Origin of the sequence: Acidovorax soli, from assembly GCF_014207955.1 — a bacterium.
Lineage (GTDB): Bacteria > Pseudomonadota > Gammaproteobacteria > Burkholderiales > Burkholderiaceae_C > Acidovorax > Acidovorax soli_A.
This window is the reverse complement of sequence record NZ_JACHLK010000007.1, coordinates 1-226,883: the sequence shown is the minus strand read 5'-3', so window position 1 is coordinate 226,883 and position 226,883 is coordinate 1. Positions and strand designations below refer to the sequence as shown.

The window sequence follows — 226,883 nt, the reverse complement described above, 5'->3', positions numbered from 1 at the left end:
CCGCGCGAATGGCGACAACCTGGAGATCACGGGCGACGGCTTGAAGCCCGCGCAGTCCGGTCTGAGCGACAAGGCACCGCCCAACATCAAGATCCGCCGTGGCGCTGTGATCCGCGTGGTCAAGACCCCCAAGGGCGCTTGGGAGATCACCCAGCTGCCCGAGGTCGAAGGCGCTTTCGTGGCGCTCGACCCGCGCAATGGATCCATCCGCGCCCTGGTCGGAGGCTTCGACTTCGACAAGAACAAGTTCAACCACGCGGCGCAGGCCTGGCGCCAGCCGGGCTCCAGCTTCAAGCCCTTCATCTACTCAGCTGCGCTGGAAAAGGGCTTCACTCCCGCGACCGTGGTCAATGACGCACCGCTGTTCTTCGACGCTGGCACCACTGGCGGCCAGCCCTGGGAGCCCAAGAACTACGACGGCAAGTACGACGGTCCCATGACCTTGCGCACAGGCCTGGCCAAGTCCAAGAACATGATCTCCATCCGCATCCTGCAGGCTGTCGGTCCCAAGACTGCGCAGGAATGGGTGTCGCGCTTCGGCTTCGATGCCGAGAAGCACCCCGCCTACCTGACCATGGCGCTGGGTGCCGGCTCGGTCACGCCGCTGCAGATGGCATCGGCGTACGCGGTGTTCGCCAACGGGGGCTACCGCGTCAACCCCTGGCTGATCGCCAAGGTCACCGACCACAAGGGCCGTATCATTTCCGAAGTCACTCCACCGACCACGGCCGAACTGCCGCGCGCCATCGATGCACGCAATGCCTTCGTGATGAACAGCCTGCTGCAGGAGGTCACCCGCTCCGGCACGGCGGCGCGCGCACAAGGCACCTTGAAGCGGCCGGACCTGGCCGGCAAGACCGGTACCACCAACGACTCGGTGGACGCCTGGTTTGCCGGCTACCAACCGACCATCGCCGCCGTCACCTGGATCGGCTACGACACGCCGCGCAACCTGGGCAGCCGCGAAACCGGCGGCGGCCTCAGCCTGCCGGTGTGGATCAGCTTCATGGAACGCGCACTCAAGGGCGTCCCTGTGAGCGAGCCCGTCGTGCCGCCCGGCGTGGTCAACGTGGGCGGAGAATGGTTCTACGAGGAATATGCGCGCAACTCCGGCATCGCCAGCGTGGGGCTGGAGGAACAGCAGCGCAGCACCGGCGGACCCGATGTGGCCCCGCACGCGCCCCCCCCCACGGAAGAGCGCAACCGCATTCTCGATCTGTTCCGGAATTGACCGCCGGGGATTCTTGAACCGAGGGCCGCGCCATGCGGCCCTCGGTTTTTTGGAAGGCCCTCAGGGCGCGAAAACCAGTGGCAGCCCCGACTGCGTGCGCGCGTCTTCGGTCAGGCGCGCAAAGAACTCGCCACCGCCCTTGGTGTCCTGCCACACCGCGCCATCGAACTTGTAGTGGTAGCCGCCCGACTTGGCCGCCATCCACACCTCGTGCAGCGGCTTTTGCAGGTTGATGACGATCTGGCTGCGGTTGGCGAAGCTCAGCGTGATCATGCCACCCGAGCGCTGGTTATCGATGTCGGCGTCTGTGGTGTCGTTGAGTGCATCGCAACTGCGCTCGACAGCCGCCAGCAGTTTCTCGGCCTGGTCCTGGAATTCAAGGTCAGTCATTACAATTTGCGCATGTTGAAAGCATCCCAAATTCTAGTCAGGACGCTTGTCCTTGCTGCCAGTGCGGCAGCCATCTCGGGTTGTGGCCAGCGCGGCCCGCTGTACCTGCCCTCGGGTCCCGCCGCGGCCCAGCGTGCCACCTTGCCCGAAACCCTGACCCCGGGCGCAGCCCCTTCGACGGCCACGGCCGCACCCCAGCCCCCCGCTTCCGCGGCGCGCTGATCGACCCTGGCGGCACGCAAGGCTGCCCTGATTGCCGGCCGCTTGATCTCCATCAAGCGCGTCAGGGCGCCCCCGGCCTACAGTCGCGGCTTTAGCACTGCAGCACTGCCATGGCCATCGAACTGTACCGAGACAAGAACCACGCCTGCCTGATGTTCACCGACCTGATCGAGGAGGATGGCCAGGCGGTGCAGGCCAACCAGTTCCTGATCGTGGACGACGACACCGGCGCCATCATCGACCCGGGCGGCAACCTCGCGTTCAACGAGCTGTTCATCGGCATGACCAAGCACTTCGCGCCGCACAAGCTCTCGTACCTGATCGCCTCGCATGCCGATCCGGACATCATTGCCTCGCTGGACCGCTGGATGACCAGCACCAAGGCCTCGCTCGTGATCTCGCGCGTCTGGGAGCGCTTCGCGCCCCATTTCACCAAGGTCGGCAAGACCGAGAACCGCGTGATCGGCGTGCCCGACAGCGGCGGCCACCTGCCCCTGGGGCGCCACGAACTGGTGCTGCTGCCCGCCCACTTCCTGCACTCGGAAGGCAACTTCCACTTCTACGACCCGGTGAGCCGCATCCTCTTCACGGGAGACCTGGGGGTGTCCATGATGTCGGGGGCGGAGGCCAGCATCCCCGTGACAGACCTCGCGGCCCACATTCCCCGCATGGAAGGCTTTCACCGCCGCTACATGGTGTCCAACAAGATCCTGCGCCTGTGGGTGCGCATGGCGCGGCAGCTCGATATTTCCATGCTGGTGCCGCAGCATGGCGCGCCCATCCTGGGCAAGCGGGCCATCAACGACTTCTTGGACTGGGTGGAAAACCTCATGTGCGGCATCGACCTCTTCGACGACCGCGCCTACCAGGTCCCCACGGCGCACATCGACCCCGTGACACGCCAGATGCGCCCTGCCCTGCGCGCCGTGGGCTGACACCTAGGCGGCGGACCCGCTAGCGCGATACCGCAGCGGCGGCGCCGGCCTTTACCGCGCGCTTGCGCGCCGCCTGCCACACGCGCCAGCCCAGCAATGCCGCCAGGATGGCCGCATACACCGCCACCTCGCCAAAATTGTTCTTGCCCGCGCGCATCCAGAAAAAGTGCAGCACGGCCAGGCCGGCCACGGCATAGACCGTGCGGTGCAGCGCCTGCCAGCGCTTGGCTCCGAGGGCGCGGATGGCGCGGTTGAACGAAGTGGCCGCCATCAGCAAGAGCAGAACGAAGGCTGCGAACCCCACCAGGATGAAGGGACGCTTGGCAATGTCCGCCGCGATCTCGGACAACTCGAAACCCATGTCGAACCAACCATAGCCCAACAGGTGCAGCAGCGCATAGAAGAACACGAACAAGCCCAGCATGCGCCGAAAACGTGCCAGCTGTGGCGTCGAAGTCATGACCCGCAGCGGCGTCACCGCGAGCACCAGGCACAGGGCGCGCAGCGTCCAGTCGCCGGTAGAACGGATCAGGGCCTCGGCAGGGTTGGCTCCCAACTGGTTGGACACCGCGGCATAGACCAGCCATGCCAGCGGCAGCAGACACAGCACGAACACCACCGGCTTGGCCAGGGGATGGAGCAACAGCTTTCGCATGGGGGCATGCCCGGCGGGCGGCTCAGTAGAACTTCTTGAGATCCATGCCGGCGTAGAGCTGACCCACCTGGGCCTCATAGCCGTTGAACATCAGCGTCTTGCGCTTCTTGGCGAACAGGCCGTCCTCGCCGATGCGCCGCTCGGTCGCCTGGCTCCAGCGCGGGTGGTCCACGTTGGGGTTCACATTGGAATAGAAGCCATATTCCTGCTGCGCCGCCTTGTTCCAGGCCGTGCCCGGCTCCTTGTCGGTGAAGCGGATCTTGACGATGCTCTTGGCGCTCTTGAAGCCGTACTTCCATGGCACGACCAGGCGTACCGGCGCACCGTTCTGGTTGGGCAGCACCTCGCCATACATGCCAAACGCCAGCAGGGTCAGCGGGTGCATGGCCTCGTCCATGCGCAGCCCTTCTACATACGGCCACTCGAGCACGCGCGAGCCCACGAAGGGCATGGTCGCCTTGTCCGCCAGGGTCACGAATTCCACATACTTGGCACTGCCCTGCGGCTCCACGCGCTTGATGAGCTCGGCCAGCGAGTAGCCCACCCAGGGGATCACCATGGACCAGCCCTCCACACAGCGCAGGCGGTAGATGCGCTCTTCCTGGGCACTGAGCTTGAGCAGGTCCTCGATGCCGTACTTGCCCGGCTTTTTCACCAGGCCCTCGACCTCCACCGTCCAGGGCGAGGTCTTGAGCGTGTGCGCATTGCGCGCAGGGTCGGCCTTGTCGGTGCCGAACTCGTAGAAGTTGTTGTAGGTGCTGGCGTCCTTGTAGTCGGTCAGCTTCTCCATGGACACGGCCCCTGCCACGGCAGACTTGGCACCGGCCAGCGCCGCCAGCTTGCCTGGCCGGGCCGGCGCCGCGGCCTGCGCCAGCGCATCGCGTCCCGCCCAGGCCGCCATGGCGGCGCCCGCAGCGCCGCCGGCCATCAGGCGCAGCATGTCGCGGCGCCCCTCATAGGCCGCGCGCGGCGTGATCTCGGAAGAATGCGGGTGGTTGAAACCCGGATTGCGGGAATGGAAGGGCATGGGTGCTCCGGTCAGGCGGTGGTGGTTTCGGCTACGGGTAGAGCCAGTCCACCCCTAGTTCGTTCCAGATACGAAGCAGGTTACACCGCGGATGCAATATTTGCAGGACCCCGCCCTTTCGTCCCCGCGCACGGGCTCCTTACAGCGTGCCGTAGCTGTGCAGCCCGCTCAGGAACATGTTGACGCCGAGAAAGGCGAAGGTCGTGACCGCCAGGCCCACCAGCGCCCACCAGGCCGATACCGTGCCGCGCAGGCCCTTCATGAGGCGCATGTGCAGCCAGGCCGCGTAGTTGAGCCAGACGATCAGCGCCCAGGTCTCCTTGGGGTCCCAGCTCCAATAGCCGCCCCAGGCCTCGGCGGCCCACAGGGCACCCAGCACCGTGGCGATGGTGAAGAAGGCAAAGCCCACGGCGATGGACTTGTACATCACGTCGTCGAGGATCTCGAACGAGGGCAGGCGCTCGGCGATGCGGCGACGCCCGAAGAGGATGCCCGCGACGATCAGCGCCGAGATGCCGAAGTACACCATCCAGTAGCCGCCACCGTTCTCGGTGGCACCCTGGCGGAACACGATGGGCTCGAAGCACAGCACCACGCCCAGCAGCCACAGCGGCGCCAGCTTGTACCAACGGGTCTCCGTGGCCTGCTGCTTGATCAGGTAGGCGAACGCCACCATGGCCGACAGCGCAAAGGTGCCATAGCCGATGAAATTGGCCGGCACGTGCAGCTTCATCCACCAGCTCTTGAGCGCCGGCACCAGGGGCTGGATCTCGTGCGCCTCGCGCACCACCGTGTACCACAGCAGAAAACCCACGGCTGCGCTCACCACCAGCATCACAAACCCGCCCAGCGCGCGCGTCTTGTACTGCGCCTCGTAGTACAGGTAGAAGGCCGCCGTCATCCAGCAGAACAGCACGAACACCTCGTACAGGTTGCTCACCGGGATGTGGCCGATGTCCGGCCCGATCAGGTAGCTCTCGTACCAGCGCACCAGGGTGCCGATCAGCGCCATGCCCACGGCCACCCAGGCCAGGCGCGAGCCGATGAGGTTCATCGCATGGCCTTCGCCGCGCGCGAACATGCCGATCCAGTAGAACACCGTGCTCATGAAGAACAGCACGCTCATCCACAGGATGGCCGACTGGCTCGACAGGAAATATTTGAGACCGAACACCGTATCGGCGCGCGCCAGGCTGCCGGCGCCATCGACCTGGTACAGGCCGATGGCCATCAAAGCCACCGCCGACACCACCAGCATCAACGTGCGCAGTGGGCGCCAGAACCAGCCCAGCCAGATGGCCGACGGGATCGTGCCCAGCAGAATGCCCTTTTCGTAGCCGTCCATGAAGCTGCCGTAGCGCTGCAGCGCGAACAGCCCGCCCGCCGCCACAATGGCGGCGAAAGCCCAGTCCAGCCAGTTGCGGCGGGAGAAATACCCCTCGTTCAGGGTGATCGTGGTGTTGCGGGTGGCCGTGTTCATGGGTTGCCTTGCAGGGGCTTGGCCCCGATCAGTTTTTCTGCGAGCTGCACAAACTCGTTGTCTCCGTCCAGGGTCTTGCGGTTGGCCGACAAGGCCATGGTGGCATGCGTTCTGCCGTCCTGCGGCGCCACCCAGACCCAGATCCGGCGCTCGCGGATGTAGAGCATGGCAAAAACGCCCAGAATGAGCAAGGCGCAGCCCAGGTAGACGATGTTCCTGCCGGGTGCACGCGCCACCTGGAACACGCTGGCCTGCACCTGCGTGAAATCCTTGAGTTCGAAGGCGATGGCGGCCGGGTAGACCTGCGCATCGCTGAGCGAGAGCACGGCCTGGGTCATGAAGCCGCGGGTCTTGTCGTCCGGTGCCAGGGGTGCCAGACCGGCGTTCTTGCGCGACAGTTGCGCCAGCTCGAACAGGCTGCCATTCAGGATGCGGATCAGCACCTCGCCAGCCCGGCCACGCTCGGCCTCGGGCACGTTGGCCTCCATGAAGTCGGAGATCGCCTGCAGGCCGCCCGTGGGCTTGCCGTCCACCATGCCGTTGCCGGCAAACAGCGCCAGCGCACGCAGCGCCGATTGCGCCAGTTGCTCACCCACATCGGGGCGCGAGGGATCGATGGCCTGCGCCACATAGCTGCGCACGGCCTGCTCGCGCGCCACCGGATCGGCCAAGGCGTTGCGCAAACGCAAGAAGCCCTCCATGCCGCCCTGGTCGTCAATGGGAATGCGCAGGTAACGGAACGGCTCCGCCGGGGTTTCGCGCACGCCCAGCAGGTACACCGGTACGCCATCGCCCGTGTCCACCGGCAGCATGTAGTTGTGGAACTCGCGCGCCTGGCCCGCGGCATCGCGCAGCTTGTAGCTCACGCTCGGGCCGACGTTGCGCAACTCCTTCTTGGTCACGGTCTTGTTGGCCGCACCCAGGCGCGACTCCACGGCCTCGCGCAGGTCCACCTTGCGCACGTCCACCCCGCTGGCGCCGGGGCCGGCACCGCCGAAGTTCTCGACGTTGATGGTGCGCAGCGCCGTGAATTCCAGCGTCATCGTGTCACTGCCCGGCATGCCGCCCTTGTTGGTCAGCTGGGTCGAGTCGCCGACCACGCCCTCCACGTCGAAGGCCTTGGCACCCGGCGCCATGGGCACGGCGCGCAGCTTCAGGTGCGAGCCCCCGTCATCGAAGCTCGACTGGTAGATCTCCACGCCCTTGTAGCTGGCCGGGTGGTTCACCTCCACGCGGGCCGGCGTCTTCTCGCCCGTGGCCTTGTCGTGGATGACGATCTCGCTGGCGAACAGCTTGGGCATGCCCGTGGAGTAGTGTTCCACGATGAACTTCTTGAGCTCGATGGCAAAGGGCAACTCCTGCAGCAGCACCCCGTCGGACTGGTTCAGCAGCGCGATGCTCGACTGCGTGCCCTCGGCCACCAGCAGGTTGCCACGGAAGGTGGGATTGCGCTCGGACAGCCGGTGTTCGGCCTTCACATCAGCGATCAGGCCACCACCGGCATAGGGCGTCTTGCCGCCCAGCAGCATCTGCGCGCGCACGATCAGGTCGCCATCGAGCAGGCCGCCCACACAGACCAGCACGATGGCACTGTGCGCCGCGATGTAGCCGATCTTGTTGGCGGCGCCCGCCTTGGCCGCCACCATCCAGCCCGTGCCGGCACCGGCCGCGGTGTCGCGCTGCTGCAGGCGCACTTTCCAGCCACCGCCAGCCAGCATCTGGCCGATGCGCCGCGCCTCGGCCTCGGCGCTCTCGGGCAGCTCGGCCTCGGCCTTGTGGTGGAAGGCCTTGAGGCTCTGCTCGCGGATGTTCTCCTTGTAGACGCGCAGGTCCACCAGGATCTTGGGCGTGTTGCGCGCAATGCACAGCGAGGTGCTCAGCACCAGGAAGGCCAGGATCAGCAGGAACCACCAGGCGCTGTACACCGCATTGAGCTGGATGGCACCGAACAGTGCCGCCCAGAACGGGCCGAACTGGTTGACATAGTTGGCGGCGGGCTCGTGCTGCTTGAGCACCGTGCCGATCACCGAGGCGATGCAGATCACCGTCAGCAGCGAAATCGCGAACCGCATCGAGGACAGCAGTTCGATCCCTGCGCGCAAGGCCTGGGAGCCGTACTGGACGCGAACGCCTTGGGTGTTGTCAGACATGGAGGAGGACAAAGGAGCGGCGGGGCACGCAAAGAAAAAGGGCGGGACCATCGGCTCGATGGACCCGCCCTTTTTGGGTTTGTTATTGGCGGTTGGTTCCGTCCGGTCCGCGCTATGTGGACCGCACTTGATGCAGATCAGTCAATCAATCAACGCAGGCCGGCGATGTAGTCCGCCACGGCCTTGATCTCGCGGTCGTTCAGCTTGGCGGCCACCTGGGTCATCTGCAGGCTGTTGGCACGCTTGCCATCGCGGAAGGCGACCAGCTGCGTGGCCGTGTAATCGGCGTGCTGGCCCGACAGGCGGGGATACTGGGCCGGAATGCCGGCACCATTGGGGCTGTGGCAGCCCGCGCAGGCGGCGATCTGGCGGTCGGCGATGCCGCCGCGGTAGATGCGCTCACCCAGGGAGACCAGGGCCTTGTCCTTGGCGAAACCAGGCTTGGCAGCCTTGGAGGTCACCCAGTAGGCGATGTTCTTCATGTCCTCGTCCGACAGGGCCATGGCAAAGCCCTTCATGACGGGGTCGTTGCGTTTGCCCGACTTGAACTCCTGCAGCTGCTTGACCAGGTACTCGGGGTGCTGCTGCGACAGCTTGGGATTGGCAGCAATGGCCGAATTGCCATCTGCGCCATGGCAGGCTGCACACACTGCCGTGAAGCTGGCCTCGCCCTTGACCAGATCAGGCTTGGCTGCCGCCTTGGGCGGCGCTGCGGGTGTCTCGCCCGCAGAAAAGGCCGGAAGAGCAGGTGCTGCCAGCGCGGCAGCTATCAGCATAGAGGCGAGCAACTTCATATCGAGGGTCTGTGTGTTTATGTACGCAAATCTCCACGATTCTACAATGAGGCCCCACTCGCATCTCAACTTCTCATGACGACCACCCCTTCCGCGCCAGTTGCTGGCCCTCTTCCGCCCGCACCCGACGCCAAGATCGCCATGGGCTGGATGCACACGGCGAAATTCCTCACCACGGCGGCGCAACTGCACCACCTGCCTCCCATCACGGTGCCCGAGATCGCGTTCGTGGGCCGCTCCAACGCAGGCAAATCCACCTGCATCAACACGCTGACGCAGCAAAAACAGCTCGCGTTCGCCTCCAAAAAGCCCGGCCGCACCCAGCACATCAACCTGTTCTCCCTGGGAAAGCAGGGCGTGATGGACGCCGTGCTGGCCGACCTGCCGGGTTACGGCTACGCTGCCGTGTCGCGTTCGGACAAGGTGCGCTGGCAGCAGGTGATGGTCAACTACCTGGTCAGCCGCCCGGGCCTTACCGGCATCGTGCTGCTGTGCGACCCGCGCCTGGGCCTCACCGAGCTCGATGAAGCCCTGCTCGAAGTGGTGCGCCCGCGCGTCGAAGAGGGGCTCAAGTTCCTCATCGTGCTCACCAAGGCCGACAAACTCACGCGTGCCGAGCAGGCCAAGGTGCTGTCGATTACGCGACTGCAGGCCGGCGGCGGCGAGGTCAAGATGTTCTCGGCCCTGAAAAAGCAGGGCGTGGACGAGGTGGCCCAGTTGCTGTGGCAATGGGCCCACCCCCTGCCAGGCGCCGAACCGGCCGGCGGCGATGCCCCGGCACCCGCTCCGGCCAGCGACCAGGAACCCGAGAAAGACTGAGCGCCCGCGCCGGGTCCCTTGGCGTTGGCTCCCCCCAACGACAGCAACAACGCCATGATCCAGACCCGCGACATCCCCCTGCCCCACGGCACCACCCTGCAGTGCCGCGAAATCGGCAGCACCGGCCGGCCGGTGCTGCTCTTCCTGCACGGCTTTCCCGAAGGCGCCTTCATCTGGGATGCACTGCTGGCCCATTTCGCGCGCCCCGAAAACGGCGGCTACCACTGCGTGGCCCCGTATCTGCGCGGGTTTGGCGAGTCGAGCAGCCCCCGGGAGGTCGAGGCCTACCGGGCCAAGCACCTGGTGCAGGACCTGGCGGCACTGATCGATGCCGTGAGCCCCGGCCAGCCACTGGCCTGCCTGGTGGCCCACGACTGGGGGGGCGCGGTGGCCTGGAACCTGGCCAACCAGCACCCGAAGCGGATGGAACGCCTGGCCATCGTCAACTCCCCCCACCCCGGCGCCTTCCTGCGCGAGCTGCAGCACAACCCGGCGCAACAGGCCAACAGCCAGTACATGCATTTCCTGTGCCGGCCCGATGCCGAGGCCTTGCTGGCCGAGAACGATTTCGCGCGCCTGTTCGCCTTCTTCGACGATCCCGAGGGCCGTGCCCCTGCATGGCTGACCGAGGAAGTGCGCGCCCGCTACCGCACCCTTTGGCAGCAAGGCTTGACCGGCGCCTGCAACTACTACCGCGCCGGCCCCCTGCGCCCGCCCCGCGGCGACGACAACGCCATCGCCGGCATCACCCTGCCCGAGAGCATGTTGACCGTGACCATCCCCACCCTGGTGGTCTGGGCCATGCAGGACCCTGCCCTCTTGCCCGGATTGCTCGACGGCCTGCCTGGCTGGATCCCCCAGCTGCAGATCGACCGCGTGGAAGGCGCTTCCCACTGGGTGGTGCACGAGCAGCCCGAGCGGGTGATGAATGCGCTCGCGCGCTTTCTTGGCCAGGCCTGAGTCCGCCGCGCCTCAGTAGATGGAAGGATCGCCCTCAGGCCGGGTCTTGAAGCGCTTGTGCACCCAGTAGTACTGGCCGGGAGACAAGTCGATGTAGGACTGCAGATGGCGGTTCATGAGCGCCGTGTCGGCCTCGGCATCTTCGGTGGGGTAGTCGGGCCAGGCTGGCGATATTTCGGCCAGATAGCCCGTGGGCGTGATGCGCGTGACCATGGAGATCACCTTGGCACGGCCCAGCCGCGCAAAGCGCGACAGCGAGGGCACCGTGGCCGCCGTCACGCCGTAGAAGGGCACGAACAGCGAGTCATTGCGGCCAAAATCCATGTCGGGCAGCAGGTACAGCAGGCCGCCCTTGCGCAAGCCGCTCAGGATGGGCTTGACGCCGTCACCGCGGTTGAGCATGCGCACATTGCCAAAGCGCTGGCGCCCGGTGCGTATCCACTGGTCCACGGCCGGGTCGGTCTGCGGCGTGAAGATGGAGGTGAAGGCCCGGTCGGTGTGCAGCGTGAGTGCGGAGCCTCCGGCATCCATGCCGTAGAAATGCGGCGCGAAGATGATGGTGGGCGTATCGCCCAGCAGTTCGTCCAGCGCACCCTGCAGCTTCACGCGCGCGAGCACCGTCTCGCGCGGCGCGAACCACAGCCAGCTGCGGTCCAGCCAGGTCTGGCAAAAACCGACAAAGCTCTCGCGCGCCCACTGGCGCCGCTGGGCTTCGGTGAACTCCGGGAAGCACAACTCCAGGTTGCGCAGCGCCACCTTGCGCCGCGGCGCTGCCACCAGATACAGCGCCTGGCCAATCAGCCAGCCCATGGCCCGCAACACGCGCAGCGGCAGCAAGGCCAGTACGCGCATGAACCATACCCCCAGGCGGCCGGTCATGCGGCACCTCCGGCGGGGGCTGCGGCCTCTACGCGGGGCTCCTTGTAGCGGCCGTAGCCCCACAGGTACTGGTCGGGAGACTGTCGTATCAGATGTTCCATGGCCTGGTTGATCTGCAGCAGGGCTGCGTCAGCGTCTTGTGCCAGCGGGGCCGCGGGCAGGGGTTCGAAATGCACGACATAGCCACGGCCCCAGGACAGGCGCTCGCAGCGCGCCAGCACCACGGCCGCGCCCGTCTGGTGGGCCAGTCGCACCGCCAGCGTCATGGTGTAGGCGTCCTTGCCGAAGAACGGGCTCCACTGGCCCTGTCCATGCGGAGGTACCTGGTCAGGCAGCAGGCCCACGGCCTCGCCGCGGCGCAGCGCCTTGATCATCTGGCGCACGCCCGAAAGATTGGTCGGCACGGCCAGCATGCCGGGCCGGTTGCGCGCCGTCTCCATCACCTTGGCCAGCCAGGGCTGGCGGGCGGGGCGGTAGAGCACGGTGATGGGGCCGTGCTCGGCGCTCCAGCGCTGGGCCGCCGCCTGGGCCGAGAACTCGAAGCAGCCCAGGTGCGGAGTGAGGTACAGGATGCCGCGGCCCTGGGCATAGGCCGCCTCCACGCAGGCGCCGCCCTCGATGCGGTAGGGCAGCGGCGCTCCCAGCCACAGGCGCGGCAGCTCGGCGACCATGCGGCCTGCATGGGCCACCGCACCGCGCACCTCGCCGAAGCGGTATCCGGCCAGGGCGGCATTGGCCCGGAAACGACCGCGGTAGATCGGCGAGGCCAGAAACGCCAGCCAGCCCATGGCAGCGCCCAGGCCATGGAGCAGCCACAGTGGGAACACGGAAAAGAGACGGAACAAAGATGGCATTAAAATGACGGGGTCGCTGAGTTAAATGAGCAACTTGCAGGGCGACGGTAAATATTTCTGCTAAAGCGTTCGCCAAAGCTCCTTCGGGGAGAGGGCAACGCCCCAAATGCCGGAACACAGGAGTTTATTCAAATGGCGAACGACTTTCTCTTTACCTCGGAATCGGTCTCCGAAGGCCACCCCGACAAGGTGGCCGACCAGATCTCGGACGCGATCCTCGATGCCATCTTCAAGCAGGACCCACGCAGCCGCGTCGCTGCCGAAACGCTGACCAACACCGGCCTCGTGGTGCTGGCAGGCGAGATCACGACCAACGCCCATGTGGACTACATCCAGGTGGCGCGCGACACCATCAAGCGCATCGGCTACGACAACACCGACTACGGCATCGACTACAAGGGCTGTGCCGTGCTCGTGGCCTACGACAAGCAGTCCAACGACATCGCCCAGGGCGTGGACCATGCCAGCGACGACCACCTGAACACCGGTGCTGGAGACCAGGGCCTGATGTTCGGCTATGCCTGCGACGAGACGCCCGAGCTGATGCCCGCGCCCATCTACTACGCCCATCGCCTCGTGGAGCGCCAGGCCCAGTTGCGCAAGGATGGCCGCCTGCCCTTCCTGCGCCCCGACGCCAAGAGCCAGGTGACCATGCGCTACGTGGACGGCAAGCCCCACAGCATCGACACCGTGGTGCTCTCCACCCAGCACCACCCCGACCAGAGCGAATCGCAGACCAAGATGAAGGCCTCGTTCACCGAAGCCGTCATCGAGGAAATCATCAAGCCCGTGCTGCCCAAGGAATGGCTGCAGGACACGCGTTACCTGATCAACCCCACCGGCCGCTTCGTTATCGGCGGCCCGCAAGGCGACTGTGGCCTCACGGGCCGCAAGATCATCGTCGACACCTACGGCGGTGCCTGCCCCCACGGCGGCGGCGCCTTCAGCGGCAAGGATCCAACGAAGGTGGACCGCTCGGCCGCCTACGCCGCCCGCTACGTGGCCAAGAACATCGTGGCTGCCGGCCTGGCACGCCAGTGCCAGATCCAGGTGGCCTACGCCATCGGCGTGGCCGAGCCGATGAACATCACGGTCTACACCGAAGGCACGGGCGTGATCCCCGACGACCAGATCGCCAAGCTGGTGCGCGCGCACTTCGACCTGCGCCCCAAGGGCATCATCCAGATGCTGGACCTGCTGCGCCCCATTTACGAAAAGACGGCGGCCTACGGCCACTTCGGCCGCGAAGAACCCGAATTCACCTGGGAACGTACGGATAAGGCTGCCGCACTGCGTGCGGCAGCAGGGCTGTAAGCCCTCCGCGCGACAGCGCGGCTCCGTACGTGGGCGGAGCTCATATCGCGCCAGCGATGTGAGCGCAGACCAGAAGACCGACAAAGCTGCTGCGCTGCGCGCTGCAGCCGGGCTGTAAGCCCGCCGCGCGAGCAGCACAACCCATTCGTCAGAAGCCGCAGCGCTCCCGCGCTGCGGCTTTTTTCATTTCTGCAGGGCCATTTCCTTTCTCGGCAGCAGGATCGGCGCCTTCCTACATCCAAACCCCGCGCCAACCGACGGCTCCACTCTGGGCACACCGGTATCTTTCAGTCACCCCTCTCGCAGCCACTGCTGCAACCACTGCAAGGAACCACCATGCTCAAGTACGCCATCCTCTTTGCCCTGATCTCGCTGGTCGCCGGAGCCTTGGGCTTCACCGGTGTGGCCGCCGGGGCTGCCGGCATCGCCAAGGTCCTGTTCGTGCTGTTCCTCGTGCTGGCCGTCCTGTTCGTGGCGCTGGCTGCCATCGGCGTAGGCGCCGCCCGCAAGGCCCTCAAGTAGGGAACACACAGCCGCCGCACCAACTGCTGCGGCGGCGGCCCCCCCATGCCAAGGATCCAAGGAATACCGCGATGAGCCAACAGAACATCTTTGAAGCCCTGCGCGAAAGCCACGAGCGCCAGCGCGACCTGTACCGCCAACTGGTCAAGACCAGCGGGGATACTCCCGAGCGGCAGGAGCTGTTTGCACAGCTCAAGGCCGAGCTGGCCGCCCATGAGCTCGCCGAAGACCGCCACTTCTATGCGCCGTTGATGCAGCTTGATGCTGGCATGGACCTGTCGCGCCACGCCCTCTCCGAGCACCACCAGATCGACGAACTGGTGGAATCACTGGAAGAAGCCGACCCGGCGACCCCGGCTTGGCTGCCGCTGGCCAAGAAGCTGGCGGACAAGGTGGAGCACCATCTTCAGGAAGAAGAACACCGCTTCTTCCAGATGGCCGGCAAGCTGCTGACGGAAAAGCAGAAGACCGCGCTGGCGCGGGACTACCGGGCCGACTTCGAAGAGGCCAAAACAGCCGCCCCGGCTTGAGGATCAGAGTGCGTCCTTGGCCTGCACCACGCAGTTGCGGCCGCTGGACTTGGCCACGTACAGGGCCGTGTCGGCACGCTTGATCAGCGCGTGCGCATCCTCCACCTGGTTCCAGGTGGCCACACCGAAGCTGGCACTCACATGGCCCACCGAATCAAAAGGCACGCCGGCAATGCGCGCACGCACGGCTTCGGCCATGGCCATGGCGGCATCCACCGGCGTTTCCTTGAGCAGCAGGATGAACTCCTCGCCCCCGAAACGCGCTGCGCAGTCGGAAGAGCGCAGCAGCTCGCGCACCCGCAGGGCCGTGGCCTTGAGCACCACGTCGCCCGAGTCGTGCCCGAAGGTGTCGTTGATGCGCTTGAAGAAGTCGATGTCGAACATCACGACCGACAGGCTGCTCTTCTTGATGCGTGTATCGGCCATCTCGGCTTCCAGCCGCTCGAAGAACTTGCGGCGGTTGACCAGGTCGGTCAGGAAGTCCTTGGTGGCCAGGTCTTCGAGCTTGCGGTTCAGGCGCGCCATGGGCTCGATGACCAGCGAAGACAGCGACAGGTTCAGCACCGCGAACAGCAGCAGGAAGCTGCCGGCCAGTGCCGTCATCACCGTGTTGAAGGTCGTGCGCGCTTTCTCCAGCGGGTAGAACATGGGCACCCGCACCACCTGGATGCCGATGGTTTCGTTCATCTGCCAGCCAAAACCGTTCTTGTCGCCGTAGATCTTGAGCATGGTGGGTGGCGCAGCAGCAGGGGTGCTGTGGCAAGCCAGGCATTGCGGCTGCTTGATGGTGATAGGGCGCGCCACATACAGCGTGCGGTGCATGCCCTCGCCCACCTCTCCCGTCACTTCCTTCTTGAGGTCGGCCCGGCCATCGCGGAAGTCCTTGATGATGCGCTCTTCCCACTCGTTGGCACGGTCGCGCAGGTTGGTGGGGTTGAGCACCGCCTCCTTGTACTCGTAGCCTGGAAAGCGGCTCTGCAGCCGGCGCAGCGTTTCGGTGGCGGCAAAGGCCGGTACCGTCTGCGGCAGGAACTGCTCGGCCAGCGTCACATCGAGGTGCGGTTTGACCAACTCGGTCGTGTAGTCACGGATGGCCATGGCCGCATGCATCATGAGCTGCGAGTTGTGCTGCACCTCCTCGATGGCGGTCTTCTGCAAAAAGCGGTGCACATACAGGCCCGTGCCTGCCGCCGCCACCAGCAGCACGCAGGCCAGCACCAGATTGAATTTGAGCCGCAATGACATGGAAAAGAACCCCTTGTGGCCGACTGTAGCCAGCATGTATGACGGATGGCAAGCAGGCATTGCGCAGCCCGCCATGCACCCCAGCCGTGATCGCGTGCCCGACACCAGACCCGCAATCCCTTGCAATGGGACACAAAGTTTTCGTTTGTGCCAGATTTCTACAGGCCGGTCCAATGAATTTCGACCACCGTGCTCACACACGCCCCCTTGCGCCGCCAGACTCCCGGAGACATTTCGCGCATCAGCCCTTGTGTTAGTTGCACAATTGAATTAACTGTTTTACACTGCGGCCACTGACAGGAGAAAAACCATGGCATACCGCACCCAGCTTCTGGTGATCGACCCGCAAAACGATTTCTGCGATCTGCCCGCCTCATGGCAAGCCACCGAGCCGGCCACGGGCATGCGCATCGCCCCCTCGCTCCCCGTCGCAGGGGCCCATGCCGACATGCAGCGCACGGCCGCGTTCATCCGCGCCCACGGCAGCCGGCTCGATGCCATCACCGTCACGCTGGACTCGCACCAGGTCTTTGACGTCGCCCACCCCGGCTACTGGCAGCAGGCCGACGGCCAGGCCGTGGCGGCCTTCACGCCCATCACGGCAGCCCAGGTGCGCGCTGGGGCCTTCCTGCCACGCGACGCCGAACTGCTTGAGCGCACGCTGCGCTACCTCGATGCGCTGGAGCAGCAGGGGCGCTACACCCTGATGGTGTGGCCCGTGCACTGCGAGATCGGCAGTTGGGGCCATGGCGTGCACGCCGAGGTTTTGGCCGCCTGTGGCGCCTGGCAGCTGCAGCGCCAACGTGCGGTGCGCAATGTCTTCAAGGGCACCAACCCCTTCACCGAGCACTACAGCGCCATCGAAGCCGAGGTGCCCGACGCGCAAGACCCCGACACGGCCCTCAACACCCGCCTCCTGGCAGCACTGGGCACGGCCGAGCGGCTGTTCATCGCGGGCGAGGCCAGCAGCCACTGTGTGCGCGCCACCACCGAGCACATCGTGCAGCACCTGCCCCGGCTGCAACCGGGCTGGACGCCCGCGCGCATCACCCTGCTGACCGACTGCATGAGCCCCGTGGGTGGCTTCGAGGCCCAGCACACCGCGTTTCTCGATGCCATGCGCACCCAGGGCGTGCAACTGGCCCGCAGCACCGACGATTTCTGAGGAGTTTCCATGTCCGACCACGTCATCCACAGCCTGCTCGATACCGACCTCTACAAGTTCACCATGTGGCAGGCCCTGCTGCACGGCCACCCGCAGACGCAAAGCGAGTACCGTTTTGTCTGCCGCAACCAGAGCGCCTTTCCCCTTGCCGACCTGCTGGACGAGGTGAATGCCGAACTCGACCACCTGTGCACGCTGCGCTTCACGCCCGATGAACTGGCCTACGTGCGTGCCCTGCGCTACATCAAGAGCGACTTCATCGACTTCTTGCGCATCTTCCAGTTCCAGCGCAGCTTCATCGAGGCTTCGGCCGACAACGGCCAGCTGCACATCGTGGCACGCGGCCCCCAGGTGCATGTGATGGGCTTCGAGATCTTCGTGCTGGCCATCGTCAACGAACTGTACTTTCGCCGCTTCGACCCTGCCGCAGCACTCGCCGAAGGGCGCAGACGCCTGGCCGTGAAGATCGAGACCCTGAAGGACCTGGCGCAGCAGGCCACGCACCGCCACCCTTTCGAGCTGTTCGACTTCGGCCTGCGCCGGCGCTACAGCGGCGCCTGGCAACGCGAGGTGGTGCAGGCCTTCGCCCAGGAAACTCCCCAGTGGTTCAAGGGTACCTCCAACGTGCTGCTGGCACGCGACCTGGGCCTGGTGCCCATCGGCACCATGGCACACGAGTACCTGCAGACCTACCAGGCGCTGGGCGTGCGGCTGCGTGACTTCCAGAACACGGCGCTGGAGGACTGGGTGCAGGAATACCGTGGCGACCTGGGGATCGCCCTGACCGACACCGTGGGCATGGACGCCTTCCTGGCCGACTTCGACCTGTATTTCGCCAAGCTGTTCGACGGCCTGCGCCACGACTCGGGCGACCCGGTGGTCTGGGGCGAGAAGGCCCTGGCCCACTATGCGCGCCTGCGCATCGATGCGCACACCAAGCGCCTGGTGTTCTCCGACGGGCTCACCCTGCCCCGCGCCCTGGCGCTGTACCAGCACTTCGGCGACCGCACGCAGCTGGGCTTCGGCATCGGCACCCACCTGACCAATGACATGGGCCAGACGCCGCTGAACATCGTGATGAAGCTCACGCGCGCCAACGGCCAGCCCGTGGCCAAGCTGTCGGACACACCGGGCAAGACGCTGTGCGACGATGAAACATTCCTGGCCTACCTGCGCCAGGTATTCAATGTAAAGACCTGACTTCGGAAACCCCATGCTCCGCATCACCATCGCCCAACTCAACCTCACCGTCGGCGACATCGAAGGCAATGTCGCACGCATGGTGGCCGCCGCCCGGCAGGCTGCCAGCGAACAGGCCGACCTCGTGGTCTTCAGCGAACTCGCACTGTGCGGTTACTACCCGGGCGACATGCTCGACGAAAGCGCCTTCCAGCAGCGCGTGGCCGATGGCCTGGCCGCGCTGCAGCAGGCCTCGGCCGAGCTGCCGCACCTGCACTGGGTGGTGGGTGCACCCACGCCGGCCCAGGGCCCCGGCAAGCGCCTGCACAACAGCCTGCTGGTGCTGCGCGGCAGCGAGGTGCGGCTGCGCTATGCCAAGCAGCTCTTGCCCACCTACAACATCTTCGACGAGCGGCGCCACTTCGAGCCCGGGCCCGACGTGGCCAAGGTGCTGCGCATCGGCAACGCCCAGGTGGGCCTCTTGATCTGCGAGGACGGCTGGAACGACAGCGGCGCCGACTATGCGACCAACCCCTTCGACCGCATGCGCGATGCCGCGCCCGACCTGGTGGTGAGCATCAATGCCAGCCCCAGCCACATCGCCAAGCGCGAGCAGCGCCACCAGATCTTTGGCGACGCCGCGCGCCGCAACGGCCTGCCCATCCTCTACGTGAACCAGATCGGCGGGCACGACCAGGTGGTCTACGACGGCGCCTCCTTCGCGGTGGAACCCGAGGCCGGCGTGACTTTCGAGGCCCAGCGTTTCGTCGAGGACGTGCGCACCCTGCAGTTCGACAATGGCCGCTTCCTCACGGCCGAAGGCCAGGCACCGCAGCCCGTGCCCGCCGAAGGCCTGCCCACCATGGAGTTCTACCGCCAGCAGATCGTGCTGGGCCTGTCGGACTATGCGCGGCGCTGCGGCTTCAAGCAGGTGGTGGTGGGCAGCTCGGGCGGCATCGACAGCGCCCTCACCCTGGCCCTGGCCGCTCAGGCGCTGGGCCCCGAGAACGTGGTGGGCGTGACCATGCCCTCGCGCTTCTCGTCGAGCGGCTCGGTGGACGATTCGGTGGCCCTGTGCCGCAACCTGGGCGTGCGCCTGCACACCCACCCCATCGCCGAGTTGGTGGCGGGCTACGCCCAGCAGTTCGAGGCGAGCTTCGGCCAGGCGCTGCAGGGCCTGCCGCTCGAAAACCTGCAGGCGCGCATCCGCGGCACCATCCTCATGGAGTATTCCAACGCCTTCGGCCACCTGCTGCTCACCACGGGCAACAAGTCGGAGATCTCGGTGGGCTACTGCACCCTGTATGGCGACACCAACGGCGGCCTGGGGCTGATCGGCGATCTCTACAAGACAGAGGTCTTCGCCCTGTCGCGCCACGTCAACGAGCACGCGGGGCGCGAGCTGATACCCCAGGCCATCATCGACAAGGAACCCTCGGCCGAACTGGCACCGAACCAGCGCGACGTGGACAGCCTGCCCCCCTACCCCGTGCTCGACGAAATCCTCAAGCAGCTGATCGAGGGCGATCGCCTGGGGCCCTCGGAGTACGCAGCGTCGTGGAGCTTTGCGCAGCAACTGGAGCAAAGCGATGAGGGGAAAGCCCTGGTACAGCGCGTGCGCAGGATGGTCGCCCGCAACGAGTACAAGCGCCGCCAGGCGCCACCCATAGTCCGCGTGCGCGCCCGCGCTTTCGGCAGCGGCCGGCAGATGCCGATCGCTGCCCGCTACGTCTGATCCAATAGAGTCCCATGTACGACACCGCCATCTATATCGGCCGCTTCGAACCGGTCCACCAGGGCCACATGGCCCTCTTGCAGCGCGCGCTGGACAGCGCACGCCACGTCATCGTGGTCATGGGCTCGGCCTGGCAGGCCCGCTCGCCCAAGAACCCCTTCACGGCCGCCGAACGCGAGCAGATGCTGCGCGAGGCCCTGCCCGAGGCCGACCGCACCCGCGTGCAGGTGCTGCCCGTGCGCGATTACTACAACGAGGCTGTGTGGGTGCAGGCCGTCCGCGAAGGCGTGGCCCGCATTGCGCCCGAGGCCGGCCGCATCGGCCTGGTGGGCCATTTCAAGGACGCGACCAGCAGCTACCTGAGCGCCTTCCCCGGCTGGGAGCTGATCCACATGGAACGCCAGGGCCGCATCGACGCCACCGCCATCCGCGATGCCTATTTCGGCGCCACGCCAGACACCGTGCGCACAGGCCTTTCAGACCTGCAAGGCGAGATGCCGGCCAGCACCCTGGCCTTTCTCGAAGCCTTTGCCCAGACGCCGCACTTCCCGGCGCTGCAGGAGGAATGGCGCATGCTGCGCCGCTACCGCGAGGCCTGGTCGGCCGCGCCCTACCCACCGGTGTTCGTGACGGTGGACGCCGTACTGCGCTGCCAGGACCATGTGCTGCTGATCCGCCGCGCCCACGCCCCCGGCAAAGGCCAGCTGGCCGTGCCCGGCGGCTTCATCGAGCAGCGCGAGACGGTGTGGCAGTCCTGCCTGCGCGAGCTGGTGGAAGAAACCCACTGCGACCAGCCCGAGGCCACCATGCGCGCCGCGCTGCAGGCCGTGGCCGTGTTCGACCACCCCGACCGCAGCCAGCGCGGGCGCACGCTCACGCATGCACACTACTTCGACCTGGGCAATGCCCCGTTCCCCGCAGTGCAGGCCGACGACGATGCCCAGCTGGTGCAGTGGACGCCAATCGGCGCACTCGCAGGCATGGAAGAAGCCTTCTTCGAGGACCACTTCCACATGCTGGACCATTTTCTGGGCCTGACCGGCGCCCGGCCGCCGTCCGGGCGCTGAGGTCTCGGCTCCGCTGATCAGCCCACTGGATGGTTGCGCAGCCAATTGGTGAAGGCACGCACCGGCATGGGCCGCGCATAGAGATAGCCCTGGTACTGAGCAATGCCCCGGCGTGCCACCCAGTCGAGCTGCTCCTGCGTCTCCACGCCTTCGGCCACGGCGGTGAGTTTCATGAGGTTGGACAGCGAGACGATCAATTCGGCCAGCGAGCGGTTGGCATCCGTGTCCTGGATGAAGGTCTTGTCGATCTTGAGCGTGTGGACCGGAAAGCGCTGCAGGTAGGCCAGGTTGGAATAGCCTGTGCCGAAGTCGTCCAGCGCAATGGTCAGGCCCAGCGCCGACAGCTCGCGCAGCACGTTCAGCACATGCTGGTCTTCGCCCAGCAGGATGGATTCGGTGATCTCCAGCTCCATGCGGGCGGGATTCACGCCGGTCTGGCGCAGCACCTCGGTGATGTCGTGCAGCAGGTCGGACGATGCAAACTGGCGCGGCGACAGATTGACCGACACAACCAGGTCCCACCCCTGGGCCGCCCACGCCACCTGCTGGTGCGCAGCCTGCGCCAGCACCCAGAGCCCGAGCGCGCCGATCAGGCCCATGGTCTCGCAGGCCGGAATGAAATACGCGGGCGACACCAGGCCCAGGCGCGGGTGGTTCCAGCGCACCAGCGCCTCCACGGCGCGGATGCGGTTGGTGGCCACATCGACGCGGGGCTGGAAGTACACCTCGAACTCCTCGCGCTCCAGCGCCTGGCGCAGCTCTTTTTCGAGCTCGGTGCGGCTGCGCACCGTCTCGGCCATGTGCCCGTCGAAATAGGCCAGGGTGTTGCGCCCGCGCTCCTTGGCCGCATACATCGCCAGGTCGGCGTTGCGCAGCAGGATCTCGATGGTTTCGCCATCCTGCGGGTACAGCGCCACCCCGATGCTGGAAGTCACGCGCAGCTGCGTGCCGGCCACGGCCAGCGGTGCAGCCAGCGCGACCGAGATGCGCTCGTGCAGCGCGTCCAGGTCCGCGCGGATGCGCGGTGATGTGAGCAGCACCAGGAACTCGTCGCCGCCCCAGCGGGCCAGCACCTCGGTGCCATGGCGCGCATGGCGCAGGCGCTGCGCCATGGCCACCAGCAGCTCATCGCCCGCTGCATGGCCCAGCGTATCGTTCACGTCCTTGAAGTGGTCCAGGTCGATGAGCAGCAACGCTGCCTCCAGCGACTGGGCCCGGGCCTCCTCCATGGCACGCACAAAGCGCTGCGCGAAGTGGGCCCGGTTGGGCAGGCCGGTGAGCACATCGTGCAGCGACTGGAAATTGGCGCGCTCCTCGGTGTGCTTGATGGCGCTGATGTCGGCCTCGCTCACCAGCACCGCCTCCTGCCCCGTGACGGCATCCTTGCAGCGGCGCGCCGACAGCTCGTGCCAGCGGTCACCCAAGGGGGTGCGCACAGCCAGCGTGAGCGTGCCCACGCCGTGCTGCTCCAGGCTGCGCGCCAGCGCAGTGAAGGCCGCGGTGCTGCCGATGCGGTCCTGCAGCCGCTCGCCCGGGCTGAGCACGGCGGCGCGCGCCGCTGGATTGCGGTACAGGGCCGCACCGCCCTGGTCGTACAGGGTGATCATGACCGCGGTGTGCAGCAAAGCCTCCACCGAGCGCAGGGACTCCGGCGGCACCATGCCCACGGGCTCGGCCTCGCAGAGCATGCTCATGCGGCCATCGGGCAGGTGGTGGCCGCTGAAGCGCACGTTCAGGGACACCGCCACGCCACCGGGGTAGATGGTCCACTGCTCGTTGAAGCTGGCATCGGCGCGCAGCACGAAGTCGTTCTGGTACTGGGCCAGGCGCCGCGCCACCGATTCAGACATGTCCTGCCCCATGTCGCGCCCGCACAGCTCGGCCAGCGAGGCGGCATTCCACACGGCCAGCGCGGGGGTGTTGGCCCAGTGCACGCAGCGGCCATCGATGTCGAACACCCAGACCGGGCGTGACAGCCACTCCAGGGCTGCATAGCGCGCGGCCCGCGCGGCCAGCTCATTGCCCGACGGCAGGCGGCTGGCCGGCAGGCGCGCTGCCGGAATGGGCGCCGACAGGCTCATGCCAGCCCGCAGCACGGCACCGGGCGCGGGGCCTGCATGCGCAGAAGGGTCGGCAAGCATCGGGCGGACATGGGCGTCAGGGCAGGTCGGTGTGGGTCAAACGCAAGGGCGGTTTGCGCCAGATGCAATTGCTTGCATCTTCGCACACTCCCGTGGCATGTCCAGTTCCCTTTGACCAGACCGACCTCGCCTCTGGGCCGGTCCGCTCAGGACACGCGGAACTGCCCCACGGTCTGTGACAGGGCCACGGCCTGCTGGCTCAGCGACTGGGCCGCGGCCAGGGCCTCCTCGACCAGCGCCGCGTTCTGCTGCGTGCCCTGGTCCATCTGCGAGATCGCCTGGTTGACCTGGGCGATGCCGGCGCTCTGCTCGCCGCTGGCGGCGCTGATCTCGGCCACCATGGTGGTCACGTTCTTCACACCCTCGACCACCTCGCGCATGGTCGAACCCGCCTGCTCCACGAGCTGGGTGCCCACGCCCACCTTGGCCACGGAATCATCGATCAAGCCCTTGATCTCCTTGGCCGCCGCCGCGCTGCGCTGTGCCAGGCTGCGCACTTCGCTGGCCACCACGGCAAAGCCGCGGCCCTGCTCACCGGCCCGCGCCGCTTCAACCGCTGCATTGAGCGCCAGGATGTTGGTCTGGAAAGCGATGCCGTCGATGACGCTGATGATGTCCACGATCTTGCGCGAGGACTGGTCGATGGAGCCCATGGTGCCGACCACCTGCTGCACCACGTCACCGCCGCGCACGGCCATGTCGGACGCGGAGCGTGCGAGCTGGTCGGCACGGCGGGCGTTCTCGGCATTCTGCTGCACGGTGGAAGTCAGCTGCTCCATCGATGCGGCCGTCTCCTGCAGCGCGCTGGCCTGCGACTCCGTGCGGCCCGACAGGTCGCCGTTACCGGCTGCGATCTCGGCCGATGCGGTGTTGATCGAGTCGGTGCTGTCGCGCACCTGGCGCACCAGGTGGGCCAGGTTGTCGCGCATGGCGCGGATGGCATGCAGGATGCTGGTCTCATCACCCGGCAGGGTGACCACTTCCACGGCCAGGTTGCCCTCGGCGATCTGCGTGACCACCTCGGCCGCGTACTGGGGTTCGCCACCGAGCTGGTGCACCAGGGTGCGCAGCATGCGCCAGGCCATGAGGGCGATCACCAGCATCAGCACCGCGCCGATGGACAGCAAAATGGCCGTCTCGCGCCAGAAGGCCTGGTCGATGTCGTCGATGTAGTCGCCGAAGCCGATGGTCCAGTCCCAGGGCTCGAACTTGATGATGGCGTAGAGCTTTTCCACCTCGTCCTTGGCACCGGGGCGCGTGCCCTTGGCGATCACTGTGCCGATGGTCTTGCCCTGCAGCGCGGCGCGGTAGCGCACGCCCGCTTCCTTGCCACCCTTTTCATCGACGATGCCGATGCGCTTGGGGTTGGGGTGCACGTAGTTCACGTCATTGGTGAAGCCGCGCACGAAGAAATACTTGTCCTTGTCGACGAAGCTGCCGATGTTGCGCTTGGCTTCCTTCTGCGCATCCTCGGTGGAAAGCGCTCCGCTCTTTTCCTGGTCATAGGCCTTCTGCGCCGCCGCATGCGCGAGCACCACCAGGTTGGACAGCTGCGCCGTGCGCTCCTTCATCATCGACTGGTACAGCGTGGTCAATGCCACGGCGGACAACACGACCAGGCCCAGCAGGGTGGCCGTGCACAGCCAAAGAATCCGGGTTCGCAATTTCATGGGCGGGCTTTCTCTTTCGGGATACGGAACAAAACGTAACCAGAAGATACACCCAAGCTGCCCAATTTTTAATCAAAACCTCGATTTGTCACGGATTTGTCACAATTTCAAAGTGCGGAATACCCTGCGACGGCCGCATGGGCTGGGCACCGTAGGCTCGTGCGCCCCTTGGGAGGGTGTAAAGGCGACCTATGTAAAGCTCATTGCGCGTGTGGCTCAGCCACAACGCGCAGGCAGGCCCAGCGGCAAGACGGTGTCAGTTACCCATTGCACTGCGCCACCCGCGACGCATGAAACTGGCGCGGCCCAAGCCAGCGTCCCCGTGCAAGGGCCGCCATGCCGCGCAGGCGGCGCTTCGCTTGCGTGCACCGGGAGGGGGGTGAAGGCGCGAAGCGACTCAGGGGTGTTTCACTTCAAGTCCCCGCGCGCTCCAGCATGGCGTGCAGCAGCACATTGCAGCCTGCCGTGATGTGCTCGGGCTTGGCGTCCTCGATCTCGTTGTGGCTGATGCCGTCCTTGCAGGGGATGAACACCATGCCGGCGGGCGCCAGGCGCGCCATGTAGACGGCATCGTGCCCCGCGCCCGAGACGGCGGGCATGTTGGAGTAGCCCAGCTTGGCGGCGGCACGCGCCACAGCGTCCACGCAGTCGGCATGGAACACCTGGGCCGGGTAGGCCGAGACCTGCTCGATCGTGATCGGCAGGCCGGTGTCGGCACTGAGTTTGGCGGCCACCGCGCGGATGTCCTGGTCCATGCTTTCGCACAGCGCATCGGTGGCGTTGCGCAGGTCGATGCTGAACTTGACCTGCCCGGGGATCACGTTGCGGCTGTTGGGGTGCACCTGCACCATGCCCACCGTGCCGCGGCCATGCGGCGGGTGGCGGTGGGCGCAGGCCACCACCTCCTGCATGAGGTGGGTGGCGACCTGCAGCGCGTCCTTGCGCAGGGCCATGGGCGTGGGGCCGGCGTGGGCTTCCATGCCGGTCACGGTGCAGTCGTACCAGCGGATGCCCAGCACGCCGGTCACCACGCCGATGGTCTTGTCGTGGTCCTCCAGCACCGGGCCCTGCTCGATGTGGGTCTCGAAGTAGGCACCGATGGGGTGGTCGCCCGGCACCTGGTCGCCGACGTAGCCGATGCGTTCGAGTTCGCCCTTGACGGTCTTGCCTTCGGTGTCGGTGGCGGCGTAGGCATGCTCCAGCGTGAAGGCCTTGGCGAACACGCCCGAGCCCATCATCACGGGCACGAAACGCGATCCCTCTTCGTTGGTCCAGAAGGCCACCTCGATCGGGGCCTCGGTCTCGATGCCATGGTCGTTCAGGGTGCGCACCACCTCGATGCCGGCCAGCACGCCGTAGTTGCCGTCGAACTTGCCGCCCGTGGGCTGGGTGTCGATGTGGCTGCCGGTCATGATGGGCGGCAGGCTGTTGTTGCGCCCGGGTCGGCGCATGAAGCCGTTGCCGATCTGGTCGATGGTCACGCTCATGCCGGCCTCGCGCGCCCAGCGGGTCACGAGATCGCGGCCCTGCTTGTCCAGATCGGTCAGCGTCAGGCGGCAGACGCCGCCCTTGGGCGTAGCGCCGATCTGGGCCAGCTCCATGAGCGAATCCCACAGGCGCTCGCCGTTGATGCGCAGCTTGTCGATGTCGGTCTTTACTTTGGTGTCCATGGTGCTTTTCTCCATCGGTTCAGCGGGCCACCGCTGTCGGGGCGAGGTCCTGGGTGCGCTTTTGCACGGCCTGGAAGTTGGCGCCGAAGGCCGGGCGCTTGATGTAGCGGCCCTTGCCCTGCTCGGCGCGCAGGTCGCCATTGGCAAACACCACGCGGCCCTGGCTCACGGTGTGGCTCGGGATGCCGCGCACGGTGCGGCCTTCGAAAATGTTGAAGTCGCCCTTGCTGTGCTGGGTCTTGGCCGAGAAGGTCTTGGTGCCCTCGGGGTCCCACAGCACCAGGTCGGCGTCGGCGCCCTCGCCGATGAAGCCCTTGCGCGGGTAGATGTTGAACAGCTTGGCCGCATTGGCCGAGGTGATGGCCACGAACTCGCTGGGCGTGAGCCGCCCGGTGTTGACGCCGCCATCCCAGATGGCCGCCATGCGCTCCTCCACGCCCCCCGTACCGTTGGGGATCTTGGCAAAGCTCTCCTTGCCCATGGCCTTCTGCGCGGCGCAGAAGGTGCAGTGGTCGGTGGCCGTGGTGTGCAGCTGGCCCGACTGCAGGCCGCGCCACAGCGCCTCCTGGTGGCCCTTGGGGCGAAACGGCGGGCTCATCACGTAAGCGGCCGCCTTGGCGAAGTCGGGGTCGCGGTACACGCTGTCGTCCACCAGCAGGTGGCCCGCCAGCACTTCGCCGTACACGCGCTGGCCGCGCGCGCGGGCCCGGGCAATGGCGTCGGCCGACTCGATGCAGCTCACATGCACCACGTAGATGGGCACGCCCAGCACGTCGGCAATGGCGATGGCGCGGTTGGCGGCCTCGGCCTCGACCATGGGCGGCCGCGACAGAGGGTGGCCTTCGGGCCCGGTGATGCCCATCTTGGCCACCTCTTGCTGCAGCAGGTAGACCAGCTCGCCGTTCTCGGCATGCACCGTGGGCATGGCGCCCAGCTCCAGCGCGCGCTTGAAGCTGTTCACCAGGGTCTCGTCGTCGCACATGATGGCGTTCTTGTAGGCCATGAAGTGCTTGAAGCTGTTCACGCCCTCATCCTGCACCAGGGTGCCCATGTCGGCGCGCACCTGCTCACTCCACCAGGTGATGGCGACGTGGAAGCTGTAGTCGGCCGCGGACTTCTCGGCCCAGCCGCGCCACTTGCGGTAGGCGTCCAGGATGGGCTCCTGCGGGTCGGGGATCACGAAGTCGATGATGCTCGTGGTGCCGCCCGCCAGCGCCGCTGCCGTACCGGTGAAGAAGTCGTCCATGGTGACCGTTCCCATGAACGGCAGTTGCATGTGGGTGTGCGGATCGATGCCGCCGGGCAGCACGTACTGGCCACTGGCGTCCAGCACCTGTGCACCCGCCGGCGCCTGCCGGGCCACATCCTCCCCGACGGCCACGATGCGGCCATCCACACACAGCACATCGGCACGCTGTTCGCGGTCGGCATTGACCACGGTGCCACCGCGGATGACAAGGGCTTGGCTCATGAGGACTCTCCTTCAGGGTTGCAAAAAGCCCCGCCGGACAGGCCGGCGGGGCCGATTCATCATCACGTCACGGCTTCTTGGCCGTCACGTAGTAGTAGGTGCCGGCCACCGCCAGGCTGAAGAACCAGCCGAAATCGAACAGCGACTGCAGCAGCGCGGGCACGGAGCCCTTGTCGACCACACCCGAGACCGCCAGGTAGCCCGGCAGGCAAGGCAGCACGCCCAGCAGGAACGCGACCAGCGCATGCAGGTTCCAGCCGTTGCTGTACTCGTACTCGCCCCCACGGCGGTACAGGTCGTCCACCTTGAGTTCGGTCTTGCGCACGAGGTAATAGTCCACCAGCAGGATGCCGGCGATGGCGCCCAGCAGCGTGCCGTAGCCGCCCAGCCAGGTGAAGAGGTAGCCGCCCGAGGTGGCCAGCAGCTTCCAGGGCATGAACAAGAGACCCAGCAGCGCCGCGATCAGGCCGCCCATGCGGAAGCTGACCTTGGACGGCGCCACCTGGCTGAAGTCGTACGAGGGCGAGACCAGGTTGGCGGCCACGTTGGTGGTGAGGTTGGCCAGCAGGATCACCAGGAGGCCGATGCCGGCTGCCACGCTGCCCATCTGGGTGAGCAGGCCGTCGGGGAACAGTTGCGCCTTGCCGTAGAGGATGGCCGATGCGGAAAAGCCGATCACGCCGACCATGGAGAACAGTGCCATGGGGATGGGCAGGCCCAGGGCCTGGCCAACGACCTGGTCCTTCTGCGAGCGCGCGAAGCGCGTGAAGTCGGGAATGTTGAGCGCCAGGGTCGCCCAGAAGCCCACCAGGCCGGTCAGGGCCGCCCAGGTCTTGGGCCCGCCCTCCACCACCTTGGCCGGCAGGTTGAAGAGCTGGCCGGAGGGCACCTTCATCATCAACACCACGACCAGCAGCACCGAGGCACCGATCATCAGCGGTGCGGCGATCACTTCGAGCAGGCGGATGGATTCAGGCCCCTTCCAGATGAACCAGATGTGCACCGCCCAGAAGGCCAGGAAGCACATGAACTGCGAGGTGCTGATGGTCTGCCCGTCGGCCGGCCCCGCCAGGCCCATGCCCAGGATGTTGAGAAAGCCGTGCAGCGCCAGCGCACCGAAATAGCAGTTGATCGAGAACCAGCCGCAGGCCACCAACCCGCGCAGCACGGCCGGCAGGTTGGCGCCCTTGACCCCGAAGGAGGCGCGCGCCAGCACCGGGAACGGCACGCCATAGCGCGGCCCCACGCGGCCGATGAGCACCATGGGCACGAGCACGATGCAGTTGGCCAGGAACACCAGCCACACGGCCATCTGCCAGGTGAAGCCCTGGTCCAGCATGGAACTGGCCATGGTGTAGGTGGGCACGCAGACCACCATGCCCACCCAGAGGGCGGCAAAGTCTTTCCACGTCCAGTGGCGCTGGGCCGCCGTGGTGGGGAGCAGATCTTCGTTGGCGAGCGAATTGGACGCTGCGCCCGACGGATGCCCCGCCATGTGGGCGGCGCTGCCGGTACTGTGGGTCATATGCCTGTACTCCTCTGTGAAAGATTTACTTCTTGGGGGTTGCACACAAGCCACTGCCAGTTCCGGCGCTCCGGGTCCGGGCAGATGGCGGACGGGAGCATGGTCACCACGCTCCGGGAGAAGCGAGCGATGCTATCGGCGGGTTGCGGGCCGCGCCAGATGCAATGCAACACCGCGTTGCGATTGCGCACACCGCCCCAGCCTTTTTCTCAAGCCGCCACGCGCTGCGGGTTGTTCGGGTGCGTGGTCCAATTGGCGTATTCGCCCGTGACCACCTTGCCGGTGCGCACATCGACCTCGCCCGGTTCCAGGCTGCGCAGCGTGATGCATTCAGGCACGGGGCAAATGGAGACGCACAGGTTGCAGCCCACACACTCGGCATCGTTGACCTCGAACTTGCGCACGCCGCCCTCCTTGGTGAAGGTGATGGCCTGGTGCGAGGTGTCCTCGCAGACCACATGGCAGCGGCCGCACTGGATGCAGGCATCCTGGTTGATGACGGCCTTGTCGACGTGGTTGAGATTGAGGTTCTTCCAGTCCTTGACCGTGGGAACGGCCTGGCCACGGAAGTCGTCGATGGTGGCGTAGCCATGCTCGTCCATGAAGTTGGACAGGCCATCGCACATGTCCTGCACGATCTTGAAGCCGTAGACCATGGCCGCGGTGCACACCTGCACCGTGCCGCAGCCCAGGGCGATGTACTCGGCCGCATCGCGCCAGGTGGTGATGCCGCCGATGCCGCTGATGGGCAGGCCGGCAGTCTGCGCATCGCGTGCGATCTCGGCCACCATGTTCAGGGCAATGGGCTTGACGGCCGGGCCGCAGTAGCCGCCATGCGAACCCCAGCCGTCGGTGCTGGGACTCATGACCATGCGGTCCAGGTCCACGCCCATGATGGAGTTGATGGTGTTGATCAGCGACACCGCATCGGCCCCGCCCGCCTTGGCCGCGCGCGCAGGGTGGCGCACGTCGGTGATGTTGGGCGTGAGCTTCACGATCACGGGCAGGCGGCTGTAGTGCTTGCACCAGGCCGTGACCATCTGGATGTACTCGGGCACCTGGCCCACCGCGGCGCCCATGCCGCGTTCGCTCATGCCGTGCGGGCAGCCGAAGTTGAGCTCGATGCCGTCGGCCCCGGTGTCCTCGACCAGGGGCAGGATGCTCTTCCAGCTCTGTTCCTCGCAGGGCACCATGAGCGAGACGATCATGGCGCGGTCGGGCCAGTTGCGCTTGACGCGCTTGATTTCCTCCAGGTTGGTGTGCAGGGGCCGGTCGGTGATGAGCTCGATGTTGTTCAGCCCGATCACATGCCGGTCCTGCGACATCAGCGTGGAGTAGCGTGGGCCGTTGACGTTGACGACCGAGGGGTCCTCGCCCAGGGTCTTCCAGACCACGCCACCCCAGCCGGCCTCGAAGGCGCGGGTGACATTGATCTCCTTGTCGGTGGGCGGCGCCGAAGCCAGCCAGAAGGGGTTGGGACTGCTGATGCCCAGGAAATTGCTGCGGATATCGGCCATGGTGCGGTGCTCCGGTAAAAGGCAGTGGGGCGCGGCGTGGGCTCAGATGCCCTGCAGCGTGGCGTGGATGGAGATGGCGGCCACCTTGCCGTGCTCCACGGCCTCCACGGTCAGGTCGCGCCCGCCGGCGCGGCAGTCGCCGCCGGCCCAGACACGCGCCAGGCTGGTGCGGCCCTCTTCATCGGTGGCAATGCGGCCGCCCGTGAGCGCGATGGACTGGCCCACGGGCTCGGGCACATAGGTCTGGCCGATGGCCTTGAGCACCATGTCGGCGGCGATCACAAAGCTCTCGCCCGTTTCCACCAGCCGGCCGCCTTCCATCGCCGTGGCCGCAAAGCGCACGCCCGTGACGGCACCATCGGCGCTGAGCACCTCCTTGGGCGCGGCGAAGTGGCGGATGGTCACGCCATTGGTCTGCGCCCATTCCTGCTCCACATGCGAGGCGGACATGCTCTCGGCGCCCCGGCGGTAGGCAATGGTCACCTCTTCGGCACCGAGCTTGCGCGACTGCACGGCGGCATCCACCGCCGTCATGCCGCCGCCGATCACGACCACGCTGCGGCCCACGGGCAGGGTGGACAAGTCCGCGGCCTGGCGCAGCTCGGCGATGAAGTCCACCGCATTGCGCAACCCCGTGGCCGTGGGCTCGGCAATGCCCAGGGCGTTGACGCCCGACAGGCCCACCCCCAGGAACACCGCATCATGGCTGGCCAGCAGGCCGTCGAGCGTGATGTCGCGGCCCAGCAGCTGGTGCGTGCGCACCTCGATGCCGCCCACCGAGAGCAGCCACTCGACCTCCTTCTGGGCAAAGTTGCCGGTGGTCTTGTAGCTGGCCAGGCCGTATTCGTTGAGGCCACCGAGCTTGGGGCGGGCGTCGAACAGCACCACATCGTGCCCACGCACGGCCAGGCCATGGGCACAGGCCAGGCCCGCTGGGCCGGCACCGACCACGGCGATGCGCTTGCCCGTAGGCGCCGCACGCTGGAACAGCGGAGCGCCCGGCTTGGCAAAGAAGGCATCGGTGGCATAGCGCTGCAGCGAGCCGATCTCGACCGGCTTGTCCTCGTTGGCGTTGCGCACACAGGCCTGCTCGCACAGCACCTCGGTGGGGCAGACGCGGGCGCACATGCCGCCCAGAGGGTTGGCCTCCAGGATGGCACGGGCCGCGCCGCGGTTGTTGTCCTGCGCGATGCGGTGGATGAAGGAGGGGATGTCGATGCCCGTCGGGCAGGCCGTGGCGCAGGGCGCGTCATGGCAGTAGTAGCAGCGCTCGGCCTCGATCAGCGCCTGCGGGCGCGTCAGCGGAGGGTGGGCGTCGCCGAAGCGCACGGCATAGTCGGCCAGGTTCAGGCGTGCGGCATGCAGGCCGCAGGCATGGCTTGCGGGTGTGTCCATCAGGTTTCCTCCGGAAGGGTCAGGGTGGGGTGTGCGGCCTGGGCATGGCCGTGCCGTGCGGGCGCCGGGCGGGTGCTCCGCCAGCGCCAGGATCCTGCGCACAGGGCGTGCGCGGCGCCTGCCAACGCAGGGCGCGGGCTGCATGCGCCAGGGCATGCAGCCACAAATTCCGGAGGTGTCATCGTGGGCCTCGCTAGGGTGCGGGTGCCCGGGCCTTGGTCGGCGCCGGTGCCCCGCGTTTGCCGTTCAATTTACCAACCGGTAAAAATTTACCAATTAGTAAAATCCCTACAGCAAGCCGCATGCCAGCTTTCTGCCAGCCACATTGACACACAATGGTGCAATGACCGACGCCCGACAGCCCCCCTCCTCCCCCGCCCGGCGCCGCCTGGAAGCCCCCGTTGCTCCCGCCGCGGAAGCCGCAGCCAAGGCGCCCACGGCGTCGCGCCTGCTCAAGGAGCAAGGCATCCTGACCGAGGCCGAGAACCATTTCGCGCAGTTCGGCTTCGAAGGCGCCTCCCTGGAGAACATCGCCGCGGCCATCGGCATCAGCCGGCACAACCTGCTGTACTACTTCCCGAACAAGGAAGCGCTGTACCAGCGTGTGCTGGACGACATCCTCACCCAGTGGCTGGCCGGCATGGACGACCTGTCGCACGGCGACGACCCGCAGCAGGCGCTGCGCCGCTACATCCGCGCCAAGCTGCGCTACTCGCGCGAGCGCCCCAATGGTGCGAAGGTATTCACCAAAGAGGTGATTGCCGGTGCACCACGCTATGGCAAGGCCATCAGCGCACGCGTGGGTCCGTTGCTCAAGGCCGAGGTGCGCACCTTCGAGCGCTGGGCACGCGAGGGGCGCATTGCGCGCGTGAATTTCACGCACCTGATGTTCATCATCTGGTCCGTCACCCAGGCCTATGCCGAGCAGGAAGCCCAGTTCGCGCTGCTGCTGGGCAAGCCCGCCCTGACCGAGCGCGACTATGCCAAGGCCGAGGAGCTGATCTGCCGCATGGTGACCAAGGCGCTGGAGCCCGAGGCCGGCCAGGACAACAGCGCGCCCGAACCGGATTGACTCAGCCCGGCTGCGCGCACTGGGCCAGGCGCTTGCGGTCGAGCAGCTCGACCACGCGGTAGCCCACGCGCAGCACCCCGTCCTCCTCCCACTGCTTGAGCTGGCGGTTGATGCTCTGGCGCGAGACGCCGAGCATGAAGGCCAGGTCCTCCTGCGAAACGGCCAGCAGGGTGCTGGCGCCGTCGCCGGCCGAGCGGGAATCGAGCGTCATGAGCCGGTGCGCCAGCCGCACGGACAGCGGCTGCAGGATGGCATCATCGATCCAGGCCAGGGCCTGGCGCAGCCGCAGGCAGACCAGGCGCGTGAAGGCCATGTGCAGCGCCGGCTGGGTGGCGATGAGGTGGTGGAAATCCGCCGCCTGGACCACGGCCACCTCGGACGGTTCCACCGCGCAGGTGTCGTAGACCCGCTCCTGCCCCACGAACAGCGAGACCTCGCCGAACCAGTGGCCGGCTTCGAGCACGGCGATCACGGCCTCGCGCCCATCCTGAGCGGCCACGCTCACGCGCAGCGCGCCCTGCACCATGCCGAACAGCGCGTCGGGCGCCGAGCCCTTGAGGAACAGCGAATCGCCGCGCTGCAGCTGGCGCCGGTGGGCCACCTGCAGCAGCGCATGCTGCACCTCCTCGGGCAAGCGCAGCCGCTCGTCGGCCCGGGGGCCGAGGTGGGGCGGCAGTTCGGTGGTGCTTGCCGGTGCAGGCAGGGATGGCATGGCGTGCGCTCGCTGGGGGAAGGTGGCTGGCGCAGCCATTGTGCGGGCGCACGGGCCACCCGCGCGACGCCTGGCGGACACCTGCGGGTTTGTACCGAGCCGCAATTGCCAACACCGGACAGTCTCGCCGCAGCGCTCTGCGGATAGTGGGCCTGCTGCAGCGCACGGCTGCATCCCCGTACCGCAACCCACGCCAAGGAACCCCACGATGAACACGCCCACCCCCCTCGCCGAACGCAACGCCCGCCGCGAAAAGACCGTGCTCGACCACTTTGCCGACGAGACGCGGCAGGACTTCGATGCCGTGCTGAGCACCTTTCCGCACCCGCACTACGAACTGATCCCCACCGGCGAGGTGCACGACGGCAACGAGGACGTGCGCCGCTACTACACGGCCACGCGCCAGGCCTTCCCGGACCAGCGGCACGAAATCATCCAGCTGCGCCATGCGGGCGACTCGGTCATCGTGGAGTTCTGGCTGCTGGGCACGCACAAGGGGCCGCTGGGCGCCCTGCCCCCCACGGGCAATACCTTCCGCTGCCGCATGATCGCGCTGTTCATCTTCGACGAGGCCGAGCACCTGGTCTGCGAGCGGGTGTACTTCGACACGCTGACCATTCTGCGCCAGCTGCTGGTGGGCGTGCCGCCCGCGGCGCTGCCGGGCATCATCGGCGCGCTGCTGGGCGGGCAGGCCGCCACCGCCGGCAAGGTGCCCGAGCAGGCCATGGCATGAGCGGGCGCCTGCAGGGCCACCATGCGGTGGTGACCGGCGGTGCCCAGGGCATCGGCCTGGCGATTGCGCGCCGCTTTCTCGATGAAGGGGCGAACGTCTCGCTGTGGGACATCGGCGAACGCCCGCTGCAGGCAGCCACCGCAACGCTGAACGCCCCTGGGCGCGTGTTCACGGCCGTCACCGACGTGCGCGACGAGGCCGCCGTGTACGCAGCGGCCGAGGCCAGCGCCGCCGCACTGGGCCCCGCCACCGTGCTGGTCAACAACGCGGGCGTGCTGGGCCCCCTGGTACCGACCTGGGAACACAGCTTCGCCCAGTGGCGCACGGTGCTGGACATCAACCTCACCGGCGCCTTCCTGTGCAGCCGCGCGCTGGTGCCCGCCATGCTGGCCGACCTGCAGGCGCAGCGCGCACCCGCACTGGGCCGGCGCGTGGTCAATATCGCCTCGGTCGCGGGCAAGGAGGGCAATGGCCTCAATGCCGCGTACTCGGCCTCCAAGGCGGGGCTGATCGCGCTCACCAAGTCGCTGGGCAAGGAGCTGGCCGGCGCGGGCGTGCTGGTGAACTGCATCACCCCGTCCGCCGCGGAAACCGCGGTGTTCGACGGCGTCCCCACGGAACACCGCGCGCAGTTGCACCAGGCCCTGCTGTCGCGCGTGCCCATGGCGCGCTTCGTCGAGCCGGCCGAGGTGGCGGCCATGGCGGCCTGGCTGGCGTCCGCCGACTGTTCGTTCAGCACCGGTGCCGTCTTCGACATCTCGGGCGGCCGCTCCCTGTACTGAGGAAATCCCATGAACATGATGACCGAACCCCTCACCCCTGCAGCCCTGCTGCTGCAACCGGTGGCCGACTTCGATGGCGCGCGCAGCGCTCCCACCCCGCAGGATAGGCTGCGCGCACTGCGCCGCGCGGGCGAGCAGTTCCGCGAGCGCTTTCTCACCGAGCCCCCGGTGCCCTATGCGCGCAGCTTCGACCTGCTGCGCATCCCCTACCCGGCCTGGTATGCCTTCAATGGCGTGTACTCGCAGCAACTGCTCAAGCCGCACATGGTGCACCTGCTGGCGCGCACGGTGCTGGTGCAGTTCGAGGACTTCGGCGGGCGCCTCAAGAGCCTGCTGTTCACCCCTGCCGATTTCGAGACCGGCAGCGAGACGCCCTACTTCAAGCGCCTGAGCGAGCAGACGCCGAAGTTTTTGCACGGCGTGATCGCGCCCGTGCACGGCACGGTGCTGCAGGCCCTGGCTTCGGTGGGTGTGGCACCCGAGCAGATCGACTTCATCACCTACGACCACCTGCACACGCAGAACCTGCGCCGCTGGCTGGGCACGGGCGCCGAGCGCGGCCTCTTGCCCAATGCCCGCCTGCTGGTGCACCGCCAGGAGCTGGCCAGCGTGGCCGGCCTCCTGCCCACGCAGGCCGACTGGTACTGCCCCGCGGGGCTGCAGGGCGTGGCGCCCGAGCGCATCGTGCCCTTCGACGGCAGCGTGCAGCTGGGGCGCGGCATCGCGCTGGTGCACACACCGGGCCATACCGAAGGCAACCACTCGCTGGTCTACCGCACGGCCGACGGCCTGCGCGTGAGCAGCGAGAACGGCGTGAGCGCCGACAGCTGGGCACCCGAAGCCTCGCGCCACAACGGTATCCGCCGCTATGCCAAGGCCACCGGTTCCGAGGTCATCCTGAACGGCAACACGCAGGAGGGCAGCGTGGACCAATACCTGTCGATGGTGCTGGAAAAGACCATCGCCGGCACCTCGGCCAAACACGGCTTCAGCAATGTGGTGCCGTCCAGCGAATGCTCGCCGCACTGGCTGTTTCCGGGCGCACCCACCAGCCACCTCTGGGGCACCACCACCGCGGGCGTGCTGCAGCGGCCTGGGTGACCCTGGGCGGTTTCTTGCGCGGCTTTCCCACACCAACGATACGAGACAAACGCCATGAACTCCCCTACCGCCCTCTTTCCCGCCCCGACAGGCACGGTACCGGCCGCCGCCGACGATGCCACCTACCGCCAGATCGCCTGGCGGCTGATCCCCATCCTCTTCGCGTGCTACGTCTTCAACTACCTGGACCGGACCAACATCGGCTATGCCCAGCTGCAGATGAAGAGCGACCTGGGCTTCAGCGACGCCGCGTTCGGCCTGGGCGCGGGCATCTTCTTCATTGGCTATGCGCTGTTCGAGATCCCGAGCAACATGCTGCTGGCGCGCGTGGGCTTTCGGCTCACGCTGCTGCGCATCATGGGGCTGTGGGGCCTGGCCTCGGCCGCCACCATGTGGGTGAGCACGCCGGCGCAGTTCTATGTGCTGCGCTTCCTGGTGGGGGTGTTCGAGGCGGGCTTTGCGCCCGGCGTGCTGTTCTACCTCACGCTGTGGTTCCCGTCGCAGCGCCGGGCCAAAGTCACGGCGCTGTTCTTCATGGCCTATGGGGCGGCACCCATCGTGGCCGGGCCCGTCGCGGGAGCAACCATGACCTGGCTCGATGGCGTCTGGTCGCTGCACGGGTGGCAATGGCTCTTTCTGGTGGAGGGCCTGCCCTGCGTACTGCTGGCCGTGCTGGCCTACCAACTGCTCGACGACGGCCCGCAGGCCGCGGCCTGGCTGACGCCTGCGCAAAAGCGCCAGGTGCAAGACGACCTGGCACGCGACCAGGCAGCCAGCGGCGCAGATGCACGCAGCAGTTTTGGCAGTGCACTGCGCAACGGCCAGGTGTGGCTGCTGGGCTTCATCTCCTTCCTGGTGATCCTAGGTATCTACGCCATGTCGTTCTGGCAGCCGACCATGCTGCAGTCCATGGGCCTGTCGGTCATGCAGATCGGGCTGTACTCCGTCGTGCCTGCGGTCACCGGCATCGTGGCCACCTTGCTCATCGCCGGGCATTCCGACCGCCGGCAGGAGCGGCGCTGGCACTTCGCCATCACGGCCTGCATCGGCGCCGCCGGGCTTTCGCTCACCACCTTGTTCCTGCACAGCCCGGTAGCCGCCGTGGCCTGCCTGTCGCTGGCCTCCGTCGGCATCTCCAGCGCCTTTGCCATCCTCTGGGCCGTGCCCGGCAGCCTGCTCAGCCGCAATGCCGCGGCCATGGGCATTGCGCTCATCACCACCCTGGGCGGCACGGCCGGCGTGGTGGCCCCCGTGATGGTGGGTGCCATCAAGACGGCGACCGGTGGCTTCACGCTCAGCCTCTACCTGCTCAGCGGTGCCCTGGTGCTGGCCGCCGTGCTGATGGTGTTGGCCGTGGGGCGCGGCCGCAGCGCACCCGCCTGAACACCCGGGGTGGACATATTGCCCCACCCCCACCCCGGCGCATGGGGCCACGGCGATAATGCAGCGATGCACGCGCTGCGCACCTCGTCCCTGCTGGCCCGCCTGGTCCTGGCGTGGTTCGTGCTGACCGTGGGTGCGGCCATCGCGTCGCCCATCGTCCACCCCCAGGCCCTGCAACTGGTCTGCGCCACCGGCGCCACCGTGAAACTCATGGTGGTGGGCGAGGACGGCGCCGCCACGGATCTGGGACACCACAGCCTGGACTGCGCACTGTGCCTGGGCGCCAGCGCACCACCGCCCCCTGTGCAGCAGCCTGCACAACGCCATGAGCCCCTGGCCCATGCGCTCAGGCCCATCGTTGCCGCCAGCATCGCTGCCATCGTTGGCGCCCCCCTGCCCGCCCGCGGGCCCCCGACCTCCCTCGCCTGAGCCTGCGTGGTCGCGTGCCCGCCGCGGGCATGCGTGAACACGCCTTGCGCCACCGGCACTCCGTGCCGGTGTGCGCCGTGCCTGCCTGCCAGCCCCCTGGCGGCATGCAGGCCGCCCCCCTTTCATCCAGACAGGTTTCCCCCATGCGCATCGCACCCTCCTCCCACCGCCGCGGCCTGCTGGCCCTGGCTTTCGCGCCCTTGCTGGGCGTCTCGCTGGCCGGCTGCCAAAAGGCCCCCGTCGCCTACAAGGGCATGGACATCACGGGCGCCGAGTACGCACGCGGCTTCACCTTGCAAGACGCCCAAGGCCAGGTGCGCACGCTGGCCGACTTCCGCGGCAAGGCGGTGATGCTGTTCTTCGGCTTCACCCAATGCCCTGATGTCTGCCCCACGGCCCTGACCCGCGCGGCCGAGATCCGCCAGTTGCTGGGCACCGAGGGCCAACGCCTGCAGGTGCTGTTCATCACCATCGACCCCGAGCGCGACACGCCCGCCGTGCTGTCCACCTACACCCAGGCCTTCGACGCCAGCTTCATCGGCCTCTTCGGTGACGCCGCGCAGACCGAGGCCGCAGCCAAGGAGTTCAAGGTCTACTACAAGAAGGTGCCCACCGGATCCTCCTACACCATGGACCACTCGGCCTTCAGCTATGTCTTCGATCCCGAAGGCAAGCCGCGCCTCGTGCTGCGCCACGAGCAGAGCGCCAAGGACTGCGCCGACGACCTGCGCCAACTGCTGCAGCAGTTCGCCTGACCCGCCCCACCCATTTGTCCCAGGAGATTTCCATGCACCCCATTTCCCGCTCCATCGCATTCGCCGCCACATTCGCGGGGCTGGCATTCGCAGCCCAGGCCCAGGTCACCGTCAAGGACGCCTGGGTGCGTGCCACCGTGCCCCAGCAACAGGCCACCGGTGCCTTCATGCAGCTCAACGCCGCGCGCGACACGCGCCTGGTGGCGGCCAGCTCGCCCCTGACCCCGGCCGTGGAGGTGCATGAGATGGCCATGCAAGACAACGTGATGCGCATGCGCCAGGTGCCCGGCGTGGACCTGCCCGCGGGCAAGCCGGTGGAACTCAAGCCCGGCGGCTACCACGTGATGCTGATGAACCTCACGCAGCAGGTGAAGGCCGGCGACACCGTGCCCATCACCCTGGTCTTCGAGGGCAAGGACGGCAAGCGCGAGTCGGTGCAGGTGCAGGCCCCCGTGCGCCCGCTCAATGCTACAGCGGCACCGGCGGGCCATGGCGAGCACAAGCACTGAAAGCCACGCCCATGTTCCCCACCCTTCGCACCACCATGCATGCCGTGCAGGTGATGGCCGGCCTGCTGGCGGCATCGCAGGCCATGGGGCAGGATGCGTCCACCTCCCTGCCCTCCGTCACCGTCACCGCGTCTCCCATGCGCGAGGCGCAGCAGCGCGCCGCCAGCCTGGCCACGGGCCGCGCCGCGCCGCTGCTGGAGGTACCAGCGTCCGTCTCCACCGTGCCGGCCGAGCTGATGCGCGCCCAGGCTGCCACCACGCTGCAGGAGGCGCTGCGCAATGTGCCCGGCGCGCAGGCCGACTCGGGCTTCAACGGCAGCCACAGCCAGTTCTTCGTGCTGCGCGGCGCCATTGCCGACAGCGGCACGGGATCGAGCCGCGTGCTGCGCGATGGCGTGCGCCTGTCCAACTACGCCTTCGTGCCCGCCTTCACCGAGAGCGTGGACGTGCTGCGCGGGCCGGGCGCGGCCCTGGGCCTGCGCAGCGAGCCCGGCGGCAGCGTGAACATCGTGACCCGCCAGCCGGAGCTGGCCAACTTCGGCTCGGCCAGCCTGGGCGGCGGCGCGCACAACGCGCTCGACGCCACGGTGGACCTCAACCGCGTGCTCTCGGCCGAGCAGGAACTGGCCGCACGGCTCATCGTGACGCGCTCCACCGCGAGCGAATGGCGCCATGTGCCGGACCGGCTCGGCGGCGTGAAGCTCGGTATCGCCAAGAACGATGGCGAGCGCTACCACCTGGGCCTGGGCGTGGAGGCCACGGACCAGCGCTACCAGCCCGACTACGGTCTGCCCGGCGTGAACGGCCGCCCTGCGGCCGTGCCGATGGACCGCCAGCTCGGCGAACCCTGGGCCGACTCCACCACGCGCAACACCCTGGTCGATCTGCATGGCGACGTGGAAATCGCACCGGACACCCGCCTGGCGGTGGACCTCACCCACCTGCGTGGAAGCAGCACCTCCGTGCGCCAGTCCGTGGGCGCCGCCGTGGCGGGCGCGCCACTGGGTACTTTTGCGCGCCGACTGGCCTACGAGCCGGGCACCGAGCGCCGCATCAATGCCCTGGCCACCAGCCTGACCCGCGTGCAGGCCTGGGGCAGCACGCGCCACCACCTGTTCATCGACGTGGACCGCTACACCGAGACGCTGGACCAGCCCTCAGCCGGCGTCGCTGGCGCCAACAACCCCGACATCAATGTCTTCAGCCCCGTCTACGGGCAGACCACGCGGCCGGCGAGCTTGACCTTCGCCACCACCGCGCAGGACCTGGCCAGCACGGCCCTGTCCCTGCAGGACCGCATCGAATGGGGCGATTGGAGCATCGTGGCGGGCCTGCGCCACACGCGGCAGGACTTTCTCTACGGGCCGGCCGGCACCAGAGGCGTGCAGGAGAGCACCACCTCGCCCAAGCTGGCCGTGCTGCGCAAGCTGTCGGATGCGGATTCGGTCTACGCCAGCTACGGCACCGGCACTGCGCCCAACCAGGCCTCGTCGGCATCGGGCCAGTCGCTGCCCTCGCGCAAGAGCCGGCAGTTCGAGGCCGGCTGGAAGTCGCTGTGGAACGGCGGACGCCTGCAGTCCGATGTGGCGGTGTACCGGCTGGAGCAGACCCACCTGCTGTCGGGCGACCTCTCCACACCCAGCATGTTCGACAAGACCCTGGCCGGCAGCGGCCGCTCGCAAGGACTCGAAGCCAGCCTGGCCGGCGACCTCACGCGGGATGTGCGATTGCAGGTTGCCTACGCCTACACACAGGCCAGGTTCACGGACAACGCCGAGTACCCCGGCAAGGCCATTCCCAACGTGGCGCGCCACGCCCTGAGCCTGTGGGGCCAGTACCGCTGGAATGCCGAGCACGCCACGGGGGCGGGCCTGTACGCGCAGGGTGCCCGCTACGCCGACATTTACAACACCACGGTGCTGCCCGGCTATGCACGCCTGGACCTGTCACACAGCTGGCGCATGCCGCTCGAAGGCGGCAGGCAACTGGAGCTGCAACTGGCCCTGCGCAATGTGTTCGACAAGGCCTACTTCGTATCCAGCCACCTGCACCTGGCCAGCTACCTCACGCCAGGGCAGCAGCGCAACCTCTACGCATCGGCACGCTACAGCTTCTAAGGCAACGCAAAATCAAGTCTTCGCGATGGCGCGTGCCCTGATTTGGGATGGGCTGCCAGGCGCAAAGCGCAGCCATAGTCCGTGCTATGGCGAGCATTTGCAACGCCGCAGACCGCCCAAAGCGGGGCGCGCGGCGCGCGAGGGACTTGGTTTTGCGTTGACCTCAGCCCCTACACCGCCAGAACGATCTTGCCGAAGTGGGCGCCGGACTGCAGGTAGCGCAAGGCTTCTGCCGCCCCGGTCCACGGAAAGACCCGGTCGACCACCGGGCGGATCGGCCCCGCAGCATAGGCAGCCACCAGGTCTTCCAGCATGCGCCGCGAGCCCACCGGAATCCCGCGCACGGTGGCCTGGCGCCGAAAGATGTCCAGGGGGTTGACCAGGCCCTCGGTCCCGCCGAGGTAGCCGATCACGTTGATCTGCCCACCCGGCCGGATGGCCTGCAGCGACTGCGCAAAGCTGCCCGGGCCGCCGACCTCCAGCACATGGTCGACACCGCGCCCGCCGGTGAGGCGCCGCACCTCTTCGCCCCAGGCGGGGTTGCGCCGGTAGTTGACGGTGGCGCAGGCCCCGAGCCCGCGGGCGCGCTCGAGCTTCCCGTCGCTGCTGGACGAGGCGATCACGCGCGCACCGGACATGCGCGCGATCTGCAGCGCAAACAGCGATACACCGCCGGTGCCCTGCACCAGCACGGTGTCTCCGGGCCGGATGCCCCCAGCGGAGACCAGCGCATGCCAGGCCGTGGTGCCTGCGCAGGGCAGGCTGGCGGCCTGCGCGTCGGTCAGCGCTTCGGGCACGACCACGATGCGGTCCTCGGACGCAACGAGCTCTTCAGCCAGCACGCCGTCCTGGGGCCCTCCCAGCTGCGTGCCCGCATCAGCGGGGTGGAAGGCGCCGTCCGTCCAGCGCTCCCAGAAGGACAGGATCACCCGGTCGCCGGGCCGGGCGCGGGTTACCCCTTCGCCCACGGCCAGTACCTCGCCCACCCCGTCGGAGAGCGGCACCAGCGGGTGCGCGAACGGCGTGTGGTAGTGGCCCAGCAGGATCTCCAGGTCGCGGTAGTTGAGGGCCATGGCCCGCATGCGCACGAGCACCTCGCGCGGGCCCGGTCGGGGCGATGGCCGCTGCACGGGTTTCAAACCGCCGAAGCCATGCCCATGGATTTCAAATGCTTTCATTGCTAGCTCTTGGAGTGGATACAGCAGCGCACTGTGCCGAGACCCTAAGAAGCCTGCAAATTCATTATTTTCAGAATTTTCATGCAAAAATTGAATGATGATCACCGAGCTCAAAGCCTTTGTCCTGCTGGCCGAAACAGGGTCTGTGCAGGCCGTGGCAGAACGCCTGCCGCTCACGCAGCCCGCGGTCACGCGCCAGTTGCAACGGCTGGAGAGCCTGCTCGACGTGAGCCTGCTGGACCGGCGCGCCAAGCCCGCGCGGCTGACATCGGCCGGCCAGGCCGTGCTGCGCGAGGCCCGCAAGGTGCTGGCCGCGGTGGATGAACTCAAGCGGGCCGCCTCCACCAATGCCCAGCCCCAGGGCACGCTGCGCCTGGGCGTGGTGCACGCACTGGCCGATGCGCAGTTGGCCGATGGCCTGGAGGCGCTCGGGGCCCGCTACCCGGGGCTGGGCCTGCAGCTGGCCAGCGGTTGGACCAATGAGCTGCTGCCGCGCATCGACCAGGGCGAGCTTGATGCGGCGGTGGTCTTCATGGCGGGCACTGCCGGCGGGGTGCCTCACGCGCCCGGCCGGCTCTTGGCGACCGAAGAAATCGTCTTCCTGGCCGCACGCAAGACGGCATTGGGCCGGCACCCCACGCTGCTGGAACTCAACCAGATCGGGTGGGTACTGACACCCGACGGCCTGTGCGGCTCACGCTCGGCCCTCAGGGCCGCAGTGGAGAGCGCCGGGGCGCCCTTGCACATCGCCGCCGAGGTGCATGACGTCGGCCTGCAGTTGTCTCTGGCAGAGCGCGGTCTGGGCGTTGCTCTGTTGCCCCGGCAGCGGGCCATGGCCCTGCGGCGCCCGCAGCTGCGCCGCATTGCACCGCCCGGGCTGCGCCTGGCGATGCAGGTCTCGCTGGTCCAGGCCCCCCACCTGGGCGCCTTGCAGCAGGCCGTGGACTGGCTCGCTCAGCGCCTGGCGGGCCAGGACCGGCAGCCGTGATCCGCGGGGCGGCTGTCAAACCGCCCTGTTGCCGGCACCTGCAGCTCGGGCGCTGGCCAGGGCCCGCTGCTGGAGGGCGTCCACCTCGGCCGCTGGCGCGAGCGTTGGCGATGCACTGATTTCGCCCGCCACCTCCATGCCCAGAAAGCGCAGCCAGCGCCGCATGAAGGGCTTCTGGAAGTCTGCCCCGTCCTCGTGCGGTGCCACCGGGTAGTCGCCCGCGCTGGAGTAGACCAGCGTGGCCCGCTTGCCCGGCAGCAGGCTTTCGTAGCCTTGCTCGCGCGACCAGCGCCAGTTCTGGCCCGGCAGGGTCACGACGTCGATGAAATGCTTGAGCCGGTACGGCACACCAAAATTCCACATGGGCAGGCTGAACAGGTACTCGTCCGCCGCGTTGAAGCGCTGGGACACGGCCACGGCCTCGGCCCACAGCCGCTGCTGGTCCGACGTGGCCTGCTGCGCGCGCAGCACCGCGAACTTGGCGGCAATCATCTCCGCGTCGAACGCGGGCAGCGGCAGGTCCCAGACGTTGAGCACGTCGACCGTGGCGCCGGGGTGCGCTTCGCGCCAGGCACCGAGCCATGCGCCAGCCACCGTGCTGGAGGTGGAGGTGGGCGTGCTCGGCGACGCCTGAACATACAGGAGGTGGGTCATGCGGTGCTTCTTTCTGCTGCCGGGCTCATGCCTGGGTGTCGATGAGCCGCAGGCCCACCATGCCGGCCACCACCAGGCCGATGAAGAACAGGCGCGCGGGTGCGGCGCTCTCGCCCAGCGCCACGATGCCGACCAGGGCCACGCCGACCGAGCCGATGCCGGTCCAGACCGCGTAGGCCGTGCCCATGGGCAAGGTCTTGAGGGCATGCGCCAACAGGTAGATGCTGGCGCCGCCAGCGACCAGGCCCATCAGGCCCGGCCAGATCCGGGCCCAGCCATCGGAGGCCTTGAGCAGCAGCGCCATGGCGATTTCCACCGCACTGGCCGAGAGTAAAAGAATCCATGCCATCGCTTGTTTTCTCCAGTTCAAAAAGGGATGGCACGAGCTTAGGGATATGATTTCCGGCGCAAAAGTAGGCACCTGTTGGTAACCATGACAATGCTGCAAGGCGCCGCAGAAGGCGGTGCAAACGTGCTAAGCCAGGCCTGCCCGTCGCGCGCGGCGCTGGAGCTCGTGGCGGGCAAATGGCCCCTCCTGGTCATCCCGGCGCTGGCGCCGGGCCCGCTGCGCAACAACGAGTTGCTGCGGCGCGTGGAAGGCATCTCGCAGAAGGTGCTGTCGCAGACCTTGCGGGAGCTGGCGCGCAATGGCCTGGTGCTGCGCGAAGACCATGGGACGGTGCCGCCCCATGTGGAGTACCGCCTCAGTGCCCTGGGCCAGTCGCTCAGCGAAACCCTGATCGCGCTGGACCGCTGGGCCGAACGCCACCACGATGCCCTGCGCCAGGCCCGCGAGGACTTCGACGCCGCTTTTTTGCCCTGAGACGGGTTCCCGACGGGAGTGGCCAGGCCTCAACGCCATGGTATCCAATGGTATTGGGTGGAACTGAAGGCCTGGATTCGGTGAGCACGGCAAGGCCTGCCGCCATGACCCGCAATCCGCTCCATCCGCCATTCCATGCTCCGCTCGCCAGCGAGCCAGCGAGCCAGCGAGCCAGCGAGCCCGCGGGGCCCGGGAAGAGCTTGGCTGCGTGGGTCACGGCGGTCCTGTCGCTGGCACTGTGTGCAGCCGTGGCCGGGCGCAACCGCATCGTGCTGCGGCAAACCCCGGCCCTGCCTTGACGTCGCCGCGTCCGGACAGGGGCAAGGCCTGGGTGCACGCCCCTGGCCTCTGCCTGCACCGGCTACCGTTCAGTGGAGCGTGTGCACGACCTGGTAGCGCCCCGCGCGCACCATCTCCGCCGCCGCACTGGCATCGTCCCCCACACCATAGCCCACCGCCAGTTGCACCCCCTCCAGGCCGCTGAAGTTCAGGCCCGAGGCGATGCGCACCGGCACCGTGCGCGGCAGCGCTCCCGACAGGTAGGCCGGGAAGGCCCCGCCCGTGTAGGGCACCCAGCCATTGGGGCCTAGGAAGAGCACGGTCGAACCCGCGAATGCGGCCACGTACACCCGGCCCGTCTTGCCGCGGTGCAGCGTGGACACCGTGGCACCCACGTCCAGCGTCACATTGCTCAGGGGGCCTGTCTGCCCGCCGGCAAAGGTGCCAGGTGCTTCGCCGACGCGGCCTGCGCTGAAAGCCGCCCCATTGGCCCCCATGACACGCACGGGCGTGGTGGCCTTGGCGTCCCCGCCGGGTGCCAGGTTGGTGGTCTTGCCCCACACCCAGACACTGCCATCTGCACCGATCACCCCCGAAATGGACGAGCCCGCCGCCGCCGCGACCACGGGCGGCAGGCCTGCAATGTGCGCGATCTTGGGAATCTCGGTCGTTGGATTGACCAGGGTGCCGTCGCCCAGCTGCCCGGCGCTGTTGACACCGCAGGCATGCAGGGCGCCATCGGCATCGACGAACAGGGTGTGGCCTTCGCCGGGCTCGATCTGCTGGATGCGCGTGAGGCCTTGGATGGGCGAAAGGTCGATCAAGGGGTAGCCCGATGCGGCCGCAACGCCTTTCTGGCCGCAGAAGGTGGCGTTGGTCGAGGCCTGGCCCCAGACGGCCACCGTGCCGTCGCCCTTGAGGGCGTAGTACTGGCCGGCAATGTTGATGGTGGTTGAAGCCACGGCCTGCACGCCGGACAGGGGTGCGATCACGACGGGGGCCGTGGCGCTGCCAGCCACGGGGGCCAGGGCCTGGTTGCCGTTGGAGCCCCAGGCGACCACCTTGCCGTCCTGGCGCAACGAAAGCACTGCCGCGTCCGATGCGCTCACGGCCACGGCGCCCTCCGCGCCCGCCACCAGGCGCGGCACGGGGTTGCCGCCCGGGCTGGTCTGCCCCGTGCCCAGTTGGGCGGCGCTGTTGCTGCCCCAGGCATAGACCTGGCCCGCCGCGTCGGTGGCGAAGGCCGCAGCGGTATTCGTGCCGGCATTGATGCTCACGATGTTGCTCAGGCCGTTGATCTGCACGGGCACGCTGGTGCCATTGCCCCCGGTGCGCCCGCCCGAGTTGTCGCCCCAGGCCCAGACACTGCCGTCGGCCTTGAGCGCCAGCGAGAACGAACCGCGCGCCACCACCTGCACCACGTCCTGCAGCGTGGGGATCTGCGTGGGCGCCGTGCGCGTGGCGGTGCTGCCCAGGCCCAGCTGGCCACTGCCGCCATACCCCCAGGACCAGACCGTGCCGTCGGCGCGCAGCACCAGCGCGTGGTCATAGCCCACGGAGATCGCCGGCTGCACCGCATGGGCAGGAGTCAGCAGGGCAGAGCACAGCGCGGCAGCGCCCAGGGCTGCGCCCGTACGGACGCGCTTGTTCTTCATCAGATGTTTCATCGGTTCCCTCAACAAGAATAAAAAGGAATGGTTGGCTGGGCGTTCTGCGGCCTGGCGCCCCGAAGCCGGGGGGCGACGGGTCCGGACAGGCGCCGGCGCGGCGCGCGACAAGTGGGTGCCGGAGACCCGGCCAGCGCAAGTTACCGACGAAAGACGGCTTTCACCCCACCCCGGCGGGGGGAGAACAGAGGCGGCCATGCAGGGTGCGCGCGGCCCCAGGGCCCGGGCTTTCGGCATGCAGGCCTTGCGGCAGGGCGGCTTTCCAGGCGCTCAGGTGCTTGCCGACACCCCCTGTCCGCAGTGCCGCGGCGAACATCTGGACGCGTGTTTGACACCTTTCCAATCACCCCATGTCTTGAAACGGCAACAAATGCCCGTATCATTAGCACTCACTGCAATGGAGTGCTAACACCCTTGCTGGATGAAGTTTGGTAGCGAATGGCACTCGCCAGGCGCTTCGTACTGTCGGTAATTTTTGAACCAGGAGCAATGCAATGAACCTTCGCCCCCTGCACGATCGCGTGATCGTCAAGCGTATTGAAAGCGAAACCACGACCGCCTCCGGCATCGTGATCCCCGACAACGCCGCTGAAAAGCCCGATCAAGGTGAAGTGCTGGCCGTTGGCCCCGGCAAGAAGAACGACAAGGGCGAGCTGATCGCCCTGAACGTGAAGGTCGGCGACCGCGTTCTGTTCGGCAAGTACTCGGGCCAGACCGTCAAGATCAAGGGCGACGAGCTGCTGGTCATGAAGGAAGACGACCTTTTTGCTGTCGTCGAGAAGTAATTCTTCTCCCTACTGAGCAGACTTTTTACTGAATTCGGAGAAATCAAATGGCAGCAAAAGACGTAGTTTTCGGCGGCGAAGCCCGCGCACGCATGGTTGAAGGCGTGAACATCCTGGCCAACGCGGTCAAGGTGACCCTGGGCCCCAAGGGCCGCAACGTGGTGCTCGAGCGCTCCTTCGGCGCCCCCACCGTGACCAAGGACGGCGTGTCCGTGGCCAAGGAAATCGAACTCAAGGACAAGCTGCAGAACATGGGCGCCCAGCTCGTGAAGGAAGTGGCCTCCAAGACCAGCGACAACGCTGGTGACGGCACCACCACCGCGACCGTGCTGGCCCAGGCCATCGTGCGCGAAGGCTTCAAGTACGTGGCCGCCGGCATCAACCCCATGGACCTCAAGCGCGGTATCGACAAGGCTGTCGCCGCCCTGGTCGTGGAACTGAAGAAGGCTTCCAAGCCCACCACCACCTCCAAGGAAATCGCCCAAGTGGGTTCGATCTCCGCCAACTCCGACGAAACCATCGGCAAGCTGATCGCTGACGCCATGGACAAGGTCGGCAAGGAAGGCGTGATCACCGTGGAAGACGGCAAGTCGCTCGAGTCCGAACTGGACGTCGTGGAAGGCATGCAGTTCGACCGCGGCTACCTGTCGCCCTACTTCATCAACAACCCCGAAAAGCAATCCGCGATTCTGGACAACCCCTTCGTGCTGCTGTTCGACAAGAAGATCAGCAACATCCGTGACCTGCTGCCCACGCTGGAGCAAGTCGCCAAGGCCGGCCGTCCCCTGCTGATCATTGCCGAAGAAGTCGAAGGCGAAGCCCTGGCGACGCTGGTGGTCAACACCATCCGCGGCATCCTGAAGGTTGTGGCTGTGAAGGCCCCTGGCTTCGGCGACCGCCGCAAGGCCATGCTGGAAGACATCGCCATCCTGACGGGCGGCAAGGTCATCGCCGAAGAAGTGGGCCTGACCCTCGAGAAGGTGACCCTGGCCGACCTGGGCCAGGCCAAGCGCATCGAAGTGGGCAAGGAAAACACCATCATCATCGACGGCTCCGGCGCTGCCGCTGACATCGAAGCCCGCGTCAAGCAAGTGCGCGTGCAGATCGAGGAAGCCACGTCCGACTACGACCGCGAAAAGCTGCAAGAGCGCGTGGCCAAGCTGGCCGGCGGTGTGGCCGTGATCAAGGTCGGCGCTGCCACCGAAGTCGAAATGAAGGAAAAGAAGGCCCGCGTGGAAGACGCACTGCACGCTACCCGCGCTGCCGTGGAAGAAGGCGTGGTGGCCGGTGGTGGCGTGGCCCTGCTGCGTGCCAAGCAAGCCGTGGGTGACTCGGTCAAGGGCGACAACGCCGACCAGGAAGCCGGTATCAAGCTGGTGCTGAAGGCCATCGAAGCGCCTCTGCGCGAAATCGTGAACAACGCCGGCGGCGAAGCCTCGGTGGTGGTGAACGCCGTGTTGGCCGGCAAGGGCAACTTCGGCTTCAACGCTTCGAACGACACCTACGGCGACATGCTCGAGCTGGGCATTCTGGACCCCACGAAGGTCACCCGCACGGCCCTGCAGAACGCTGCCTCCGTGGCATCGCTGCTGCTGACGACCGAAGCCATGGTTGCCGAAGCCCCGAAGGACGACGCTCCTGCCGGCGGCGGCATGCCCGACATGGGCGGCATGGGTGGCATGGGCGGCATGGGCATGTAATTGCCGAGCGCGCAGGAGCAGGCCGCACGGCGGCTCCTGTGAGCCCATAAAAAAGCCCCGCAGGCTGCAAGGCCTGCGGGGCTTCTTCGTTGGTGCATCAGAATCTGTAGGTCGCGCTCAGCACCACGTTGCGGCGCGTGGCCCACCAGCAGTCGCCGCGCGCGAGGCAGGTGCTCACATACTGCTTGTCGGCAAGGTTGCTGATGTTGAGCGCATAGCGCCACTGCGGTGTGTCGTAGGCGAGCAGCGCGTCCACCACGCCCGCCGAAGGAACGGTCGGGCCCGAGCCATCGCGGAACGAGGACAGCCAGCGGTAACCGGCACCGGCCGAGAACCCGCGCACGCCGCCGACGGCAAAGCGGTAGACACCCCAGACGGCCGCCTGGTGCCGCGGCAGCCCCTCCAGGGTGGGATCGACATCCGTGTAGTTGTAGTGGGCGATGAGGTCGAAGACCGTGGCGACGCGCCCCTTGTACTCCAGCTCCAGCCCCTTGTTGCGCGTCTGGCCGGCCTGCAGCGTGTTGCCGGCGTTGACCGGGTCGGCGATCTTCTGGTTCTTTTCCTTGAGGTCGTACACCGCCGCCGTGAACTGGGTGCCGCTGCCCTCGGGCACGTACTTCACGCCCAGCTCGATCTGCTCGCCTTCGAGCGGCTTGAAGCGCTGGCCCTGCTTGTTGATGCCGCTCACGGGGCTGAACGACTCGGCGTAGCTGATGTAGGGTGTCCAGCCGCCCGGCAGCTGGTACATCACGCCCAGGCGCTTGGTGGTGTCGCTGGTGCGGTCGTCGGCCGATCCGGCCAGGCTGTTCACCGCGCGGTCATGGCGCAGGCCGGCCACGAAGATCCAGTTGCCCCACTTCATCTGGTCCTGCAGGTAGATGCCGCTCTGGCGCTGCACATTGCGCGGGCTGGCATCCAGGGGGGCCGTCACCAGGTTGCCGTACACCGGCGCATAGGCGTCGATGGTGCTGAAGGCACTGGCGGTCGCCTTGTCCTCGGTCTGGCGGTTCCAGTCCACACCCAGCAGCAGCTGGTGGCGCAGCGCACCCGTGCTCAGGTTGCCCTGCAGGTGCGTATCCACCGCCGCCATGCGCGTGCGGGTGAGGGACTCATCGTAGAAGCGGCCCAGTACGCGCTGATTCACAGGGTCGGACCCGAAGCCGCCGAGGACCGTGTAGAAGTCGCCCCAGTGGTACACGCCGCGGTTTTCATTGCGCGCCAGGCGCAGGTTCTGGCGCACGGTCCAGTTGTCGTTGAAGCGGTGCTCGAACAGCCAGCCCACCGACTCGCGGTCGCTATCGTAGTGGTCGCCGGGCTCGCCGATGAAGCGCGACAGCGGCAGTTGGCCATTGGGGTTGGGCAACAAGGTGCCCGACCAGGGGAAGAACTGCGAGGTGCTGCCGCTGCGGTCCTGCTGCCAGTGGGCCTGCAGCACCAGCGAGGTGGCGGCGTTGGGCCGCCAGGCCAGCGAGGGCGCGATCAGGCGGCGGTCGTCGGGTACATGGTCCACCTGGGTGTCGGCCGCGCGGGCCAGGGCCACCAGGCGGTAGGACCATTCGCCGTCCTTGGTCAGCGGGCCGGTCAGATCGGCCTGCAGCTGGCGCCGGTTCCAGCTGCCCAGTTGCACGCCGACTTCGCGCTGTGCCTCCTGCAGGGGGCGCTTGCTGCCCATGTTGATCACGCCGGCCACCGTGCCGGCGCCGAACAGCATGCCCGAGGGGCCGCGCAGCACCTCGATGCGCTCCAGCGTGTAGGCGTCGGAGCGTGTGACGCTGGTGTACCAGTTGTAGTTCTGGCGCAGGCCGTCGAGGTAGACGTCCGGGTAGCTGCCGCGCACGCGCATGCCGTCGGAGCGGCTGTCCAGGCCGTAAGCATCGCTGCGCACACCGGCCGCGTAGAGCAGCGCGTCCTGCAGGTTGGAGGCGCCCTGGTCCACCAATTGGTCGCGCGTGATCACAGTGACGGATTGCGGGGTCTCGGACAGCGGCGTGTCCGTCTTGGTGGCCGTGGCGGCGTTGCGTGCGCGGTAGCCAACCACCGGGGCCGTGGCCGACTCCTTCTCTGCATTCGCGTCCACGCGCACCTCGCCCAGCGTGGCACCTGTCCCCTGCGCCCACGCCCCCGCCGCCGTGAGCCCGAACGCCAGCGCGATGCCCGCGCAGACGGCGGTCTGCCTGTAGTGAATTGCCATGATTCTCAAGAATAGTATTGATAACGATTCTCATTTTATTAATTCACCCCAGCAGTGCCACGAACTTGTCGCGCGCAGGCAACGAGCCAATGGATACCAGATGCATCCGATCTTGTGGGGCCCCATGAAAAAAGCCCGCGGCTGCAGTGCGCGGGCTTTGGGAGGGGCACTCATTGCCCCAAGGGAAATGCGTCGCCGGCTCAGCTGGCCTGCCGCAGCGCCTGTGTGGCCTGCGCCAGCTGCGTGATGCGTGCCCAGTCCCCCGAGCGCACGGCATCTCCCGGCGTGAGCCAGGACCCACCCACGCAGCGCACGTTGGGCAGTGCCAGGTAATTGGGCGCGGTGGCGTTGGTGATGCCGCCCGTGGGGCAGAAGCTGACCTGGCCAAACGGGCTGGCCCAGGACTTGAGCAGCGGGATGCCGCCCACGGCCTCGGCCGGGAAGAGCTTGAGGAACTGGAAGCCATCGGCCAGGGCTTGCATGATCTCGCTGGAGGTGGCCACGCCGGGCAGCAGCGGCAGGTTCAGCCCCTTGCAGGCCGAGCCGACTTCGGAGGTGTAGCCCGGGCTCACGGCGAAGCGGGCGCCGGCCTCGCTCGCACGGCGTGCATCCTCGGCATTGAGCACCGTGCCCACGCCGACCACGGCCTCGGGCAGCTGGCGTGCAATCGCCTCGATGGCGGGCAGGCCCGCGGGCGTGCGCAGCGTGACTTCGAGCACTTTGACCCCGCCGGCCAGCAGGGCCTCGGCCAGGGGGATCGCGTCTTCGACGCGGTCGATCACGATGACCGGGATCACCGGGCCGTAGCTGGCGATGTCCGCCGGGTTCAGGGAAGGGGTGGTGGCATTCACAGCCATGTACAGGCTCCTTGTTCGGCGCCGCCCGCATGGCGGCGAAAGTTGGCAAACAGTTCACGCCCGAAGCCGGTGGCTGCGGGCGCCTTGCATTCATCGGGGACACGTGCGGACCATTCGGCTTCGTCGACCAGCACGTCGAGCGTACCGGCCACCGCGTCCACGCGCACCAGGTCGCCGTTGCGCACCTTGGCCAGCGGGCCGCCGCCCAGGGCCTCGGGTGTCACGTGGATGGCAGCCGGCACCTTGCCCGAGGCGCCGCTCATGCGGCCATCGGTCACCAACGCCACCTTGAAGCCCTGGTTCTGCAGCACGGCCAAGGGCGGCGTGAGCTTGTGCAGCTCGGGCATGCCATTGGCGCGCGGGCCCTGGAAGCGCACCACGGCCACCATGTCCTGCTGCACCTCGCCCGCACTGAAGGCGGCGAGCAGTTCTTCCTGCGAGTCGAACACGCGTGCAGGGGCCTCGATGATGTGGCGGTCTTCGGGCACGGCCGAGACCTTGATCACGGCGCGGCCCAGGCGCCCCTGCAGCAGGCGCAGGCCACCCGTGGGCGAGAAGGGCTGGGCCACGGGCCGCAGCACGGCCTCGTCGCCCGAGGTAGCGGGAGCGGCCTGGCCACCGGCGGCAATGCCGCCCTCGTTCACGCTCAGCACGTCGGGGTGCATGAGGCCGTTGGCCATCAGTTCACGCAGGATCCAGGGCGGGCCGCCCGCGGCCTGGAACTGGTTCACGTCGGCATCGCCGTTGGGGTAGACGCGGGCCAGCAACGGCACCACGGAGGACAGGTCGTCAAAATCGGTCCAGTCGATCAGGATGCCGGCGCTGCGTGCGATGGCCACCCAGTGGATCAAGTGGTTGGTGGAGCCACCCGTGGCCAGCAGCGCGGCCATGGCGTTGACGATGCAGCGCTCGTCCACCACATGGCCGATGGGGGTGAAGCGATTGCCGCGCTTGCCGATGGACAGCACCGTGCGCATGGCCTGGCGCGTGAACTCCTCGCGCTCGCCGCTGCCGGGCGAGGCAAAGGCCGCATTGGGCACATGCAGGCCCATGGCTTCGAGCAGCATCTGGTTGCTGTTGGCCGTGCCGTAGAAGGTGCAGGTGCCGGGGCTGTGGTACGCGGCCGACTCGGCCTTGAGCAGTTCGTCTCGGCCGACCAGGCCTTGCGCGTACTGCTCGCGCACCTTGGCCTTGTCCTTGTTGGGCAGGCCCGAGCCCATGGGGCCGGCGGGCACGAACACGCAAGGCAGGTGGCCATAGTGCAGGGCACCGATCAACAGACCGGGCACGATCTTGTCGCACACGCCGAGCAGCAGCACACCGTCGAACACGTCATGGGACAGCGCAACCGCAGTGGCCATGGCAATATTGTCCCGGGAGAACAGCGACAGCTCCATGCCGGGCGTGCCCTGCGTCACGCCGTCGCACATGGCGGGCACGCCGCCGGCCACCTGGGCCATGGCGCCATGGCGCGCGGCCTCGTCGCGCAGCAGTGCGGGGTAGGCCTGGTAAGGCTGGTGGGCCGAGAGCATGTCGTTGTAGGCCGTGACGATGCCGATGTTGGGCGCCTTCTCGACGGTGACCTTGAACTTCTCGGAGCCTGGCAGCGCGGCATAGGCATGGGCCAGGTTGGCGCAGCCCATGCGGTCCTGCGGGGACTTGCGCTGGACCATGGCGTCGACCGTGGCCAGGTAGGCGGCGCGGGTCTCCTTGCTGCGCTCGATGATGCGGGCCGTCACGCGCGCTACGACTGAATGCATGGGGAATGCTCCATCGGGGATTTGGTATGGGTATGGGAATCGGTGGCAGGGCTCCTGCGGGAGCCTCTAGAATGTAACTCGATAACCACCCCGGATCAAGCCAATGTCCCTGCAGACCCTGCCCCTGCCGCCCTCGGAACTCGGCGAATCGCCGTTCTGGCATCCCCACGAAACATCCCTTTACTGGTGTGACATTCAAGGGAAGCGGGTGCACGCCTGGGAGCCGGCCAGCGGGCGCCTGCGGAGCTGGGACATGCCGTCCGAACCCGGCTGCTGCGCGCCAGCGGCCGGCCACAAAATAGTAATCGGGTTACGAGACGGCTTCTACCTGCTCGACACCCAGAGCGGCACCCTCGCCTGCCTGGCGCTGTTGCCCGCCGATGCGCACGACACCCGCGTGCTGCGCCTGAACGATGGCCGCTGCGATTCGGCGGGCCGGTTCTGGGCCGGCTCGGTGATCAGCCCGCGCACGGCCCCCGACGCGGCGCTGTGGCGGCTGGAGGCGGCACCGGGCGGCTTTCGCGTGCAGAAGATGGCGGGCGACAACTTCACCGCCAACGGCCTGGCCTTCAGCCCCGACGACCGGTGGCTCTACTGGTCGAACACGCCCGAGCACCGCATCGACCGTTTCGGCTTCGACGCAGCCACGGGCCGCATCGAGGGCCGCACCCCCTGGGCCCACTTCCCCCCCAAGGTGGCGGGCGAGTCCTATGGGGGCCGGCCCGATGGCGCCGCCGTGGACGTGCAGGGCAACTACTGGGTGGCCATGTACGAGGGGGCCTGCATTCTGCAGCTCTCGCCCACCGGCCAGGTGCTGCAGCGCATTGCCGTGCCTGTGCAGTGCCCCACCATGGTGTGCTTTGGCGGCGAAGACTTGCGCACGCTCTACATCACCTCGGCGCGCGCGGGCCGGCCTCAGGAGGAACTGGATGCCGCCGTGCCCGCGGGTTCGCTGTTCAGCCTGCCCGTGGAGGTGCCGGGCCTGCCGGTGAACTTCTTCCAGGCCAGCGCGGCGATGTGATTTTCAGGCGGCGCGCTGCGCCCCGAGCGCCAGCAGCACGTCGTAGCAGGCGCCCATGTTGTGGTAGTCCACCTTGCCGGCGTTGCTCTTTTCGCGCGTGTGGTTGCGGTTGTGCCCGTCGAGGATGCGGAACCAGGCGCCGTGCTCGTGGTCCACGAAGTGCTGCCAGCAGTAGGCCCAGATCCGGTCGTACCAGTCCCAGTAACGCTGCTCGCCCGTACGCACGGCCAGCACGGCGGCGGCCGCCATGCTCTCGGCCTGCACCCAGTGGTAGCGGCCATCGTCGCAGATGCTGCCGTCGGGTGCCATGCCATAGACGATGCCGCCGTGCACGGCATCCCAGCCCTTGTCCAGTGCAGCGTCGAACAAAAAGCGCGCGCAGGGCAGGTGCCAGTCGGCAGGGGCCAGCGCATCGAGCTGCAGCAGCAGCTTGGCCCATTCGGTCTGGTGGCCGACCTGGTAGCCCCAGGGGCGAAAGATGTTGGTCCGGTCGTGGCGGTTGTAGTCCCAATCGACCGACCAGTCGGCGCGGAAATGCTCCCACACCCAGCCGCCCGACAATGCCGCCTGGCGCTGGCAGATGCCTTGCGCGAGTTGCTCGGCGCGCTCGATGTAGCGGCGCTCGCCCGTGGCGCGAAAGGCCGAGATCATGGCCTCGCAGGCATGCATGTTGGCGTTCTGGCCACGGTAGTCCGACAGCGCCCAGTCGCGCGTGGCCTCGTCGGCATAGAGGCCCTGGGCCGGTTGCCAGAAACGCTGCTCGGCGGTCTCGAAGGCCTCGGCCAGCCACTGGCGTGCCTCGGGCATGCCGGCCTCGTGCGCGCGGGCATAGGCCAGCATCACGAAGGCCATGCCATAGCAATGGCGCGTGGCATCAAGCACGGTGGCATGGCCGCCGTGCCAGTCGATCAGCCAGGCATAGCCGCCGGTGGCCGCATCGAGGAAGGCCGTGCGCAGGAACTTCAGCGCATGCTCCATGCCGTCGTAGTAACGCTGCTCCCCCGTGGTCTGGAGCAAAATGGCATGCGTGACGACGAAGCGCGTGGCGCTCACCAGGTGGCGCGTGCGCTCGTCATACACCGTGCCATCGTCGAGAAAAAAGTGGTACATGCCGCCCCCCGGATCGGTGGCCACGGGCTCGTAGAACGCCATGGTCTGGCGGATGTGCGCGTGCAGGAACTTGGGCGAACGGAAATCGGGCGGCTGCGGTGCAGTCATGGGTGTGTCTCCTCGTTGGGCCGCGGTGGGCGGCCTGGACGCCTGAAGGCGCCTCGTTGTGAAATGCGATGAATGCTGCGCGGCAACTCAGCCGCCGCGCATGCGCGCCAGCAAGCCCGCCGTGGAGCCGTCGAGCCCCGCCGCATCGCCCGATGCCAGGCGCGATTCCAGGTCGCGCGCCAGCACCTTGCCCAGCTCCACACCCCATTGGTCGAAGCTGTTGATGCCCCACAGGCAGCCGCTCACGAAGACGCGGTGCTCCTGCAGCGCGATCAACGCGCCCAGCGAGGCGGGCGTGAGCGCTTCGAGCAGCAGAAAGGTGCTGGGCCGGTTGCCCGGGAAGTGGCGGTGGCCGTCCTCAGGGCTGGCCTTGCCCACCATGAGCGCCTGGGCCTGGGCCAGGGCATTGGCGAGCAGCTTGTCCTGGTGGCCGGGCAGCGGGTGCGCGGCCTGGCGCACGGCGATGATCTCCAGCGGCAGCACGTCCGTGCCCTGGTGCAGCATCTGGAAGAAGGCGTGCTGGCCGTTGGTGCCGGGCTCGCCCCAGAGCACGGGCGAGGTGGCGTATGGCAGTGCCTGGCCGTCGGCGCCCACGCGCTTGCCATTGCTCTCCATCTCGAGTTGCTGCAGGTAGGCCGGCAGCCGCCCCAGCGAGGCATGGTAGGGCGCGATGCAGCGGCTGGTGAAGCCGTGGAAATTGCGGTACCAGACATCGAGCAGACCCAGGCGCACCGGCAGGTTGGCCGCCAGCGGCGCCGTGCGAAAGTGCTCGTCCATGGCGTGCGCGCCGGCCAGCAGCTCGCGAAAGCCTGCCGCGCCGATGGCGATGGCGATCGGCAGGCCGATCGCCGACCACAACGAATAGCGCCCGCCCACCCAGTCCCAGAAGCCAAAGGTGGTGGTGATGCCCAGGGCACCCGCCGCCTCGACATTGGTGGTGAGCGCCGCGAAGTGGCGCGCCACGTCGCGGCCGCCCTCGGCACCGAACCAGACCAGCGCCGAGCGCGCATTGGCCATGGTCTCGGCCGTGGTGAAGGTCTTGGAAGCGATCAGGAACAGCGTGTTCTCGGGCCTCACGCTCCGCAGCACGCCATGCAGTTCGTGCCCGTCGACGTTGGAGACGAAGTGCAGGCGCTTGCCCGCGGCGCGGAAGGCGTCGAGCGCACGCACGGCCATGTGCGGCCCCAGGTCCGAACCGCCGATACCGATGTTCACCACATCGGTGATCGCGGCGTCGCCGCGCACCTGCTCCGCGTATTGCAGCATGGCATCGAGCGTGCGGTGCACCTCGGCCAGGTTCCTCGCGATGCCGGGCGTGTCCCCTGGCAGCGCCATGCCCTGGGGACGGCGCAGCAAAGTGTGCAGCACCGCACGCCCTTCGGTGTGGTTGACGGGCTCGCCTGCGAACATGGCATCGCGCTGGGCCGCAAGGCCGCACTCCTGGGCCAGCCCGAGCAGCAGCCCTTCGGTCGGCCGGTCCCACAGGTTCTTGGAAAGGTCGGCAAACACATGCGGGGCCTGCTGGCTGAAGTGCCCGAAACGCCCGCTGTCCTGCGCAAACGCCTGGCGCAGATCGAGGCTGTGCAACCCGGCATCGAACAATTCCTGCAAAACGGGCCACAGCGGGGTCTGATCACAGCGGAGGAACATGGAAAAGCTACCTGGAGAGGAAAGAGGGACAACGGCGAGATAGTAACTTGATTACCAAAATTGTCTGGTACTTTTTTGTTGCAGACACAGTTTCAAACGTCTATCACCCTGAGGATCTACACAAAGCAATGTAACGTGATTACAATTTCAGAGCAGACGCGATTACAAACATGCCGATATGGAGACCCGATGAGTTTTGACCTTGTCCTGTTTGGTGGAACCGGCGACTTGGCCTGGCGCAAGCTGATGCCGGCGCTGTTCCAGGCGTTCCGCCACGGAACGCTGCCCGAGGGGGGCCGCATCATCGCGGTGGCCCGCGACGAGCTCAGCCATGAACAATACCGCAGCCTGATCCAGTCGCGCTTCGAAGGGGTGGACCTGGCCAAGCGCCCCACCCCCGACGAGTTCGAACGCTTCGGCGCCCTGCTGCACTACCTGCGCATGGACCTGTCACAGACCCAGGACTATGCCCGCCTGGCTGCCATGCTGCACGAGCGCAATGCCGAGTCGGTGGTGATGTATGTGGCCACCGCGCCCAGCCTGTTCACCAATGTCTGCGAACAGATTGCCGCCGTGGGGCTGAACGGCCCGCACACCCGCGTGGTGCTCGAAAAGCCGCTGGGGCACGACCTGCGCTCCAACCAGGCCATCAACGACACGCTGCGCCGCGTGCTCAAGGAAGAGCAGGTCTTTCGCATCGACCATTACCTGGGCAAGCCCTCGGTGCAGAACCTGCTGGCCATGCGTTTCGGCAATGCGCTGTTCGAGCCCCTGTGGCGCCGCGAGACGATTGCCAACATCCAGATCACCATTGCCGAAGAACTGGGTGTGGAGACGCGCGGCGCCTTCTACGACCAGACCGGCGCGTTGCGCGACATGGTGCAGAACCATGCCCTGCAGCTCTTGTGCGCGATCGGCATGGAGCCCCCCATCAACGCCAGCGCCAATGCCATCCGCGACGAGAAGCTCAAGGTGCTGCAATCGCTCAAGCCCTGGAGCACCGAAACCATCGGCCAGCACGTGATCCGCGGGCAGTACGTGGCCGGCAAGACGCATGGCGCCAGCGTACCCGGCTACCTGCAGGAAAAGGGCGTGGCACCGGGCAGCACCACCGAAACCTTTGTCGCGCTGCGCACCGAGATCTCCAACTGGCGCTGGGCCGGCGTGCCGTTCTACATCCGCACCGGCAAGCGGCTGGCGGGGCGCGATGCGCACATCGTGGTCAATTTCCGGCCCGTGCCGCACCCGATCTTCCGCACCTCGGCCGGCGCGGCCAACCGCCTGGTGATCAACCTGCAGCCCAAGGACGGGCTGGAGCTGCACCTCATGGCCCAGGGCGCGGCCCAGCAGCAGGTCGAGCCCGCGCTCTCACAGGTGTCCCTGAACCTCGATTTCGACCAGCGTTTCGGCACCGAGCGCGTGGGCGCCTACGAACGCCTGCTGCTCGACGTGATTGCCGGCCGCCTGAACCTGTTCGTGCGCAGCGACGAGCAAGAGGAAGCCTGGCGCTGGGTGGAGCCCATCCTGCAGCATTGGCGCAACGATGCGCTGGGCCCGCGGCCCTACACCGCCGGCAGCTGGGGGCCGAGCGCCGCCAGCGCGATGATCGCGCGCGACGGCTACTGCTGGAGCGAGGAAGTGTGATCCCCCCGCGCACGGGCGCGGGCCCGTGCTGCAGTGGCGCCTGAGCGGCGCTGGCGCATAAAAGAAGGGCTCCCATTGGGAGCCCTTGTCAATTGCCCGGTGGGGGGGCAAGGAGGGGAAACACTTCCACATGGTGGCGGTGCCCACGACCGTGAAACACCACCACCATGGGAAGGCCCGCAACTGGCGAGCCTTGCTTGAAGGCCCTTGTTCTTACAGGGCGCTGATTTCGCCCGAAGGGATCTGGCCCAGGCGCACGGCTTCAGCGGCGGCGGCACGCACGGCAGCGCGGTCGGCCGTGGACTTGTAGGTCACGACGCGCGAACCAGCAGGCTCGATGCTGCGGGTCTGGGCCACGGTGGCGGCTTCGGCTGCCACTTCAGCGCGGGTGCGGTTCGTGTCGAACTTCAGGGCGAACTGCGAGGAGTCGGCCTCGTCAGCGTGGGCGCCGAAGGCAGAGAAAGCAGCCACAGCGGCGATGGACAGGAAACGTGCGGTCTTGTTCATGGTGATACTCCGATCGAATTCAAAAAAAATGAGGGGGCTGGTCTGTTCAGACAGGTGCTTACAGGGCACCGATCTCGCCGGAAGAGATCTGGCCGGTGCGCACAGCGTCAGCGGCCTGGGCACGCACGGCAGCGCGGTCAGCCGTCGACTTGTAGGTCACCACGCGGGAACCAGCGGGTTCCAGGCTGCGCGTCTGGGCGACGGTGGCGGCTTCAGCGGCCACTTCAGCGCGGGTGCGGTTGGTTTCGAACTTGGTGGCGAATTGCGAAGCATCGGCTTCGTCAGCGTGGGCGCCGAAAGAAGCGAAAGCAGCCACAGCGGCGATGGAGAGGAAACGTGCGGTCGTGTTCATGATGAAAGTCCTTTGGGTAGAAAAAGCGTCTCAAAAAAACCGGAGCGAAAACAACTTCAAACCGGGTTCGGTGAGTCGCCTTGCGGGTTCGGCTCATCGATGGGTTGAACTGTACGCCTCGTGTGTTCAGAGAAAAACTACCCAGTCACGAACTGTCTGTTCCAGTTTTGAAAACAATGCACGCATGAAAAATGCCGCGCAGGTGTCCCTGGGCGGCATGGCGTTTCCGTCGGGAAACGGGCTATTGCGGCAGCGGGCCGACCAGTTCGATGGGCAGGCCGTCCGGGTCGGCGATGAAGGTGAAGGGGCAGCCTGTGAAGGGGTCGGTACGCACCGGCTCGGCCGCCACCCCATGGACCGCCAGGGTGCGCAGGCAGGCCTCCAGGTCGTCCACGCGCAGCGCCAGGTGGCGCAGGCCGCAGGCCTCGGGGTAGGAGGGCCGGGGCGGCGCCTCGGGAAAGGAAAACAGCTCGATCTGCGTGCCATCGGGCAACGCCAGGTCAAGCTTGTACGACTGGCGCTCGGCGCGCCAGGTCTCGTTCACCACGGCCAGGCCCAGCACCTCGGTGTAGAAGCGCTTGGAGCGCGCGTAGTCCGAGCCGATGAGGGCCACATGGTGCACCCCGGCAAGCGACAGCGGTGGTGGCGCGCCGGCCATGCTCAGCCGCCTGCGATGTCGAGGGCGCGCGAGGCGCCGTACAGCGCCGGGGTGGCACTCGGGTCGATGATCCAGCAGGGGATGGACGCCAGATAGGGCTGGAAGCGCCCCTTGCCCTCGAAGCGCTGGCGGAAGGACGATTGGTCGAACCACTCCCCCAGGCGCGGCACCATGCCGCCGCCGATGTACACCCCGCCGCGCGCCCCCAGCGTGAGCGCGAGGTTGCCCGCCACATTGCCCAGGAAGCCGCAGAACAGGTCCAGCGCCTGCAGGGCCAGCGGGTCCTTGGCCTGCAAGGCTGCCTCGGTCACCTGGGCCGCCGAGTTCACCTCGGTGCCCCCGGCCTTGGCCACGGTGCGCACGGCGTGGTACAGGTCCACCAGGCCCGAGCCCGACACCGCGCGCTCGGCCGACACATGGCCATAGCGCTGCTGCAGTACCTGAAGCACATCGAACTCGTGCTGGGTCTGTGCGGCCAGCGTGACGTGGCCGCCCTCGCCCGACAACGGTACCCCGGCTGGCGAGTGCGGAGGAAACACCAGGCCCGAGACACCGAGCCCGGTGCCCGCACCCACAAGGCCAATGGCCTCGCCCGGCACGGCCTGGCCACCGCCCACCTGGCGCAGCAGGTCGGGCGTGAGCAGGGGCAGGGCCAGCGCCAGCGCAGTGAAGTCGTTGATCACCACCAGCCGCGCAAAACCGAAGGCCTCGCGCACGGCCTTCTGCGAAAAGCTCCAGCTGTGGTTGGTCATGCGGATGGCATCGCCCGTCACGGGGTTGGCGATGCCGAAGGCCGCTTCGTGCGGCGCCCGGATACCCACCTCGCCCAGGTAGGTGCGGATGGCATCGTCCACCGTGGGGTACTGGGCGCACTGCAGCACGCGCGTATCGTGCAAGCTGTCGTCGCCCGGGTTCTGCCAGGCCAGGCGGATATTGGTGCCGCCAATGTCGGCGAGAAGGCGTGTTGCGGGCATGGGCTGGTGGGGCAATGTGTCCACTGGGAACCAGCGGATCCATCGCCCAAAATGGTGGCTGAATGAAAAGGGCGGGGCCGAAGCGAAGTCCGCTTTTTAACCCAGAACGCGGAAAGTGATCGGGTCAAAGTCCCCATGCGCCAAGGCCAAAGCGCGGGGCAGGCGCAGCACGCCCCGCGCTTTGCGCCCAGGGCCTCATGCGATGCGCTGTTCCGTACCGGTATCGAACCAGTGCGCATGTGCGGGGGCCACGGCCAGGCCCACACGGTCGCCGGGCTTCACGCGGGTCTGCGCATCGGTGCGCAGCGTCATGTGGCCGGCGGCGGTGTCCACCATCACATAGGTGTCAGGGCCCGTGGGCTCGACCACACTGACCTCACCGCGCCAGGGCGAGCTGTCCTGCATCACCAGGTGCTCGGGGCGCACGCCCAGCATCACCTCGGGTGCGGCCTGCGGGGCCGCCAGGTCCAGCGACACGCCCTGCACCGCGAACTGCCCGGCGGCCTGCGTGCCGCGCAGCAGGTTCATGGTGGGCGAGCCGATGAAGGTCGCCACGTAGGTATTGGCCGGGCGGTTGTAGATCTCGTCGGGCGTGCCCAGCTGCTGCACCACGCCGCCCTTCATGACGGCGATGCGCGAGCCCAGGGTCATGGCCTCGACCTGGTCGTGCGTCACGTACACGCTGGTGATGCCGCTGGCCTGGTGCAGGCGCTTGATCTCGGCGCGCATCTCCACACGCAGCTTGGCATCGAGGTTGGACAGCGGCTCGTCGAACAGAAAGAGCTGCGGCTGGCGCGCCAGCGCCCGGCCCATGGCCACGCGCTGGCGCTGGCCACCCGAGAGCTGGCTGGGCCGGCGGTCCAGCAGGTGGCTGATCTGCAGCATGGCCGCCACTTCGTCGATGCGCTTTTGCCGCTCGGCCTTGGGCATCTTGCGCATCTCCAGCGCAAAGCCGATGTTGTCGGCCACGCTCAGCGTGGGGTACAGCGCATAGCTCTGGAACACCATGGCGATGTCGCGGTCGCGCGGGGGCATGCCCACCACGTTCTTGCCCGCGATGCGGATCTCGCCTTCGGTCGGCTCGTCGAGCCCCGCGATGATGTTGAGCAGCGTGGACTTGCCGCAGCCCGAAGGGCCCACGAGGATCAGGAACTCGCCCGGTGCCACCTGGATGTCCACCTTGCGCAGCACCTCCACGCTCTTGTCACCCTTGCCGAAGCGCTTGTTGATGCCCGCGATATCCAATGAAGACGCCATGATTGCTAAACCTCTTTAACCCTTGACCGCGCCGGCCGTCAGCCCACGCACGAAAAACTTGCCTGCAAGCACATAGATCACCATGGTCGGCAGGCCCGCGATGATGGCGGCCGCCATGTCCACGTTGTAGGCCTTCACGCTGCTCGACGTGTTGGCCAGGTTGTTGAGCCCCACGGTCACGGGCTTGGAGTCGGTGCCCGAGAACACCACGCCGAACAGGAAGTCGTTCCAGATGTTGGTGAACTGCCAGATCAGCGTGACCATGATGATGGGGGTGGACATGGGCAGCACGATGCGCCAGAAGATCTGGAAGAAGCTGGCCCCATCCATGCGCGCTGCGTTCACCAGTTCCTTGGGGATCGCCGCGTAGTAGTTGCGAAAGAACAGCGTGGTGCCCGCCAGGCCTGCCAGGCAGTGCACCAGCACCAGCCCGGTGATAGAGCTCGACAGGCCGAGCCAGCCCAGCACCTGGCTCATGGGCAAAAGCACCACCTGGAAGGGCATGAACACGCCGAACAGCAAGAGGCCGAACAGCACGTCGCTGCCGCGGAACTTCCACAGGCTGAGCACATAGCCATTGATCGCACCCCACACGGTGGAGATCAGCACGGCCGGCACGGCCATGGCCACCGAATTCCAGAAGAAGGGGCGCAGGCCATTGCAGTCCACGCCCGTGCAGGCGCTGGACCAGGCCGTGACCCAGGCCGCCGGATTGAGCGACGCCGGCAAGGCCAGCAGCGCACTGGAGCGTATCTCGTCGGCATCCTTGAAGGAGGTGACCAGCATCGCGTACAGCGGCAGCAGGAAGAAGGCGGTGGCCAGGGCCAGCACCGCATAGACCAGCAAACGGCCCACGGAAGGAAACAAGGAAGGCTTAGCGGTCATGGGGTTTGCTGCGCAATTCGCTGTACAGGTAGGGGATCACCAGAGCGGCCACGGTGGCCAGCATCATGGTGGCGCTGGCCGCGCCCAGGCCGATCTGGCCGCGCGAGAACGACATGGTGTACATGAAGGTTGCGGGCACATCGGTGGCATAGCCCGGCCCGCCGGCCGTGAGCGCCATCACCAGGTCGAAGCTTTTGATCGCCAGGTGCGACAGCACCATCAGCGTGGAGAAGAACACGGGCCGCAGCGCCGGCAGCACGATACGCCAGTAGATGCGCGGCAGCGAGGCGCCATCGACCTGGGCGGCCTTGATGATGCTGTCGTCGATGCCGCGCAGGCCGGCCAGGAACAGCGCCATCGCAAAGCCCGCGCTCTGCCAGATGCCGGCGATCACCACGCAGTAGATGGCCATCTCGGTGTCCACGAGCCAGCCGAATTCGAAGTTGGGAAAGCCCCAGTCGCGCACCATCTTCTCGATGCCCAGGCCCGGGTTGAGCAGCCACTTCCAGGCCGTGCCCGTGACCACGAAGGACAGCGCCATGGGGTACAGGTAGATCGTGCGCAGTGCGCCTTCGGCGCGGATCTTCTGGTCCAGCAGCACGGCCAGCACCACGCCGATGGCCAGCGATCCGCCCACGTAGCCCACGCCGAAGATCGCGAGGTTCTTGAGGGCCACCCACCAGCGGTCCATCTCCCACAGGCGCTCGTACTGGGCCAGGCCCGCCCATTCGTAGTTGGGCATCATGCGCGAGACGGACAGGCTGAGCACCCCGTTCCAGACCATGAGGCCGTAGATGAAGGCGAACCCCAGCACGAAGGCGGGGGCGACGACCAGCTTGGGCAGCCAGGATTCAAAGGAGTTCTTGGTCGTCATTGCAAAAAGGATATCGGGTGCATACGCGGCCGGGGACACGCTCGGATGGCCATGCCATCCTTCACGTCAACACAAAAAAGCACAAGGAAAAAAGGGGGGCACGCACGGAGTGCCCCCCAAGAACAAAGTCACCTCTGACTTAACTCGCTCTCACACTCACTCCCTCACTACCACCAGATCTCGTACTGCACGCCCACCAGCGTGCGCGAGGTCTTGCCCTTGGCGCCGAAGGTCGCGGCATTCGCCACGGCGGCAGCCTGGTTCCAGTTGGCCTTGGTCACGTACAGGCGCAGCTCGGGGCGCGACCAGAAGTCTTCGTTCATGGCCAGGGCGCCGGCCAGCGTCACCTTGCTCAGGCGCTGGTCAGGGCCCGTGCCCTTGCGCGTGGTGGTCGACACTTCGGCCAGGGCCTTGAAGTTCTTCGAGATGGCGTAGGAGCCGCGGCCACCCAGGGAGAAGTCCTTGGTCTCCACGTTCGTCAGGTCGGTCTTGTTGGTCTGGTAGCCAATCAGGGCCTGGCCGCCGAAGGGGCCGCTTTGCCAGTTGATGGAGTCGGCGATGCGCGTGGAACGGCGGCCGGGACGGGTGCCGTCGATGGCTTCGAATTCGCCGTCGATGCGGGCATGGCCGCGCGAACCCTGCAGGTACAGGGTGTTGCTCATGCCGGACATCAGGAAGTCCTTCTGGGTGTGCATCAGCGAGATGCCGGAACCCGAACCACCGTTGACCTGGTTCTTGCCACCCACCGCGGTCAGCAGCACGCGCAGCTTGCCATTGGGGTTGGTGTTGATTTCCGACAGGTCGACGTTCAGGCGGTGTGCCTTGACGTCGTTGGGCAGGTTGCCGTCGAACTTGTCGCCGCTGAACACGCCCACGCCGAGCTTCATGCCGCCGATCGGCACATCGGTCACGCCGGCACCGACGTTGTCGCCATAGTTCAGCAGGAAGTAATCGACGATGTGCACGTCCTGGATACGCAAGCGGCGCTGGCCGACCCAGAACTTGGCCTCGGGCGAGAACGACAGGCCACTCATTTCCACATAGGCCTGCTCGGTGCTGATGTCACCACTGCCCCACTTGGCGGGCATGTAGTTGACCTTCCACTTCACGCCGCCGGCCTCGAAGCTGCGGGCGAAGTTGACTTCGATGCCGTTGTCGCCTTCGTTGCCCAGACGGAACTTCTGCAGCTCGCCGCCCAGCGACAGGTTGCCCTTGACGCCATCGGAGTGGTTGAACACCGGGCCACCCCGCGAGTAACCGTTGAACTCGAAGCCGGCAACATCCATTGCCAGTGCATTTGTCATCGCGCATGCGGCGGCCAAAGCCACCGCCGTGAGGCGGTTTCTTTTCATCATGATGGGATCCCTCAGTGTTGGTTTACTTGGTCTTCGCGGCGGCCGCGATCTTCTTCACGGCGTCGGCAACGCTCACCTTGTCGTCATTCCAGAACTGGCTGACGGCGTCCTTGATGGCACCTTCGGTGGCGGGCGCGATGGCCATGCCGTGGGCCACGCTGGGCAGCAGGCTGCCGCTCTTGGCGGTGTCGACGAAATCCTTGGTCGAGGCCTTGGCGCAGTCGTCGAACTTGTCCATCTTCAGGCCGGCACGCACCGGGATGGAACCCTTGTTGAGGTTGAAGACTTCCTGGAACTCGGGGCTCATGATGGAGCTGGCCAGGTCGCTCTGCGCCTTCTGGGCGGCGGAGTCCTTGAGTTTGAACAGGATGAACGAGTCCACGTTGAAGGTGTAGGACGTGGTCGTGCCCGGCGCTGCGGCGCACATGAAGTCCTTGCCCGGCACCTTGTTGGCCGCCAGGAACTCGCCCTTGGCCCAGTCACCCATGAGCTGGAAGCCTGCCTTGCCCTGGATCAGCATGGCCGTGGCCAGGTTCCAGTCGCGGCCCGGGGCGCCCGAGTCGGTGTAGGACTTGATGCGGCGGAAGGTCTCCAGCGACTTCTTCATGGTGTCGCTGTTGATGGCCTTGTCGTCGAGCTTGACCAGGGCGTCCTGGTAGAACTTGGCACCACCGACACCCAGTACCACCGATTCGAAGGTGGTGAAGTCCTGCCAGTTCTGGCCACCGTGGGCCACGGGCACCAGGCCGGCGGCCTTGAGCTTGTCGGCCGCGGCGAAGAACTCATCCCAGGTCTTGGGCATGGCGGCGACGCCGGCCTTCTTCAGGGCCTCGGAGCTGCCCCACATCCAGTTGACGCGGTGCACGTTGACCGGGGCGGCCACGTAGGCGCCCTTGTACTTCATGATGTCGGCGACCACCTTGGGCAGCAGCTCATCCCACTTCTCGGCCTTGGCCAGTGCGTCCATGTTGGCCAGCACGCCTTCAGAGGCCCATTCCTGGATGGCCGGGCCCTTGGTCTGCGCGGCCGAGGGCGGGTTGCCCGAGATCACGCGGCTCTTGAGCACGGTCATGGCGCTGTCGCCACCGCCGCCGGCCACGGCAAAGTCGCGCCAAGTATGGCCCTTGCCCTGCATGATCTTCTTGAGTTCGGCCACCGACTTGGCTTCGCCGCCCGAAGTCCAGTAGTGCAGAACCTCCACTTCCCCCGCACCGGCGGTCGCCGATGCCGCCAGCACCGCCGCGACGGCGGCGAGTTTCGTCAACTTCCACATACCCATGTCTCCTCGTTTGTGTGAGTCTGTTTGTGCGCCCGCTGAGCCATGCCGGCCAGCGCAGTCGGTACTTTAATTACAATAATTAATGAACATATCAGGGCTTTCCCGGGGTGTGCGTTACACGCCAATGGAATTTCACCGTTATCGAATTACGGCGCGACTTGCGCCTCGGTGCTTTCCCTGCAACGGACGGTCCCCGCGCCTGCGCAGGGGGACCCTTTGCTATCCTCTATCCATGGCCACCCTATTGATAGTTGAAGACGATGCCCTGCTGCTGGACGCCTTGACGGGCCAGCTCCAGCAACTGGATTTCAGCGTGTGCACCGCCAGCAGCGTGGCCGAAGCCACCACCGTGCTGCAAAGCCAGGCAGTGGACGGCATCATCCTCGACCTGGGCCTGCCCGGGGCCGACGGCATGGAGCTGCTGACCTGGGCCCGCACCCACATCGCCGGCCTGCCGGTGCTGATTCTGACGGCCCGCGACGGCATCGACGACCGCATCCACGGCCTCAACGCCGGGGCCGACGACTACATCACCAAGCCCTTCAACATGCAGGAGCTGCAGGCCCGCCTGCAGGCCATGCTGCGCCGCGCGCGCCAGCCCGCGTTCACGCAGTCCAGCAGCGCTTCGGGTGGCCCGAGCACCACCATCGGCAGCCTGCAGATCGACCATGGCCACCGCAATGCGGTGCTCGGCGGCGAGCCGCTGGAGCTCACGCAGCGCGAGTGGGAACTGCTGGAGCTGCTGGTGAACCGCTGCGGCGAGGTGGTCACACGCGACGACGTGCTCGCCGCCTGGCGCGCAGGTCCGCCCGAACCCGGGCAGGCAGCAGCCGCGCCCCTGAACTCCAATGCGCTGGAGGTCTACGTGCACCGCCTGCGCCGCAAGCTCGATGCGTCCAACCTGGTCATCCGCAACATCCGCGGGCTGGGTTACATGCTGGCCAAGCCGGCCGAGTAGACCGCCTCCATGCGCCCCATTCCCGGCGTTTCCCTGCAGCGCAAGCTGCTGCTGTGGCTGCTGCTGCCGCAGCTCGTGCTGTGGCTGTCGGGCGGCTTCCTGGCCTGGCGCATCGCGCTGCAGAACGGCGAGAAGGGCATCGACCAGACACTGACCCAGTCGGTGCGCGCACTGGCGCGGCAGATCAAGCCCATCGGCGACGGGCTGCTGGTCGACTTCCCCAAGGCCGCGCAGGACATCCTGGAGCAGGACCCCGCCGACCGCGTCACCTACATGGTCTCCTCACCGCCCGGCCGCTTCCTGCTGGGCAATGCGCAACTGCCCCCGCCGCCGCCGGTGAACGTGGACGTGGGCGAGCCCTTTCTGTACCACACGCGTGTGGACGACCGCCCGGTGCGCGTGGCCCTGCTCGAGGTGGACTACGGTACGCCACAGGCGCGCCAGCGTCTGCGCGTGCAGGTGGCGCAAAGCCTCACCGTGCGCGAGCGCATCGCGCAGGAGCTGCTGGAGAAGATGCTGCTGCCCATGGGTCTCATGGGCCTGGCGCTCAGCGCCGTGGTCTATGCCGGCGTGCTGCGCGGCCTGCAACCGCTGAAGCGCCTGGAGGCACAGATCGAGAAGGCCGGTGCGCGCAAGCGCAACACCGCCGACCCCCTGCCCCCTATCGAGCTCACCTCGGCCCCGCAGGAAGTGCACTCGCTGGCCAGCACCATCAACGCCCTGCTGGAGGCCGTAGCGCGGGGCCAGCAAAAGGAAAAGCGCTTTCTCAACGATGCGGCCCACCAATTGCGCACCCCTCTGGCGGGCTTGATCGGCCAGACCGAGCTGGCACTGCACGAGAGCCGCGAGCCGCCGGTGCAGGAACGGCTGCACAAGGTGCTGTCGGCGGCACGCCGCAGCGCCCACCTGGTGCACCAACTGCTGCAACTGGCCCGTTCGGAAAGTAGTGTGGCCATGCAGACCGTGGACCTGGCGGCGCTGGCGCGCGAAGTGGCGCGCGACTGGGCGGCACGTGCCGTGGCCAGTGGCGTGGACCTGGGCTACGAGGGCGAGGAGCAGTTGGCTGTGCAAGGCCACCCGCTGCTGCTGCGCGAGGCACTCAACAACCTCATCGACAACGCCCTACACTACGCAGGCCACGGCGCCACCGTGACGGTGCGCGTGGACATTGCCGGGGCAGGCATGGCGGCGCTGGCGGTGGAAGACGATGGGCCCGGCGTGAACCCGGCCCACCTGCGCGACCTGTTCGCGCGCTTCTGGCGTGGCTCGGACCAGCCCGGTGGCTGCGGCCTGGGCCTGTCCATCGTGGAGGAAATCGCACTGCAGCACGCTGGCCAGAGCTTTGCCGACCCCGTGGTGCCGCATGGTCTGCGCGTGGGCCTGAAAGTGCCACTCAGCGCCGCGGCACCCCGGACCTGATGGTGCGGTGGCGCGGCCAGCGCCCCGGGATCACGCTGCGAGGATGAGTTTTTCCAGTTTGACGGCATCCACGGCAAAACCGCGGATGCCCTCGGCCAGCTTTTCGGTGGCCATGGCGTCCTCGTTGAGCGCATAGCGGAAGCCCGCTTCGTCGTAGTTCACGGCCGGCAGGTCCAGGGCCTTGGCGGCCTCGGGCTGGAGCGCGGCGGACAACGGCGCATCGCTGGCGGCCAGCTGGGCCAGCAGGTCGGGGGCAATGGTCAGCAGGTCGCAGCCGGCCAGCGCCGTGATCTGGCCGGTGTTGCGGAAGCTGGCGCCCATCACCTCGGTGGCAATGCCGAAGTGCTTGTAGTGGTTGTAGATCTGCGTCACGGACTGCACGCCGGGATCGTTGGCGCCCGAGCGCGCGGCCTCGTCCCACTGGGCGCCGGCCTGCTTCTTGTACCAGTCGTAGATGCGGCCCACGAAGGGCGAGATCAGCTGCACCTTGGCCTGGCCGCAGGCCACCGCCTGGCAGAACGAGAACAGCAGGGTCAGGTTGGTATGGATGCCACGCTGCTCGAGCTTCTCGGCGGCGTGGATGCCTTCCCAGGTGGCGGCCACCTTGATCAGCACGCGGTCGATGTGGATGCCCTCGGCCTGGTACAGCTCGATGATGCGCTCGCCGCGCGTGATCGTGGCCTGGGTGTCGAAACTCAGGCGCGCATCCACCTCGGTGGAGACACGGCCCGGGATGGTGCCCAGGATCTCGCAGCCGAAACGCACGATCAGGCGGTCGATGATCTCGTCCATCGGGCGGCCCCGGAACCGGTTCACCGTGTCCGTGAGCAGTGGTGCGTACTCGGGCTTTTGCACTGCCTTCAGGATCAGCGACGGGTTGGTCGTCGCATCCTGGGGCTGGAACTGGGCCAGCTGCTTGAAATCACCGGTGTCGGCCACCACGGTGGTGAACTGTTTGAGGGCGTCGAGTTGGTTCATGCCCCCATTATTCCGCATCGCCGTGTCAGGGGCCTGTACTTTCAACCACCGATACACCATGCACTCCCAGGCCCAACTGCACCTGCTCGCCCACGGCCAGCACGTCGTCGAGGTCGGACGAGGTGACGAAGATGTTCCCGAGGGCGGTATCGAAGGTGTACTCGTGCACCGCGCCCAGGTAGGCGCGCTTGCGCAGCGTGGCCGGCAGCAGGCCTTCGCCGCCACGCCGGATGCGCCAGGCTTCGGGGCGCACGGCCACCTTCACCGCGCCGGGTGCCGCCGCGGTGCGCGGCTGCAGGACCAGCGGGCCCAGTTGCACCGTGCCGTCGGCCGCCGCCGTGCCCGGGAACAGCATGGCCTCGCCCATGAAGCCGGCGACGAACTCGCTGCGCGGCGTTTCATACAGCGCCTGGGGCGTTCCGCTCTGCGCGATCAGGCCCTGGTCCATGACGATGATCTGGTCGCTCACGGCCATGGCCTCGGCCTGGTCGTGCGTGACATAGGCGACCGTGAGCGACAGGCGCTGCTGCAGCGCTCGGATCTCCTCGCGCATCTCGCGGCGCAGCCGCGCGTCGAGGTTGGACAGCGGCTCGTCGAACAGCAGCACCTCGGGCTCCAGCACCAGGGCGCGCGCCAGCGCCACGCGCTGCTGCTGGCCGCCCGAGAGCTCGCTGGGCAGGCGCTCGTCGTAGCCCACCAGGCCCACGCCGCGCAGCGCCTCCACGGCCTTCGCGTGCGCCACGTCCTTGGCCAGGCCCGACATGCGCAGGCCATACATCACATTACCCACCACGCTCATGTGCGGGAACAGGGCGTAGCTCTGGAACATCATGCTCACATTGCGCTGGGCCGGGCCCAGGGTGGTGACGTCCTTGCCGCCGATGAAGATCTCGCCCGAGGTCGGCGACTCCAGCCCTGCGATCATGCGCAGGGTGGTGGTCTTGCCGCAGCCCGAGGGCCCCAGGATGGTGGTCAGCGTGCCGCGCTGCACTTCGAAACTGATGCCCTTGACGGCCAGGGGTGCCGATGCATCGGCCCCGTAGCGTTTGGTGATGTGGCGAAACACGATGCCCGCGCCGCTGTTGCTCATGGTGGGTGTTCTCTCGGAGGAATCGGGTCGTTCTCAATGCGGTGCCGGCACGGCCCCGGCAGCACGCCGGCCCAGCTTGCGCTCGCCCACCAGCCACTGGATCAGCGCGATGGCCAGCGACATCAGCAAGATCAGCACCGTGCAATAGGCCAGGGCCACGCCGTAGTCGCCATTGCCCACGCGGCCGATGATGTAGGTGGTGGCCAGCTCGTTCTCGGCCGTGACGAGGAAGATCACCGCGCTCACGGTGGTGATGGCGCGCACGAAGCTGTAGACCAGCGCGGCCACCAGGGCGGGCTTGAGCAGCGGCAGCACCACGTGGCGCAGCGTCTGCACGCTGCCTGCGCGCAGCATCAGCGAGGCCTCGTCGAGCGAGCGGTCGAGCTGCTTGAACGCGGCCGTGCCTGCGCGCACGCCCACCGGCAGGTTGCGGAACATGAAGCACAGCACGATGATCAGCGCCGTGCCCGTGAGCTCGAACGGCGGCACGTTGAAGGCCAGGATGTAGCTCACGCCCAGCACCGTGCCCGGGATGGCGAAGGCCAGCAGGGCCGAGAACTCGAAGGCCCCCTGCCCCTTGAACTCGGTGCGCGCCAGCAGCCAGGCGATGCCGATGCCCAGCGCCGCCGTGAGCGGTGCCGACAGCGCAGCGAGCTTGATCGTGGTGAAAAACGAATTCCAGGCCGTGCCGGCCCAGACGATGCCGAATTCACCCCACTCCATGTTGAACGCCGTGCGGAAGTGGTTGAGCGTGAAGGTGTAGTCGCGCCCCCAGGTCTGCACGAAGCCGCCGGCCAGCGCGAACAGGTAGACGACAAGGGTGAAGGCCATCCACGGCAGCGCCACGGAATGCACCACGCGGCGCACACCAGCTGGCAGCGGCATGGCCAGGCCCGCATCGCCCTTGCCCGACACCGTGGTGAAGTTCTGCCGCCCGAGCAGGCCGCGCTGGATGGCGAACACCGCCAGCGCGAACAGCGTGAGGATCCAGGCCAGCGAAGCGGCGCGCCCCTGGTCGTACTGCGCGCCCACGATGGCGAAGAAGATCTCGGTGGAGAGCACCGAGAACTGCCCGCCCACAACGATGGGGTTGCCGAAGTCGGCCATGCTCTCGATGAAGCCCACCAGGAATGCATTGGCCAGGCCCGGCTTGAGCAGGGGCAGGGTCACCGTCATGAAGGTCTGGTGCGGGCTGGCGCGCAGGGTCTGGGCGGCCTCTTCGAGGCTGGGCGCCACGCCCTGCACCACGCCGCGCATGATCATGAAGGCGATGGGCGTGAAGGCGAAGGTCTGTGCCACCCACACCCCGAGCCAGCCATAGAACCAGCGCGAGGGCGTGATGCCGAAGGCGACTTCCAGGAACTGGTTGAACACGCCCGCGCGGCCGAACAGCAGGATGAGCCCCAGGCCCACCACGAAGGGCGGCGTGATGATGGGCAAGAGCGCGAGCACGTTGAGCGGGCGCGCGTAGCGGCGCGAGGCGCGCTCGGCCATCAGCGCCATGAAGGTGCCCAAGAGCGTGGTGCTGGCCGCCGTCATGAGCCCCAGGAACAGCGTGTTCCAGGCCACGCCGCAGCGCTGCCCCCCGGCCAGGCAGGCCAGGCCGAAGTTGCGCTCGTGCGCCACGCGCTCCCACATCACCGCCAGCGAGAACGGCCCGTCTTCGAGGAAGAAGGCGCCCGAGAGCGCCTTGAGCACCGGGAACACGATGAACAGCGCGAGCAGGCTGCCCATGCCGAGCACGGCGGCCGCCACGAACAGGTCGCCCTTGAAGTAGCCGCGCCGGGCCAGGCCGAAGGAGGCCAGCACCAGCAGCGCCGTGAGCACCACGAAGGCGCCCCAGCCCATGCCCGGCTGGCGCGCGCCCAGTTCGCCGAAACTGGCGTTGAGCCCGTCGAAGGCCCAGCCACGCGCGCCGATGGCGAAGCCGCTGACCAGCAGGGACACCAGGCCGAGACCGCCGCCCAGCAACAGCAGGCTACCCTGCCGGCGCCCCGCCGGCAGCATGGCGCCCGCCCCGGCGATGGCCAGGCCGGCGAGTGCCAGCCACAGCCAGGGCCGCCCGAAGGCCGCCGCCTGCAGGAGGCCGCTGCCGGTCTGCGCCTGGCTGAAGACCTGGGCCAGCAGGGCCAGGCCATTGGCATCCTGCTGCGCATACCAGGGCAGCGCCACATAGCCCAGCAGACCCAGCGCCAGCCAGGTCCACAGGGGCTGGTTGACCGCAGGCCTGGCCGCCAGCGGTGCCTGCAATGCGTGCGCCGACATCAGCGCCCGGCGTTCTGGACGTCTTTTTCCCAGCGCGCAATCAGGCGGCGGCGCTCGGCGCTCGCGCCGTACTTGGCGTAGTCGTAATTGATGAGCTTCATCTTGGCCGGGTCTGTCATGCGCGGATCGCGGGGCACCTGGGTGTTGCTGGGCAGCTGGAACTGCTTGGCGGCCAGGCCGAACTGCTGGCCGCCAGGCGTGAGCGCCCACTCATAGAACTTCTTGGCGGCCTCGGTATTGGGGCCATTCTTGACGATGCTCATCGAGCCCACCTCGGCACCCGTGCCTTCGGAGGGTGTGGCCGAACCCACGGGAAAGCCGTTGACGGCCTCGGTGGTCACATCGTGCACGAAGCTCACCGACACCGTGGTCTCGCCACGCGCGGCGGCCTTGACCGGGGCCGTGCCCGAACGCGTGTAGGCACTGATGTTGGGGTGCAGCGCCTTGAGGTACTCGAAGGCCTTTTCCTCGCCCATGATCTGCACCAGCGTGGCGATCATGGTGTAGGCCGTGCCGCTCGATGCGGGGTTGGCCATCTGCACCTCGCCCTTGAACTCGGGCTTGAGCAGGTCGGCCCAGGACTGCGGCGGGTTGAGCTTGCGCTTGGCCAGCAGTTCCTTGTTGTAGCCAAAGCCCAGCGGCCCCAGGTAGACGCCCACGGTGCGGTACTTGGAGTCGGCCGCCTGCTTTTGCGCCCAGGGGTAGAGCTGCGTGAGCTGCTGGGACTTGTACTCCAGCGTCAGGCCCTGCTCGGCCGCCTGCAGATGCGGGTCGCCCGTGCCGCCGAACCAGATGTCGGTCTTGGGATTGGCCTTCTCGGCATTGAGCTGGGCCAGCGCCTCGCCCGAGCCCTTGGCCGTCATGTTGACCTTGGTGCCCGTGGTCTTGGAGTAGACCGTGGACATCAGATTGCACCACTCGGCCTGCACGGAGCAGATGATGTTGACCTGGCCCTGGGCCAGGGCACCCGATGCGGCCAGTGCCAGCGCAGTGCCTGCAAGGAATTTTTGCATGGAAGTCTCTTTCTGGTGTTGTAGTGGTTTGTTTAGTGACAGTTTAATGACAGACATCCTACGGTGGCCCCTGGCAGGCGACCACGGGGATTACGCGAGGGCAGGTGCTCACACCGGCTGCCGCACCCGCGGCGGCATCAGGGTTCCACGCGCTCCCCCTGGCGATGAAACCCAGTTACCATTGATCGCCACCATCCATCCCATGAACCCGATGCCCCCGAGGACCTGCCAGCGTGCTTGACCGCATCACCGCCTCCCTGTCGTCCCTGGCCCCCGCCGAGCAGCGCGTGGGCAAGCTCGTGCTGGCCGATCCGCGCAGCTTCGCGCGCCTGCCCGTGCGCGAGCTGGCCGAGCGCGCCCATGTGAGCAAGCCCACCGTGGTGCGCTTTTGCCGCAGCATGGGCTACGACGGCCTGGCCGATTTCAAGCTCAAGCTCGCCGGCAGCGTGAGCGAGGGCGTGCCCTTCATCCACCGCAGCGTGGACGCCGACGACAAGACCGGCGACGTGCTGGTGAAGGTGGTGGACAACGCCGTGGCCGCCTTTCTGCAGTACCGCAATGCCGCGAGCACGGTGGCACTGGAGCGTGCAGCCGAGGCGATCGCCGCCACCTGGAAGACGGGGCGGCGCATCGAGTTCTATGGCGTGGGCAACTCGGGCATCGTGGCGCAGGATGCGCAGCACAAGTTCTTCCGCCTGGGGGTGACCTCCATTGCCACCAGCGACGGCCACATGCAGGTGATGAGCGCCACCCTGCTCGGCCCGGGCGACTGCCTGGTGATCGTCTCCAACTCGGGGCGCACGCGCGATCTGATGGATGCAGCCGACATCGCGCGCAAGAACGGCGCCACCACCATCGCCATCACAGCCAGCGGCTCGCCATTGGCGAGCACCTGCCAGATCCACCTGGCCGCCGACCACCCCGAGGGCTACGACCGCTACAGCCCCATGGTGTCGCGGCTCATGCACCTGCTCATCATCGATGTGCTGGCCACCTGCGTGGCCCTGCGCATCGGCAGCCCGCTGCAGCCCATCTTGCAGCAGATGAAAGAGAACCTGCGCGCCAAGCGCTATGCCTGAGCGGGCGCTGGGGCCCAGCGCTTGAGCACCAGCGTGGCGTTCACGCCGCCAAAGCCGAAACCGTTGACCATGGCGTGTTCCAGCGCCATGGGGCGGCTGGCGCCGGCCACCAGGTCCAGGCCTTCGGCCAGTTCGTCGGGGTTCACAAGGTTGCGCGTGGCGGGCACCACCTGGTCGCGCAGGGCCAGGGCGGTGAAGATCGCAGCCACCGCGCCGGCAGCCCCCAGCAGGTGGCCCGTGGCGGCCTTGGTCGAGGTGATCGCCACCGAGCGGGCCGTGCCGAACACACGCCGTATGGCCGCCAGCTCACCGCGATCGCCCACGTAGGTGGAGGTCGAATGCGCATTGAGGTGCTGCACCTCGCTGGCGGCCAGGCCGGCCTGGGCGAGCGCCAGCTCCATCGAGCGGCGCGCGCCATCGCCATCCTCCGGGCCGGCCGTGATGTGGTGCGCATCGGCCGAGGTGCCATAGCCCACGAGCTCAGCCAGCGGCGTGGCGCCGCGCGCCAGTGCATGCTCCAGCGACTCGATCACCAGCATGCCGGCACCCTCGCCCATCACGAAGCCATCGCGCGCCGCATCGAACGGACGCGAGGCCTGCTCGGGGTGGTCCGAGAAGCCGGTGGACAGCGCCTTGGCGGCGGCAAAGCCGCCCAGGCTCACCCGGTCGATGGTGGCCTCGGTACCGCCGCAGACGGCGATGTCGGCCTCGCCCGCGCGGATCATGCGCGCCGCATCGCCGATGGCCTGCACACTGGCCGCGCAGGCCGTGACGGGTGCGCCCAGGGGCCCCTTGAGGTGGTGGCGGATGGAGACGTGGCCCGCCGCCAGGTTCACCAGGAAGGACGGCACGGTGAAGGGCGACAGGCGCTGCGGGCCGCGCGTGTCGGTGGTGCGCACGGCCTCGGCGATGGCGCCGAAACCGCCGATGCCCGAGGCAATGACCGTGGCGGTGCGCTGCTGGCCCCGCTCGTCCGTGGGTGCCCAGCCCGCCTGCGTGAGCGCCTGCTGCGCGGCGCCCAGGGCGAAGGGGATGAAACGGTCCATCTTGCGCTGGTCCTTGGCACTGGCAACGCTGTCCGGATCCCAACCACCTTCGGGATCTTCTTCCACGCTGGGAACGGCGCCGCCCACCTTGGCCGCCAGGCCCTCCACCACCGCATCGTGCAGCCGGCGCAGGCCGGACGCGCCTGCCAGCAGGCGACTCCAGGCCAGCTCCACCCCCACGCCCAGGGGCGAGACCAGGCCCATGCCCGTGATGACCACGCGCTGCGCGCGGGCGGCACCGTTGCGGGGGAGTTGTGTAGCGTTGCTGTTGTCCATGGCGTACAGGGCACGGCGAGCGCCGCGCATTTATGATGACGGTCGCCATCATAAACAAGTCGTCGATTAATGCGTACGACCATCATCAAAAAGAGGTTTCCTCCATGAAAGTCTCGAAGGCGCAGGCGGCCGAGAACCGCCAGGGCATCCTGGACGCCGCGGCGCGCCTGTACCGGGAGCACGGCCTCACGGGCGTGGGCGTGGCCGACATCACACGCGATGCGGGCCTGACCCATGGCGGGCTGTACCGGCATTTCGAGAACAAGGACGCGCTGGTGCGCGAGGCCTGCGCGCGTGCATTCGACTGGTCGATCGCCCCGCTCGATGGCCTGGAGGGTGGCGCCGACGGCCTCGCGGCGCGGGTGGCGGGCTACCTGTCACCGCAGCACCGGGACCACCCGGGCGAGGGCTGCCCGGCCGCGGCCCTGGCCGTGGATGCGGCGCGCGCAGGGAGCGATCTGTCCGAAGTGTTCGCCCAAGGCATCGAGCGCAACATCGAGCGCTTTGCGCGCGTGATCGAGGGCCTGGAGGCGGGCGCCGAACCCAGCCCCGAAGGACGCACGCGCGCCTTGCAGATGCTGGCCACCATGGTGGGCGGCCTGGTGCTGGCGCGTGCCACGGCGGCGGGCCGGCCGGCCCTGTCCGACCAGATCCTCGCGACCCTGCGCGAGCATCTGTTGGCCCCTCCCCACCGCCCCTGAGGTCGCGGGTCCGAGGGGCGGGCCCCCATGAAAAAGGGCTCCCGAAGGAGCCCTTGCAGCAGTCGGCCCAGGGCCAGCTTACTGGATACGGCCTTCTTCCACCGCATGGCAGGCGATGCGGATGCCGCCGATGGACAGCAGCTTGGGACGCTCGCTGCGGCAGCGGTCGTTGGCGTGCGGGCAGCGTGGGTTGAAGGCGCAGCCGGGCGGAGGATTGAGCGGGTTGGGCACCTCGCCCTGCACGGGCGTACGCGCCTTGCCAGTGTCGTGCATCTTGGGGATGGCATCGAGCAGCATGCGCGTGTAGGGGTGGCGCGGCTTTTCGAACAAGGCGTGCTTGTCGGCCAGTTCCACCAGGCGGCCCAGGTACATCACGCCGACCTGATCGCTCACATGGCGCACCACGGCCAGGTTGTGCGAGATGAACAAATAGGTCAGGTGCCGCTGGCGCTGCAGGTCCTTCATGATGTTGAGCACCTGCGCCTGCACCGACACGTCGAGCGCCGAGGTGGGTTCGTCGCAGACCAGGAACTCGGGCTCGGTCGCCAGGGCGCGCGCGATCGAGATGCGCTGGCGCTGGCCGCCCGAGAACTGGTGCGGGTACTTGACCATGTCCAGCGGCGACAGGCCCACCGACTGCAGCAGCTCACCCACGCGCTGCTTGAGCTCGGCCTTGTCGGTGATGAGGCCATGCTCGCGCAGCGGCTCGCCGATGATGTCCTCCACGAGCCAGCGCGGGTTCAGGCTGGCATAGGGGTCCTGGAAGATCATCTGGATGCGCCGGCGCATGGCGCGCGCATCGTTGCCCTTGAACGCGGCGTGGGCGTCCTGGTTGTCGAAGGTGAGACCGCCGCGCGTGGGCTCGTACAGGCCCACCAGCAGGCGCGCCACGGTGCTCTTGCCGCAGCCGGACTCACCCACCAGGGCCAGGGTCTTGCCCTTCTCGATCTCGAAGCTCACGCCGTCCACTGCATGCAGCAGGGTGCGGGGCTTGCGCTCGATCATGCGGTTGAGCCAGGGGGCCGACACATCGAAGGTCTTGGCCAGATCGTGCGCCTGCACGAGCGGCTTGCCGGCGCTTGCGGTGGTGGTGGAAGGCACGGCGCTCATGCGGACACCTCCGTGGTGGCCGGGGCGTGCAGCCAGCAGGCGGCGCGGGTGGAGCCGGCCGGCATGAGTTCGGGGCGATCGACCATGCAGCGGTCAAACGTCTTGGGGCAGCGCGGGTTGTAGGCGCAGCCCTTGGGGATGGCGTTGAGGCGGGGCATGGCTCCGTCGATCTGGTTCAGGCGTTCACGGTCCACCGCCATGTCGGGGATGGAGGCCATCAGGCCGCTGGTGTAGGGGTGGGAGGGTTTGTTGATGACGTCGTGCACCGGGCCGATCTCGGCCACGCGGCCGGCATAGAGCACGGCCACGCGGTCGCAGGTCTCGGCGATCACGCCCATGTCGTGGGTGATCAGCATGACGGCGGCGCCGCGCGATTTGCAGATGTTCTTGAGCAGCGTGATGATCTGCGCCTGGATGGAGACGTCCAGCGCCGTGGTCGGCTCGTCGGCCACGATGAGCTTGGGCTCGGCCGCCAGGGCCAGGGCGATCACCACACGTTGGCGCATGCCGCCCGAGAACTGGTGCGGGTAGTGGTCGATGCGCTCTGCCGCCGCGGGAATGCCGGTGTCCTGCAGCAGCGCGATGGCGCGCTGGCGGGCTTCGGCGGCGCTCACGGGCAAGTGGGCCAGGATGGTCTCGGTGAGCTGGCGGCCCACCGTGTACAGCGGGTTCAGCGAGGTCAGCGGGTCCTGGAAGATGGCGCCGATGCGCCGCCCGCGGATGCTGCGCATCTGGTCGCTGTTGAGGTTGTCGATGCGCTGGCCTTCCAGCAGGATCTGGCCCGAGGCCACGCGGCCCGGCGGTTCGAGCAGGCCGATGATGGCTGCGCCGGTGAGCGACTTGCCGGCGCCGGACTCTCCCACCACACCCAGGATCTCGCCGGGAGCGATGGAAAAGGAGATGTCGTCCAGGGCGCGCAGGGTACCGCGGCGGCCCGGAAATTCGACAACGAGGTTTTTGACTTCTAGAAGACTCATGGGAATATCGCTTTTCTTGTTCTCGTTCAGCGCAGGCGCGGGTTCAGGGCGTCGCGCAGCCAGTCGCCGAGCAGGTTCACGGACAAAGCGATCAGCACCAGCATCGCACCGGGGAACACGGTGATCCACCATTCGCCGGAAAACAGGTAGTCATTGCCGATGCGGATCAGCGTGCCCAGCGAGGGCGATGTGGGCGGGGCCCCGACGCCCAGGAAGGACAGCGTGGCCTCGGTGATGATGGCGGTGGCGACCTGGATGGTGGCCAGCACCATCACCGGGCCCATGACGTTGGGCAGCACATGCTTGCGCATGATGCGCAGCGAGGAGACCCCCGTGACGCGGGCGGCCTGCACGTATTCCTTGTTGCGCTCGACCAGGGTGGAGCCGCGCACGGTGCGCGCATACTGCACCCAGCCCGTGAGCGAGATCGAGAGAATCAGCACGCCGAAGGCGAGCGACTCGTGGGCATTGGGAAACAGGGCCCGGCCGACGCCTGCGATCAGCAGGGCCACCAGGATGGCGGGGAAGGACAGCATCACGTCGCACAGGCGCATGAGCACCGCGTCGATCCAGCCACCGCGAAAGCCGGCCAAGAGGCCGAAGGCCACGCCCACCACCACGGACAGCAGCACCGAGGCGAAGCCCACGATGAGCGAAATGCGCGCGCCGTAGATCAGCGCGGAAAGGATGTCGCGCCCCTGGTCATCGGTGCCCAGGGGGTACTTCATCGAACCCATCTCGATCCAGGCCGGGGGCAGGCGCGCGTCGCCGAGCTCCAGTGTCGCCAAGTCAAAGGGGTTGTGGGGTGCGACCCATCCTGCAAACAAAGAGCAGAACAGACAAATCAGGGCGATCACCGCCGCGACGATCGCCATGGGCGATGTGCGGAAGCTGTAGCCAACGTCGCTGTCAAACCAGCGGGCAAGGGTTGTTTTCATTGTGGGAAACCAGTGGGCAGACAGCACGCGCGGCGCGGGTAGCAACCGGCGTGGCTGGTCTGCTGAATGTCCGTCTCTAACTAACTATCTAGGTACTCGAAGGGAAGGCGCTTGCTTACTTGATGCTCATCCACTTGAAGGGCATGAAGTTGTCGGCCAGTTGCACCAGCGTGACCTTCTTGCTCACACCCCAGGCCAGGGCCTGCTGGTGCAGTGGCAACGTGCCCACGTCGGCGGCATGGATGTCGAAGGCCTCCTTGATCATGGCGTCGCGCTTGGCCTTGTCGGTCTCGGCCTGGATCTTCTTGGTCAGCTCGTCCACCTTGGGGTTGCAGTACGAACCCAGGTTGAACTGGCCGGCACCCTTGTCGTCCACACAGGCCACCAGTGCATTGAGGGCGTTGTGCGAGTCGTAGGTGGCAGGCGTCCAGCCCAGCATGTAGAAGCTGGTGTCGCGGCGCAGGATCTTGGGGAAGTAGGTGCCCTTTGTCTCGGCCTGCAGGTTGATCTTGACGTTGATGCGCGACAGGTTGGCGGCCACGGTCTGGCAGATGCGGCCATCGTTCACGTAGCGGTCGTTGGGGCAGTTCATCGACACTTCAAAGCCGTTGGGGTAGCCGGCTTCGGCCATCAGCTTCTTGGCAGCCTCGACATCGTAGGGCAGGCGCTTGGCATCGGGCTGGAAGCCGTTGATGCCGGGGCCGACCAGCAGGGCCGATGGGTTGGAGGCGCCACGCATCACGGTGCGCTTGATGCCGTCGATGTCGATGGCCTGGTAGAAGGCCTGGCGCACGCGCTTGTCCTTGAAGGGGTTCTTGCCCTTGACGTTGGAGTACAGCAGTTCGTCGCGCTTCTGGTCCATGCCCAGGAAGATGGTGCGCAGCTCAGGGCCGGTGATGGCGCGCGTGTTGGCGCTGGTGTTGACGCGCTCGATGTCCTGCACGGGCACGGGCTCCATCACGTCCACTTCGCCCGACAGCAGGGCCGCGACGCGGGTGGCGTCGTTGCCGATGGGCGTGAACACGATCTCATTGGCATTGCTCTCGATCTTGCCCCAGTAGGTGCCGTTGCGCGAGAACACGGTGCGCACATTGGGCTGGCGCTCACGCAGGCGGAACGGGCCCGTGCCATTGGCCTTGAACGATGCGGCGTTCTCGATGCCCTTGCGGCGGTCCACGGGGCCCATGGCCTGGTTGGTCTCACACCACTTCTTGCTCATCATGTAGACCAGCGAGACCACGTCGGGGAGGATGGGGAACGGGGTCTTGGTCTCGATCTCGACCGCGTGGTCGTTGATCTTGCGCACTTCCTTGAAGTCGTTGGTGTAGCTCTTCATGTCCGAGCCCTCGACCTGCGTGCGGCCGAAGCTGAACACCACGTCGTCGGCCGTGAAGGGGGTGCCGTCATGGAATTGCACGCCCTTGCGCAACTCGAAGCGCCACACGGTGGGCGAGGTCTGCTTCCAGCTCGTCGCCAGGGCCGGGGCCAGGCTCAGGTCCTTGTTGCGGCCGACCAGCGGCTCGTAGACGTTGCCAGTGACGCTCAGCTGCAGCGATTCATTGAGCGAGTGCGGGTCCATGGACAGCGAGTCGCCCTGGTTGGCCACGCGAATGGTCTGCGCATTGGCCACCACGCTGGACGCTGCCAGCGCGGCGAACAAGGCCGTCATGGCCAGTTTTTTCTGGAATGTCATGCAGTTCTCCTGGTCGATGAAAAGTGGGTTTTAGGAGGGGTGAGGGAAATCGCCGGATGGCTGGTGCAAAAAAGGCAGCCGCTGCAGGCTCAGAGCGTGGGCAGCGGCATGGCCTGCTCGATCAGGCTGGCGTGCAAGGCCGAGCCCAGGGGCAGGATGTCGTCGTTGAAGTCGTAGCGGCTGTTGTGCAAGGCACTGCCGCTGGCACCGGTGCCCTGCCCTATGCGCAGGTAGGCACCGGGCTTGTCCTGCAGCATGAAGGAAAAGTCCTCGGCGCCCATGCTGGGCTCCAGGTCGCGCACCACGTGGTCGGCGCCGACCAGCGATTCGGCCACGTTGCCGGCAAAGACCGCTTCGTCCTCGGAGTTGATGGTGGCCGGGTAGATGCGCTCGTAGTGCACGCTGGCCGTGGCGCCAAAGCCCAGTGCAATCGCACTGCACAGCTCCTTGAGGCGCTTTTCGACCATCTCCTGCACCACGGGGTTGAAGGTGCGCACGGTGCCCACCAGCGTGGCCGAACCAGGCAGCACGCTGAAGGCACCGAGATCGCCGGCCTGCATGGCGCACAGGCTGACCACGGCGCCGTCGAGCGGGCGCACGTTGCGCGAGACGATGGTCTGCGCTGCGGTGATGATGTGCGCGGCCACGAGCATCACGTCCACCGTCTGGTAGGCATGGGCGCCATGGCCGCCGCGGCCCGTGATCTCGATGGTGATGCGATCGGCCGCCGCCATCATGGCACCGGAGTTCAGGCCCACGGTGCCGGGCGCCATGGCAGGCCAGTTGTGCATGGCGAAGATGGACTGCACGGGGAAGCGCTCGAACAGGCCGTCTTCCATCATCACGCGCGCGCCCGCAAAACCTTCCTCGCCGGGCTGGAACACCAGCACCGCCGTGCCGTCAAAGTTGCGCGTCTCGGCCAGGTAACGGGCCGCGCCCACCAGCATGGCCGTGTGGCCATCGTGGCCACAGCCGTGCATCAGGCCCTGCTTGCAGGACTTCCAGGAAAAGTCGTTGTGCTCGGTGAGCGGCAGCGCGTCCATGTCGGCGCGCAGGCCCACCATGGAGCCGCTGGCCGTGCTGCGCCCGCGGATCACCGCGACCAGACCGGTGCGGCCGATGCCGTCATGGATCTCGTCCACGCCACAGACCTTGAGCGCCTCCTTGACCCGGGCCCCGGTGTAGACCTCTTCGAAGCCCAGCTCGGGGTGGGCGTGCAGGTCGCGGCGCAGGGCCGTGAGTTCGGGGTGGAATTGCGCGATATGCGCGAAGGCCCTGCCGCCTGCCTTGAGTCGGCTCGCCTGCATCTCAATGCCCCCCGGCCTTGCCCACGCGCAGGCGCGGATCGACGGCGAAGTACAAGAGGTCGACCACCAGGTTGATGACCACAAAGATCAGCGCAATCAGGCACAGGTAGGCCGCCATCACGGGGATGTCGGCAAAGGTCACGGCCTGGATGAACAGGAGGCCCATGCCCGGCCACTGGAACACCGTCTCGGTGATGATGGCGAAGGCGATCAGGCCACCGAGCTGCAGGCCGGTGATGGTCATCACGGGCACCAGCGTGTTCTTGAGCGCGTGGCCGAAGTGGATGGCCCGGTTGGACAGGCCACGGGCCCGCGCGAACTTGATGTAGTCGGTGCGCAGCACCTCCAGCATTTCCGCGCGCACCAGGCGCATGATCAGCGTGAGCTGGAAGATGGCCAGCGTGACCGCAGGCAGGATGATGTGGTGCCAGCCCTTGGCCTTGAGCAGGCCGGTGCTCCACCAGCCCAGCTGCACCACTTCACCGCGGCCAAAGCTCGGGAACCAGCCCAGGTGCACGGCAAACACCAGGATCAGCAGGATGCCGATCAGGAAGGTGGGCAGCGATACGCCCAGCAGCGACAGCGTCATGAACAGCTGGCTGGTGAAGGTGCCACGCTTGAGGGCGGCATACACGCCCATCGGCACACCGAGCACCAGGGCGAGCACGGCAGCCACCATGGCGAGCTCCAGCGTGGCGGGGAAGCGTTCGGCGATCAGACGCGAGACCTTGGCGCCCTGGCGCAGGCTCAGGCCGAATTCGCCCTGCGCAGCGTTCACGAGGAAGTGGCCGAACTGCACGAAAAAGGGTTTGTCCAGACCCAGCGCGACGCGCAATTCACGGATCTGCTCGGGTGTTGCGTCCTGGCCCAGCAAGAACACCACGGGATCCCCGACGTACTGGAACAGCATGAAGGAGATGAAGGCCACCGTGACCATGACGATCACAGCCTGGATCAGGCGGCGCAAAATAAAGGCAAGCATCGGAGAGTCGAGTGTGTATTCGATGGGACGCCTTGGCCACTTTTGGTGGCGCGGCGCTCGTGGGATTCGTGTCGAAAAAAACCAAGGAGAGCAAAGGCCCCAAGGCCCTTGCCCTCCATTTTCAAAGCCGGATCAGTTCACCTTGACCAGGCGCATGTCCACGCGGTTGTCGGCGCGGTGCACCAGTTCGATGTTCTTCTTCATGGCCCAAGGGATCACCTGGTCATACAGAGGAATGTGCGAAACGGTGTCGTTGGACAGCTGCAGCGCTTCGGTCAGCATGCGCGAGCGCACGGGCGCGTCGGTCTCGGCCTTGATGCGGTCCACCAGGTAATCCATGCGCTGGTTGCTGTAGCGGCCCACGTTGTAGTTGCCGTCGCCGCCCTGGCCCACGCTGCGCACCAGCGATTGCAGGCTGTACAGCGCGTCGAAGGTCGGCACGCCCCAGCCCAGCATGTAGATGCTGGCTTCGTAGCGCTGGATCATCGGGAAGTAGGTCACCAGCGGCAGCGTGCGCAGCTTGGCCTTCACGCCGATGCGCGCCCACATGCCGGTCACGGCCTGGCAGATGGCCTCGTCATTGATGTAGCGGTTGTTGGGGCAGGCGAAGTCGACTTCGAAGCCATCGGGGTAGCCGGCTTCGGCCAGCAGCTTCTTGGCCGCATCGACGCTGTAGGGGAAGCGCTTGCCCACGGCTTCCGTGTAGCCGGCCACCTGGGGTGCCACGAGCGTGCCGGTGGGCTTGCCCAGGCCACGCAGAGTGACGCGCTCCAGCGAGGCGGTGTCGATGGCCTGGTACAGGGCCTTGCGCACCTTGACATCCTTGAGGGGGTTCTTGCCCTTGATGTTGGAGCCAGGCAGCTCTTCGCGGAACTGGTCCATGCCCAGGAAGATGGTGCGGTTTTCGAGGCCGTCGATCACCTTCAGGTTGGAATCCTGGCGCAGGCGGCCCAGGTCTTGCGGCGCGGGGTCGAGCACCATGTCCACCTCACCCGACAGCAGCGCGGCGATGCGCGTGGCGGCCGACTTGATTGGGGTGTAGACGATCTCCGTCACGTTGCCGTCCATCTTGCCCCACCAGTTGGGGTTGCGCTTGAAGACCATCTTCACGTCGGCCTGCCACGAATCCAGCGTGTAGGGGCCGGTGCCCATGGCGTTGCGGTGGGCGAAGTTCTCGTCCGTGCCCTTGATGTCCTTGGGTTCCACGGAGCGGTTCTTCTCGGCCCAGGCCTTGCTCATCATGCGCAGCTCGGTCATCTGGCGCAGCAGCACGGGGTTGGGGGCCGACAGAATGACGTCGATGGTCTGCGCATCGACCTTGTTGATCTTGGTGATGCCCTGGACATAGGGCGTGAAGTTGGAGGTCTTGGCCATGGCGCGCTGCAGCGAGTACACGGCATCGTCGGCCGTGAAAGCCGAACCATCATGGAACTTGACGCCCTGGCGCAGCGTGAAACGCACCTGCGTGGGGGTCACTTCCTTCCAGGCCGTGGCCAGGACGGGCTCTACCTCGAAAGTCTTGCTGTTGTAGTAGACCAGGCTCTCATACACATTGGCATGGATGCCGTTTTGCAACGCGTTGTTTTGGGAATGAATATCCCACGTGGCGATTTCGCCCTGGCTCGCCCATTTGAATGGTTTGGCATTAGCACCCGTGGCCATCAGCATGGCGGCAGCTGCGGCAATCGACAGCAGGCTGAGATTGAGTTTCATGAAACCTCTTCAACAATGTAAAAGTTTTACTATGCAGTAAATAGCGGCCATCGGCCAACGGGAAATCCCTGAATCCCGTCCCCTCGCGAGGGACTATCCCTGCCCTGGTGAGGCCACTGACATGCAATTACGGTGCCAACGCAAAGCCCTCTGAAGCACCATCAGGCCAGCATCCGGCGGGATCGCAGGCCTGAATTCATACATTTGCACCCAAAAGCCCGCAACAAGAACCCTCAGAACAGCCTGCGCAAAACACGGGCGCCCCGCTTGTGGGCGTCCGTCCCCCGCACGAAAAAGACGCCGCACAACGCATGCCCCCAGCCAGGCTCAGGGGATAACCCCGATCACCCGCAAGAAAATGCACGGGCCCTGCAGCACCGCTTCGCAAAGCAAACACAGAACCGATAAACCAAATCCCGGCAGAAAATAAAAAAGCCGCCCGAAGGCGGCTTTTTTGTATTCATCCATTGAGACTGGCATATAGCCAGCCATCAATATCAGAAGCTGTGACGGATACCGAAGTCGTAACCGCTGGAGTTGCGGCCAGCAGCAGTCGTGGAACCGTTCAGAGCTTGAGCAGCGCCGTTCTTGTTCTTCACAGCAGCAGCGGTAGCGTACACGGCGGTGCGCTTCGACAGGTTGTGCACATAGCCCAGAGCGAACTTGTTGCTGCGTGGGTCAGGACCAGCGACGTCAACTTCGTACGTGGAGTAAGCCACGCGGATTTCGCCAGCGCCCACTGGAACCAGAGCGCCGACCAGCCAGCCGGTGCCTTCAGCGCCGTTCTTGATGTCGTCACGGTTCACGTGCGTCAGCAGCTTGGCAACGCCGAAGTCATATTGCAGACCCAGGTTGAAAGCCTTGATGTCGGCGTTCAGGAACTTGGTTTGCGACACGGCACCAGCCACGTTCAGAGGACCGTTGGCCCAGCCAGCGCGCAGAGCCAGACCATTGCCGTCCTTCTTGTTGGCAACGTTGCTGGCGTTTTCGCCCAGGTAGTACTGCACTTGGCCGTAGAAACCGCCCAGGTTGCCTGGCAGGAAGTAGCCGATAGCGTTCGAAGCGCGGATGGTGGTTGGGCCACCCAGGCTGGAGTTCAGGGTTTGGGTCGTGCCCACGCCGTTCGTGCCGAACGGATCGAACACGGTCAGGTTCCAGAATTGTGGGGTGTAGTCACGGCCCAGACGCAGTTCACCGAAGCCACCATTCAGGCTGACGGTCGAACGACGGTTGAACACCAGACCGCCCGAAGCGTTGGCGCCGGTGGTTTGGTTGTTGGTGTTGGTCGAACCGCCACGGCCGTCGTCGTTGGTCAGGCCGGCTTCCAGCCAGAACGAAGCAGACAGGCCACCGCCCAGGTCTTCAACGCCGCGGAAACCCAGACGGCTGCTGTTGTAGCCGGAGTTCGTCAGTTGCGAGCGGTTAGCAACGCTGCCGTTGCCGTAGGCGTAGGTTGCGTCAACCACGCCGAACAGCGTCACGGACGATTGAGCCATTGCAGCGCCGGAAGCAGCCAGCACAGCCAGGGCAATCAGGGATTTTTTCATTGCGAGTTACTCCAAGGTTAAACATAGGGCGCCGGTACGGGGGGTCTAGGAGTGCCTTGCACCTGCTCAGTCCCGCCGGTTCCCCGGGCCAACCTCCTGGTGGGGAAGTTGTTCTTATTGCACCAGACCCCGACCTCTTTCGCAAAGGAATTCACCCACAATCGACCTGAAAGGGAGATTTCGTTGCAGTGTTGCAACATTTCAGTGCACCCCGGCAAAATCCTCCGCCGGTGCACCAGCAAAGTGCCTTTCGGCCACTTTTGGCCCCCGGGCCACTTGTGTCTACTTGCAACACCTGTTTCCACATCCATCTCACGCCTCTGCACGCCATGGACGCCTTCTTGACTGCCGCCGACAACGCTTTGCGCACCCTTTTTGCCACCCCGCGCGCCGCCGAAGCCTCCCCTGCCAACGGCCATGCGGAGGGCACCATGACCCCCGCGCAGCGGAAACTGGCAGGTTCGCTGATGCGCGTCAACCACGTGGGCGAAGTCTGCGCGCAGGCGCTTTACACCGCCCAGGCGGCGGTCACGCGCGACGACAGCCTGCGTGGCCACCTGCTGGAGGCCGCTCGCGAGGAGACCGACCACCTGGCCTGGACCCGGGAGCGCCTGGATGCCCTGGGCGCCCGCCCCAGCGTGCTCAACCCGCTGTGGTTTGCCGGCGCATTCGCCCTGGGCCTGGTGGCGGCCAAAGTCAGCGACCGGGTCAGCCTGGGATTCGTGGCGGAAACCGAGAACCAGGTGGCCGCCCACCTGGCGGGCCACCTGGAGCGCCTGCCGATGGAAGACCAGGCCTCACGCGCCGTGGTGGCGCGCATGAAGGACGATGAGGAACGCCATGCGGCACAGGCGCTGGCCGAAGGCGCCACGCGCCTGCCGCCGCCGGTCCAGGCGCTGATGCGGGCGGCCGCCAAGGTGATGACGAGCACGGCACATCACGTGTAGCCCCCCTGAGTCGCCTTCGGCGCCATCCCCCGAGGGGGACGCTCCCGGTGCGGCGGGGCGGCCCTTGCACGGGAGCACTGGCATTCGCCGCGCCAGTTCCATGGGCGGCACAGGAATATCAGGCTTCCACGATCTCGAAGCCGGTGGTGATCTCGGCGGTCTTGGCCAGCATGATGCTGGCCGAGCAGTATTTGTCGTGACTCATGGCGATGGCGCGCTCCACGGCGGCGGCGGGGATGCCCTTGCCGGTCACGGTGAACTGCATGTGGATCTTGGTGAACACCTTGGGGTCGACCTCGGCGCGCTCGGACGTGAGCTTGACGCTGCAGCCGCGCACGTCGTGGCGACCGCGCTTCAAGATCAGCACCACGTCATAGGCCGTGCAGCCCCCCGTGCCGGCCAGCACGGTCTCCATGGGGCGGGGCGCCAGGTTCTGCCCGCCATTGGCCGGGTTGGCGCTGTCGGGTGCGCCGTCCATGGTCAGGACATGGCCGCTGCCGGTTTCTGCCACAAACCCCATTCCCGAGCGGGTTCCGGCGCCGCCGGTCCAGCTGACTGTGCATTCCATGTGTTCTCTCCTCGGTGATTCATCAAAAAAACGTGGCTTTTTTCACGAAATGGACGGGCCACTCCAAAAAAGTCGGTGAATTTTGCTGCATCGCAGCATCCGTTGCGCTAATATTCACCCATGCGTTGCCCTTTTATCGAAAAGGGACAGGTTCTGGAAAATCTCCACCATCTCCAACGCGCCGATTGTCTCCTCCATCTCCTCAAAGGATGGATTCAGCCCCGGGCTTTGCGGCCTGGGGCTTTTTTTTGCCCAGGACGGAGACACCCGGCCCTGCCCCCACCGGACGCAGGAAGACGACCACCACCTATGATGTGTGCCCCCGCTGCCCCTGAACCTGGGCCGGGAGTCTTCAGCCTGCTCCGCCATGACCCACGACCTGACCCCCGCCGACTACCTCAAGAAAATCCTCACCGCCCGCGTGTACGACGTGGCGATCGAGTCGGACCTGGAACCCGCCCGCGCGCTGAGCCGGCGCCTGAACAACAAGGTGCTGCTCAAGCGTGAAGACCAGCAGGCCGTGTTCAGCTTCAAGCTCCGGGGCGCCTACAACAAGATGGCGCACCTCACTCCGGGCCAGTTGCAGCGCGGCGTGATCTGCGCATCGGCCGGCAACCATGCCCAGGGCGTCGCCATGAGCGCCAGCAAGCTCGGCGCACGCGCCGTGATCGTGATGCCCACCACCACACCCCAGGTCAAGGTCGATGCCGTGCGCACGCTCGGCGGCGAGGTGGTGCTGCATGGCGAGAGCTACTCCGACGCCTACCAGCACGCGGCCGAGCTGCAGGCCAAGGAAGGCCTGACCTTCGTCCACCCCTTCGATGACCCGGACGTGATCGCCGGCCAGGGCACCATCGCCATGGAGATCCTGCGCCAGCTGCAGCGCCTGGGCAGCAACCGGCTCGATGCCGTGTTCGTGGCCATCGGCGGCGGCGGCCTGGTGAGCGGCGTGGCCAACTACATCAAGGCCGTGCGGCCGGAGATCAAGGTCATCGGCGTGCAGATGAACGACTCGGACGCCATGGCGCAGTCCGTGCGCGCGCACCAGCGCGTGACCCTGCCCGACGTGGGCCTGTTCTCCGACGGCACGGCCGTCAAGCTGGTGGGAGAGGAGACCTTCCGCATCGCCAGCGGCCTGGTGGACGAATTCATCACGGTGGACACCGACGCCGTGTGCGCCGCGATCAAGGACGTGTTCGTGGACACGCGCAGCATCGTCGAGCCCTCGGGCGCACTGGCCGTGGCCGCCATCAAGCAGTATGTGGAAACGCACCAGACCGAGGGCGAGACCTATGCCGCCATCCTCTGCGGTGCCAACATGAATTTCGACCGCCTGCGCTTTGTCGCCGAGCGCGCCGAGGTGGGCGAGGAGCGCGAGGCCCTGCTGGCCGTGACCATTCCCGAGGAGCGTGGCAGCTTCCGGCGCTTCTGCGAGGTGGTGGGCGCCCTGCCCGGCGGCCCGCGCAATGTCACCGAGTTCATCTACCGCATCAGCGACTCGGCCGAGGCCCATGTCTTCGTGGGCCTCACGGCCCAGGGCAAGGGCGAATCGCAGAAGCTCGCGCAGATCTTCACGGAGCACGGCTTCGGCGCGCTGGACCTCACGCACGACGAAATGGCCAAGGAGCACCTGCGCCACCTGGTGGGCGGGCACTCGGCCCTGGCACAGGACGAGCGCCTGCTGCGCTTTGTGTTCCCCGAGCGGCCCGGCGCGCTGCTCAAGTTCCTGAGCCTGATGCAGCCGACCTGGAACATCAGCCTGTTCCACTACCGCAACCAGGGCGCCGACTACGGCCGCATCCTCGTGGGCATGCAGGTGCCGCCCGAAGACTCGGCCACGTTCGATGCCTTCCTCTCTACCCTGGGCTACCCCTATGTGGAAGAGACGCTGAACCCGGCCTACCGCCTGTTCCTGCGCGCCAAGTAAGGCGAAGAGGCCCACGCGGCACCCCATGCAAGCCCTGCGCCACTACCTGCTGGCCGTGCAGTTCTTCACCCGCCTCCCTGTCACCGGGCGGCTGGCGGATTGGGTCGGCTTCAGTCCCGCCATGCTGCGCGCCAGCGCCGCCCACCTGCCGGGCGTGGGCTGGCTCGCCGCAGCGGTGGCGGCCGGGGTATATGCGGCCCTGTACCTGGCCCTGGCCCCCAACCCGCTGGGTCCGCTCGTGGCGGCGGTGTTCTGCACCGTGGCCACGGTGCTGCTCACCGGGGGCTTCCATGAAGATGGCCTGGCCGATGTCGCCGACGGCCTGGGCGGCAGCTACGAGCGCGAACGGGCACTGGACATCATGAAGGATTCGCGCGTCGGGGCCTTCGGCGCCATGGCGCTGGTGCTGGCCCTGCTGGCCAAGGTCAGCCTGCTGGCCGCGCTCGGCGCGCACAGCCTGGCCACAGCGCTCGCGGCCCTGGTCGGCGGGCATGTGCTGTCGCGCCTGTGGCCGCTGTTCATCGTGCGCCGCCTGCCGCATGTGGGCGACACCGCGCGCTCCAAGAGCAAGCCGCTGGCCGACCAGATCACGGGGGCGGCACTCGGGGTGGCCATGGCCTGGTGCGTGGCGCCGCTGGCTCTGGCCTGGCATTGGAGCTCCCCAGCCACCATAATGGCCGCCTGTGCACTGAGCGCCCTGGGCGCTGCCTGGATGGCCCGCTGGTTCTCCCGGCGCCTGCAAGGCTTCACGGGCGACTGCCTGGGCGCCACGCAGCAGATCGCCGAGATCGGCTTTTACCTGGGCGCCGCACTGGCCCTGGGACGTGGCTGAGGCCCCCGCCGTGCAGCTCTGGCTGGTGCGCCATGCGCCGCCGGTGGTGGCACCGGGCACCTGCTACGGCAGGCTGGACCTGCCCGCCCAGAGCGGCCCGACCGTTGCCTGCGCGCAGCGCCTGGCCCTGGCCCTTCCCGGCCCGGCGCTGGTCTGGCACTCACCGCTGCAACGGTGCGTGCAGCTCGCCCAGGCTGTGCAGTCCACCCGCCCCGACTGGCAGCCCCTACCCGACACGCGCCTGCGCGAAATGGATTTCGGCACCTGGGAGGGCCAAGCCTGGAGCAGCCTCGCCAAGGCCGACATCGACGCCTGGACCGCCGACTTCGCCCACCACCATCCGGGCGGCGGCGAGTCTCTGGCCGACATGCTGGCGCGCGTGGCCCAGGCACTGCAGGACACGCGCACCGCAGCACAGGCGGACGGCCTGGCGCACGCGGTCTGGCTCACCCATGCGGGTGTGGCGCGCTGTGTGGACTGGCTCCAGGCCCATGCGGGCCAGGCCCTGCCACGGGCAGACCAATGGCCCGTGCAGGCCCCGGCATGGGGCGAATGGCGCACCGCGGACCTGCCCTGAGCCTTTCTTGTTGGCAAAAAGCCAACAGGGGGCACGGTAATGAGAAGCAAGCGGTGCAAGCGCCGGATTCCGCGGTCCGGCGAGAAGCCGTCAGTTTTTGCGCGGCATGTCCAGCGTGAGCATGGCGGGCCCGCCCAGATCGGCCCCCAGCTGGGCCTGGCGGGGGCTCAGCGACTGCAGCACCATGCCGGAATCCACCACGGTCCCCACACGGAACGGCTTGGCGGGCTTGCCGTCCACCGCGATCAGCGCCGCACCGCCGCCACTGTGGCGCCCGGAGAGCACGCCAATCAAGGCGAACCGGCTGGCCATGGAGGCCACCGGGGCGGCCACGGCCACCACGGCACCGGCGGGCAGGGCGCCCAGTGCGCGCGCCACGGCCTGGGCATCGGGCACGGCCGCCATGGACGCCACCGCCGGGACGGTTTGCGCCACGGGTCGGTTCGACAGGCGCAGGCCCCAATAGACCACGCTGGCGCCTGCGGCGGCCCAGAGCGCCAGAGTCCCCAGGCGCACGCCCCATTTGCTGTATGAATTGGTCACCATGCGGAGATTATGATTCACCCGATACGACCCTAGCGAGACCGCCTGCCGTGAACACCCTCTCTTTCCTGCCTTCCTCCCCTGCCCTGCGCGGTGCACGCCGCAGCCTGGCCCGGGGTTTCACCCTGATCGAGCTGATGGTGGTGGTGGTCATCATCGGCGTGCTGGCTGCGCTGATCGTGCCCAATGTGCTCGACCGCGCCGACGACGCGCGCAGCACCGCCGCCAAGACGGACATCACCAACATCATGCAGGCGCTCAAGCTGTACCGCCTGGACAACCAGCGCTACCCCACGCCCGAGCAGGGCCTGCAGGCCTTGGTCGCCAAGCCCACGACCGGCCCCATCCCCGGCAACTGGAAGCTGTACCTCGAAAAACTCAACAACGACCCCTGGGGCCGTCCCTACCAGTACCTGAACCCCGGCATCAAGGGCGAGATCGACGTGATGTCCTTCGGTGCCGATGGCCAGTCCGGCGGCGAAGGCAAGGATGCCGATATCGGCAGCTGGCAGTAATGCCCCCCACGGTCGCGCACTGCGTGTTGCTCCCTGCCCCCCGAGGGGGCCGGGCCTTGCTTGGGGCGGCCCGGCGCTGCGGCCGGCCGCCCTCCGTTGGCGCTGCGACCGTTGCGATGGCACCCCATGCCCACCGTTGACGCCCGCGATGGTGCTGGCAGCACCGTACGCTCTGCGTGGCAAACACCCATGACACACCGTCGTTCGCGCGGATTCACCATGCTGGAGTTGCTGGTGGTCATCAGCATCATGGCGCTGGCGACGGCGGGCATTGCGTTGTCGCTGCGCGACAACGGGCAGACACAGCTCGAGCGCGAGGCGGCGCGGCTGGCGGCATTGCTCGAAGCAGGGCGGGCGCAGTCGCGGGCCAATGGCGTGCCGGTGCGCTGGCGTGGCGGGCCGCAAGGCTTCCGTTTTGAGGGGCTGCCGGCCGGGGCGCTGCCGCACCAGTGGCTGGCGGAGGGCACGCAGGTGCGCGGCAATGCCATCCTGCTGCTCGGGCCCGAGCCGGTGATCGGCGCACAGCAGGTGCAACTCACGCACCGGGACCATCCCGACCAGGCACTGCGCGTGGTGACGGACGGGCTGCGGCCCTTCAGCGTGGAGTCGGTGCAATGAGCCCCCTTTTTTCGCCCCGCCAGCGCGGCTTCACGCTGGTGGAGGTGCTGGTGGCGCTGAGCATCGTGGCCATCGCGCTGATGGCCGGGCTGCAGTCCACCAGCGCCCTCACGCGCAATGCGCTGCGCCAGTCCGACATCGTGCTCGCGCAGTTGTGCGCCGAAAACGAGCTGGTGCGCATGCGCCTCTCGCGCCAGATGCCCAGCGTCGGCGACAGCACCCAGCCTTGCGAGCAGGCGGGCCGGCGCCTGGATGTGCGCGTGACCGTGCGACCCACGCCCAACCCGAGCTTTCGGCGCGTGGATGCACAGGTGCTCGACGGGGAAAACTCCATCCTGCGTATCTCGACCATCCTGGGGCGCTACTGACCATGGGCTCCGGAACCTCCCCCGCCATGCATCCTTCCTTTGAACGCCCCCGCCGCGCCCCACCGGGTGCCGAGGGCGGCTTCACGCTGATCGAACTGCTGGTCGCGATTGCGCTGCTGTCCATCCTGGCCATCATGAGCTGGCGCGGCATCGACGGCATGGTGCGCGCGCAGGAACAGACACGCCAGCGCGCCGACAGCATGCTGGTGATCCAGTCGGCCCTGGCGCAATGGAACGCCGATCTCGACGCCATCCTGCCGCTGGCCAACACCACCCCGCTGGACTGGGACGGCCAGGTGCTGCGCATCACACGCCGCACCACGGCCGTACCCGACGAAGGCGCCCTGGTCGTGGCCTGGACCCGGCGCGAGATGCCCGGCGTGGAAGGGGGTGGCCAGTGGGCGCGCTGGCAGTCTCCGCCCGTGCGCAACCGCAGCGACTGGCAGCAGGCCTGGCAGTTGGCCGCCCAGTGGGCGCGCACGCCCGACGAGCAGGCCCGGCGCTATGAGATCAGCCTGGTGCCCATCAGCAACTGGCAGCTGTTCTATTTCCGCGGCGGCACCTGGTCCAACCCCTTGTCGAGTGCCGACCAGACCCCGGGCACCCCGGCCGCCGGACTCCCCGACGGCGTTCGGCTGCAAATCACCCTGGCACCAGGCCAGGCACTGACCGGCGCCATCGTGCGCGACTGGGCCAACCCGACCCTGGGCGGAGGACGCACCTGATGCGCCGCACACGCCCTGGCCGGCAAGACCTCAAGCAACCCCAGCGCGGGGCGGCGCTGCTCGCGGCCATGCTGACCGTGACGCTGGTGGCCACGTTTGCCGCGGCCTCGCTGTGGCAGCAGTGGCGCGCCATCGAGGTCGAGACCGCCGAGCGCGACCGCGTGCAGGCCGCCTGGATACTCGTGGGGGCACTGGACTGGTCGCGCCTGATCCTGCGCGAAGACGGCCGCGCCGGGGGCGCCGACCACCTGGCAGAACCCTGGGCCGTGCCGCTGCAGGAGGCCCGCCTGTCCAGCTTTCTTGCGGCCGAGCGCGGCGTGGCCCAGGTGGAAGACGCCAGCACCGACACCACCGACGCCTTTCTCTCGGGCCAGATCACGGACCTGCAGTCGCGCCTGAACATCACCAGCCTGGCCGAGGGCGGGCAGGTGCAGGCCGGGGCCCTCAAGCAGTTCACCCGGCTGTTCGAGCGGCTGGGCCTGCCGTCGCAGGAGCTGGCACTGCTGGTGGAGAACCTGCGCAAGGCCCAGGTCCGCACCGGGGGCGATGGCAACGCACCGCTGATGCCGCAGACGGTGTCCCAGCTGGGCTGGCTGGGACTGTCGCCGCCGACCGTCACCGCGCTGCTGCCGCATGTCACCATCCTGCCCGTGCGCACCCCGGTCAACCTCAACACGGCGGGCATCGACGTGGTCTGGGCCGCCATCGACGGGGTGGACATGGCCGGTGCCCAGAAGCTGGTGCAGGCCCGCGAGTCCAAGCATTTCCGTTCGATGGCCGAGGTGGTCGAGGTGCTGGGCCGGGTGCCGTTCGACACCAACGACCTGGCCATCGCCTCGGCCTATTTCGAGGTGCGCGGCCGCCTGCGCATGGACAACACCACCGTGGACGAACGCTCCCTGGTGCGCAAGCTGGGCCTGGAAGTGACGACGCTGTGGCGGGAACGCGGCGCCTTCGACCGGGACACGACTGCCGCTCCGGCGCAACAGACACTGCGCTGAATGCGCGCAGCACAGGAGCCACCGCCTAAAATGATCCGCACTACCCGCCCATGAGCACGCTGATACTCTCCCTGCCGCCCGCCCCTCCGGGGATATCGACCCAGTACGGCTATACGCTGACGGCGGACGGGCACACTGCCCAGCGCCATGCGCTCGCCGAGGCGGCCTTGCTGCCCGAGGCCGCACGCCCCGGCGAGGTCGTGGCCGTGGTACCGGTCGAAGCGCTTTCCTGGCAGAAGGTGCAACTGCCGCCCGGCCTGCCCCTGGGACCCAGCCAGCAGACGCCACGCCTGCGCTCGGTGCTGGAGGGCTTGCTCGAAGACCGCCTGCTGGACGACCCGGCCCAACTGCACTTTGCGCTGCAGCCGGGCGCCCAGGCCGGCGTGCCGGTGTGGGTGGCCGTGTGCGACCGCGCCTGGCTGCGCGCCCACCTGCAGGCCCTGGAAGCCGCCGGCCGGCGCGTGGCCCGTGTGGTGCCCGAGTTCGCGCCCGGCCCCACGGCCAGCGGTGGGCCCGAGGTCTCGGCCATCGGCTCGGCCGATGCCCCCCAGTTGATCCTGTGCGGCCTGGGTGCCGACGAAGGCATCTCGGTACTGCCCCTGACGCCCGCCACGCTGGCCCTGGCGGGCTTTGGCAGCGCTGCCGGTGGTGCAGCCCCACCGACCCCCTTGCGCGCCGACCCGGCCGTGGCGGAACTCGCCGAACATGCCCTGGGCCACCCGGTGAGCCTGCACACGGCCAGCGCCCGGGCCATGGACGCAGCCCGCAGCGACTGGGACCTGGCGCAGTTCGAGCTTTCCAGCAACAGCCGCTCGCGTGCCCTGCGCAAAGCCGGCGGCGCGCTGAGCGCCCTGCTGTACGCCCCCCAGTGGCGCGCAGCGCGCTGGGCGCTGGGCCTGCTCGTGCTGGCACACCTGGCGGGCCTGAACGTCTGGGCCTGGCAGGAGCGCCAGGCACTGGCCGCCAAGCAGGCCAGCCTGCGCAGCACCCTCACGCAGACCTTCCCGCAGGTGCAGGCCGTGGTCGCACCGCTGGAGCAGATGGAGCGCGAGATGGCGCTGCTGCGCCAGGCATCGGGCAGCTTCTCGCCGCGCGACCTGGAGCCCATGATGGCCGCCGCCGGCAACGCGCTGCCCGATGGCCGCATCCCTTCCGGCCTCGAATTCACCACCGGCGAGCTGCGCCTGCGCGGCCTGCAGCTTGCCCCCCCAGAGGAGCCTGTGCTCACCACCCGATTGAGGGCCGCCGGCTATACCGGCCGCCTGGACGATGGCAGCCTGGTGCTGCGTGCGGAGACCACCCCATGAGCCAGCTCGCCCCCCTGAAGGCCCAATGGCAGGCCATGGCCCCGCGCGAGCAGAACCTCGTGCTCGGCGCGACCGCGATCGTGAGCCTGGCCCTGGTGTGGTGGGTGGCCATTTCCCCCGCGCTGCAGACCTTGCGTACGGCCCCCAAGCGCCATGCCGAACTGGACACCCAGCTGCAGCGCATGCGCGGCCTGCAGGCCGAAGCCCAGCAGTTGCAGGCCGTGCCGCAAAGCAGCACGGGCGACGCCACCGGCGCACTGCGCAGTGGCCTGACCCAGCGCCTGGGCACGGCCGCCCAGCTCAACGTGGCGGGAGACCGCGCCACCGTGACGCTCAAGGCCGCCCCGGCCGATGCCCTGGCTCAGTGGCTGGCGCTGGCGCGCAGCAATGCCCGGGCCGTGCCCATCGAGGCCCGCCTGACCCGCGCAGCGGCTCCGGCCACCCCTGCCGCAACAAGCAACAGCAGCGCCCGTCCGGGCCAGCCCACCACGCCGCCCGCCATGGTGCCCCCCGGTCCAGGCGCCCCCCCCGCTGGCCCGCTGGTGCCCCCGATCCCCGGCGCCATGCCGGCCGTGGGCGCCCCCCCTGCACCGATCACCGCCACGCCGGCAGGCGCGGCGCCCGGTGGTGCTCCGCGCTGGGACGGCACGCTGGTGCTGACCCTGCCTGCCCGGTGAACCGGACGAAACGCCCCGTGTCCGCCACCCGCAACCCCCGCTCCTCCTCCCGCGCCACCGGCGCCGTACCGCGCTCGCCCTGGGGCTGGGCCGTGGGCGGTGCCCTGGTTGGCCTGCTGCCCGCCCTGGTGGTCTTTGCCCCGGCGCAATGGCTGGCCCAGGGCCTGGCCCGCGCCACGGGCGGACAGCTGCTGCTGTCCGAAGCACGTGGCACGGTCTGGAACGGCTCGGCCCAGCTGGTGCTGACCGGCGGCACCGCCAGCCAGGACCGCACCGCCCTGCCCGAGCGCCTGCAATGGACACTGCGCCCCACCCTGACCGGCGCGCACGCACAGATACAAGCCTCCTGCTGCACCGTACAACCACTGCAGGCACGGCTGGCGCTGGGCTTCTCGCAATTGCGCGTGGCGGTGGGCGACGGCCAGAGCCGCTGGCCCGCCGCGCTGCTTTCGGGCCTGGGGACGCCGTGGAACACCCTGCAGCCGCAGGGCCAGCTGGTGCTGCAGACCCAGGGGCTGCAGGCGGCCTGGCAGGCCGGCCGCATGGTGCTGGAGGGCAAGATCCAGCTCGATGCGCTGGACATGTCCTCGCGCCTGTCCACCCTGCGCCCCATGGGCAGCTACCGCCTGGCGGTACAGGGCGGCGAAGTCCCCATCCTGACCTTGAGCACCCTGGGCGGCCACCTGCAATTGAGCGGCACCGGCCAATGGGTGGGCCAGCGCCTGCGCTTCGCGGGCGAGGCCAGTGCGGCGCCCGACCGCGAAGCGGCGCTCACCAATCTTCTGAACATCATCGGACGGCGCAACGGCGCGCGCTCCCTCATCAACGTGGGTTGACCCTATGACGCATTCCACTTCCTCCCTTTCGCCGCACCTGCAATTCGCCGTCACCTCGATCACCCTGGCCGCCATGCTGCTCACCAGCAGCCCGCTGGCCCTGGCGCAGACGGCGGTGGGCACGGGCACCAGCAGTGTGCGCGGCAATGAACCCGTCACGCTGAACTTCGCCAATGCCGAAATCGAGGCCGTGGCCCGCACCATGGCCACCATCACGGGGCGCAACGTGGTGGTGGACCCGCGCGTCAAGGGCCAGCTCACGCTGATCACCGAGCGCGCCGTGCCCCCTTCGGCCGCCTTCCAGCAGTTCCTGGCGGCGCTGCGCCTGCAGGGCTTCACGGTGGTCGAATCGGCCGGCCTGTACAAGGTGGTGCCCGAGGCCGATGCCAAGCTGCAGGGCGGCAGCGTGGGTGTCAGCGAATCGGGCTCGGCACGCGGCACGCCCGGCGGCGGGCAGATCGTGACCCAGATCTTCAAGCTCAACTACGAGAACGCGGGCAACCTGGTGCCGGTGCTGCGCCCCCTGATCAGCCCCAACAACACCATCAACGTGAACCCCGGCAACAACTCGCTGGTGATCACCGACTACGCCGACAACCTGCAGCGCCTGGGCCGCATCATTGCGGCCATGGACGTCTCCAACGCCAGTGACGTGGAGATCATTCCGCTGCGCAACGCCCTCGCGGCCGACCTCGCCCCACTGGTGGCACGCCTCATCGACGGCGGCAGCGGCGCCGCGCCAGCCGCCGCCCAGGGCCAGGCCGATACCTCGTTCAAGACCACGCTGCTGGCCGAACCACGCAGCAACTCGCTCATCCTGCGCGCCGCCAACCCGGCGCGCGTAGCCATGGTGCGTGCGCTGGTGGACAAGCTCGACCAGCCGCCCGTGCCCGGCAGCAGCGCCTCCATGGGCAACATCCATGTCGTCTACCTCAAAAATGCCGATGCCACCAAGCTCGCCGTGACCTTGCGCGCGGCCATGGCCAGCATGGGGGGCAACACCACGGGCGGTGCCAGCGCCAGCACACCGGCGATTTCCGGCGGCACCTCGTCCCCTTCGCTGTCGGGCGGCGGCAGCAACAGTGGCGGCCTGAGTGGCAGCTCCAGCAGCAGCAACAGCAGCCTTGGCGGGCTGGGCAGCAGCTCCGGCATGGGCAGCGGCTCGGGCATGGGCAGCAGCAACAGCAACCAGCCCTCCACCGGCGGCCTGATCCAGGCCGACCCCACCACCAACTCGCTGATCATCACCGCGCCCGAACCGCTGTTCCGCCAGCTGCGCGCGGTGATCGACAAGCTCGACGGCCGCCGCGCCCAGGTGCTGGTGGAAAGCCTGATCGTGGAGGTCTCGGCCAGCAAGCTGGCGGAATTCGGCATCCAGTGGCAAGGCGCCATCGGCAAGAAGGGCGATGGCACGGTCGGCGTCATCGGCACCAACTCCACCCAAGGTGGCGGCATCAATATCCTGAACGCTGCCGCCAACGTGGCCGCCGGCACCTACACCGGCCTGCTCCCCACAGGCAACGGAGGGGGCCTGAGCAACGGGCTGAACCTGGCACTGGCGCCACGCATCAACGGCCAGTACTACCTGGGTGCACTGGCCAACTTCCTGCAGAACAGCGGCGATGCCAATGTGCTGTCCACCCCCAACCTGATGACGCTGGACAACGAGGAAGCGCGCATCGTGATCGGCAACAACGTGCCCTTCCCGACCGGCTCGTATGCCAACACCGGCGGCAGCAACACGGTGAACCCCTTCACCACGGTGGAGCGCAAGGATGTGGGCCTGATGCTCAAGGTGCGCCCGCAGATCAGCGAGAACGGCACCGTGAAGATGTCGATCTACCAGGAAGTCTCCAAGATCAACGAAAACACCCTGAGTTCCGTGAACGGACCGACCACGAGCAAGCGCTCGATCGAGTCGAACGTGGTGGTGGACGATGGCAGCATCATCGTGCTGGGTGGCCTGCTCGAAGACAGCTACTCGCAGGGCGAGGACAAGGTGCCCGTGATGGGCGACCTGCCCGTGTTGGGCGGCCTGTTCCGCAGTGAGAAACGCCAGCGCAACAAGACCAACCTGATGGTCTTTCTGCGCCCCGTGGTGGTGCGCGATGCAGCCACCAGCGATGCCCTGATGGTGGACCGGTACGACGCGATCCGCGGCCTGCAACAGGTGACGCAACCCGCGTCGAGCCTGCCGCTGCGCTCGGTATCGGGCGCCCCCGTGCTGCCGGAACTGCCCCAGCGCGCCGACCCGGCCACGCGCGCACAGCCTGCAGTGGCCCCTCCTGCACCCATGCAGGACCTCACGGCCCCCGGTGCCCCGGCCCCCCGCCTGACGCCATCGGGCGTGCCCATCAGCGAAGCCCCCGCGCGTGCGGGCAGTGCCCCGGTGGCCGCGGCCGCAACCGCCCCGTCGACCTACTATGTGCGTGCCGGCCTGTTCGGCGACGATGCCGCCTCGCGCGCCGCGCTGGACAAGCTGCGCACCTCGGCGCTGCCCATCGCCGAGCAATCGGTGGAAACCAACCAGGGCCCGCGCACCAGCGTGCGCGTAGGCCCCTACCAGAACGAGGCTTCGGCCGAAGCGGCCGCCGCCATGGTGCGCCAGCTGGCGCCCGGTGCCACGGTGACGCGCCAGACACTCTGAGACACCCATGCGCCACCCCCTGCCCTATGCCTTTGCCCGCACCTCCCAGCTGCTGCTGGAGGACGATGGCCAGCAGCTCGTGCTGTGGCACGGCCCTGCACCCGATGTGACCGCGCTGTCGGAAGTGATGCGCAAGCACAAGGTCCGCCACCTGCAATCGCTGGAGGCGCCAGCCCTGGCGCAGCGCATCAGCGCCGCCTATGCCCAGGGCGAATCAAGCGCGGCCACCGTGGTCAGCGAGGTCGAGTCCGACGCCGACCTGTCGCGCATGATGCAGGACCTGCCGGCCGTGGAGGACCTGCTGGAGACGGCCGACGACGCGCCCATCATCCGCATGCTCAACGCGCTGCTGACGCAGGCCGCGCGCGATGGTGCGAGCGACATCCACATCGAGCCCTACGAGCGCCATTCGAGCGTGCGCTTTCGCGTGGACGGCTCGCTGCGCGAGGTGGTGCAGCCCAACCGTGCCCTGCACGCGGCCCTGATCTCGCGCCTGAAGATCATGGCCGACCTCGATATCTCCGAAAAGCGCCTGCCGCAAGACGGACGCATCAGCCTGCGCCTGGGCACGCGCGCCATCGACGTGCGCGTCTCCACCCTGCCCAGCGCCCATGGCGAGCGCGCCGTGCTGCGCCTCTTGGACAAGAGCGAGAGCAAGCTCAGCCTGGAGGCCGTGGGCATGCAGGGCGAGACACTGCAGCGCTTCGAGGGCCTGATCGGACAGCCGCACGGCATCATTCTCGTGACCGGGCCCACGGGCTCGGGCAAGACGACCACGCTGTATGCAGCGCTGGGCCGGCTCGATGCCACGCGCAACAACATCATGACGGTGGAAGACCCCATCGAGTACGAGTTGCCCGGCGTGGGCCAGACCCAGGTCAACAGCAAGATCGAGCTGACCTTCGCCAAGGCGCTGCGCGCCATCCTGCGCCAGGACCCGGACATCATCATGATCGGCGAAATCCGCGACTTCGAGACCGCGCAGATCGCCATCCAGGCCTCGCTCACGGGCCACCTGGTGCTGGCCACACTGCACACCAACGATGCGGCCAGTGCCGTGACGCGCCTGACCGACATGGGGGTGGAGCCCTTTCTGCTGTCGTCCTCGCTGCTGGGCGTGCTCGCGCAGCGCCTGGTGCGCAAGTACTGCAGCCACTGCCAGGGCGCAGGTTGCGAGCATTGCAGCCAGACCGGCTACACGGGCCGCACCGGCCTGTTCGAGCTGCTGGTGACCAACGATGCCATCCGCGCCCAGATCCATAACCAGGCTGCCGAGGCCGATATCCGCACCACCGCGCTGGCGGGCGGCATGGCGCTGATGCGCGAGGACGGCGAGCGCCTGATCGCGGCCGGCATCACCAGCCGCGAGGAAGTGCTGCGGGTGACGCGCGACTGAGCGCACGCCGCTCCCCCTGGTGCCAAAAAGAAAAGGGCCGCGCATGCGGCCCTTTTTCATGGGTGCGTATCAACGATCAGCGGATCTGCAGCGCCGGCCGGCCGCCGGCCGTCACCTTCTTCACCAGCGGTGGGTTCATTGGCGCGGGAATGCCGCGCTGGGGTGCGGGCGTGCTGCCGCCCATGCCCGGATGGTGGGCCGAGGACGCCCCGGCACCGGGCTGCAGCTTGAACTGGCTCACAGCCTGGGTCAGTTGCAGTGCCTGTTCGCGCAGGGACTCCGAAGCCGCCGTGGACTGCTCGACCAGCGCGGCGTTCTGCTGTGTCATGTTGTCCAGTTGGCTCACCGACTGGCTGATGTGGCCCACGTTGTCACGCTGCTCGGCGGCCGAGGCGGTGATCTCGCTGATGATGTCCGAGACACGGCGCACGCTGCCCACGATCTCGTCCATGGTGGCACCGGCCTGGCTCACCAGGCGCGAACCATCTTCCACGCGCTCCACCGACGAGCCGATCAGGCCCTTGATCTCCTTGGCAGCGGCTGCGCTGCGCTGGGCCAGGCTGCGCACTTCACTGGCCACCACGGCAAAGCCCCGGCCCTGCTCGCCGGCCCGCGCCGCTTCGACGGCGGCATTGAGGGCCAGGATGTTGGTCTGGAAGGCAATGCCATCGATCACGCCCGTGATGTCGGCAATCTTGCGCGAGCTGGTGGTGATCTGGTCCATGGTGGTCACCACCTGCGAGACCACCACGCCACCGCGCCCGGCCACCTCGGCGGCCGATGAGGCGAAGTCGCTGGCCTGGCGCGAGGACTGGGCACTCTGGCCGATGGTGCTCGTGAGCAGCTCCATCGACGAGGCGGCCTCTTCGAGGTTGGCGGCCGTCTGCTCGGTGCGGTGGCTCAGGTCGTGGTTGCCCGAGGCGATCTCGGTGCTGGCTGTGGAAATGTTGCCGGCCGCCTCCTGCACCTGCTGCACCAGGCCGCGCAAGGCGTCCTGCATGCGCGCCATGGAGGCCACGAGCTGGCCCACCTCGTCCTGCGAGCTGATCTCCACATCGCGCGACAGGTCGCCACCGGCAATGCGCTCGGCCAGGGCGCTGGCCTGCGAGATCGAACGGGTGATGGAACGCACGCTGAAAAAGGTCAGCGGAATCAGCACCGCCAGGGCCAGCACCAGCACGATGCCGATCAGGCCGGACATGGTCGTGGTCAGGGTGTTGACGCCTTCGCGCGCCTCGTCCATCTTGGTGCGTGCGGTGCCAGAAAGGTCGGACAGCAGCTTGTCCGTGGCTTCCATGTGCTTCTTGAGGCGGTCGGCGTAGGCGCCGCCCACGGCGCCGTCGATCTGGGCGCGCTCGATCTGTTCGAACACGGGGGAGATGCCGGCCTCGTACTCCTTGACCTCGGCCAGGGATTTGTCGATGGCCGCCACGAAGGCCGCATCGCCCGACTGCACCTGGCGCACATCGGCCATGCCCTTGTTGAGTGCCACGAGCGACTTCTTCCAGCTCTCGCGCAGGGCCGCGACCTCGACGGAGTTGTTGAAGCTGATGATGATGTCCTTTTCGAGGCGGCGCAGATCCCCCAGGGTGGTGCGCAGCTCGGCCACATCGGTCAAGGTCTGCACCCGCTGGGAGAACAGCTGGTCCAGGGTGCTTCGGGTGCGCTCCAGGGCCAGGTAGCCCATGGCACCGATCACGACGAGCAGAACCAGCGAGAAGATCGTGCCGAAATAAAGGCGCGCACGGATGGAAAGACGGCTGAGCAGGTTCATCGCTCTTCCTTACATTTTTTGACAACTACAGCATAGCAACTTTGGTGCCACAGGGCCAGTTGTCCCCTTGGCGCCTGTGTGGGCGCGACTGTATGCGCGCCCACCGGCTCTGCCGCAGAGGGTATGTACCGCCCTGCCCGCCCCCAGCAGCGGAACTGCGGGGGCAGTAGCCGTGCTTATTTGACCGGCGTCAAGGGGACGTACAGCTGCCCCCCGGTGCGCTGGAATTCCGCCGCCTTGTCCTGCATGCCGGAGGCCAGCGCCTGCCCTTCGGCGAGCCCCTTGCTGGCGGCGAAATCGCGCACTTCCTGCGTGATCTTCATGGAGCAGAACTTGGGCCCGCACATGGAGCAGAAGTGCGCCACCTTGGCACTGTCCTTGGGCAGGGTCTCGTCGTGGTACTCCTGGGCCGTCTCCGGGTCCAGGCCCAGGTTGAACTGGTCCTGCCAGCGGAAGTCGAAGCGCGCCTGGCTCAGCGCGTCGTCGCGCGCCCGGGCGCCCGGATGGCCCTTGGCCACGTCGGCCGCGTGCGCGGCGATCTTGTAGGCGATGATGCCCTGCTTGACGTCATCGCGGTCGGGCAAGCCCAGATGCTCCTTGGGCGTCACATAGCACAGCATGGCCGTGCCCATCCAGCCGATCATGGCCGCGCCGATGGCCGAGGCAATGTGGTCATAGCCCGGTGCGATGTCGATGGTCAGCGGGCCCAGGGTGTAGAACGGCGCCTCGTGGCAGGTTGTGAGCTGCTCGGTCATGTTGGCCTGGATCATGTGCATGGGCACATGGCCCGGGCCCTCGATCATGGTCTGCACGTCGTGCTTCCAGGCCGTCTGCGTGAGCTCGCCCAGGGTGTGCAGCTCGGCGAACTGGGCCTCATCGTTGGCGTCCGAGGCGCAGCCCGGGCGCAGGCCGTCGCCCAGGCTGAAAGACACGTCATAGGCCTTCATGATGTCGCAGATGTCCTCGAAGTGCTCGTACAGGAAGCTCTCGCGGTGGTGCGCCATGCACCACTTGGCCATGATGGAGCCACCGCGCGAGACGATGCCCGTGCGCCGCGCCGCGGTGAGGTGGATGTAGGCCAGGCGCACGCCGGCATGGATGGTGAAGTAGTCCACGCCCTGCTCGGCCTGCTCGATCAGCGTGTCGCGGAAGATCGCCCAAGTCAGGTCCTCGGCGACGCCGCCCACCTTCTCCAGGGCCTGGTAGATCGGCACGGTGCCGATGGGCACGGGGCTGTTGCGCACGATCCAGTCGCGCGTGGTGTGGATGTTCTTGCCGGTGGACAGGTCCATCACGTTGTCGGCGCCCCAGCGGATGGCCCAGACCAGCTTTTCGACCTCTTCCTCGATGCTGGAGGTGACGGCCGAGTTGCCGATGTTGGCGTTGATCTTCACGAGGAAGTTGCGCCCGATGGCCATGGGCTCCACCTCGGGGTGGTTGATGTTGGCGGGGATGATGGCGCGCCCGCGCGCCACCTCGTCACGCACGAACTCCGGCGTGATGACCCGCGGAATACTGGCCCCCATGGGGTTGCCCGCCAGGCGCCGCTCGCGGCCCGCATCGGCCTGGTACTGCGCCATCCACTCGCGCTTGCCGTTCTCGCGCAGGGCCACGTACTCCATCTCGGGCGTGATGATGCCCTTCTTCGCATAGTGCATCTGCGTCACGTTGGCGCCGCTGCGCGCGCGCAGGGGTTGGCGCTGCAGGGCCGCGGCCTCGGCGCGCAGCTGGGCCAGGCGCACGACGTCCTCGCTCCTTTGGCCGTCGTCGAGCGCCAGGGGCGCACGGCCTTCGTAGGCCTCGGTATCGCCGCGGCCGGCGATCCAGCCACCGCGCACGCTGGCCAGGCCACGGCGCACATCGATCACGGCGTTGGGGTCGGTGTAGGGGCCCGAAGTGTCGTAGACGCTGACCTGCTCGCCGTTGGTCAGCGCGATGTCGCGCACGGGCACGCGCAGATCGGGGTGCAGCTGGCCAGGCAGGTAGGCCTTGCGCGAGGCCGGAAAGGGCTCACGCGTTGCGGCCAGCAGCTCGGCGAATTGTTCGCGGGCAAGGGGATCGGGTGCATTCATGGGGCAGGTCTCCAGGTTCCGGTGGCAAAAAGGAATTGCTCCGGAATGGACCTGCGCCCCGCACGCGCGCCAGGACCTGGCGCATGGACGGCATGCTCCACCCAGGCAGCCTAGAAAAGGCGTGCGCGCGCGCAGGCATGAAGGTCGGCTCTTCTTCCGCCGGTATGAACCGGATCAAGTTCGTCGGGTTCGCAGGCCGCCTGACGGATCCACCATCAGGCCCTTTGCATCTCAGCGCTTTCGCACACCCCGGAGCAGGCGCCAGTATAGCCACACCTGCTGAGCGCGCTATTCAGTTCCCATGATGCATGGCGGTCTCGTCCGCAGAGCATGCAACTGGCGCGGCCAAGGCCAGTGCCCCCGCGCAAGGGCCGCCCCGCCGCGCTGGGGGCGTCCCCCTCCCGACCCGCACAGCGGGTCGAGAGAGGGGTGAAGGCGCGAAGCGACTCAGCGGGTGCCTGATTCAGATGCGCCCGATGAGGACTACGGCGAAGAAGAACACCGCAGCGATGACCGTCCACTTGAGCACCACCAGGCCCCAGCGCTTGTAGTGCGGCTGGCCTGTGCCCGCATAGAAGGCAAAGGATACGGCGGCCGCCAGCAGCAGCGCCATGACGACCCAGCGAAACAGCAGCATGGGGCCGCCGGCTTACCAGGCGCGCGCGGGTTGTGCGAAGCCGCGCGGTGCCTGGCGCTCGTCCTCGAAGGTGACTTCTTCCCAGGCATCGGGCTGCGAGAGCAGCTCGCGCAGCAGCAGGTTGTTCATCGCATGGCCCGAGCGGAAGGCGCTGTAGGCGGCCAGCAGGGGCTGGCCGATGATGTACAGGTCGCCCATGGCGTCGAGGATCTTGTGCTTGACGAATTCGTCGTCGTAGCGCAGGCCGTCGCTGTTGAGCACCTTGTAGTCGTCCATCACGATGGCGTTGTCCAGCCCGCCGCCCAGGGCCAGGCCGTTGGAGCGCATCATCTCCACATCGCGCGTGAAGCCGAAGGTGCGCGCGCGCGCAATGTCGCGGCTGTAATTGCCCGACCCCAGGTCGAACTCCACGCGCTGGCCGGTGGAATCCACTGCGGGGTGGTCGAAATCGATCTCGAAGCTCAGCTTGTAGCCGTGGTAGGGGGTCAGGCGCGCCCACTTGGCCTGGGCCCCACTGCCCTCGCGCACTTCCACGGGCCGCTTGATGCGGATGAAGCGCTTGGGCGCATTCTGCAGTTCGATGCCCGCGCTCTGCAGCAGGAACACGAAGGAGGACGACGAGCCGTCGAGAATGGGCACCTCTTCGGCCGTGATATCCACATAGAGGTTGTCGAGCCCCAGGCCGGCACAGGCCGACATCAGGTGTTCCACAGTGTGCACCTTGGCGCTGCCCACCCCGATGGTCGATGCGAGGCGCGTATCGGTCACCGCATCGGCGCGGATCGGAATGTCCACCGGCTGCGGCAGGTCGACCCGGCGGAACACGATGCCGGTGTCGGGCTGGGCCGGCCGCAGGGTCAGCTCGACCCGCTGGCCACTGTGCAACCCCACGCCGACGGCGCGGGTCAAGGTCTTGAGGGTGCGTTGCTGGAGCATGCCCCGATTGTAAAAGGGCAGGCCCAACCCCGCTTGCAATAGGACCACCGCGCCCAGGCCCATGAAAAAGGGGCCCGAAGGCCCCTTGGAGAAGACTCAGGGGCCGTCGGGCAGCCCCTTCACCCCTGAGTTCAATCTGCCTGCTTGCGCAGGAAGGCCGGGATTTCGAGGTCGTCCATGCCGCCCGAGGACAGCGCGTCCACGCGGGCCGCGGCCTGCGTGCGGTTGGTGCGCCAGACGCTGGGCACCGACATGCTGCCGTAGTCGGCCTGGGCGCCACCGGCGCCGGCAAGGCCAGGAACGGCCGCGCCCATGGCGTTGCCCATCGCGCCCGGGGCACCTGCCACGGGGATCTGGTAGGCCATGTTGTCGGTGCCGGTGCGCAGGCCGCCCTGCACCACCGAGATGGGCTGGCGGCGTGCGTTCTGGCGCGACAGGCCGGTGGCCACCACGGTCACGCGGATTTCGTCACCCAGGGTGTCGTCGTAGGCGGCGCCGAAGATGACATGCGCATCCTTGGACGCGTAGGCGTTGATGGTGTTCATCGCCAGGCGCGACTCGGACAGCTTCAGGCTGCCCTTGCTGGCCGTGACCAGCACCAGCACGCCCTTGGCGCCCGACAAGTCGATGCCTTCGAGCAGCGGGCAGGCGATGGCCTGCTCGGCCGCAATGCGCGCGCGGTCAGGGCCGCTGGCCGTGGCCGTGCCCATCATGGCCTTGCCGGGCTCACCCATCACGGTGCGCACGTCTTCGAAGTCGACGTTCACCTGGCCGTATTCGTTGATGATCTCGGCAATGCCGCCCACGGCGTTCTTGAGCACGTCGTTGGCATGGGCAAAGGCCTCGTCCTGGGTGATGTCGTCGCCCAGCACTTCGAGCAGCTTCTCGTTGAGCACGACGATCAGCGAATCGACGTTGGCTTCGAGTTCGGCCAGCCCGTTGTCGGCATTGGCCATGCGGCGGCCGCCTTCCCATTCGAAGGGCTTGGTGACCACGCCCACGGTGAGGATGCCCATCTCCTTGGCGATGCGTGCGATCACGGGTGCAGCGCCGGTGCCCGTGCCGCCGCCCATGCCGGCGGTGATGAACAGCATGTGTGCGCCATCGATGGCCGCGCGGATGTCCTCCACGGCCGCTTCTGCAGCATCACGGCCCTTGTCGGGCTTGCTGCCGGCCCCCAGGCCGCTGGCACCCAACTGGATCACGCTGTGCGCGGAGCTGCGCGTGAGCGCCTGCGCATCGGTGTTGGCACAGACGAATTCCACGCCCTGCACGGCGCGGGCAATCATGTGTTCGACGGCGTTGCTGCCGCCACCGCCCACGCCGATCACCTTGATCTGGGTGCCCTGGTTGAAAGTTTCGGCTTCGATCATTTCGATGGTCATGTTGGAACTCCTGATTCTGTCTTCGTATGCATTGGCCAAATGTGAAAAACTGTCTCTGGGTGCGGGCTGTGGCATGGCGGTCCTGTACATCGCCATCGCCCGCCGGGCATTCGGGGGCCGGCACGGGCGGGACTGTGGTGGTGGAAATGCCGCATCAGAAGTTCCCCACGATGAAGTCCTTGAAGCGACCGAAGGCCGTCTTCATGGAGCCGCTCTTCTGAGCCACCTTGAAACCCCGCAGACGCGCCAGGCGCGCCTCTTCGAGCAGGCCCATGACGGTCGAGGCACGGGGCTGGGCCACCATGTCGGACAGGGCGCTGGCGTATTTGGGAATGCCGCGGCGCACGGGCTTGAGGAAGATGTCCTCACCCAACTCGATCATGCCGGGCATGACGGCGCTGCCGCCCGTGAGCACGATGCCCGAGGACAGCACCTCCTCGTAGCCCGACTCGCGGATCACCTGCTGCACCAGCGAGAAGATCTCTTCCACGCGCGGCTCGATCACGCCGGCCAGCGCCTGCTTGCTCAGCATGCGCGGGCTGCGGTCACCCAGGCCGGGCACCTCGACCTGGCTCTCGGGGTCGGCCAGCAGCTGCTTGGCGTAGCCGCTTTCGACCTTGATGTCCTCGGCATCCTTGGTGGGCGTGCGCAGCGCCATGGCGATGTCGCTGGTGATCAGGTCGCCCGCGATCGGGATCACGGCTGTGTGGCGGATGGCGCCACCCGTGAAGATGGCCACGTCCGTCGTGCCGGCGCCGATGTCCACCACCACCACGCCGAGCTCGCGCTCATCGTCGGTCAGCACCGCCTGGCTCGATGCGAGCGGGTTGAGCAGCAGTTGCTCCACCTCCAGGCCACAGCGGCGCACGCACTTGATGATGTTCTCGGCTGCGCTCTGTGCCCCGGTCACGATGTGGATCTTGGCTTCCAGGCGGATGCCGCTCATGCCGATGGGCTCCTTCACGTCCTGCCCGTCGATCACGAATTCCTGCGGCTCCACCAGCAGGAGGCGCTGGTCGGAGGAGATGTTGATGGCCTTGGCCGTCTCCACCACGCGCGCCACGTCGGCCGAGGTGACCTCCTTGTCCTTGACGGCCACCATGCCGCTGGAGTTGAGGCCGCGGATGTGGCTGCCCGTGATGCCGGTGTAGACGCGCTGGATCTTGCAGTCGGCCATCAGCTCGGCTTCCTTGAGCGCCTGCTGGATGCTCTGCACCGTGGCGTCGATGTTGACCACCACGCCGCGCTTCAAGCCATTGCTCGGGGCCACGCCCAGGCCGGCGAGCTTGAGTTCGCCGCCGGGCAGGACTTCGGCAACCACGGCCATGATCTTCGCCGTGCCGATGTCCAGGCCGACCACCACGTCTTTGTATTCTCTTGCCATATTCCGTCACTGCCCTTCGTTGTTCTGCGCTGCCCGCTGCGTCGTCGTCATTGCATCCATGTGGCTACCTCCGTGGTGCAGCGGCCGCAGCCGCTTCGGTCGTGGTCACCCCCTTGAGCCGCAGTGCATAGCCCCCCGCATGCCGCAGGTCCGCCGATTCGAGTGCGTCCACACGGCGCTTGTACTGGGCAGCCACCTGGGTCAGGGTGCGCGCAAAGCGCTTGGCCCGCGCCACCAGCTCGGTCGGCGTGCCGCCGCCCAGCTCCACCACGGCCCCTGTGTCCAGCGTGGCACGCCAGCCGCCACGACCGGTCAGCAGCAGCTCTTCCACATCCATCCCCAGCGGCTCGAACACCGGCTGCAGCAGGCCATACATCTGCAGCACTTCGCCCGAAGTGCCGCTCGGCCCCTGCAGGCGCGGCAGTCCGTCCTGCTCCACATCGTCCACGTTCGCCTCGAACACCTCGCCCTGGGTGTTGACCATGGCCGAGCCCGACTCGGGCCCCCAGTACGCCACGGCATCGTGCTCTTCCAGCGACACATGCAGGCTGCCCGGAAACTCGCGCCGCACCGAAGCCTTGCGCACCCAGGGCACCTGCTCGAAGGCCGCGCGCGCAGCACGCAGGTCCACCGTGAAGAAATTGCCCACCAGGTGCGGCGCCACGTTGGCGCGCAGCGTGACGGCATTGTTGTGCACCAGCTCGCCCTGCACCACGATGCGGGCGATCGCAAAACCCGGGTAGCGCAGCACCCACCACGCGCCCGCTGCCAGCACGAGCATGGCGCAGCCCACGAACAGGACCGATGCGGTCATGTTCATGAGCTTGACGTCCAGCGGTGCGGGCAGCGTGTTGTTCATCAGGTCCCCAAGGTGCTGCCGGCGGGGGTGTCCATGGTGGCGCTGGCCAGCACCCCCACGCACAGGTCCTCGTAGCTGATGCCCGACGCACGCGCCGACATGGGCACGAGCGAATGGCCCGTCATGCCGGGCGAGGTGTTGATCTCCAGCAGGAAGGGCTGGCGGTCGCTGGCGCGGATCATGATGTCCGCGCGCGCCCAGCCGCGGCAGCCGAGCGAGCGGAACGCCGCCACCACCAGGCGCTGGATCTCGCGCTCCTCGGCCTCTGGCAGGCCGCTTGGGCAGTGGTACTGCGTGACGTCGGTGAAATACTTGTTCTGGTAGTCGTAGTTGCCCTCGGGCGCGACGATGCGGATCACCGGCAGCGCATAGGCCGCGGCGCCCTCGCCCAGGATCGGGCAGGTGGTCTCCTCACCCGCGATGAACTGCTCGCACAGCACCTCGGGGTCGTAGCGCGAAGCCAGCGCGTAGGCCTGGGCACACTGCTCGGGCGAAGTCACCTTGGTCAGGCCGATGGTCGAGCCCTCGCGCGAGGGCTTGACGATCATCGGCGCGCCCAGCGCCGCCAGCGCGTCCGCGGTCTCCGCCACGCTGCCCACCAGGCGCCAGTCCGGCGTGGGCAGACCTTCGGCGCGCCAGATGCGCTTGGTCATGATCTTGTCCACCGCGATGCTCGATGCCATCACGCCCGGCCCGGTGTAGGGAATGCGCAGCAGCTCGAGCGCGCCCTGCACGGTGCCGTCTTCACCGTGGCGACCATGCAGCGCGATGAAGCAGCGCGCATAGCCATCGCGGCGCAGCTCGCCCAGGTCGTTCTGCGAAGGGTCGAAGGCATGCGCATCGACGCCGCGCGAACGCAGGGCCTGCAGCACCCCGGTGCCGGACATCAGCGACACCTCGCGCTCGGCGGAAGCGCCGCCCATCAGCACGGCGACCTTGCCCAGTGCCTTCACATCCACGTTGGAACCCAGTTTCGTTGTCATCGTCATGTCGCGCTCCCGGTCAGCGCCTTGGTAGTACCCGGGTTGTCGTTGTTCTGCAGCAGGTCCACCACCTTGGCCGGCACGGCACCGATGGAGCCAGCGCCCATGCACATCACCACGTCACCGTCGCGCGCGTTGTCGGCAATGGCCTGGGGCAGGTCGGCCACCTCGTCCACGAAGATCGGCTCCACGCGTCCGGCCACGCGCAGCGCGCGGGCCAGCGACCGGCCGTCGGCCGCAACCACGGGCGCCTCGCCGGCGGCATAGACCTCGGTGAGCAGCACGGCATCGGCGTTGCCGATCACCTTCACGAAATCTTCGAAGCAGTCGCGCGTGCGGCTGTAGCGGTGTGGCTGGAAGGCCAGCACCAGGCGCCGGCCGGGGAAGGCGCCGCGCGCCGCAGCGAGCGTGGCCGCCATCTCCACCGGGTGGTGGCCGTAGTCGTCGATCACGGTGAAGCGACCGCCCTCCTTGGCAGGCAGGTCGCCGTAGCTCTGGAAGCGCCGACCCACGCCCTTGAAGCCCGCCAGCGCGCGCTGCACGGCCTCATCGGGGATGTTCAGCTCCACCGCCACGGCAATGGCCGAGAGCGCGTTGAGCACGTTGTGCTCGCCGGCAAGGTTGAGCACGATCTCCAGATCGGGCAAGGTGACGCCGTTGCGCCGCTGCACGGTGAAGCGCATCTGCCCGGCCTCGGCGCGCACGTTGACGGCACGCACCTGGGCGTCTTCGGAGAAACCGTAGCTCGTGATCGGGCAGGTCACGCTCTGCAGGATCTCGCGCACGGCCGGGCTGTCCACGCACAGGATGGCCGTGCCGTAGAACGGCATGCGATGCAGGAAGTCGACAAAGGCGCCCTTGAGCCGGCCGAAGTCGTGCCCGTAGGTCTCCATGTGGTCGGCATCGATGTTGGTCACGACCGCCATCACGGGCAGCAGGTTCAGGAACGAAGCATCGGACTCGTCGGCCTCGACCACGATGTAGTCGCCGCTGCCCAGCTTGGCATTGGCGCCTGCGCTGTTCAGGCGCCCGCCGATCACGAAGGTGGGGTCGAGCCCCGCCTCGGCCAGCACGCTGGTCACCAGGCTGGTGGTGGTGGTCTTGCCGTGCGTGCCGGCAATCGCGATGCCCTGCTTGAGGCGCATCAGTTCGGCCAGCATCAGCGCGCGCGGCACCACGGGGATGCGCTTGTCGCGCGCGGCCAGCACCTCGGGGTTGTCGGCCGTGACGGCGGTGGAGGTGACCACGGCGTCGGCACCGTCGATGTGCGCGGCCGCATGGCCCAGGCAGGTCTTGATGCCCAGGCCCTGCAGGCGGCGCAGGGTGGCGCTGTCGGCCAGGTCCGAGCCGGAGATACGGTAACCCAGGTTGAACAGCACCTCGGCGATGCCGCTCATGCCAGCGCCCCCGAGGCCTACGAAATGGATGTGGCGAATGGCGTGCTTCATGGTGTTGCAAGCTCCTCGCAGGCAGTCACCACCTCGTGGGTGGCGTGGTTCTTTTGCATCTTCTTGGCTTCTGTGGCCCGGCGCAGCAGCTCCGGGCGCTCTGTGTTGCTCAGCACCGCGGCCAGGCCTTGGGCCGTGAGCTCGCGCTGCTGCACCAGCCAACCGCCCCCGGCCTCCACGAGGAAGCGGGCGTTGGTGGTCTGGTGGTCGTCGACCGCCGAGGGGAAGGGCACGAACAGGGCGGCCGCGCCCACGGCGGCGATCTCGGTCACGGTGCTTGCGCCGGCACGGCAGACGATGATGTCGGCCTGCGCAAACGCAGTGGCGGTGTCGTCGATGAAGGGGGTCAGCTCGGCCTCGACCCCGGCAGCGGCGTAGTTGGCGCGCAGTGCGTCGATCTGGGTGGCGCCGCTCTGGTGCAGCACCACGGGGCGGCGCTCGGCCGGAATCAGGGCCAGGGCCTGGGGCACGATCTCGTTGAGCGCCCGCGCGCCCAGGCTGCCGCCCACCACCAAGAGGCGCAGCGGGCCGCTGCGGCCGGCAAAGCGCTCTGCCGGCTCGGCCTGGCGCGTGAACGGAGCGCGCAGCGGATTGCCCACCCACCGGCCCTTCTTGAACACATCGGGAAACGCGGTGAACACCCGGTCGGCCACGCCGGCCAGCACCTTGTTGGCCATGCCGGCCACCGAGTTCTGTTCGTGCAGCACCAGGGGCTTGCCGCACAGCACGCCCATCATGCCGCCCGGGAAGGTGATGTAGCCGCCCAGGCCCACCACCACGTCGGGCTTCACGCGGCGCACCACCTGCAGTGCCTGCCAGAAGGCGCGCAGCAGGCGCAGCGGCAGCAAGGCCAATGTGACCAGGCCCTTGCCGCGCACGCCCGAAAAGTCGATGGTCTCCAGCGCAAAGCCCTGCGGCGGCACGATGCGCGACTCCATGCTGCCGGGCGCACCCAGCCAGTGCACGCGCCAGCCGCGCGCGCGCAACTCCTCGGCCACGGCCAGGCCCGGGAAGATATGGCCGCCGGTGCCGCCGGCCATGATCAGTGCTGTCCTGGGAGACGTCATACCCGGCCTCCCCTCATCAGACGCTGCGCGTCTGGCATTGCTTGCGCAATGCGATGCTTGTTTTGTTGAAACAATCCCCTCATACGCGGCCTCCGCGCATGAGGTGCTTGTTTTCGTAATCCACCCGCAGTACGACCGCAATCGCCACCAGGTTCATCAGGATGGCCGATCCGCCGAAGCTCATGAGCGGCAGGGTCAGCCCCTTGGTGGGCAGCGCGCCCAGGTTCACGCCCATGTTGATGAAGGCCTGGAAGCCCAGCCAGATCGCCACGCCCTGGGCCACGAGGCCCGCGAACACGCGGTCCAGGGCAATCGCCTGGCGGCCGATGTGCATGATGCGGCGCGTCATCCACAGGAAGAGCACGATGAGCACCAGCACGCCCACAAGGCCGAACTCCTCGCCGATCACGGCCAGCAGGAAGTCGGTGTGCGCCTCGGGCAGCCAGTGCAGCTTCTCGACGCTGCCGCCCAGGCCCACGCCGAAGATCTCGCCGCGGCCGATGGCGATGAGCGAATGCGAGAGCTGGTAGCCCTTGCCCAATGCATGCTGCTCGCTGAACGGATCGAGGTAGGCGAACACACGCTCGCGCCGCCAGGGCGAGCTGGCAATCATGAGGCCGAAGGCGGCCACCAGCACACCGGCGATCAGGAAGAACATGCGGGCATTGACGCCGCCCAGGAACAGGATGCCCATGGCGATCACGGCCACCACCATGAAGGCGCCCATGTCCGGCTCGGCCAGCAGCAGCACGCCGACGATGGCCACGGCGGCGCCCATGGGCAGCACGGCGCGGAAGAAGCGCTCCTTGACCTCCATCTTGCGCACCATGTAGTCGGCGGCATAGATGAGCACGGCGAACTTGGCGACCTCGGAGGGCTGGAAGCCCACCGGACCGATCGACAGCCAGCGCCGGGCGCCGTTGACCACCTTGCCCACGCCCGGGATCAGCACCGCGACCAGCAGCAGCAGCGCCGCCACAAAGAGCCAGGGCGCCGCACGCTCCCACAGTTTCATGGGCACCTGGAAGGCCAGCAGCGCCGCGACGAAGCCCACCACCAGGTACATCATGTGGCGGGTGAGGAAATGCGTGGGCGCATAGTTGGCAAAGCGCGGGTTGTCCGGCATGGCGATGGAAGCCGAATACACCATCACCAACCCCCAGGCGAGCAGCCCCACCACCACCCACAGCAGGGCCTGGTCGAACCCGAGCACGCTCGCGGGCGTGGTCGTGGACTGGCGGTACTCCGTGCCGCCCACGCGCACCGGCAGCACCTCGCCGGCCTTGCCGGTGAGGCGGCCCAGCCAGCCGGCCAGGCGTTGCTGCAGGCCCACGGGGGCGTTGGCGGTCGCAGCCATCACATGCCCTCCAGGGTTTGGCCGGCATCGTGCGCCATGGCCAGCACGGTTTCGCAGAACACGCGTGCGCGGTGCTCGTAGCCCGTGAACATGTCGAAGCTGGCGCAGGCAGGCGACATCAGCACCGCATCGCCCGAATGCGCGCGCTGCGCGGCCTGGTGCACGGCCTCGGGCAGCGTGGCAGCATCGAGCAGCGGCACGCCCGCATCCTGCAGGGCCGTGCGGATCAGCGGGGCATCGCGCCCGATCAGCAGCACCGCGCGTGCATAGCGCGCCACGGGCGTGGCCAGCGGCGCAAAGTCCTGCCCCTTGCCGTCGCCACCCAGGATGAGCACGATGCGCCGGTCGGCGCCCAGACCATTGAGCGCAGCCACCGTGGCGCCGACATTGGTGCCCTTGCTGTCGTCGAAAAACTCCACGCCGTTGATCAGCGCAACGGGCTCGACGCGGTGCGGCTCACCCCGGTACTCGCGCAGACCGAACAGCATGGCCGACAGTGTGCAGCCGGCCGACGACGCCAGGGCCAGGGCCGCGAGCGCGTTGGAGGCGTTGTGGCGCCCGCGTATGCGCAGCGCGTCGGCCGGCATCAGGCGTTGGATGTGCAGTTCGTCCTCGTCCAGCGGCACAGCCGTGGCGGCATCACCGCCCTGGCCGGGTGCAACCGCACGGCGGCGGGTGCTGCGCTTGCGGGTTTCGTCCGCTTCGTGCGCGCGCACCAGCCAGGGGATGCTGCCCACGGTCTCGATGCCGAAGTCGCCGGGGCGCCGGGGCATGTCGATGCCGAAGGTCAGGTGCTCCCGCATCGGCACCTTCACGGGCTGCTTGCTGCGCGCGCTCTGGGCCGGCTTGCCCGAGGCGGCCTGTGCCGCCTGGGCTGCAGCGGCAGACGCCGTGCCCAGCATGTCCATGACGGTGGGGTCTTCGCGGTTGAGCACCATCAGGGCCGTGTCGCCGAAGATGCGCGCCTTGGCCGCCGCATAGGCACCGATGTCGCCATGCCAGTCCAGGTGGTCCTGCGTGATGTTGAGCACGGTGGCCGCCGTGGGCTCGAAGCCGGCCACGCCGTCGAGCTGGAAGCTGGAGAGTTCGAGCACCCAGACTTCGGGCAGGGTCTCGGCGTCAATGTGCCCGGCCAGGGTGTCGAGCAGCGTGGGGCCGATGTTGCCGGCCACAGCCACGGTCTTGCCCGCACGCTCCACCAGTTGGCCGGTGAGCGAGGTGACGGTGGTCTTGCCGTTGGTGCCGGTGATGGCCAGCACGGCCGGCGCGTAACCGTGCGAAGCGCGCAGGAATTGCAGCGCCGCGGCGTACAGGCCCAGCTCGCCGCCCGTGGGCAGGCCGACGGCCTGTGCTGCCGCCCACACGGGCGCCACGGTGGCCGGGCTCAGGCCGGGCGAGCGGTAGACGGCGTGCACACCGGCAGCGCCTTCGACCAGGCTGGCGTCGAAGGGGCCGGAGACAAAGCGCACGCCGGGCAGCTCTTGCTGCAATACCGCCAGCTGGGGCGGTGCCTCGCGTGTGTCGGCCACGGTGACACTGGCGCCGCAGCGCACGCACCAGCGCGCCATGGCCAGGCCCGAGGCGCCCAGGCCCAGCACCAGGAAGTGCTTGCCCTCGTAGGGCCGCATGCCCTCGCCCGGACGGCCCTGGGGTTGCGCCGGCTCGGCCGCGCCCTCGGGCGCGTCCACGGACGCGGCCAGCAGCGGCGAAGGCTCGGGCGTCTCGGGCGCATTCACCTCGGCAAAGATCTGCGCCACGAAGTCGGCGGCCGCCTTGGCGGCAGAGATGGCCGGTGCCACATAGCCGTCGGCGGGCTGCGCCACGGGCGCAGCCGCAGTGGGTTCGTCCTGCACGGAGGCGCCAGGCGCCACGCCAGCCGGCGGGTCGGTGTCGGCATGCTCTGGGGCATCGGCAGCGGGCGCGTCCTCTGCAGGCAAAAGGCTGTCCACGGAATCGGGGGCAGCGGCTTGCGCCGCAGTGGGCGTTGCCACCTCGGCATCCTCAGCAGGCGGGGTGTCGTGCACGGCCTCGGGCACGCGCACCTCCTCTCCACCGGCCGCTGCGGGCAAGTGGTCGCCGGGCACCGGGCCGCTGGCGTGGGGATCGTGGGGCGTGTTCGTCGTCATGGCAGGGCTAACGCAGCTTGAGCGTGGACAGGCCGATCAGGCACAGCAGCATGGTGATGATCCAGAAGCGCACGACCACCTGGGTCTCCTTCCAGCCGCTCTTCTCGAAGTGGTGGTGCAAGGGCGCCATCTTGAGCAGGCGGCGGCCTTCGCCGTAGCGCTTCTTGGTGTACTTGAACCAGGTCACCTGCAGCATCACCGACAGGGCTTCGACCACGAAGATGCCGCCCATGATGGCCAGCACGATCTCCTGGCGCACGATGACGGCAATGGTGCCCAGGGCCGCGCCCAGCGCCAGCGCGCCCACGTCACCCATGAACACCTGGGCCGGGTGGGCGTTGAACCACAGGAAGGCCAGGCCTGCACCGGCCATGGCGGCGCAGAAGATCAGCAGCTCGCCGGCCCCCGGGATGTTGGGGAAGAACAGGTACTTGGAGTAGACCGAGCTGCCCGTGACGTAGGCGAACACCCCCAGGGCCGAGCCGACCATCACCACCGGCATGATGGCCAGGCCGTCCAGGCCATCGGTCAGGTTCACGGCGTTGCTCGACCCCACGATGACCAGGTAGGTCAGGATCACGAAGCCGAGCACGCCGAGCGGGTAGCTCACCTCCTTGAAGAAGGGCAGCTGCAGGCCGGCCTTGGGCGGCAGGTCCAGCGAGAAACCCGATTGCACCCAGGTCAGGAACAGCTCGAACACCTTGGCATTGGAACTTTCGGAGATGCTGAACACCAGGTAGACGGCCGCGATCAGGCCGATGACGGACTGCCAGAAGTACTTCTCGCGCGAGCGCATGCCTTCGGGGTCCTTGTTCACCACCTTGCGCCAGTCATCGACCCAGCCGATGGCGCCAAAGCCCATGGTGACGATGAGCACGATCCACACGAAGCGGTTGGACAGATCGAACCACAGGAGCGTGGAGATCGCGATCGACAGCAGGATCAGCACGCCGCCCATGGTCGGCGTGCCGCTCTTGGACAGGTGCGACTGCATGGCGTAGCCGCGGATCGGCTGGCCGATCTTGAGCGAGGTGAGCACGCGGATCACCTTGGGGCCAGCCACCAGGCCGATCATCAGCGCCGTGAGCGCGGCCATCACCGCACGGAAGGTGAGGTACTGGAACACGCGGAAGAAGCCGAGTTCGGGCGACAGCCCCTGCAGCCATTGCGACAGGATCAGCAGCATGCGGCACCTCCCTGCGGCAGGCACCGCACCGGGCGGGCGTTCGTCGTATCAATGTGTGGCGCCATGGCTTCCCTCGGACTTTCCTTGTTCTTGTTGTGTTGCTTGCGGGACCGTGGCGGCCGCAATGGCCTCCACCACCCGCTCCATCTTCATGAAGCGCGAACCCTTGACGAGCACGCTGCCCACGCTGGGCAGTGCGGCGCAGACTGCAGACTGCAGTTGCTCCATGCTCTCGAAATGCGTGGCGGCGCCATGGGCGCGCGCCGTGTGTGCCGACAGCGTGCCCAGCGCATACAGCGCAGCGATGCCCGCCTCCTTGGCCTGGCTGCCTGCCTCGGTGTGGAACTGCGGCCCCTGCGCCCCCACTTCGCCGATGTCGCCCACCACCAGCAGGTGCGGGCCCGGCAAGGCCGCGAGCACCTGGATGGCCGCCTGCAGCGAATCGGGGTTGGAGTTGTAGGTGTCGTCCACCACGGTGATCTCGCGCCCGGCGTGCTGCACGCTGAAGGCGCGCGAGCGGCCCTTGACCGGTGCGAAGGCATCGAGCCCCCGGGCGATGGCGGCCAACGGCGCCCCCGCAGCCAGGGCGCAGGCCGTCGCAGCCAGGGCGTTGGTGACGTTGTGGCGGCCGGCGATCTGCAGGCGGCATTCCAGCGCGCCGGCGGGCGTCTGCACCTGCACGGACCAGGCGCCCTGCGTCCATTCGGCCGATGTGCAAACCACCTCGCCGCCTTCGCCGAAGGCCAGGCAGCGGCGGCCGCCGGCCAGTTCGCGCCACAGCGGCGTGAAGGCATCGCCCGCCGGGAACACGGCCACGCCATCGGCGGGCAGCGCCGCGAATACGGACCCGTTCTCGCGCGCCACGGCCTCGACAGTGTGCATGAACTCCATGTGCTCGCGCTGCGCGTTGTTCACCAGCGCCACCGTGGGCTGGGCCATGGCGGCCAGCACGGCGATCTCGCCAGGGTGGTTCATGCCCATCTCGATCACGGCGGCGCGGTGCGCACCGCGCAGGCGCAGCAGCATCAGCGGCACGCCGATGTCGTTGTTGAAATTGCCTTGCGTGGCAAAGGCCGCATCGCCCTGCCAGGCGCGCAGGATGGACGCGACCATCTGCGTCACCGTGGTCTTGCCGTTGCTGCCGGTCACGCCGATCAGCGGCAGGCGCAGCTGCGCGCGCCAGCCCGTGGCCAGGGCGCCCAGGGCCGTCAGGCTGTCAGGCACCTCGATGCCGGGCAGGCCCGCCGCCTCCAGGCCGCCATGCGCGACAGCAGCGGCAGCGCCACCGGTGCGGGCCTGGTCCAGGAAGGCATTGGCATCGAAGCGCTCGCCCCTGAGCGCCACGAACAGGTCGCCCGCCTGCAGCGTGCGGGTGTCGGTGTGCACGCGCTGCACGGCCGTGTCGCCGTCCCCCACCAGGCGCGCCGCAGCGATGCGCTCGTGGATGAGGGCATGCGCCTGGCGCAGGTTCATCATCATCGTCGTCATGCCCATGTGCGGGCTCCTCGGGACTGAAGCGCGGCTTGCGCATGGGCCATGTCGGAGAACGGCAGGCGCACGCCCGCGGTCTCCTGGGTGTCTTCGTGTCCCTTGCCGGCGATCAGCACCACATCCAGGGCATCGGCCTGGCCGATGGCGGCGGCAATGGCGGCAGCACGGTCGGGCTCGGGCTGCACGGAGGCGCCGGCGATCGTGCCTTGCAGGATCTGGTGGATGATCGTGGCGGGGTCTTCGCTGCGCGGGTTGTCGCTGGTCACGAGCACCTGGTCGGCCTGCTGCTGCGCCACGGCCCCCATCAGCGGGCGCTTGCCGGCATCGCGGTCGCCACCGCAGCCGAACACGCACCACAGCCGGCCGCCACGCTCGGCGGCCAGCGGGCGCAGTGCGCGCAGCGCCTTGTCCAGCGCATCGGGCGTGTGGGCATAGTCCACGGCCACCAGCGGCTGGCCCGGCGCCACCAGGCGCTGCATGCGGCCCGGCACGGGCTGCAGATGGCTGCAGGCGTCCACGGCATCGGCCAAAGGCACGCCCAGGCTGCGCAGCGTGGCCAGCACACCCAGCAGGTTCAGGATGTTGTACTGGCCGATCACGCGGGTCTGCAGCACCTGCTGCGCGGCGCCTTCGGTCACGGTGAAGCGCAGGCCCTGCTCCCCCAGCGCCACGTCGCGCGCGACAAGGCGTGCATCGGCGTCGAGGGCAATGCTCCACAGGTCCAGGGCCGTGCCCCCCAGCTCGGCATGCAACTGCGCGCCGGCCGGATCATCCACATTGACCACGGCGGCCTGCAGGCCGTTCCAGCCGAACAGCTCGCGCTTGGCCAGCCAGTAGTCGGCCATGCTGCCGTGGTAGTCGAGGTGGTCCTGCGTGAAATTGGTGAACACCGCCACGCGCATGCGCGTGCCGTCCAGGCGCCGCTCGGCGATGCCGATGGACGAGGCCTCGATGGCGCAGGCCGCGAGGCCCTCGTCCGCAAACTGCGCGAAGGCGCGCTGCAGGCGCACGGGGTCCGGCGTGGTCATGCCGGTGTAGTCCAGCGCGGGCGGGCGCCCCATGCCCAGGGTACCCACCACGGCACAGCCCTTGCCGGCCAGCCGGTTCAGGGCGTCCGCCAGCCACCAGGCGGTGCTGGTCTTGCCATTGGTGCCGGTCACGGCCAGCACGTCGAGCCGGTCTGCGGGACGGCCGAACCATTCAGCAGCAATGGGGCCCGTGGCGGCCTTGAGGCCTGGCAATGCCGCGATGTGATCGCCCTCGAAGGCAAACGCGTTCACACCCGCCTGCTCGACCAGGCAGGCCGTGGCGCCCCGCACCAGGGCGTCGGCGACATGGGCGCGCCCATCGGTGGCCGCGCCGGGCCAGGCGATGAAGCCATCGCCCGGGCCGATCAGCCGGCTGTCGGTCTGCAGCGTGCCGGTGACGCGGCTGCGCAGCCACTGCACGGCATCGCGGGAGGAATGCAGCACCTGGGTCACAGGGACTCCTCCACCGGGTTGGCCACGATCTGGGGCTTGACGGCCATGTCGGGCTGCACGCCCATCATGCGCAGGGTCTGCTGCACGACCTCGCTGAAAACAGGCGCGGCCACGGCACCGCCGTAGAACACGCCGTTGCTCGGCTCGTCGATCATCACCGCCACGATGATGCGCGGCTTGTCGATGGGGGCCATGCCCGTGAACCAGGCACGGTACTTGCCCGAGGCGTAGTTCTTGCCCACCTGCTTGCGCGCCGTGCCCGACTTGCCGCCCACGGAATAGCCCAGGGTCTGGGCCTTCTGGCCGGTACCGCCCGGGCCGGCGGCCATCTGCAGCATCTTGCGCACCTGGTCGGCCGTGCGTTCGGAAAATACGGGCACGCCGACGGCGGGCTCGTCGGTCTTGAACATGGTGGCCGGGATCACCCGGCCGCCATTGGCGAACACGGTGTACGAACGCGCCATCTGGAACAGGCTGGCCGACAGGCCGTAGCCGTAGGACATGGTGGCCTGCTCCACGGGGCGCCAGGTCTTGTAGGGCCGCAGCTTGCCACTGACCACGCCCGGGAAACCGATCTGCGGCTTCTGGCCGAAGCCGGCGGCCGAGAAGGTCTCCCACATCTCGCGCGCCGGCATCTGCATGGCGATCTTGGTGGTGCCCACGTTGCTCGATTTCTGGATCACGCCCTCGACCGTGAGCAGGCCGTAGTTGTGCGTGTCCGAGATCGTGGAGCCGGTGATGGTGATGCGGCCCGGGTTGGTGTCCACCGGTGTCTCGGGGCGCACGCGCCCGCTCTCCAGCGCCAGGCCGATGGTGAAGGGCTTCATGGTCGAGCCGGGCTCGAACACGTCGGTCAGCGCGCGGTTGCGCAACTGCTCGCCCGTGAGGTTCTGGCGCTTGTCGGGCACGTAGCTCGGGTAGTTGGCCAGGGCCAGCAGTTCGCCGGTGTGCGCATCGAGCACCACCACGCTGCCGGCCTTGGCCTTGTGCGCCGTGACCTGGTCGCGCAGCTTCTGGTAGGCGAAAAACTGCACCTTGCTGTCGATGGACAACTGCATGTCGCGGCCGTCCACAGGGGGCACGGTCTCGCCCACGCCCTCGACCACGCGGCCCAGGCGGTCCTTGATCACGCGGCGCGAACCGGCCTTGCCCGCCAGCTCCTTGTTGAAGGCCAGCTCCATCCCTTCCTGGCCATGGTCCTCGACATTGGTGAAGCCGACCACGTGGGCAGCGGCCTCGCCCTCGGGGTACTGGCGCTTGTATTCCTTGCGCTGGTAGATACCCTTGATGCCCAGGGCCGCGATCTGCTGGCCCACATCCCAGTCGAGCTGGCGCTTGATCCAGACGAAGGTCTTGTCTTCGTCGGCCAGCTTGGCATTGAGCTCGGACAGCGGCATCTCCAGCAGCTTGGCCAGCTGCTTCATCTTGGCCTTGACCTCGGGCTGGTCCTGCTCCACGTCCTCGGGGATGGCCCAGATGCTGGCCGCCGGCACGCTGGAGGCCAGGATCAGGCCGTTGCGGTCCAGGATCTTGCCGCGGTTGGCCGGCATCTCCAGGGTGCGCGCAAAACGCACCTCGCCCTGGCGCTGGAAGAAGGCATTGCCGAACACCTGCACGTACGCAGCCCGCGCACCGAGGCCCAGAAAGCCGAGCGCGATCATGGCCACGATGAACTTGCTGCGCCAGACCGGCGTCTTGCTGGCCAGCAGCGGGCTGGAGGTGTACAGGACGCTGCGGCTCATGGCTGCGCCCCCGAGGCCGCGGCCGGCGCGGCCGATGGCGAGGTCGTCGCAGCCACGGCCGTCACCCCGGCCGGATCGGACACGTACTGGGTGATGGCCGGCGTGGCCGTGCGCATCTGCAGCTGCGCGCGCGCGAGTTTCTCCACGCGCAGCGGCGTGGCCTGGGCGCGCTTTTCCACCTGCAGGCGCTGGTGCTCGGTTTCGAGGCGGCGCGCCTCGACCGTGGCACGGTCGAGTTCGGTGAACAGGCGGCGCGACTGGTACTGGGTGTGCACCAGGAACAGTGCACTCGCCAGTACCGCCAGCAGCAGCACCAGGTTCAACCGCGTCATGCAGGCACCTCCGTGCGCTCGGCCACGCGCATGATGGCGCTGCGCGCGCGCGGGTTGGCAGCCACCTCGGCCTCGCCGGGCTTGATGCGGTCGAGCGCCACCAGCTTCATGGCCTGGGGCGCGGCGAACGGCGCACGGCGGTCGTAGACCTCCTTGGAGTGCTTGGCGATGAACTGCTTGACGATGCGGTCTTCGAGCGAATGGAAGCTGATCACGGCCAGACGCCCACCCGGCTGCAGCACCGAGAGGCTGGCCTCTAGCGCCTGTTGCAGCTCTTCAAGCTCGGCGTTGATGAAAATCCGAAGAGCCTGAAATGTGCGCGTTGCAGGGTTCTGGCCCGGCTCGCGGGTTTTGACCGCGCCAGCCACGAGACTGGCCAGTTCACCGGTGGTTGCAAGAGGGCCCCGCTCTTGGCGCCACGCAACAATCGCCTTTGCAATGGGGCCAGCAAACCGTTCTTCACCGTAGTCACGTATCACCTCCGCAATCTGTTGAACTTCGGCCGTTGCCAACCACTGGGCCACGCTTTCACCGCGCGTGGTGTCCATGCGCATGTCCAGGGGACCATCGAAACGGAAGCTGAAGCCCCGCTCGGGGCTGTCGATCTGGGGCGAGCTCACGCCCAGGTCCATCAGCACCCCGGCGGCGCTGCCGGCAGGCAGCTCGCCGAGGTGGCGAAATCCTTCGTGCCGAATGGAAAAACGCGCATCGTAGATGCGCGTTGCTTCGGCGATGGCTTCCGGGTCCTTGTCGAATGCCACAAGGCGCCCCTCTGGCCCCAGCCTGAGCAGGATGCGGCGCGAATGCCCTCCGCGCCCGAAGGTGGCATCCACGAAGGTGCCGGACGGCTCGGGACCCGCGCCACCCAGCAGCGCGTCCACGGCCTCCTCCAGCAGGACGGTGGTGTGTTGCAAAGCCTCGGTCACCGCGCGCCCCTAGAAAGAAAAGTCCTTGAAGACATCGGGCATGTCGCCCTGCATGGCCTTGGCCTCCTGCTCGTCGTAGGTGGCCTTGTCCCAGAGTTCGAAATGGTTGCCCATGCCCAGCAGCATGGTCTCGCGCGAGATGCCGGCAGCCTCGCGCAGCTCGGGGGCGACCAGCACCCGCCCCGTGCCGTCCATCTCCACATCCTGGGCGTTGCCCAGGAAGATGCGCTTCCACCACTGGGCGGACATGGGCAGCTCGGCGATGCGCTCACGGAACTTCTCCCACTCGGGACGCGGAAACACCATGAGGCAGCCGTGGGGGTGCTTGGTGATGGTGAGCTGCCCGCCCGCCGTGGCCGCCAGGACGTCACGATGCCGGGTCGGCACGGACAGCCGACCCTTCGCATCGAGACTGAGCGACGAGGCACCTTGGAACACGGACAGCTTTCCCACTCGGTTGGAATCCACCCAGGGCCTGAACGCAGGCTCTGAGGGCACTTTTCACCACTTAATTGCACTTTTTTGCACTGTAGCAGGAAAAGCACACCGAGCAAGAGGGTGCACAACAAACTTTTGCAATGAAATCAAGGACTTAGCTGCGTCTTCGAAGAGTCGAAACGAGCAAAAGTCCTTGAGAAAGAAGCACTTAGCGCAGGCTATGCAAGTGATACCTCAAAGGTGGCACCCAAGGTCACAGGATGTAGCGCGACAGATCCTCGTTCTGGCTCAGCGTCTGCAGGCGCGCGTCCACATAGGCAGCATCAATAACCACCGTTTGACCCGATAGTCGCGCTGCATCAAAACTGACCTCATCGAGCAGCCGCTCCATCACCGTGGACAGGCGCCGGGCGCCGATGTTCTCGGTGCGCTCGTTGACCTCGAAGGCGATGTGCGCCAGGCGCGTGATGCCTTCGGGCGCGAACTCCAGCGTGACGCCCTCGGTCGCCAGCAGGGCCTGGTACTGCTTGACCAGGGAGGCATGGGTCTGCACCAGGATGGCCTCGAAGTCCTGCACGGACAGCGAGCCCAGCTCCACCCGGATCGGGAAGCGACCCTGCAGCTCCGGGATCAGGTCGCTGGGCTTGGCCAGGTGGAAGGCCCCCGAGGCGATGAACAGGATGTGGTCGGTCTTGACCATGCCGTACTTGGTGGACACCGCCGTACCCTCCACCAGCGGCAGCAGGTCGCGCTGCACACCCTGGCGCGAGACATCGGCGCCACTGCTCTCCTGGCGCGCAGCCACCTTGTCGATCTCGTCAATGAAGACGATGCCGTTCTGCTCGGCATTGGCGATGGCGCGGGTCTTGATCTCTTCCTCGTTGACGAGTTTTGCCGCCTCTTCCTCGACCAGCAGCTTGAGGGCCTCGGCGATCTTGAGCTTGCGCGTGCGCCGCTTGTCCTGGCCCATCTGGCTGAACATGCCGCGCAACTGCTCGGTCATCTCCTCCATGCCCGAGGGGCCCATGATCTCGAGCGCAGGCCGGCTTTCGGCCACATCGATCTCGATCTCCTTGTCGGCGAGCGCGCCTTCGCGCAGCTTCTTGCGAAAGACCTGGCGCGCCGTGCTGTCGGCTGCTGCAGGCTCTGCGCCTGCCGCCGAACGGGCCGGCGGGATCAACACATCGAGGATGCGCTCTTCGGCAGCATCCTCGGCGCGCGTGCGCACCTTGCGGGTCTCGGCATCGCGCGTCTGCTTCACGGCGATCTCGGCCAGATCTCGGATGATGGAATCCACATCCTTGCCCACATAGCCCACCTCGGTGAACTTGGTGGCCTCGACCTTGATGAAGGGCGCATCGGCCAGGCGCGCCAGACGCCGGGCAATCTCGGTCTTGCCGACCCCCGTGGGGCCGATCATGAGGATGTTCTTGGGCGTGATCTCATGGCGCAGCGCGCCTTCGACCTGCTGCCTGCGCCAGCGGTTGCGCAGCGCAATGGCCACCGCGCGCTTGGCACCGGCCTGGCCGACGATGTGGTGGTCGAGTTCGGAGACGATTTCTTGGGGGGTCATGGACGACATGGGGATCCGCCTGGTAGCAAGGGAGGGACCGGCCGCCGCAGCACGCGGCCGCCGGCGCCATGGAAGAAGGGAAGGCCCGGCACCACGGCACCGGGCAAGGCGCTCACAGCGTTTCGATGGTGTGGTGCATGTTCGTGTAGATGCACAGTTCACCCGCGATTTCCAGCGATTTCTTGACGATCTCCTGCGCTGGCAGGTCGGTGTGGTTGAGCAGCGCCTTGGCTGCAGAGTGCGCGTAGGCCCCACCCGAGCCGATGGCCACGATGCCCTGCTCCGGTTCGAGCACGTCGCCGTTGCCGGTGATGATGAGCGAGGCCTCCAGGTCGGCCACGGCCAGCATGGCCTCCAGGCGGCGCAGCACCCGGTCGGTGCGCCAGTCCTTGGTCAGCTCGATGGCGGCGCGTACCAGGTGGCCCTGGTGCTTGTCGAGCTTGGCCTCGAAACGCTCGAACAGCGTGAAGGCATCGGCCGTGGCCCCGGCAAAGCCGGCCAGCACCTTGCCGTGGTGCAGTTTGCGCACCTTGCGGGCCGAGCCCTTGACGACGATGTTGCCCAGGGTGACCTGGCCGTCACCGCCAATGGCGACCTGCACGCCGGCAGGGGTCTGGCGGCGCACGCTCAGGATGGTGGTGCCGTGAAACACCGGGTTGTCTTGTGAGGAATCCATAGCTGCCGCAGATGGGGGCTTGCGCCGGACTTTCAAGCCGGAGGCATCCGCGGGCCCCGGCAAGCGCCGTCAGTTCTTGCGGGGAAGGACCCAGGCGTGCTCGTTGATGCCGATCACGTTGAAGAAAATGGCCACCAGGCGCTGCAGGTTCTGGAAATGCACCTCATGGCCCTGGCTTTGCTGCTCGGCGGCCCAGTTGAGCACCGAGCCCGCCGCGGCAAAGTCGACACGGATCAGCTTGTCGCAGGCAATGACCAGCGGCACGCCGGGGCGCACCATGGCCTGGAAGGGTTCCAGCAAGGGGGTCGCGTCGCCATCGATGTGGCCGCTGAGCGACGCGGCAGGCACCGCATCCGCAGGCACCGAGGCCTCGAAGCCGAAGTCCGACGCAAGCATGTCCCGCTCGGCGGGAGCCGCCACCTGGGCACTGGACGTGGTCGTGTCGTCCGAGTAGCCCATCTTCGGCGCCACCCACGAAGGCGGGGAAACCTCGTAGGTCACGCAGTAATCGAGCGCCACCAGCTCGAATTCGTCGGGCCGGCCCATCATGCGCAAGGCCGCCATGCGCAGGCGCCACCACTCGGGGCCCGACGCCCGGTCGCCCGACTGCGTCATGATCTCCATCAAGGTGTTGAGGCGGTCCACCCCCGAGAAGACAAACTGGCCGGTGCGGTCGGCCCATTTGGTGAACAGGTCGGCCAGCAGGGGCACGGCCGCATCATCGATGCCCGAGATACGCGTCCAGGCCAGGGTCCAGGGCGACGCCGAGCGCTCGATGGAGGCCTGCAAGGCCGCTACGGACGAGACCGTCAGGCGCGCAGGTGCATTCCAGCTGAAATCGCGGCGGGCCATGCCCGCCTTGGGGGATTCTTCCTGCACCAGGCCGAGCTGCTCGGGCATGGAGAACCACAGGGGGGCGGAGCGGCTGAAGCCCGCGGCAAAGTCGATGGCCAGGGTGTCGAAGCGGTCGTGCTGGCCGGTGGCGCGGTACAGGTCGAACAGCGTCATCCAGATTTCCAGCTGCTGCGCCGGGTCGTCCTGCTGGTGCTGTGCCAGCACATCGAGCAAGCCGGACTCCGCCCCGGCGTGATCGCCGTTGGCAAAGCGGATGGCGGCTTCTTCAAGATCGGGTTCGTGCACGAATTCCTCCGGTGCGGATGCGGTTTCGGGCGTTGGCGCCGGACTCGGATCGAACGAAGCCAGTTCCTCCCGCGGCGGCTCTGCCCGCATGGTCGCATCCGATCCGCCAAACTGGCCGATCGCCATGCTGTCGTCTTCAAAAAGGGGCTTGACCGCAGGGGCCGGCCCGATGGGTGCGGCCAGGCTGACGGGCGCCGTGGGGGCGAAGGCGCGCGCAGCGGCCTCGTCCTCCCCGCGAAAATCGGCGGGCTGGGTGGGCGCATCGGCATTGGCCTTGCTCTTCCACCACTGCTGCGACATCTGCGCTTCGATCTCGTCGATCTTCTTGAGCGTCACGGCGCGCTCGTCGGGCGAGGCCATGCTGCTCTGGAAGAACGAGGGGCGCGCCGTGGGATCCTCGGTGCGCTGGCCCTGCAGCACTTCGCGCTGGCGCAGCTTGCGCAGCTGATCGAACTCTCGGCGCCGCACGAAATCGTTGCGGCGCTTGCGCTCGATCATTTCCTTGAGCATCTGCTTGCTGTACTGGCTCTCCCGGTCCTCCTGGAGCGAGTCGAGCTCGGTCCAGTTGGTCGTGGGGTTGCGCACAAACCGCACCATTTTGGACAGCAGGCCGCCGGGCGTGGTTTCTTCCTTGCTCATGGGATAGGCGAGAGAGGGTGCGTGCGCAGGGGTATGTTCAGGCCGGGCAGACTTCAGTCGCCAAACATCTTCTGCTTGAGCTCGCGGCGCTGCTGTGCTTCGAGCGACAGTGTGGCCGTGGGACGGGCAATCAGCCGGCCCACGCCGATGGGTTCGCCGGTCTCGTCACAGTAGCCATAGTCGCCCGCATCGATGCGCGCGATGGATTGCTCGATCTTCTTGAGCAGCTTGCGCTCGCGGTCGCGCGTGCGCAGCTCCAGCGCGTGCTCTTCCTCGATGGTGGCGCGGTCGGCAGGATCGGGCACCACCACGGTGTCTTCACGCAGGTGCTCGGTGGTTTCGCCGGCACTGTTGTGGATGTCCTGCTTGAGCTGGACCAGCTTCAGGCGAAAGAACGCCATCTGCTTGTCGTTCATGTATTCGCTGTCAGGCATGGCCAGGACTTCCGCGTCGGTCAGCTCCTGGGCCGTCTTGGCTTTCCAGTTGTTGGCCAGCTTGGGGTCTTTTTTGGCAGCAGTGAAAGTGGGCACTTGCGCGGTCGTGGGCATGGTCTGTTGGTAGCTGGCTTTGGCAGCGGTGGAAGCCGTTGCCTGTGCCATGGATGGTACGGTCAATTGGGCCAATCGGGAAGAAGGCCGGGTCGTGCGCACGGGTACATCGGATCCCGCCGGCGGCTCGGCGGCGGGGGCTACAGGAACCGGAGCGGCAACCACCTTGGGAACAGCCTTGGCAGGTACCTTGGCAGCCGCCTTCACGGCCACGGGCGCAGCAGTCTTGCTTTTCACCGCGCTCGGCGCTGCTTTCGCAGCCACCTTGGATTTGCTGGTTTCGGCTTTCACTTCCTGGTCTCCTCGCTGTACGGGCGGGCCGAGGCTGCGCTGGCAACCAAGGGCGGATGGCAAGCCTTCCGGGGTTTTACCGGGGCGCGATTGTATCGACCTGCGCTGGCGCAAACGAAAACGTTGCGGATACGACACATCTTGCCACCCATCTCGCCGAACTTCGAGAGAAATCAGTCCACCAGATATTTGTTGACATTGCCGGGCCGCAACCACTGCCAGGACCTGGCCGGTGCACGCCGCCCGTGCGACTGGCGCGCCGCTGGCCAGCACCACCCTGGAACTGGCTTTGCCAGGCCAGCGGTGGCGTGCCCCTCTGGGGGATGGCGCGAAGCGACTCAGGGGAGCGTCAACCCAGACTCTGCTCCAGGCCCTGCAGGAGGATGTCCTTGGGCAGGTCGATGCCGATGAAGACCATCTTGCTCAGGCGTTCCTCACCCTCGGCCCACTGCGGCCCCAGATCGCTGCCCATCAACTGGTGCACTCCCTGGAAGATCACCTTGCGTTCGGTCCCCTTCATATAGAGAACACCTTTGTAACGCAGCATGCGTGGCCCATAGATGTTGACGATGGCCCCCAGGAAGTCTTCGAGCTTGGCCGGATCGAAAGGACGCGCCGAGCGGAAGACAAAGCTTTTCACATCGTCGTCATGGTGATGGTGGTGGCCATGGCCGCCGTGCTGGTGCGAGGGATGGTCGCAATGCTCGCCGTGCTCATGGCCATGGTCGTGGTGGTCATGCCCATGGTGGTCGTGGCCATCGTCGTCCTTGAGGAAATCGGGGTCGATGTCGAGCTTGGCATTGAGGTTGAAGCCACGCAGGTCCAGCACCTCCTTGAGCGGTACCTCCCCGAAGTGCACTGCCTTGATGGGCGCGCGCGGGTTCATGTGCTTCAAGCGATGGATCAGCGCATCGGTCTCCTCGGCGCTCACCAGGTCGGTCTTGGACAGGAAGATCTGGTCGGCGAAACCCACCTGGCGGCGCGCTTCCTGGCGGTCATTGAGCTGCTGGGGCGCGTGCTTGGCATCCACCAGCGTGACGATGGAGTCGATCAGGTAGGTCTCGGCGATCTCCTCGTCCATGAAGAAGGTCTGCGCCACGGGGCCGGGATCGGCCAGGCCCGTGGTCTCGATCACGATGCGGTCAAAGTCGAGCAGGCCCTTGCGCTTCTTGGCGGCCAGGAGCTGCAGGGTCTCGCGCAGGTCTTCGCGGATGGTGCAGCAGATGCAGCCGTTGCTCATCTGCACGATCTGCTCCTTGGACTCGGTCACCAGGATGTCGTTGTCGATGTTTTCTTCGCCGAACTCGTTTTCGATCACGGCGATCTTCTGGCCGTGCGCCTCGCTGAGCAGGCGCTTGAGCAAGGTGGTCTTGCCCGAGCCCAGGAAGCCGGTGAGGATGGTGGCAGGAATGAGGGACATGGAAAAAGCCTAGGAAGGGAGGCGGTTGCCCGCAGTGGAATCGGCGGACAGTGTAGCGGCGAACATCCGTTCCCGCTCAGGAATGGATGGCATCCCATACCGATCTTTTTGGAAGAAATTCCTTTTCCAATCATCATTTCATGCTCCAAAAAAATGAGCAAAAATGACCCCATTGACGCAATTTGATTGCGTTAATTCCTACCCCGATGCCCTGCCCCATCAAGATTTGCGCATCACCACCAGGCCCTTGAGGTACTCGCCCTCGGGGAAATCCAGGGTCATGGGGTGGTCTGGCGCACCCGCCAGGCGCTCCACGATGTAGCCATCGACCCCCGCATCGGCGCCGGCCGAGGCCACGATCTTGTGGAACAGGTCGGCGCTGATGCCGCCCGAGCACGAGAAGGTGAACAGCACGCCGCCCGGCGTGAGCAGCTGCAGCGCCAGGCGGTTGATGTCCTTGTAGGCGCGCGCAGCCCGATCGGCGTGGGCGGCCGTGGGGGCAAACTTGGGCGGGTCCAGGATGATGGCGTCAAAGCGCTGCCCTTCCTTGAGGAACTGGCGCAGCGAGGCATTCACGTCCGCATCGAGAAAACTCGCGCGGTTCGGGTCGAAGCCGTTGAGTGCCACATGGGCCCGGGCCCGCTCCAGCGCCGGCCCCGAGGAATCGATGGAGACCACGCGTCCGCCGCCCGGGCCACCCGCCGCTTCGGCGGCGCGCATGCCGGCCAGGGCCGCGACGCTGAAGCCGCCGGTGTAGCAAAAGCAGTTGAGCACATGCTGGAAGCCCAGGCGGCGGGCGTACTCGGCAAAGCGCTTGCGGCTGTCGCGCTGGTCCAGGTAGAAGCCGGTCTTGTGGCCTTCGGCAATATTGAGCGTGAGCATCCACTGGTGCTCGTGGATGCTCAGTTCCACGGGCGGCGCCTCGGCGCCGGCCACCGGCCCGCCGCGCAGCCAGCCCGTGGCAGGCTCCAGCCCCTCGAGCGCGCGCACGCTGGCGTCCGAGCGCTCATAGAGCTTGCTGAGGCCGGTCTCACGCAGCAGGGCGTCGGCCAGCACATTCTTCCAGCGCTCGGTGCCAGCGCTCGTGAACTGCGCGACCAGGGTGTCTCCGTAGCGGTCCACGATCAGGCCGGGCAGGCCGTCGGATTCGCCGTGCACCAGACGCACGCCATCGCTCTGCACATCGAAACGCGCGCGGGCAATGATGGCGCGCGCGCAGGCGGCAATGAAGAAGGGCGCATCGATGCGCTGGGCCTCGTCGAAGCTCCACACCCGGGCGCGGATGCGCGAGCTGGGGCTGAACGCAGCCCAGGCCAGGAACTGGCCCTCGTGCGATTCGACGCGCACTGTCTCGCCGCTGTCGCCACCGCCCTTGGCGATGGCCGACTCGAAGATCCAGGGGTGGCGGCGCAGGAGCGAGCGCTCCTTGCCAGGGCGAAGGCGAAGGGTTTTCATGCCCCCGATTGTGCAGGCTGGACACCGCATCGCGCACCACCGCGCTGCGCGCGCTCCCATGCGGAAGGCGTCCAACACGCCGCCCCAGGCCGCCAAGAAGGCCTTGAAGGCCGGTTTGCGGCACATCGCCAGCACACCCGGCAGGCTTGCCATTTTCCTTTCGCCAGCACCGGGCATAAGTGATACAAAACGCCCACTTTTTCCTGGGTTGGCGGGCCACCCATCACCCAACCTCCAGGCGAGCCGTCATTGCATGCCCCGTACCCCGGGCAGGCCCATGGGTCCACCAACCGAGCCGATGCCATGAACCTCAATCAGATGAAAGTCTCCACCCGCCTGTCCCTGCTGCTGGTGGTGCTGTGTGCGCTGACGCTCGCGATCGGGTCCGCTGGCTTGATGGGCATGCAGCGATCCAATGCAGGCCTGGACACGGTCTACCAGGATCGGGTGGTTCCGCTCAAGCAGATCAAGCTGGTGTCCGATGCCTATGCGGTCAACATCGTGGACACGGCGCACAAGGTCCGTGACGGCGCCTTGACGGACCAGCAGGGACTCGACGCCATTGCCAAGGCCACCCAGGACATCAGCGACCACTGGAACGCCTACCTGGCTACCAGCCTCGTTCCAGAGGAGACCCGCCTGGTCGAACGGTTTCGGCAACTGCAGCCTGCCGCCGATGCAGCGGTCACCCTCCTGAAGAGCCACCTCCAGCGCGGCGACAGGACGGCCCTGGCAGCGTTCGCCAGCCAAGGCATGTATCCCGCACTGGACCCCCTGCAGGATGTGCTCGCGGGGCTGGTGCAGGTGCAGCTCGATACCGCGCGCGCCGAATACGATCGCGCCGTGGAGTCCTACCGCTGGACCTGGCTTTTCGTGGTCGGAGCCATTGCCGCGGGCCTGGCATTCACACTGGTGTTCGGGCATGTGGTCGCGCGCAGCATCATTCGCCAGCTCGGCGCCGAACCCAGCACCGCCGTCCACCTGGCCCGCAGTGTGGCGCTCGGTGATCTGACGGTGCCCATCGCACTCAGGAACGGTGACACCACCAGCCTGATGGCGCAACTCAAACGCATGCAGGACAGCCTGGTGGCCATGGTGGCCCTGGTGCACCAGAGTTCCGAAAATGTTGCCAGTGCCGCGGCGCAGATCGCCCAGGGCAACACGGATCTCTCCTCGCGCACGGAAGAACAGGCCAGCGCCCTGGAGGAAACTGCAGCCTCCATGGAAGAGTTGAACTCTGCCGTACGCCACAACGCCGACAGCGCCCGCCAGGCCAACGCCTTGGCGTCTTGCGCATCGACGGTCGCACGCCAGGGTGGGGCCGTGGTGGCCGAGGTGGTCGACACCATGAAGCGGATCAACGAAAGCTCCGCGCAGATCGCCGACATCATTGGCGTGATCGACTCGATCGCCTTTCAGACCAATATCCTGGCACTCAACGCCGCGGTGGAGGCCGCCCGCGCGGGCGACCAAGGCAGGGGATTCGCCGTGGTGGCCACGGAAGTGCGCACCCTCGCGGGCCGCGCTGCAGCGGCGGCACGCGAGATCAAGACCCTGATCGGCGCGAGCGTGGAGCGCGTCGAAGCCGGAACCGCACTGGTTGACCGTGCCGGCCAGACGATGGATCAGGTGGTCGACTCCATCCGCCAGGTCACCGACATCATGGGAGAGATCAGTGCCGCCAGCAGCGAGCAAAGCACTGGGGTTGACCAGATCAGCGAGGCCATAACGCAAATGGACCAGGCAACCCAGCAAAACGCGGCACTGGTCGAAGAGATGGCTGCAGCCGCCACCAGCCTGAACAACCAGGCCCACGGACTGGTTGCCACGGTCGCAGTCTTCCAGCTGCCGGGGAGGCGTCCGCCGGCTCTGGCCCTGCCAAAGCGAAATGCCCACACACCCCTCCTGAACGGCTGACGACGGCAGGCAGCGCATCCAGCGACCGGATCATGGTGCAGCCCGCCCTTCCCAGGGACCGGGAGGGCCATGGGCCCCTGACTTTTTGCACGGCGGGATCTGGCGGCATGCCCGGATCGGCTTGCGGGGACCGCCGTGGCACCCTGCCGTCAGAGCGCCTTGCCGAAGCGCTCGAAGCGCGGCAGGAAGTAGCGGCCGGTGTCGGCCGAGACCAGCACGCCCAGCGCACGCCCGATCAGCAGGTGGCGCGGCACCAGGCCGATGTAGCGCGAATCGGCACTGTTGTCGCGGTTGTCGCCCAGCACCAGGTATTCCCCCTCGGGCACCGTGATGGGGGCAAAGCTGCTGCGTGCCGTCACGCCGTGCAGCCATTGCACGCGGCGTTCGTGGCCCTGCACCTGCTCCGTCAGGCGCGTGGCCCCGACGGTCTGCCCCAGGTCTGCCACGGCCTCCTGCAGCGCCTCGGGCGCGCCATAGTGGGCGGCTTCACCATTGATGATGAGCACTTCGTCGCGCATCTCCACCGTATCGCCGGGCACCGCCACCAGGCGCTTGATGAGGCGCGTGCCATCCAACGGCGACGAGAAAGTCACCACGTCGCCACGCCGTGGCTGCGCCAGCTCGGCCAGCACCACGTCGGTCAGCGGAATCTTCACGTTGTAGGCCAGGCGGTTGACGAACACCACGTCGCCTTCGACCAGGTTGGGCCGCATGGAACCCGAGGGAATGGGGTTCCAGTCCGCCACGGCCGTGCGGAACAGGCCGAAGCACATCAGCAGCACGAGAAATCCCTTGTTGGCCTTGATCCAGCGTCCCATCAATCTGCTCCTCCAGTGGTTCCAGGGTCGGGCGGCGCCAGGGCGCCGCGCCACCCATCGGAGCCCGGCGGTCGGCCAAAGGTTCCCGCCATCGGCCGGCCTCCTCCGGCACCTCAGGTGTTACCCGTGCGCACGCCCCGCCGGACAGGTGCACAATGGGCTCGGCAAGACAGTGTGTTCCGCCAACCCCTTGGATGTGTGATGACGCAGCGCCCGCCGCCCCCCGGTGCCGGCCACCGCTGCCCCCAACCAAACCGCTTGCATGGCAGAACTCCACGCCCTATCGCTGCTGCCCGCGCGCGTGCAGCAATGGCTGGCCCCCTACGAGGCGGACGAGCCGCTGGCCGCGAGCTTTCGCGCCCAGCAGCTGCAGGCCATGCTGCGCCTGACCCCGCTGGCCATGGCCGTCAATATCTTCAACGGGTTTTTCATCGCCTGGCGTCTGGCGACGGTCCCCTCCTGGCTTTGGGCCTGGGTGCTGGCCCTGTTGTTCGTGGCCGCGCAGGGGCTGCGCGCCTGGCAGCGCGCCCGCCAGCGCCCGCCCCGTCTGCTGGCCTCCCCCAAGGCCATCCGGCGCGCGGCCCGCCACGCGGGCGTGCTGGGCCTCTTGTGGGGCAGCATACCGGCGCTGCTCTTCGCCTCGGCCCCGGCGCCGGACCAGATGATGATCCTGGCGATCAGTTGCGGCATGATCTGCGCCGGGGGCTTCGCGCTGGTGACCGTGCCCGAGGCGGCCCTGAGCTATGTGCTGCTGCTCGCAGGGGGCTCGGCCGTGGGCCTGGTGCGGGCACTGGACCAGCCGGGTACCGCGACACTGTTGGTGCTGCTGGTGACCTATGGCCTGGTGGTGATCGCCTCGGTGCGCGTGATGGCCCGGTCCTACGGCTCCCGCCTCGCGGCCGAGGCCGATGCTGCGCACCAGCAGCAGATCGTGGGCCTGCTGCTGCGCGACTTCGAAGAGAACACCAGCGACTTTCTCTGGGAGGTCTCCAGCGAAGGCACGCTGCGCCACTCCTCCAACCGCCTGGACCAGGCCCTGTGCTACAGCCGCCAGGACGACCCCGACCTGGGCCTGGTGGAGCTGATCGCCCGTACCCACCGGGGCGCCAGCCACGGCATCGACCCGAGCAGCCACCTGCGATCCCTGCAGGTCGCCCTGCAGGGATCGCAGCCGTTCCGCGACCTGCCGGTCCCCCTTGTCATCGGCGGCCAGCTGCGCTGGTGGGCCCTCACGGCCAAGCCCACCTGGCGGCTCGACCAGACGCGGCAGGACTGGCGCGGCGTGGGCGTGGACATCACCCACAAGAAGCATGCCGAGGACGAGATGCACCGCCTGGCGCATTTCGATGTGCTGACCGGGCTGGCCAACCGGCGCCACTTCCAGCACCGCCTGCAGCAGCAATGCACGCGGGACAGTGCGGGCGCCGGCGGTGCGGCCCTGCTGTGCCTGGACATGGACAATTTCAAGCGCGTGAACGACGCCTACGGCCACGGCAACGGCGACCTGCTGCTCAAGACCGTGGCACAGCGCATGGCCCAGCAGGTGCGCAGCCGCGACCTGGTGGCCCGGCTGGGCGGGGACGAGTTCGCCATCCTGCTCGACGGGGCCAGTTCGCGCACCGAGGTGCAGGTGTTCTGCGAGCGCCTGGTGCGTGCCATCGAACAGCCTTGCGACCTCTCGGGCCTGGCCATCACGCCGCACCTGAGCATCGGTGTCGCCTTTCTGCCGCACGACGGCAACCACGTCGACGCCCTGCTGCACCATGCCGACCTGGCCCTGTACGAGGCCAAGCAGCGCGGGCGCGGGCAGGTGCAGTTCTTCTCCATCGAGATGGACCAGCGCGCGCACCGGCGCATTGCCCTGGAGGATGGTCTGCGCAGCGCCCTGGCCGGGGGCGAGCTGCATCTGGCCTTCCAGCCGCAGTGGCACCTGGCCTCCGGCCGCGTTGCGGGCCTGGAGGCCCTGCTGCGCTGGACCAGCGCGCGCTTTGGCAGCGTGTCGCCTGCGGAGTTCATCCCCGTGGCCGAGGAGGCCGGGCTGATCCGCGACATCGGACTGTGGGTGCTGGAGCGCGCCTGCCAGGCCGCGCGCCAGTTGCCTGGGGACCTGGTGATGTCGGTGAACCTGTCGGTGTGCCAATTCGACGATGCCCTGCTGGCCGACAAGATTCTCGCCGTGGTGGAGCGCTGCGGCCTGCCCCCGGGGCGGCTGGAGCTGGAGATCACCGAGTCGGTCTTCCTGCAGGACACGGACGATGTGATGGCCACGCTGCACCGGCTGCACCATGCCGGGGTGCGCATCGCGCTGGACGATTTCGGCACGGGCTACTCCTCGCTGGCCTACCTGCGCAGCTTTCCGTTCGATCGGCTCAAGATCGACCGCTCCTTCATCGCGCCCATCCAGAGCAGCCCCGAGTCCGAGGCCATCGTGCATTCGGTGATCGAGCTGGCGCAGGCGCTGCACATGGAAACCACGGCCGAAGGCATCGAGACGGCCGAGCAGGCCCAGTTGCTGCAGGGCCTGGGCTGCGTGACGGGCCAGGGCTTCTTCTTTGCACGGCCGCTGGACCTGGCAGCGGTGACCTCCTTCATCGCCGCCCAGCCGGCGACGGCGAACTGACCTTGGACTATGCAGAGCCCGGCTTGCGCTTCGCCCGGGGATGGGCTGCGTCGTACACCTTGGCCAGGTGCTGGAAATCCAGGCGCGTATAGACCTGGGTGGTGGTGATGTTGGCGTGGCCCAGCAATTCCTGCACCGCGCGCAGGTCACCGCTGGACTGCAGCAGGTGGCTGGCGAACGAATGGCGCAGCATGTGCGGGTGCACCGGCGTGGTCAGGCCCGCCTGCTGGCTGCGCTGGCGCAGGCGCAGCCAGATGGACTGCGCCGTGAGCCGCGCGCCGCGCTGGCCCAGGAACAGTGCGGCATCCAGCCCTGGTGCGCCCTCACCGCCGAACGGGCCGGCACGCAGCGCCAGCCAGGTCTTCAGTGCCTGGGCCGCCGATTGGCCCACCGGCACACTGCGCCGCTTGCTGCCCTTGCCGAAGACATGGGCCTCGCCCGCCTGCAGATCGATCCAGCCGCGGCCCTGGCGTTCGGTGTCGGCGCTGGCCACGGCATCGAGCCCCGCGAGTTCACCCACGCGCAGGCCGCAGCCATAGAGCAGCTCCACCATGGCCGCGTCGCGCGCTTCCAGCCAGGGGTCGGCCCCGCTGTTGTCGAACTCGGCCAGGCGCACGGCATCGTCCACGCCCAGGGCCTTGGGAAGGGGCTTGGGCGCCTTGGGGGCGCGCACGTCCTGCACCGGGTTGTGCGGCACCAGGCCCTGGCGCCCGGACCAGGTGAAGAAGCCGCGCCAACCGGAGAGGATGAGCGCAATGCCGCGCCCGCTGCGCCCGCCGCTGTGCATCTGCGCGACGAAGCGGCGGATGTGCGCCGTCTGCAGCTGCAACAGGGGCACGCCCACGCCGGCCGCGAACTGTGCGAGCTTTTCCAGGTCCAGGGTGTAGAGCGTGAGCGTGCGCGCCGCCAGGCGCTTTTCCACGCGCACATGCTCCAGGTAGCGCAGCACCTGCGGGTCGGGTGCTGCAGGGGATGCAGAAGGGGCGGTGCGCATGGAAACAGCCGTCCGCCCGGCCGCTCAGCGCAGGCGCACCAGCGCCGAGCTGGCCAGCTCGGCAATGCGCGAGAGAAACTCGGTGCCCATGGTGGCGTCGAAGCGCTGGGGATCGTGCGAGCCCAGCACCAGCAGGCCGAAGGCCGGCGTGGCGCTGTCGATCGCACCCTGGCGCAGCGGCAGCAGGGCCAGCGACTGGGCCTGCACACCGCCTGGCGCATCGAGCCAGCCCGCAGGCTCGAAGCCCAGGTTGGGGCCGCAGAAGGGCATGGTCAGCGACGAGGCGAAGGCGCGCGCGTCTTCGCTCGCGCCCTGGGCGAAGTCGGCATCCACATAGGGGCCGGCCACCTCCCAGACGCGCACGGTGGCCTGGGGCACGTCGAACAGGGTGCGGATGCCCTCGACCACGGCCTCGGGCAGGTCGAACGGGTCCTTGACCTGCAGCAGCGCACTGGTCCACTGGTGCACCTTGTTCGCAATGGCGGTGTTCTCGCTGCTGTTGCGCACCATGTCCATCACCCGGTGTTCCAGGCCCTTGATCTTCTCGCGCAGCATCTCGGCCTGGCGCTCCTGCAGGCTCACGGCGCGGGCGCCATGGGGGCTGGTGATCTGCACGCTGGCCAGCACTTCGGCGTGGCGCTCGAAGAAGCCGGGGGTGTTCTCCAGGAAGCGGGCGATGTCGTCTTCGGTGATGGGCGGAATGTGGGTGCTGGGGTTGGTCATGCTGCGTCCGGGATGTCGATCTGGCCTTCGAATACGGTGGTGGCCGGGCCGGTCATGAAAAGGGAATCGGAGTCCTGCCCGCTCCAGGCGATGGTCAGGCGCCCGCCGTGCATGTCCACATGCACCTCGCTGTCGAGCAGACCGAGGCGGATGCCCGCCGCCACGGCCGCGCAGGCGCCCGAGCCGCAGGCCAGGGTTTCGCCCGTGCCGCGCTCGAACACGCGCAGGCGCACATGGCCGCGGCCCACGATCTGCATGAAGCCGGCGTTCACGCGCTCGGGAAAGCGCGCATGGCTCTCGATCAGCGGGCCCCACAGCAGCACCGGCGCCGTGTCCACGTTGTCCACCAGCTGCACGGCATGCGGGTTGCCCATGGAGACCACGGCCACCGGCACGGTGACAGGCGCGCCCTGCACGTCGAACGCCAGCGGCCAGGTGCGGCCGTTGCCTTGCACCGTGGGGGTGAGCGCGGTGGCGTCGAAGGGCACGCGCGGCTCGTCGAGCACGGGCACGCCCATGTCCACGGTGACCCGGCCATCGGCATTGAGCTTTGGCGAGAGCACGCCGCTCAGGGTCTGCACACGGATGGTGTCCTTGTCGGTCAGGCCCTTGTCGCGCACATAGCGCGCAAAGCAGCGCGAACCGTTGCCGCACTGGCCCACCTCGCCGCCATCGGCGTTGTGGATCACGTATTCGAAATCGATGCCTTCGGCCGGCGAAGGCCGCACGGTGAGGATCTGGTCGGCGCCTACGCCGAAATGGCGGTCCGCCAGGTAGCGGTACTGGCCGGCCGTGAGGTTCAGCCGCGACCGGGTTTCGTCGAGCACAACGAAGTCGTTGCCCGCACCCTGCATTTTGGTGAAGTGGATCTTCATGCCCGGATTATCGTCGGTGGCGGCCCTGTCCTGCCAGACACAGGGGCCATGGCAATACCCCCATCAGGCACGGATAGTCCAAGGCGTTTAGGCTTGGCGCTTCTTTCTTCCGGCAACCCGAACGAGGAACCCATGGCAGCAGACCTTTCCGCTTTCCCCATCACCCGCAAGTGGCCCGCCCAGCACCCGGACCGTATCCAGCTGTACTCGCTGCCCACGCCCAATGGCGTGAAGGTGTCGATCGCCCTGGAAGAGCTGGGCCTGCCCTATGAACCGCACCTGGTGAGCTTCGAGACCAACGACCAGACCTCGCCCGAGTTCCTGTCGCTCAACCCCAACAACAAGATCCCGGCCATCCTCGACCCCAACGGCCCGGACGGCCAGCCGCTCGCGCTTTTCGAGTCCGGCGCCATCCTGGTCTACCTGGCCAGCAAGGCCGGCCAGTTGCTGCCGCAGGACACCGCAGGCCGCTACGAGACCCTGCAATGGGTGATGTGGCAGATGGGCGGTGTCGGCCCCATGTTCGGCCAGCTCGGCTTCTTCCACAAGTTCGCCGGCAAGGACTACGAGGACAAGCGCCCGCGCGACCGCTACGTGGCCGAATCCAAGCGCCTGCTCGGCGTGCTGGACCAGCGCCTGGCCGGCCGCCAGTGGATCATGGGCGACAGCTACACCATTGCCGACATCGCCACCCTGCCCTGGGTGCGCAACCTGGTGGGCTTCTATGGTGCGGGCGAGCTGGTGGAATTTGACCAGTTCAAGGAAGTCCAGCGCGTGCTGAAGGCCTTCGTGGCACGGCCCGCCGTGGCCAAGGGGCTGAACATCCCTGCCCGGGGCTAAGCCAGCCTCTCCTGGAGAAAGTCCAGAAAGCACGCAATGCGCGCGGCCAGTTGCGTATTGCGGTAGTAGACCGCGTTGATCGGCTGGCGCACGTCTACCGTGTCGCGCGCCAGCACCTGCACCAGGCGGCCGCTCTCGCGGTCGCCCGCGGTCATGAAGTCCGACAGGCACACCAGGCCCACGCCCTGCAGCGCCAGTTGGCGCAGCGTTTCGCCGCTGGACGCGGTGAGGCCGGGCACGGTGGGCCATTCGTCCCCATGCGCTCCGCGCAGCGGCCAGCGGTTGAGCGACTCGGGCTGGTTGAAGCCCAGCAGCGTGTGGCCCGCCAGGTCGGCCACGCTGCGCGGCTTGCCCGCGCGTGCCAGGTAATCGGGGCTGGCCAGCACACGCAGGCGGCTGGTGCACAGCGGGCGCGCATGCAGGGTCGAATCCTGCAGCAGGCCGATGCGGATGGCCACGTCGGTACGCCGCTCCAGCAGGTCGATGTTCATCTCGTCCGTGTTGAGCTCCAGCTGGATCCCCGGGTAGGCGCTGCGGAACGCCGGCACCAGCGGCACCACCGCATGCAGCATGAAGGGCGTGGCCGCATTCACGCGCAGCCGGCCCGAGGGCTGCTGGCGCCGTGCGGCCATGCTTTCCTCGGCCTCGTCGATGGAGGCCAGGATGGCGCGCGTGCGCTGCAAAAAGGCCTGGCCCTCTTCGGTCAGCTCGATGCGGCGCGTGGTGCGGCGCAGCAAGGTGGTATCGAGCTTCTTCTCCAGCCGCGACAAGGCCCGGCTGATGCCCGAGACGGTCTGTGCCAGTTGGTCGGCGGCCGCGGTGATGGAGCCGCCGTCGACCACGGCGGCAAAGGCCTGCAACTCTTCGAGGGTGGTCTTCATGCCAGCCATGGTCGCCTATTCTTGATTTCAAATCAATAATCTATCGACGACAACCGTCTTTTTCTGCAAAGCCGAAGTCCGGACACTCCTTCCATTCCCACAGGAGTGTTCCCATGCCCATTGCCCTGCTCGCGCTGACGCTCAGCGCTTTTGCCATCGGCACGACCGAGTTCGTGATCGTTGGCCTCTTGCCCACCGTGGCGGCCGACCTCGCCATCAGCATTCCCTCGGCGGGCCTGCTGGTGAGCCTCTATGCCCTGGGCGTCGCCGTCGGCGCCCCCGTGCTCACCGCCCTCACCGGCAAGCTGCCGCGCAAGGCGCTGCTGCTGTCGCTGATGGCCCTGTTCACCGCCGGCAACCTGCTGGCCTGGCAGGCACCGAGCTACGAATCGCTGGTGGCCGCGCGCATCCTCACCGGCCTGGCGCACGGTGTGTTCTTCTCCATCGGCTCGACCATCGCCACGGGCCTGGTGCCGCGCGAGAAGGCTGCCAGCGCCATTGCCACCATGTTCACCGGGCTCACCGTGGCCCTGGTGACCGGCGTGCCGCTGGGGACCTTCATCGGCCAGCACTTCGGCTGGCGCGAGACCTTTTTGGCTGTCTCGGCCCTGGGGGTGATCGCCTTCATCGGCAGTGCCCTCTTCGTGCCGCGCACCATCGCCCACACGCCACCGGCCTCGCTGCTGCAGCAGGCCCGGGTGCTGGCCGAGCCGCGCCTGCTGCTGGTCTATGCCAAGACGGCCATTGGCTACGGCGGCAGCTTCATCCCCTTCACCTTCCTCGCGCCCATCCTGACCGAGGTGACGGGCTTCAGCGCGGGCGCCGTGGGCTGGGTGATGCTGGTCTATGGCGTGTCGGTCGCCGTGGGCAACCTCTGGGGCGGCCGGCTGGCCGACCGCCTGGGCCCGATCCCGGCGCTGCGCATCGTGTTCGCCTTGCTGGCCGCCGTCTTGTTGCTGCTGCAGTTCACCGCGCCGCACCCCTGGCTGGCGCTCGTGACCGTGCTGCTCTGGGGCGCCTTGGCCTTTGGCAACGTGCCCGGGCTGCAGGTCTATGTGGTCAAGCAGGCCGAGCGCTTCACGCCCCAGGCGGTGGACGTGGCATCGGGCCTGAACATCGCCGCGTTCAACCTGGGCATCGCCGGCGCGGCCTGGGCCGGGGGCCTGATCGTGACCCACCTGGGCCTGATGCACACGCCCTGGATCGGCGCCCTGGTGGTGCTGGCCTCGCTGGCGCTGACGCACTACAGCGGCGTGCTGGACCGCCGCGCCGGCATCCCGGTGCACGCCAGCGGGCCGGTGCCCGCAGGCCATTGAACCTTTCTTTCACAACCCTTCTGATACGGAGTTCTTTCCCATGCCTTCTTCTTCCATCCCCGCCTTTGGCGTCGGCACCTTCCGCCTGCAGGACCAGGCCGCCATCGATTCGGTGCGCAATGCGCTCGACCTGGGCTACCGCCTGGTCGACACGGCCCAGATCTACGGCAACGAGGCGGCCGTCGGCCAGGCCATCGCCGACAGCGGCGTGCCGCGCGACGCGCTGTTCATCACCACCAAGGTCTGGACCGAGAACCTGGCCGCCGACAAGCTCATCCCCAGCCTCAAGGACAGCCTGTCCAAGCTGCGCACCGAGCAGGTGGACCTGGCGCTGATCCACTGGCCCTCACCCGGCGGCGCGGTGCCCGTGGCGGAGTTCATGGGTGCCCTGGCCGAGGCCAAGGCCCAGGGCCTGGCCGCGCAGATCGGCGTCTCCAACTTCACCGTGGCACTGATGCAGGACGCCATTGACGCCGTGGGCGCTGGCGCCATCGCCACCAACCAGATCGAGCTGCACCCCTACCTGCAGAACCGCGCCGTGGCCGAGTTCGCCCGCAGCCAGGGCATCCACATCACCTCGTACATGACGCTGGCCTATGGCAAGGTGCTCGGCGACCCGGTGGTCGAGGCCATTGCACAAGCCCACGGCGCCACCCCGGCACAGGTGGCCCTGGCCTGGGCACTGCAGCTCGGCTACGCGGTCATCCCCTCCTCGACCCGGCGCGAGAACCTGGCCAGCAACCTGAAGGCGCAGCAGTTGCGCCTGAGCGATGCGGAGATGGCGCAGATCGCTGCGCTGGACCGTGGCGGCCGTCTGGTCGACCCTGAGGGCTTGGCCCCTCATTGGGATTGATCGGTTCTTTCAGCCGGTCACTACGCGCACGAAGGCCGGCACGACCCCCAGGGCATCGTCGCGCCGCTGCAGCGCATGCACGTCGGCACGCGGCGCCTTGGCCCCCAGGGTTTTGAGCACCACGCGGGGCCCGAACAGGGCGCCCAGCGACGACGGCACCAGGGCCACGCCCAGCCCCGCGGCCACCAGGCTCAGCACGGCGGCCAGTTCCACCGTGGTCTGTGCCACCCGGGGCGCGAAGCCTGCCTGCACGCAGCACTGCACCATGTGCTCGGCATGGGCCGACGAGTCGCGGCGCAGCATCACAAAGGTTTCGCTGCGCAGGTCCCGCAAGGCCAGCGCCTTGCGCGCGGCCAGCGCGTGGCCCGGCGGCAGGGCTGCGACCACCGGATCGGGCCACAGCAGGGTGCTGGCGAGCTGGTCGTCGTTGACGGCAGTGCGCGAGATGCCCACGTCGATGCGCTTGTCGCGCAGTGCCGCCTGCTGCAGCGAGGGCTGCATCTCGTGCAGTACCACGTCCACGCCGGGGTGGCTTTGGCGGTAGCGCGCCAGCGCGGCCGGGAACGGCCCGAGGAAATGCGAGCCCGACAGCCCCACCTCGATGCGCCCGGCCTGCCCCTGGCCAATGGCCGCGACACGCTGGCGCGCCGTGCCCAGCCGCTCCAGCACCGCACGCGCATCGACCAGGTAGGCCTGGCCTGCCAGCGTGAGCTCCACGCGCCGGCTGGTGCGCACGAACAGCTGGGCACCCAGCTCTTCTTCCAACTGGGCGATCTGCAGGCTCAGCGGCGGCTGCGAAACGTGCAGGCGCTGCGCGGCGCGCGTGAAGCTCAGCTCCTCGGCCAGGGCAATGAAGTAACGCAGGTGCCGCAGTTCCATTGATACTTTCTCGGTCTAAATCAAGACCAACAATATATTGGACTGCAAACCCCGCCATTTCGACAATACGCCCAGACCACAACAACCCGGCGGAGACGACCATGAAGATCCCACACAGCCTGATGGCTGCCACGCTTGCCCTTTCAGGCCTGGCCATGGCCCAGGACAGCTACCCCAGCAAGGCCATCACGCTCACCGTGCCCAACCCGCCCGGCGGGGTGGTGGACACTTCGGCCCGGCTGCTCAACGAGCCCCTGGCCCGCGTGCTCGGCCAGCCCGTGGTGATCGACAACAAGGCGGGCGGCAGCGGCAACGTGGCCTACGGCGCCGTCGCCCGCGCCAAGGCCGACGGCTACAACCTGCTGATCTCGTACTCCGCCTACCACGTGGGCAACCCGGCCCTCACCCAGAGCCTGCCCTGGGAGGCCAAGGACTTCGCCCCGGTGGCCCTGCTCACCGTGGCGACCAACGTGATTGCCGCCCACCCCTCGGTGCCAGGCAACAACCTCAAGGAATTCATCGCCTACCTCAAGGCCAACCCGGGCAAGGTCAACTACGCATCGCAGGGCAACGGTTCGCTCTCGCACATCGGCACCGAGATCTTCAAACAACAGAGCGGTACCTTCATGACCCACATCCCCTACCGCGGCTCGGGTCCGGCCGTGGCGGACGTGCTGGCCGGCCAGGTGCAGGTGTTCATCACCACCCCGCCTTCGGTCATGCAGCATGTGCTGAGCGGCAAGCTCAAGGCCTTTGCCGTGACCGGCACCAAGCGCCACCCCGGCCTGCCCAATGTGCCCACCGTGGCCGAGGCCGGCATGCCCGACTTCAAGCTCGAAGCCTGGGTGGGCCTGTTCGCCCCGGCCGCCACGCCACCCGCCGTGGTCTCCAAGCTCACGGCCGACGTGAAGAAATCGCTGGAGATGTCCGAGACGCGCCAGCGCGCCGACGCCGCCGGCATCGAGCTGCGCTACCTGCCGCCCGAAGCGCTCGGTGACCTGGTGAAAACCGAAACTGCCTACTGGGCCAAGACCATCAAGTCCGCCGGCATCAAGGCCGACTGACCTACCGCCCCCCAACCATCCGTACCCGCATTCCCGGCGCCCCGCGCTGGGCAGGGCAGCGCTTTGCCCACCATTTCCTGAAAGGCCACCGCCATGCAACGCACCTACCGCATCGGGCAGATCGTGCCCAGCTCCAACACCACCATGGAGACCGAGATCCCCGCCATGCTGCGCGCCCGCGAGCAGATCCTGCCTGAGCGCTTCAGCTTCCACGCCAGCCGCATGCGCATGCAGAAGGTCACCAAGGAAGAACTGGCGGCCATGGACCGCGATTCGGACCGCTGTGCGCTGGAGCTGTCGGACGGCAAGATGGACGTGATGGGTTATGCCTGCCTGGTGGCCATCATGAGCATGGGCCTGGGTTACCACCGCCTGTCCGAAAAGCGGCTGCACGAGGTCACCGTGGCCAACGGCAAGCCCGCGCCCGTGGTGTCGAGCGCCGGTGCCCTGGTCGAAGGATTGAAGGCCATGGGCGCCAGGAAGGTCTCTGTGCTGACGCCCTACATGAAGCCACTGACCCAGTTGGTGGTGGACTACATCGAGCACGAGGGCATTGCCGTGCACGACCGCCTGTCGCTGGAAATTGCCGACAACCTGGAGGTGGGCGCACAGGACCCGGCCGCGCCCGCGCAATTGGTGGAACGCCTGGACACGCGCGGCGTGGACGTGGTGGTGATCTCCGCCTGCGTGCAGATGCCTTCGCTGGCATCGGTGCAGGTGGCGCAGGACCGGCTGGGCATCCCCGTGGTGTCGGCAGCCGCCTGCACCACCTGGGCCATGCTCAAGCGCCTGGGGCTGGAAACCCGGGTGCCCAATGCAGGCGCCTTGCTGAGCGGCAGGTACTGACCGCGCCCTGCAGGGGGCGGAGCAAAAACCGATAATGGCCCCATGCCCCGCCCAAGCCAACAACTCCATCCCCACCGCGAACCCGTCCCCACGCGCCTGGCCGCCACCGTGCTGCTGCTGCGCGATGCCGAGGGCGATGGTGCGCTGGAGGTGCTGATGACGCGGCGCTCGCCCAACGCCAGCTTTGCCCCGGGCGCCTATGTCTTCCCGGGGGGCGGCATCGATGCGCTGGACGCACAGTCGCACCACGTGGCCGACCGCCGCCCGGCCCAGAGCGACCTGCACCTGACACAGGCGATCGCCGCCATCCGCGAGAGCTTCGAGGAGCTGGGCGTTCTGCTGGCACGCCACGCCGATGGCCGCATGGCCGATGCCACCGACATTGCCGCCCTGGACCGCAGTGCGCCCTTTGCCGCGCAGTGCGAGGCCCGCGGCCTGCGCCTGGCGGCCGACAGCGTCTACCTGCTGGCCTACTGGACGGCCGACCGCGACCTGCCGCGCCGTTTCGAGGTGCCGTTTCTGGCCGCGCGCATGCCCGAAGGCCAGACCCCGGTGGCCGACGAGGCCGAGCAGTTCGAGCCTGTGTGGGTGCGCCCCGCCGATGCGCTGGCGCGGCACGAGGCGGGCCAGTTCTTCATGATCTTCCCGACCATCCGCACGCTGCAGCGGCTGGCCAAATTCAAGAACACCCAGGCCGTGCTCGACGCCCTGGCCAGCGAGCAGCCGTTGTGGGTGAGCTGCCCGCGCGCCGGCCTTTTGGCCGGCAAGGAAGCGCGCTACATGGAAGACGAAATGCCCTTTGGCGAACTGGCCCTGGTCTGCCCCGACGGGCAGATCGTGCACCCGCTGGACTGGCAGACCGACCACCCCGTGCCCCTGCTCAAGAATGTGCAGCGCCTCACGGCCCCCAACTCCGGTGTGATGACCGGCCCGGGCACCAACAGCTACCTGGTGGGCGACCCGACCACGGGTTTCATCGCCATCGACCCCGGTCCGGCCGATATCGAGCACCTCGAAAAGCTCTGGCGTGCCGCCGGTGGTGACATCCGTGCCATCGTCTGCACGCACTCGCACCCCGACCATTCCCCGGGGGCTGCACCGCTGCAGGCCTTGTGCACCCGGGCCGGCCAGAGCGCTCCTCCCATCCTGGGTCTGCGCTCGGCGCCCACCGCGCGCGTGGCCAGCGCCTTCACGCCCGAGCGCGAACTCGCCCATGGCGAAAAGCTCGTGCTCTCGGCCCCGGCGGCCGATGCCGCCACCCGCCACACCCTGCAGGTGATCCACACCCCCGGCCACGCGGCCAACCACCTGTGCCTGATGCTGGAGGAAGATGGCCTGCTGTTCAGCGGCGACCACATCCTCAACGGCAGCACCACGGTGATCGACCCGCCGGACGGCAACATGGCGGACTACCTCGATTCGCTGGACGCGCTGGACGCGGCCTGCGAAGCCCACCAGGCCCAGTTCATCCTGCCCGCGCATGGCTACGTGCTGGGCGAGGCGCGCAGCGCCATCGCCCACCTGAAGGCCCACCGACTGGCGCGCGAAGCCAAGGTGCTGGCCGCCATGCAGGCCTTGCCCCAGGGCAGCATGGACGACTGGGTGCGGCACGCCTACGACGACGTGCCGCCGCGCATGTGGCCCGTGGCCCAGCGCTCGCTGCTGGCGCATGTCGAACGCATCCGCGGGCTGGAGCCCGGCAATGGCAACGCCCCTTGAGCCGCATCGCCGCCCTGGCCCGGGCGGCGCCCGACCCAGGCCATGTGCTGCGCCATGGCGCAGGGGACAATCGAACAATGACTGAAAAGAACCCCGAAGCCGGCCATGTCCGGCTGGCCAAGCGCGTGGCCGAGCAGCTCGACTGTTCGCGCAGCACGGCCGAACAATTCATCGAAGGCGGTTTCGTGAGCGTCGATGGCGCCGTCGTCGAAGCCCCTGGCGCGCGTGTGGCGCCGCACCAGAGCGTGGCCGTGGACCCCGAGGCGAGCCTGCTCGACATGACGCCCGTCACGCTGCTGCTGCACAAGCCACCGGGTTTCGAAGCGGGCCTGGGAGCGCCAGGCCAGGCCGGCGCCGCCCATGGCAGCCGCAGCCAGGGGGCCAGGCCCGCCCTGGCCCTGCTCCACCGCGACACGCACCTGGCCGAGGATGCGGCGGGTATCCGCGTGCTGCAACGCCATTTCCGCCAGCTCGAATGCTTCACCCCCCTGCCCACCGAGGGCAGCGGCCTGGTGGTCTACACCCAGGACCGGCGCATCGCGCGCAAGCTGGCCGAAGACATCGAGTCGCTGGAGCAGGAGTGCATCGTCGAGGTGGCCGGCGAGATCGCGGCCAACGGCCTGCAGCGGCTGTGCCATGGCCTGTCCTTCAATGGCCGCCCGCTGCCGCCCATCAAGGTCAGTTGGCAGAACGAGACCCGCCTGCGCTTTGCACTCAAGGGCATCCGCCCGGGCCAGATTCCGGCCATGTGCGAAGCCGTCGGCCTGCGCGTGGTGGGCATGAAGCGCATTCGCATCGGCCGCGTGCCCCTGGCCAAGGTGCCCGAGGGCCAGTGGCGCTACCTGCAGCCCTGGGAGCGATTCTGAGCGGCGCTCTTTAGCTACCAAAAAGTGAGCAATCACCATTCCGAGGGATGGCCGGCCGCCACAGGCCGCTGATACACTGCCTTCCACAACAGGAGGGAGTGAGTCCATGGACCATCAGCAAACAGGGGCCGGTGCGGCGCCCGCCTCGGCCTTCGCACCGCAGGGAATCGACGCACACCCGCTCGAATTCACCGGCAGCGGCGGTGAATACTTCCGCGTCTGGATCGTCAACGTGTTGCTGACCATCCTCACCCTGGGCCTCTACACCCCCTGGGCGCGGCGGCGCACGGCACAGTACTTCTACGGCCACACCCTGGTGGCTGGCAGCCCGCTCGAATTCACGGCCCAGCAAAGCAGCATGGTCAAGGGTTTCATCATCCTGGTGATGCTCACGATTGCCTACCAGATCGCCGTCAACACCGGTCAGGACACCGCCGTGGGTGTGTTCCTGCTGGTGGGTGCCCTGCTCTCGCCCTTCATCTGGGGCAGCGCCATGCGCTTTCGCCTGGGCTCCACGCGCTGGCGCGGCCTGCGCCTGCAGTTCACAGCCTCCTGGCGCGAGGTCTACAAGGCCAGCTGGCCCGTGTTCGCCATCGCCCTGGTGTGGTTTGGCGTGTTCTTCGGCATCCAGTACCTGGCGCCCGAGTCGGCTGACGCCCTGCGGGAACTGGCCGCTGACGAAAGCGGCGATGCCGACCTGCCCACCATGGCGGCCGGCATCTGGGGCCTGATCGCGCTGGGTTTGCTGCTGTCTATCACCTGCGTCATCCGCCTGGAATTCAACTACAAGAGCCTGCTGGTGCTGCGCGCCCAGGTGGGCAGTGAAACCGGCCGCTGGAAGCCGGTGTACATGGACTTCGTCAAGATCTGGCTGGCGACGGTGGCGGTCTTCATCCTGCTGGTCGCCGTCATCAGTGCAGCGATGTTCGGACTGGTGAGCGCCGCGATCACCCTGGTGATGCGCGGCGACACTTCGGGGCCGTGGATGGTCATCTTGATGGCGGTGAGTCTTTTCGGCGGGATTTTCTTTCTGTTCATGGCTTCCGCCCCTGCCCGAGCCTACCGTGAGGCGCGCATGTTCCAGCTCATGTGGGACAACATCGGGCTGAGCCAGGTGGCGCGCTTCAAATGCCAGCTGCGCACCAGCAGCTTCATGCTGCTGCGCATCAAGAACCTGTTCATGACCCTGCTCACCCTGGGCCTGTACCGCCCCTTCGCCCGCGTGAACGAGTACCGCATGAAGGCCGAGTCCGTGACCCTGCATGTCAAGGGCGGCGTCGACCAGGTCACCAGCGCGATGGTGCGCCAGCAGAAGGAAGGCGGCATTGGCGACGCGCTGGCCGATGCGGCAGGCCTGGACCTGATCGGCTGATGGACAACACGGCAGCCCCTTCGGCGGACCTCGTACCCGGGCGCTGGTTCGACGGCCTGAGCAGCCAGGCCAGGCCCGTGCTCGTGGGCCTGCAGCCCACGCCCAAGGGCCCCTCGCTGGCCTTGCACCCGCTGTCGCAGCCCGGAGCCGCTCCCACGGTGTTCCCCTGGAACGAGGTGGGCTGGCCCGAGGCCTGGAGCGAGCGCCGTCCGCAGCAGCGCGTGGTGGTGGACCTGCGCGACCATGGCAGCCTGGAGATCGATGCCGTGGCCCAATGGCATGCCGCCCTGGCGGCCGCGGGCGCCCGCCCCGGCCTGGCCGAACGCATGCAGACGCGCTGGCCCATGCTGCTGGGGGTGACGGCCGTCGCCATCATCGGGCTGACCCTGTTCTACCGCTATGGCACGCCCTGGGCTGCCACGGAGCTCACGCGCTTTGTGCCCGTGTCCTGGGAGACCAGCGTGGCCAGCAACGTGCTCACGCAGATGGACAAGGGCACGCTCAAGCCCAGCAAGCTGTCCAAGGAGCGCCAGGCCCAGCTGCAGGCCCGGTTCAATGACCTGGTGCAGCAGGTTCCCGCCGGGCTGCAACGCTACCCGGGCTACCAGCCCACCTACACCCTGTCGTTCCGCTCGGGCATGGGCGCCAACGCCTTTGCCCTGCCCGGCGGCACCGTGGTGATGACCGATGGCCTGGCCAAGGCGGCCGAGAAGCAGGGGCTCGATGACGACGCCCTCATCGGCGTGCTGGCCCACGAGATCGGCCACGTCGCCAACCGCCACACCACGCGCATGATCGTGCAGCAGGGCGTGCTACAGATGGGCATGGGCCTGGCACTCGGCGACGTGTCGGGCATCGTATCCACCGGCGCCTCGGTGCTCACGGGCCTGGCCTACAGCCGCAACCACGAGCGCGAGGCCGACTGCTTTGCCATCGCCCTCATGGGCCACGCCAAGCTGCCCACGGCGCCCATGGGCAAGCTGCTGCTGGCCATTGCGCAGGAAGAAGACGACGACGAGAAGGCCGACAAGAAAAAGAAAGCCGGCACTGCGGCCAAGGAAGGTGCCAGCGCTCCAGCTGACACCACGGCATCCAGGAAGGATCCTGAGGCGCTGGGCCCGGTATGGTCGCTGCTCAGCAGCCACCCGGACACCGTGGAACGCGCCAAGGAACTGGAGCAAGGGCACGCACTGCACTGCCCCAAGCCTGCCTGAGGCGCCGGGCTGCGCCGGTGGGCCCGGCGGTGGAATTAAGTGTGAAGCGCGCCGATAAGCCGGATTCTGTGCACCGCGGTTGCCCGCGGCGTGACCGCCATTACTCTGGGCCGGGTGTCGCCACGCCGGCTCGATGCTACCTACCCGCCAACTCTGCGGAACCACATCAACGCTGGCCTACTTGGTATTGCTGCGCGTAGAGATTGCCCGTTTCACCCCAAACAGGCTGCGGGCATGCCCGCTGCCTGTTTGGGGTGGCTGTTCGGACCTGGCTTTCGCCAGGTTCGGACAGCTCTCGCTGTCCTCTCGCCAGCTTGCGCTGGCGCCTCACAGAACACCTCGTACAGGCACCTGTCTAGACTCGTCTCTGTTGCTCTGATCCTCACCTCGCGGTGGGCAGCCGTTAGCTGCTACGCTGTCCTGTGCAGTCCGGACGTTCCTCCAGTGCCTGGTTTCCCAGATTGCACCAGCGGCGGTCTGGCGCGCTTCACGGGGTGGATTATCGTTCAGCGCGGATAGCCGAGTCCCAATCCAGGCCAAAGCGGCCCAGGTATTTGCGCAGCCGGTCGGCATCATTGACCACCGTGCGCTGCGCGCGCGAGGCCTGGAACAACTGGCGCCCCGCATCCGACAGGGTGCGCGCCTGGCGGCACACGCGCAGCACGGCGGCCAGTTGAAGCTGGTCGAACAGGTCCATGGCGTCCACGGCTTCCTCGCCCAGCAAGGCTCGCAGGTCGATGGCATCAGCAGCCCGCGCGCCTGAGAGGCCATCGCGCGCGTCCCTGGCCGGCTGCCACAGCCACTGCAGGCGTGCGATCTCGGCCTCCACCAGGGGCAGGCCGATGCGGCCGCTGTCGGCCAGGGTGGCCAGGCGCGTGGCGCTGGCCGAGAGGTCGCGGAAGTTGCCGCTCCACAACGCCTCGGGCGACTGGGCATAGCGCAGGTAGGCCGTGCGCGCCTCGGCCGACAGCCGCACCGTGCGGCCCAACTCCGCGCCGGTGCGTGCCAGCAGGTGGTCCAGGTTGGGCTCGATGTCCTCGGGCCGCTGGGCCAGGCCGGGCAGTTGGTAGCTCCAGAGGTTGATGCGCGCGTACAGGTCTTCGCGGAAGCGCCCGGCCGCCACCTCGGTGCGCAGGTCGCGGTTGGTGCCGGCGATCAGCTCGAAATCGCTGGCCACCTCGCGGTCGCTGCCCATGGGGTAGAAGCGCTTTTCCTCCACCGCCTTGAGCAGCATGGCCTGCTCGTCCAGGCCCAGCTCGCCGATCTCGTCGAGGAACAGCACGCCCTTGTGCGCCGTGCGCAACAGGCCCGCCCGGTCGGCCGCGGCGCCCGTGAAGGCGCCCTTCTTGTGGCCGAACAGGGTGGATGCGGCCCCATCGCCATGCAGGGTGGCGCAGTTGACCTCCACGAATTCGCCCTCCACCTGGTGGCGGGCCTTCTTGAGCTCGTACATGCGCCGCGCCAGGTGCGACTTGCCCGCCCCCGTGGGCCCGGTGAACAGGATGGGCGCGCGCGAGCGCACCGCCACCCGCTCCACCTCGTCGATCAGCGCGTTGAAGCGCGCGTTGCGCGTGGCAATGCCGCTCTTGAGGAAGTCGACCGCATCGCGCTGCTCGGCGCCGAAGCGCTGGGCGATCACGTCGTAGCGCGACAGGTCCAGGTCGATCAGCGCATAGCTTCCCGGGTCACCCATCTGCTGGCGCTTGGGCGGCGAGGTCTGGGCCAGCACGCCCGGAATGCGCCGCGACTCCACCAGCAGAAACAGGCAGATCTGCGCCACGTGCGTACCGGTGGTGATGTGGGTCCAGTACTCCTCGCGTTCGGTGTCGAAGCGGTAGGCCTGCGTCCAGTCGAAGAGCTTGGCATAGACCTCGCCGAAGTCCCAGGGGTCGGCGATCGCCATGGGCACCAGCCGCACCGTGGTCTCAGGCGATGCGATGGCGATGTCGGTGCGCACCTGGTGCGCCAGTTCATGGTGGGCCGGCGTATAGAGCAGCTCCATACGGTGCACCACCATGTCCTCGTGCTGCACCAGCGACACCGTGGGCCGCCACTTCTCCCAGCGGCCTGCGCCCTTGCCGGAGTCGAGCTGGGTCCCGATGAAGCCGATGACCACCCTTTTCTTGTGCATCTCTATATATCTATAAAACTAGCTTTCATTCTAGCAACTCACAAGCCATCGGCCACATGAGATCCTCTCCATTGACGAAAAACCCTTTTCAAATCAATCGATTGAAGAAATTTTCTCTTTTCAACCGGTGACTGGCACGCAATTCGCAAATACCAAGGCACTCGGCGCAAACAGCGAACGCTCACAGGCCAGGGTTGGGGCAAAGGCCCGCCCTGCCGGTGCCGGGGATCCAGGGCTTCACGCCCTTCGGATTCCCCGCATGCCGCACGCTGCGAGCACCGGGTGACGGCAGGGCTGTGGAAGCCAGCCCGCAAGGGACTGCCGGGTTCGACTCCCGGCCTGCACCACTGGTAGCTCAGTCTGGTAGAGCACCCCTGCAAAGGGACTGTCGCAGGTTCGACTCCTGCCCATTCTTCCGGCCTTCGGGCCGGCTGTTGAAGAAACGGTCGAAAGACCACCCGCCGGACGCGGGGTGAAGGAACCAGGGTTGCGCCGCAGCCCGAAGGCCATTGCCCCGTCAGCGGTGGCGGTTTGTGCCAGCACCCGGCACGGCCCGCGCCCGCAGCCAGCCCACGCGAACGCCCCTCGGGGCCGCCGCCGCGGCGCACTGCAGGGCCCGGACCGACCGTGCCCCCTGGGACCACTGCCCCGCTGTAACGGCCCCCATTCCTGTTCGATGCGGCGACCAAGAAAGAAGAAAAGGTAGACACATGCTGAAGATCCAACGCACCACCGTGAAGAAGAGCGAACGCGCCCTGCTGCTGCGCAACGGCGACTTCGACCGCGTCCTGCACAGCGGCACGCACTGGCTGTTTGCCGGCCTGGACCAGCTGCGCGTGGAAAGCTTCGCGCTGGAACAACCCGCCTTCACCCATGCCCTGGCCGACTACCTGATGGCGCGCGAGCCCGAGGTGGTGGCCGCCGAGTTCGTGCGCGTGGAGCTGGCCGAGAACGAAGTGGGCCTGCGCAGCGAGAACGGTGTGCTGGTAGAGATCCTGCCCCCTGGCACCCGCCGCCTGTACTGGAAGGGCCAGGTGGAAGTGACCGTGCAGGTGATCGATCTGAACGCCGGCCCCGAGCTGCCTGCCGCACTGGTGGCGCGCCTGACGCAGCCCCAGTTGCGCCACCGCACGGTGACTGGCCTGGCCGGCCTGCTGCAGGTGCAGGTGCCCGAGTCGTCCTGCGCGCTGATGACGGTGGACGGCAAGGTGGAACGCCTGCTGCCTGCCGGCGCCTATGCCTTCTGGAAGTATGGCCGCACCGTGGCCGTGGAGCTGGTGGACCTGCGCCTGCAGTCGGTGGAAGTCTCGGGCCAGGACATCATGACCCGCGACAAGGTGGGCCTGCGCATCAACCTGTGCGCGACCTTCCGCTACACCGATGTGCTGCGCGCCTGGAGCCAACTGCAAAAGCCTGCGGAGCACCTGTACCGCGAGCTGCAGTTCGCGCTGCGCGCCGCCGTGGGCACCCGCACGCTCGATGAGCTGTTGGAGAACAAGACGGTGATCGACGAGGTGGTGAACGCCCACATGGCCGCCAAGCTCGCGCCCTACGGCATTGCGCTGGAAAGCGCCGGCGTGAAGGACATCGTGCTGCCCGGCGACATGAAGGCCATCCTGACCCAGGTGGTGCAGGCGGAGAAGCAGGCCCAGGCCAATGTGATCCGCCGCCGCGAGGAAACGGCCGCGACGCGCTCGCTGCTCAACACCGCCAAGGTGATGGAGGACAACCCCGTCGCCCTGCGCATGAAGGAGCTGGAGACGCTGGAACGCGTGGCCGAGCGCATCGACAAGATCTCGGTGGTGGGCGGCCTGGACCAGGTGCTCAACGGCCTGGTGAAGCTGCGCTGAGCAGAGAACGAGAAGGAACACGGGCGCGCTGGCACAGAAGGGAGCGCCACTGCCAAAAATGTTGTTATTGCCGGCAGGTCGGGTAACACCGAGTGCATCGGGAGAGTCGGTGAACGGGCAAGGTTGAGGATGCAGGTGCTGGCTCCGATGACGGGTCTGCCACTGGCGCGCGTTTCCAACCGTTCACTGGGCCACAGGACTCAAGAACCGTGGTCGCTGCAAAGATGCGGGTTCGAATCCCGCCGCGTCCACCAGATAAATGAAAAGAAGAACAGAGGAACACCATGAAACAGACCGCACGTGAGAAACGCCTGGCAAGGCAGGCACCGTTGCCAGTGACACCCGGGTCCCTGGGGCTTGATGCCACGCTGTATGCCGACGCCGTCCGCTACCTTTTTGACCGGCCTGTGCCAGGCAAAAAGGAGCAGGAGTGGTACTGGGACATGGACGAGCCCGAATTCGAGGCAACGCCGCTGCAATGGACGCACATCCAGACCGTGCTGTTCGCCAATGCGGGTACCGACCTGGCGCCTTACAGCGATGAACAGGTGGGCATGGGGCTGACCCATGTGATGAGCAACAACGCTGGCGACATCCCCCTGCAGGTGCTCGACTCCTCGGTTCCGCTGGCGGATGCGATGCGCATGATGCAGGCCTTCCCGCGGCTGTGGAGCGACTGCTTTGCACCACGCATGGCCCATGTGTACCAGACCATCGGCAGTGGCAGCGACCGGCTGCACTTTGCCTGCTACATGTGGTTCGACGTCTGGCCGACCTTCTGGAACGTCCGGCACATCCCCGAGTGGCGCGATGCGATGTGGCAGCTGTTCTGCCAGATGCTGGAGGTGCCCTGCCGCGACGTGCAGGTATCGGCCTTGCACGGCATCGGCCACGAGGGTCACGCCCTGCTGCGCCCCCGGGAACTGCAGGAGCGGGTGGAGCAATTCATCCGCGGCGTGCCCGCGCACGATGAGGAACTGAAGAACTACGCGCGCGCCGCAGCCCGGGGAATGGTGCAGTAGCGGCGACAGAAAGAGACAACGGGCGCGTGAAGCGCCCTTGAAGAAACGACCATGAAGAAAGCACAGACAAGCACCCAGGAAGCGCCCCTGCCCGCCGCGCTGCGCGCTGCTGTGGATGCAGCGTACACCGCGTTCCAGCGCTACGAAGCGCCCCAAAGCACGCTGGACGTGTGCCTGGCCTGCTGCGTGGACGAAGCCACGGAACGCGAGCTGCGCCGCCTGCCGCTGCGCCAGCTCACGGCACGCCACTTCTGCGAGTACAACGGCTCGGCCAAAAGCAGCGAACAGCCTGCAGACGAGCTGCTGTACTTCCTGCCCCGCATGCTGGAGCTGCTGGCCCTGGGCGAGGAGTTGCACCACTCGACCGAGCTGTACCTGGACCGCCTGGGCAACTGTCCGGCCGATGCCCTGTCGCCCAAGGAACGCGCCGCCGTGGACGCCTTCGCGCTGGCCTTCTTCCGCGAAGGCCTGGGGCATACCGGGCGTGAGCCCAGCCCGTTCGATGGCGCGAATGCGTTCGACATCCTGCTGATGTTCCACAAGGGCGGTGTGGATGTGCAGCCGCTGCTGGCGCACTGGCTGGGCGATGAGCGCCCGAGCGCCGTGCTGCACTACGCCGAGGCCAGCTACTGGGACTTCTGGGGAAAGAACGCCATCCAGAACGCCTTTGCAGAGGACCAGCCGGAATTCTGCGAGGCGATGAAAGCCTGGATGCTGGACGAAGGCAACCGCCAGCGCTTTGCGCAGAAGATCCTGGCGCTGGACACCAGTGCCATGGGGCGGCCCGCGCACTGCACCTGTGGCAATTGCATGGGCCCCAAGCAGATCGTGGAAGCGGTGTTCGACCTGGTCAGTGGATAAGGCTACACAACAGAAAAAAGAAATGGCAAACAGCATGGAAAACCAAGCCAAGAAAGACATCAAGATCAAGCAGCCGCCCGTGCTCTTCAGCAAGACGCAGGCGGTCATCGGCCAGCTCACGGCGCTGCTCGGCGGCCCGGTCATCAGCTACTGGAACAGCCCCCGAGGCTCGGTGTGCCACTCCGACGTGGTGGCCCTCTATGACATCCTGGGGCAGTTGGGCCAGCACGAGACGATCTACCTGTTCCTGAAATCCGATGGAGGCAGCGGCCAGGTCTCGCTGCGCCTCGTGAACCTGCTGCGCCAGCACTGCCAACGCCTGGTGGCGCTGGTTCCACTGGAGTGCGCTTCGGCGGCTACGATGATCGCGCTGGGTGCCGACCGCATCCTGATGGGCCCGACGGCCTATCTCACGGCGGTGGACACCTCGCTCAATCACGCGCTGTCACCGCTGGACCGGGACAATGACCGCGTCAGTGTGAGCTTGAACGAGCTGCAGCGTGTCATCCGCCTGTGGCGCGAGCAACAAGGAGACACCATGGACAACGCCTACAAGTCGTTGTTCCAGTACGTGCATCCCCTGGTGATCGGTGCTGTGGACCGCGCAGAATCGCTGTCCATCATGCTGTGCCGCGAGCTGCTGAGCTACCACATCGAACAGGAAGAAACGGCGGAACTGATTGCGACCACGCTCAATTCGAAGTACCCCTCCCACAGCTATCCCATTCTCATGGACGAAGCAGTGAAGATCGGCCTCAAGGCAGAGCGCATGCCCGACGACGTCAACCGGCTGCTGCTGCAGCTCAATGGCTGCTACAGCGAGATGGGCCAGAAAGCGACCACGGACTTCGACGAGTTCCGCGCCCACGGCAACGAAATCGTCAACATCTGGGAAACCCTGGGTGCCCAGGTTTTCTACCAGCAGGACAAAGACTGGTTCTACCGCGCCGAAGAGCGCCGCTGGATCACGATGAACGACAACAGCAGCTGGCGCCGCATCGACCGCCACGGCAACAAGATCCGCAAGACCGCACTGCACGTGGCATGAACCACCAGCAGAGAGAAAGAACGAAGAAGGAAAGCGACATGCCAAAGAACAACTACATCCTCAAGCCCGTGGACAACGGCGTCCCCATCAAGATGTGGACCCAGGGCGTTCCCGTGGAAGACGAGGCCCAGAAGCAGCTGGAGAACGCGGCACGCCTGCCCATCGTGTTCAAGCACGTGGCGGCCATGCCCGACGTGCACTACGGCATTGGCGCCACCGTGGGCTCGGTGATCCCGACCTTCAAGGCCATCATCCCGGCCGCGGTGGGCGTGGACATCGGCTGCGGCATGATGGCCTGCAAGACCACGCTCTCCGCCAACGACCTGCCCGACAACCTGGGCCCACTGCGCTCGGCCATCGAGAAGGCCGTGCCGCACGGCAGCAACCCCAAGCGCATGGGCCGCGACAAGGGTGCGTGGGAAACGCCGCCCGACGAGACCGATGTGGCCTGGGCCGCGCTCAAGGGCGAGTTCGATGCGATCTGCGAGGACTACCCGCGCTTTCGCAACACCAACAACCACAAGCACCTGGGCACGCTGGGCACCGGCAACCACTTCATCGAGGTGTGCCTGGATGAGCAGGGTGGCGTGTGGTTCATGCTGCACTCGGGTTCGCGCGGCGTGGGCAATGCCATCGGCACGCACTTCATCGAGCTGGCCAAGAAGGACGCCGAGCTGCACCAGCGCAACCTGCCCGACCAGGACCTGGCCTACTTCGAGGAGGGCGCCAAGTACTTCGGCGACTACGTGCGCGCGGTGGGCTGGGCGCAGAAGTTCGCGCGCGCCAACCGCGAGGTGATGATGCAGCGCGTGATCGCAGCCGCCCGCAAGGTGATCACCAAGCCGTTCGAGGCGCATGTGGAGGCGGTCAACTGCCACCACAACTACGTGAGCCGCGAGACGCACTTCGGCGAGGACGTGCTCGTCACCCGCAAGGGTGCCGTGAGCGCCAAGGCCGGCGAGCTGGGCATCATCCCGGGCAGCATGGGTGCCAAGAGCTTCATCGTGCGCGGCAAGGGCAATCCCGAGAGCTTCATGAGCTGCAGCCACGGCGCGGGCCGCAAGATGAGCCGCACCAAGGCCAAGAAGATGTACACCATCGCCGACCAGATCGCCGCGACCGAAGGCGTGGAATGCCGCAAGGACGCCGACGTGATCGACGAGATCCCGATGGCCTACAAGGACATCGATGCCGTGATGGCCGCGCAGCAGGACCTGGTGGAGGTGGTCTACACGCTCAAGCAGGTGGTGTGCGTGAAAGGCTGACCACCCAATCTGACAACGACGTTATGAGGGTCCCGGCACGCCGGGACATCCCACATGCCAACAAACCAAGAACAAGAAACGAAAGAAGAAGAATTCCTGCGATCCGCCCACCCCATCGACCCCGGGGTGCGCAGCCAGGTCATGGAATCGCTCGCACGCATCGAGCGCGAGCACGCGGTCACTGTCCTCTTCGCCTGCGAGTCGGGCAGCCGGGGCTGGGGCTTTGCATCGCCCGACAGCGACTACGACGTGCGCTTCATCTACGTGAACCGCCTGCCCTGGTACCTCACGGTGACGCCCGGGCGCGATGTGATCGAGGTGCCAATCAGCGGCGACCTGGACATCAACGGTTGGGACCTGCGCAAGGCGCTGGGCCTGATGCGCGAGTCCAACCCCACGCTGCTCGAATGGCTGCGCTCGCCCGTGGTCTACCGCGAAGAAAGCGACACCATGGAGCGCTTTCGCGCGCTGGCCGAGACCGTGTTCTCCAACGCCAAGGGCTGGCACCACTACGCCTCCATGGCCAAGAAGAACTTCCGCGAACACCTGCAGGCCGACGAGGTGCGCTACAAGAAGTACCTATACGTGCTGCGCCCGCTGCTGGCCGCGCGCTGGATACGCGAGCGCCCGGGCGTTCCGCCCATGCGCTTTGCCGAGCTGGCCCAGCACACGCTGGACCCGGTGCGCGACGCAGCACTGGTCGCCGAGATCAACGCCCTGCTGGAGGTAAAGATGCGCGCCGGCGAGGCCGCCACCAGCCCGCGCTGGCCCGGCATCCACGATTTCATCGAAGCCGAGCTGGAACGCAACGCTGCAGAGCCGGTGCAGCCCCTGCCCGTGCCGGGCCATGCGGCGCTGGACGCCCTGCTGCACGACACCGTGCTGCGCTTTACCACCGATTGAACCGAACCCTTGCCCATGCAAGCCACGCACGCCCTCTCGCCCTCCCAGCTCAGCGAATTCTTGCTGAACGTTGCCATCACCCGCCCGGTCTTCATCTGGGGGCCGCCGGGTGTGGGCAAGTCGGCGCTGGTGGAGAAGTTCGCGCACAGCGTGGGGCTGGAGTGCGTGTCCCTGCTGGGCAGCCAGCTGGCACCGGAGGACCTGATGGGCGTGCCCCAGATCACCGATGGCGTGACCCGCTTCTGCCCCCCGGCGATGATTGCGCGCAAGGAGCCCTACTGCATCTTCCTGGACGAACTCAATGCCTGCTCGCAGGATGTGCAGAAGGCCTTCTACAGCCTGATCCATGACCGCCGCGTCGGCGAATACACGCTGCCCAAGGGCTCCATCGTGATCGGCGCCGGCAACCGCGCGCAGGATTCGGCCATCGTCAAGCCCATGTCCTCCGCGCTGATGAACCGCATGGTGCATGTGCACCTGAAGGTATCCGCGTCGGAATGGATGGACTGGGCATCGGCCAGCGCCATCCACCCCATGGTGATCGAGTACCTGCAGCAGCGCCCCGACCACCTGTGGAGCGCGCCCCCAAAGCACGAGGAGCCTTTCTCCACGCCGCGCGCCTGGCACATGCTCAGCGATGCGCTGCAGGCGTTTGGCGATGCGCCCTCCCCGTCCATGGTGGAGGCACTGGCCTATGGCTGCCTCACGCCCCAGCATGCGGCCCAGTTCAAGGCCTTCGGCAAGCTGGCGGCCGACCGGCACCGCCTGGAAGCCATCTTCAAGGGCGACTCCCGCTGGCCCCATGCCCCAGAGGACCGCGACGTGCTGTACTTTCTGGCCCAGGCCTTCCGCGCCCGGCTGCTCAAGACCCTGCCGCAGGACAAGAGCGCCAGCACGGGCGACCTGCAGGCCTTGGTGCACCGCTCCAAGGCCATGCTCAAGGACCTTGCCCAGATCAGCCTGGAGATGGCACAGATCGCCGTGGCCGAAGAGGCGGGGCAGACGCTGCCCGCGTGGTACATGATCGAGGTGGTGCGCGACCTGCCCCGCCTGGTCGAACGCCAGGCCAAGGCGGCCTGAACACCATGGCCAAGACCAGCCACAAACCCAGCCCGGCCACGCTGGCCTATGACGCCGGCATGGCCCAGGTGCTCGCGCACCCGATCTTCGGGCCGCTGGCGCGGCGGGTCAGCTGGGTGCGTGCCGTCTCAGCCAGCCAGTGCCCTCCCGCCGGCTGGCTGGTGGTGCTGCGCAACCACTGCATCCACGTGCACCCCAAGCGCAATGCGCCGCCCGATGAATGGGCCTTCGTCCTGGCGCGCGGCGTGCTTGGCTATGCCATGGAACTGTTCCAGCGCGACCGGGGCGACTGGCCGCAGTGGTGCGCCGCGTGCGATGTGGCGAGCACGCGGTTCCTGGCCTCTGTCAAGTTCGGCCAGTGCCCGGCCGACATGCAACTGCCGGCCGACGTGCCCGCCTGGGACGAAGAGCGCTGGTACCGCCAGTTTTGCGAAAGCGGTGTTCCGCCCTGGGCAGAGTCCATGGGCCTCGCCGGCCCCCGGGCCACGAGCCTGCAGGCCCCCGAGGAATGGCCCGAACGGCCTGCGACGACGCGCTGGGGCACAGTCTCAACGCAAGACAGCTGGAGCGAAGTGTTCGCCGCAGGCATCGCCAACTCGGTGGCCCAGGCGGTGGAAATCGCCGCCGGTACCCGCGCGGCGCTGGGAGGGGACGCGCGCAGCGCCCCCCGCAGCACGACCGAGCGCGCCCGCAGCTGGTTCATCAGCAGCTTTCCGCTGCTGGGCTCGATGGTGGCGGCCTTCGACATCCTCGAAGATGCCGAGCTGTGCCGGCGCGAGGAGATCATGGTGGGCGCCGTGGACGAGACCCTGCGCACCATCTACCTCAATCCCGCAGCGGGCCTGACAGAACAGGAGACCCGCTTCGTGATCGCGCACGAGATCCTGCATGTGGCCTTGCGCCACATGGGCCGCCGGCAGGGTCGCGACCCCTACCTGTGGAATGTGGCCTGCGACTATGTGATCAATGACTGGCTCATCCAGATGCAGGTGGGCAGCGCGCCTGCCCTGGGGCTACTGCACGACCTGGAACTGCGCGGCCTCTCGGCCGAGGAGGTCTACGACCGCATCGTGGTCGACCTGCGCCGCATGCGCAAACTGCTCACGCTGGCAGGCCGGCAAGGGGACATGCTCGACCGCAGGCTGTCCCCGGGCCAGCCTGGGTTCACCGACCTCGATGCCTTCTACAAGGAACAGCTGGGCAAGGGGCTGATGCTGCACGAATCCCAGGGCCGGGGCCTGCTGCCCGCAGCCCTGCTGGAAGAAATCCGCGCCCTGCTGCAACCGCCGATTCCGTGGGAGGTGGAGCTGGCCCGCTGGTTCGACCACCACTTTCCGCCCATCGAGACCCGGCGCACCTACACACGCCTGAGCCGGCGCCAATCGGCCACGCCCGACATCCCCCGCCCGCAGGTGGGCCCCGACCCGCGCTGGCTGGAGGGCCGCACCTTCGGTGTGGTGCTGGACACCTCCGGCTCCATGGACCGCCACACCCTGGCCAAGGCCCTGGGCAGCATCGCGGGCTACGCGCAGGCCAAGGAGGTGCCCGCCGTGCGCGTGGTGTGCTGCGACGCCGCGCCCTACGACCTCGGGTACCTGGAAGCGCAGGACATTGCCCACCGTGTCGAGATCAAGGGGCGCGGGGGCACGGTGCTGCAACCGGCCATCACCCTGCTGGAGAACAGCGCGGACTTCCCTGAGGACGGTCCCCTGCTGATCATCACCGACGCCGACTGCGACCGCCTGAGCGTGCGCCGTTCGCATGCCTACCTGTTGGCCGCGGGCCGGCGCTTGCCGTTCATGCCCAGTGGCGACGTTTTCTACATGACCTGATGCATTCAACTCTTTCACAATCCAACGGCCTTCAACCCCTTGTTCTCGACGGCTCCCAAGGCGAAGGCGGCGGCCAGATCCTGCGCACGGGGCTGGCGCTGTCCATGGTGACGGGCCGGCCGCTGCGCATCGAGCGCATCCGCGCCGGCCGCGCCAAGCCGGGCCTGATGCGCCAGCACCTGGCCTGCGTGCAGGCGGCGGTACAGGTCAGCGGCGGGCAGGCCGAGGGCGCGGAGCTGGGCTCGCAGTCGCTGCAGTTCACGCCCGGTGCGGTGCAGGCGGGGGACTACACCTTCCGCATCGCCGGTGCGGGCAGCTGCCTGCTGGTGCTACAGACCGTGCTGCCCGCACTGATGCTGGCCGATGGGGCGAGCCGCGTGCAGCTGGCCGGCGGCACGCACAACCCCATGGCACCACCGTTCGACTTTCTGCAGCGCGCCTATGCGCCACTGCTCGCACGCCTGGGCGTGGGGCTGGAACTGGCGCTGGAGCGCCGTGGCTTCTACCCTGCGGGCGGCGGCCTGCTGCATGCGCAGATCACCCCGGCCACCAAGGCTCTGGCACCGTTCGACCTGCTGGAGCGCGGGGCGCCGCTGGCTGCCTGGGGCGAAGCCCTGGCCCCGGGCCTGGCGCGCAGCGTGGCTGCACGCGAGCTGGAGGAACTGGGCCGGCGCCTGGGCTGGACGCAAGAGGCCGGCCAGCTGCGCACGCCCGGCGTGCGCCAGCACGAAGGACCAGGCAATGCGGTCATGGCCACGCTGGAATACGCCCAGGTGACCGAGGTGTTCTGCCAGTTCGGCGAACGCGGGCTGTCGGCCGAGACCGTGGCACGCAAGCTGGCCGAGGAGGTGCGGGCCTATGAGCGCAGCACGGCGGCCACCGGGCCCCACCTGGCCGACCAGTGGATGCTGCCGCTGGCCCTGGCCGTATGGCGCACGGGCCAGGAGGCGCGCTACACGGCCAGCGAGCTCACCGACCATACGCGCACCAATGCCGCAGTGATCAGCGCCGGCCTGCCGGTGCGCGTGACCACCGAGCCGCGCGACGATGGTGCCATTCTGGTCCGGGTGTTCCCCCAGTGAGGTACAAGGCTGCGGGACTGGGCCACAATGCCGCCTTGCACTGCCACCCACCCCTTTTTCTTGACCAGGAGACGCCATGAAAGTCGACAACATTCTGCAGACCATCGGCAACACGCCACACGTGCGCATCAACCGCCTGTTCGGCAGCGCGGCCAATGTGTGGGTGAAGGCCGAGCGCGGCAACCCCGGCGGCTCCATCAAGGACCGCATCGCCCTGTCCATGGTGGAGGATGCCGAGCGCTCGGGCGCGCTCAAGCCCGGCGGCACCATCATCGAGCCCACCTCGGGCAACACCGGCATCGGCCTGGCACTGGTGGCCGCCGTCAAGGGCTACAAGCTCGTCCTCGTGATGCCCGACAGCATGAGCATCGAGCGCCGCCGGCTGATGCTGTCCTACGGCGCCACCTTCGACCTGACCCCGCGCGAGAAGGGCATGAAGGGCGCCATCGCCCGCGCCCAGGAGCTGCTGGCCCAGACACCTGGCGCCTGGATTCCCCAGCAATTCGAGAACCCCGCCAACATCGACGTGCACGTGCGCACCACGGCGCAAGAGATCCTGGCCGACTTTCCCGACGGGCTCGATGCCATCATCACCGGTGTGGGCACCGGCGGCCACCTCACCGGCGTGGCGCGTGTGCTCAAGGCAAAATTCCCCGCGCTCAAGGTGTTTGCCGTGGAGCCCTCGGCTTCGCCCGTGATCTCGGGCGGTGCGCCCTCGCCCCACCCGATCCAGGGCATCGGTGCGGGCTTTGTGCCCAAGAACCTCGACACCAGCCTGCTCGACGGCGTGATCCAGGTCGATGCCGAACCCGCCCGCGAATACGCACGCCGCTGCGCGCGTGAAGAGGGCATGCTGGTGGGCATCTCCTCGGGCGCCACATTGGCCGCCATTGCGCAGAAGCTGCCCGAGCTGCCCGCGGGCGCCCGCGTGCTGGGCTTCAACTACGACACGGGCGAGCGCTACCTCTCGGTCGAAGGCTTTCTGCCCGCATGACCTGAGTGGCGGCGTGGGCCCGCGCTGCACGCGCTGACGGCCCACCGTCCTACAGCGCCATCGGCCCATGGCCGGAACAATCAAGGCAAGACCCTGGCGGCATACGCCGCAGGGGCGCGCACCACGGCGGTGCAGCAGCTTTTCAGATTGTTTCCATGGCGCACACACCCACCTCCCAGCCCATTGCCTTCAAGGTATTGACCGTGAATGTGCACAAGGGCTTCACCACCTTCAACCGGCGCTTCATGCTGCACGAGCTGCGCGATGCAGTGCGCAACGTGGCGGCCGACTTGGTCTTCCTGCAGGAGGTGCTGGGCACGCACCACCGCCATGCGGGCCGGGTGGAGAACTTCCCCCAGGAGCCCCACTACGAGTTCCTGGCCGACACCATCTGGACCCAGTACGCCTATGGCCGCAATGCGGTGTACGACAACGGCCACCACGGCAACGCACTGCTGTCCAAGTTTCCGATCACGCACTACGAGAACCACGACATCTCGGTGAGCGGGCCCGAGCGGCGCGGCATGCTGCATTGCATTTTGCAACCGCCCAGGCACCACCGCCCCGTGCACGCCATCTGCGTGCACCTGGGCCTGCAGGAGGCACACCGCCAGCGCCAGCTGCGCAGCGTCTGCGACCTGGTGAATACCTTCGACCCCGAGGAGCCCGTGGTCGTGGCCGGCGACTTCAATGACTGGCGCGGCCGTGCGCACGAAATCCTGCGCGAGCGCGCCGGCCTGCACGAGGTGTTCGTGCAGTCCACGGGGCGCGCGGTGCGCACCTTCCCGGCCTCCATGCCGCTGCTGGCACTGGACCGCATCTACGTGCGCAAGGCCGCTGTACACACCCCCTTGCACCTGCCCAAAAAGCCCTGGGACAAGCTGTCCGACCACGCCCCCCTGGCTGCGGAGATTGCGCTATGAGAATGCGCGCAGCCCAATCGTCCCGCTGGGTGCCGGGCAACCAGTTCGAGTTGCTGGAGAACGGCGAAGACTTCTTCCCGCGCGTCTTCCAGGCCATCGCCCAGGCCCGGCGCGAGGTGATGCTCGAAACCTTCATCCTCTTCGACGACAAGATCGGGCAGGAGCTGCATGCCGCCCTGCTTGCCGCGGCCAAACGCGGTGTGCAGGTGCATGTGCTGGTGGACGGATTCGGCTCACCCGACCTGTCGGACCGGTTCGTCGGTGAGCTGGTGGAGGCCGGCGTGCACTTTCGCATCTTCGACCCCGGCAAGCGCGTGCTCGGCCAGCGCCTGAACATGCTGCGCCGCATGCACCGCAAGATCGTGGTGGTCGATGGCGAGCATGGATTCATCGGCGGCATCAACTACTCGGCCGACCATGTGGCCGACTTCGGCCCCGAGGCCAAGCAGGACTATGCGGTGCAAGTGCGCGGCCCCATCGTGGCCCAGATGCACCAATACACCCACGAGGCCGTGCTCAGCCCGGCAGAGCGCCGCCGCAGTCGCGCCAAGGCGGCGCCGGCGCGCGGCCTGCCCTATGCCGGCACAGCGCACGCCATCTTCGCCACGCGCGACAACCACGACCACACCAACGACATCGAGCGCCACTACCGCATCGCCCTGCGCTCGGCACGCAAGCGCGTGGTGATCGCCAACGCCTACTTCTTCCCGGGCTACCGCTTCATCCGCGAGATGCGGCGCGCGGCGCGCCGGGGCGTGGACGTGCGCCTGATCCTGCAGGGCCAGCCCGACATGCCCATCGTCAAGACCGCAGCCGGCCTGCTCTACGACCACCTGCTGCGTGCCGGCGTGCGCATCTACGAGTATTGCGAACGGCCGCTGCACGGCAAGGTGGCCCTGGTGGATGACGAGTGGTCCACCGTGGGGTCGAGCAACCTCGACCCGCTGAGCCTGTCGCTCAACCTCGAAGCCAACGTCATCATCCGCGACCGCGCATTCAACGCCACGTTGCATGGACGCATGGCCCATCTGATGGACCATTGCTGCAAGCAGGTGGAGCCCTCTCCCAAGGGCGCCTGGGAAGGCCTGCGCCTGGTGCGCAGCTACTGCGTATTCCACCTGATGCGCTGGTTCCCGGCCTGGGCCGGCTGGCTGCCGCGCCACGAGCCCACGATCTCGCTCGTGAAGGCCCAGGCGCAGGCCGACGCACTGGCCACGGACCAGCCGCAGGCGGCATCGGCCACGTAAGATCGCTTCCCCATGAGCACCAGCGCACCCGCCCCCCACCCCCTTCGCGGAGAGGCGCCGCCTGCGCCGCGCAGGGGGGGACGCTGGCACGCGCTTCGCTCCAGCCGCTGGTGGCCTTGGGCGATGACCCTCGCCACGGGTGCCGTGGTGCTGCTCATCGGTGCGCTACTGCTGCGCCAGGCGCGCAATGTGGACTGGGGTGCCGTCTGGAACGCGCTGGCCGCCATGCCCCTGCCGGTGCTGCTGGGCGCCGCCGCCCTGGCCTTTGCCAGCCATGGCATCTACAGCACCTTCGACCTGTTCGGCCGGGCCTACACGCGGCACGGCTTGCCCGTGGGCCGCACGGTGGGCACCACGCTGATCGCCTACCCCTTCACGTTGAACCTGGGCTCGCTGATCGGCGGGGTCACGGTGCGCTACCGCTTGTATTCGCGCCAGGGCCTGTCGGTCGGCGACATCGGGCAGGTGGTGGCGTTGAGCATCATCACCAACTGGCTGGGCTATTTCGTGCTGGCCGGTGCGGTGTTCTGGCTCTGGACGCCGCAGTTGCCCGAGGGCTGGGACATGGCCAGCCACCAGTTGCCGTGGATCGGCAGCGCCATGGCGACCGTCACGCTGCTGTACCTTGCAGCTTGCATAGCGCGGCATGGCCGACCTGCCACCGTGCGCGGGCACGAATTCACGGTGCCGCACTGGCGCACGGGTCTATTGCAGGTAGTGCTGTCGGCCGTCAACTGGATGGTGATGGCCGGCGCCATCTGGCTGCTGACCCAGCAGCAGGCGCCCTATGTGGCGGCGCTGGCCACGGTGCTGCTCGGCGCGGTCGCGGGGCTGATCTCGCGCATCCCCGCGGGCCTGGGCGTGCTGGAGGCCGTGGGCACGGCCGTGCTGTCGGCCTACATGCCGGCGCCCCAGGCGCTGGCGGCCATCCTGGCCTACCGCACGCTGTATTTCTTCGCGCCCCTGGCCCTCGCCGCACTGGCCTTTGGCGTGGTCGAGCTGCGCTGGCGCAGCAAGAGCCGCCCGGGCTGACGGTCTGGCGCAGAAGGCACAATCGGCGCCTTCATGCCTTCCTCTCCAGACAACAGCCTGCTGCGCATTGCAGAGCAGCCGGGCCAGCCCCCGCTGACACCGGCCCAGCAATCCTTCAATGCGCTGCTCGCGCAGATCGACGCGCAGCGCGCCATCCTTGCCGCGTGGAACCAGGCCATCGAGGCCTACCACCAGCGCTACGCCCGGGATGTGGCGCCCCTGCTTGACCGGTACTACGCAGCGCACGCCGACCTGGTGCAGGCGCTGGTGGACGCATCGGCGCGCAAGGGCCTGGGGCGCACCCTGCTGCGCAACCTGCATGCCGTGATCGCGCGGCTCGCCCGGGATCTGGCCGAGAACGTGCGCGACCCGGCCACCCGCACGGCCATGCAGGCGCTGCACACGCAGTTTGCCGAGGAAGCCACTACCGATTCGCAGTTCCCGGCGGAGGACCCGGCAGATCCGCCGAGCGACACCCCGGAATCCCCCGAGGACATCGTGCGCCGGGTCGAAGAGGAAATGCAGGCGCGCCAGGCCCGTGCCGCACAGGAGCGCGAGCGCCACCACGCCAGCCGCGCGCGCAAGTCCAGCGCACAGCAGCGCCAGCAGCAGGAGGCCGGCCAGGAAGCCAGCCAATCGGTGCGCGCCGTGTACCGCAAGCTCGCCAGCGCCCTGCACCCCGACCGCGAGCCCGACGAGGCACAGCGCCAGCGCAAGACCGCACTGATGCAGCGCGTGAACCAGGCCTATGCCGCGGGCAGCCTGCTCGACCTGCTGCAACTGCAGCTCGAGGTGGAGCAGATCGACGCCGAGCACCTGGTGGCCGTGGGCGACAGCCACCTGCAGCGCTACAACCAGGTGCTTACCGATCAACTGGCCGAGCTGCAGCAGGAGGTGGCCACGCTGGAGGCCCGCATGCGCGAGCAGCTGGGCAGTACCTCACGGCGCAAGCTGCAGCCTGCCCAGCTCATGGCCCAGCTGCGCAGCCAGATCCAGGCGCTGGAGCACGACATCCCGCTGCTGCAGCGCGAGTGCCAGGCCATGGAGGACAACGACTACCTCAAGCAGTGGCTCAGGGCGCAGCGCGAAGACCTGCTGGACGCGGACTGATCCCGCAGGCATGAAACGGCCGCGTCCTTTAAAATAGTGGCCCCACGAATTGCCTCCGCCCGATCGACACGGGCCTGCAAGACCATGATCCGTCTATCCGAACTCAAGCTGCCGCTGGCAGCCGTGCCGGCCGACGCCGCCGAGCACCCGCTGGACGCGCTGCGCGCCCAGGCCATCCAGATCCTGGGCATCGCCCCCGCCGACATCGCCGCCGTGCATGTGCACAAGCGCAGCTTCGATGCGCGCAAGGCCGACCTGCTGGCCGTCTACATCATCGACCTCACGCTGGCCGATCCCTCGCGCATGGCCGCACTGCTGGCCCGGCATGCCGGCCGCCCGCACATCCAGCCCACGCCCGACATGGCCTGGCACCCGGTGGGCCAGGCGCCCGCCGAGCTGCCGCTGCGCCCGGTGGTGGTGGGCTTTGGCCCCTGCGGCATCTTTGCAGCACTGGTGCTGGCGCAGATGGGTTTCAAACCCATCGTGCTGGAACGCGGCAAGACGGTGCGCGAGCGCACCAAGGACACCTGGGGCCTGTGGCGCAAGCGCGAACTGCATGCCGAGAGCAATGTGCAGTTCGGCGAGGGCGGTGCCGGCACCTTCAGCGACGGCAAGCTCTACAGCCAGATCAAGGACCCACGCCACCTGGGCCGCAAGGTCATGGGCGAATTCGTCAAGGCCGGCGCGCCCGAGGAAATCCTCTACGTGGCGCACCCGCACATCGGCACCTTCAAGCTGGTGAAGGTGGTGGAGAACCTGCGCGAGCAGATCATCGCCCTGGGCGGCGAGATCCGTTTCGAGCAGCGCGTGACCGACGTGATCGTCGAGGGCTCTGGCGACAAGCGCCATCTGCGCGGCCTCAAGGTGCTGAACCAGGCCACGGGCGAGACCACCGAGCTGCGCGCCGACCATGTGGTGATGGCGCTGGGCCACAGCTCGCGCGACACCTTCGCCATGCTGTACGAGCGCGGCGTGGCCATGGAGTCCAAGCCGTTTTCCATCGGCTTTCGCGTGGAGCACCCCCAGGGCGTGATCGACCGCGCGCGCTGGGGCCGCCATGCCGGCCACCCGCTGCTGGGCGCGGCCGACTACAAGCTGGTGCACCACGCGGCCAACGGCCGTGCCGTCTACAGCTTTTGCATGTGCCCGGGCGGCACGGTGGTGGCCGCCACCAGCGAGCCCGGCCGTGTGGTCACCAATGGCATGAGCCAGTACTCGCGCGCCGAGCGCAATGCCAATGCCGGCATGGTGGTGGGCATCGACCCCACCGACTACCCGCGCGACGCCGAGGCCTTCGCCCAGCACCTGGGTGCGACCTACGGCGTAGAGGCCCAACCGGCCGGCGCGCACCACCCGCTCTCGGGCATCGTGCTGCAGCGCCAGCTCGAATCCAACGCCTATGTGCTGGGCGGCAGTGACTACAGCGCGCCGGGGCAACTGGTGGGCGAGTTCGTGGCCGGCCGGCCATCGAAGCAGTTGGGCGACGTGATGCCCTCGTACAAGCCTGGTGTGGCGCTGGGCGACCTGCATGCGGCATTGCCCGGCTATGCCATCGAAGCGCTGCGCGAAGCCTTCCCGGCCTTCGGCCGCAAGATCAAGGGCTTTGACATGCACGACGCGGTGCTCACGGGCGTGGAGACGCGCACCTCGTCGCCGCTCAAGATCGGGCGCGGCGAGAACCTGCAGAGCCTGAACACCGTGGGCCTGTACCCCGCGGGCGAAGGCGCCAGCTATGCCGGCGGCATCCTGTCGGCCGGTGTGGACGGCATCAAGGTCGGCGAGGCCGTGGCCCGCGCCATGCTGGGCGCGGCATGAGCGCCATGCGTTTCGCCCAACCCACGCGCACGCAGTTCACCATCGCCGCGCTGACCATGGCCGTCGTGGTGCTGGCCTCCAACATCCTGGTGCAATTTCCCATCAACGACTGGCTGACCTGGGGTGCCATCACCTACCCGGCGGCCTTTCTGGTCAGCGAGCTGGTGAACCGCCGCCACGGGCCGATGCAGGCGCGGCGCGTCGCGTGGGTGGGCTTTGCCGTCGCAGTAGCGGCATCGCTGGTGCTGGCACCGGCGCGCATCGCCATCGCATCGGGCACGGCCTTTCTGCTGTCGCAATGGCTCGATATCGGCGTGTTCGACCGGCTGCGCCACGGCAGCTGGTGGCGCGCGCCGCTGGTGGCCACCCTGCTCGCGGCCGTGCTGGACACGGCCGTGTTCTGGAGCATCGCGTTTGCGGGCACCAGCGACCCCTGGGTCACCTGGGCCCTGGGCGACCTGGCCGTGAAGCTGGCGCTGGGCGTTGCGCTGCTGCTGCCCTTTCGCCTGCTCATCGGCAGCAACCGGGCAGCAGCGCTCTCCTGACGCGCCGGCTTACTTGCTGCGCTGCAGGAAATCCACGGCCAGCGCAGCCAGGGTACGCGCCCCCACGGGCAACTGGTCTTCATCGATGTCGAACAGCGGCGAGTGGTTGGAGGGTGCCTTGTTGAAGTCCGCACCCTTGGGTGGTGCGCCCAGGAAGTAGAAGAAGCCCGGCGCCACCTTCTGGAACTCGGAGAAGTCCTCCGAGCCGCTGACCTTGGGGATGACCATGGTCTTGCCGCCCGTGGCCAGCTTGAGCGCGGGCAGCGAGGCCTCTGTCAGAGCCGCGGGGTTGCTCGTCACCGGGTAGGCCACGGGGCCGAAGCGCACCTTGGCCTTGGCACCGCTCGACGCAGCAATCGACTCGGCCGTGGCGGTGATGCGCTTGAGCGCCTCCTGGCGCATCTCTTCGTCGAAGGTGCGCAGCGTGCCCAGAAGCTCCACGTTGTCGGGAATGATGTTGTAGCGCGTGCCGCCATGGATGGAGCCGATGGTGATGACCGCAGGCTCCTTGCTGATGTTGAGCTGGCGGCTCACCACCGTCTGCAGGCCCAGCACCACCTGGCTGGCCGCCACCACCGGGTCCACCGCGTTCCAGGGCGAGGAGCCGTGGCCGCCGCGCCCTTCCACCTGGATGCTGATGTTGTCCGAGCCCGCCATCAACGGACCGCTGCGGTAGCCCACCACGCCGGAAGGCAGGTTGGCCGTGACATGCAGGCCGTAGATGGCCTGCACGTCCTTGAGAGCGCCCTGCTCCACCATGGCCTTGGCGCCGAAGCTGGGCACCTTGCCGTTGGCGTCGGGCTCCACCGGCGCGCCTTCTTCGGCGGGCTGGAAGATGAACTTGATGGTGCCCGGCAGCTGGGCCCGCATGCCGGCCAGGGCCTCGGCCGCGCCCATGAGCATGGCCACGTGGGCATCGTGCCCGCAGGCATGCATCACCGGCACTTCCTTGCCCAGGTAGTTGGCCTTGACCTTGGAGGCGAAGGGCAGGTTGGTGTTCTCGGGCACGGGCAGGGCGTCCATGTCGGCGCGCAGAGCGACGACCTTGCCCGGCAGGCCGCCGCGCAAGATGCCCACCACGCCGGTGCCGCCCACGCCGGTCTGCACCTCCATGCCCAGGCGCTTGAGGTGTTCTGCCACGAGCTTGGCGGTGCGCACTTCCTGGCCCGAGAGCTCGGGGTGCGCATGGATGTCGCGGCGCCAGTTGACCATCTTGCCGGCAACGCCATTCACGGCGGCCTCGATGGCCTGCAGGCCGGTAGCGTCGAGCGCCTGGGCATGGGCGGTGGAAACCAGGGTCAGGCTGCCTGCCACGAGGCTGGCGGCGAAGGCGATGGCAGAGAGTTTTTTGTGCATTGGAAGGGCAGGTGCAGGGGTGGATGAAAACGAACGCCCGTTCATGCTAAGAGCAGCAAGTTGTTTCATGACAAGCGAAAATCGCCATCCACAAAGCCGATATCGCCATGCCCGCCAGCTCCTTTCGCGTCGACATTCGCCTGCTGCCCGAGTCCGCCCTGGGCAACGCCTTGCAGTTCATCGATCTGTTGCGCAGCGCCAACCTGCTGGCCCGCCTGCGGCTGGGCCACCAGGCACCGCGGCTGGCCTGGCGCCTGCTGGACGCCGGCGGCCAGCCCCTGCCGGCTTTGCCCACGCCCTGGGAGGCGTACAGCGGCAGCGCGGGCGAAGGGCCTGCGCAGGCGGTCTTTGTGCCCTCGTTCCATGCAGCAGACATCCCGGCCATACGGCAGGTGGTTGAGCGCCACCCGGCCCTGGTGCGCCAGATCGGGATTGCCATCGACACCGGGTGCAGGCTGTTGACGGTGGGCAATGGTGCCTGGCTGGCTGCGGCCAGCGGCCGCCTGCAGGGGCGCACGGCCTGCCTGCCCTGGTTCTACATGGCCGGCTTTGCCCGGGACTTCCCCGACATTGCGCTGGCCCCGGGGCGCGACTGGGCGGAGGACGGCCCCTGGCACAGCGGCGCCCTGCCCCACACGCTCGTGGACCTGGCCATCGCCCTGGTGCGCCACGCACTGGGCCCGGAATTGGGCGAGGCCTGCGCCACGGTCATGCGGCCCGACCCGGCACGCGCCCAGGCCGCGCTGCAGGCCAACGCCCAGCAGCACATTCCCGCCACGCGCGACAGCACGCTGGCGCGCGCCATCGCCTGGATGGAAGCGCATTTGGAAGAGCCCTATTCGCTCACACGCGTGGCCGAGGCGGCCGCTGTGAGCACGCGCACGCTGCTGCGGCATTTCCAGGCCGAGCTGTCGCAGTCTCCGCTCGACTACCTGCATGCCCTGCGCTGCGCGCGCGCCCGGGTGATGCTGGAGGTGACGCTGGAGAGCGTGCCCAGCATCGCAGCCGCCTGCGGCTATGCCGACCCAGCGGCATTTCGCCGCGTCTTCGTGCGGCACATGGGCCTGCCGCCCGCCGAGTACCGCAAGCGCCATGCACTGCGCGCGCCGCGCCGGCGCTGGCGGGTGGATGTGGCAGCCGGTTGAAAGGGCTGGCTCAGCGCAGCGCGATGCTGTTGGCCGGCAGGCGGAAGGCCTCCACCAACTCGGCCAGCTGCTGTGCCTGCATGCGCAGGCCCTGCGCGGCGGCCGAGGACTCCTCCACCAGCGCCGCGTTCTGCTGCGTCATCTGGTCGAGCTGCGAGACGGCTTCGCCCACCTGGCTCAGGCCCGAGGTCTGCTCGCGCGCCGCCGTGCTGATCTCGCCGATGATGGTGGCCACCTGCTTCACCGAGTCGACGATCTCGCCCATGGTGCCGCCCGCCGCGTGCACGAGCTGCGAGCCTTCGTCCACCTGGCGCACGCTCTCGCTGATCAGGCCGCCGATCTCCTTGGCGGCCGTGGCGCTGCGCTGGGCCAGGCTGCGCACCTCGCTGGCCACCACGGCAAAGCCGCGCCCCTGCTCCCCGGCCCGCGCCGCCTCCACCGCGGCATTGAGTGCCAGGATGTTGGTCTGGAAGGCGATGCCATCGATCACGCTGGTGATGTCGGCAATGCGGCGCGAGGACTGGGCGATGCCGTCCATGGTGCCGACCACGCGGTCCACCGCTTCTCGGCCGCGCTGCGCCACGCCGCTCGCGCCCGTCGCCAGGCTGCTGGCCTGCGCGGCGGCATCGGCACTGTGGCGCACGGTGGCCAGCAGCTCTTCCATGCTGGCGGCGATCTCCTCGAGGTTGGAGGCCGTCTGCTCGGTGCGCGCCGACAGGTCGCTGTTGCCCGCGGCGATCTCGCCACTGGCATCGGCCACCGAGCTGCTCGCCCTGCGCATGCCCACGACCAGTGCGGCAAGTCGTTCCTGCATGCCGCCCAGGCGCGCCATCAGGGCCTGCAGTTCATCGCGGTTGCTGGCGTCGACGGCAGGGATGTGCGAGGTCAGGTCGCCCTCGGCGATGCGGTCGGTCACGCCCGAAGCCAGGGCCAGCGGCCGCAGGATGGAGCGCGACAGCAGCCAGGCGCACACCAGGCTCAGCAGCAACCCCACGGCCGAGCCTGTGGCCAGCAGCAGCTTGCCCTGCCGCTCGCTGCGCAGGGCCGCCTCGCGCGCATCGGTCACGCGCTGGCGCTGGTACTCGGCCAGTTCATCCACGGCCTTCGCATAGGCATCGGCAGCCGGGCGCAGGGTGCCGGCAATGGCATCGGCGGGCAGGGCTTCGCCTGCCTTGCGGCGCTTGACCAGGTCGTCGCGCACACTGCGGAACTGGTTGCCGGCCTTGTCGATGGCGTCGAACAGGCGCTGGGACGGGGCATCCTCGGCCAGTTCGTCCAGGCGCTTGCGCACTTCGCTGGAGCGGGCCGAGGTGGTCTTGCGGTCGGCGTCGATGCGCGCGGCGTAGGCAGGGTTGTCGCCCAGTTCCAGCAAGGTCTCCGCCCGCACCGAGCTGAGCACCACGATGGCGTGCAACTCGCGCGCCAACAGGGCACGTTCGGAGGAATTGCCGCCCAGGTCATCGGCAATGTCCTGCAGTTCCGCCAGCCGCCAGATGCCCACGGCGGCGGACAGGGACATGACAAGACAGACGACGCCAAAGGCCAGGGCCAGGCGGAACGCGACACGCGTTTGGGAGAGGGACATGGTGGGAATCAACTCCTGGGGTCAATGGTGCTCCGGGCAGTGCAAGGGCAATAACCCGGGTTTTCCCTTATATCGTCATTCCATGACGCCAACTTGAGCCCCATCGGCCCCCCGCCATCCCCACGGCTGGCAGGCAGAATCCACCCGGATCACCCGACCGCTCGCTCCCTCATCACCACGGCCCCCGCCGCAGCGCGCAGATCCTTCGACAGCTCCGGGCTCTGCACGGCCCGCGCCAGCACCAGAGCCCCCACCAGCTGCGACAAGGTGGCCAGGGCCTGCTCCCTGCGCTCGGCCGGTCCCTGGCCTCGCACCAGCGGTTCCAGCACCTGCAGAAAATTCTCGACCCCGGCCTCGAAGGGCCCCTGCAGAGCCGGGCCGGCACGGGCCACGTCGCCGGCCAGCGCGGCCATCGCGCAGCCATGGGCCATGTGCTGGCAGTGCTGGTCCGACAGGTAGAAACCCACCAGCGCCTGCAGTGCCTCGGCCGGCGGCTTGGCCGCCAGCTCCTCCCAATAGTGGTTGTTGGCCGCGAGTGCGCGCTCACAGGCCAGGCTGGCCAGTTCGTCCTTGGACTCGAAATGGCCATAGAAGCCGCCGCGCGTCAGCCCCGCGGCCTGCATCAGCTCGTTCAGGCCAATGCCGTCGAAACCTTTTTCGCGGAACAACTCGCCTGCCACATCCACGATGCGTTCGCGGTTGGCCTCGGCCTGCGCCCTTGTCACTTTCATGGTTGCCTCCTGCTGCTTGACATATTTTACATGTTGATCGACATTTATATTTATTCATGTCAATCGACATTTAACCAACCGGGATTTGCCCATGAAAGCCCTGATCTCCGCGTACGCCCGCACCCCCTTCCATTTCGCCCGCAAGGGCGCATTGGCCACGGTGCGGCCCGACACCCTGGCCGCCGAAGTCCTCCGGGACCTGGTGCAACGCACCGGCATCGATCCCGCCACGCTGGACGATGTGATCGCCGGCTGCGCCTACCCCGAGGGCGCGCAGGGCAACAACATTGCGCGCATCGCCTCGTTGCTGGCCGGCCTGCCGCACGAGGTCAGCGGCATGACGGTGAACCGCTTTTGCGGCTCGTCCATGTCGGCCGTGCACATCGCGGCTGCGCAGATCGAGGCCGGGCTGGGCGAGGCCTACCTGTGCCTGGGCGTGGAATCGATGACCATGGTTCCGCAGGGTGGCCTGACGTTCTCGCCCCACCCCGTGCTGTACGAAGAGACCGACGCCTACATCTCCATGGGCGAGACGGCCGAGAACGTGGCTGAGCGCTATGCGGTTTCGCGCAGCGACCAAGAGCAACTGGCTTTTGAATCGCACCGCAAGGCGGCTGCCGCACGCGAGGCCGGCCTGCTGCGCAGCGAGATCGTGCCCATCACCCTGGCCGATGGCCAGGTGGTGGCCGAGGACGGCTGCATCCGGCCCGGCACCTCGCCCGAAGCACTGGCCGGGCTCAAACCCGCGTTCCGCGAGACGGGTACGGTCACGGCCGGCACCTCGTCACCACTGACCGATGGCGCCGCCGCCGTGCTCGTGACCAGCGAGGCCTATGCGGCGCGCCATGGCCTGCAACCACTGGCCCGCATCGTGGCCATGGCTACGGCGGGCGTGGACCCGGCCTTCATGGGCCTCGGCCCGATTCCCGCATCGCGCAAGGCCCTGGAGCGCGCCGGCATCACCGCGGCCGAGCTGGATGTGGTGGAGATCAACGAAGCCTTTGCCTCCCAGGCGCTGGCCTGCATCCGCGAACTGGGCCTCAAGCCCGAAACCATCAACCTCGACGGCGGCGGCATGGCCATCGGCCACCCGCTGGGTGCCACGGGCGCACGCATCACCGGCAAGGCGGCAGCCCTGCTGCAGCGCCAGGGCGGGCGCTACGCGCTGGCCACGCAATGCATCGGCGGCGGCCAGGGCATTGCCACGGTGCTACAGGCGCTGTGACCGCCGCGCCATTTCTCTTCTTTATTTCTACTCTTCACCAAGGACCGCTTCCATGCAACTCCAGAACTCCGTCGTCTTCATCACCGGCGCCAACCGCGGCCTGGGCCTGGCCTTTGCCCAGGCGGCACTGGCCGCCGGTGCGCGCAAGGTCTACGCCGCAGCGCGCAACCCATCGACCGTCACCCTGCCGGGCGTGGTGCCCGTGCAGCTGGACGTGACCGACCCCGCCCAGATCGCCGCCGCCGTGGCCGCCTGCCCCGACGTGACGCTGCTGGTGAACAACAGCGGCATCTCACGCGGATCGAGCTTCCTGGGCTCCCCCGATGCCATGGCAGCAGCCCGCGCCGAGTTCGAGACCAATTTCTTCGGCCCCTGGGCCGTGGCCCAGGCCTTTGCCCCGGTGCTGAAGGCCAACGGCGGCGGCGCGGTGCTCAACGTGCTGTCGGTGCTGAGCTGGCTCACGATTCCCGGTGTGGCCACCTACAGCGCGTCCAAGGCGGCCGCCTGGTCGCTGAGCAACGGGCTGCGCAACGAACTGCGCGCCCAGGGCACACAGGTGAGCAGCCTGCACGTGGCCTACATGGACACCGACATGACCCGTGGTCTGGACGCCCCCAAGGCCGCCCCGCTCGACGTGGCACGTCTGGCACTGCAGGGCGTGGAGGCGGGCCTGGCCGAAGTGCTGGCGGACGACACCACACGCCATGTGAAGCAGTCCCTTTCCAGCGCTGCCCCCGCCTACGCAGGCTGAGCGCCAAGAAAGAAAAACGCCGCCGGATGCGAATCCGGCGGCGTTTTCTTTTTCCTTCGGGGGCACCGCCCCCTGCATCAACCCTGCTTGTTTTGCAGCGCAGCGATGCGCTCCTCGATGGGCGGGTGGGTGCTGAACAGCTTGCCGATGCCACCGGCAATGCCCATGGCGGCCACGCTCTTGGGCAACTCGCCCGGGTGCATGCCGCCCAGGCGGGCCAGGGCGTTGATCATGGGCTGGCGGCGGCCCATGAGCTGCGCAGCGCCTGCGTCGGCGCGGAACTCGCGCTGGCGGCTGAACCAGGCCACGATCATGGCGGCCACGAAGCCCAGCACGATGTCGAGCACGATGGTGGTCACGTAGTAGCCGATGCCGGGGCCCGAGCTGTTCTCGTCGTTCTTGCGCAGGAAGCTGTCCACCGCGTAGCCGATGACACGCGACAGGAACACCACGAAGGTGTTCATCACGCCCTGGATCAGCGTCATGGTCACCATGTCACCGTTGGCGATGTGGGCCACCTCGTGGCCGATCACGGCCTCGACCTCTTCGCGCGTCATGCCCTGCAGCAGGCCGGTGGACACCGCGACCAGCGCCGAGTTCTTGAACGCGCCCGTGGCGAAGGCATTCGGGTCGCCCTCGAAGATGCCGACTTCGGGCATGCCGATCTGGGCCTGGTCGGCGAACTTGCGCACGGTCTCGACGATCCAGCGCTCGTCGGGCGAACCCGAGCCGTCGATCACGCGCACGCCCGAGGTCCACTTGGCCATGGGCTTGCTGATGAGCAGCGAGATGATCGCGCCGCCAAAGCCCATGATGAGCGCAAAGCCGAGCAGCGCGCCCAGGTTGAGCCCGTTGGCCGTGAGGTAGCGGTTCACGCCCAGCAGGCTCGCCACCACCCCCAGCACGACAACGACGGCCAGGTTGGTCAGTACAAACAAAATAATCCGCTTCATGTTCTGTGCTCTCCGTGGGTAGACAAGGAACTGCGGTCTAGATGGGGGGTGGGTCCGCGCGATTCAAGCGCCACCCACCCAGGGTCCGCATGCCGCAGTGTCCCGTCGCGGTATGGTAGGGCGAATCGCGAAAAGCACCCTTATCACACAGTCGCCGACGGGAATTAAGGCGCCTTGTCCGACACGGTGCGCGGGGGACGGAACACCTGTGCATCGGCATAGAACTGCGGGTCTTCATTGGCCGGCCACCAGCCGGGCACACCCAGCACCGGCAGCGGCGTGAAGGGCTTGGTGGCCCAGTGCTCCGGACCGATCTGCTGCGCCAGCCAGGCGTCGGCATCCGCTACGGAATCCATAGCGCACTGCACCCGGTACACATGCGCGACGATGGGCTTGCGCGGCGCCACCAGTTTTTCCAGCAGCGCATGGCCGAAAAGCAGCAGCCGCGCCTCGCGCCACAGCGGGCGCAGGTCCACGAACAACCGGGACCACTCGCGCGCCTGCAGCGCCTGCCAGAGGGGCTCGGGCGCATCAAGCAGGGCGCCGTTCTCGTCGAACACGGTGATCGCATCGCGCAGCGGGCCGCGCACCGCACCAATGCCGTGCGCGGCGATGGCGCCGGCCTGCAACGCGTTCAGCCGCCGCTTGGCCAGCGGAAACTGCCGCCAGACCAGGCCATTGAAGAAGTCGTGCAGGTTATCGCGCGTGGGCACGCGGCCAGTGTCGAAGATGTGCTGCTCGTAGGCCGCACCTTCAGGCAGGTCATCCTGGGGCGCGAACTGCACTGGCGCCGCCGCACACTGCAGTGCCTGGTACACGGGAGCCCCTTGCGCCAGCACATGCTCTGCCACCTCTTGTCCGGCAGCCCGGTACGGGGCCAGCCAGGCGGCAGCCCAGTCGATGGCTTCTAGACCAGCCGCCACGGCAGCGCTTCGCCCGCGCGCAGGGGCTTGAGCTCGGCCTCGCCGAAGGCAAAGCTGTCCGGTGGCGTCCATGATTCGCGGCGCAGCGTGATGGTGCCGGTATTGCGCGGCAGGCCGTAGAAGTCGGCACCGTTGAAACTGGCGAACGCTTCGAGCTTGTCCAGGGCACCTGCGTTGTCGAAAGCCTCGGCGTACATCTCCATCGCCGCATGGGCGGTGTAGCAGCCGGCGCAACCGCTGGCGTGTTCCTTGAGGTGGGCGGGGTGCGGCGCGCTGTCGGTGCCCAGGAAGAACTTGGCGCTGCCGCTGGTGGCAGCCTGCACCAGGGCCACGCGGTGCGTCTCGCGCTTGAGCACGGGCAGGCAGTAGTAGTGCGGGCGCACGCCGCCGATGAAGATGGCGTTGCGGTTGTACAGCAGGTGGTGCGCCGTGATGGTGGCGGCCGTGAAGCGGTCGGACGCGTTCACATAGTCGGCCGCGTCCTTGGTAGTGATGTGCTCGAAGACGATCTTGAGCTCGGGGAAGTCGCGGCGCAGCGGGATCAGCTGCTGCTCGATGAACACGGCCTCGCGGTCGAACAGGTCGATGTCGCTGCTGGTCACCTCGCCATGCACCAGCAGCAGCATGCCGCTCTTTTGCATCGCTTCGAGCGTCTTGTAGATCTTGCGCAGGTCGGTCACGCCGGCGTCGCTGTTGGTCGTGGCGCCAGCGGGGTAGAGCTTGGCGGCGACCACGCCGGCCGCGCGTGCGCGCACGATTTCCTCGGGCGGCAGGTTGTCGGTCAGGTACAGCGTCATCAGCGGCTCGAACTGCACGCCCGCGGGCACGGCGGCCAGGATGCGCTGTTTGTAGGCCAGGGCCTGCTCGGCCGTGGTCACGGGCGGGCGCAGGTTGGGCATGATGATGGCGCGGCCGAACTGGGCGGCCGTGTGCGGCACCACGGTGCGCAGGGGCTCCCCGTCGCGCACGTGCAGGTGCCAGTCGTCGGGGCGGGTGATGGTGAGGGTGTTGGTGGGGGCGGCTGCAGTCATGGGCGCTATTGTCCCATTCCCGGCCACCGCCCTGCTCTCCGGCAGGACCATCACTCGGCGGTGATGCCGGCCTTGCGCACCACGTCGCCAAACTTCACCATGCGCTCGGCCATCATCTTCTCGAAGGCGGCGGGGCTCATTTCCTCGGGCACGATCACGCCGCGCTCCTTGAGGTTGGCCACCATGGCCGGCGCCATCGCGGCCTGGCGCACGGCCTTGTGCAGGGTCTGCACGATGGCCTCGGGGGTACCACCGGGTGCGGCCAGGCCGGTCCACGAGGTGAGGTTGAGCTCGGGGTAGCCCGCCTCGGCCATGGTGGGCACGTCGGGCAGCTGCGGCAGGCGCTGGTCAGAGGCCACGGCCAGGGCGCGCACCTTGCCCGACTGCACATGCGGCAGCATGATCACCAGGTTATCGAGGATGAATTGCACCTCGTTGGCCAGCACGGCGGTGATCAGCGGTGTGCCGCCGCGGTAAGGGATGTGGGTGGTGAACACGCCCGTGACGGCCTTGAACATCTCCACGTTGAGCTGGCCCATGCTGCCGATGCCGCCGCTGCCATAGTTCAGTTTGCCGGGGTTCTTCTTCGCGTACTCGACGAACTCCTTGACCGACTTGATGGGCAGGCTCGCGTGCACCACCAGCGCATTGGGCTGGCGGCCCAGGATGGCAATGTTCTCGAAATCCTTGACCGGGTCGTAGCCGACTTTCGGTTGGGTCAGCGGGTTGGCCAGGTGGCTGCTTTGCGACGACACGACCAGCGTGTAGCCATCGGGCTTGGCGCGCGCCACGGCCAGCGAGGCCACCGACCCGCCGGCGCCGGCGCGGTTTTCCACCACGATGGGCACGCCCAGGATGCGCGACAGCGGCTCCGAATACTGGCGCGCCATGATGTCCACCGAGCCCCCGGGCGGGAAGGGCACGACCAGGGTGATGGGGCGCGCGGGGAATTTCTCGTCGGCCTGGGCAGCCAGCGGTGCCAGGCCCGCGAGGCCCAGCCCGAGCCCGGCGTTGAGGATGTGGCGGCGGTTGGGTTGCAGCAAGGGGTTCATGGGGTCTGCTCTCGGATCGTTGGACGTCAGGGGTGTTCGAAGATGGCCAGTGCCACGGCCTGGGCGCGTGGCACCAGGGTGGACAGCTCGCAGTACTCGCGCTCGGTGTGCGGGTGGCCGCCCACGGGGCCGGTGCCACACAGCGTGGGCGCGCCGACCGAGGCCGTGAGCCCGCTGTCGGCCGCGCCGCCGGTGAACTCGCCCTGCACAGCAAAGCCCAGGGATTCGGCGCCGCGCTGGTACAGCGCCAGCAGCGCATCGGGCGTGGGCTTCATGGGCAGGGTGCGGCGCATGCCGGTGATACGCCCTTGGGTGCGCGGCAGGCTTTCGGCCTCGACGATGGCGCGCACGCGCTCGAACAGTTCGTCCGGGTCGGTCTCGGCCGTGTAGCGCACGTCGAGTTCGGCCTTGGCCAGCGGCGCCACCATGTTGGGCACGATGCCGCCCTGCACCACGCCCACGTTGGTGGTGGTGCCCACGGCCGGATCGGTCAGCGCATGCAGGGCCAGGATCTTGTGCGCCATGGCGGCGATGGCGCTGGCACCGGCCGCGGGGTTGATGCCCGCGTGGGCCGCCACGCCGTCCACCTCGAATTCCACGGCCATGGAGCCCTTGCGGCTGGTGACCAGGTTGCCGCTCACGCGGCCGGGTTCGGCATTGAGCACGGCGCGCGCGCCGCGGGCCGCTTGCATGATCTGCTCGCGTGTGGCCGGCGAGCCGATCTCCTCGTCGCACGAGAAGAACAGCCGCAGCGGCGCCGTGAGCCCGCCGCAGCGCGCAAAGGCCTCGGCCACGAAGACATTCATCACCAGGCCCGACTTCATGTCGGCCACGCCGGGGCCGTAGGCCCGGCCCGCGTCGACACGGAAGGGACGGCGCGCCACCGTGCCTGCGGGGTAGACGGTGTCCATGTGGCCCATGAGCAGGATCGGAGCGCCCTCGGTGGGCCCAGGCACCTGGGCCTGCAGCAGCACGCCATAGCCCGGCACGGGCACGAATTCGACCGCCACGCCCGCGGCCACGAGCCGCTCGCGCAGCGCGGCGGCCACCGCGGTCACCCCGGCTTCGTCGCGGCTGCCGCTGTCGATGTCCACCACCTTTTGCAACAGGTCTTGCATGGCCTGTTGCTGGTCCGCCAGCCAGGCCAGGATGCGTGCGCGCACCTGGGCACGGCTTTCTTCAAGGGTATCCTGCATGTTTTCCTTTGTCATCCACGCCCCAAGCGGAGTGGCTGTGGGGCGAAAGTGTTGCATGCACCCGCATTGTTTGCAATACATTTTTCATAAAATGGACATCAATGAAATCACCATTGCAAACAACCAATGGCCTGCTGCCTGAGCGGCTGGCCCGCCAGGGCGCCGGCCTGACCGCCAGCGAACGCGCCCTGGCCCAGGCGCTGGAGCGCGACTACCCCCATGCGCTGCTGGAGTCGGCCACCTCGCTGGCCGCCCGCACGGGCACCAGTGCCTCCACGGTGGTGCGGCTGTTCGCCAAGCTCGGCTACGACAGCTATGCCGAAGCCCAGCGCGAGGCCCGCGCCGAGGTCACGGCCCTGTTGCAGACGGCCGGGCAGCGCGCGCCCGTGACCATCGGCACCCGGCGCAGCCTGCAGCAGTGCGTGGACGACGCCCTGCTGCACGACCAGCACAACATCACGGCCACGCGCGATGGCCTGGACATGGCGGCCTTCGAAGCCATCGCCAACCGGCTGGCCCAGGGCAAGGGCCGCGTTTTCGTGCTCGCGCAGATCAACAGCGCCCCCGTGGCGGCCTGGCTGGCGCTGCACCTGAACATGTGCCGCCCCGGTGTGCACGAGCTGGGGGCGGGCGCGGTGGACGCCACCGACCAGTTGCTCTGGATCCAGCCTGAGGATGTGCTGCTGGCCTTCAGCATCCGCCGCTATGCCAGCGGGCCGGTGAAGCTGGCCCGGCGCTTTCGCGAGGCCGGGGCCCAGGTGCTGGCCCTCACCGACAGCGCCTCGGCACCCCTGGCGGCACTGGCGCACGAACGCATCCTGGTGCGCACCTCCAACGCCTCGCCCTTCGACTCCTACACCGCCGCCTTCTTCCTGTGCAATGCGCTGGTCTCGGCCGTGGCGCAGTTGCGCCACGAGGCGGTCTCCGAGGCGCTCAAGCGCCGGGACATGCTGTGGAAGGATGTGGAGGAACAGCAGCTCATCGTGGCCGAACCCGCCGCCGTGCGCGGGCCCCGGGCGGGCAGGTGAGCACGGGGCCCGCGCGCGCCCTATTCGCGTTCGAGGGTTGCCAGCACCTGGCCCTGCAGGTTGGCGATGCGCACCTGGTAGCCCTTGCCTGCACGCACCGACTGCGCCATCACGGCCACCATGGCGCGCTCCTCGAAGCCATCGGGCTTGCGCGTGCGGTTCTCGAACACCAGCAGCACCGAATCCGCATGCGTCTCCTGGGTCTCGAAGCCCGAGGCGGCGATGAAGCGGTCCACATCCCGCACGCTGCGGAACAGTTCCCTGGGCAACACGAAGGGCTGGCCCTGGTGCGTGACCTGGTAGTACTGGTCGCGCGTCTGCCAGGTGGGCTTTTCGCGCACGTAGTAGACCTTCCAGGGGTGCACGGCGCTTTCGAAGAGCAGGGTCTTTTCCATGGGGGCTGCGGCCTGGGTGGACAAGGAGGAAAGGGCCGCCGCACCCGCGGTGCCCCACGACAGGATGGAACGCCGGCGCACCATGCCGTCAGCCCTGCTGCGCCTTGCGGCGCCAGGCCCCGAAGCGCCGGGCGATCTGGGGCGCGATCCGGTCGAACGCCTCCCAGCTGTCGGGCGTCATGGCCTCGTCCGGCTCGCGGAAATGGTTGGACGAGCGGAACACGGTCTTCACATCCGTGACCCAGCGCTCGGCATCGGGCGTGCCAAAGCCCCTGTAGTAGTCGTCCCAGAACCCCGAGGCGCCAGGGGCCAGGTCGTCGGTCCAGACGATGCGCCCGCAGGGGCCGTGCAGCAACTGCAGTGGCGTGGCGGTGCGTTCGCGCCAGGGCGCGAGCACGCTTGCCGGGTAGCGCACGGGGTCGAGCAGCCCCTGCAGTGCGCACCAGGTCACGAAGAACGCATCCTCCACATAGACCAGGGGTTTGGTCTGCTCGTAGTCGGCACTGGCCTCCATGAAGTCGCGCTCCGTGGGCAGCCGGGCGTCGATGCGCGCAAGGCCCTGGCCCTTGGCCGCGCGCTGGAATGCCAGCTCCAGCGTGGCGCTGACTGGCTGTTCCACGAAATCATCTCCGTCCGCAGGGCCCGGAAAGCGCTCCCACGACAAACCTTCGGGCAACGGCACCAACGGTGCGGCCTTCACGGGCAGGATGATGCGCGTGACATAGGTGCGCCAGATGCGCCCGTCCTTGCGCGGCGGCCAGAAGGCCCGGTGCTTGGGCGCCATCTCGGCGCTGACCTCGATGCCCGTGGCGCGCACGCTGACGTAGGTGCTGTCGTTGTGCGGCGTGGCGGGTTTGAGCGGCTTGGCCCCCACAGCGGCCAGCCACTGCAGCACCAGCGGATCGTCGATGGGGCGGCCGATGCAGGCCAGCATCTGGTCCCAGAGATTGCCTTCGGGCACGGCGGCCACGGGTGCCGGCTCCAGGGGCGCACCCGCCAGCACCGGTTCCGAAAGCCGCCCTGCGATTGCGTCCTCCATCCAGCCATCGAAGTCGGGCCAGCGTTGTTCGGCTTCGGCCAGGATGTCCTCCCCCGTCTCGGGCACCGACAACCCTTGCGCGGCCAACCACGCGAGCAGCTCGCGCGCCACGTCGCCGTCTTCTTCGGGCGGCTCGTCGAGGTTGCCGTACAGCGCGAACTCGTCGTAGCCGACCCCCAGGAGCCGCAGGAACTGCTGCATGTCACTGGCCAGCACCCGCCCACCGCCCTCGGAGCTGAGGTAGACCACGGGCATGCCCCCTTGCGGTGCCCGCCACACGGCAATCGTCGATCCGTCGGGCTCGACACCGAAGACCCCGAGGTGCTGCGCGGCCGCCTGCCCACCGGCATGGCCCTCTTCCCCGAAATAGCGCGCCACCGTGCTCGGCGGCTCCGCATGGAAGGCAAACGAGCCGCTCACCGCAGCGGAGGGCGGGCGCAACGCCGGAAAGGCCTGCAGCAGGTCGCGCAGGGCCGAAGGTTCCGGCAGATCCGGGGGGAATGCAAAGTGCAGTTCGTTTGAAGGGGTACGGTTCATGCCAAAAGGCCTTTGGTCAGGAGTCGGTTGGTACGGCAGGCAAGGGGCACGTTGGCATCAGCGCGCAGTATCGGGGCGTCCTGCGACGCGCAGGCTGCCACAGAAGATCCGGCACTCCACCTCGCCCGCGGCGGGATCGTCGGCGGGCGGACTCACCAGCGCCACGGCCACCTCGGGGGTGAGTTGCACCAACAAGGCCCTGGCGTCTCCCGCTCCCGCGTAAATGGCATCGTAGGTCTTGGTGCGGGTGCGGTACCACACCAGGCGCGAAACCACCGCCCCCTGGTAGGCAGGGCGGCCAAAGAAGTCGATGCGCTCAGCGGGAGCAGCATCCGCGTAGGCGTTGGGCAGGCGCCAGGCTCCGTTGTCGTACACGAAAGGATCGATGCCCCACCGATCCCGGTCCATGCGGGTGTGCGCCACCCGGACCGTGGTCTTGTCGGCGTCCGAACCGATGGCCCAGTCGCAGACGTTGTAGGGTGGTGACCCGCCCTCGCGCTCGCCCTTGCAGTCGAGCTGCATGGGTTTGCTTTTCGCCGCCACCACATTGAAGGCGCAAACCGTCCTACCCTCGCTCTCGCTGCGCTGGGGACGGGTAATGCGGTAATGCACCGGCAGCTCGAAGGCCAGGCCGCAGGCCATCACCGTGGGCGGTGGCAAAGCGCCATCGGCCAAGGCACCAGGGGCCCGCTTGCCGGTCGCCAGGTCCCAGGCATGCACAGACTGCGTGCCGCGGTCCACCTCGTAGTAGCCCACCAGGTTGCTGCTGCCGTCCGCCACCTCCGGCCCACGGTAGCGCAGTGCCAGCGCCTGCCCGGTGCGGGTGCGCTGCTGGGTTTCGCAGTGGTAGCGGCCTGTGGTACCCGGGCCGGCGAGTGCGAGCGCCTGGGCCACCTGGACCAGGCGTTCGCACGCCGAGGGCGGCACGGTGGCCTGCGAGACCTTGCCGGCCTGGGCTGCGGCCCAGCCTGGCAACAACGCAAGCAGCAGCCCCGCCCCGAGAGACAGCCGATGAAGCTGGGGCGTGGGGTTCGCAGAACGCATGGCACAGCTCGGAAGTGGAACAAGCGACAAACGTAGCACGGCACACCTACCGGCCTGGCACAAAAAAAGGCGCCCGGAGGCGCCTTGTGTGACTTCCTGCACACTGCGCCCCGCCAGGAGCGCCGTGCCCCGCAACCGTTCAGTGCTGCAGGATCTTGTTGAGGAAGTCCTTGGTGCGCGGCTGGCGCGCTTCGGGGTGGTTGAAGAAGTCGTCCTTGGAGCAGTCCTCCAGGATCTTGCCGCCCACGTCCATGAAGATCACGCGGTTGCTCACCTTGCGGGCAAAGCCCATTTCGTGGGTCACGCACATCATGGTCATGCCTTCGTTGGCCAGGCCCACCATCACGTCCAGCACTTCGCCCACCATCTCGGGGTCAAGCGCCGACGTGGGCTCGTCGAACAGCATCACGATGGGGTCCATGCTCAGCGCACGGGCAATGGCCACGCGCTGCTGCTGGCCACCCGAGAGCTGGCCCGGGAACTTGTCCTTGTGGGCGATCAGGCCCACGCGCTCGAGCATCTTCAGGCCGCGCTTCTTGGCATCGTCGGGGGTGCGGCCCAGCACCTTGATCTGGGCGATGGTCAGGTTGTCCGTCACCGACAGGTGGGGAAACAGCTCGAAGTGCTGGAACACCATGCCCACGCGGCTGCGCAGCTTGGGCAGGTTGGTGCTGGGGTCGTGCAGCTTCACGCCGTCGACCGTGATCTCGCCCTTCTGGAAGGGCTCGAGCGCGTTGATGGTCTTGATCAGTGTGGACTTGCCCGAGCCCGAAGGCCCGCACACCACCACCACTTCACCCTTGTTGATGGTCGCCGAGCACTCGTTGAGCACCTGCACGGGGCCATACCACTTGGATACGTTCTTGAGTTCGATCATTTCTTGTTCCTCAATCCAATCTCTTTTGCATCAGCGAATGATCGCGATCTTCTGGTGCAGGCGTTTGACCATCCAGGACAGCGCATAGCACATCACAAAGTACAGGACGGCCGCGGCCAGGTAGGCTTCAATCGGGCGGCCGAAGTTCTTGCCCGCCACCTCGAAGCCCTTGAGCATGTCATAGGCACCGATGGCGTAGACCAGCGAGGTGTCCTGGAACAGGATGATGGTCTGCGTGAGCAGCACCGGCAGCATGTTGCGGAACGCCTGGGGCAACACCACCAGCTTCATGTTCTGGCCATAGGTCATCCCGAGCGCCTGGCCGGCATGGACCTGGCCGCGCGGAATCGACTGGATGCCGGCGCGCATGATCTCGCTGAAGTAGGCCGCCTCGAAGGCGATGAAGGTGATCACGGCCGAGACTTCCGCACCGATGGGGCGGCCGATGATGGCCGGCACCAGCAGGAAGAACCACAGGATCACCATCACCAGCGGAATGCTGCGCATGCCGTTGACGTAGATGGTGGCAGGCAGGTCCAGCCACTTCTTGCCCGACAGGCGCATCAGCGCCAGCAGGGTGCCGAAGAACACGCCGCCGACCGTGGCGACCGCCGTGAGGATCAGGCTGAAGTACAGCCCCTTGAGCACGAAACTGGAGATCAGGTCCCAGTTGTAAAAACCAAAGTCGAGATTCATCATTTGTCAGTGCCCCCCGCCGCCGCTGGCAACGACCATTCCCGGAATGCGGGCGCGCTTCTCGATGAACGCCATGATGCGGTTGATGGCAAATGCCGAGACGATGTACAGCGCCGTCACCGCCAGGTAGACCTCGATGCCGCGCGAGGTTTCTTCCTGCGCCTGCATGGCGAACATCGTGAGCTCGGCCACCGACACGGCGAACGCGACGGAGGAGTTCTTGAAGATGTTCATCGTCTCGCTGGTCAGCGGCGGGATGATGATGCGAAAGGCCATGGGCAGCAGCACATAGCGGTAGGTCTGGAACGTGGTGAAACCCACGGCCATGCCCGCATAGCGCTGGCCACGGGGCAGGGTGTTGATGCCCGAACGCACCTGCTCGGCAATGCGCGCCGACGTGAAGAAGCCCAGCGCCAGCACCACCAGCGCGAAGCCGGGAACGCCCTTCAGGACCGGGAACAGGCTGGGTATGACGTGGTACCACAGGAAAATCTGCACCAGCAACGGAATGTTGCGGAACAGTTCGACCCAGGCATTGCCCAGGCGCACGATCATCGGCCGGCCCTGCAGGGTACGCAGCGTACCGATGATGGAGCCCAGCACCAGCGCCAGCAGCAAGGCCAGCAACGAAACAGACACCGTCCAGCCCCAGGCCGACAGCATCCAGTCCAGGTACGTGATGTCGCCGCCTTTGCCAAAGCAGCTTTGCACGACTTCCCTGTCCATGGTGTCCTGGCAGAACACCTGCCAATCCCAACTCATAGGATCACCCCTTTATTTGTCTTGGTATTGCATTGGGCGCAATCCTTTGCGGACCCAACAAAAAAGCCCCTTCAAACCATGGTGGCCGAAGGGGCGCAAGCATCCCGAAGATTACTTCTTGGCGTAGTCTTCCATCGGCTTGTCGTTCGGAGCAGCCCAGGCAGCCTTGGTGGCGTCGGACATGGGCAGGCCGATCTTGGTGTTGGTCGGAGGCACGGGTTGCATGAACCACTTGTCGTACAGCTTGGCCAGCGAGCCGTCGGCGATCTGGCGCTTGATGCTGTCGTCCACGGCCTTCTTGAAGGCGGCGTCATCCTTGCGCAGCATGCAGGCGATGGGTTCCACCGACAGCACTTCGCCGACGATCTTGTAGTCGGCCGGGTTCTTGGACTTGGAGACGTTGGCCGCCAGGATGGAGCCATCCATCACGAAGGCGTCGGCACGGCCGGTTTCCAGCATCAGGAAGCTGTCGGCGTGGTCCTTGCCGAAGACTTCCTTGAAGTCGATGCCGCCAGCACGCTCGTGCTTGCGCAGGGTCTGCACCGAGGTGGTGCCCGTGGTCGTGGCCACGGTCTTGCCGTTCAGGTCCTTGATCGAGGTGATGCCCGAGTTGGCCTTCACCACGGTGCGCACTTCTTCCACGTAGGTGGTCACGGCAAAGGCCACGTCCTTCTGGCGCGCGGCGTTGTTCGTGGTGGAGCCGCACTCCAGGTCCACGGTGCCATTGGTCACCAGGGGGATGCGGTTTTGCGAGGTCACGGGCTGGTACTTGGTTTCCAGCTTGGCCAGGCCCAGTTGCTTCTGGATGTCGGCCAGGATGATTTCGCCCATTTCGGTGTGGAAACCGACGTACTTGCCGTTGCCCACCGTGTAGGAAAGACCCGAAGACTCACGAACACCCAGCGTCACGCTGCCCGAGGCCTTGATTTTGGCCAGGGTGTCGTTGGCTTGGGCGAATGCGCTGCCTGCAGCCAGAGCGGTCACGGCAACCGCGAGCAAATGCTTCTTCATTGGGATCTCCTTGTGTGTGAAGCGAAAAAAGGGGGGGATTTTAGAGATTTACCCGGCCAGGACGTACCGGCGGGCAAAAAACCAAAAAAAGGAACCACGCGACCAGCGATATTAGTCAGAACGGGACCTGGTCGGTAGGGTATTTCCAGAAGTCCCGCAACAGATAGCTGACCGGAAGGTTCAGCGTCGTATTGTTGGGGGGAATCGGTTTGGCAAACCATTTCTCATATATGGGATAGATTTCCCGGGTATTGACCAGGCGGCGCATCTCCTCGTCCACCAGTTTCTTGAATTCGGGGTCGTTCTTGGGCAGCATGATGGCCAGGGGCTCGGTGGTCATGAACCGGCCCACGACCTTGAGCGCGCCGGGGTTGGGCCGCCCGGCCGCCAGGCCGTACAGCAGCACGTCGTCCATCACGAAGGCATCGGCCTCGCCCTTTTCCACCATTTCCACGGCCTTGGCATGGTCCGGGGCTTCCAGGATGGTGATGCCCATCAGGCGCTCGCGGTTGGCCTGGTCGGCCGCCTTCAAGGGCGTCGTGCCCTTGGTGGACACCAGTTTCTTGCCGTTGAGGTCTTCCACCTTGTCGATGGGGCTGCCCGATTTCACGAGCAGGCGGGCCCCGGTGATGAAATGCGGCACCGTGAAGGCCACCTTCTGGCGCCGTTCGGCATTGTTGGTGGTGGAGCCGCACTCCATGTCGGCCTTGCCCTGCTCGATCATGGCGATGCGGTTGGCCGGCGTGACGGCCAGGAACTCGACCGGCATGTCCTTCTTGCCGGTCTTCTTCCTCACCACCTCGGCCAGGCGCAGGCACAGGTCGACGGCGTAGCCAACCGGCTTGCCGCTCTTGGAGTCGATGTAGGAAAACGGCACAGACGACTCGCGGTGCGCGATCACCAGCTTGCCGCCCGCGCTCACGCGTTCGAGCACCCCTTGCGCAGACGCCGCGGACGCGCAGCACAAGGCCGCCAGGCCCCACGCCAATCCCCAATGCTGAACTTTCATGCGGTGTCTCGGTAAATAGGAAGTGGAATCAGATCTGCAATCTTCGTGCCACCCAGGCCCCAAAGAGACTACATCGCCATCGCTGATCCAGCAATGGAGGCGACTGTACGTGTCGTTACCATGAAACTCCAATGCCGTTTGCGCGGGCAACTATGCAAACTGTTTATATCCGTATTTACCCTAGGCATGGAGGAAGTCAGCCTGCCTGGGCCTGCAGGTACGACCACAGCGCCTGGGCCGTGCCCTTGGGCGCCTCCTTGCCAGAGGGCTTTTCGCGGTAGGCGCGCACATCCATGGTCATCTGCAGGCCTTCGGTGTCCGGCGGCGCGGCGCTGACCAGCCTGCGCGTGCGCAGTTCCTTCTTGACCGCACTGTGGGGCAAAAAGGCCACGCCATGCCCTTCGAGGGCCATGGCCTTGAGGCCTTCGGCCATGTCGGTCTCGTAGACCCGGTCCAGGTGGATGGGCGTGCCCGACTCCTTGAGGATCAGCTCCGTCACCCGCCCCAGGTAGGCACCGGGCGCATAGCCCAGGTAGGGCAGCGGCTGGCCCGCGCGCCCGGGCAGCCGGAACAGAGGCTGGCCGTCGGCATCGGCCTTGGAGTACGGGGACAGCACTTCCTGGCCCAGGCTCACCATCTCGTAGCGGTCGGCGTCGAGCTGGAAGGGCTGCGAGGGGTGGTGGTAGGCGATCAGCAGGTCACAGCCGCCCTCCACCAGGCGCATCACGGCGTCGTGCACGTTCAGGGCGATCAGCCGGCTCTTGAAGGGGCCGAACCGGTCGTGCAGGCTCGACACCCAGGCCGGGAAGAAGGTGAAGGCCAGCGTGTGCGGCACGGCGAACTCGATCATGTCCTTGCCCGCACTGGTGTGCGCGCGCAGCATGGCCCGGGTGTTCTGCAGCGATTGCAGCATCTCCAGCGCCTGGTCGTACAAGGTCTTGCCGGCCGGCGTGAGGCGTGTGGGATAGGAGCTGCGGTCCACCAGATCGGTGCCAGCCCAGGCCTCCAGGGCCTGGATGCGCCGCGAAAAGGCGGGCTGCGTCACATGCCGCAACTGGGCAGACCGGCTGAAGCTGCGCGTTTCCGCAAGACTGACGAAATCTTCAAGCCACTTGGTTTCCATCACGGCATTATCGGCGCGGGCCCCGGGGCGTGCCGGCCTGTCATGGAAAGCCTGTACAAGGGTTTATCCATAGCGCACCATTGGTGTGCACACATAGCAACGCACCGCATAATAGGGAAAGTTGCGTCCACAGCGCGCTCCCGCGTCACGGCCCCAGGTGCACAACACCGGCGGGCAGAGCGACCGGCCCCGTCCTGTTTGTTCTCCTGTACCGCCGCCCCGATGTCCTCCACCCCTCCCCAAGGGCCGGTGACCGACGCCTCCGTGTCCGTCGCCGCCCCTGACTCCGACGAACCCCGCTCCCTGCGCATCGAGGACTGGCTCACCGTCATCGTGATGGCGGCGCTCGCGCTGATCACCTTTGCCAACGTGCTGGTGCGCTACTTCACCAGCTCTTCCTTTGCCTGGACGGAAGAGATCTCCGTCTTCCTGATGATCGTGCTGGCCCTGGTGGCGGGCTCGGCCGCCGTGGCACGCGACCAGCACATCCGCATCGAATACTTTGCCGAGGGCGGCTCGGCCGCCCGCCGCAAGCGCCTGGCGCAGCTGGGCGCCGTGGCCGTGGCCCTGCTGTTCGGGCTGATCGCCGTGCTCAGCGTGCGCGTGGTCTGGGACGACTACCGCTTTGGCGAGACCTCGCCCGGCATCGGCGTGCCACAGTGGTGGTATTCCATCTGGCTGCCCATCATTTCAGCGCTGATCGCGGCGCGGGCCGTGGGCCTGCTCATACGCCGCAGCCGCGAAACGCCTGCGTCCGAAGACTCTGCCGGGGACGCCCAGCCATGATCGCTACGCTGCTGTTCGTCGCCTTTTTGGGCCTGATGTTCGTGGGCGTGCCCATTGGCGCGGCGCTGGGCCTGGCTGGTGCAGCCGCCATCGCCCTGGCCAATGCCGACAGCCAGTGGTTCGGCCTGCTCGCCGTGCCACAGAACTTCTACGCCGGCCTGGGCAAGTACCCGCTGCTGGCGATCCCGATGTTCGTGCTGGTGGGCTCCATCTTCGATCGCTCGGGCGTGGCCCTGCGCCTGGTGAATTTTGCCGTGGCCATGGTCGGGCGCGGCCCGGGCATGCTGCCGCTGGTGGCGATTGCCGTGGCCATGTTCCTGGGCGGCATTTCGGGCTCGGGCCCGGCCAACGCGGCCGCCGTGGGCGGCGTGATGATCGCGGCCATGTCGCGCGCAGGCTACCCACCCTCGTTCTCGGCCAGCGTGGTCGGGGCGGCTGCGGCCACCGACATCCTGATCCCGCCGTCGGTCGCCTTCATCATCTACTCGGTGCTGGTGCCGGGCGCTTCGGTGCCGGCCCTGTTCGCCGCGGGCATGGTGCCCGGCATCCTGGCCGGCATCGCGCTGATCGTGCCCGCCGTGTGGATGGCGCGCAGGCACAAGATGGGCGCGCTGGAAGCCGAGATGCCCCGCCCGCCCTTCTGGAAGAGCCTGCGCGAAGCCCTGTGGGGCCTGGCCGCGCCGGTGCTGATCCTGGGCGGCATGCGCGCTGGCTGGTTCACGCCGACCGAGGCCGCCGTGGTGGCCGTGTTCTACGGCCTGTTCGTGGGCATGGTGATCCACCGCACGATCAAGGTGCGCGACCTGTTCCCCATCCTGCGCGAATCGGGCGAGCTGTCGGCGGTGATCCTCATCGTGGTCTCGCTCGCGGGCATCTTTGCGTATTCGCTGTCCACCCTGGGCGTGATCGACCCGGTGGCCAAGTCCATCGTGAATTCGGGCCTGGGCGAGTACGGCGTGCTGGCGCTGCTGATCGTGATGCTCATCACCGTGGGCATGTTCCTCGACGGGATCTCCATCTTCCTGATCTTCGTGCCCCTGCTCCTGCCCATCATGCAGCACTACCAGTGGGACCCCGTCTGGTTCGGCGTGATCCTCACGCTCAAGGTGGCATTGGGCCAGTTCACCCCGCCGCTGGCCGTGAACCTCATGGTCTCGTGCCGCATCGCCGGCGTGCGCATGGAGTCGACCGTGCGCTGGGTCGGCTGGATGCTGTTCGCCATGTTCCTCGTGATGGTGCTGGTGATCGCCTTCCCGCCGCTGGCGCTGTGGCTGCCAGCGCGGCTCGGCTACTGAGCCCGACCGAATCCGCCCCTACCGTAGTACCGACAACGATCCCAAGGAGACTGAAACCATGAAACTGCGCACCTTCCTGACCTCCGCCGTGGCCGCCGCCGCGGCCCTGGCCTTCACCGCCCCCGCCGCCATCGCCCAGACCGCCTACAAGAGCGAATACCGCATGTCGCTGGTGCTGGGCACGGCCTTCCCCTGGGGCAAGGGCGGCGAGCTGTGGGCCAACAAGGTGCGCGAGCGCACGCAGGGCCGCATCAACATCAAGCTCTACCCCGGCGTCTCGCTGATCCAGGGCGACCAGACGCGCGAGTTCTCGGCGCTGCGCCAGGGCGTGATCGACATGGCCGTGGGCTCGACCATCAACTGGTCGCCCCAGGTCAAGCAGCTCAACCTGTTCTCGCTGCCCTTTCTGATGCCCGACTACGCCGCCGTGGACGCCCTGACCCAGGGCGAAGTCGGCAAGAGCATCTTCGCCACGCTGGACAAGGCCGGCGTGGTGCCGCTGGCCTGGGGCGAAAACGGCTACCGCGAGATCTCCAACTCCAAGAAGGCGATCAAGAGCCCCGAAGACCTCAAGGGCCTGAAGATCCGCGTGGTGGGCTCGCCGCTGTTCCTCGATACATTCACCGCGCTGGGCGCCAACCCCACGCAGATGAGCTGGGCCGACGCCCAGCCCGCCATGGCCAGCGGCGCCGTGGACGGCCAGGAAAACCCCATCGCCGTCTACATGGCGGCCAAGCTGCACACCGTGGCGCAAAAGCACGTGACCATGTGGGGCTACATCAACGACCCGCTGATCTTCGTGGTGAACAAGGACATCTGGAACTCCTGGACCCCAGCCGACCGCGAGATCGTCAAGCAGGCGGCCATCGACGCCGGCAAGGAAGAGATCGCCATCGCACGCAAGGGCATGGTCGAGGCGGACAAGCCCCTGCTCAAGGACATCGCCGCCAATGGCGTGACCGTGACCCAACTGACCCCCGCCGAGCGCGAGGCCTTCGTGAAGGCCACGCGCCCCGTGTTCGACAAGTGGAAGGGCCAGATCGGTGCCGACCTCGTGAACCAGGCCGAAAAGGCGATCGCCGCGCGCAAGCAATGAACGCATAAGCACATACCGGCAGCCGATAAGCGCTGCCGACACCATCGCCAAGGCGCCTCCCCTGACCGGGGGGGCGCCTTTTTCGTGGGCGCCTGGCTGGCCCGATGCTTGCAAGTGCCGCCGCAGGAGGGCCGCACGCGCATCCGTCAGAAAAAAGCCCGGCAACGGACTTTGGCTTTGCCAACTTTATCGTGCGTACACATATGGCCCCCACAATGCCTGCAACTCTGACTCACCGTCCCCCATGCCGTTCCTTCTGAATGCCGGCCGCCCGGCTGCCACGGGCTCGCTGACGCTGGCCTCGTCCCCTGCCCGCCCCGCCCTTACCGCCCGGCTGCATCCGGCCTGGGTGCGCACCTGCATGGCGGCCCTGTGCCTTGGCAGCCTGGTGGCCTGCTCCGGCAAGGACCAGCCGGCCCAGGCCGGTGCCGGCAACAAGCCCGCGGGGGAACCGACGGTGGGCGTGGTGGTGCTGGCCACCGAGAGCCAGACCCTGAGCACGGAGCTGCCGGGCCGCACCGCGGCCTTCCAGAACGCCGACATCCGCCCGCAGGTCAACGGCATCGTCCAGAAGCGCCTGTTCACCGAAGGCGCACTGGTCCAGGCCGGCCAGCCCCTGTACCAGGTGGACCCCGCCACCTACGAAGCCGCCCAGGCCAGCGCCCAGGCGGCCCTGGCCAAGGCCCAGGCCACGGCGCGCACGGCCCAGGTCAATGCCAAGCGCAATGCGGAACTGGTCGAGATCGACGCCATCAGCCGCCAGGTCTTCGACGAAAGCCAGGCGGCCGTGCAGCAGACCCAAGCCGACGTGGGCGTGGCGCAGGCGGCCCTGGACACCGCGCGCATCAACGTGCGCTACACCCGGATCCTGGCGCCCATCTCGGGGCGCATCGGGCTGTCGGCCGTCACGGCCGGTGCCCTGGTCACGGCCAACCAGGCCAACGCGCTGGCCACCATCCAGCAGCTCGACCCGATCCAGGTGGACATCACCCAGTCCAGCGCCGAGCTGCTGCAATTGCGCCGGCAGTGGCAGGAAGGCAAGTTCACACGTGTGGGCACCCAGCAGGCCAAGGTGCGCCTCGTGCTCGAAGACGGCTCGACCTACCCGGTGGAAGGCAGCCTGCAGTTCACCGGCACGGCCGTGAACCCGACCTCGGGCGCCATCACGCTGCGCGCGACCTTCCCCAACCCCGAGCATGTCCTCATGCCCGGCATGTATGTGCGTGCCCAGCTGGCCACCAGCGTGGCGCCCCAGGCGCTGCTGCTGCCCCAGGAGGCCGTGGTGCGCAACCCGGCAGGCGAGCCCAGCGTGCAGGTGGTCGGCGAGGACAACAAGCTCACCAAGCGCCCGGTGGAACTCGGCCAGGCGGTGGGCAACCGCTGGCTCGTGATCTCGGGTGTGAAGGCCGGCGAGAAGGTCATGGTGGACGGCTTCCAGAAGGCCCGCGTGGGCCAGACGGTCAAGCCCCTGGTGGTCCAGCCGCGCGACAAGGCGGCACCGGCGGGCGCTGCGCCCGCCTCGTCCGCCGCAGCCAGCTCCTGAGGCTGGCCAGCGCCCCGCTCCCATCCGACCTGCGACCCCAACACCGCTGATCCATGGCCCAGTTCTTCATCAACCGCCCGGTCTTCGCCTGGGTGCTGTCCATCGTCATCATGCTGGCGGGGGCGATGTCCATCTTCACGCTACCGCTGGAGCAGTACCCCGAGATCGCACCGCCGCGCGTGACCATCAACACCACCTACACGGGCGCGTCGTCCGGCACGGTGGACAACTCGGTCACCCAGGTGATCGAGCAGCAGCTCAAGGGCATCGACAACCTGCTCTACATGGGCTCGACCAGCGACTCCGCAGGCCGCTCGCGCACCACGCTGACCTTTGCGCCCGGCGCCAACATCGACGTGGCGCAGGTGCAGGTGCAGAACAAGCTGCAGGCGGCCATGAACCGCCTGCCCGAGGCCGTCAAGAGCCGCGGTGTGTTCGTGAACAAGGGCGGCCAGGATTTCCTGGTGACCTATGTGTTCACCTCGCCCGACCCCACGGTGACCCAGGTTGCCATCGGCGACTACATCACCAGCAACGTGGTGGACGTGATCGCCCGCCTCGACGGTGTGGGTGACGTGACGGTGTTCGGAACCTCCTACGCCATGCGCATCTGGATGGACCCGGCGAAGATGGAGAAGTTCGCGCTCATGCCGTCGGATCTGATCGCCGCGCTCAACGCCCAGAACGTGCAGGTCTCTGCGGGCCAGCTCGGCCAGCAGCCCGCGCCCGCAGGGCAGATGCTCAACGCCACCATCACCGCGCGCACCAAGCTGCAGACGGTGCCCGAGTTCGAGGGCATTGTGCTCAAGTCCGGCACCGACGGTTCACTGGTCACCATGGGCGACGTGGCCCGGGTCGGCCTGGAGGCCGACAACCTCACGGTCAAGTCGCGCCTGAACGGACAGCCCGGTGCCGGCATCGGCATCGTGCTGGCCGATGGCGCCAATGCCATGGAGGTGGCCGACGCCGTGGCGCGCAAGATGAAGGAGCTCGAGCCCTTCTTCCCCGACGGCATCAACGGCGTCGTCAGCTCCGATTCCACGCCCTTCGTGCGCGCCTCCATCGAGGAAGTGGTCAAGACCCTGGCCGAGGCCATGGTCCTGGTGGTGATCGTGATGTTCATCTTTTTGCAGAACTTCCGCGCCACGATGATCCCCGCGATCGCCGTGCCCGTGGTGCTGCTGGGCACCTTCGGCGTGCTCTCGGCGCTGGGCTACTCGATCAACATGCTGACCATGTTCGCCATGGTGCTGGCCATCGGCCTGCTGGTGGACGACGCCATCGTGGTGGTGGAAAACGTGGAGCGCGTGATGAGCGAGGAGGGCCTGCCGCCCAAGGAGGCCACGCGCAAGTCGATGAAGGAGATCACGCCCGCACTCGTGGGCATCGGCCTCACGCTGTCGGCCGTGTTCATCCCCATGGCCTTCTTCACCGGCTCCACCGGCGTGATCTACCGCCAGTTCTCGATCACCATCGTCTCGGCCATGGCCCTGTCGGTGTTCGTGGCCCTCACGCTCACGCCCGCGCTGTGCGCCACGCTGCTCAAGCCCATCGAGAAAGGCCAGCACTCGGCGCATGGCGATGCGCCGCGCCGCGGCCTGCTCGGCCTGAGCGACCGCTTCTTCGCCTGGTTCAACCGCAGCTTCGACCGCACGGCCAACCGCTACCAGGGCGCCGTGGGCGGCCTGCTCAAGCGCAGCCTGCGTGTGGTGGTGATCTACCTGGTGATCCTGGTCGGCGTCGCCGTGCTGTTCAAGAAGCTGCCCACCTCCTTCCTGCCCAATGAAGACCAGGGTTTCGTGACCGCCTCCATCACCCTGCCCTCGGGCGCCACCGACGAGCGCCTGGGCGTGGTGCTGGACCAGATGAAGGACTACTTCCTGGCCAAGCCCGAGGTGCTGCGCGTGAACTCCATCGCGGGCAACAACGGCAACCAGAACTCGGGCAACATGTTCATCCGGCTCAAGCCCTGGGCCGAACGCCCGCTGTTCAGCCAGTCGGCCGAGGCCATTGCCCGGCAGGCCACGCGCGACCTGGCCAAGATCCGCGATGCGCGCATCTTCGTGTTGCTGCCGCCGGCCGTGCGCGGCCTGGGGTCGAGCTCGGGCATCAACTTCATGATCAAGGACCTGAACGGCCTGGGCCAGAACGCGCTCAATGCCGCCAAGGACCAGCTGATCGAGCTGTCGCGCGAATACCCGGTGCTGACCAATGTGCGTACCACCAACTTCGACGACACCTCGGAGCTCAAGGTCACCATCGATGACCGCAAGGCCGCGGCCCAGGGGCTGACCACGGCGGACATCAACAACGTGCTCTCCAGCGCCATGGGTGGCACCTACGTGAACGACTTCGTGCACCAGGGCCGCGTCAAGCGCGTGTACGTGCAGGGCGACGCGCCCTACCGCATGCTGCCCCAGGACATCGGCCAGTGGAGCGTGCGCAACCGCAACGGCGAGATGGTGCCCTTCTCCACCTTCGCCACCACCTCCTGGACCAGCGGCCCGCCGCAGCTCATGCGCTACAACGGCAGTCCGGCGCTGGAGCTGCAGGCCGACACCGCGCCCGGCGCGAGCTCGGGCGATGCCATGGCGGCCATCGAAACCATCATGGCCAAGATGCCCGTGGGCATCGGCCTGGAGTGGACCGGCGCCTCGCTGCAGGAGCGTCGCTCGGGTTCGCAGGCACCGCTGCTCTATGCGGTCTCCATCCTCTTCGTGTTCCTGTGCCTGGCCGCCCTGTACGAGAGCTGGAGCGTGCCCTTCTCGGTGATGCTGGCCGTGCCGCTGGGCGTGATCGGCGCCCTGCTGGCGACCTATACGCGGGGCATGACCAATGACGTGTACTTCCAGGTGGGGCTGCTCACCACCGTGGGTCTGGCGTCCAAGAACGCCATCCTGATCGTGGAGTTCGCGGTGCAGTTGCAGGAGCAGGGCAAGAGCCTGTACGACGCCACGGTGGAAGCCGTGCGCATGCGCCTGCGCCCCATCCTCATGACCTCGCTGGCCTTCGGCTTCGGCGTGCTGCCCCTGGCCATCGGCACGGGCGCGGGCGCGGGCGGGCGCCAGGCCATCGGCACGGGCGTGCTGGGCGGCATGGTGGCCTCCACCCTCCTGGGCCTGTTCTTCGTGCCCGTGTTCTTCCTGCTGGTGCGCTCGTGGTTCACCTCGCGCAAGAAGACGGCGCCCACCCACACTGCGGGCGACGTGTCGGAGGCCCAGGCATGAGCTCCAGAACCCTGTTGACTCCTCTGTGCGCCCTGCTGATCCTGGTGGGCTGCACCAACCTGGCCCCGGGCTACGACCGGCCTGCAGCGCCTGTGCCCACGGCCCTGGACAACGCCGCCACGGTGGCCGGCGACAGCACCGCCTATGCCCCGCTGGGCTGGGATGCCGTGGTGCAGTCGGCACAACTGCGCGAGCTCATCACCCTGGCGCTGCAGAACAACCGCGATCTGCGTTCCGCAGCCCTGGCCATCGAACGCGCCCAGGCCCAGTACGGCGTGAGCCGCGCCGACCGCCTGCCCGGCGTGGGCGGCACGGCCCAGGCCAACCGCACCCGCACCGCGGCCGATCTGACCACGGCCGGGCGCTCGCAGACCAGCGAGCAGTACAGCGTGCAACTGGGCATCACGAGCTACGAGCTCGACTTCTTCGGCCGGGTGCGCAACCTCAACGAGGCCGCCCTGCAGGAGGTGCTGCGCACCACCGACAGCCAGCGCAGCGTGCAGCTGAGCCTGGTCGCCGAGGTCACCAGCGCCTGGCTCAACCTCGCCGCCGACCAGGCACGCCTGGAGCTGGCCCGGGAAACCCTGCGCTCGCGCGAGGCCTCGTACGGCCTGACCGAGCGCATGCACCGCCTGGGCGGCACCTCAGGCCTGGTGCTGGCGCAGAACCAGACCACGGTGGACAGCGCGCGCGCCGATGTCGCCGCCTTCACCAGCCAGGTGGCGCGCGACCGCAATGCACTGCAGCTGCTGGTGGGCGCGCCCGTGCCGGCGGCCCTGCTGCCCGTGGTGCAGCCCGTGCCCCCGGTGCCGGCTGCGGCCCAGGTACCGGACGAACGGCGCAGCGAGCGCGTCACGCAGGCCGCCGCCCCCGTGCCCATGCTGCGCGAGAGCGCCCTGCAGCTCCTGGCCGTGCCCGCGCAGATCCCTTCGAGCGTGCTGCTCTCGCGCCCCGACGTGATGGCGGCCGAGCGCAGCCTGCAGGCCACCTACGCCAACATCGGTGCGGCGCGCGCCGCCTTCTTCCCCAGCATCTCGCTCACGGCCAGCGTGGGCACGGCCAGCAACGAGCTCTCGGGCCTGTTCGGCAGCGGCAACCTGCTGTGGAGCTTCGTGCCGCAGATCCGCCTGCCCATTTTCGACGGCGGCCGCAACCAGGCCAACCTGGAAGTGGCCCAGGCCAACCAGCGCATCGCGCTCACGCAGTACGAGAAGGTCATCCAGACCGCGTTCCGCGAGGCGGCCGACGCGCTGGCCGAACGTGCCACGCTGACGGACCGCATCAGCGCACAGACCTCGCTGCTCGCGGCGACGGAGCGCGTCTATGCGCTCTCGGAAGCCCGCTTCAAGGCCGGTGCCGACAACTACCTCACGGTGCTCGATGCGCAGCGCTCGCTGTACGCGGCACAGCAGACCCTGCTCAGCCTGCAGCTGGCCGAGCAGACCAACCGCATCACCTTGTACAAGGTGCTCGGGGGGGGCTGAGCCTCCGCTGCTTACACCGGCGAGACCGGCACTTCGCCCGCGAGGTGCCTGCGTGCGTTCTCGACAAAGCGGTCCACCGAGGCCTGCACCGCCTCGGGCGACCAGCCGCCCACGTGGGGTGTGAGCACCACGCTGTCCAGGCCCAGCAGTTCCGCGGGTGGCGCGGGCTCGCTCTCGTACACATCCAGGCCCGCGCCCGCGAGGCGCCCCTCGCGCAGGGCACTGGCCAGCGCGGCGGTGTCGATCACGCTGCCACGCGCGATGTTCACCACATAACCGCGCGGGCCCAGGGCGTCGAGCACCTGGGCATTGACCAGGTGCTTGGTGCCGGGGCCACCGGGCGTGGCCACCACCATGAAGTCGGCCCAAGTGGCCAGTGATGCCACGTCGCCGAAGTAGCGGTACGCCACATCGCTGCGCGCGCTGCGGTTGTGGTAGCCCACCTGCAGGTCGAAGCCCAGCGCGCGCTGGGCGATCTTCTTGCCGATGGTGCCCAGGCCGACGATGCCGATGCGCTTGTGCGAGACGTTGGGCGGCAGCGGCAGGGCCGTGCGCCACACGCCCTGGCGCGTGGCCACGTCGAGCTTGGGGATGCCACGCACCGCGGCGATCAGCAGGCCGAAGGCATGGTCGGCCACGCAGTCGTCATTGGTGCCCGCGCCATTGGCCACCACGATGCCGCGCGCCTTGGCATGGGCCACCGCGATGTTCTCGTAGCCCGCGCCCAGGGCGCAGATCAGCGTGACGGCCGGCAGTGCATCGATCTGCGCCGGCGTGATGCCGATGGAGCCGATGGTGAGCACCACGCGCACCCGCGCGCCATGCTGAGCGATGGCCTCAGCGTGCTGGTCGGCTTCCGGCGCGTAGACCAGCTCGAAAGTTTCGGACAACTGGGCGCAGTGCTCCTCGGCAAGGAACGACAAGGCAAGCAAGACAGGTTTCATGGCAGTGGATACGGAGGACATCAATCAAGAATGGGGGAGTGAGGCAAGCTTCATGCCGCCCCATCGCTCTGCTGCAGAGCCCACATGCTGGCGTAGCGTCCGCGCTGGGCCAGCAGCTCGGCATGGGTGCCGCGCTCGATGATGCGGCCAGCATCCATCACGAGGATCTCGTGCGCTTCGACCACGGTGGACAGGCGGTGCGCGATGAGCAGCGTGGTCTTGTTCTGGGCCGCGCTCTGCAACTCGGACTGGATGGCACGCTCGTTGGCCGAATCAAGCGCCGACGTGGCCTCGTCGAAGATCAGGATGGGCGGGTCCTTGAGCAGGGTGCGGGCAATCGCCACGCGCTGCTTTTCGCCGCCCGAGAGCTTGAGCCCGCGCTCGCCCACCATGGTGGCATAGCCCGTGGGTGTGGCGGCAATGAAGTCGTGGATGCGCGCCGAGCGCGCGGCGGCCTCCACCTCGGCCTGGCTGGCGCCGGTGCGGCCATAGGCGATGTTGTAGGCCACGGTGTCGTTGAAGAGCACGGTGTCCTGCGGCACGATGCCGATGGCCTGGCGCACGCTGGCCTGGGTGACCTCGCGCAGCTCCTGCCCGGCAATGGTGATGCGCCCCTGCTGGATGTCGTAGAAGCGGTAGAGCAGCCGCGCCAGCGTGGACTTGCCCGAGCCCGAGGGCCCGACCACGGCCACCGTCTTGCCCGCCGGGATCTCGAAGCTCACGCCCTGCAGGATGGGGCGGCCATTGGCCACGCCTTCGGCGTTGCGCGATGCGTCGTAGGCGAAGTGCACGTTCTCGAAGCGCACCGTGGGGTGGTCCAGGCCCGTGAGCGGCTGGGCGCCCGGGGCGTCGGCCACCTCGCGCTGCTTGTCCATCAGAACGAACATCTTGTCCAGGTCGGTCAGGCTCTGCTTGATCTCGCGGTAGATCACCCCGAGGAAGTTGAGCGGGATGTACAGCTGGATCATGAAGGCGTTGACCATGACCAGGTCACCAAGCGTCATGCGCCCGTCGACCACGCCCTGCGTGGCACGCCAGAGCATGGCCACCAGGCCGATGGCGATGATGAGCTGCTGCCCTGCGTTGAGCATGGACAGCGTGGTCTGGCTCTTGAGGCGCGCACGGCGCAGCCGCTCCAGGCTCTCGTCGTAGCGCCGCGCCTCGAAGCCTTCGTTGTTGAAGTACTTGACGGTTTCGTAGTTGAGCAGCGAATCGACCGCCTTGGTGTGCGCCGCCGAATCGAACTCGTTGGCCTCACGCCGGAACTGGGTGCGCCACTCGGTCACCAGCACCGTGAACAGGATGTAGACAGCCAGGGCCGCCAGCGTGATCCAGGCAAACCAGGCGTCGAACTTGACGGCCAGCACGGTGAGCACCAGCACCACCTCGACCAAGGTGGCGACCACGTTGAACAGCGTGAAGGAGATCAGCGACTCGATGCCGCGCACGCCGCGCTCGATGTCGCGCGTCATGCCGCCCGTCTGGCGCTCCAGGTGGAAGCGCAGGCTCAAGGCGTGCAGGTGCTCGAAGGTCTGCAGCGCGATCGAGCGCGCCGCACCCTGCGTGGCCTTGGCAAACACCAGCTCGCGCAGCTCGCTGAAGATGGATGTGGACAGGCGCAGCCCCCCGTAGGCCAGCAGCAGCCCCACGGGCACCACGAGCAGGGCGGCAGGCTCGCCCAGCTTCAGGTCCATGGCATCGACCAGGGTCTTGAGCAGCACCGGCACGCCCACGTTGGCCATCTTGGCGCCCACCATGAAGACGATGGCCGCAACCACGCGCCATTTGTATTGCCACAGGTAGGGCAGCAGGCGGCCGATGGTGGCCCAGTCGGAAGGGGGGGCGGCCGATACCGGCGTCGCCGAAGGGGTAGATTCGCCGTGGTGGCGCATGGGGGACAATTCCGGTTGTTGTTTTTACCGACCCGGCTGGCGCCAGGGCGGTTTTTTCCGGGGCCCGCCCTGGAGTCCACCCGCGGTGTCCCCCAGCATCCGTGCCAGCCCCAACCGAGATTGTGCCCATGTCCGAGATTTTCAGCCCACCCGCCGCCCAATTGCCCACCGACAAGGAACTGGTGCTCAAGGTGATCCCCATGCCGGCGGACACCAATGGCAATGGCGACATCTTCGGCGGCTGGGTCATGGCGCAGGTCGACCTCGCCGGCTCCGTGCTGCCGGCCCGCTATATGCAGGGCCGCATGGCGACCGTGGCGGTCAACGAATTCATCTTCAAGCAGCCCGTGCGCGTGGGCGACATCCTGTCGTTCTTCTCGTCCGTGACGCGCGTGGGCCGGACCTCCATCACCGTGCAGGTGGAGGTGTACGCCGAGCGCTTTGCCGACCAGGGGCGCTATGTGAAGGTGACGGAGGCGCGGCTGACCTACGTGGCCATCGACAGCGAGGGCCGCCCGCGCCCGGTGCCGCCCATGCCCAAGGCGGGCGGCTGAGCCCGGCGTCAGGCCGCCATGGCCGTGGGTTCGGCGCGCACCGGCTGGGCCGTGCTGCGCAGCGCCGAGGAGGCGCTGCCCGAGCCGATGCCGGATTCGATTTCACCGGCCAGTTGGCCCCCCTCTTCCACCACGAGCTTGCCGTAGCGGATCTTGCCGTTGACCTTGCCGCTGCTGTAGATTACGAGCTTCTGGCGCACGGTGAGCGTGCCGTTGAATTCCCCGTGGATCTCGGCAATGTCGATCTCGGCCGAACCGCGGAAGGCGCCATGCTCGGAGATCTGGATCACGCGCGAATCCATCGTCGCCTCCACCGTGCCCTCGACCACGAGCGTGTCGCAGTCGGTGATCTCCACACCCTTGAGCTTGATGTTGGGGCCCACCGTGAGCTTGCTGCCGGTGGAATCCGAGGCCGCCTTGGCGGGCGCAGGGCTGGCCGGGGCCGCAGTGCCCAGGCCACCGCCGGAGAGGGAATTGCTCGCCGCGCTGTTCAGGCCGCTCGGGGCGGAAGGACTGTGGCGGGGCTGGAACGATTCGGGTTCACGCTTGCCAAAGAAGGGGTTTTGCACGGCCATCGGTACTCCTTGAAAAGAGCGTTCATCGTAGGAGTGCACCTACGAGATGGATGCGCGCATTGCGCAAGAACGGTAACCAAACGGTTCACCCGTAGCATGCGCTTGCAATGTTTGCGGGCACTCACATCCGTCGCATTACATATTTCTCAAACACTGCCCTGCCCCGATTCCGATCAGTTATTCATTGCGGTGTGCACCACCCACGACGCATGAAACTGGCACGGCCCAAGCCTGTGCCCCCGCGCAAAGGCCGCCCCGCCGCGAAAGCGGCGTATCCAGCGCTTGCGCTGGGGCGTCCCTCCCCGAATCGCGAAGCGAGTCGAGAGAGGGGTGAAGGCGCGAAGCGACTCAGAGGGTGTTCACTTCACGACACGATGTAAGCCGCTGCACCGGCCGACATGATCTCCCCGCCAGGCCCCCGGAACTCCATGCGCGTGGTGGCCACGCGCGAGCCCAGGCGCAGCACCTCGGCATGCAGCGTGAAGTGGCTGCCGATGCCCGGGCGCAGGTAGTCGATGCGCAGGTCGATGGTACCGAGCTTGGCAAAGCGGTGCAGGCGCTGCTCGGGTGCTTCGTCCATGTGGCGCCCCCCGATGGCGGCCATCACGGCCAGGCCGCCCATGGCATCGAGCCCGGCGCTGATCACGCCGCCGTGCACACGGTTGTAGGCATAGTGGCCCACCAGATCGGGCTTCATGTCGATGCGCCCTTCCACCCGCTCGGGATGCAGGCTGGTGATCTTCAGGCCCAGCACCTGGTTGAAGACGATCTTTTCCTCGAAGATGGATTTCAGGCCGGCCACGAATTCGGGCTCGAAGGCCTGTGGCGCTGCGCTGCTGGTCTTGCTCATGGTGCTCCTGTTCTGTGTCCCCGTGCGCTCTTCATCTGATAGCAGCCTGTGCCATCAGCATGGGCATTTGCACCCATTTTCTTTCAAAACCTGCCATGCCGCCCCTGGCCTGCGGTGAAGCGCGCGGCGCCCTGCAAGGCATCGGCCAGGCAGGCGCGTCCGCCCTGCCACTCCTGCAGCAGGGCCCCGGCCAGCGGCAAGCCCTCCTGCGCGATTGCGCTCGCCCGGTCGGCCCGCAGTGTGGCCTGCGGGAAGGCCGCGATCTCGCGGGCCAGCGCCAGGGCCGCCGCCAGCGCCTCGCCCGGCGGCACGACCCGGTTGCACAGCCCCATGTGCAGGGCCTCGGGCGCCTCGACCTTGCGGCCCGTGAGGATCAGATCGAGCGCCCGCGACAGCCCGATGAGGCGCGGCAGGCGCACCGTGCCACCGTCGATCAACGGCACGCCGAAGCGCCGGCAGTACACGCCGAAGTAGGCGTCCTCCTCCATCACACGCAGATCGCACCACAGGGCCAGCTCCATGCCACCCGCGACGGCCGCACCGCTGATGGCGGCGATCACCGGCTTGCCCAGTTGCAGGCGGCTCGGCCCCATGGGACCGGGCGGGTCGGTGCTCTCGGCGCTGAAGTCCAGCGACTGCGCCAGCGCCTCGGGCGCCACGCCCTCGGCCTGCAGCCGCGCACCGGACTGCAGGTCCCAGCCCGCGCAGAAGTGCCCGCCTGCGCCATGGAACACGGCCACGTCGGCGCCCTCGTCACGCTCGAACTCGAGAAAAGCCGCATGCAACGCCTGGGCCGTGGCGGCGTCCACGGCGTTGCGGACGCCGGGGCGGTTCAATGTCACCAGCGTGACACGGTCGTGTTTCTGCACCTCGATGGACATGGGCTTCTCCAGGCTCCGCATAGGACACAACCCTTATTGCGCAGGGCGTGGCAAGCGGTCAATATGGAACTTGCTACCTGTCAGATCCTGCAAGGGATCCGAGGGTTAGCCCCGAGTGCGACAGCCTCCGGGCACAGGCACCATTATTTATGCAAAGCAACTGCTTTGCATAAATATTCTGGAGGGCCAGGGTGCAATTCGTGCAACTGTTGATCAGCGGAGTCGCCCAGGGGTGCATCTACGGCCTCATCGCGCTCGGCTTCGTGCTCATCTACAAGGCCACGGAAACCGTGAGCTTCGCGCAGGGCGAGCTCATGATGCTGGGCGCCTTCTGCGGCCTGGCGCTGATGACGGTGCTCGGCTTTCCCTTCTGGGTGGCGGTGCTGGCCAGCATCGCGGCCATGGGCCTGTTCGGCACGCTGCTCGAGCGCATGGTGATCCGCCCCATCCTGGGCCAGCCGGCCTTTTCCATCGTCATGCTGACCATTGGCATCGGCTATGTGCTGCGCGGCCTGGTGACCATGATCCCGGCCATCGGCACCGAGACGCACACCCTGCCCGTGCCCTACAAGGACCTGTCGTTCAAGCTCGGCGCGCTGGTGCTCAATGCCGAGCAACTGGCCGTGATCGGCGCCACCGGCATGCTGTGCGCGCTGCTGTTCGCGCTGTTCCGCTACAGCAAGCTGGGCATTGCCATGCAGGCCTCGTCGCAGAACCAGTTGGCCGCCTACTACATGGGCATCCCGGTGCAGCGCCTGAACGGCCTGGCCTGGGGCCTGGCCGCCGCCGTGGCGGCCGTGGCCGGGCTGCTGCTGGCCCCCATCACTTTCGTGCACGCCAACATGGGGCTGATCGGGCTCAAGGCCTTTCCGGCCGCCGTGGTGGGTGGCTTCGGCAGCCTGCCCGGTGCCATCGTGGGCGGCCTGGTGATCGGCATCGTGGAATCGTTCTCGGGCTTTTACCTGCCCGACGGGTTCAAGGACACGGCCGCCTACATCGTGGTGCTGATCATGCTGATGGTCAAACCGAATGGACTGTTCGGCGAGAAGCTGAGAAAGAAAGTCTGACCCCATGCGCTTTCTCTTCAAGACCTCCTACGAGCAGGACATCCGGCTGGCCAAGCATGGCGGGCATGTGTTCTGGTACGGGCTGCTGTGCCTGGCCCTGCTGGCGGCGCCCTGGGTCGCGCCCGAGTACTGGCTGGCGCAGCTGACCTTCGTGCTCATCTATTCCATCGTCGGCCTGGGGCTGATGCTGCTGGCGGGCTTCACAGGACTGTTCTCGCTGGGGCATGCAGCCTTTCTGGGCGTGGGGGCCTACACGCAGGCGGTGCTCACGGGCATGGGCTGGCCGTTCGCGCTGTCGCTGGCCTGCGCGGCGGGCCTGTCGGCCGCCGTGGGCGTGATCGTGGGCCTGCCGGCGCTGCGCGTGAAGGGCATCTACCTGGGCATGGCCACGCTGTCCTTCGGCTTCATCGTGGAGGAGGTGTTCGCGCGCTGGGAGTCGGTGACCGGCGGCAACTCGGGCAAGCACCTGGTGCCGCCCGAGATGCTGGGCTTCAAGTTCGAGTCCACCGAGTCCTTCTACTTCCTGTGCCTCGTGATTGCCGTGGTCAGCACCCTGGCCATCCTGAACCTGCTGCGCTCGCCCACGGGCCGGGCCTTTGTGGCGATCCGCGATTCGGAGATCTCGGCGCAGAGCATGGGCATCCACCTGGCGCGCTACAAGACGCTGTCGTTCTCGCTCTCGGCGGCGCTGGCCGGCATCGGCGGCGCGCTGTATGCGCACAAGCTGCAGTTCATCTCGCCCGACCAGTTCAACATCCTGCAGTCCATCGACCTCCTGCTGATGATCGTGATCGGTGGCCTGGGCTCGGTGCATGGGGCCTTCCTGGGCGCCATCTTCCTGATCTCGATGCCGCAGCTGATCTCGCTGGGCAAGGACTGGCTGCCGGCCGCCATCGGCCAGGCGCCAGGGCTGCAGGCCGTGGTCTATGGCGCCGTGCTCATCCTCTTCGTGCTGTTCGAGCCCATGGGCCTGTACGGCCGCTGGCTCAAGGTGCGCACCTGGCTGCAGCTGTTCCCGTTCTACCGCAAGGGCCTGTTCAAGCGGCAGAAGTCCTTCCAGAAGTCCGATAGGCTGAAATGACCGACGACATCCTGCTCAGCGCCCAGAACCTCAGCGTGCGCTTCGGCGGCGTGCTGGCCGTGAACAACGTGGGCTTCGAGGTGCGCCGCGGTGAGGTGTTCACCCTGATCGGGCCCAACGGCGCGGGCAAGACCACGGTGTTCAACCTCATCAGCCGCATCTACACGCCCACCGCCGGCACCATCGCCTACGCCGGCCCCAATGGCATGCTGCCGCTGACCGACCAGCCGCCTCACAAGGTGGCCGGCCTGGGCATTGCACGCACCTTCCAGAACATCGAGCTGTTCGAGCATGCCAGCGTGCTGCACAACCTGCTGATCGGCCGCCACACGCGCCGCGAGACCGGGCTGTGGGCCGACATGCTGTTCACGCGCCGCGTGCGCGATGCCGAGGTGCGGGCACGCGAGAAAGCCGAGGAGATCATCGACTTCCTGGACCTGCAGCACTACCGCGACACCCTGGTGGCCGGCCTGCCCTACGGCGTGCGCAAGGTGGTCGAGTTGGCCCGCGCACTGTGCACCGAGCCCCGGCTGCTGCTGCTGGACGAGCCCTCCTCGGGACTGAATGTGGAGGAGACCGACGACATGGCGTTCTGGATCCAGGACATCCAGCACGAGCTGGGCATCACCGTGCTCATGGTGGAGCACGACATGTCGCTGGTGTCCAAGGTATCCGACCGCGTGCTGGCCATGAACCAGGGCGAGGTGGTGGCCATGGGCACGCCGCGCGAGGTGCAATCGCACCCTGGCGTGATCGAAGCCTACCTGGGCACCATCGACGACGTGAGCAACCTGCGCCGCCCGGCGGGCAGCGCACCGGCAAGGATGGCCCGATGACCGTCATACCCTTCCCTGGACCTACCGGCATCGGCAGCGCAGACGGCACGCCGCTGCTGCGCCTGCAGAACGTGGAGAGTGCCTACGGCCCGATCAAGGCCATCCGCGGCGTGAGCCTGCAGGTGCAGCGCGGCGAGATCGCGGCCGTGCTGGGCAGCAACGGCGCGGGCAAGACCACCATCCTCAAGACCATCTCGGGCATCATTGACCCGCGCCGCGGCTCCATCGAGTTCCAGGGCGCCAACATCACGGCCAACGACCCGGCCGCCATCGTGCGCCGGGGCCTGGTGCATGTGCCCGAGGGGCGCGAGGTGTTCGCCCTGCTCTCGGTGCGCGACAACCTGCTCATGGGCGCCTACACGCGCAGCGATGCCGATGCCGTGGCACGCGACCTGGAGGCGGTGTACGGCTACTTTCCCATCCTCAAGGAGCGCGCCGCGCAGGACGCGGGCCTGCTCTCGGGCGGACAGCAGCAGATGCTGGCGATCTCGCGCGCCCTCATGGCCAGCCCCGAACTGATCCTGCTCGACGAGCCCAGCCTGGGCCTGTCGCCCAAGCTCACCAAGGAGATCTTCGAGATCGTGGTGCGCATCAACCGCGAGCGCGGCACCACCATCCTGCTGGTGGAGCAGAACGCCAACATGGCGCTCAACGCATCGGACTACGGCTACGTGCTGGAGAACGGCCGCATCGTGATGGAAGACAGCTGCGAGCGCCTGCGCGAGAAGGACGACATCAAGGAGTTCTACCTGGGCATGAAGGATGCCGGCGTGCGCGGCGAGCGGCGCTGGAAGAAAAAGAAGAACTGGAGGTGACGGCCATGTCCAACCTGTGGGACCTTGCACATATCCAGCCGGCCGGCACCGACGTGCTCGCGGGCGACACCCTGGCCGCGATGTTCTGGAACGGCGTAGCCCAGCGCGGCCCCAAGGTCTGGCTGCGCCAGAAGGAGCTGGGCATCTGGAAGAGCTGGACCTGGAACCAGACCGCCGATGCCGTGCGCGAGATCGCGGGGGGCCTGATGGCGCTGGGCTTTGCGCCAGGCGACTGCGCGTCCGTGCTGTCGAGCACCAACATCGAATGGGTGCTGGCCGACCTGGCCGTGCTGAGCTGCGGCGGCGTCTCCAACGGCATCTACCCCACCGATGCGGCCAGCCAGGTGCACTACCTGTGCGAGGACTCGCGCACCACGGTGCTCTTCGTCGAGGACGACGAGCAGCTGGACAAGGCGCTGGAGGTGCGCAGCGGGCTGCCGCTGCTGCGCAAGATCGTGGTCTTCGACATGGAAGGCCTGCGCGGCCTCTCGGACCCTGGCGTCATCAGCCTGGCCGCGCTGCGCGAGCTGGGCCGGGGCTGGAACGCCCAGCACGCCGGCGAGCTGGAGCGCCGCGTGCAGGGCTGCCGGCCCGAGGACGTGGCCATCCTGGTCTACACCTCGGGTACCACGGGCAAGCCCAAGGGCGCCATGCACACCCATGCGGCCCTGGCCTATACCGTGCGCGGCTACAACACGCTGATCTCGCGCACCGAGGACGACGAGGCCATGTGCTTCCTGCCGCTGTGCCACATCGCCGAGCGCATGGGGGGCGAGTACTTCTCGCTGTACACCGGTTCGCGCCTGAACTTCGTCGAGAACCCCGACACCGTGCCCGAGAACGTGCGCGAGATCGCGCCCACGGTGTTCACCGCCGTGCCACGCGTATGGGAGAAGTTCTATTCGGGCGTGATGATCGCGCTCAAGGAATCCACCAAGCTGCAGCAGGCCGCGTACGCCTGGTCCATCGGCGTGGGCACGCGCATTGCCGAGCAGGTGCTGGCCGGGCAGCCCGTGGGCGCCGGGCAGAAGCTGCAGTTCCAGCTGGCGCGCTGGCTCGCGCTGGACAATGTGCGCAAGCTCATCGGCATCCACCGCGCGCGCTTTCTGGTCACCGGGGCGGCGCCCATCTCTCCGGACCTGGTCAAGTGGTACCTGGCCCTGGGCGTGCCCATGCTGGAAGTGTGGGGCATGACCGAGACCTGCGGCGCCGCCACGGGCGTGCCGGCCAGCCGCATCAAGCCGGGCTCCATCGGCCCGGCCGCGAGCTACAACGAGGTGCGCGTGGACCCGGACACGGGCGAGATCCAGGTGCGCGGCCCGAATGTCTTCAAGGGTTACCTGAACCTGCCCGAGAAGACGGCCGAGACCATCTCCCCCGACGGCTGGCTGCACACGGGCGACGTGGGCGTGATCGATGCCGACGGCTACCTGCGCATCACCGACCGCATGAAGGACATCATCATCACGGCCGGCGGCAAGAACATCACCCCGAGCGAGCTGGAGAACGAGCTCAAGTTCAGCCCCTACGTGACCGACGCCGTGGTGATTGGCGATGCGCGCCCCTACCTCACGGTGATCATCATGATCGACCAGGAGAACGTGGAGAAGTACGCGCAGGACCACGACGTGCCGTTTTCCAACTACGCCAGCCTCACGCGTGCGCCCGAGGTGCAGGCGCTGATCCAGGCCGAGGTGGACCGGGTGAACACCCGCTTCGCGCGCGTGGAGCAGATCAAGAAGTTCTTCCTGCTCGACACCCAGCTCTCGGCCGAAGACGAGGAACTGACCCCGACCATGAAGCTCAAGCGCAAGCTCGTGCAGCAGAAATACGCAGCCCAGATCGAGGCCATGTACCGGTAAGAGGCCGAGCGCCACCCATAGGGAAAGTGCTGGTGCCCGGGGCCGGGCATCGTTCTATAACGACTGATCCATCCAAGGAGACGAGCCATGAGACTTCATCACATTGCCGCGCTGGCCACCGTGGCCATGGCCGGCGCCGCCGCGCAGGCCCAGACGCAGGGCGTGGCCAAGGACAGCATCACGCTGGGCTCCATCCAGGACCTGTCGGGGCCGCTGGCGGGCTTTGGCAAACAGGTGCGCCTGGGCATGATGCTGCGCGTGGACGAGGCCAACGAGCAGGGCGGCGTCAACGGCCGCAAGCTCGACCTCAAGGTGGAAGACTCGGGCTACGACCCCAAGAAGGCGGTGCTGGCGGCGCAAAAGCTCGTCAACCAGGACAAGATCTTCATGATGGTGGCGCACATCGGCACGGCGCAGAACCTCGCGGCCATGCCGGTGCAGTTCAGCAAGAACGTGATCAACTTCTTCCCGGTGACGGCCGCGCGCGAGATGTACGAGCCCTTCCACAAGCTCAAGTACTCGTTTGCCGCGACCTACTACGACCAGATCCGCCTGGCCGCGCCCAAGCTCATCAAGGAAAAGGGTGCCAAGAAGATCTGCACCATCTACCAGGACGACGAGTTCGGCCTGGAGGTGATGCGCGGCGGCGAGGCGGCGCTGAAGACCATGGGCATGGACTTCACCGAGAGGACCTCGTACAAGCGCGGCGCCACCGACTTCTCGTCGCAGGTGGCCAAGATGAAGGCGGCCGACTGCGACTTCGTGGTCCTGGGGACCATCATCCGCGAGACCATCGGCACCATCGGCGAGGCACGCAAGACCGGCTTCAACCCCACCTTCCTCGGTTCGAGCGCGGCCTACACCGACCTGATCCACAAGCTGGGCGGCAAGCCCATGGACGGCCTGTACGCCACCATGACGGTGCAGCACCCCTACCTGGACGAGGCCTCGCAGCCCATCCGCTTCTGGGCCACCAAGTACAAGACCAAGTTCAACGAAGACCCCACCGTGTTCTCGGTCTACGGCTACAACGCCATCGATGCCTTCATCCGTGCCGCGCAGAAGGCCGGCACCGCTCTGACCACCGACAGCTTCATCAAGGCCATGGACACCATGGTCATTCCGCCCGACATGTTCGGCAGCGCCGAAGCCAGCTTCAGCCCACAGAAACGCCTGGGCAGCGACCTGTCGCGCCTGTCGCAGATCCAGGACAGCAAGTGGAAGGTGGTGTCGGACTACGTCAAGTAGGCCGCCGGCACGCTCGCCTGCCAGGCCGCCCCAGGGGCGGCCTTTTTGTTGGCGCCGCTCCGTGGCAGAATTTTGAAAAGCATCCGCTTTGCAAAATTACACCGGAGACGAACACCATGATCGAACGCACCCTCTTCAACGCCGACCACCAGGCCTTTGCCGAGAGCTTTGCACGCTTTCTCGACAAGGAGGTAGCACCCCACCATGCGGCCTGGGAGGAACAGGGCTATGTGGACCGCGCCGTGTGGAGCAAGGCCGGCGAAAACGGTTTTCTGTGCATGAGCCTGCCCGAGGAATACGGCGGCGCGGGCGCCGACCGGCTGTATTCGGTGGCGCAGATGGAGGCCATCGCACACGCGGGCTTCACCGGCCTGGGTTTCGGGCTGCACAGCGAGATCGTGGCCCCCTACATCCTGCACTACGGCAGCGAGGAGCAAAAGCGCCGCTACCTGCCACAGTTGGCCAACGGCGCCATGGTGGGCGCCATCGCCATGAGCGAGCCGGCGGCCGGCAGCGATCTGCAGGGCATCAAAGCCACGGCCGTGAAAAGTGCCGACGGTTCGCACTATGTGCTCAACGGCAGCAAGACCTTCATCACCAACGGCTGGCATGCGGACCTGGTGATCGTGGTGGCCAAGACCGACCCGGCGGCCGGCGCCAAGGGCACCAGCCTGCTGCTGGTGGAGCGCGGCATGCCGGGCTTCGAGAAGGGCCAGCGCCTGAAAAAGCTGGGCATGAAGGCGCAGGACACCTCCGAGCTGTTTTTCACCGACGTGAAGGTACCGGCCGAGAACCTGCTCGGCGGCCCTGCCATGGAGGGGCGCGGCTTCATCTGCCTGATGGAGCAACTGCCCTGGGAGCGCATGCAGATCGCCATCAGTGCCGTGGCGGCGGCCCAGGCGGCCATCGACTGGACGGTGGACTACGTCAAGCAGCGCAAGGTCTTCGGCCAGCCCGTGGCCAGCTACCAGAACACCCGCTACACCCTGGCCGAGTTGCAGACCGAGGTGCAGGTGGCGCGCGTCTTTGTGGACAAATGCTGCGAGCTGGTGGCGGCCGACCGGCTCGACACGGCCACCGCCAGCATGGCCAAGTACTGGACGACCGACCTGCAGTGCAAGGTGATGGACGAATGCCTGCAGCTGCACGGCGGCTACGGCTACATGTGGGAATACCCCATCACCCGCGCCTATGCCGATGCCCGGGTGCAGCGCATCTACGGCGGCACCAACGAGATCATGAAGGAAGTGATCACCCGCGCCATGGGGCTGGGGAAGTAGCCCCTGTCAGAGCAGCCAGGTCTCGCGGATTTCCTCGGGGCTGAGCTTGCGCGGGGCCGGGGCGGTGCTGCGCACCTGCAGCCAGTCGCGCACGCCATCGCGGCCGCTGAGGCCGCGCACCAGCAACACCCCGGCTGCAATGCCGCGCACGGCCGCCGCGCTGCGGCTGGGCGCCATCAGCGCGGACACGGCCAAGCCCGCGCCCGCGGCCAGCGCCAGGTGGTGCTCCAGAAAGAAGCCGGAGCGCGCGTCGTCGTACTCGATGGCGTCGCGCGCCAGGCGTTGCAGGGATTCGGAAAGGGTTTTTGCCATGTTCTGGAGGTTGGGAGCGATCAGGAAGCGGCCGGCCGCGGACACGCAGGCGCGCCCAGGATGCGGTTGTTCTCAGGCTAAAGGATAGCGCGGCGCCCGCGCAATTCCCTGCAGGCCGATTCCTACAAAAGCCGCGGCCCCCATCCCACATACTGTTACACAGCCGCCTCCTACATTGGGAATCAGGCGGACCGCGCCCGCGGGCGCCGACACCGTGTCCCACCACCCGAGGAGACTCCCATGAGGTACGCACGCCGCAGTAGCGCTTCCCCCTGGCTCATCGCCGCCCTGGGCGGCGCCCTCTTCGGCGTGCTCTGCGGCGTGGCGCGAGCGCAGGCACCGGCGGATGCGTCCCCGTCCTCGTCTTCCCGGTCGCTCCTGCCGTGGACCCAATCCGGCTATGCCGGCCTCTCGGGTGGGCGTTCCCGCTACGACCTCTACCCCGGCCCGGCCGGACTGGCCTATGACGAGAGCGACACGGCCTGGAAACTCAGCGCCGGCGGCTATTTCCACCGGAACTTCGGCGTCGAGATCGGCTACCTCGATTTCGGCCGCGCCTACCGGCTGGACGGAAGAACCAAGGCCCGGGGCCTCAACCTGAGCCTGGTGGGGCGCGCCCCGATCGGCGACCGCCTGGAGCTGTTCGCCAAGGCCGGCACCACCTACAGCCGGACCTTCACCTCGGCCGAGCCTGTCTATGGCGTGCGCGCCGGCCGCAACAGCGGCATGGGCCTGTCCTTCGGCGTGGGCGCCAGCTGGGGCTTCACGCCCAATATCGCCGCCGTGCTGGAATGGGAGCGCCACCGCCTGCATTTCGCGGACGATACCGCGCCCGCCGACATGGCCACCGTGGGCCTGCGCTACAAGTTCTGAAGCCGGGCGCCGCGCCCCAGGGGTCCCTCCTCCTCCTCGGCGGCCGATCACGCCGTTCGTGTTCCAAGGGGGCCGCTCCCTCTGCCACTCCAGCTGTCACCATTTATACAAAGCAAATGCTCTGTATAAAGCCATCGCGCCCTATACTGCGGCGATAACTGGAGACACGCCATGACACAAGCCTATGTGTTCGATGCCATCCGCACGCCGCGGGGCAAGGGCAAGAAGGACGGCAGCCTGCACGAGGTCAAGCCCATCAGCCTGCTCACCGGCCTGCTGGCCGAGCTGCAGCGCCGCCACCGCTTCGACACTGCCGCGGTGGACGACATCGTCATGGGCATCGTCTCGCCCGTGGGCGAACAGGGTTCGGTGCTGCCCAAGGTGGCGGCGCTCAAGGCGGGCTGGGATTTCCGCGCCTCGGGCGTACAGGTCAACCGCTTCTGCGCCTCGGGCCTGGAGGCGGTCAACCTGGCGGCACAGAAGGTGCGCTCGGGCTGGGAAGACCTGGTGGTGGCCGGCGGTGTGGAAAGCATGAGCCGCGTGCCCATCGGCTCGGACGGCGGCGCCTGGGCGCAGGACCCGGACACCAACTCGGCCACGCTGTTCGTACCCCAGGGCATCGGTGCGGACCTGATCGCCACGCTGGACGGCTTCACGCGCTCCGATGTCGACGCCTATGCGGTCGAATCCCAGCGCCGCGCCGCCGCAGCGCGCGCGGCCGGCTATTTCAAGCAGTCGGTCGTTCCCGTGCAGGACTTCCTGGGCCTGCCCATCCTGGAGGAAGACGAGTTCATCAAGCCGCAGACCACGCTGGAAGGCCTGGCCGCGCTCAAGCCCTCGTTCGAGCAACTGGGCGGCATGGGCTTCGACGCCGTGGCACTGCAGCGCTACCCGCAGGTGGAGCGCATCCACCACGTGCACCACGCGGGCAACGCCTCGGGCATCGTCGACGGTGCAGCGGCCGTGCTGATCGGCAACGAGGCGGCCGCAGCGGCCCACGGCCTCACACCGCGCGCGCGCGTCGTGGCCACGGCGCTGAGCGGGGCCGACCCGACCATCATGCTCACCGGTCCCATGCCGGCCGCGCGCAAGGCGCTGGCCAAGGCCGGGCTGTCCATCGACCAGATCGACCTGTTCGAGGTTAACGAGGCCTTTGCCGCCGTGCCCATGCGCTTCATGCGCGAGCTGGGTGTGCCGCACGAGAAGGTCAACGTCAACGGCGGCGCCATTGCCATGGGCCACCCCCTGGGCGCCACGGGCGCCATGATCCTGGGCACGCTGATCGACGAACTGCACCGCCGGCAGTTGCGCTACGGCCTGGCCACGCTGTGCGTGGGCGGCGGCATGGGCATCGCCACCATCGTCGAACGTGTCTAGGAAGGACCCCACCATGCAGACCATTCGCTACGAACTCCTGGACGCCGCCGATGGCAAGGTCGCGCGCATCACCTTCGACGAGCCCGACTCCAGCGTCAACACCATGTGCCGCCAGTGGCAGGCCGACCTGGGCGAAGCCACGGCGCGTGTCGTGGCCGACCGCGCCCAGCTCAAGGGCGTGGTGCTGGCATCGGCCAAGACCAGCTTCTTCGCGGGCGCCGACCTCAAGGCCACCATGCGGCTCACGCCGACCGATGCGCCAACCGCCTTTGGCGAGATCGAGCGCATGAAGCAGCACTTTCGCACGCTGGAGACCCTGGGCATCCCGGTGGTCAGCTGCCTCAACGGCACGGCGCTTGGTGGCGGCTGGGAGGTGGCGCTGATCGGCCACTACCGCATCGCCGTGGACAACCCGCGCATCCAGTTCGGCCTGCCCGAAGTGACCCTGGGCCTGATGCCTGGCGCCACCGGCATCACCAAGATGACGCGCCTGCTCGGCCTGATGGGCGCCCAGCCCTACCTGCTCGAAGGCCAGCTGTTCAACCCGCGCGAGGCGCTGGAGCTGCAGCTGGTGCACGAGCTGGTGGCCACGCCCGAGCAACTGTTGCCCGCCGCGCTGGCGCGCATCGCCACCCACCCGCATTCGGTGCAGCCCTGGGACGACAAGAACCACAAGATGCCCGGCGGCACGACCGCCAATCCCAAGGTGGCCGGTGCGCTGAGCGTGGCGCCCGCCATGCTCAAGAAGACCACGCGCGGCCGCTACCCGGCCCCCGAGGCGATTCTGGCCACCATGGTCGAAGGCGCCATCGTCGACTACGACACGGCGCTGCGCATCGAAAGCCGCTACCTGGCCCGCCTGATGACCGGCCCGGTGGCGCGCAACATGATCAACACGTTCTTCTTCGACATGAACGCGATCAAGAGCGGCCAGTCACGCCCCGGCAACTCTCCGCGCTACAAGCCACAGAAGGTCGGCATCCTGGGCGCCGGCATGATGGGTGCAGGCATCGCCTGGGCCCAGGCCAGCAAGGGCATCGCCACCGTGCTCAAGGATGTAAGCCAGGAGAAGGCCGAGGCCGGCAAGGCCTACAGCGCCAAGCTCGCCCAGGCGCGCGTGGACAAGGGCCGCATGGAGCCGGCCGCGCAGCAGACGCTGCTCGGCAGGATCCAAGCCACGGCCGATGCTGCCGACCTGGCCGGCTGCGACCTGGTGATCGAGGCCGTGTTCGAGAACCGCGAGCTCAAGGCAGCCGTGACGCGCGAGGCCGAGCCCCAGTTGGCCGAGGGCGGCTTCTTTGCCAGCAACACCTCCACCCTGCCGATCAGCGGCCTGGCCCAGGCCAGCCGCCGGCCCGAGAAGTTTGTCGGCATCCACTTCTTCAGCCCGGTGGACAAGATGAAGCTGGTGGAGATCATCCGCGGCCAGGCCACGGACGACGAGACCGTGGCGCGCGCGTTTGACTATGTGCAGGCCCTGGGCAAGGTGCCCATCGTGGTCAACGACTCGCGCGGTTTCTACACCAGCCGCACCTTCGGCACCTATGTGATGGAGGGCGCCGCCCTGCTCGGCGAAGGCGTGCCCGCCGCGCTGATCGAGAACGCGGCCATGCAGGCCGGCATGCCCGTGGGGCCGCTCGCCGTGCTTGACGAAACGGCGCTGACGCTGAGCGTGCATGTGCTCGACCAGACGCGTGCGGATTATGCGGCTGAAGGGCGCACCTACCTCGCCACGCCCGGCGAATTGCTCGTGGAGCGCATGGTCAAGGAGCTCAAGCGCCCCGGGCGTGCGGGTGGGGGCGGGTTCTACGACTACCCTGCAGGCGGCAAGAAGCAGTTGTGGCCCCAGTTGGCCTCGCTGTTCGGGCGCCCTGCTGACGCTACCGACGCCTTGGGCGTGCAGGATATCCAGGACCGCTTGCTGTACCGCCAGGCGGTGGAGACGGTGCGCTGTCTGGCGGAGGGGGTGCTCACGAGCGTGCACGATGCGAACATCGGGTCGATCTTCGGGATCGGGTTTCCGGCTTGGACTGGGGGGGCGATGCAGTTCATCTATGGAACCGGGGTGGAGGCGTTTCTTGCGCGGGCGGATGAGTTGGCGCAGCGGTTTGGGACGGGGTTTGCGCTGGATGCTGCGGCGCGTGAGGCCATTGCGCAATTTCAGCCTCGGTACTGAGTGCCGAGGGCGCTCGGCCTATCGATCCATTTGCTTGCTTGAAGGGCGGGAGCCGGGATGTGCGCCCGGCGGCGCACCTACTTTCTTTTTGCGCATGTATAGACCGGGGACATGGTGAACAGGTGTGCGAGGACATGGTGAACACTTTGGGCGAACTTTCGCCGGAGGTCCCCATGCCATGGAAGGCTCG

The 226,883-nt window shown here is 67.5% G+C and carries 199 protein-coding genes, 1 other RNA gene and 1 riboswitch (1 of these 201 running past the window's edge); of the genes, 93 read left to right on the top strand and 107 right to left on the bottom strand.

The window, feature by feature from the left end; genetic code table 11:
• A protein-coding gene (locus HNP48_RS18585) for a penicillin-binding protein 1A (RefSeq protein WP_184859708.1) crosses the window boundary here: on the top strand, positions 1-1,231 show its 3' portion. Its footprint begins 1,181 nt before the window's first position; the window shows 1,231 of its 2,412 coding nt (coding positions 1,182-2,412); the start codon falls outside the window, past its left edge; it ends in the stop codon at positions 1,229-1,231.
• Positions 1,232-1,291: 60 nt separating this feature from the next.
• On the opposite strand, the gene cyaY is transcribed toward HNP48_RS18585, so the two are convergent.
• Entirely contained in the window at positions 1,292-1,621 is a 330-nt protein-coding gene (gene cyaY / locus HNP48_RS18580; RefSeq protein WP_184859706.1) for an iron donor protein CyaY, read from the bottom strand.
• Between the two features lie 12 nt (positions 1,622-1,633).
• Here cyaY and lptM point away from each other — a divergent pair, with 12 nt between their 5' ends.
• The gene (gene lptM / locus HNP48_RS35830; RefSeq protein WP_184859704.1) at positions 1,634-1,843 is read left to right on the top strand and encodes an LPS translocon maturation chaperone LptM; all 210 of its coding nucleotides are present in this window, start codon (positions 1,634-1,636) and stop codon (positions 1,841-1,843) included.
• Positions 1,844-1,953: 110 nt separating this feature from the next.
• The gene (locus tag HNP48_RS18570; RefSeq protein WP_184859702.1) at positions 1,954-2,778 is read left to right on the top strand and encodes an MBL fold metallo-hydrolase; all 825 of its coding nucleotides are present in this window, start codon (positions 1,954-1,956) and stop codon (positions 2,776-2,778) included.
• A 19-nt stretch (positions 2,779-2,797) separates the two neighbouring features.
• On the opposite strand, the gene HNP48_RS18565 is transcribed toward HNP48_RS18570, so the two are convergent.
• The 5 genes from HNP48_RS18565 to HNP48_RS18545 all read right to left on the bottom strand — a co-directional run bounded on the left by HNP48_RS18565 (position 2,798) and on the right by HNP48_RS18545 (position 8,884).
• The gene (locus tag HNP48_RS18565) at positions 2,798-3,433 is read right to left on the bottom strand and encodes a sulfite oxidase heme-binding subunit YedZ (protein WP_184859700.1); all 636 of its coding nucleotides are present in this window, start codon (positions 3,431-3,433) and stop codon (positions 2,798-2,800) included.
• 22 nt (positions 3,434-3,455) lie between these two features.
• Positions 3,456-4,460, bottom strand: coding sequence for a protein-methionine-sulfoxide reductase catalytic subunit MsrP (gene msrP, locus HNP48_RS18560; protein ID WP_184859698.1), 1,005 nt, complete (start codon positions 4,458-4,460; stop codon positions 3,456-3,458).
• A 139-nt stretch (positions 4,461-4,599) separates the two neighbouring features.
• Positions 4,600-5,940, bottom strand: a complete 1,341-nt coding sequence (ccsB, locus tag HNP48_RS18555) for a c-type cytochrome biogenesis protein CcsB (protein ID WP_184859696.1) — start codon at positions 5,938-5,940, stop codon at positions 4,600-4,602.
• On the bottom strand, positions 5,937-8,090 hold the full coding sequence (locus HNP48_RS18550; protein WP_184859694.1) for a cytochrome c biogenesis protein ResB: 2,154 nt from the start codon (positions 8,088-8,090) through the stop codon (positions 5,937-5,939). Before HNP48_RS18550 ends, ccsB begins: the two co-directional genes overlap by 4 nt.
• Positions 8,091-8,239: 149 nt before the next feature.
• Positions 8,240-8,884 carry a cytochrome c gene (locus HNP48_RS18545; RefSeq protein ID WP_184859692.1) on the bottom strand — a complete coding sequence of 215 codons (645 nt, stop codon included), beginning with the start codon at positions 8,882-8,884 and terminating at the stop codon, positions 8,240-8,242.
• Between the two features lie 75 nt (positions 8,885-8,959).
• On the opposite strand from HNP48_RS18545, the gene yihA reads away from it, so the two are divergent.
• Together yihA and HNP48_RS18535 are read left to right on the top strand one after the other, a co-directional pair.
• Complete coding sequence (gene yihA, locus HNP48_RS18540; RefSeq protein ID WP_184859690.1) at positions 8,960-9,703, top strand: ribosome biogenesis GTP-binding protein YihA/YsxC; 744 nt, start codon at positions 8,960-8,962, stop codon at positions 9,701-9,703.
• Between the two features lie 54 nt (positions 9,704-9,757).
• On the top strand, positions 9,758-10,663 hold the full coding sequence (locus tag HNP48_RS18535; protein ID WP_184859688.1) for an alpha/beta fold hydrolase: 906 nt from the start codon (positions 9,758-9,760) through the stop codon (positions 10,661-10,663).
• Positions 10,664-10,675: 12 nt separating this feature from the next.
• Here HNP48_RS18535 and HNP48_RS18530 read toward each other — a convergent pair whose 3' ends face one another.
• Entirely contained in the window at positions 10,676-11,542 is an 867-nt protein-coding gene (locus HNP48_RS18530) for a lysophospholipid acyltransferase family protein (RefSeq protein ID WP_184859686.1), read from the bottom strand.
• Positions 11,539-12,396, bottom strand: coding sequence for a lysophospholipid acyltransferase family protein (locus HNP48_RS18525; RefSeq protein WP_184859684.1), 858 nt, complete (start codon positions 12,394-12,396; stop codon positions 11,539-11,541). Before HNP48_RS18525 ends, HNP48_RS18530 begins: the two co-directional genes overlap by 4 nt.
• Positions 12,397-12,528: 132 nt before the next feature.
• Here HNP48_RS18525 and metK point away from each other — a divergent pair, with 132 nt between their 5' ends.
• The 3 genes from metK to HNP48_RS18510 all read left to right on the top strand — a co-directional run bounded on the left by metK (position 12,529) and on the right by HNP48_RS18510 (position 14,762).
• Positions 12,529-13,710 (top strand): methionine adenosyltransferase, encoded by a 1,182-nt coding sequence (gene metK, locus HNP48_RS18520; protein WP_184859682.1) that lies wholly within the window; start codon positions 12,529-12,531, stop codon positions 13,708-13,710.
• Positions 13,711-14,046: 336 nt separating this feature from the next.
• Positions 14,047-14,232, top strand: coding sequence for a DUF1328 domain-containing protein (locus tag HNP48_RS18515; protein WP_184859680.1), 186 nt, complete (start codon positions 14,047-14,049; stop codon positions 14,230-14,232).
• A 71-nt stretch (positions 14,233-14,303) separates the two neighbouring features.
• On the top strand, positions 14,304-14,762 hold the full coding sequence (locus HNP48_RS18510; RefSeq protein WP_184859678.1) for a hemerythrin domain-containing protein: 459 nt from the start codon (positions 14,304-14,306) through the stop codon (positions 14,760-14,762).
• Positions 14,763-14,765: 3 nt separating this feature from the next.
• Here HNP48_RS18510 and HNP48_RS18505 read toward each other — a convergent pair whose 3' ends face one another.
• Positions 14,766-16,007, bottom strand: a complete 1,242-nt coding sequence (locus tag HNP48_RS18505) for a diguanylate cyclase (RefSeq protein ID WP_184859676.1) — start codon at positions 16,005-16,007, stop codon at positions 14,766-14,768.
• Between the two features lie 310 nt (positions 16,008-16,317).
• Between HNP48_RS18505 and HNP48_RS18500 the strand changes: the two genes are divergently transcribed.
• The 4 genes from HNP48_RS18500 to HNP48_RS18485 are packed head-to-tail and all read left to right on the top strand — an operon-like array spanning position 16,318 to position 21,153.
• Complete coding sequence (locus HNP48_RS18500) at positions 16,318-17,172, top strand: cysteine hydrolase (RefSeq protein WP_184859674.1); 855 nt, start codon at positions 16,318-16,320, stop codon at positions 17,170-17,172.
• Between the two features lie 9 nt (positions 17,173-17,181).
• Positions 17,182-18,372 carry a nicotinate phosphoribosyltransferase gene (pncB, locus tag HNP48_RS18495; protein ID WP_184859672.1) on the top strand — a complete coding sequence of 397 codons (1,191 nt, stop codon included), beginning with the start codon at positions 17,182-17,184 and terminating at the stop codon, positions 18,370-18,372.
• 13 nt (positions 18,373-18,385) lie between these two features.
• Entirely contained in the window at positions 18,386-20,086 is a 1,701-nt protein-coding gene (locus tag HNP48_RS18490; RefSeq protein ID WP_184859670.1) for an NAD+ synthase, read from the top strand.
• Between the two features lie 14 nt (positions 20,087-20,100).
• The gene (locus tag HNP48_RS18485) at positions 20,101-21,153 is read left to right on the top strand and encodes a bifunctional nicotinamide-nucleotide adenylyltransferase/Nudix hydroxylase (protein ID WP_184859668.1); all 1,053 of its coding nucleotides are present in this window, start codon (positions 20,101-20,103) and stop codon (positions 21,151-21,153) included.
• A 17-nt stretch (positions 21,154-21,170) separates the two neighbouring features.
• On the opposite strand, the gene HNP48_RS18480 is transcribed toward HNP48_RS18485, so the two are convergent.
• The 7 genes from HNP48_RS18480 to HNP48_RS18450 all read right to left on the bottom strand — a co-directional run bounded on the left by HNP48_RS18480 (position 21,171) and on the right by HNP48_RS18450 (position 32,542).
• Positions 21,171-23,294 carry a bifunctional diguanylate cyclase/phosphodiesterase gene (locus tag HNP48_RS18480; RefSeq protein ID WP_260420284.1) on the bottom strand — a complete coding sequence of 708 codons (2,124 nt, stop codon included), beginning with the start codon at positions 23,292-23,294 and terminating at the stop codon, positions 21,171-21,173.
• Between the two features lie 146 nt (positions 23,295-23,440).
• A complete protein-coding gene (locus tag HNP48_RS18475; protein ID WP_184859666.1) occupies positions 23,441-24,964 on the bottom strand; it encodes a methyl-accepting chemotaxis protein in 1,524 nt (507 codons plus the stop codon).
• Between the two features lie 413 nt (positions 24,965-25,377).
• Positions 25,378-26,634: a Zn-dependent hydrolase gene (locus tag HNP48_RS18470; protein WP_184859664.1), complete on the bottom strand. Its 1,257-nt coding sequence runs from the start codon at positions 26,632-26,634 to the stop codon at positions 25,378-25,380.
• 19 nt (positions 26,635-26,653) lie between these two features.
• On the bottom strand, positions 26,654-28,105 hold the full coding sequence (hydA, locus tag HNP48_RS18465) for a dihydropyrimidinase (protein ID WP_184859662.1): 1,452 nt from the start codon (positions 28,103-28,105) through the stop codon (positions 26,654-26,656).
• 67 nt (positions 28,106-28,172) lie between these two features.
• Positions 28,173-29,630, bottom strand: a complete 1,458-nt coding sequence (locus HNP48_RS18460; RefSeq protein ID WP_184859660.1) for an NCS1 family nucleobase:cation symporter-1 — start codon at positions 29,628-29,630, stop codon at positions 28,173-28,175.
• Between the two features lie 209 nt (positions 29,631-29,839).
• A complete protein-coding gene (gene preA, locus HNP48_RS18455) occupies positions 29,840-31,147 on the bottom strand; it encodes an NAD-dependent dihydropyrimidine dehydrogenase subunit PreA (protein ID WP_184859657.1) in 1,308 nt (435 codons plus the stop codon).
• A 42-nt stretch (positions 31,148-31,189) separates the two neighbouring features.
• Positions 31,190-32,542 carry an NAD(P)-dependent oxidoreductase gene (locus tag HNP48_RS18450; protein WP_184859655.1) on the bottom strand — a complete coding sequence of 451 codons (1,353 nt, stop codon included), beginning with the start codon at positions 32,540-32,542 and terminating at the stop codon, positions 31,190-31,192.
• Positions 32,543-32,885: 343 nt separating this feature from the next.
• Here HNP48_RS18450 and HNP48_RS18445 point away from each other — a divergent pair, with 343 nt between their 5' ends.
• Complete coding sequence (locus HNP48_RS18445) at positions 32,886-33,614, top strand: TetR/AcrR family transcriptional regulator (protein WP_184859653.1); 729 nt, start codon at positions 32,886-32,888, stop codon at positions 33,612-33,614.
• Position 33,615: 1 nt separating this feature from the next.
• Here HNP48_RS18445 and HNP48_RS18440 read toward each other — a convergent pair whose 3' ends face one another.
• Entirely contained in the window at positions 33,616-34,326 is a 711-nt protein-coding gene (locus HNP48_RS18440) for a Crp/Fnr family transcriptional regulator (protein ID WP_184859651.1), read from the bottom strand.
• A gap of 208 nt (positions 34,327-34,534) precedes the next feature.
• Here HNP48_RS18440 and HNP48_RS18435 point away from each other — a divergent pair, with 208 nt between their 5' ends.
• The 8 genes from HNP48_RS18435 to HNP48_RS18400 all read left to right on the top strand — a co-directional run bounded on the left by HNP48_RS18435 (position 34,535) and on the right by HNP48_RS18400 (position 42,135).
• Positions 34,535-35,059, top strand: coding sequence for an ester cyclase (locus HNP48_RS18435; RefSeq protein ID WP_184859649.1), 525 nt, complete (start codon positions 34,535-34,537; stop codon positions 35,057-35,059).
• A complete protein-coding gene (locus HNP48_RS18430) occupies positions 35,056-35,841 on the top strand; it encodes an SDR family NAD(P)-dependent oxidoreductase (RefSeq protein ID WP_184859647.1) in 786 nt (261 codons plus the stop codon). Before HNP48_RS18435 ends, HNP48_RS18430 begins: the two co-directional genes overlap by 4 nt.
• A gap of 9 nt (positions 35,842-35,850) precedes the next feature.
• Complete coding sequence (locus HNP48_RS18425) at positions 35,851-36,942, top strand: hypothetical protein (protein WP_184859646.1); 1,092 nt, start codon at positions 35,851-35,853, stop codon at positions 36,940-36,942.
• A gap of 54 nt (positions 36,943-36,996) precedes the next feature.
• A complete protein-coding gene (locus tag HNP48_RS18420; protein WP_184859644.1) occupies positions 36,997-38,325 on the top strand; it encodes an MFS transporter in 1,329 nt (442 codons plus the stop codon).
• 66 nt (positions 38,326-38,391) lie between these two features.
• Positions 38,392-38,754 carry a hypothetical protein gene (locus HNP48_RS18415; RefSeq protein WP_184859642.1) on the top strand — a complete coding sequence of 121 codons (363 nt, stop codon included), beginning with the start codon at positions 38,392-38,394 and terminating at the stop codon, positions 38,752-38,754.
• Between the two features lie 143 nt (positions 38,755-38,897).
• Positions 38,898-39,509: an SCO family protein gene (locus HNP48_RS18410; RefSeq protein ID WP_184859640.1), complete on the top strand. Its 612-nt coding sequence runs from the start codon at positions 38,898-38,900 to the stop codon at positions 39,507-39,509.
• A 32-nt stretch (positions 39,510-39,541) separates the two neighbouring features.
• Positions 39,542-40,018, top strand: a complete 477-nt coding sequence (locus tag HNP48_RS18405) for a copper chaperone PCu(A)C (RefSeq protein ID WP_184859638.1) — start codon at positions 39,542-39,544, stop codon at positions 40,016-40,018.
• Positions 40,019-40,029: 11 nt separating this feature from the next.
• Positions 40,030-42,135, top strand: coding sequence for a TonB-dependent siderophore receptor (locus HNP48_RS18400; protein ID WP_184859636.1), 2,106 nt, complete (start codon positions 40,030-40,032; stop codon positions 42,133-42,135).
• 170 nt (positions 42,136-42,305) lie between these two features.
• Here the strand turns inward: HNP48_RS18400 and HNP48_RS18395 are convergent, their stop codons facing one another.
• Positions 42,306-43,313, bottom strand: coding sequence for an NAD(P)-dependent alcohol dehydrogenase (locus tag HNP48_RS18395; RefSeq protein ID WP_184859634.1), 1,008 nt, complete (start codon positions 43,311-43,313; stop codon positions 42,306-42,308).
• A 94-nt stretch (positions 43,314-43,407) separates the two neighbouring features.
• Here HNP48_RS18395 and HNP48_RS18390 point away from each other — a divergent pair, with 94 nt between their 5' ends.
• Positions 43,408-44,301 carry a LysR family transcriptional regulator gene (locus tag HNP48_RS18390; RefSeq protein WP_184859632.1) on the top strand — a complete coding sequence of 298 codons (894 nt, stop codon included), beginning with the start codon at positions 43,408-43,410 and terminating at the stop codon, positions 44,299-44,301.
• Positions 44,302-44,316: 15 nt separating this feature from the next.
• Here HNP48_RS18390 and HNP48_RS18385 read toward each other — a convergent pair whose 3' ends face one another.
• Positions 44,317-44,955 carry an FMN-dependent NADH-azoreductase gene (locus HNP48_RS18385; RefSeq protein WP_184859630.1) on the bottom strand — a complete coding sequence of 213 codons (639 nt, stop codon included), beginning with the start codon at positions 44,953-44,955 and terminating at the stop codon, positions 44,317-44,319.
• 25 nt (positions 44,956-44,980) lie between these two features.
• Positions 44,981-45,304, bottom strand: coding sequence for a multidrug efflux SMR transporter (locus HNP48_RS18380; protein WP_184859628.1), 324 nt, complete (start codon positions 45,302-45,304; stop codon positions 44,981-44,983).
• A gap of 84 nt (positions 45,305-45,388) precedes the next feature.
• On the opposite strand from HNP48_RS18380, the gene HNP48_RS18375 reads away from it, so the two are divergent.
• Positions 45,389-45,778: a winged helix-turn-helix transcriptional regulator gene (locus HNP48_RS18375; RefSeq protein ID WP_409362567.1), complete on the top strand. Its 390-nt coding sequence runs from the start codon at positions 45,389-45,391 to the stop codon at positions 45,776-45,778.
• Between the two features lie 368 nt (positions 45,779-46,146).
• Here HNP48_RS18375 and HNP48_RS18370 read toward each other — a convergent pair whose 3' ends face one another.
• A complete protein-coding gene (locus HNP48_RS18370) occupies positions 46,147-47,724 on the bottom strand; it encodes a hypothetical protein (RefSeq protein ID WP_221480259.1) in 1,578 nt (525 codons plus the stop codon).
• A gap of 494 nt (positions 47,725-48,218) precedes the next feature.
• Here HNP48_RS18370 and HNP48_RS18365 point away from each other — a divergent pair, with 494 nt between their 5' ends.
• Positions 48,219-48,509, top strand: a complete 291-nt coding sequence (locus tag HNP48_RS18365; protein ID WP_007854024.1) for a co-chaperone GroES — start codon at positions 48,219-48,221, stop codon at positions 48,507-48,509.
• A gap of 47 nt (positions 48,510-48,556) precedes the next feature.
• Positions 48,557-50,209 (top strand): chaperonin GroEL, encoded by a 1,653-nt coding sequence (gene groL / locus HNP48_RS18360; RefSeq protein ID WP_184859624.1) that lies wholly within the window; start codon positions 48,557-48,559, stop codon positions 50,207-50,209.
• 97 nt (positions 50,210-50,306) lie between these two features.
• On the opposite strand, the gene HNP48_RS18355 is transcribed toward groL, so the two are convergent.
• The 3 genes from HNP48_RS18355 to edd all read right to left on the bottom strand — a co-directional run bounded on the left by HNP48_RS18355 (position 50,307) and on the right by edd (position 55,017).
• Entirely contained in the window at positions 50,307-52,400 is a 2,094-nt protein-coding gene (locus HNP48_RS18355) for a TonB-dependent siderophore receptor (RefSeq protein ID WP_184859622.1), read from the bottom strand.
• A gap of 200 nt (positions 52,401-52,600) precedes the next feature.
• Positions 52,601-53,257 (bottom strand): bifunctional 4-hydroxy-2-oxoglutarate aldolase/2-dehydro-3-deoxy-phosphogluconate aldolase, encoded by a 657-nt coding sequence (locus HNP48_RS18350; protein ID WP_184859620.1) that lies wholly within the window; start codon positions 53,255-53,257, stop codon positions 52,601-52,603.
• Complete coding sequence (gene edd, locus HNP48_RS18345; protein WP_184859618.1) at positions 53,248-55,017, bottom strand: phosphogluconate dehydratase; 1,770 nt, start codon at positions 55,015-55,017, stop codon at positions 53,248-53,250. The genes HNP48_RS18350 and edd overlap by 10 nt, the downstream gene beginning before the upstream one ends.
• A gap of 103 nt (positions 55,018-55,120) precedes the next feature.
• Here edd and HNP48_RS18340 point away from each other — a divergent pair, with 103 nt between their 5' ends.
• A complete protein-coding gene (locus tag HNP48_RS18340) occupies positions 55,121-56,038 on the top strand; it encodes an SMP-30/gluconolactonase/LRE family protein (protein ID WP_184859616.1) in 918 nt (305 codons plus the stop codon).
• Positions 56,039-56,041: 3 nt separating this feature from the next.
• Here HNP48_RS18340 and HNP48_RS18335 read toward each other — a convergent pair whose 3' ends face one another.
• Positions 56,042-57,256, bottom strand: coding sequence for an AGE family epimerase/isomerase (locus HNP48_RS18335; RefSeq protein ID WP_184859613.1), 1,215 nt, complete (start codon positions 57,254-57,256; stop codon positions 56,042-56,044).
• Positions 57,257-57,343: 87 nt separating this feature from the next.
• Positions 57,344-58,906 (bottom strand): glucose-6-phosphate isomerase, encoded by a 1,563-nt coding sequence (gene pgi, locus HNP48_RS18330; RefSeq protein WP_184859610.1) that lies wholly within the window; start codon positions 58,904-58,906, stop codon positions 57,344-57,346.
• A gap of 189 nt (positions 58,907-59,095) precedes the next feature.
• Here pgi and zwf point away from each other — a divergent pair, with 189 nt between their 5' ends.
• Entirely contained in the window at positions 59,096-60,550 is a 1,455-nt protein-coding gene (zwf, locus tag HNP48_RS18325; RefSeq protein WP_184859608.1) for a glucose-6-phosphate dehydrogenase, read from the top strand.
• Between the two features lie 213 nt (positions 60,551-60,763).
• Here the strand turns inward: zwf and HNP48_RS18320 are convergent, their stop codons facing one another.
• The 9 genes from HNP48_RS18320 to HNP48_RS18280 form a co-directional block, all read right to left on the bottom strand.
• Positions 60,764-61,057 (bottom strand): DUF4148 domain-containing protein, encoded by a 294-nt coding sequence (locus HNP48_RS18320; protein ID WP_145693723.1) that lies wholly within the window; start codon positions 61,055-61,057, stop codon positions 60,764-60,766.
• Between the two features lie 58 nt (positions 61,058-61,115).
• The gene (locus HNP48_RS18315) at positions 61,116-61,409 is read right to left on the bottom strand and encodes a DUF4148 domain-containing protein (RefSeq protein ID WP_184859606.1); all 294 of its coding nucleotides are present in this window, start codon (positions 61,407-61,409) and stop codon (positions 61,116-61,118) included.
• Between the two features lie 241 nt (positions 61,410-61,650).
• On the bottom strand, positions 61,651-62,067 hold the full coding sequence (locus HNP48_RS18310) for a VOC family protein (RefSeq protein WP_184859604.1): 417 nt from the start codon (positions 62,065-62,067) through the stop codon (positions 61,651-61,653).
• A gap of 2 nt (positions 62,068-62,069) precedes the next feature.
• Positions 62,070-63,041 (bottom strand): glucokinase, encoded by a 972-nt coding sequence (glk, locus tag HNP48_RS18305; RefSeq protein ID WP_184859602.1) that lies wholly within the window; start codon positions 63,039-63,041, stop codon positions 62,070-62,072.
• A gap of 195 nt (positions 63,042-63,236) precedes the next feature.
• Complete coding sequence (locus tag HNP48_RS18300) at positions 63,237-64,298, bottom strand: ABC transporter ATP-binding protein (protein WP_184859600.1); 1,062 nt, start codon at positions 64,296-64,298, stop codon at positions 63,237-63,239.
• Positions 64,299-64,313: 15 nt separating this feature from the next.
• Positions 64,314-65,183, bottom strand: a complete 870-nt coding sequence (locus HNP48_RS18295; protein WP_184859598.1) for a carbohydrate ABC transporter permease — start codon at positions 65,181-65,183, stop codon at positions 64,314-64,316.
• Complete coding sequence (locus tag HNP48_RS18290; protein WP_184859596.1) at positions 65,173-66,057, bottom strand: carbohydrate ABC transporter permease; 885 nt, start codon at positions 66,055-66,057, stop codon at positions 65,173-65,175. The genes HNP48_RS18295 and HNP48_RS18290 overlap by 11 nt, the downstream gene beginning before the upstream one ends.
• A 167-nt stretch (positions 66,058-66,224) precedes the next feature.
• The gene (locus HNP48_RS18285) at positions 66,225-67,412 is read right to left on the bottom strand and encodes a carbohydrate porin (protein WP_260420283.1); all 1,188 of its coding nucleotides are present in this window, start codon (positions 67,410-67,412) and stop codon (positions 66,225-66,227) included.
• Between the two features lie 22 nt (positions 67,413-67,434).
• A complete protein-coding gene (locus HNP48_RS18280; protein ID WP_184859594.1) occupies positions 67,435-68,685 on the bottom strand; it encodes an ABC transporter substrate-binding protein in 1,251 nt (416 codons plus the stop codon).
• Positions 68,686-68,923: 238 nt separating this feature from the next.
• On the opposite strand from HNP48_RS18280, the gene HNP48_RS18275 reads away from it, so the two are divergent.
• Both HNP48_RS18275 and HNP48_RS18270 read left to right on the top strand, forming a co-directional pair.
• A complete protein-coding gene (locus tag HNP48_RS18275) occupies positions 68,924-69,649 on the top strand; it encodes a response regulator transcription factor (protein ID WP_184859592.1) in 726 nt (241 codons plus the stop codon).
• Between the two features lie 9 nt (positions 69,650-69,658).
• Positions 69,659-71,068 (top strand): sensor histidine kinase, encoded by a 1,410-nt coding sequence (locus HNP48_RS18270; protein WP_184859590.1) that lies wholly within the window; start codon positions 69,659-69,661, stop codon positions 71,066-71,068.
• A gap of 30 nt (positions 71,069-71,098) precedes the next feature.
• On the opposite strand, the gene tal is transcribed toward HNP48_RS18270, so the two are convergent.
• From tal to HNP48_RS18250, 4 genes are read right to left on the bottom strand one after another with little or no spacing between them, the layout of a single operon-like run.
• Positions 71,099-72,046, bottom strand: a complete 948-nt coding sequence (gene tal, locus HNP48_RS18265; RefSeq protein ID WP_184859588.1) for a transaldolase — start codon at positions 72,044-72,046, stop codon at positions 71,099-71,101.
• A gap of 25 nt (positions 72,047-72,071) precedes the next feature.
• On the bottom strand, positions 72,072-73,136 hold the full coding sequence (locus tag HNP48_RS18260; protein WP_184859586.1) for an ABC transporter ATP-binding protein: 1,065 nt from the start codon (positions 73,134-73,136) through the stop codon (positions 72,072-72,074).
• Positions 73,137-73,169: 33 nt separating this feature from the next.
• A complete protein-coding gene (locus HNP48_RS18255; protein ID WP_184859584.1) occupies positions 73,170-75,401 on the bottom strand; it encodes an iron ABC transporter permease in 2,232 nt (743 codons plus the stop codon).
• Positions 75,401-76,414 (bottom strand): ABC transporter substrate-binding protein, encoded by a 1,014-nt coding sequence (locus tag HNP48_RS18250; protein WP_184859582.1) that lies wholly within the window; start codon positions 76,412-76,414, stop codon positions 75,401-75,403. The genes HNP48_RS18255 and HNP48_RS18250 overlap by 1 nt, the downstream gene beginning before the upstream one ends.
• A 233-nt stretch (positions 76,415-76,647) precedes the next feature.
• On the opposite strand from HNP48_RS18250, the gene HNP48_RS18245 reads away from it, so the two are divergent.
• Entirely contained in the window at positions 76,648-77,493 is an 846-nt protein-coding gene (locus HNP48_RS18245) for an SIS domain-containing protein (RefSeq protein ID WP_108016385.1), read from the top strand.
• Here the strand turns inward: HNP48_RS18245 and fabF are convergent.
• Entirely contained in the window at positions 77,484-78,815 is a 1,332-nt protein-coding gene (gene fabF / locus HNP48_RS18240) for a beta-ketoacyl-ACP synthase II (protein ID WP_184859580.1), read from the bottom strand. The two genes, HNP48_RS18245 and fabF, sit on opposite strands and share 10 nt — an antisense overlap.
• A gap of 104 nt (positions 78,816-78,919) precedes the next feature.
• On the opposite strand from fabF, the gene HNP48_RS18235 reads away from it, so the two are divergent.
• The gene (locus HNP48_RS18235) at positions 78,920-79,516 is read left to right on the top strand and encodes a TetR/AcrR family transcriptional regulator (RefSeq protein ID WP_184859578.1); all 597 of its coding nucleotides are present in this window, start codon (positions 78,920-78,922) and stop codon (positions 79,514-79,516) included.
• Between the two features lie 78 nt (positions 79,517-79,594).
• Here HNP48_RS18235 and HNP48_RS18230 read toward each other — a convergent pair whose 3' ends face one another.
• The 9 genes from HNP48_RS18230 to HNP48_RS18190 form a co-directional block, all read right to left on the bottom strand.
• The gene (locus HNP48_RS18230; RefSeq protein WP_184859576.1) at positions 79,595-80,626 is read right to left on the bottom strand and encodes an ABC transporter ATP-binding protein; all 1,032 of its coding nucleotides are present in this window, start codon (positions 80,624-80,626) and stop codon (positions 79,595-79,597) included.
• Entirely contained in the window at positions 80,623-81,603 is a 981-nt protein-coding gene (locus tag HNP48_RS18225) for an ABC transporter ATP-binding protein (protein ID WP_184859574.1), read from the bottom strand. The genes HNP48_RS18230 and HNP48_RS18225 overlap by 4 nt, the downstream gene beginning before the upstream one ends.
• Before the next feature lie 26 nt (positions 81,604-81,629).
• The gene (locus tag HNP48_RS18220; RefSeq protein ID WP_184859572.1) at positions 81,630-82,541 is read right to left on the bottom strand and encodes an ABC transporter permease; all 912 of its coding nucleotides are present in this window, start codon (positions 82,539-82,541) and stop codon (positions 81,630-81,632) included.
• 115 nt (positions 82,542-82,656) lie between these two features.
• On the bottom strand, positions 82,657-84,234 hold the full coding sequence (locus tag HNP48_RS18215) for an ABC transporter substrate-binding protein (RefSeq protein WP_184859570.1): 1,578 nt from the start codon (positions 84,232-84,234) through the stop codon (positions 82,657-82,659).
• Between the two features lie 89 nt (positions 84,235-84,323).
• Entirely contained in the window at positions 84,324-85,541 is a 1,218-nt protein-coding gene (locus tag HNP48_RS18210; RefSeq protein WP_184859568.1) for a M20 aminoacylase family protein, read from the bottom strand.
• Between the two features lies 1 nt (position 85,542).
• Complete coding sequence (locus HNP48_RS18205) at positions 85,543-86,523, bottom strand: ABC transporter permease (RefSeq protein WP_184859566.1); 981 nt, start codon at positions 86,521-86,523, stop codon at positions 85,543-85,545.
• 132 nt (positions 86,524-86,655) lie between these two features.
• Positions 86,656-88,236 (bottom strand): ABC transporter substrate-binding protein, encoded by a 1,581-nt coding sequence (locus HNP48_RS18200; RefSeq protein WP_184859563.1) that lies wholly within the window; start codon positions 88,234-88,236, stop codon positions 86,656-86,658.
• Between the two features lie 327 nt (positions 88,237-88,563).
• Positions 88,564-88,704 (bottom strand): hypothetical protein, encoded by a 141-nt coding sequence (locus tag HNP48_RS18195; RefSeq protein WP_184859562.1) that lies wholly within the window; start codon positions 88,702-88,704, stop codon positions 88,564-88,566.
• 29 nt (positions 88,705-88,733) lie between these two features.
• Positions 88,734-89,783, bottom strand: a complete 1,050-nt coding sequence (locus HNP48_RS18190; protein WP_184859560.1) for a porin — start codon at positions 89,781-89,783, stop codon at positions 88,734-88,736.
• 329 nt (positions 89,784-90,112) lie between these two features.
• Between HNP48_RS18190 and coq7 the strand changes: the two genes are divergently transcribed.
• Positions 90,113-90,730, top strand: coding sequence for a 2-polyprenyl-3-methyl-6-methoxy-1,4-benzoquinone monooxygenase (gene coq7, locus HNP48_RS18185; RefSeq protein ID WP_184859558.1), 618 nt, complete (start codon positions 90,113-90,115; stop codon positions 90,728-90,730).
• 118 nt (positions 90,731-90,848) lie between these two features.
• Here the strand turns inward: coq7 and HNP48_RS18180 are convergent, their stop codons facing one another.
• On the bottom strand, positions 90,849-91,298 hold the full coding sequence (locus tag HNP48_RS18180) for an OsmC family protein (protein WP_184859555.1): 450 nt from the start codon (positions 91,296-91,298) through the stop codon (positions 90,849-90,851).
• Between the two features lie 367 nt (positions 91,299-91,665).
• Here HNP48_RS18180 and ilvA point away from each other — a divergent pair, with 367 nt between their 5' ends.
• From ilvA to HNP48_RS18165, 3 genes are read left to right on the top strand one after another with little or no spacing between them, the layout of a single operon-like run.
• Positions 91,666-93,225, top strand: a complete 1,560-nt coding sequence (gene ilvA / locus HNP48_RS18175; RefSeq protein WP_184859553.1) for a threonine ammonia-lyase, biosynthetic — start codon at positions 91,666-91,668, stop codon at positions 93,223-93,225.
• Between the two features lie 25 nt (positions 93,226-93,250).
• The gene (locus HNP48_RS18170; RefSeq protein ID WP_184859551.1) at positions 93,251-94,057 is read left to right on the top strand and encodes an adenosylcobinamide-GDP ribazoletransferase; all 807 of its coding nucleotides are present in this window, start codon (positions 93,251-93,253) and stop codon (positions 94,055-94,057) included.
• A complete protein-coding gene (locus HNP48_RS18165) occupies positions 94,050-94,634 on the top strand; it encodes a histidine phosphatase family protein (RefSeq protein WP_184859549.1) in 585 nt (194 codons plus the stop codon). The genes HNP48_RS18170 and HNP48_RS18165 overlap by 8 nt, the downstream gene beginning before the upstream one ends.
• Before the next feature lie 90 nt (positions 94,635-94,724).
• On the opposite strand, the gene HNP48_RS18160 is transcribed toward HNP48_RS18165, so the two are convergent.
• The gene (locus HNP48_RS18160; RefSeq protein WP_184859547.1) at positions 94,725-95,180 is read right to left on the bottom strand and encodes a general secretion pathway protein C; all 456 of its coding nucleotides are present in this window, start codon (positions 95,178-95,180) and stop codon (positions 94,725-94,727) included.
• Between the two features lie 47 nt (positions 95,181-95,227).
• Here HNP48_RS18160 and gspG point away from each other — a divergent pair, with 47 nt between their 5' ends.
• The 10 genes from gspG (at position 95,228) to HNP48_RS18110 (ending at position 105,267) form a co-directional block, all read left to right on the top strand.
• The gene (gspG, locus tag HNP48_RS18155) at positions 95,228-95,692 is read left to right on the top strand and encodes a type II secretion system major pseudopilin GspG (RefSeq protein ID WP_311773834.1); all 465 of its coding nucleotides are present in this window, start codon (positions 95,228-95,230) and stop codon (positions 95,690-95,692) included.
• A 189-nt stretch (positions 95,693-95,881) separates the two neighbouring features.
• A complete protein-coding gene (locus HNP48_RS18150) occupies positions 95,882-96,310 on the top strand; it encodes a prepilin-type N-terminal cleavage/methylation domain-containing protein (RefSeq protein ID WP_260420282.1) in 429 nt (142 codons plus the stop codon).
• A complete protein-coding gene (gene gspI / locus HNP48_RS18145) occupies positions 96,307-96,678 on the top strand; it encodes a type II secretion system minor pseudopilin GspI (protein WP_184859543.1) in 372 nt (123 codons plus the stop codon). The genes HNP48_RS18150 and gspI overlap by 4 nt, the downstream gene beginning before the upstream one ends.
• 26 nt (positions 96,679-96,704) lie before the next feature.
• Positions 96,705-97,403: a prepilin-type N-terminal cleavage/methylation domain-containing protein gene (locus HNP48_RS18140; protein ID WP_184859541.1), complete on the top strand. Its 699-nt coding sequence runs from the start codon at positions 96,705-96,707 to the stop codon at positions 97,401-97,403.
• Positions 97,403-98,404, top strand: coding sequence for a type II secretion system minor pseudopilin GspK (gene gspK, locus HNP48_RS18135; protein ID WP_184859539.1), 1,002 nt, complete (start codon positions 97,403-97,405; stop codon positions 98,402-98,404). The genes HNP48_RS18140 and gspK overlap by 1 nt, the downstream gene beginning before the upstream one ends.
• Before the next feature lie 50 nt (positions 98,405-98,454).
• Positions 98,455-99,711, top strand: coding sequence for a type II secretion system protein GspL (gspL, locus tag HNP48_RS18130; protein WP_184859537.1), 1,257 nt, complete (start codon positions 98,455-98,457; stop codon positions 99,709-99,711).
• A complete protein-coding gene (gene gspM, locus HNP48_RS18125; RefSeq protein ID WP_184859534.1) occupies positions 99,708-100,388 on the top strand; it encodes a type II secretion system protein GspM in 681 nt (226 codons plus the stop codon). Before gspL ends, gspM begins: the two co-directional genes overlap by 4 nt.
• A 17-nt stretch (positions 100,389-100,405) precedes the next feature.
• A complete protein-coding gene (gene gspN, locus HNP48_RS18120) occupies positions 100,406-101,224 on the top strand; it encodes a type II secretion system protein N (protein WP_184859532.1) in 819 nt (272 codons plus the stop codon).
• Between the two features lie 4 nt (positions 101,225-101,228).
• Positions 101,229-103,871: a type II secretion system secretin GspD gene (gene gspD, locus HNP48_RS18115; RefSeq protein WP_184859530.1), complete on the top strand. Its 2,643-nt coding sequence runs from the start codon at positions 101,229-101,231 to the stop codon at positions 103,869-103,871.
• 7 nt (positions 103,872-103,878) lie between these two features.
• Positions 103,879-105,267, top strand: a complete 1,389-nt coding sequence (locus tag HNP48_RS18110; protein ID WP_184859528.1) for a GspE/PulE family protein — start codon at positions 103,879-103,881, stop codon at positions 105,265-105,267.
• Positions 105,268-105,343: 76 nt separating this feature from the next.
• On the opposite strand, the gene HNP48_RS18105 is transcribed toward HNP48_RS18110, so the two are convergent.
• The 25 genes from HNP48_RS18105 to HNP48_RS17985 all read right to left on the bottom strand — a co-directional run bounded on the left by HNP48_RS18105 (position 105,344) and on the right by HNP48_RS17985 (position 136,633).
• A complete protein-coding gene (locus HNP48_RS18105; RefSeq protein WP_184859526.1) occupies positions 105,344-107,041 on the bottom strand; it encodes a methyl-accepting chemotaxis protein in 1,698 nt (565 codons plus the stop codon).
• Between the two features lie 176 nt (positions 107,042-107,217).
• Positions 107,218-109,113, bottom strand: coding sequence for a phosphomethylpyrimidine synthase ThiC (thiC, locus tag HNP48_RS18100; RefSeq protein WP_260420281.1), 1,896 nt, complete (start codon positions 109,111-109,113; stop codon positions 107,218-107,220).
• 134 nt (positions 109,114-109,247) lie between these two features.
• A riboswitch (TPP riboswitch) is annotated at positions 109,248-109,375 on the bottom strand.
• Positions 109,376-109,576: 201 nt separating this feature from the next.
• Positions 109,577-109,750 (bottom strand): hypothetical protein, encoded by a 174-nt coding sequence (locus tag HNP48_RS18095; protein ID WP_184859524.1) that lies wholly within the window; start codon positions 109,748-109,750, stop codon positions 109,577-109,579.
• A gap of 12 nt (positions 109,751-109,762) precedes the next feature.
• Positions 109,763-110,686: a UDP-3-O-acyl-N-acetylglucosamine deacetylase gene (gene lpxC, locus HNP48_RS18090; protein WP_184859522.1), complete on the bottom strand. Its 924-nt coding sequence runs from the start codon at positions 110,684-110,686 to the stop codon at positions 109,763-109,765.
• Between the two features lie 131 nt (positions 110,687-110,817).
• Entirely contained in the window at positions 110,818-112,071 is a 1,254-nt protein-coding gene (gene ftsZ, locus HNP48_RS18085; protein WP_184859520.1) for a cell division protein FtsZ, read from the bottom strand.
• 154 nt (positions 112,072-112,225) lie between these two features.
• On the bottom strand, positions 112,226-113,455 hold the full coding sequence (gene ftsA, locus HNP48_RS18080; RefSeq protein WP_184859518.1) for a cell division protein FtsA: 1,230 nt from the start codon (positions 113,453-113,455) through the stop codon (positions 112,226-112,228).
• Between the two features lie 64 nt (positions 113,456-113,519).
• Complete coding sequence (locus HNP48_RS18075) at positions 113,520-114,314, bottom strand: cell division protein FtsQ/DivIB (protein WP_184859516.1); 795 nt, start codon at positions 114,312-114,314, stop codon at positions 113,520-113,522.
• Complete coding sequence (locus tag HNP48_RS18070) at positions 114,314-115,303, bottom strand: D-alanine--D-alanine ligase (RefSeq protein WP_184859514.1); 990 nt, start codon at positions 115,301-115,303, stop codon at positions 114,314-114,316. Before HNP48_RS18070 ends, HNP48_RS18075 begins: the two co-directional genes overlap by 1 nt.
• On the bottom strand, positions 115,300-116,745 hold the full coding sequence (gene murC / locus HNP48_RS18065; protein ID WP_184859512.1) for a UDP-N-acetylmuramate--L-alanine ligase: 1,446 nt from the start codon (positions 116,743-116,745) through the stop codon (positions 115,300-115,302). The genes HNP48_RS18070 and murC overlap by 4 nt, the downstream gene beginning before the upstream one ends.
• Complete coding sequence (gene murG, locus HNP48_RS18060) at positions 116,742-117,812, bottom strand: undecaprenyldiphospho-muramoylpentapeptide beta-N-acetylglucosaminyltransferase (protein WP_184859510.1); 1,071 nt, start codon at positions 117,810-117,812, stop codon at positions 116,742-116,744. The genes murC and murG overlap by 4 nt, the downstream gene beginning before the upstream one ends.
• Before the next feature lie 79 nt (positions 117,813-117,891).
• Positions 117,892-119,169 carry a putative lipid II flippase FtsW gene (gene ftsW, locus HNP48_RS18055; RefSeq protein WP_184859508.1) on the bottom strand — a complete coding sequence of 426 codons (1,278 nt, stop codon included), beginning with the start codon at positions 119,167-119,169 and terminating at the stop codon, positions 117,892-117,894.
• Complete coding sequence (murD, locus tag HNP48_RS18050; RefSeq protein ID WP_260420280.1) at positions 119,169-121,295, bottom strand: UDP-N-acetylmuramoyl-L-alanine--D-glutamate ligase; 2,127 nt, start codon at positions 121,293-121,295, stop codon at positions 119,169-119,171. The genes ftsW and murD overlap by 1 nt, the downstream gene beginning before the upstream one ends.
• Before the next feature lie 7 nt (positions 121,296-121,302).
• Complete coding sequence (gene mraY / locus HNP48_RS18045) at positions 121,303-122,481, bottom strand: phospho-N-acetylmuramoyl-pentapeptide-transferase (RefSeq protein WP_184859506.1); 1,179 nt, start codon at positions 122,479-122,481, stop codon at positions 121,303-121,305.
• 48 nt (positions 122,482-122,529) lie between these two features.
• Positions 122,530-123,975 carry a UDP-N-acetylmuramoyl-tripeptide--D-alanyl-D-alanine ligase gene (murF, locus tag HNP48_RS18040; protein ID WP_409362566.1) on the bottom strand — a complete coding sequence of 482 codons (1,446 nt, stop codon included), beginning with the start codon at positions 123,973-123,975 and terminating at the stop codon, positions 122,530-122,532.
• Positions 123,966-125,453, bottom strand: a complete 1,488-nt coding sequence (locus tag HNP48_RS18035; protein ID WP_184859504.1) for a UDP-N-acetylmuramoyl-L-alanyl-D-glutamate--2,6-diaminopimelate ligase — start codon at positions 125,451-125,453, stop codon at positions 123,966-123,968. The genes murF and HNP48_RS18035 overlap by 10 nt, the downstream gene beginning before the upstream one ends.
• Positions 125,450-127,195 carry a penicillin-binding protein 2 gene (locus HNP48_RS18030; RefSeq protein WP_184859502.1) on the bottom strand — a complete coding sequence of 582 codons (1,746 nt, stop codon included), beginning with the start codon at positions 127,193-127,195 and terminating at the stop codon, positions 125,450-125,452. The genes HNP48_RS18035 and HNP48_RS18030 overlap by 4 nt, the downstream gene beginning before the upstream one ends.
• The gene (ftsL, locus tag HNP48_RS18025; protein ID WP_184859500.1) at positions 127,192-127,527 is read right to left on the bottom strand and encodes a cell division protein FtsL; all 336 of its coding nucleotides are present in this window, start codon (positions 127,525-127,527) and stop codon (positions 127,192-127,194) included. Before ftsL ends, HNP48_RS18030 begins: the two co-directional genes overlap by 4 nt.
• A complete protein-coding gene (gene rsmH / locus HNP48_RS18020) occupies positions 127,524-128,453 on the bottom strand; it encodes a 16S rRNA (cytosine(1402)-N(4))-methyltransferase RsmH (RefSeq protein ID WP_184859498.1) in 930 nt (309 codons plus the stop codon). The genes ftsL and rsmH overlap by 4 nt, the downstream gene beginning before the upstream one ends.
• A gap of 9 nt (positions 128,454-128,462) precedes the next feature.
• The gene (gene mraZ, locus HNP48_RS18015; protein ID WP_184859982.1) at positions 128,463-128,891 is read right to left on the bottom strand and encodes a division/cell wall cluster transcriptional repressor MraZ; all 429 of its coding nucleotides are present in this window, start codon (positions 128,889-128,891) and stop codon (positions 128,463-128,465) included.
• 253 nt (positions 128,892-129,144) lie between these two features.
• Positions 129,145-130,473 (bottom strand): ATP-dependent protease ATPase subunit HslU, encoded by a 1,329-nt coding sequence (gene hslU, locus HNP48_RS18010; protein WP_184859495.1) that lies wholly within the window; start codon positions 130,471-130,473, stop codon positions 129,145-129,147.
• 103 nt (positions 130,474-130,576) lie between these two features.
• On the bottom strand, positions 130,577-131,140 hold the full coding sequence (gene hslV / locus HNP48_RS18005; RefSeq protein WP_184859493.1) for an ATP-dependent protease subunit HslV: 564 nt from the start codon (positions 131,138-131,140) through the stop codon (positions 130,577-130,579).
• Positions 131,141-131,209: 69 nt separating this feature from the next.
• Complete coding sequence (locus HNP48_RS18000; RefSeq protein WP_184859491.1) at positions 131,210-132,919, bottom strand: STAS domain-containing protein; 1,710 nt, start codon at positions 132,917-132,919, stop codon at positions 131,210-131,212.
• A 53-nt stretch (positions 132,920-132,972) separates the two neighbouring features.
• Positions 132,973-133,758 carry an RNA polymerase-binding protein DksA gene (dksA, locus tag HNP48_RS35670; protein ID WP_184859488.1) on the bottom strand — a complete coding sequence of 262 codons (786 nt, stop codon included), beginning with the start codon at positions 133,756-133,758 and terminating at the stop codon, positions 132,973-132,975.
• A gap of 349 nt (positions 133,759-134,107) precedes the next feature.
• Entirely contained in the window at positions 134,108-135,178 is a 1,071-nt protein-coding gene (locus tag HNP48_RS17990; protein WP_184859486.1) for a GTP-binding protein, read from the bottom strand.
• A gap of 219 nt (positions 135,179-135,397) precedes the next feature.
• Entirely contained in the window at positions 135,398-136,633 is a 1,236-nt protein-coding gene (locus tag HNP48_RS17985; RefSeq protein WP_184859483.1) for a class I SAM-dependent rRNA methyltransferase, read from the bottom strand.
• A 303-nt stretch (positions 136,634-136,936) separates the two neighbouring features.
• On the opposite strand from HNP48_RS17985, the gene HNP48_RS17980 reads away from it, so the two are divergent.
• A complete protein-coding gene (locus tag HNP48_RS17980; protein WP_184859481.1) occupies positions 136,937-138,550 on the top strand; it encodes a methyl-accepting chemotaxis protein in 1,614 nt (537 codons plus the stop codon).
• 149 nt (positions 138,551-138,699) lie between these two features.
• Here HNP48_RS17980 and lepB read toward each other — a convergent pair whose 3' ends face one another.
• Positions 138,700-139,368: a signal peptidase I gene (gene lepB / locus HNP48_RS17975; protein ID WP_184859479.1), complete on the bottom strand. Its 669-nt coding sequence runs from the start codon at positions 139,366-139,368 to the stop codon at positions 138,700-138,702.
• A 262-nt stretch (positions 139,369-139,630) separates the two neighbouring features.
• Here lepB and HNP48_RS17970 point away from each other — a divergent pair, with 262 nt between their 5' ends.
• Positions 139,631-141,988: an EAL domain-containing protein gene (locus HNP48_RS17970; protein WP_184859477.1), complete on the top strand. Its 2,358-nt coding sequence runs from the start codon at positions 139,631-139,633 to the stop codon at positions 141,986-141,988.
• 7 nt (positions 141,989-141,995) lie between these two features.
• Here the strand turns inward: HNP48_RS17970 and HNP48_RS17965 are convergent, their stop codons facing one another.
• Genes HNP48_RS17965 through dapF form a run of 3 tightly spaced genes read right to left on the bottom strand, consistent with a single transcriptional unit; the run spans position 141,996 to position 144,580 of the window.
• On the bottom strand, positions 141,996-142,982 hold the full coding sequence (locus tag HNP48_RS17965; RefSeq protein ID WP_184859475.1) for a tyrosine recombinase XerC: 987 nt from the start codon (positions 142,980-142,982) through the stop codon (positions 141,996-141,998).
• Positions 142,983-143,006: 24 nt separating this feature from the next.
• On the bottom strand, positions 143,007-143,705 hold the full coding sequence (locus HNP48_RS17960; RefSeq protein WP_184859473.1) for a DUF484 family protein: 699 nt from the start codon (positions 143,703-143,705) through the stop codon (positions 143,007-143,009).
• The gene (gene dapF / locus HNP48_RS17955) at positions 143,702-144,580 is read right to left on the bottom strand and encodes a diaminopimelate epimerase (RefSeq protein WP_184859471.1); all 879 of its coding nucleotides are present in this window, start codon (positions 144,578-144,580) and stop codon (positions 143,702-143,704) included. Before dapF ends, HNP48_RS17960 begins: the two co-directional genes overlap by 4 nt.
• Positions 144,581-144,712: 132 nt before the next feature.
• On the opposite strand from dapF, the gene HNP48_RS17950 reads away from it, so the two are divergent.
• On the top strand, positions 144,713-145,420 hold the full coding sequence (locus tag HNP48_RS17950) for a glutathione S-transferase N-terminal domain-containing protein (protein WP_184859469.1): 708 nt from the start codon (positions 144,713-144,715) through the stop codon (positions 145,418-145,420).
• Here HNP48_RS17950 and HNP48_RS17945 read toward each other — a convergent pair.
• Positions 145,417-146,301 carry a LysR substrate-binding domain-containing protein gene (locus HNP48_RS17945; RefSeq protein ID WP_184859467.1) on the bottom strand — a complete coding sequence of 295 codons (885 nt, stop codon included), beginning with the start codon at positions 146,299-146,301 and terminating at the stop codon, positions 145,417-145,419. The genes HNP48_RS17950 and HNP48_RS17945 overlap by 4 nt on opposite strands.
• Positions 146,302-146,414: 113 nt before the next feature.
• Here HNP48_RS17945 and HNP48_RS17940 point away from each other — a divergent pair, with 113 nt between their 5' ends.
• Both HNP48_RS17940 and dkgB read left to right on the top strand, forming a co-directional pair.
• The gene (locus HNP48_RS17940) at positions 146,415-147,617 is read left to right on the top strand and encodes an MFS transporter (protein WP_184859465.1); all 1,203 of its coding nucleotides are present in this window, start codon (positions 146,415-146,417) and stop codon (positions 147,615-147,617) included.
• 40 nt (positions 147,618-147,657) lie between these two features.
• Positions 147,658-148,470, top strand: a complete 813-nt coding sequence (gene dkgB / locus HNP48_RS17935) for a 2,5-didehydrogluconate reductase DkgB (protein WP_184859463.1) — start codon at positions 147,658-147,660, stop codon at positions 148,468-148,470.
• 9 nt (positions 148,471-148,479) lie between these two features.
• On the opposite strand, the gene HNP48_RS17930 is transcribed toward dkgB, so the two are convergent.
• Positions 148,480-149,349 (bottom strand): LysR substrate-binding domain-containing protein, encoded by an 870-nt coding sequence (locus tag HNP48_RS17930; RefSeq protein ID WP_184859461.1) that lies wholly within the window; start codon positions 149,347-149,349, stop codon positions 148,480-148,482.
• Positions 149,350-149,450: 101 nt separating this feature from the next.
• Between HNP48_RS17930 and HNP48_RS17925 the strand changes: the two genes are divergently transcribed.
• The 6 genes from HNP48_RS17925 to HNP48_RS17900 all read left to right on the top strand — a co-directional run bounded on the left by HNP48_RS17925 (position 149,451) and on the right by HNP48_RS17900 (position 156,430).
• A complete protein-coding gene (locus HNP48_RS17925) occupies positions 149,451-150,413 on the top strand; it encodes a tripartite tricarboxylate transporter substrate binding protein (protein WP_184859459.1) in 963 nt (320 codons plus the stop codon).
• A 93-nt stretch (positions 150,414-150,506) separates the two neighbouring features.
• Positions 150,507-151,259: an Asp/Glu racemase gene (locus HNP48_RS17920; RefSeq protein ID WP_311773833.1), complete on the top strand. Its 753-nt coding sequence runs from the start codon at positions 150,507-150,509 to the stop codon at positions 151,257-151,259.
• 42 nt (positions 151,260-151,301) lie between these two features.
• The gene (locus tag HNP48_RS17915) at positions 151,302-152,978 is read left to right on the top strand and encodes an MBL fold metallo-hydrolase (protein ID WP_184859457.1); all 1,677 of its coding nucleotides are present in this window, start codon (positions 151,302-151,304) and stop codon (positions 152,976-152,978) included.
• A gap of 77 nt (positions 152,979-153,055) precedes the next feature.
• Positions 153,056-153,844, top strand: a complete 789-nt coding sequence (locus HNP48_RS17910) for an rRNA pseudouridine synthase (RefSeq protein WP_184859455.1) — start codon at positions 153,056-153,058, stop codon at positions 153,842-153,844.
• A gap of 106 nt (positions 153,845-153,950) precedes the next feature.
• On the top strand, positions 153,951-155,216 hold the full coding sequence (locus HNP48_RS17905; protein WP_184859453.1) for a YjgN family protein: 1,266 nt from the start codon (positions 153,951-153,953) through the stop codon (positions 155,214-155,216).
• A complete protein-coding gene (locus tag HNP48_RS17900) occupies positions 155,216-156,430 on the top strand; it encodes a M48 family metallopeptidase (RefSeq protein WP_184859451.1) in 1,215 nt (404 codons plus the stop codon). The genes HNP48_RS17905 and HNP48_RS17900 overlap by 1 nt, the downstream gene beginning before the upstream one ends.
• Before the next feature lie 39 nt (positions 156,431-156,469).
• On the opposite strand, the gene rnpB is transcribed toward HNP48_RS17900, so the two are convergent.
• Together rnpB and rtcR are read right to left on the bottom strand one after the other, a co-directional pair.
• Positions 156,470-156,919: RNase P RNA component class A (rnpB, locus tag HNP48_RS17895), an RNA gene on the bottom strand.
• A 10-nt stretch (positions 156,920-156,929) separates the two neighbouring features.
• Positions 156,930-158,561 carry an RNA repair transcriptional activator RtcR gene (rtcR, locus tag HNP48_RS17890; protein WP_184859449.1) on the bottom strand — a complete coding sequence of 544 codons (1,632 nt, stop codon included), beginning with the start codon at positions 158,559-158,561 and terminating at the stop codon, positions 156,930-156,932.
• A 710-nt stretch (positions 158,562-159,271) separates the two neighbouring features.
• Between rtcR and HNP48_RS17885 the strand changes: the two genes are divergently transcribed.
• The 16 genes from HNP48_RS17885 to HNP48_RS17810 all read left to right on the top strand — a co-directional run bounded on the left by HNP48_RS17885 (position 159,272) and on the right by HNP48_RS17810 (position 177,170).
• The gene (locus HNP48_RS17885; protein ID WP_184859447.1) at positions 159,272-160,411 is read left to right on the top strand and encodes a slipin family protein; all 1,140 of its coding nucleotides are present in this window, start codon (positions 159,272-159,274) and stop codon (positions 160,409-160,411) included.
• A 284-nt stretch (positions 160,412-160,695) separates the two neighbouring features.
• Positions 160,696-161,433, top strand: coding sequence for a hypothetical protein (locus HNP48_RS17880; protein WP_184859445.1), 738 nt, complete (start codon positions 160,696-160,698; stop codon positions 161,431-161,433).
• Positions 161,434-161,484: 51 nt separating this feature from the next.
• Positions 161,485-162,294, top strand: a complete 810-nt coding sequence (locus tag HNP48_RS17875) for a hypothetical protein (protein WP_184859443.1) — start codon at positions 161,485-161,487, stop codon at positions 162,292-162,294.
• Positions 162,295-162,328: 34 nt separating this feature from the next.
• On the top strand, positions 162,329-163,342 hold the full coding sequence (locus tag HNP48_RS17870; RefSeq protein ID WP_184859441.1) for an SDH family Clp fold serine proteinase: 1,014 nt from the start codon (positions 162,329-162,331) through the stop codon (positions 163,340-163,342).
• 38 nt (positions 163,343-163,380) lie between these two features.
• Positions 163,381-164,607, top strand: coding sequence for an RtcB family protein (locus HNP48_RS17865; protein ID WP_184859439.1), 1,227 nt, complete (start codon positions 163,381-163,383; stop codon positions 164,605-164,607).
• A gap of 54 nt (positions 164,608-164,661) precedes the next feature.
• Complete coding sequence (locus HNP48_RS17860; RefSeq protein ID WP_184859437.1) at positions 164,662-165,510, top strand: nucleotidyltransferase domain-containing protein; 849 nt, start codon at positions 164,662-164,664, stop codon at positions 165,508-165,510.
• A gap of 15 nt (positions 165,511-165,525) precedes the next feature.
• Positions 165,526-166,590, top strand: coding sequence for an AAA family ATPase (locus HNP48_RS17855; protein WP_184859435.1), 1,065 nt, complete (start codon positions 165,526-165,528; stop codon positions 166,588-166,590).
• Positions 166,591-166,595: 5 nt separating this feature from the next.
• The gene (locus tag HNP48_RS17850; protein WP_184859433.1) at positions 166,596-168,422 is read left to right on the top strand and encodes a DUF2201 family putative metallopeptidase; all 1,827 of its coding nucleotides are present in this window, start codon (positions 166,596-166,598) and stop codon (positions 168,420-168,422) included.
• Positions 168,422-169,504 carry an RNA 3'-terminal phosphate cyclase gene (gene rtcA / locus HNP48_RS17845; protein WP_184859431.1) on the top strand — a complete coding sequence of 361 codons (1,083 nt, stop codon included), beginning with the start codon at positions 168,422-168,424 and terminating at the stop codon, positions 169,502-169,504. The genes HNP48_RS17850 and rtcA overlap by 1 nt, the downstream gene beginning before the upstream one ends.
• A gap of 76 nt (positions 169,505-169,580) precedes the next feature.
• On the top strand, positions 169,581-170,498 hold the full coding sequence (gene cysK / locus HNP48_RS17840) for a cysteine synthase A (protein WP_184859429.1): 918 nt from the start codon (positions 169,581-169,583) through the stop codon (positions 170,496-170,498).
• Positions 170,499-170,653: 155 nt separating this feature from the next.
• The gene (locus HNP48_RS17835; protein WP_184859427.1) at positions 170,654-171,421 is read left to right on the top strand and encodes an endonuclease/exonuclease/phosphatase family protein; all 768 of its coding nucleotides are present in this window, start codon (positions 170,654-170,656) and stop codon (positions 171,419-171,421) included.
• Positions 171,422-171,423: 2 nt separating this feature from the next.
• A complete protein-coding gene (gene clsB / locus HNP48_RS17830) occupies positions 171,424-172,668 on the top strand; it encodes a cardiolipin synthase ClsB (protein ID WP_184859978.1) in 1,245 nt (414 codons plus the stop codon).
• A gap of 12 nt (positions 172,669-172,680) precedes the next feature.
• Positions 172,681-173,700 (top strand): YbhN family protein, encoded by a 1,020-nt coding sequence (locus tag HNP48_RS17825; protein ID WP_184859425.1) that lies wholly within the window; start codon positions 172,681-172,683, stop codon positions 173,698-173,700.
• A 33-nt stretch (positions 173,701-173,733) separates the two neighbouring features.
• Positions 173,734-174,810 (top strand): J domain-containing protein, encoded by a 1,077-nt coding sequence (locus HNP48_RS17820; RefSeq protein WP_184859423.1) that lies wholly within the window; start codon positions 173,734-173,736, stop codon positions 174,808-174,810.
• 84 nt (positions 174,811-174,894) lie between these two features.
• Positions 174,895-176,625 carry an NAD(P)/FAD-dependent oxidoreductase gene (locus HNP48_RS17815; protein ID WP_184859421.1) on the top strand — a complete coding sequence of 577 codons (1,731 nt, stop codon included), beginning with the start codon at positions 174,895-174,897 and terminating at the stop codon, positions 176,623-176,625.
• 5 nt (positions 176,626-176,630) lie between these two features.
• Positions 176,631-177,170: a VUT family protein gene (locus HNP48_RS17810; protein WP_260420277.1), complete on the top strand. Its 540-nt coding sequence runs from the start codon at positions 176,631-176,633 to the stop codon at positions 177,168-177,170.
• Between the two features lie 9 nt (positions 177,171-177,179).
• On the opposite strand, the gene HNP48_RS17805 is transcribed toward HNP48_RS17810, so the two are convergent.
• Complete coding sequence (locus tag HNP48_RS17805) at positions 177,180-178,526, bottom strand: amidohydrolase (protein WP_184859417.1); 1,347 nt, start codon at positions 178,524-178,526, stop codon at positions 177,180-177,182.
• Positions 178,527-178,633: 107 nt separating this feature from the next.
• Between HNP48_RS17805 and HNP48_RS17800 the strand changes: the two genes are divergently transcribed.
• Complete coding sequence (locus tag HNP48_RS17800; RefSeq protein ID WP_184859415.1) at positions 178,634-179,671, top strand: GlxA family transcriptional regulator; 1,038 nt, start codon at positions 178,634-178,636, stop codon at positions 179,669-179,671.
• Between the two features lie 10 nt (positions 179,672-179,681).
• Here HNP48_RS17800 and HNP48_RS17795 read toward each other — a convergent pair whose 3' ends face one another.
• Both HNP48_RS17795 and HNP48_RS35665 read right to left on the bottom strand, forming a co-directional pair.
• A complete protein-coding gene (locus tag HNP48_RS17795; RefSeq protein ID WP_184859412.1) occupies positions 179,682-181,256 on the bottom strand; it encodes a methyl-accepting chemotaxis protein in 1,575 nt (524 codons plus the stop codon).
• Between the two features lie 149 nt (positions 181,257-181,405).
• Entirely contained in the window at positions 181,406-181,987 is a 582-nt protein-coding gene (locus tag HNP48_RS35665; protein WP_184859410.1) for a TetR/AcrR family transcriptional regulator, read from the bottom strand.
• Between the two features lie 91 nt (positions 181,988-182,078).
• Here HNP48_RS35665 and HNP48_RS17785 point away from each other — a divergent pair, with 91 nt between their 5' ends.
• Both HNP48_RS17785 and HNP48_RS17780 read left to right on the top strand, forming a co-directional pair.
• Entirely contained in the window at positions 182,079-183,212 is a 1,134-nt protein-coding gene (locus tag HNP48_RS17785; RefSeq protein ID WP_184859408.1) for a thiolase family protein, read from the top strand.
• A gap of 52 nt (positions 183,213-183,264) precedes the next feature.
• The gene (locus HNP48_RS17780; protein ID WP_184859406.1) at positions 183,265-183,963 is read left to right on the top strand and encodes an SDR family oxidoreductase; all 699 of its coding nucleotides are present in this window, start codon (positions 183,265-183,267) and stop codon (positions 183,961-183,963) included.
• Between the two features lie 77 nt (positions 183,964-184,040).
• Here the strand turns inward: HNP48_RS17780 and htpX are convergent, their stop codons facing one another.
• From htpX to HNP48_RS17755, 5 genes are all read right to left on the bottom strand, one after another.
• On the bottom strand, positions 184,041-184,916 hold the full coding sequence (htpX, locus tag HNP48_RS17775) for a protease HtpX (RefSeq protein WP_184859404.1): 876 nt from the start codon (positions 184,914-184,916) through the stop codon (positions 184,041-184,043).
• Between the two features lie 164 nt (positions 184,917-185,080).
• Complete coding sequence (locus tag HNP48_RS17770; RefSeq protein WP_311773837.1) at positions 185,081-185,767, bottom strand: DUF3025 domain-containing protein; 687 nt, start codon at positions 185,765-185,767, stop codon at positions 185,081-185,083.
• A 56-nt stretch (positions 185,768-185,823) separates the two neighbouring features.
• Complete coding sequence (gene pyrC / locus HNP48_RS17765) at positions 185,824-186,870, bottom strand: dihydroorotase (RefSeq protein WP_184859400.1); 1,047 nt, start codon at positions 186,868-186,870, stop codon at positions 185,824-185,826.
• A 50-nt stretch (positions 186,871-186,920) separates the two neighbouring features.
• Complete coding sequence (locus tag HNP48_RS17760) at positions 186,921-187,922, bottom strand: tripartite tricarboxylate transporter substrate binding protein (protein WP_184859397.1); 1,002 nt, start codon at positions 187,920-187,922, stop codon at positions 186,921-186,923.
• Positions 187,923-187,948: 26 nt separating this feature from the next.
• Positions 187,949-189,118, bottom strand: coding sequence for a M20 family metallopeptidase (locus tag HNP48_RS17755; RefSeq protein ID WP_184859395.1), 1,170 nt, complete (start codon positions 189,116-189,118; stop codon positions 187,949-187,951).
• 101 nt (positions 189,119-189,219) lie between these two features.
• Here HNP48_RS17755 and HNP48_RS17750 point away from each other — a divergent pair, with 101 nt between their 5' ends.
• Positions 189,220-190,146 carry a MurR/RpiR family transcriptional regulator gene (locus tag HNP48_RS17750; protein WP_184859393.1) on the top strand — a complete coding sequence of 309 codons (927 nt, stop codon included), beginning with the start codon at positions 189,220-189,222 and terminating at the stop codon, positions 190,144-190,146.
• A 20-nt stretch (positions 190,147-190,166) separates the two neighbouring features.
• Here HNP48_RS17750 and HNP48_RS17745 read toward each other — a convergent pair whose 3' ends face one another.
• The 9 genes from HNP48_RS17745 to HNP48_RS17705 all read right to left on the bottom strand — a co-directional run bounded on the left by HNP48_RS17745 (position 190,167) and on the right by HNP48_RS17705 (position 198,639).
• Positions 190,167-190,625, bottom strand: coding sequence for a hypothetical protein (locus HNP48_RS17745; protein ID WP_184859391.1), 459 nt, complete (start codon positions 190,623-190,625; stop codon positions 190,167-190,169).
• 4 nt (positions 190,626-190,629) lie between these two features.
• Positions 190,630-192,117: a hypothetical protein gene (locus HNP48_RS17740; protein ID WP_184859389.1), complete on the bottom strand. Its 1,488-nt coding sequence runs from the start codon at positions 192,115-192,117 to the stop codon at positions 190,630-190,632.
• 57 nt (positions 192,118-192,174) lie between these two features.
• On the bottom strand, positions 192,175-193,161 hold the full coding sequence (locus HNP48_RS17735; protein ID WP_184859388.1) for a hypothetical protein: 987 nt from the start codon (positions 193,159-193,161) through the stop codon (positions 192,175-192,177).
• Between the two features lie 139 nt (positions 193,162-193,300).
• Complete coding sequence (locus HNP48_RS17730) at positions 193,301-194,038, bottom strand: amino acid ABC transporter ATP-binding protein (protein WP_184859386.1); 738 nt, start codon at positions 194,036-194,038, stop codon at positions 193,301-193,303.
• A 30-nt stretch (positions 194,039-194,068) separates the two neighbouring features.
• Positions 194,069-194,737 (bottom strand): amino acid ABC transporter permease, encoded by a 669-nt coding sequence (locus HNP48_RS17725; RefSeq protein WP_184859383.1) that lies wholly within the window; start codon positions 194,735-194,737, stop codon positions 194,069-194,071.
• A 3-nt stretch (positions 194,738-194,740) separates the two neighbouring features.
• Positions 194,741-195,496 (bottom strand): amino acid ABC transporter permease, encoded by a 756-nt coding sequence (locus HNP48_RS17720; protein ID WP_184859381.1) that lies wholly within the window; start codon positions 195,494-195,496, stop codon positions 194,741-194,743.
• Positions 195,497-195,607: 111 nt separating this feature from the next.
• Positions 195,608-196,507 (bottom strand): amino acid ABC transporter substrate-binding protein, encoded by a 900-nt coding sequence (locus tag HNP48_RS17715; protein ID WP_184859379.1) that lies wholly within the window; start codon positions 196,505-196,507, stop codon positions 195,608-195,610.
• Between the two features lie 115 nt (positions 196,508-196,622).
• Positions 196,623-197,516 carry an amino acid ABC transporter substrate-binding protein gene (locus HNP48_RS17710; RefSeq protein WP_184859377.1) on the bottom strand — a complete coding sequence of 298 codons (894 nt, stop codon included), beginning with the start codon at positions 197,514-197,516 and terminating at the stop codon, positions 196,623-196,625.
• A gap of 196 nt (positions 197,517-197,712) precedes the next feature.
• On the bottom strand, positions 197,713-198,639 hold the full coding sequence (locus tag HNP48_RS17705; RefSeq protein ID WP_184859376.1) for a LysR family transcriptional regulator: 927 nt from the start codon (positions 198,637-198,639) through the stop codon (positions 197,713-197,715).
• Between the two features lie 222 nt (positions 198,640-198,861).
• Between HNP48_RS17705 and HNP48_RS17700 the strand changes: the two genes are divergently transcribed.
• The 6 genes from HNP48_RS17700 (at position 198,862) to HNP48_RS17675 (ending at position 208,070) form a co-directional block, all read left to right on the top strand.
• Positions 198,862-199,425 (top strand): TRAP transporter small permease, encoded by a 564-nt coding sequence (locus HNP48_RS17700; protein ID WP_184859374.1) that lies wholly within the window; start codon positions 198,862-198,864, stop codon positions 199,423-199,425.
• On the top strand, positions 199,422-200,720 hold the full coding sequence (locus HNP48_RS17695) for a TRAP transporter large permease (protein ID WP_184859373.1): 1,299 nt from the start codon (positions 199,422-199,424) through the stop codon (positions 200,718-200,720). Before HNP48_RS17700 ends, HNP48_RS17695 begins: the two co-directional genes overlap by 4 nt.
• Before the next feature lie 58 nt (positions 200,721-200,778).
• Positions 200,779-201,816: a DctP family TRAP transporter solute-binding subunit gene (locus HNP48_RS17690; protein ID WP_184859371.1), complete on the top strand. Its 1,038-nt coding sequence runs from the start codon at positions 200,779-200,781 to the stop codon at positions 201,814-201,816.
• 244 nt (positions 201,817-202,060) lie between these two features.
• Positions 202,061-203,359 (top strand): efflux RND transporter periplasmic adaptor subunit, encoded by a 1,299-nt coding sequence (locus HNP48_RS17685; RefSeq protein WP_260420276.1) that lies wholly within the window; start codon positions 202,061-202,063, stop codon positions 203,357-203,359.
• A 53-nt stretch (positions 203,360-203,412) separates the two neighbouring features.
• Positions 203,413-206,586 carry an efflux RND transporter permease subunit gene (locus tag HNP48_RS17680; protein ID WP_184859369.1) on the top strand — a complete coding sequence of 1,058 codons (3,174 nt, stop codon included), beginning with the start codon at positions 203,413-203,415 and terminating at the stop codon, positions 206,584-206,586.
• Positions 206,583-208,070: a TolC family protein gene (locus HNP48_RS17675; RefSeq protein WP_184859367.1), complete on the top strand. Its 1,488-nt coding sequence runs from the start codon at positions 206,583-206,585 to the stop codon at positions 208,068-208,070. Before HNP48_RS17680 ends, HNP48_RS17675 begins: the two co-directional genes overlap by 4 nt.
• Before the next feature lie 11 nt (positions 208,071-208,081).
• On the opposite strand, the gene HNP48_RS17670 is transcribed toward HNP48_RS17675, so the two are convergent.
• Complete coding sequence (locus tag HNP48_RS17670; RefSeq protein WP_184859365.1) at positions 208,082-209,014, bottom strand: 2-hydroxyacid dehydrogenase; 933 nt, start codon at positions 209,012-209,014, stop codon at positions 208,082-208,084.
• A gap of 50 nt (positions 209,015-209,064) precedes the next feature.
• Entirely contained in the window at positions 209,065-210,906 is a 1,842-nt protein-coding gene (locus HNP48_RS17665) for an ABC transporter ATP-binding protein/permease (RefSeq protein WP_184859362.1), read from the bottom strand.
• A 128-nt stretch (positions 210,907-211,034) separates the two neighbouring features.
• On the opposite strand from HNP48_RS17665, the gene HNP48_RS17660 reads away from it, so the two are divergent.
• Complete coding sequence (locus HNP48_RS17660) at positions 211,035-211,460, top strand: acyl-CoA thioesterase (protein WP_184859360.1); 426 nt, start codon at positions 211,035-211,037, stop codon at positions 211,458-211,460.
• Between the two features lie 8 nt (positions 211,461-211,468).
• On the opposite strand, the gene HNP48_RS17655 is transcribed toward HNP48_RS17660, so the two are convergent.
• From HNP48_RS17655 to HNP48_RS17645, 3 genes are all read right to left on the bottom strand, one after another.
• Positions 211,469-212,035 carry a polymer-forming cytoskeletal protein gene (locus tag HNP48_RS17655; protein ID WP_184859358.1) on the bottom strand — a complete coding sequence of 189 codons (567 nt, stop codon included), beginning with the start codon at positions 212,033-212,035 and terminating at the stop codon, positions 211,469-211,471.
• 364 nt (positions 212,036-212,399) lie between these two features.
• Entirely contained in the window at positions 212,400-212,885 is a 486-nt protein-coding gene (locus HNP48_RS17650; RefSeq protein WP_184859356.1) for a thioesterase family protein, read from the bottom strand.
• Positions 212,886-212,968: 83 nt separating this feature from the next.
• A complete protein-coding gene (locus tag HNP48_RS17645) occupies positions 212,969-213,766 on the bottom strand; it encodes a crotonase/enoyl-CoA hydratase family protein (protein ID WP_184859354.1) in 798 nt (265 codons plus the stop codon).
• A gap of 191 nt (positions 213,767-213,957) precedes the next feature.
• On the opposite strand from HNP48_RS17645, the gene HNP48_RS17640 reads away from it, so the two are divergent.
• The 7 genes from HNP48_RS17640 to HNP48_RS17610 all read left to right on the top strand — a co-directional run bounded on the left by HNP48_RS17640 (position 213,958) and on the right by HNP48_RS17610 (position 221,955).
• On the top strand, positions 213,958-214,833 hold the full coding sequence (locus HNP48_RS17640; protein ID WP_184859352.1) for a branched-chain amino acid ABC transporter permease: 876 nt from the start codon (positions 213,958-213,960) through the stop codon (positions 214,831-214,833).
• 4 nt (positions 214,834-214,837) lie between these two features.
• Positions 214,838-215,914 carry a branched-chain amino acid ABC transporter permease gene (locus tag HNP48_RS17635; RefSeq protein ID WP_184859350.1) on the top strand — a complete coding sequence of 359 codons (1,077 nt, stop codon included), beginning with the start codon at positions 214,838-214,840 and terminating at the stop codon, positions 215,912-215,914.
• Positions 215,911-216,750 (top strand): ABC transporter ATP-binding protein, encoded by an 840-nt coding sequence (locus HNP48_RS17630; RefSeq protein WP_184859348.1) that lies wholly within the window; start codon positions 215,911-215,913, stop codon positions 216,748-216,750. The genes HNP48_RS17635 and HNP48_RS17630 overlap by 4 nt, the downstream gene beginning before the upstream one ends.
• Positions 216,747-217,565, top strand: coding sequence for an ABC transporter ATP-binding protein (locus tag HNP48_RS17625; RefSeq protein WP_184859346.1), 819 nt, complete (start codon positions 216,747-216,749; stop codon positions 217,563-217,565). The genes HNP48_RS17630 and HNP48_RS17625 overlap by 4 nt, the downstream gene beginning before the upstream one ends.
• 5 nt (positions 217,566-217,570) lie before the next feature.
• Positions 217,571-219,427 carry a long-chain fatty acid--CoA ligase gene (locus HNP48_RS17620; protein ID WP_184859344.1) on the top strand — a complete coding sequence of 619 codons (1,857 nt, stop codon included), beginning with the start codon at positions 217,571-217,573 and terminating at the stop codon, positions 219,425-219,427.
• A gap of 87 nt (positions 219,428-219,514) precedes the next feature.
• On the top strand, positions 219,515-220,675 hold the full coding sequence (locus HNP48_RS17615; protein WP_184859342.1) for an ABC transporter substrate-binding protein: 1,161 nt from the start codon (positions 219,515-219,517) through the stop codon (positions 220,673-220,675).
• Positions 220,676-220,791: 116 nt separating this feature from the next.
• Positions 220,792-221,955: an acyl-CoA dehydrogenase family protein gene (locus HNP48_RS17610; RefSeq protein WP_184859340.1), complete on the top strand. Its 1,164-nt coding sequence runs from the start codon at positions 220,792-220,794 to the stop codon at positions 221,953-221,955.
• Positions 221,956-221,961: 6 nt separating this feature from the next.
• Here HNP48_RS17610 and HNP48_RS17605 read toward each other — a convergent pair whose 3' ends face one another.
• A complete protein-coding gene (locus HNP48_RS17605) occupies positions 221,962-222,267 on the bottom strand; it encodes a hypothetical protein (RefSeq protein WP_184859338.1) in 306 nt (101 codons plus the stop codon).
• Between the two features lie 240 nt (positions 222,268-222,507).
• On the opposite strand from HNP48_RS17605, the gene HNP48_RS17600 reads away from it, so the two are divergent.
• From HNP48_RS17600 to HNP48_RS17590, 3 genes are all read left to right on the top strand, one after another.
• Positions 222,508-223,140, top strand: coding sequence for an outer membrane beta-barrel protein (locus HNP48_RS17600; RefSeq protein WP_184859336.1), 633 nt, complete (start codon positions 222,508-222,510; stop codon positions 223,138-223,140).
• A gap of 171 nt (positions 223,141-223,311) precedes the next feature.
• On the top strand, positions 223,312-224,517 hold the full coding sequence (locus HNP48_RS17595) for an acetyl-CoA C-acetyltransferase (RefSeq protein WP_184859334.1): 1,206 nt from the start codon (positions 223,312-223,314) through the stop codon (positions 224,515-224,517).
• Between the two features lie 13 nt (positions 224,518-224,530).
• A complete protein-coding gene (locus tag HNP48_RS17590; protein ID WP_184859332.1) occupies positions 224,531-226,693 on the top strand; it encodes a 3-hydroxyacyl-CoA dehydrogenase NAD-binding domain-containing protein in 2,163 nt (720 codons plus the stop codon).
• Positions 226,694-226,883 lie beyond the last annotated feature (190 nt).

Coding starts and splice junctions, on each gene's coding strand:
- cyaY (WP_184859706.1), bottom strand. CDS start 1,621: ATGACTGACCTTGAATTCCAGGACCAGGCCGAGAAACTGCTGGCGGCT.
- lptM (WP_184859704.1), top strand. CDS start 1,634: ATGTTGAAAGCATCCCAAATTCTAGTCAGGACGCTTGTCCTTGCTGCC.
- HNP48_RS18570 (WP_184859702.1), top strand. CDS start 1,954: ATGGCCATCGAACTGTACCGAGACAAGAACCACGCCTGCCTGATGTTC.
- HNP48_RS18565 (WP_184859700.1), bottom strand. CDS start 3,433: ATGCGAAAGCTGTTGCTCCATCCCCTGGCCAAGCCGGTGGTGTTCGTG.
- msrP (WP_184859698.1), bottom strand. CDS start 4,460: ATGCCCTTCCATTCCCGCAATCCGGGTTTCAACCACCCGCATTCTTCC.
- ccsB (WP_184859696.1), bottom strand. CDS start 5,940: ATGAACACGGCCACCCGCAACACCACGATCACCCTGAACGAGGGGTAT.
- HNP48_RS18550 (WP_184859694.1), bottom strand. CDS start 8,090: ATGTCTGACAACACCCAAGGCGTTCGCGTCCAGTACGGCTCCCAGGCC.
- HNP48_RS18545 (WP_184859692.1), bottom strand. CDS start 8,884: ATGAAGTTGCTCGCCTCTATGCTGATAGCTGCCGCGCTGGCAGCACCT.
- yihA (WP_184859690.1), top strand. CDS start 8,960: ATGACGACCACCCCTTCCGCGCCAGTTGCTGGCCCTCTTCCGCCCGCA.
- HNP48_RS18535 (WP_184859688.1), top strand. CDS start 9,758: ATGATCCAGACCCGCGACATCCCCCTGCCCCACGGCACCACCCTGCAG.
- HNP48_RS18530 (WP_184859686.1), bottom strand. CDS start 11,542: ATGACCGGCCGCCTGGGGGTATGGTTCATGCGCGTACTGGCCTTGCTG.
- HNP48_RS18525 (WP_184859684.1), bottom strand. CDS start 12,396: ATGCCATCTTTGTTCCGTCTCTTTTCCGTGTTCCCACTGTGGCTGCTC.
- metK (WP_184859682.1), top strand. CDS start 12,529: ATGGCGAACGACTTTCTCTTTACCTCGGAATCGGTCTCCGAAGGCCAC.
- HNP48_RS18515 (WP_184859680.1), top strand. CDS start 14,047: ATGCTCAAGTACGCCATCCTCTTTGCCCTGATCTCGCTGGTCGCCGGA.
- HNP48_RS18510 (WP_184859678.1), top strand. CDS start 14,304: ATGAGCCAACAGAACATCTTTGAAGCCCTGCGCGAAAGCCACGAGCGC.
- HNP48_RS18505 (WP_184859676.1), bottom strand. CDS start 16,007: ATGTCATTGCGGCTCAAATTCAATCTGGTGCTGGCCTGCGTGCTGCTG.
- HNP48_RS18500 (WP_184859674.1), top strand. CDS start 16,318: ATGGCATACCGCACCCAGCTTCTGGTGATCGACCCGCAAAACGATTTC.
- pncB (WP_184859672.1), top strand. CDS start 17,182: ATGTCCGACCACGTCATCCACAGCCTGCTCGATACCGACCTCTACAAG.
- HNP48_RS18490 (WP_184859670.1), top strand. CDS start 18,386: ATGCTCCGCATCACCATCGCCCAACTCAACCTCACCGTCGGCGACATC.
- HNP48_RS18485 (WP_184859668.1), top strand. CDS start 20,101: ATGTACGACACCGCCATCTATATCGGCCGCTTCGAACCGGTCCACCAG.
- HNP48_RS18480 (WP_260420284.1), bottom strand. CDS start 23,294: ATGCTTGCCGACCCTTCTGCGCATGCAGGCCCCGCGCCCGGTGCCGTG.
- HNP48_RS18475 (WP_184859666.1), bottom strand. CDS start 24,964: ATGAAATTGCGAACCCGGATTCTTTGGCTGTGCACGGCCACCCTGCTG.
- HNP48_RS18470 (WP_184859664.1), bottom strand. CDS start 26,634: ATGGACACCAAAGTAAAGACCGACATCGACAAGCTGCGCATCAACGGC.
- hydA (WP_184859662.1), bottom strand. CDS start 28,105: ATGAGCCAAGCCCTTGTCATCCGCGGTGGCACCGTGGTCAATGCCGAC.
- HNP48_RS18460 (WP_184859660.1), bottom strand. CDS start 29,630: ATGACCCACAGTACCGGCAGCGCCGCCCACATGGCGGGGCATCCGTCG.
- preA (WP_184859657.1), bottom strand. CDS start 31,147: ATGGCCGATATCCGCAGCAATTTCCTGGGCATCAGCAGTCCCAACCCC.
- HNP48_RS18450 (WP_184859655.1), bottom strand. CDS start 32,542: ATGGACACACCCGCAAGCCATGCCTGCGGCCTGCATGCCGCACGCCTG.
- HNP48_RS18445 (WP_184859653.1), top strand. CDS start 32,886: ATGACCGACGCCCGACAGCCCCCCTCCTCCCCCGCCCGGCGCCGCCTG.
- HNP48_RS18440 (WP_184859651.1), bottom strand. CDS start 34,326: ATGCCATCCCTGCCTGCACCGGCAAGCACCACCGAACTGCCGCCCCAC.
- HNP48_RS18435 (WP_184859649.1), top strand. CDS start 34,535: ATGAACACGCCCACCCCCCTCGCCGAACGCAACGCCCGCCGCGAAAAG.
- HNP48_RS18430 (WP_184859647.1), top strand. CDS start 35,056: ATGAGCGGGCGCCTGCAGGGCCACCATGCGGTGGTGACCGGCGGTGCC.
- HNP48_RS18425 (WP_184859646.1), top strand. CDS start 35,851: ATGAACATGATGACCGAACCCCTCACCCCTGCAGCCCTGCTGCTGCAA.
- HNP48_RS18420 (WP_184859644.1), top strand. CDS start 36,997: ATGAACTCCCCTACCGCCCTCTTTCCCGCCCCGACAGGCACGGTACCG.
- HNP48_RS18415 (WP_184859642.1), top strand. CDS start 38,392: ATGCACGCGCTGCGCACCTCGTCCCTGCTGGCCCGCCTGGTCCTGGCG.
- HNP48_RS18410 (WP_184859640.1), top strand. CDS start 38,898: ATGCGCATCGCACCCTCCTCCCACCGCCGCGGCCTGCTGGCCCTGGCT.
- HNP48_RS18405 (WP_184859638.1), top strand. CDS start 39,542: ATGCACCCCATTTCCCGCTCCATCGCATTCGCCGCCACATTCGCGGGG.
- HNP48_RS18400 (WP_184859636.1), top strand. CDS start 40,030: ATGTTCCCCACCCTTCGCACCACCATGCATGCCGTGCAGGTGATGGCC.
- HNP48_RS18395 (WP_184859634.1), bottom strand. CDS start 43,313: ATGAAAGCATTTGAAATCCATGGGCATGGCTTCGGCGGTTTGAAACCC.
- HNP48_RS18390 (WP_184859632.1), top strand. CDS start 43,408: ATGATGATCACCGAGCTCAAAGCCTTTGTCCTGCTGGCCGAAACAGGG.
- HNP48_RS18385 (WP_184859630.1), bottom strand. CDS start 44,955: ATGACCCACCTCCTGTATGTTCAGGCGTCGCCGAGCACGCCCACCTCC.
- HNP48_RS18380 (WP_184859628.1), bottom strand. CDS start 45,304: ATGGCATGGATTCTTTTACTCTCGGCCAGTGCGGTGGAAATCGCCATG.
- HNP48_RS18375 (WP_409362567.1), top strand. CDS start 45,389: ATGACAATGCTGCAAGGCGCCGCAGAAGGCGGTGCAAACGTGCTAAGC.
- HNP48_RS18370 (WP_221480259.1), bottom strand. CDS start 47,724: ATGAAACATCTGATGAAGAACAAGCGCGTCCGTACGGGCGCAGCCCTG.
- HNP48_RS18365 (WP_007854024.1), top strand. CDS start 48,219: ATGAACCTTCGCCCCCTGCACGATCGCGTGATCGTCAAGCGTATTGAA.
- groL (WP_184859624.1), top strand. CDS start 48,557: ATGGCAGCAAAAGACGTAGTTTTCGGCGGCGAAGCCCGCGCACGCATG.
- HNP48_RS18355 (WP_184859622.1), bottom strand. CDS start 52,400: ATGGCAATTCACTACAGGCAGACCGCCGTCTGCGCGGGCATCGCGCTG.
- HNP48_RS18350 (WP_184859620.1), bottom strand. CDS start 53,257: ATGGCTGTGAATGCCACCACCCCTTCCCTGAACCCGGCGGACATCGCC.
- edd (WP_184859618.1), bottom strand. CDS start 55,017: ATGCATTCAGTCGTAGCGCGCGTGACGGCCCGCATCATCGAGCGCAGC.
- HNP48_RS18340 (WP_184859616.1), top strand. CDS start 55,121: ATGTCCCTGCAGACCCTGCCCCTGCCGCCCTCGGAACTCGGCGAATCG.
- HNP48_RS18335 (WP_184859613.1), bottom strand. CDS start 57,256: ATGACTGCACCGCAGCCGCCCGATTTCCGTTCGCCCAAGTTCCTGCAC.
- pgi (WP_184859610.1), bottom strand. CDS start 58,906: ATGTTCCTCCGCTGTGATCAGACCCCGCTGTGGCCCGTTTTGCAGGAA.
- zwf (WP_184859608.1), top strand. CDS start 59,096: ATGAGTTTTGACCTTGTCCTGTTTGGTGGAACCGGCGACTTGGCCTGG.
- HNP48_RS18320 (WP_145693723.1), bottom strand. CDS start 61,057: ATGAACAAGACCGCACGTTTCCTGTCCATCGCCGCTGTGGCTGCTTTC.
- HNP48_RS18315 (WP_184859606.1), bottom strand. CDS start 61,409: ATGAACACGACCGCACGTTTCCTCTCCATCGCCGCTGTGGCTGCTTTC.
- HNP48_RS18310 (WP_184859604.1), bottom strand. CDS start 62,067: ATGGCCGGCGCGCCACCACCGCTGTCGCTTGCCGGGGTGCACCATGTG.
- glk (WP_184859602.1), bottom strand. CDS start 63,041: ATGCCCGCAACACGCCTTCTCGCCGACATTGGCGGCACCAATATCCGC.
- HNP48_RS18300 (WP_184859600.1), bottom strand. CDS start 64,298: ATGGCGTCTTCATTGGATATCGCGGGCATCAACAAGCGCTTCGGCAAG.
- HNP48_RS18295 (WP_184859598.1), bottom strand. CDS start 65,183: ATGACCGCTAAGCCTTCCTTGTTTCCTTCCGTGGGCCGTTTGCTGGTC.
- HNP48_RS18290 (WP_184859596.1), bottom strand. CDS start 66,057: ATGACGACCAAGAACTCCTTTGAATCCTGGCTGCCCAAGCTGGTCGTC.
- HNP48_RS18285 (WP_260420283.1), bottom strand. CDS start 67,412: ATGATGAAAAGAAACCGCCTCACGGCGGTGGCTTTGGCCGCCGCATGC.
- HNP48_RS18280 (WP_184859594.1), bottom strand. CDS start 68,685: ATGTGGAAGTTGACGAAACTCGCCGCCGTCGCGGCGGTGCTGGCGGCA.
- HNP48_RS18275 (WP_184859592.1), top strand. CDS start 68,924: ATGGCCACCCTATTGATAGTTGAAGACGATGCCCTGCTGCTGGACGCC.
- HNP48_RS18270 (WP_184859590.1), top strand. CDS start 69,659: ATGCGCCCCATTCCCGGCGTTTCCCTGCAGCGCAAGCTGCTGCTGTGG.
- tal (WP_184859588.1), bottom strand. CDS start 72,046: ATGAACCAACTCGACGCCCTCAAACAGTTCACCACCGTGGTGGCCGAC.
- HNP48_RS18260 (WP_184859586.1), bottom strand. CDS start 73,136: ATGAGCAACAGCGGCGCGGGCATCGTGTTTCGCCACATCACCAAACGC.
- HNP48_RS18255 (WP_184859584.1), bottom strand. CDS start 75,401: ATGTCGGCGCACGCATTGCAGGCACCGCTGGCGGCCAGGCCTGCGGTC.
- HNP48_RS18250 (WP_184859582.1), bottom strand. CDS start 76,414: ATGCAAAAATTCCTTGCAGGCACTGCGCTGGCACTGGCCGCATCGGGT.
- fabF (WP_184859580.1), bottom strand. CDS start 78,815: ATGGACAACAGCAACGCTACACAACTCCCCCGCAACGGTGCCGCCCGC.
- HNP48_RS18235 (WP_184859578.1), top strand. CDS start 78,920: ATGAAAGTCTCGAAGGCGCAGGCGGCCGAGAACCGCCAGGGCATCCTG.
- HNP48_RS18230 (WP_184859576.1), bottom strand. CDS start 80,626: ATGAGCGCCGTGCCTTCCACCACCACCGCAAGCGCCGGCAAGCCGCTC.
- HNP48_RS18225 (WP_184859574.1), bottom strand. CDS start 81,603: ATGAGTCTTCTAGAAGTCAAAAACCTCGTTGTCGAATTTCCGGGCCGC.
- HNP48_RS18220 (WP_184859572.1), bottom strand. CDS start 82,541: ATGAAAACAACCCTTGCCCGCTGGTTTGACAGCGACGTTGGCTACAGC.
- HNP48_RS18215 (WP_184859570.1), bottom strand. CDS start 84,234: ATGACATTCCAGAAAAAACTGGCCATGACGGCCTTGTTCGCCGCGCTG.
- HNP48_RS18210 (WP_184859568.1), bottom strand. CDS start 85,541: ATGCAGGCGAGCCGACTCAAGGCAGGCGGCAGGGCCTTCGCGCATATC.
- HNP48_RS18205 (WP_184859566.1), bottom strand. CDS start 86,523: ATGCTTGCCTTTATTTTGCGCCGCCTGATCCAGGCTGTGATCGTCATG.
- HNP48_RS18200 (WP_184859563.1), bottom strand. CDS start 88,236: ATGAAACTCAATCTCAGCCTGCTGTCGATTGCCGCAGCTGCCGCCATG.
- HNP48_RS18195 (WP_184859562.1), bottom strand. CDS start 88,704: ATGGATGAATACAAAAAAGCCGCCTTCGGGCGGCTTTTTTATTTTCTG.
- HNP48_RS18190 (WP_184859560.1), bottom strand. CDS start 89,783: ATGAAAAAATCCCTGATTGCCCTGGCTGTGCTGGCTGCTTCCGGCGCT.
- coq7 (WP_184859558.1), top strand. CDS start 90,113: ATGGACGCCTTCTTGACTGCCGCCGACAACGCTTTGCGCACCCTTTTT.
- HNP48_RS18180 (WP_184859555.1), bottom strand. CDS start 91,298: ATGGAATGCACAGTCAGCTGGACCGGCGGCGCCGGAACCCGCTCGGGA.
- ilvA (WP_184859553.1), top strand. CDS start 91,666: ATGACCCACGACCTGACCCCCGCCGACTACCTCAAGAAAATCCTCACC.
- HNP48_RS18170 (WP_184859551.1), top strand. CDS start 93,251: ATGCAAGCCCTGCGCCACTACCTGCTGGCCGTGCAGTTCTTCACCCGC.
- HNP48_RS18160 (WP_184859547.1), bottom strand. CDS start 95,180: ATGGTGACCAATTCATACAGCAAATGGGGCGTGCGCCTGGGGACTCTG.
- HNP48_RS18150 (WP_260420282.1), top strand. CDS start 95,882: ATGACACACCGTCGTTCGCGCGGATTCACCATGCTGGAGTTGCTGGTG.
- gspI (WP_184859543.1), top strand. CDS start 96,307: ATGAGCCCCCTTTTTTCGCCCCGCCAGCGCGGCTTCACGCTGGTGGAG.
- HNP48_RS18140 (WP_184859541.1), top strand. CDS start 96,705: ATGCATCCTTCCTTTGAACGCCCCCGCCGCGCCCCACCGGGTGCCGAG.
- gspK (WP_184859539.1), top strand. CDS start 97,403: ATGCGCCGCACACGCCCTGGCCGGCAAGACCTCAAGCAACCCCAGCGC.
- gspL (WP_184859537.1), top strand. CDS start 98,455: ATGAGCACGCTGATACTCTCCCTGCCGCCCGCCCCTCCGGGGATATCG.
- gspM (WP_184859534.1), top strand. CDS start 99,708: ATGAGCCAGCTCGCCCCCCTGAAGGCCCAATGGCAGGCCATGGCCCCG.
- gspD (WP_184859530.1), top strand. CDS start 101,229: ATGACGCATTCCACTTCCTCCCTTTCGCCGCACCTGCAATTCGCCGTC.
- HNP48_RS18110 (WP_184859528.1), top strand. CDS start 103,879: ATGCGCCACCCCCTGCCCTATGCCTTTGCCCGCACCTCCCAGCTGCTG.
- HNP48_RS18105 (WP_184859526.1), bottom strand. CDS start 107,041: ATGAACCTGCTCAGCCGTCTTTCCATCCGTGCGCGCCTTTATTTCGGC.
- thiC (WP_260420281.1), bottom strand. CDS start 109,113: ATGAATGCACCCGATCCCCTTGCCCGCGAACAATTCGCCGAGCTGCTG.
- HNP48_RS18095 (WP_184859524.1), bottom strand. CDS start 109,750: ATGCTGCTGTTTCGCTGGGTCGTCATGGCGCTGCTGCTGGCGGCCGCC.
- lpxC (WP_184859522.1), bottom strand. CDS start 110,686: ATGCTCCAGCAACGCACCCTCAAGACCTTGACCCGCGCCGTCGGCGTG.
- ftsZ (WP_184859520.1), bottom strand. CDS start 112,071: ATGACCATCGAAATGATCGAAGCCGAAACTTTCAACCAGGGCACCCAG.
- ftsA (WP_184859518.1), bottom strand. CDS start 113,455: ATGGCAAGAGAATACAAAGACGTGGTGGTCGGCCTGGACATCGGCACG.
- HNP48_RS18075 (WP_184859516.1), bottom strand. CDS start 114,314: ATGAACAACACGCTGCCCGCACCGCTGGACGTCAAGCTCATGAACATG.
- HNP48_RS18070 (WP_184859514.1), bottom strand. CDS start 115,303: ATGACGATGACAACGAAACTGGGTTCCAACGTGGATGTGAAGGCACTG.
- murC (WP_184859512.1), bottom strand. CDS start 116,745: ATGAAGCACGCCATTCGCCACATCCATTTCGTAGGCCTCGGGGGCGCT.
- murG (WP_184859510.1), bottom strand. CDS start 117,812: ATGACGTCTCCCAGGACAGCACTGATCATGGCCGGCGGCACCGGCGGC.
- ftsW (WP_184859508.1), bottom strand. CDS start 119,169: ATGGCTGCGACCGCCAACGCCCCCGTGGGCCTGCAGCAACGCCTGGCC.
- murD (WP_260420280.1), bottom strand. CDS start 121,295: ATGACGACGAACACGCCCCACGATCCCCACGCCAGCGGCCCGGTGCCC.
- mraY (WP_184859506.1), bottom strand. CDS start 122,481: ATGCTGCTGATCCTGTCGCAATGGCTGCAGGGGCTGTCGCCCGAACTC.
- murF (WP_409362566.1), bottom strand. CDS start 123,975: ATGGGCATGACGACGATGATGATGAACCTGCGCCAGGCGCATGCCCTC.
- HNP48_RS18030 (WP_184859502.1), bottom strand. CDS start 127,195: ATGAGCCGCAGCGTCCTGTACACCTCCAGCCCGCTGCTGGCCAGCAAG.
- ftsL (WP_184859500.1), bottom strand. CDS start 127,527: ATGACGCGGTTGAACCTGGTGCTGCTGCTGGCGGTACTGGCGAGTGCA.
- hslU (WP_184859495.1), bottom strand. CDS start 130,473: ATGTCGTCCATGACCCCCCAAGAAATCGTCTCCGAACTCGACCACCAC.
- hslV (WP_184859493.1), bottom strand. CDS start 131,140: ATGGATTCCTCACAAGACAACCCGGTGTTTCACGGCACCACCATCCTG.
- HNP48_RS18000 (WP_184859491.1), bottom strand. CDS start 132,919: ATGAGCAAGGAAGAAACCACGCCCGGCGGCCTGCTGTCCAAAATGGTG.
- HNP48_RS17990 (WP_184859486.1), bottom strand. CDS start 135,178: ATGTCCCTCATTCCTGCCACCATCCTCACCGGCTTCCTGGGCTCGGGC.
- HNP48_RS17985 (WP_184859483.1), bottom strand. CDS start 136,633: ATGAAAACCCTTCGCCTTCGCCCTGGCAAGGAGCGCTCGCTCCTGCGC.
- HNP48_RS17980 (WP_184859481.1), top strand. CDS start 136,937: ATGAACCTCAATCAGATGAAAGTCTCCACCCGCCTGTCCCTGCTGCTG.
- lepB (WP_184859479.1), bottom strand. CDS start 139,368: ATGGGACGCTGGATCAAGGCCAACAAGGGATTTCTCGTGCTGCTGATG.
- HNP48_RS17970 (WP_184859477.1), top strand. CDS start 139,631: ATGGCAGAACTCCACGCCCTATCGCTGCTGCCCGCGCGCGTGCAGCAA.
- HNP48_RS17965 (WP_184859475.1), bottom strand. CDS start 142,982: ATGCGCACCGCCCCTTCTGCATCCCCTGCAGCACCCGACCCGCAGGTG.
- HNP48_RS17960 (WP_184859473.1), bottom strand. CDS start 143,705: ATGACCAACCCCAGCACCCACATTCCGCCCATCACCGAAGACGACATC.
- dapF (WP_184859471.1), bottom strand. CDS start 144,580: ATGAAGATCCACTTCACCAAAATGCAGGGTGCGGGCAACGACTTCGTT.
- HNP48_RS17950 (WP_184859469.1), top strand. CDS start 144,713: ATGGCAGCAGACCTTTCCGCTTTCCCCATCACCCGCAAGTGGCCCGCC.
- HNP48_RS17945 (WP_184859467.1), bottom strand. CDS start 146,301: ATGAAGACCACCCTCGAAGAGTTGCAGGCCTTTGCCGCCGTGGTCGAC.
- HNP48_RS17940 (WP_184859465.1), top strand. CDS start 146,415: ATGCCCATTGCCCTGCTCGCGCTGACGCTCAGCGCTTTTGCCATCGGC.
- dkgB (WP_184859463.1), top strand. CDS start 147,658: ATGCCTTCTTCTTCCATCCCCGCCTTTGGCGTCGGCACCTTCCGCCTG.
- HNP48_RS17930 (WP_184859461.1), bottom strand. CDS start 149,349: ATGGAACTGCGGCACCTGCGTTACTTCATTGCCCTGGCCGAGGAGCTG.
- HNP48_RS17925 (WP_184859459.1), top strand. CDS start 149,451: ATGAAGATCCCACACAGCCTGATGGCTGCCACGCTTGCCCTTTCAGGC.
- HNP48_RS17920 (WP_311773833.1), top strand. CDS start 150,507: ATGCAACGCACCTACCGCATCGGGCAGATCGTGCCCAGCTCCAACACC.
- HNP48_RS17915 (WP_184859457.1), top strand. CDS start 151,302: ATGCCCCGCCCAAGCCAACAACTCCATCCCCACCGCGAACCCGTCCCC.
- HNP48_RS17910 (WP_184859455.1), top strand. CDS start 153,056: ATGACTGAAAAGAACCCCGAAGCCGGCCATGTCCGGCTGGCCAAGCGC.
- HNP48_RS17905 (WP_184859453.1), top strand. CDS start 153,951: ATGGACCATCAGCAAACAGGGGCCGGTGCGGCGCCCGCCTCGGCCTTC.
- HNP48_RS17900 (WP_184859451.1), top strand. CDS start 155,216: ATGGACAACACGGCAGCCCCTTCGGCGGACCTCGTACCCGGGCGCTGG.
- rtcR (WP_184859449.1), bottom strand. CDS start 158,561: ATGCACAAGAAAAGGGTGGTCATCGGCTTCATCGGGACCCAGCTCGAC.
- HNP48_RS17885 (WP_184859447.1), top strand. CDS start 159,272: ATGCTGAAGATCCAACGCACCACCGTGAAGAAGAGCGAACGCGCCCTG.
- HNP48_RS17880 (WP_184859445.1), top strand. CDS start 160,696: ATGAAACAGACCGCACGTGAGAAACGCCTGGCAAGGCAGGCACCGTTG.
- HNP48_RS17875 (WP_184859443.1), top strand. CDS start 161,485: ATGAAGAAAGCACAGACAAGCACCCAGGAAGCGCCCCTGCCCGCCGCG.
- HNP48_RS17870 (WP_184859441.1), top strand. CDS start 162,329: ATGGAAAACCAAGCCAAGAAAGACATCAAGATCAAGCAGCCGCCCGTG.
- HNP48_RS17865 (WP_184859439.1), top strand. CDS start 163,381: ATGCCAAAGAACAACTACATCCTCAAGCCCGTGGACAACGGCGTCCCC.
- HNP48_RS17860 (WP_184859437.1), top strand. CDS start 164,662: ATGCCAACAAACCAAGAACAAGAAACGAAAGAAGAAGAATTCCTGCGA.
- HNP48_RS17855 (WP_184859435.1), top strand. CDS start 165,526: ATGCAAGCCACGCACGCCCTCTCGCCCTCCCAGCTCAGCGAATTCTTG.
- HNP48_RS17850 (WP_184859433.1), top strand. CDS start 166,596: ATGGCCAAGACCAGCCACAAACCCAGCCCGGCCACGCTGGCCTATGAC.
- rtcA (WP_184859431.1), top strand. CDS start 168,422: ATGCATTCAACTCTTTCACAATCCAACGGCCTTCAACCCCTTGTTCTC.
- cysK (WP_184859429.1), top strand. CDS start 169,581: ATGAAAGTCGACAACATTCTGCAGACCATCGGCAACACGCCACACGTG.
- HNP48_RS17835 (WP_184859427.1), top strand. CDS start 170,654: ATGGCGCACACACCCACCTCCCAGCCCATTGCCTTCAAGGTATTGACC.
- clsB (WP_184859978.1), top strand. CDS start 171,424: ATGCGCGCAGCCCAATCGTCCCGCTGGGTGCCGGGCAACCAGTTCGAG.
- HNP48_RS17825 (WP_184859425.1), top strand. CDS start 172,681: ATGAGCACCAGCGCACCCGCCCCCCACCCCCTTCGCGGAGAGGCGCCG.
- HNP48_RS17820 (WP_184859423.1), top strand. CDS start 173,734: ATGCCTTCCTCTCCAGACAACAGCCTGCTGCGCATTGCAGAGCAGCCG.
- HNP48_RS17815 (WP_184859421.1), top strand. CDS start 174,895: ATGATCCGTCTATCCGAACTCAAGCTGCCGCTGGCAGCCGTGCCGGCC.
- HNP48_RS17810 (WP_260420277.1), top strand. CDS start 176,631: ATGCGTTTCGCCCAACCCACGCGCACGCAGTTCACCATCGCCGCGCTG.
- HNP48_RS17805 (WP_184859417.1), bottom strand. CDS start 178,526: ATGCACAAAAAACTCTCTGCCATCGCCTTCGCCGCCAGCCTCGTGGCA.
- HNP48_RS17800 (WP_184859415.1), top strand. CDS start 178,634: ATGCCCGCCAGCTCCTTTCGCGTCGACATTCGCCTGCTGCCCGAGTCC.
- HNP48_RS17795 (WP_184859412.1), bottom strand. CDS start 181,256: ATGTCCCTCTCCCAAACGCGTGTCGCGTTCCGCCTGGCCCTGGCCTTT.
- HNP48_RS35665 (WP_184859410.1), bottom strand. CDS start 181,987: ATGAAAGTGACAAGGGCGCAGGCCGAGGCCAACCGCGAACGCATCGTG.
- HNP48_RS17785 (WP_184859408.1), top strand. CDS start 182,079: ATGAAAGCCCTGATCTCCGCGTACGCCCGCACCCCCTTCCATTTCGCC.
- HNP48_RS17780 (WP_184859406.1), top strand. CDS start 183,265: ATGCAACTCCAGAACTCCGTCGTCTTCATCACCGGCGCCAACCGCGGC.
- htpX (WP_184859404.1), bottom strand. CDS start 184,916: ATGAAGCGGATTATTTTGTTTGTACTGACCAACCTGGCCGTCGTTGTC.
- pyrC (WP_184859400.1), bottom strand. CDS start 186,870: ATGACTGCAGCCGCCCCCACCAACACCCTCACCATCACCCGCCCCGAC.
- HNP48_RS17760 (WP_184859397.1), bottom strand. CDS start 187,922: ATGAACCCCTTGCTGCAACCCAACCGCCGCCACATCCTCAACGCCGGG.
- HNP48_RS17755 (WP_184859395.1), bottom strand. CDS start 189,118: ATGCAGGATACCCTTGAAGAAAGCCGTGCCCAGGTGCGCGCACGCATC.
- HNP48_RS17750 (WP_184859393.1), top strand. CDS start 189,220: ATGAAATCACCATTGCAAACAACCAATGGCCTGCTGCCTGAGCGGCTG.
- HNP48_RS17745 (WP_184859391.1), bottom strand. CDS start 190,625: ATGGTGCGCCGGCGTTCCATCCTGTCGTGGGGCACCGCGGGTGCGGCG.
- HNP48_RS17740 (WP_184859389.1), bottom strand. CDS start 192,117: ATGAACCGTACCCCTTCAAACGAACTGCACTTTGCATTCCCCCCGGAT.
- HNP48_RS17735 (WP_184859388.1), bottom strand. CDS start 193,161: ATGCGTTCTGCGAACCCCACGCCCCAGCTTCATCGGCTGTCTCTCGGG.
- HNP48_RS17730 (WP_184859386.1), bottom strand. CDS start 194,038: ATGATCGAACTCAAGAACGTATCCAAGTGGTATGGCCCCGTGCAGGTG.
- HNP48_RS17725 (WP_184859383.1), bottom strand. CDS start 194,737: ATGATGAATCTCGACTTTGGTTTTTACAACTGGGACCTGATCTCCAGT.
- HNP48_RS17720 (WP_184859381.1), bottom strand. CDS start 195,496: ATGAGTTGGGATTGGCAGGTGTTCTGCCAGGACACCATGGACAGGGAA.
- HNP48_RS17715 (WP_184859379.1), bottom strand. CDS start 196,507: ATGAAGAAGCATTTGCTCGCGGTTGCCGTGACCGCTCTGGCTGCAGGC.
- HNP48_RS17710 (WP_184859377.1), bottom strand. CDS start 197,516: ATGAAAGTTCAGCATTGGGGATTGGCGTGGGGCCTGGCGGCCTTGTGC.
- HNP48_RS17705 (WP_184859376.1), bottom strand. CDS start 198,639: ATGGAAACCAAGTGGCTTGAAGATTTCGTCAGTCTTGCGGAAACGCGC.
- HNP48_RS17700 (WP_184859374.1), top strand. CDS start 198,862: ATGTCCTCCACCCCTCCCCAAGGGCCGGTGACCGACGCCTCCGTGTCC.
- HNP48_RS17695 (WP_184859373.1), top strand. CDS start 199,422: ATGATCGCTACGCTGCTGTTCGTCGCCTTTTTGGGCCTGATGTTCGTG.
- HNP48_RS17690 (WP_184859371.1), top strand. CDS start 200,779: ATGAAACTGCGCACCTTCCTGACCTCCGCCGTGGCCGCCGCCGCGGCC.
- HNP48_RS17685 (WP_260420276.1), top strand. CDS start 202,061: ATGCCGTTCCTTCTGAATGCCGGCCGCCCGGCTGCCACGGGCTCGCTG.
- HNP48_RS17680 (WP_184859369.1), top strand. CDS start 203,413: ATGGCCCAGTTCTTCATCAACCGCCCGGTCTTCGCCTGGGTGCTGTCC.
- HNP48_RS17675 (WP_184859367.1), top strand. CDS start 206,583: ATGAGCTCCAGAACCCTGTTGACTCCTCTGTGCGCCCTGCTGATCCTG.
- HNP48_RS17670 (WP_184859365.1), bottom strand. CDS start 209,014: ATGAAACCTGTCTTGCTTGCCTTGTCGTTCCTTGCCGAGGAGCACTGC.
- HNP48_RS17665 (WP_184859362.1), bottom strand. CDS start 210,906: ATGCGCCACCACGGCGAATCTACCCCTTCGGCGACGCCGGTATCGGCC.
- HNP48_RS17660 (WP_184859360.1), top strand. CDS start 211,035: ATGTCCGAGATTTTCAGCCCACCCGCCGCCCAATTGCCCACCGACAAG.
- HNP48_RS17655 (WP_184859358.1), bottom strand. CDS start 212,035: ATGGCCGTGCAAAACCCCTTCTTTGGCAAGCGTGAACCCGAATCGTTC.
- HNP48_RS17650 (WP_184859356.1), bottom strand. CDS start 212,885: ATGAGCAAGACCAGCAGCGCAGCGCCACAGGCCTTCGAGCCCGAATTC.
- HNP48_RS17645 (WP_184859354.1), bottom strand. CDS start 213,766: ATGTCCATCGAGGTGCAGAAACACGACCGTGTCACGCTGGTGACATTG.
- HNP48_RS17635 (WP_184859350.1), top strand. CDS start 214,838: ATGCGCTTTCTCTTCAAGACCTCCTACGAGCAGGACATCCGGCTGGCC.
- HNP48_RS17630 (WP_184859348.1), top strand. CDS start 215,911: ATGACCGACGACATCCTGCTCAGCGCCCAGAACCTCAGCGTGCGCTTC.
- HNP48_RS17625 (WP_184859346.1), top strand. CDS start 216,747: ATGACCGTCATACCCTTCCCTGGACCTACCGGCATCGGCAGCGCAGAC.
- HNP48_RS17620 (WP_184859344.1), top strand. CDS start 217,571: ATGTCCAACCTGTGGGACCTTGCACATATCCAGCCGGCCGGCACCGAC.
- HNP48_RS17615 (WP_184859342.1), top strand. CDS start 219,515: ATGAGACTTCATCACATTGCCGCGCTGGCCACCGTGGCCATGGCCGGC.
- HNP48_RS17610 (WP_184859340.1), top strand. CDS start 220,792: ATGATCGAACGCACCCTCTTCAACGCCGACCACCAGGCCTTTGCCGAG.
- HNP48_RS17605 (WP_184859338.1), bottom strand. CDS start 222,267: ATGGCAAAAACCCTTTCCGAATCCCTGCAACGCCTGGCGCGCGACGCC.
- HNP48_RS17600 (WP_184859336.1), top strand. CDS start 222,508: ATGAGGTACGCACGCCGCAGTAGCGCTTCCCCCTGGCTCATCGCCGCC.
- HNP48_RS17595 (WP_184859334.1), top strand. CDS start 223,312: ATGACACAAGCCTATGTGTTCGATGCCATCCGCACGCCGCGGGGCAAG.
- HNP48_RS17590 (WP_184859332.1), top strand. CDS start 224,531: ATGCAGACCATTCGCTACGAACTCCTGGACGCCGCCGATGGCAAGGTC.